This is a genomic window from Lolliginicoccus lacisalsi (genome assembly GCF_014841105.1).
In the GTDB taxonomy this organism is placed as follows: Bacteria; Actinomycetota; Actinomycetes; order Mycobacteriales; family Mycobacteriaceae; genus Lolliginicoccus; species Lolliginicoccus lacisalsi.
In genome coordinates this window covers 147893-377739 of the sequence record NZ_JACYWE010000002.1, presented here as the reverse complement: position 1 = coordinate 377739, position 229847 = coordinate 147893, and the positions used below count along the sequence as shown (strand labels likewise).

207 protein-coding genes, 9 tRNA genes and 3 pseudogenes (2 of these 219 running past the window's edge) are annotated in these 229847 nt (G+C 68.2%); 112 read left to right on the top strand and 107 right to left on the bottom strand.

Annotation, left to right across the window (positions count from 1 at the left end; genetic code table 11):
• From purL to purM, 7 genes are all read left to right on the top strand, one after another.
• Positions 1-1643, top strand: partial view of a phosphoribosylformylglycinamidine synthase subunit PurL gene (gene purL / locus HT102_RS05240; RefSeq protein WP_192038336.1) — the 3' portion only. The gene continues 700 nt to the left of window position 1, outside the view; only the last 1643 of its 2343 coding nucleotides appear in the window; the start codon falls outside the window, past its left edge; the stop codon is at positions 1641-1643.
• 74 nt (positions 1644-1717) lie between these two features.
• Positions 1718-3511: an alpha/beta hydrolase gene (locus HT102_RS05235; RefSeq protein WP_333473290.1), complete on the top strand. Its 1794-nt coding sequence runs from the start codon at positions 1718-1720 to the stop codon at positions 3509-3511.
• Entirely contained in the window at positions 3508-4176 is a 669-nt protein-coding gene (locus HT102_RS16255; RefSeq protein WP_192038335.1) for a CPBP family intramembrane glutamic endopeptidase, read from the top strand. The genes HT102_RS05235 and HT102_RS16255 overlap by 4 nt, the downstream gene beginning before the upstream one ends.
• 21 nt (positions 4177-4197) lie before the next feature.
• The gene (locus tag HT102_RS05225; protein ID WP_192038334.1) at positions 4198-4593 is read left to right on the top strand and encodes a sterol carrier family protein; all 396 of its coding nucleotides are present in this window, start codon (positions 4198-4200) and stop codon (positions 4591-4593) included.
• A 73-nt stretch (positions 4594-4666) separates the two neighbouring features.
• The gene (gene purF / locus HT102_RS05220) at positions 4667-6247 is read left to right on the top strand and encodes an amidophosphoribosyltransferase (protein ID WP_333473289.1); all 1581 of its coding nucleotides are present in this window, start codon (positions 4667-4669) and stop codon (positions 6245-6247) included.
• A 138-nt stretch (positions 6248-6385) separates the two neighbouring features.
• A complete protein-coding gene (locus tag HT102_RS05215; RefSeq protein WP_192038333.1) occupies positions 6386-7369 on the top strand; it encodes an oxidoreductase in 984 nt (327 codons plus the stop codon).
• A gap of 151 nt (positions 7370-7520) precedes the next feature.
• Positions 7521-8609, top strand: a complete 1089-nt coding sequence (gene purM, locus HT102_RS05210) for a phosphoribosylformylglycinamidine cyclo-ligase (protein ID WP_192038447.1) — start codon at positions 7521-7523, stop codon at positions 8607-8609.
• Positions 8610-9171: 562 nt separating this feature from the next.
• Here purM and HT102_RS05205 read toward each other — a convergent pair.
• The 3 genes from HT102_RS05205 to ygfZ all read right to left on the bottom strand — a co-directional run bounded on the left by HT102_RS05205 (position 9172) and on the right by ygfZ (position 11593).
• A complete protein-coding gene (locus HT102_RS05205; protein ID WP_192038332.1) occupies positions 9172-9381 on the bottom strand; it encodes a DUF3073 domain-containing protein in 210 nt (69 codons plus the stop codon).
• Positions 9382-9557: 176 nt separating this feature from the next.
• Positions 9558-10523 carry an asparaginase gene (locus HT102_RS05200; protein WP_192038331.1) on the bottom strand — a complete coding sequence of 322 codons (966 nt, stop codon included), beginning with the start codon at positions 10521-10523 and terminating at the stop codon, positions 9558-9560.
• A complete protein-coding gene (ygfZ, locus tag HT102_RS05195; protein WP_225443304.1) occupies positions 10520-11593 on the bottom strand; it encodes a CAF17-like 4Fe-4S cluster assembly/insertion protein YgfZ in 1074 nt (357 codons plus the stop codon). Before ygfZ ends, HT102_RS05200 begins: the two co-directional genes overlap by 4 nt.
• 118 nt (positions 11594-11711) lie before the next feature.
• On the opposite strand from ygfZ, the gene HT102_RS05190 reads away from it, so the two are divergent.
• From HT102_RS05190 to cydC, 5 genes are all read left to right on the top strand, one after another.
• Complete coding sequence (locus HT102_RS05190) at positions 11712-12566, top strand: aminodeoxychorismate lyase (RefSeq protein ID WP_192038329.1); 855 nt, start codon at positions 11712-11714, stop codon at positions 12564-12566.
• Positions 12567-12755: 189 nt separating this feature from the next.
• Entirely contained in the window at positions 12756-14261 is a 1506-nt protein-coding gene (locus HT102_RS05185; protein ID WP_192038328.1) for a cytochrome ubiquinol oxidase subunit I, read from the top strand.
• Between the two features lie 14 nt (positions 14262-14275).
• Positions 14276-15310, top strand: a complete 1035-nt coding sequence (gene cydB / locus HT102_RS05180; protein ID WP_192038327.1) for a cytochrome d ubiquinol oxidase subunit II — start codon at positions 14276-14278, stop codon at positions 15308-15310.
• A gap of 10 nt (positions 15311-15320) precedes the next feature.
• The gene (gene cydD, locus HT102_RS05175; RefSeq protein WP_192038326.1) at positions 15321-17027 is read left to right on the top strand and encodes a thiol reductant ABC exporter subunit CydD; all 1707 of its coding nucleotides are present in this window, start codon (positions 15321-15323) and stop codon (positions 17025-17027) included.
• On the top strand, positions 17024-18721 hold the full coding sequence (gene cydC, locus HT102_RS05170; RefSeq protein ID WP_192038325.1) for a thiol reductant ABC exporter subunit CydC: 1698 nt from the start codon (positions 17024-17026) through the stop codon (positions 18719-18721). Before cydD ends, cydC begins: the two co-directional genes overlap by 4 nt.
• A gap of 152 nt (positions 18722-18873) precedes the next feature.
• Here the strand turns inward: cydC and HT102_RS05165 are convergent, their stop codons facing one another.
• The 3 genes from HT102_RS05165 to HT102_RS05155 form a co-directional block, all read right to left on the bottom strand.
• Entirely contained in the window at positions 18874-19500 is a 627-nt protein-coding gene (locus HT102_RS05165) for a TetR family transcriptional regulator (RefSeq protein WP_192038324.1), read from the bottom strand.
• Between the two features lie 93 nt (positions 19501-19593).
• On the bottom strand, positions 19594-20775 hold the full coding sequence (locus tag HT102_RS05160) for an alkane 1-monooxygenase (protein ID WP_192038323.1): 1182 nt from the start codon (positions 20773-20775) through the stop codon (positions 19594-19596).
• 570 nt (positions 20776-21345) lie between these two features.
• Complete coding sequence (locus tag HT102_RS05155; RefSeq protein WP_192038322.1) at positions 21346-22239, bottom strand: LysR family transcriptional regulator; 894 nt, start codon at positions 22237-22239, stop codon at positions 21346-21348.
• 94 nt (positions 22240-22333) lie between these two features.
• On the opposite strand from HT102_RS05155, the gene HT102_RS05150 reads away from it, so the two are divergent.
• Positions 22334-23083 carry an SDR family oxidoreductase gene (locus tag HT102_RS05150; RefSeq protein WP_192038321.1) on the top strand — a complete coding sequence of 250 codons (750 nt, stop codon included), beginning with the start codon at positions 22334-22336 and terminating at the stop codon, positions 23081-23083.
• A gap of 16 nt (positions 23084-23099) precedes the next feature.
• The gene (locus HT102_RS05145; protein WP_192038320.1) at positions 23100-23423 is read left to right on the top strand and encodes a nuclear transport factor 2 family protein; all 324 of its coding nucleotides are present in this window, start codon (positions 23100-23102) and stop codon (positions 23421-23423) included.
• A gap of 195 nt (positions 23424-23618) precedes the next feature.
• Here HT102_RS05145 and HT102_RS05140 read toward each other — a convergent pair whose 3' ends face one another.
• Complete coding sequence (locus HT102_RS05140) at positions 23619-24008, bottom strand: YchJ family protein (protein WP_225443228.1); 390 nt, start codon at positions 24006-24008, stop codon at positions 23619-23621.
• Positions 24005-24814 (bottom strand): hydroxypyruvate isomerase family protein, encoded by an 810-nt coding sequence (locus HT102_RS05135; protein WP_192038319.1) that lies wholly within the window; start codon positions 24812-24814, stop codon positions 24005-24007. Before HT102_RS05135 ends, HT102_RS05140 begins: the two co-directional genes overlap by 4 nt.
• 27 nt (positions 24815-24841) lie before the next feature.
• Between HT102_RS05135 and HT102_RS05130 the strand changes: the two genes are divergently transcribed.
• Positions 24842-25612: an SDR family oxidoreductase gene (locus tag HT102_RS05130; protein ID WP_192038318.1), complete on the top strand. Its 771-nt coding sequence runs from the start codon at positions 24842-24844 to the stop codon at positions 25610-25612.
• Positions 25613-25675: 63 nt separating this feature from the next.
• Here HT102_RS05130 and HT102_RS05125 read toward each other — a convergent pair whose 3' ends face one another.
• The 6 genes from HT102_RS05125 to HT102_RS05100 form a co-directional block, all read right to left on the bottom strand.
• Entirely contained in the window at positions 25676-26455 is a 780-nt protein-coding gene (locus tag HT102_RS05125) for an FABP family protein (protein WP_408611307.1), read from the bottom strand.
• A gap of 690 nt (positions 26456-27145) precedes the next feature.
• Positions 27146-27451 carry a DUF1416 domain-containing protein gene (locus HT102_RS05120; protein WP_149361620.1) on the bottom strand — a complete coding sequence of 102 codons (306 nt, stop codon included), beginning with the start codon at positions 27449-27451 and terminating at the stop codon, positions 27146-27148.
• A complete protein-coding gene (locus HT102_RS05115) occupies positions 27451-28290 on the bottom strand; it encodes a sulfurtransferase (RefSeq protein ID WP_192038316.1) in 840 nt (279 codons plus the stop codon). Before HT102_RS05115 ends, HT102_RS05120 begins: the two co-directional genes overlap by 1 nt.
• A gap of 33 nt (positions 28291-28323) precedes the next feature.
• Complete coding sequence (locus HT102_RS05110; RefSeq protein ID WP_192038315.1) at positions 28324-28773, bottom strand: DUF4395 domain-containing protein; 450 nt, start codon at positions 28771-28773, stop codon at positions 28324-28326.
• 239 nt (positions 28774-29012) lie between these two features.
• Positions 29013-29447 (bottom strand): thioredoxin family protein, encoded by a 435-nt coding sequence (locus HT102_RS05105; RefSeq protein ID WP_192038314.1) that lies wholly within the window; start codon positions 29445-29447, stop codon positions 29013-29015.
• Entirely contained in the window at positions 29444-30241 is a 798-nt protein-coding gene (locus tag HT102_RS05100; protein ID WP_192038313.1) for an LmeA family phospholipid-binding protein, read from the bottom strand. Before HT102_RS05100 ends, HT102_RS05105 begins: the two co-directional genes overlap by 4 nt.
• Positions 30242-30387: 146 nt before the next feature.
• Between HT102_RS05100 and HT102_RS05095 the strand changes: the two genes are divergently transcribed.
• Together HT102_RS05095 and mshD are read left to right on the top strand one after the other, a co-directional pair.
• The gene (locus HT102_RS05095) at positions 30388-31152 is read left to right on the top strand and encodes a winged helix-turn-helix transcriptional regulator (protein WP_192038312.1); all 765 of its coding nucleotides are present in this window, start codon (positions 30388-30390) and stop codon (positions 31150-31152) included.
• Positions 31153-31165: 13 nt separating this feature from the next.
• Positions 31166-32074 (top strand): mycothiol synthase, encoded by a 909-nt coding sequence (mshD, locus tag HT102_RS05090; RefSeq protein WP_192038445.1) that lies wholly within the window; start codon positions 31166-31168, stop codon positions 32072-32074.
• A gap of 31 nt (positions 32075-32105) precedes the next feature.
• On the opposite strand, the gene phoU is transcribed toward mshD, so the two are convergent.
• The 5 genes from phoU to HT102_RS05065 form a co-directional block, all read right to left on the bottom strand.
• Positions 32106-32759 (bottom strand): phosphate signaling complex protein PhoU, encoded by a 654-nt coding sequence (phoU, locus tag HT102_RS05085; protein WP_192038311.1) that lies wholly within the window; start codon positions 32757-32759, stop codon positions 32106-32108.
• Positions 32760-32822: 63 nt separating this feature from the next.
• Positions 32823-34427 carry an LCP family protein gene (locus tag HT102_RS05080; RefSeq protein WP_192038310.1) on the bottom strand — a complete coding sequence of 535 codons (1605 nt, stop codon included), beginning with the start codon at positions 34425-34427 and terminating at the stop codon, positions 32823-32825.
• A gap of 173 nt (positions 34428-34600) precedes the next feature.
• Complete coding sequence (dusB, locus tag HT102_RS05075; RefSeq protein ID WP_192038309.1) at positions 34601-35752, bottom strand: tRNA dihydrouridine synthase DusB; 1152 nt, start codon at positions 35750-35752, stop codon at positions 34601-34603.
• Positions 35753-35767: 15 nt separating this feature from the next.
• The gene (locus tag HT102_RS05070; RefSeq protein WP_192038308.1) at positions 35768-36274 is read right to left on the bottom strand and encodes a DUF937 domain-containing protein; all 507 of its coding nucleotides are present in this window, start codon (positions 36272-36274) and stop codon (positions 35768-35770) included.
• A gap of 241 nt (positions 36275-36515) precedes the next feature.
• Positions 36516-36588 (bottom strand) — tRNA-Lys (locus HT102_RS05065).
• Positions 36589-36776: 188 nt separating this feature from the next.
• Between HT102_RS05065 and HT102_RS05060 the strand changes: the two genes are divergently transcribed.
• Positions 36777-38147: an MBL fold metallo-hydrolase gene (locus tag HT102_RS05060; protein WP_192038307.1), complete on the top strand. Its 1371-nt coding sequence runs from the start codon at positions 36777-36779 to the stop codon at positions 38145-38147.
• Positions 38148-38229: 82 nt separating this feature from the next.
• Here the strand turns inward: HT102_RS05060 and HT102_RS05055 are convergent, their stop codons facing one another.
• Positions 38230-39102 (bottom strand): DUF559 domain-containing protein, encoded by an 873-nt coding sequence (locus HT102_RS05055; protein ID WP_192038306.1) that lies wholly within the window; start codon positions 39100-39102, stop codon positions 38230-38232.
• A 137-nt stretch (positions 39103-39239) separates the two neighbouring features.
• On the opposite strand from HT102_RS05055, the gene HT102_RS05050 reads away from it, so the two are divergent.
• Positions 39240-40175, top strand: coding sequence for a spermidine synthase (locus HT102_RS05050; RefSeq protein WP_192038305.1), 936 nt, complete (start codon positions 39240-39242; stop codon positions 40173-40175).
• Between the two features lie 30 nt (positions 40176-40205).
• Here the strand turns inward: HT102_RS05050 and HT102_RS05045 are convergent, their stop codons facing one another.
• On the bottom strand, positions 40206-41003 hold the full coding sequence (locus HT102_RS05045) for a sulfite exporter TauE/SafE family protein (RefSeq protein WP_192038304.1): 798 nt from the start codon (positions 41001-41003) through the stop codon (positions 40206-40208).
• Positions 41004-41356: 353 nt separating this feature from the next.
• Between HT102_RS05045 and HT102_RS05040 the strand changes: the two genes are divergently transcribed.
• The 5 genes and pseudogenes from HT102_RS05040 to mftF all read left to right on the top strand — a co-directional run.
• Positions 41357-41429 (top strand) — tRNA-Glu (locus HT102_RS05040).
• A 39-nt stretch (positions 41430-41468) separates the two neighbouring features.
• Positions 41469-41542, top strand: a tRNA-Asp gene (locus HT102_RS05035).
• Between the two features lie 48 nt (positions 41543-41590).
• Positions 41591-41664, top strand: a tRNA-Phe gene (locus HT102_RS05030).
• Between the two features lie 278 nt (positions 41665-41942).
• Complete coding sequence (locus tag HT102_RS05025) at positions 41943-42845, top strand: oxidoreductase (RefSeq protein WP_192038303.1); 903 nt, start codon at positions 41943-41945, stop codon at positions 42843-42845.
• 177 nt (positions 42846-43022) lie between these two features.
• A pseudogene (mftF, locus tag HT102_RS15850) lies at positions 43023-44342 on the top strand (mycofactocin biosynthesis glycosyltransferase MftF); the annotation flags it as partial.
• A gap of 11 nt (positions 44343-44353) precedes the next feature.
• On the opposite strand, the gene HT102_RS05020 reads toward mftF, so the two are convergent.
• Complete coding sequence (locus HT102_RS05020) at positions 44354-45376, bottom strand: AraC family transcriptional regulator (RefSeq protein WP_192038302.1); 1023 nt, start codon at positions 45374-45376, stop codon at positions 44354-44356.
• Positions 45377-45502: 126 nt separating this feature from the next.
• Here HT102_RS05020 and HT102_RS05015 point away from each other — a divergent pair, with 126 nt between their 5' ends.
• Positions 45503-46645 (top strand): acyl-CoA dehydrogenase family protein, encoded by a 1143-nt coding sequence (locus HT102_RS05015; RefSeq protein ID WP_192038301.1) that lies wholly within the window; start codon positions 45503-45505, stop codon positions 46643-46645.
• Positions 46646-46668: 23 nt separating this feature from the next.
• Here the strand turns inward: HT102_RS05015 and HT102_RS05010 are convergent, their stop codons facing one another.
• Positions 46669-47853 (bottom strand): pyridoxal phosphate-dependent aminotransferase, encoded by a 1185-nt coding sequence (locus tag HT102_RS05010; protein WP_192038300.1) that lies wholly within the window; start codon positions 47851-47853, stop codon positions 46669-46671.
• Between the two features lie 52 nt (positions 47854-47905).
• Here HT102_RS05010 and HT102_RS05005 point away from each other — a divergent pair, with 52 nt between their 5' ends.
• Positions 47906-49123 (top strand): acetyl-CoA C-acetyltransferase, encoded by a 1218-nt coding sequence (locus HT102_RS05005; RefSeq protein ID WP_192038299.1) that lies wholly within the window; start codon positions 47906-47908, stop codon positions 49121-49123.
• A gap of 32 nt (positions 49124-49155) precedes the next feature.
• Positions 49156-51315 carry a 3-hydroxyacyl-CoA dehydrogenase NAD-binding domain-containing protein gene (locus tag HT102_RS05000; RefSeq protein ID WP_192038298.1) on the top strand — a complete coding sequence of 720 codons (2160 nt, stop codon included), beginning with the start codon at positions 49156-49158 and terminating at the stop codon, positions 51313-51315.
• A 157-nt stretch (positions 51316-51472) separates the two neighbouring features.
• Here the strand turns inward: HT102_RS05000 and HT102_RS16250 are convergent, their stop codons facing one another.
• Together HT102_RS16250 and HT102_RS04990 are read right to left on the bottom strand one after the other, a co-directional pair.
• Positions 51473-52306: a DUF559 domain-containing protein gene (locus HT102_RS16250; RefSeq protein ID WP_192038297.1), complete on the bottom strand. Its 834-nt coding sequence runs from the start codon at positions 52304-52306 to the stop codon at positions 51473-51475.
• 171 nt (positions 52307-52477) lie between these two features.
• The gene (locus HT102_RS04990; protein ID WP_192038296.1) at positions 52478-52741 is read right to left on the bottom strand and encodes a hypothetical protein; all 264 of its coding nucleotides are present in this window, start codon (positions 52739-52741) and stop codon (positions 52478-52480) included.
• 234 nt (positions 52742-52975) lie between these two features.
• Between HT102_RS04990 and HT102_RS04985 the strand changes: the two genes are divergently transcribed.
• Positions 52976-54793 carry a long-chain-acyl-CoA synthetase gene (locus HT102_RS04985; RefSeq protein ID WP_192038295.1) on the top strand — a complete coding sequence of 606 codons (1818 nt, stop codon included), beginning with the start codon at positions 52976-52978 and terminating at the stop codon, positions 54791-54793.
• A 153-nt stretch (positions 54794-54946) separates the two neighbouring features.
• Here HT102_RS04985 and HT102_RS16120 read toward each other — a convergent pair whose 3' ends face one another.
• The 6 genes from HT102_RS16120 to HT102_RS16115 form a co-directional block, all read right to left on the bottom strand.
• A complete protein-coding gene (locus HT102_RS16120) occupies positions 54947-55069 on the bottom strand; it encodes a hypothetical protein (RefSeq protein WP_269902742.1) in 123 nt (40 codons plus the stop codon).
• A 27-nt stretch (positions 55070-55096) separates the two neighbouring features.
• Positions 55097-56110, bottom strand: a complete 1014-nt coding sequence (locus tag HT102_RS04980; protein WP_192038294.1) for an alpha/beta hydrolase — start codon at positions 56108-56110, stop codon at positions 55097-55099.
• Between the two features lie 264 nt (positions 56111-56374).
• Positions 56375-56593: a hypothetical protein gene (locus HT102_RS04975; RefSeq protein ID WP_192038293.1), complete on the bottom strand. Its 219-nt coding sequence runs from the start codon at positions 56591-56593 to the stop codon at positions 56375-56377.
• Between the two features lie 521 nt (positions 56594-57114).
• Entirely contained in the window at positions 57115-57771 is a 657-nt protein-coding gene (locus HT102_RS04970) for a DUF3239 domain-containing protein (protein WP_192038292.1), read from the bottom strand.
• A 28-nt stretch (positions 57772-57799) separates the two neighbouring features.
• On the bottom strand, positions 57800-59470 hold the full coding sequence (locus tag HT102_RS04965; protein WP_192038291.1) for a DNA repair helicase XPB: 1671 nt from the start codon (positions 59468-59470) through the stop codon (positions 57800-57802).
• A gap of 49 nt (positions 59471-59519) precedes the next feature.
• Positions 59520-61832, bottom strand: a complete 2313-nt coding sequence (locus tag HT102_RS16115) for a helicase-associated domain-containing protein (protein ID WP_192038290.1) — start codon at positions 61830-61832, stop codon at positions 59520-59522.
• 81 nt (positions 61833-61913) lie between these two features.
• Between HT102_RS16115 and HT102_RS04955 the strand changes: the two genes are divergently transcribed.
• The 4 genes from HT102_RS04955 to HT102_RS04940 are packed head-to-tail and all read left to right on the top strand — an operon-like array spanning position 61914 to position 63553.
• Positions 61914-62099: a hypothetical protein gene (locus HT102_RS04955; protein ID WP_192038289.1), complete on the top strand. Its 186-nt coding sequence runs from the start codon at positions 61914-61916 to the stop codon at positions 62097-62099.
• 14 nt (positions 62100-62113) lie between these two features.
• Positions 62114-62611, top strand: a complete 498-nt coding sequence (moaC, locus tag HT102_RS04950; protein WP_408611306.1) for a cyclic pyranopterin monophosphate synthase MoaC — start codon at positions 62114-62116, stop codon at positions 62609-62611.
• Positions 62608-63081: a MogA/MoaB family molybdenum cofactor biosynthesis protein gene (locus HT102_RS04945; RefSeq protein ID WP_192038287.1), complete on the top strand. Its 474-nt coding sequence runs from the start codon at positions 62608-62610 to the stop codon at positions 63079-63081. The genes moaC and HT102_RS04945 overlap by 4 nt, the downstream gene beginning before the upstream one ends.
• The gene (locus tag HT102_RS04940) at positions 63074-63553 is read left to right on the top strand and encodes a molybdenum cofactor biosynthesis protein MoaE (protein WP_192038286.1); all 480 of its coding nucleotides are present in this window, start codon (positions 63074-63076) and stop codon (positions 63551-63553) included. The genes HT102_RS04945 and HT102_RS04940 overlap by 8 nt, the downstream gene beginning before the upstream one ends.
• A gap of 189 nt (positions 63554-63742) precedes the next feature.
• Here the strand turns inward: HT102_RS04940 and HT102_RS04935 are convergent, their stop codons facing one another.
• From HT102_RS04935 to HT102_RS04915, 5 genes are all read right to left on the bottom strand, one after another.
• Positions 63743-64285 carry a transglycosylase family protein gene (locus tag HT102_RS04935; protein WP_192038285.1) on the bottom strand — a complete coding sequence of 181 codons (543 nt, stop codon included), beginning with the start codon at positions 64283-64285 and terminating at the stop codon, positions 63743-63745.
• Between the two features lie 573 nt (positions 64286-64858).
• Positions 64859-65107, bottom strand: coding sequence for a MoaD/ThiS family protein (locus HT102_RS04930; RefSeq protein ID WP_192038284.1), 249 nt, complete (start codon positions 65105-65107; stop codon positions 64859-64861).
• Position 65108: 1 nt separating this feature from the next.
• Positions 65109-66224: a GTP 3',8-cyclase MoaA gene (gene moaA, locus HT102_RS04925; RefSeq protein ID WP_408611305.1), complete on the bottom strand. Its 1116-nt coding sequence runs from the start codon at positions 66222-66224 to the stop codon at positions 65109-65111.
• An 82-nt stretch (positions 66225-66306) separates the two neighbouring features.
• Positions 66307-66747 carry a YccF domain-containing protein gene (locus HT102_RS04920; protein ID WP_192038443.1) on the bottom strand — a complete coding sequence of 147 codons (441 nt, stop codon included), beginning with the start codon at positions 66745-66747 and terminating at the stop codon, positions 66307-66309.
• Between the two features lie 79 nt (positions 66748-66826).
• On the bottom strand, positions 66827-67096 hold the full coding sequence (locus HT102_RS04915) for a hypothetical protein (protein ID WP_192038283.1): 270 nt from the start codon (positions 67094-67096) through the stop codon (positions 66827-66829).
• Positions 67097-67190: 94 nt separating this feature from the next.
• Here HT102_RS04915 and HT102_RS04910 point away from each other — a divergent pair, with 94 nt between their 5' ends.
• Together HT102_RS04910 and HT102_RS16110 are read left to right on the top strand one after the other, a co-directional pair.
• Positions 67191-68207, top strand: a complete 1017-nt coding sequence (locus HT102_RS04910; RefSeq protein WP_192038282.1) for a magnesium and cobalt transport protein CorA — start codon at positions 67191-67193, stop codon at positions 68205-68207.
• 163 nt (positions 68208-68370) lie between these two features.
• Positions 68371-68781, top strand: coding sequence for a cold-shock protein (locus tag HT102_RS16110; RefSeq protein WP_192038281.1), 411 nt, complete (start codon positions 68371-68373; stop codon positions 68779-68781).
• 304 nt (positions 68782-69085) lie between these two features.
• On the opposite strand, the gene HT102_RS04900 is transcribed toward HT102_RS16110, so the two are convergent.
• The 4 genes from HT102_RS04900 to HT102_RS04885 all read right to left on the bottom strand — a co-directional run bounded on the left by HT102_RS04900 (position 69086) and on the right by HT102_RS04885 (position 73053).
• Positions 69086-69736, bottom strand: coding sequence for a lysophospholipid acyltransferase family protein (locus HT102_RS04900; protein ID WP_225443226.1), 651 nt, complete (start codon positions 69734-69736; stop codon positions 69086-69088).
• 107 nt (positions 69737-69843) lie between these two features.
• Positions 69844-70455, bottom strand: coding sequence for a DUF2771 family protein (locus HT102_RS04895; RefSeq protein WP_192038279.1), 612 nt, complete (start codon positions 70453-70455; stop codon positions 69844-69846).
• Positions 70456-70495: 40 nt separating this feature from the next.
• Complete coding sequence (locus HT102_RS04890; RefSeq protein ID WP_333473287.1) at positions 70496-72109, bottom strand: MFS transporter; 1614 nt, start codon at positions 72107-72109, stop codon at positions 70496-70498.
• Between the two features lie 80 nt (positions 72110-72189).
• Positions 72190-73053 carry a glutaminyl-peptide cyclotransferase gene (locus HT102_RS04885; protein ID WP_192038278.1) on the bottom strand — a complete coding sequence of 288 codons (864 nt, stop codon included), beginning with the start codon at positions 73051-73053 and terminating at the stop codon, positions 72190-72192.
• A gap of 64 nt (positions 73054-73117) precedes the next feature.
• Between HT102_RS04885 and HT102_RS04880 the strand changes: the two genes are divergently transcribed.
• Complete coding sequence (locus HT102_RS04880; RefSeq protein WP_192038277.1) at positions 73118-73906, top strand: DUF3027 domain-containing protein; 789 nt, start codon at positions 73118-73120, stop codon at positions 73904-73906.
• 9 nt (positions 73907-73915) lie between these two features.
• Entirely contained in the window at positions 73916-74464 is a 549-nt protein-coding gene (locus HT102_RS04875; RefSeq protein ID WP_192038276.1) for a phosphatase PAP2 family protein, read from the top strand.
• 39 nt (positions 74465-74503) lie between these two features.
• Here HT102_RS04875 and HT102_RS04870 read toward each other — a convergent pair whose 3' ends face one another.
• Positions 74504-74749 carry a DUF2530 domain-containing protein gene (locus HT102_RS04870; RefSeq protein ID WP_192038275.1) on the bottom strand — a complete coding sequence of 82 codons (246 nt, stop codon included), beginning with the start codon at positions 74747-74749 and terminating at the stop codon, positions 74504-74506.
• A gap of 135 nt (positions 74750-74884) precedes the next feature.
• Here HT102_RS04870 and HT102_RS04865 point away from each other — a divergent pair, with 135 nt between their 5' ends.
• A complete protein-coding gene (locus HT102_RS04865; RefSeq protein WP_192038274.1) occupies positions 74885-75364 on the top strand; it encodes a MarR family winged helix-turn-helix transcriptional regulator in 480 nt (159 codons plus the stop codon).
• 43 nt (positions 75365-75407) lie between these two features.
• Here the strand turns inward: HT102_RS04865 and HT102_RS04860 are convergent, their stop codons facing one another.
• On the bottom strand, positions 75408-76625 hold the full coding sequence (locus HT102_RS04860) for a GNAT family N-acetyltransferase (RefSeq protein WP_192038273.1): 1218 nt from the start codon (positions 76623-76625) through the stop codon (positions 75408-75410).
• Positions 76626-76709: 84 nt separating this feature from the next.
• On the opposite strand from HT102_RS04860, the gene HT102_RS04855 reads away from it, so the two are divergent.
• Positions 76710-77540 (top strand): TrmH family RNA methyltransferase, encoded by an 831-nt coding sequence (locus HT102_RS04855; RefSeq protein ID WP_192038272.1) that lies wholly within the window; start codon positions 76710-76712, stop codon positions 77538-77540.
• A complete protein-coding gene (locus tag HT102_RS04850) occupies positions 77537-77806 on the top strand; it encodes a DUF2537 domain-containing protein (protein ID WP_192038271.1) in 270 nt (89 codons plus the stop codon). The genes HT102_RS04855 and HT102_RS04850 overlap by 4 nt, the downstream gene beginning before the upstream one ends.
• A 322-nt stretch (positions 77807-78128) precedes the next feature.
• Here the strand turns inward: HT102_RS04850 and sepH are convergent, their stop codons facing one another.
• From sepH to HT102_RS04835, 3 genes are all read right to left on the bottom strand, one after another.
• Complete coding sequence (sepH, locus tag HT102_RS04845) at positions 78129-79010, bottom strand: septation protein SepH (protein ID WP_192038270.1); 882 nt, start codon at positions 79008-79010, stop codon at positions 78129-78131.
• 441 nt (positions 79011-79451) lie between these two features.
• Positions 79452-80579 (bottom strand): phosphoserine transaminase, encoded by a 1128-nt coding sequence (gene serC / locus HT102_RS04840; RefSeq protein WP_192038269.1) that lies wholly within the window; start codon positions 80577-80579, stop codon positions 79452-79454.
• A 190-nt stretch (positions 80580-80769) separates the two neighbouring features.
• A complete protein-coding gene (locus tag HT102_RS04835; RefSeq protein ID WP_192038268.1) occupies positions 80770-81933 on the bottom strand; it encodes a citrate synthase 2 in 1164 nt (387 codons plus the stop codon).
• Positions 81934-82072: 139 nt separating this feature from the next.
• On the opposite strand from HT102_RS04835, the gene pdxH reads away from it, so the two are divergent.
• The 3 genes from pdxH to HT102_RS04820 all read left to right on the top strand — a co-directional run bounded on the left by pdxH (position 82073) and on the right by HT102_RS04820 (position 84577).
• Positions 82073-82789 carry a pyridoxamine 5'-phosphate oxidase gene (pdxH, locus tag HT102_RS04830; protein ID WP_225443224.1) on the top strand — a complete coding sequence of 239 codons (717 nt, stop codon included), beginning with the start codon at positions 82073-82075 and terminating at the stop codon, positions 82787-82789.
• Positions 82790-82915: 126 nt separating this feature from the next.
• Positions 82916-84214, top strand: a complete 1299-nt coding sequence (locus HT102_RS04825; protein ID WP_192038267.1) for a citrate synthase — start codon at positions 82916-82918, stop codon at positions 84212-84214.
• A 3-nt stretch (positions 84215-84217) separates the two neighbouring features.
• Complete coding sequence (locus HT102_RS04820; protein WP_192038266.1) at positions 84218-84577, top strand: FKBP-type peptidyl-prolyl cis-trans isomerase; 360 nt, start codon at positions 84218-84220, stop codon at positions 84575-84577.
• 312 nt (positions 84578-84889) lie between these two features.
• On the opposite strand, the gene HT102_RS04815 is transcribed toward HT102_RS04820, so the two are convergent.
• Entirely contained in the window at positions 84890-85933 is a 1044-nt protein-coding gene (locus HT102_RS04815; RefSeq protein ID WP_192038265.1) for a hypothetical protein, read from the bottom strand.
• Positions 85934-86278: 345 nt separating this feature from the next.
• On the opposite strand from HT102_RS04815, the gene HT102_RS04810 reads away from it, so the two are divergent.
• A complete protein-coding gene (locus tag HT102_RS04810) occupies positions 86279-87679 on the top strand; it encodes a cryptochrome/photolyase family protein (RefSeq protein WP_192038264.1) in 1401 nt (466 codons plus the stop codon).
• Positions 87680-87734: 55 nt separating this feature from the next.
• Here the strand turns inward: HT102_RS04810 and HT102_RS04805 are convergent, their stop codons facing one another.
• The 3 genes from HT102_RS04805 to HT102_RS04795 form a co-directional block, all read right to left on the bottom strand.
• Positions 87735-89189: a HAMP domain-containing sensor histidine kinase gene (locus HT102_RS04805; RefSeq protein WP_192038263.1), complete on the bottom strand. Its 1455-nt coding sequence runs from the start codon at positions 89187-89189 to the stop codon at positions 87735-87737.
• A gap of 41 nt (positions 89190-89230) precedes the next feature.
• A complete protein-coding gene (locus tag HT102_RS04800; protein ID WP_192038262.1) occupies positions 89231-89923 on the bottom strand; it encodes a response regulator transcription factor in 693 nt (230 codons plus the stop codon).
• Positions 89924-90004: 81 nt separating this feature from the next.
• On the bottom strand, positions 90005-91507 hold the full coding sequence (locus tag HT102_RS04795) for a carboxyl transferase domain-containing protein (RefSeq protein ID WP_192038261.1): 1503 nt from the start codon (positions 91505-91507) through the stop codon (positions 90005-90007).
• Positions 91508-91667: 160 nt separating this feature from the next.
• Here HT102_RS04795 and HT102_RS04790 point away from each other — a divergent pair, with 160 nt between their 5' ends.
• Entirely contained in the window at positions 91668-92474 is an 807-nt protein-coding gene (locus HT102_RS04790) for an aldo/keto reductase (protein WP_333473285.1), read from the top strand.
• 154 nt (positions 92475-92628) lie between these two features.
• A complete protein-coding gene (locus HT102_RS04785; protein ID WP_192038260.1) occupies positions 92629-93357 on the top strand; it encodes an enoyl-CoA hydratase in 729 nt (242 codons plus the stop codon).
• 314 nt (positions 93358-93671) lie between these two features.
• Here the strand turns inward: HT102_RS04785 and HT102_RS04780 are convergent, their stop codons facing one another.
• Together HT102_RS04780 and HT102_RS04775 are read right to left on the bottom strand one after the other, a co-directional pair.
• Complete coding sequence (locus tag HT102_RS04780; RefSeq protein ID WP_192038259.1) at positions 93672-94151, bottom strand: DUF2029 domain-containing protein; 480 nt, start codon at positions 94149-94151, stop codon at positions 93672-93674.
• Positions 94148-94372, bottom strand: a complete 225-nt coding sequence (locus HT102_RS04775) for a helix-turn-helix transcriptional regulator (protein ID WP_192038258.1) — start codon at positions 94370-94372, stop codon at positions 94148-94150. The genes HT102_RS04780 and HT102_RS04775 overlap by 4 nt, the downstream gene beginning before the upstream one ends.
• A gap of 692 nt (positions 94373-95064) precedes the next feature.
• Between HT102_RS04775 and HT102_RS04770 the strand changes: the two are divergent.
• Positions 95065-95724: pseudogene (locus tag HT102_RS04770) on the top strand (VanW family protein); the annotation flags it as partial.
• Positions 95725-95981: 257 nt separating this feature from the next.
• Here HT102_RS04770 and HT102_RS04765 read toward each other — a convergent pair.
• From HT102_RS04765 to HT102_RS04750, 4 genes are all read right to left on the bottom strand, one after another.
• Positions 95982-96614 carry a hypothetical protein gene (locus HT102_RS04765; RefSeq protein ID WP_192038256.1) on the bottom strand — a complete coding sequence of 211 codons (633 nt, stop codon included), beginning with the start codon at positions 96612-96614 and terminating at the stop codon, positions 95982-95984.
• Between the two features lie 76 nt (positions 96615-96690).
• Positions 96691-97341 carry a vWA domain-containing protein gene (locus HT102_RS04760; protein WP_192038255.1) on the bottom strand — a complete coding sequence of 217 codons (651 nt, stop codon included), beginning with the start codon at positions 97339-97341 and terminating at the stop codon, positions 96691-96693.
• A 63-nt stretch (positions 97342-97404) separates the two neighbouring features.
• Positions 97405-98397 carry an RNase H family protein gene (locus HT102_RS04755; RefSeq protein ID WP_192038254.1) on the bottom strand — a complete coding sequence of 331 codons (993 nt, stop codon included), beginning with the start codon at positions 98395-98397 and terminating at the stop codon, positions 97405-97407.
• A 61-nt stretch (positions 98398-98458) separates the two neighbouring features.
• The gene (locus HT102_RS04750) at positions 98459-98629 is read right to left on the bottom strand and encodes a hypothetical protein (RefSeq protein ID WP_192038253.1); all 171 of its coding nucleotides are present in this window, start codon (positions 98627-98629) and stop codon (positions 98459-98461) included.
• 165 nt (positions 98630-98794) lie between these two features.
• On the opposite strand from HT102_RS04750, the gene HT102_RS04745 reads away from it, so the two are divergent.
• Positions 98795-100813 carry a hypothetical protein gene (locus HT102_RS04745; RefSeq protein WP_192038252.1) on the top strand — a complete coding sequence of 673 codons (2019 nt, stop codon included), beginning with the start codon at positions 98795-98797 and terminating at the stop codon, positions 100811-100813.
• Here HT102_RS04745 and HT102_RS04740 read toward each other — a convergent pair.
• The gene (locus HT102_RS04740) at positions 100810-101430 is read right to left on the bottom strand and encodes a hypothetical protein (protein WP_192038251.1); all 621 of its coding nucleotides are present in this window, start codon (positions 101428-101430) and stop codon (positions 100810-100812) included. The two genes, HT102_RS04745 and HT102_RS04740, sit on opposite strands and share 4 nt — an antisense overlap.
• 271 nt (positions 101431-101701) lie before the next feature.
• Between HT102_RS04740 and HT102_RS04735 the strand changes: the two genes are divergently transcribed.
• The 6 genes from HT102_RS04735 to HT102_RS04710 all read left to right on the top strand — a co-directional run bounded on the left by HT102_RS04735 (position 101702) and on the right by HT102_RS04710 (position 112746).
• Complete coding sequence (locus tag HT102_RS04735; RefSeq protein ID WP_192038250.1) at positions 101702-103108, top strand: amidase; 1407 nt, start codon at positions 101702-101704, stop codon at positions 103106-103108.
• A gap of 123 nt (positions 103109-103231) precedes the next feature.
• Positions 103232-104857: a class I SAM-dependent DNA methyltransferase gene (locus HT102_RS04730; protein ID WP_408611303.1), complete on the top strand. Its 1626-nt coding sequence runs from the start codon at positions 103232-103234 to the stop codon at positions 104855-104857.
• On the top strand, positions 104857-106041 hold the full coding sequence (locus tag HT102_RS04725) for a restriction endonuclease subunit S (protein WP_192038249.1): 1185 nt from the start codon (positions 104857-104859) through the stop codon (positions 106039-106041). Before HT102_RS04730 ends, HT102_RS04725 begins: the two co-directional genes overlap by 1 nt.
• Before the next feature lie 57 nt (positions 106042-106098).
• On the top strand, positions 106099-109299 hold the full coding sequence (locus HT102_RS04720) for a type I restriction endonuclease subunit R (RefSeq protein WP_192038248.1): 3201 nt from the start codon (positions 106099-106101) through the stop codon (positions 109297-109299).
• Positions 109300-109537: 238 nt separating this feature from the next.
• Positions 109538-111547, top strand: coding sequence for a P-loop NTPase family protein (locus tag HT102_RS04715; protein ID WP_192038247.1), 2010 nt, complete (start codon positions 109538-109540; stop codon positions 111545-111547).
• An 86-nt stretch (positions 111548-111633) separates the two neighbouring features.
• Positions 111634-112746, top strand: a complete 1113-nt coding sequence (locus HT102_RS04710; RefSeq protein ID WP_192038438.1) for an MBL fold metallo-hydrolase — start codon at positions 111634-111636, stop codon at positions 112744-112746.
• Between the two features lie 29 nt (positions 112747-112775).
• On the opposite strand, the gene HT102_RS04705 is transcribed toward HT102_RS04710, so the two are convergent.
• Complete coding sequence (locus HT102_RS04705) at positions 112776-113276, bottom strand: putative immunity protein (protein WP_192038437.1); 501 nt, start codon at positions 113274-113276, stop codon at positions 112776-112778.
• Between the two features lie 670 nt (positions 113277-113946).
• On the opposite strand from HT102_RS04705, the gene HT102_RS04700 reads away from it, so the two are divergent.
• From HT102_RS04700 to HT102_RS04690, 3 genes are read left to right on the top strand one after another with little or no spacing between them, the layout of a single operon-like run.
• Positions 113947-114267, top strand: a complete 321-nt coding sequence (locus HT102_RS04700; protein WP_192038246.1) for an Rv0909 family putative TA system antitoxin — start codon at positions 113947-113949, stop codon at positions 114265-114267.
• 57 nt (positions 114268-114324) lie between these two features.
• Positions 114325-114696: a thiol-disulfide oxidoreductase DCC family protein gene (locus HT102_RS04695; RefSeq protein WP_192038245.1), complete on the top strand. Its 372-nt coding sequence runs from the start codon at positions 114325-114327 to the stop codon at positions 114694-114696.
• Positions 114697-115953 (top strand): lipase family protein, encoded by a 1257-nt coding sequence (locus HT102_RS04690; protein ID WP_192038244.1) that lies wholly within the window; start codon positions 114697-114699, stop codon positions 115951-115953.
• A 138-nt stretch (positions 115954-116091) separates the two neighbouring features.
• Here HT102_RS04690 and HT102_RS04685 read toward each other — a convergent pair whose 3' ends face one another.
• The 6 genes from HT102_RS04685 to HT102_RS04660 all read right to left on the bottom strand — a co-directional run bounded on the left by HT102_RS04685 (position 116092) and on the right by HT102_RS04660 (position 121719).
• Positions 116092-117030, bottom strand: a complete 939-nt coding sequence (locus HT102_RS04685; RefSeq protein ID WP_192038243.1) for an amino acid ABC transporter permease — start codon at positions 117028-117030, stop codon at positions 116092-116094.
• Positions 117027-117677 (bottom strand): amino acid ABC transporter permease, encoded by a 651-nt coding sequence (locus HT102_RS04680; protein WP_192038242.1) that lies wholly within the window; start codon positions 117675-117677, stop codon positions 117027-117029. Before HT102_RS04680 ends, HT102_RS04685 begins: the two co-directional genes overlap by 4 nt.
• A gap of 61 nt (positions 117678-117738) precedes the next feature.
• Positions 117739-118626 (bottom strand): glutamate ABC transporter substrate-binding protein, encoded by an 888-nt coding sequence (locus tag HT102_RS04675; protein ID WP_192038241.1) that lies wholly within the window; start codon positions 118624-118626, stop codon positions 117739-117741.
• A 55-nt stretch (positions 118627-118681) separates the two neighbouring features.
• The gene (locus HT102_RS04670; RefSeq protein WP_192038240.1) at positions 118682-119431 is read right to left on the bottom strand and encodes an amino acid ABC transporter ATP-binding protein; all 750 of its coding nucleotides are present in this window, start codon (positions 119429-119431) and stop codon (positions 118682-118684) included.
• A 367-nt stretch (positions 119432-119798) separates the two neighbouring features.
• Complete coding sequence (locus HT102_RS04665; RefSeq protein ID WP_192038239.1) at positions 119799-120692, bottom strand: DUF2189 domain-containing protein; 894 nt, start codon at positions 120690-120692, stop codon at positions 119799-119801.
• A gap of 160 nt (positions 120693-120852) precedes the next feature.
• A complete protein-coding gene (locus HT102_RS04660) occupies positions 120853-121719 on the bottom strand; it encodes a DUF2189 domain-containing protein (protein WP_192038238.1) in 867 nt (288 codons plus the stop codon).
• A gap of 124 nt (positions 121720-121843) precedes the next feature.
• On the opposite strand from HT102_RS04660, the gene HT102_RS04655 reads away from it, so the two are divergent.
• Genes HT102_RS04655 through HT102_RS04640 form a run of 4 tightly spaced genes read left to right on the top strand, consistent with a single transcriptional unit; the run spans position 121844 to position 125965 of the window.
• The gene (locus HT102_RS04655) at positions 121844-123028 is read left to right on the top strand and encodes a sensor histidine kinase (RefSeq protein WP_192038237.1); all 1185 of its coding nucleotides are present in this window, start codon (positions 121844-121846) and stop codon (positions 123026-123028) included.
• A complete protein-coding gene (locus HT102_RS04650; RefSeq protein ID WP_408611311.1) occupies positions 123028-123834 on the top strand; it encodes a LytR/AlgR family response regulator transcription factor in 807 nt (268 codons plus the stop codon). The genes HT102_RS04655 and HT102_RS04650 overlap by 1 nt, the downstream gene beginning before the upstream one ends.
• Positions 123831-124196: a DUF485 domain-containing protein gene (locus HT102_RS04645; protein ID WP_192038235.1), complete on the top strand. Its 366-nt coding sequence runs from the start codon at positions 123831-123833 to the stop codon at positions 124194-124196. The genes HT102_RS04650 and HT102_RS04645 overlap by 4 nt, the downstream gene beginning before the upstream one ends.
• A 2-nt stretch (positions 124197-124198) precedes the next feature.
• Positions 124199-125965: a sodium/solute symporter gene (locus HT102_RS04640; RefSeq protein ID WP_192038234.1), complete on the top strand. Its 1767-nt coding sequence runs from the start codon at positions 124199-124201 to the stop codon at positions 125963-125965.
• Between the two features lie 811 nt (positions 125966-126776).
• On the opposite strand, the gene HT102_RS04635 is transcribed toward HT102_RS04640, so the two are convergent.
• Positions 126777-127349: a TetR/AcrR family transcriptional regulator gene (locus tag HT102_RS04635; RefSeq protein WP_333473284.1), complete on the bottom strand. Its 573-nt coding sequence runs from the start codon at positions 127347-127349 to the stop codon at positions 126777-126779.
• A gap of 119 nt (positions 127350-127468) precedes the next feature.
• Here HT102_RS04635 and HT102_RS04630 point away from each other — a divergent pair, with 119 nt between their 5' ends.
• From HT102_RS04630 to HT102_RS04605, 6 genes are all read left to right on the top strand, one after another.
• Positions 127469-130015, top strand: coding sequence for a molybdopterin-dependent oxidoreductase (locus HT102_RS04630; protein ID WP_192038233.1), 2547 nt, complete (start codon positions 127469-127471; stop codon positions 130013-130015).
• Between the two features lie 203 nt (positions 130016-130218).
• Positions 130219-130596, top strand: coding sequence for a DUF485 domain-containing protein (locus HT102_RS04625; RefSeq protein ID WP_333473304.1), 378 nt, complete (start codon positions 130219-130221; stop codon positions 130594-130596).
• Complete coding sequence (locus HT102_RS04620) at positions 130593-132218, top strand: solute symporter family protein (RefSeq protein WP_192038232.1); 1626 nt, start codon at positions 130593-130595, stop codon at positions 132216-132218. Before HT102_RS04625 ends, HT102_RS04620 begins: the two co-directional genes overlap by 4 nt.
• A gap of 204 nt (positions 132219-132422) precedes the next feature.
• Positions 132423-133946 (top strand): carboxylesterase/lipase family protein, encoded by a 1524-nt coding sequence (locus HT102_RS04615; RefSeq protein ID WP_333473283.1) that lies wholly within the window; start codon positions 132423-132425, stop codon positions 133944-133946.
• 49 nt (positions 133947-133995) lie between these two features.
• Positions 133996-134424, top strand: coding sequence for a type II toxin-antitoxin system Rv0910 family toxin (locus HT102_RS04610; protein ID WP_192038230.1), 429 nt, complete (start codon positions 133996-133998; stop codon positions 134422-134424).
• Between the two features lie 363 nt (positions 134425-134787).
• The gene (locus HT102_RS04605; RefSeq protein ID WP_192038229.1) at positions 134788-136419 is read left to right on the top strand and encodes a hypothetical protein; all 1632 of its coding nucleotides are present in this window, start codon (positions 134788-134790) and stop codon (positions 136417-136419) included.
• A gap of 32 nt (positions 136420-136451) precedes the next feature.
• Here the strand turns inward: HT102_RS04605 and HT102_RS04600 are convergent, their stop codons facing one another.
• The 3 genes from HT102_RS04600 to HT102_RS04590 all read right to left on the bottom strand — a co-directional run bounded on the left by HT102_RS04600 (position 136452) and on the right by HT102_RS04590 (position 139645).
• Entirely contained in the window at positions 136452-136991 is a 540-nt protein-coding gene (locus HT102_RS04600; protein WP_192038228.1) for a hypothetical protein, read from the bottom strand.
• Positions 136992-137171: 180 nt separating this feature from the next.
• Complete coding sequence (locus tag HT102_RS04595) at positions 137172-137978, bottom strand: SDR family oxidoreductase (RefSeq protein WP_192038227.1); 807 nt, start codon at positions 137976-137978, stop codon at positions 137172-137174.
• Positions 137975-139645, bottom strand: a complete 1671-nt coding sequence (locus HT102_RS04590; RefSeq protein WP_192038226.1) for an FAD-binding dehydrogenase — start codon at positions 139643-139645, stop codon at positions 137975-137977. Before HT102_RS04590 ends, HT102_RS04595 begins: the two co-directional genes overlap by 4 nt.
• Positions 139646-140054: 409 nt before the next feature.
• Between HT102_RS04590 and HT102_RS04585 the strand changes: the two genes are divergently transcribed.
• Entirely contained in the window at positions 140055-140330 is a 276-nt protein-coding gene (locus HT102_RS04585; protein ID WP_192038225.1) for a hypothetical protein, read from the top strand.
• A gap of 512 nt (positions 140331-140842) precedes the next feature.
• Positions 140843-142765: an aconitate hydratase gene (locus HT102_RS04580; RefSeq protein WP_225443223.1), complete on the top strand. Its 1923-nt coding sequence runs from the start codon at positions 140843-140845 to the stop codon at positions 142763-142765.
• A gap of 5 nt (positions 142766-142770) precedes the next feature.
• Here the strand turns inward: HT102_RS04580 and HT102_RS04575 are convergent, their stop codons facing one another.
• Positions 142771-143607, bottom strand: a complete 837-nt coding sequence (locus HT102_RS04575; protein WP_225443222.1) for an alpha/beta fold hydrolase — start codon at positions 143605-143607, stop codon at positions 142771-142773.
• Between the two features lie 261 nt (positions 143608-143868).
• Here HT102_RS04575 and HT102_RS04570 point away from each other — a divergent pair, with 261 nt between their 5' ends.
• Entirely contained in the window at positions 143869-144198 is a 330-nt protein-coding gene (locus HT102_RS04570) for a hypothetical protein (RefSeq protein WP_192038224.1), read from the top strand.
• Positions 144199-144347: 149 nt separating this feature from the next.
• Here HT102_RS04570 and HT102_RS04565 read toward each other — a convergent pair whose 3' ends face one another.
• From HT102_RS04565 to HT102_RS04555, 3 genes are read right to left on the bottom strand one after another with little or no spacing between them, the layout of a single operon-like run.
• Entirely contained in the window at positions 144348-144776 is a 429-nt protein-coding gene (locus HT102_RS04565) for an acyl-CoA thioesterase (RefSeq protein ID WP_192038223.1), read from the bottom strand.
• Positions 144773-145879 (bottom strand): alcohol dehydrogenase catalytic domain-containing protein, encoded by a 1107-nt coding sequence (locus HT102_RS04560; protein WP_192038222.1) that lies wholly within the window; start codon positions 145877-145879, stop codon positions 144773-144775. Before HT102_RS04560 ends, HT102_RS04565 begins: the two co-directional genes overlap by 4 nt.
• 24 nt (positions 145880-145903) lie before the next feature.
• On the bottom strand, positions 145904-146593 hold the full coding sequence (locus HT102_RS04555; protein ID WP_192038221.1) for a zf-HC2 domain-containing protein: 690 nt from the start codon (positions 146591-146593) through the stop codon (positions 145904-145906).
• 75 nt (positions 146594-146668) lie between these two features.
• On the opposite strand from HT102_RS04555, the gene HT102_RS04550 reads away from it, so the two are divergent.
• The 3 genes from HT102_RS04550 to HT102_RS04540 all read left to right on the top strand — a co-directional run bounded on the left by HT102_RS04550 (position 146669) and on the right by HT102_RS04540 (position 149615).
• Positions 146669-147217 (top strand): sigma-70 family RNA polymerase sigma factor, encoded by a 549-nt coding sequence (locus HT102_RS04550; RefSeq protein ID WP_192038220.1) that lies wholly within the window; start codon positions 146669-146671, stop codon positions 147215-147217.
• Between the two features lie 86 nt (positions 147218-147303).
• On the top strand, positions 147304-148953 hold the full coding sequence (locus HT102_RS04545; RefSeq protein ID WP_192038219.1) for a copper resistance CopC/CopD family protein: 1650 nt from the start codon (positions 147304-147306) through the stop codon (positions 148951-148953).
• The gene (locus HT102_RS04540) at positions 148950-149615 is read left to right on the top strand and encodes a YcnI family protein (protein WP_192038218.1); all 666 of its coding nucleotides are present in this window, start codon (positions 148950-148952) and stop codon (positions 149613-149615) included. The genes HT102_RS04545 and HT102_RS04540 overlap by 4 nt, the downstream gene beginning before the upstream one ends.
• A 561-nt stretch (positions 149616-150176) precedes the next feature.
• Here HT102_RS04540 and HT102_RS04535 read toward each other — a convergent pair.
• Positions 150177-150656 (bottom strand): Lrp/AsnC family transcriptional regulator, encoded by a 480-nt coding sequence (locus tag HT102_RS04535; protein WP_192038217.1) that lies wholly within the window; start codon positions 150654-150656, stop codon positions 150177-150179.
• A gap of 225 nt (positions 150657-150881) precedes the next feature.
• Between HT102_RS04535 and HT102_RS04530 the strand changes: the two genes are divergently transcribed.
• Positions 150882-154391: an indolepyruvate ferredoxin oxidoreductase family protein gene (locus HT102_RS04530; RefSeq protein WP_192038216.1), complete on the top strand. Its 3510-nt coding sequence runs from the start codon at positions 150882-150884 to the stop codon at positions 154389-154391.
• Here HT102_RS04530 and HT102_RS04525 read toward each other — a convergent pair.
• Positions 154327-155064 (bottom strand): TetR/AcrR family transcriptional regulator, encoded by a 738-nt coding sequence (locus tag HT102_RS04525; protein ID WP_225443221.1) that lies wholly within the window; start codon positions 155062-155064, stop codon positions 154327-154329. The two genes, HT102_RS04530 and HT102_RS04525, sit on opposite strands and share 65 nt — an antisense overlap.
• Before the next feature lie 107 nt (positions 155065-155171).
• Here HT102_RS04525 and HT102_RS04520 point away from each other — a divergent pair, with 107 nt between their 5' ends.
• Positions 155172-155876, top strand: coding sequence for an NAD(P)-dependent oxidoreductase (locus HT102_RS04520; protein ID WP_192038214.1), 705 nt, complete (start codon positions 155172-155174; stop codon positions 155874-155876).
• A gap of 286 nt (positions 155877-156162) precedes the next feature.
• Here the strand turns inward: HT102_RS04520 and HT102_RS04515 are convergent, their stop codons facing one another.
• Positions 156163-156615 (bottom strand): VOC family protein, encoded by a 453-nt coding sequence (locus HT102_RS04515; protein ID WP_192038213.1) that lies wholly within the window; start codon positions 156613-156615, stop codon positions 156163-156165.
• 258 nt (positions 156616-156873) lie between these two features.
• Here HT102_RS04515 and HT102_RS04510 point away from each other — a divergent pair, with 258 nt between their 5' ends.
• From HT102_RS04510 to HT102_RS04490, 5 genes are all read left to right on the top strand, one after another.
• On the top strand, positions 156874-157833 hold the full coding sequence (locus tag HT102_RS04510) for a carbohydrate ABC transporter permease (RefSeq protein WP_192038212.1): 960 nt from the start codon (positions 156874-156876) through the stop codon (positions 157831-157833).
• Complete coding sequence (locus HT102_RS04505; RefSeq protein ID WP_408611302.1) at positions 157830-158699, top strand: carbohydrate ABC transporter permease; 870 nt, start codon at positions 157830-157832, stop codon at positions 158697-158699. The genes HT102_RS04510 and HT102_RS04505 overlap by 4 nt, the downstream gene beginning before the upstream one ends.
• Before the next feature lie 25 nt (positions 158700-158724).
• Entirely contained in the window at positions 158725-160038 is a 1314-nt protein-coding gene (locus HT102_RS04500; protein ID WP_192038211.1) for an ABC transporter substrate-binding protein, read from the top strand.
• Between the two features lie 74 nt (positions 160039-160112).
• Entirely contained in the window at positions 160113-161210 is a 1098-nt protein-coding gene (locus tag HT102_RS04495; RefSeq protein ID WP_192038210.1) for an ABC transporter ATP-binding protein, read from the top strand.
• Between the two features lie 52 nt (positions 161211-161262).
• Positions 161263-161703 carry a CoA-binding protein gene (locus HT102_RS04490; protein WP_192038209.1) on the top strand — a complete coding sequence of 147 codons (441 nt, stop codon included), beginning with the start codon at positions 161263-161265 and terminating at the stop codon, positions 161701-161703.
• Between the two features lie 279 nt (positions 161704-161982).
• On the opposite strand, the gene HT102_RS04485 is transcribed toward HT102_RS04490, so the two are convergent.
• Both HT102_RS04485 and HT102_RS04480 read right to left on the bottom strand, forming a co-directional pair.
• Positions 161983-162405, bottom strand: a complete 423-nt coding sequence (locus HT102_RS04485; RefSeq protein WP_192038208.1) for a YciI family protein — start codon at positions 162403-162405, stop codon at positions 161983-161985.
• Positions 162406-162535: 130 nt separating this feature from the next.
• Positions 162536-162608 (bottom strand) — tRNA-Lys (locus HT102_RS04480).
• A 279-nt stretch (positions 162609-162887) separates the two neighbouring features.
• On the opposite strand from HT102_RS04480, the gene HT102_RS04475 reads away from it, so the two are divergent.
• The gene (locus tag HT102_RS04475; protein WP_192038207.1) at positions 162888-164072 is read left to right on the top strand and encodes a L,D-transpeptidase; all 1185 of its coding nucleotides are present in this window, start codon (positions 162888-162890) and stop codon (positions 164070-164072) included.
• A 298-nt stretch (positions 164073-164370) separates the two neighbouring features.
• On the opposite strand, the gene HT102_RS04470 is transcribed toward HT102_RS04475, so the two are convergent.
• From HT102_RS04470 to HT102_RS04440, 7 genes are all read right to left on the bottom strand, one after another.
• A complete protein-coding gene (locus HT102_RS04470; protein WP_192038206.1) occupies positions 164371-165234 on the bottom strand; it encodes a hypothetical protein in 864 nt (287 codons plus the stop codon).
• Between the two features lie 127 nt (positions 165235-165361).
• Positions 165362-165434 (bottom strand) — tRNA-His (locus HT102_RS04465).
• A gap of 47 nt (positions 165435-165481) precedes the next feature.
• The gene (gene orn / locus HT102_RS04460; protein WP_192038431.1) at positions 165482-166129 is read right to left on the bottom strand and encodes an oligoribonuclease; all 648 of its coding nucleotides are present in this window, start codon (positions 166127-166129) and stop codon (positions 165482-165484) included.
• 133 nt (positions 166130-166262) lie between these two features.
• Positions 166263-167918: an AMP-binding protein gene (locus HT102_RS04455; RefSeq protein WP_225443220.1), complete on the bottom strand. Its 1656-nt coding sequence runs from the start codon at positions 167916-167918 to the stop codon at positions 166263-166265.
• Between the two features lie 20 nt (positions 167919-167938).
• Entirely contained in the window at positions 167939-168745 is an 807-nt protein-coding gene (gene cmrA, locus HT102_RS04450; RefSeq protein ID WP_192038204.1) for a mycolate reductase, read from the bottom strand.
• Between the two features lie 78 nt (positions 168746-168823).
• Positions 168824-169966 (bottom strand): PQQ-dependent sugar dehydrogenase, encoded by a 1143-nt coding sequence (locus HT102_RS04445; RefSeq protein ID WP_225443219.1) that lies wholly within the window; start codon positions 169964-169966, stop codon positions 168824-168826.
• A 157-nt stretch (positions 169967-170123) separates the two neighbouring features.
• Entirely contained in the window at positions 170124-171170 is a 1047-nt protein-coding gene (locus tag HT102_RS04440; protein WP_192038203.1) for a zinc-dependent alcohol dehydrogenase family protein, read from the bottom strand.
• A 216-nt stretch (positions 171171-171386) separates the two neighbouring features.
• On the opposite strand from HT102_RS04440, the gene HT102_RS15830 reads away from it, so the two are divergent.
• Positions 171387-172058, top strand: coding sequence for an MSMEG_1061 family FMN-dependent PPOX-type flavoprotein (locus tag HT102_RS15830; protein ID WP_333473282.1), 672 nt, complete (start codon positions 171387-171389; stop codon positions 172056-172058).
• A 123-nt stretch (positions 172059-172181) separates the two neighbouring features.
• On the opposite strand, the gene HT102_RS04430 is transcribed toward HT102_RS15830, so the two are convergent.
• Positions 172182-172631, bottom strand: coding sequence for an Lrp/AsnC family transcriptional regulator (locus HT102_RS04430; RefSeq protein ID WP_192038201.1), 450 nt, complete (start codon positions 172629-172631; stop codon positions 172182-172184).
• A 119-nt stretch (positions 172632-172750) separates the two neighbouring features.
• Here HT102_RS04430 and HT102_RS04425 point away from each other — a divergent pair, with 119 nt between their 5' ends.
• Positions 172751-173158, top strand: a complete 408-nt coding sequence (locus tag HT102_RS04425; RefSeq protein WP_225443218.1) for a rhodanese-like domain-containing protein — start codon at positions 172751-172753, stop codon at positions 173156-173158.
• Positions 173159-173305: 147 nt separating this feature from the next.
• Here HT102_RS04425 and HT102_RS04420 read toward each other — a convergent pair whose 3' ends face one another.
• The 3 genes from HT102_RS04420 to HT102_RS04410 form a co-directional block, all read right to left on the bottom strand.
• Positions 173306-173905, bottom strand: coding sequence for a hypothetical protein (locus tag HT102_RS04420; RefSeq protein WP_192038199.1), 600 nt, complete (start codon positions 173903-173905; stop codon positions 173306-173308).
• Between the two features lie 322 nt (positions 173906-174227).
• Positions 174228-176285 carry an NADPH-dependent 2,4-dienoyl-CoA reductase gene (locus HT102_RS04415; protein ID WP_192038198.1) on the bottom strand — a complete coding sequence of 686 codons (2058 nt, stop codon included), beginning with the start codon at positions 176283-176285 and terminating at the stop codon, positions 174228-174230.
• A 71-nt stretch (positions 176286-176356) separates the two neighbouring features.
• On the bottom strand, positions 176357-176938 hold the full coding sequence (locus HT102_RS04410) for a PadR family transcriptional regulator (protein ID WP_192038197.1): 582 nt from the start codon (positions 176936-176938) through the stop codon (positions 176357-176359).
• Positions 176939-177047: 109 nt separating this feature from the next.
• On the opposite strand from HT102_RS04410, the gene HT102_RS04405 reads away from it, so the two are divergent.
• The gene (locus HT102_RS04405) at positions 177048-178400 is read left to right on the top strand and encodes an MFS transporter (RefSeq protein ID WP_192038196.1); all 1353 of its coding nucleotides are present in this window, start codon (positions 177048-177050) and stop codon (positions 178398-178400) included.
• A 27-nt stretch (positions 178401-178427) separates the two neighbouring features.
• On the opposite strand, the pseudogene HT102_RS16245 reads toward HT102_RS04405, so the two are convergent.
• The 7 genes and pseudogenes from HT102_RS16245 to HT102_RS04375 form a co-directional block, all read right to left on the bottom strand.
• Positions 178428-180590 (bottom strand): annotated as a pseudogene (locus HT102_RS16245) (AMP-binding protein); the annotation flags it as partial.
• A 432-nt stretch (positions 180591-181022) separates the two neighbouring features.
• Complete coding sequence (locus HT102_RS04400) at positions 181023-181532, bottom strand: O-acetyl-ADP-ribose deacetylase (RefSeq protein ID WP_192038429.1); 510 nt, start codon at positions 181530-181532, stop codon at positions 181023-181025.
• Positions 181533-181694: 162 nt separating this feature from the next.
• A complete protein-coding gene (locus HT102_RS04395) occupies positions 181695-182366 on the bottom strand; it encodes a fasciclin domain-containing protein (protein WP_192038195.1) in 672 nt (223 codons plus the stop codon).
• A gap of 115 nt (positions 182367-182481) precedes the next feature.
• Positions 182482-184074 carry a molybdopterin-dependent oxidoreductase gene (locus HT102_RS04390; protein WP_333473281.1) on the bottom strand — a complete coding sequence of 531 codons (1593 nt, stop codon included), beginning with the start codon at positions 184072-184074 and terminating at the stop codon, positions 182482-182484.
• Positions 184075-184144: 70 nt separating this feature from the next.
• The gene (locus HT102_RS04385; protein ID WP_192038193.1) at positions 184145-184885 is read right to left on the bottom strand and encodes an anti-sigma factor; all 741 of its coding nucleotides are present in this window, start codon (positions 184883-184885) and stop codon (positions 184145-184147) included.
• Entirely contained in the window at positions 184882-185478 is a 597-nt protein-coding gene (gene sigK, locus HT102_RS04380) for an ECF RNA polymerase sigma factor SigK (protein WP_192038192.1), read from the bottom strand. Before sigK ends, HT102_RS04385 begins: the two co-directional genes overlap by 4 nt.
• A 72-nt stretch (positions 185479-185550) precedes the next feature.
• Positions 185551-185982 (bottom strand): DUF4383 domain-containing protein, encoded by a 432-nt coding sequence (locus HT102_RS04375; RefSeq protein ID WP_333473280.1) that lies wholly within the window; start codon positions 185980-185982, stop codon positions 185551-185553.
• Between the two features lie 151 nt (positions 185983-186133).
• Between HT102_RS04375 and HT102_RS04370 the strand changes: the two genes are divergently transcribed.
• A complete protein-coding gene (locus HT102_RS04370; RefSeq protein WP_333473279.1) occupies positions 186134-187264 on the top strand; it encodes a class I SAM-dependent methyltransferase in 1131 nt (376 codons plus the stop codon).
• On the opposite strand, the gene HT102_RS04365 is transcribed toward HT102_RS04370, so the two are convergent.
• Positions 187237-188634 (bottom strand): APC family permease, encoded by a 1398-nt coding sequence (locus HT102_RS04365; RefSeq protein WP_192038190.1) that lies wholly within the window; start codon positions 188632-188634, stop codon positions 187237-187239. The genes HT102_RS04370 and HT102_RS04365 overlap by 28 nt on opposite strands.
• Before the next feature lie 171 nt (positions 188635-188805).
• Between HT102_RS04365 and HT102_RS04360 the strand changes: the two genes are divergently transcribed.
• From HT102_RS04360 to HT102_RS04350, 3 genes are read left to right on the top strand one after another with little or no spacing between them, the layout of a single operon-like run.
• Positions 188806-189228, top strand: coding sequence for a TM2 domain-containing protein (locus HT102_RS04360; protein WP_192038189.1), 423 nt, complete (start codon positions 188806-188808; stop codon positions 189226-189228).
• Between the two features lie 10 nt (positions 189229-189238).
• On the top strand, positions 189239-190399 hold the full coding sequence (locus HT102_RS04355) for an MFS transporter (protein ID WP_333473278.1): 1161 nt from the start codon (positions 189239-189241) through the stop codon (positions 190397-190399).
• A gap of 47 nt (positions 190400-190446) precedes the next feature.
• On the top strand, positions 190447-191490 hold the full coding sequence (locus HT102_RS04350; RefSeq protein WP_192038188.1) for an ArsO family NAD(P)H-dependent flavin-containing monooxygenase: 1044 nt from the start codon (positions 190447-190449) through the stop codon (positions 191488-191490).
• Positions 191491-191745: 255 nt separating this feature from the next.
• On the opposite strand, the gene HT102_RS04340 is transcribed toward HT102_RS04350, so the two are convergent.
• The 5 genes from HT102_RS04340 to HT102_RS04320 all read right to left on the bottom strand — a co-directional run bounded on the left by HT102_RS04340 (position 191746) and on the right by HT102_RS04320 (position 195048).
• Positions 191746-191819: transfer RNA gene (locus tag HT102_RS04340), tRNA-Arg, on the bottom strand.
• A gap of 67 nt (positions 191820-191886) precedes the next feature.
• Positions 191887-193149, bottom strand: a complete 1263-nt coding sequence (locus HT102_RS04335; protein WP_192038187.1) for a hypothetical protein — start codon at positions 193147-193149, stop codon at positions 191887-191889.
• Entirely contained in the window at positions 193146-193736 is a 591-nt protein-coding gene (locus tag HT102_RS04330; RefSeq protein ID WP_192038186.1) for a signal peptidase I, read from the bottom strand. Before HT102_RS04330 ends, HT102_RS04335 begins: the two co-directional genes overlap by 4 nt.
• Positions 193737-193764: 28 nt before the next feature.
• The gene (locus HT102_RS04325) at positions 193765-194385 is read right to left on the bottom strand and encodes a hypothetical protein (protein ID WP_192038185.1); all 621 of its coding nucleotides are present in this window, start codon (positions 194383-194385) and stop codon (positions 193765-193767) included.
• Positions 194386-194388: 3 nt separating this feature from the next.
• On the bottom strand, positions 194389-195048 hold the full coding sequence (locus tag HT102_RS04320; RefSeq protein ID WP_192038184.1) for a SipW-dependent-type signal peptide-containing protein: 660 nt from the start codon (positions 195046-195048) through the stop codon (positions 194389-194391).
• Positions 195049-195230: 182 nt separating this feature from the next.
• Between HT102_RS04320 and HT102_RS04315 the strand changes: the two genes are divergently transcribed.
• The 7 genes from HT102_RS04315 to HT102_RS04285 all read left to right on the top strand — a co-directional run bounded on the left by HT102_RS04315 (position 195231) and on the right by HT102_RS04285 (position 206748).
• A complete protein-coding gene (locus HT102_RS04315) occupies positions 195231-197273 on the top strand; it encodes a cytochrome c oxidase assembly protein (RefSeq protein ID WP_192038183.1) in 2043 nt (680 codons plus the stop codon).
• 412 nt (positions 197274-197685) lie between these two features.
• Positions 197686-198195: a single-stranded DNA-binding protein gene (locus HT102_RS04310; RefSeq protein WP_192038182.1), complete on the top strand. Its 510-nt coding sequence runs from the start codon at positions 197686-197688 to the stop codon at positions 198193-198195.
• Between the two features lie 194 nt (positions 198196-198389).
• Entirely contained in the window at positions 198390-200066 is a 1677-nt protein-coding gene (gene ettA / locus HT102_RS04305; protein WP_192038181.1) for an energy-dependent translational throttle protein EttA, read from the top strand.
• Positions 200067-200070: 4 nt separating this feature from the next.
• Positions 200071-200487 (top strand): acyl-CoA thioesterase, encoded by a 417-nt coding sequence (locus HT102_RS04300; RefSeq protein WP_192038180.1) that lies wholly within the window; start codon positions 200071-200073, stop codon positions 200485-200487.
• A 105-nt stretch (positions 200488-200592) separates the two neighbouring features.
• The gene (locus HT102_RS04295) at positions 200593-205614 is read left to right on the top strand and encodes an NAD-glutamate dehydrogenase (protein WP_192038179.1); all 5022 of its coding nucleotides are present in this window, start codon (positions 200593-200595) and stop codon (positions 205612-205614) included.
• Between the two features lie 80 nt (positions 205615-205694).
• Entirely contained in the window at positions 205695-206090 is a 396-nt protein-coding gene (locus HT102_RS04290; RefSeq protein ID WP_333473303.1) for an acyl-CoA thioesterase, read from the top strand.
• Positions 206091-206100: 10 nt separating this feature from the next.
• Entirely contained in the window at positions 206101-206748 is a 648-nt protein-coding gene (locus tag HT102_RS04285; RefSeq protein ID WP_192038178.1) for a hypothetical protein, read from the top strand.
• A 177-nt stretch (positions 206749-206925) separates the two neighbouring features.
• Here the strand turns inward: HT102_RS04285 and HT102_RS04280 are convergent, their stop codons facing one another.
• The 3 genes from HT102_RS04280 to HT102_RS04270 all read right to left on the bottom strand — a co-directional run bounded on the left by HT102_RS04280 (position 206926) and on the right by HT102_RS04270 (position 209972).
• On the bottom strand, positions 206926-208506 hold the full coding sequence (locus tag HT102_RS04280; protein ID WP_225443216.1) for a glycoside hydrolase family 13 protein: 1581 nt from the start codon (positions 208504-208506) through the stop codon (positions 206926-206928).
• Between the two features lie 135 nt (positions 208507-208641).
• Positions 208642-209040 carry a globin gene (locus HT102_RS04275; RefSeq protein ID WP_192038176.1) on the bottom strand — a complete coding sequence of 133 codons (399 nt, stop codon included), beginning with the start codon at positions 209038-209040 and terminating at the stop codon, positions 208642-208644.
• 44 nt (positions 209041-209084) lie between these two features.
• Positions 209085-209972: a mechanosensitive ion channel family protein gene (locus HT102_RS04270; protein WP_192038175.1), complete on the bottom strand. Its 888-nt coding sequence runs from the start codon at positions 209970-209972 to the stop codon at positions 209085-209087.
• Between the two features lie 195 nt (positions 209973-210167).
• Between HT102_RS04270 and HT102_RS04265 the strand changes: the two genes are divergently transcribed.
• From HT102_RS04265 to HT102_RS04255, 3 genes are all read left to right on the top strand, one after another.
• Positions 210168-210752, top strand: coding sequence for an HNH endonuclease (locus tag HT102_RS04265; protein ID WP_225443215.1), 585 nt, complete (start codon positions 210168-210170; stop codon positions 210750-210752).
• A 108-nt stretch (positions 210753-210860) separates the two neighbouring features.
• Entirely contained in the window at positions 210861-211094 is a 234-nt protein-coding gene (gene ctaJ, locus HT102_RS04260; RefSeq protein ID WP_225443273.1) for an aa3-type cytochrome oxidase subunit CtaJ, read from the top strand.
• Positions 211081-211563 (top strand): DUF5130 family protein, encoded by a 483-nt coding sequence (locus HT102_RS04255; protein ID WP_333473277.1) that lies wholly within the window; start codon positions 211081-211083, stop codon positions 211561-211563. Before ctaJ ends, HT102_RS04255 begins: the two co-directional genes overlap by 14 nt.
• A gap of 88 nt (positions 211564-211651) precedes the next feature.
• Here the strand turns inward: HT102_RS04255 and pepN are convergent, their stop codons facing one another.
• On the bottom strand, positions 211652-214231 hold the full coding sequence (pepN, locus tag HT102_RS04250) for an aminopeptidase N (protein ID WP_192038171.1): 2580 nt from the start codon (positions 214229-214231) through the stop codon (positions 211652-211654).
• A 545-nt stretch (positions 214232-214776) separates the two neighbouring features.
• Between pepN and HT102_RS04245 the strand changes: the two genes are divergently transcribed.
• Both HT102_RS04245 and HT102_RS04240 read left to right on the top strand, forming a co-directional pair.
• On the top strand, positions 214777-215673 hold the full coding sequence (locus tag HT102_RS04245) for an SGNH/GDSL hydrolase family protein (protein ID WP_192038170.1): 897 nt from the start codon (positions 214777-214779) through the stop codon (positions 215671-215673).
• A gap of 49 nt (positions 215674-215722) precedes the next feature.
• Complete coding sequence (locus HT102_RS04240) at positions 215723-216334, top strand: mycothiol-dependent nitroreductase Rv2466c family protein (protein ID WP_192038169.1); 612 nt, start codon at positions 215723-215725, stop codon at positions 216332-216334.
• 3 nt (positions 216335-216337) lie between these two features.
• Here the strand turns inward: HT102_RS04240 and HT102_RS04235 are convergent, their stop codons facing one another.
• Entirely contained in the window at positions 216338-216985 is a 648-nt protein-coding gene (locus HT102_RS04235) for a TetR/AcrR family transcriptional regulator (RefSeq protein WP_333473276.1), read from the bottom strand.
• 73 nt (positions 216986-217058) lie between these two features.
• Here HT102_RS04235 and HT102_RS04230 point away from each other — a divergent pair, with 73 nt between their 5' ends.
• The 5 genes from HT102_RS04230 to HT102_RS04210 all read left to right on the top strand — a co-directional run bounded on the left by HT102_RS04230 (position 217059) and on the right by HT102_RS04210 (position 221362).
• Entirely contained in the window at positions 217059-218138 is a 1080-nt protein-coding gene (locus tag HT102_RS04230) for an oxygenase MpaB family protein (protein WP_192038168.1), read from the top strand.
• A 616-nt stretch (positions 218139-218754) separates the two neighbouring features.
• Complete coding sequence (locus HT102_RS04225; protein WP_192038167.1) at positions 218755-219228, top strand: ribose-5-phosphate isomerase; 474 nt, start codon at positions 218755-218757, stop codon at positions 219226-219228.
• Between the two features lie 27 nt (positions 219229-219255).
• A complete protein-coding gene (locus tag HT102_RS04220) occupies positions 219256-220050 on the top strand; it encodes an Fpg/Nei family DNA glycosylase (RefSeq protein WP_192038166.1) in 795 nt (264 codons plus the stop codon).
• A gap of 41 nt (positions 220051-220091) precedes the next feature.
• Complete coding sequence (locus HT102_RS04215) at positions 220092-220370, top strand: GNAT family N-acetyltransferase (RefSeq protein WP_192038165.1); 279 nt, start codon at positions 220092-220094, stop codon at positions 220368-220370.
• Between the two features lie 2 nt (positions 220371-220372).
• Positions 220373-221362 carry a DUF2804 domain-containing protein gene (locus HT102_RS04210; RefSeq protein ID WP_192038164.1) on the top strand — a complete coding sequence of 330 codons (990 nt, stop codon included), beginning with the start codon at positions 220373-220375 and terminating at the stop codon, positions 221360-221362.
• A gap of 163 nt (positions 221363-221525) precedes the next feature.
• Here HT102_RS04210 and HT102_RS04205 read toward each other — a convergent pair.
• Positions 221526-221599 (bottom strand) — tRNA-Gly (locus tag HT102_RS04205).
• A 128-nt stretch (positions 221600-221727) separates the two neighbouring features.
• Between HT102_RS04205 and HT102_RS04200 the strand changes: the two genes are divergently transcribed.
• The 7 genes from HT102_RS04200 (at position 221728) to mobA (ending at position 227540) form a co-directional block, all read left to right on the top strand.
• A tRNA-Pro gene (locus HT102_RS04200) sits at positions 221728-221801 on the top strand.
• Positions 221802-221935: 134 nt separating this feature from the next.
• Positions 221936-223351, top strand: a complete 1416-nt coding sequence (gene tig, locus HT102_RS04195) for a trigger factor (protein ID WP_192038163.1) — start codon at positions 221936-221938, stop codon at positions 223349-223351.
• A gap of 219 nt (positions 223352-223570) precedes the next feature.
• Positions 223571-224158: an ATP-dependent Clp protease proteolytic subunit gene (locus HT102_RS04190; RefSeq protein ID WP_192038424.1), complete on the top strand. Its 588-nt coding sequence runs from the start codon at positions 223571-223573 to the stop codon at positions 224156-224158.
• A gap of 103 nt (positions 224159-224261) precedes the next feature.
• Positions 224262-224915 (top strand): ATP-dependent Clp protease proteolytic subunit, encoded by a 654-nt coding sequence (locus HT102_RS04185; RefSeq protein ID WP_225443213.1) that lies wholly within the window; start codon positions 224262-224264, stop codon positions 224913-224915.
• A 280-nt stretch (positions 224916-225195) separates the two neighbouring features.
• Complete coding sequence (clpX, locus tag HT102_RS04180) at positions 225196-226476, top strand: ATP-dependent Clp protease ATP-binding subunit ClpX (RefSeq protein WP_192038162.1); 1281 nt, start codon at positions 225196-225198, stop codon at positions 226474-226476.
• 14 nt (positions 226477-226490) lie between these two features.
• Positions 226491-226946 (top strand): type II 3-dehydroquinate dehydratase, encoded by a 456-nt coding sequence (aroQ, locus tag HT102_RS04175; protein WP_192038161.1) that lies wholly within the window; start codon positions 226491-226493, stop codon positions 226944-226946.
• 9 nt (positions 226947-226955) lie between these two features.
• Positions 226956-227540 (top strand): molybdenum cofactor guanylyltransferase, encoded by a 585-nt coding sequence (gene mobA, locus HT102_RS04170; RefSeq protein ID WP_192038160.1) that lies wholly within the window; start codon positions 226956-226958, stop codon positions 227538-227540.
• Between the two features lie 13 nt (positions 227541-227553).
• Here the strand turns inward: mobA and HT102_RS04165 are convergent, their stop codons facing one another.
• Positions 227554-228375: a GNAT family N-acetyltransferase gene (locus HT102_RS04165; protein WP_333473275.1), complete on the bottom strand. Its 822-nt coding sequence runs from the start codon at positions 228373-228375 to the stop codon at positions 227554-227556.
• A 93-nt stretch (positions 228376-228468) separates the two neighbouring features.
• Between HT102_RS04165 and HT102_RS04160 the strand changes: the two genes are divergently transcribed.
• Positions 228469-229847, top strand: partial view of a S9 family peptidase gene (locus HT102_RS04160; protein WP_333473274.1) — the 5' portion only. It continues 676 nt past the right edge of the window; the window shows 1379 of its 2055 coding nt (coding positions 1-1379); it begins with the start codon at positions 228469-228471; its stop codon lies beyond the right edge, outside the window.

Below are 229847 nucleotides of genomic sequence, written 5' to 3'. Positions count from 1 at the left end.
AGATCATTCTCTATGGTGCCCGCACCGGCCTCGACGGCATCGGTGGTGTTTCCGTGCTCGCCTCGGAGACCTTCGATGGCGACGAGTCCGGCGGGGGCCGCAAGAAGCTGCCGTCGGTGCAGGTGGGCGATCCGTTCACCGAGAAGGTCCTCATCGAGTGCACCCTGGAGCTCTACCACAAGGGCCTCGTGGTGGGCATCCAGGATCTCGGTGGCGCGGGGCTGAGCTGCGCGACCTCCGAGCTCGCGGCGGCCGGCGATGGCGGCATGCACATCGAGCTCGACAAGGTGCCGCTTCGGGCGGCGAACATGACCGCCGCCGAGGTGCTGTCGTCGGAGTCGCAGGAGCGCATGTGCGCCGTGGTCACCCCGGAGAACGTCGATGCCTTCATGGACGTCTGCCGCAAGTGGGATGTCATCGCCACTGATATCGGCGAGGTCACCGATGGCGAGCACCTCGTCATCACCTGGCATGGCGAGACCGTCGTCGATGCGCCACCGAAGAGCCTCGCCGACGAGGGCCCGGTGTACGAGCGGCCGCTGGCCCGCCCCGCTGACCAGGACGCGCTGGTCGCGAGCACCACTGCGGGACTGGCCCGCCCCGCCACCCCCGAGGAGCTGCGCGAGACGATCATCGCGATGATCTCCTCGCCGCAGTTGTGCAGCCGCGCGTGGATCACCGAGCAGTATGACCGCTACGTGCGTGGCAACACGGTGCTTGCCGAGCACGCTGACGCGGGTGTCGTCCGCATCGATGAGCAGACCGGCCGGGGCATCGCCCTGGCTACCGACTGCAACGGCCACTACACCAAGCTCGACCCGTACCGCGGCGCGCAGCTCGCGCTCGCCGAGGCCTACCGCAATGTCGCCGCCACCGGCGCGACACCGAAGGCCGTGACGAACTGCCTGAACTTCGGCTCCCCCGAGGATCCGGCCGTGATGTGGCAGTTCCAGCAGGCCGTGCGCGGCCTCGCGGACGGCTGCGCCACCCTCGGCATCCCCGTCACCGGCGGCAACGTCAGCTTCTACAACCAGACCGGCAGCCAGCCCATCCTGCCCACGCCCGTGGTGGGCGTGCTCGGCACCATCGATGATGTGCACCGCCGCACCCCGCAATCGTTCGGCCTCGATGACGGTGAGTCGCTCATCCTGCTCGGCGAGACCCGCGACGAGCTCGACGGCTCGGTCTGGGCGCAGGTCGCGCACGATCACCTCGGGGGAGTGCCGCCCCAGGTCGACCTCGAGCATGAGCGGCTGCTCGGCGAGATCATGGTCGCCTCGAGCCGCGATGGCCTGATCAACGGAGCGCACGACCTCTCCGAGGGCGGTCTCGCGCAGGCTGTCATCGAGATGGCGCTGGCCTCCGAGACGGGCTGCCGCATCGTGCTGGCCGAGGATGCGGACCCGTTCGTGCACCTGTTCTCCGAATCGACGGGGCGCGTCCTCGTGGCTGTTCCTCGCACCGAGGAGCCTCGATTCACGTCGATGTGCACCATGCGGGGCATGCCCTGGCAGCGGATCGGTGTCGTTGTCAACGGTTCGGACGACGTCGAGATCCAGGGCGTGGGCACGTTCACGCTCAGCGAGCTCGCCGAGCATCGCGGCGGCACCCTGCCACGGCTGTTCGGGCACGCTATAGCCTGAGCCGGTGCCAGCCTGAGCCATTTCCCGGGCCCCCTGGCGGCCCGGGCGAGCGGACCGTGACGGGGAGGTGAGGCGTGACCAGCGCATCGCCTCCCCGCGCGCTCGCCGGGCTCATCGACGAGATCACCCGACGAGCCCCCGATCCGGTGCGACGGGCCTGGCTGCTGCTGCGACTCGATCTCGTGGGCCTCGCGGTCGCGGGGGTGTTCTTCGCATGGTCGATGACCCCCTCCCTGCTGCCCCGGGAGTGGACCTACCAGGGCCTGGTATCGGGCATCAGCCTGGCCGCCGGATACGGCACGGGCGTGATCATCGCCTGGTTCGCGCGATCGGTGGTGCAGCCGCTGCTCGAATGGCCCCCGCTGCCCCGGCGGGCGAGGTGGGCACTGCGCGGGCTCACCACCGTCGCGACGCTGTTCCTGATGGTCACCGCCGTCATCGCCTCCGCCGAGTGGCAGCGCCAGATCCGCGAGCTCATCGACATGGATCCGCCCTCGGGCACGTCCCACGTCCGCGCCGGGCTGCTTGCCGTCGCGATCGCGCTGGGCATCATCCTCGCCGCGCGGCTGCTCCGCATCATCGTCCGCATCGTCGGTCACGCGCTGCGCAAGCTCCTGCGCCTGCCCCGGTACATCGTTGACGCGCTCGGCATCGTCCTCGTCTCCGCCCTGGTCATCACCCTCGTCGATGGTGTGCTCATCCGCGGCATGGTCATCGCCGCCAACTCGGTCTTCTCCGTGCAGAACGCCGAGATCGAGGACACCGTGGCCCAGCCCATCGAGCCGGAGCGCTCCGGCAGCCCCGCATCCCGCGCCGATTGGGAGACCCTCGGTCTGCAAGGGCGGCGCATCGTCTCGCGCGGGCTGCGCGGCGCCGAGCTCGAGCGCGCCACCGGCGAGCCCGCCCTCGAGCCCATCCGCGTGTACGTGGGCATCGATACCGCCCCGAGCATCGACGAGCGCATCGAGCTGGCCCTCGCCGAGCTCGAGCGCACCGGGGCGTTCGAGCGGGAAGTGCTCGTCGTCGCGACCACCACCGGCACGGGCTGGATCAATCCGGTAGCCACTCAGTCGCTCGAGCTCATCCACCGCGGTGACACCGCGTTCGTCACCATCCAGTACTCCTTCCTGCCCAGCGCGGTGTCCTTCCTCGTCGACCGGGAGATCGCGCAGGAAGCAGGCAGGAAGCTGTTCGACGCCGTTTACGAGGAATGGTCCCGCCGTAGTCCCGATGATCGGCCCGAGCTGCATGTCTATGGCGAGAGCCTCGGCTCCTACGGCTCCGAGGCCGCCTTCACCGGGCTCGCTGATCTCCGCGAGAAGGTATCGGGAGCGCTGTGGGTCGGTCCGGTCAACGCCAACCGGCTCTGGCAGGCGATCACCGAGCGGCGCGATCCTGGCACGCCGCAGATCCAGCCCACCTACGCGGGGGGACTGATCGTGCGCTTCGCCAACAAGCCCGAGGACCTGCCCGCCGCCGCCGAGCTCGACGCCGCGCCGTGGCTCGAGCCGCGCGTGCTCTACCTCCAGCACCCCACCGATCCCGTGGTGTGGTGGTCGCCCGACCTGCTGTTCCAGCGGCCCGACTGGCTGCGCGAGCCCCGGGGGCACGATGTCTCCCCAGCGATGCAATGGCGCCCGATCGTCACCTTCTGGCAGGTGGCCTCCGACCTCGTCAACGCGGGCCGGATCCCCTACGGGCACGGCCACCTCTACGGTGACTTCATCCTCGACGGCTGGCTCGCGATCGCCGCGCCCGACGGCTGGACCGATGCGGACACCGCCGAGGCCCACGCCATCATGGACACGCTGTCGCGGTACGTGCTGCCCCGGCAGAGCCCGATCGGCGATGAAGGACCCGCGGGGTGAGGAGGGTGGTCCTCGCCGCGGCCGCCAGCAGCGCGGCCGTGGCCTGGAACACAGTGATCGTCCCGCGCGCTGCCTGGCCCTGGGCGGTCCGGACCGTCGCGCACGCCGCGGCGGGGGTGACGGCCGTGGCCATCGCGCGGGCAGCGGGCCACGGCTCCGGTTGGGAGGACTTGGGGCTGCACCCTGGCCATGCCCGCGCCGGGCTGGCCGCTGGAACCCGGATCGTCGTGCTGCCGTCTCTTGGCTGCCTCGGCGTCGCCGGGGCGCTGGCAGCGCGCCGCGCGGTCGCCGGGCGCCCCGGGCCGCCGCTGGGGCCACTGGCGGCGTGGACGTTGTTCCACATCCCGGTTGGCACCGTGCTCGCCGAGGAACTGCTGTTCCGGTCCGCGCTCGACGCCCTCTGGCGGGACGCGCTGCCGCTGGCCCGGCACGGGCGGTGGCCCGCCCGGCTCGCCGGCGCCGCCACCTTCGGCGCCTGGCATGTCGCCCCCGCGCGCTGCGCGGGGCACTCCGTGGGATCGACGGTGCTGGTGACCATGCTCGGCGGTGTGGTGTTCACCTCATTGACATCCGCCACCAGCAGTGTCGTGGCGCCCGCGGTGGTGCACTACGCGATGAATGCCGGAGGAGCGCTTATCGTCCATATGGTGGATGCCAACCAGTAGCCGATCCCAAGGGGCAGGAACATGGCACAAGGACGGGGCACCTCCGCGCGACCCGAGGACGTGCGGGCCGCGGTGCTCGCCATCGCCGACTGGCTGCGCGACCCCGACAACACGGAAGCGCCGCCAAAGCCGCTGGTAGCGGCCGCGGCGCGGGCGTGCGCGCACGCCCTCGAGCAGGGCGCGCCCGGGCACAGCGTGGAGGTCCGCGTGCCTCCCCACGTGGCGATCCAGTGCATCGAGGGCCCGCGACACACGCGCGGCACCCCACCGAACGTGGTCGAGCTGCCCCCGCGCTCCTGGCTGCTGCTGGCGACAGGCCTGGCGTCCCTGGAGGAACTCTGCGCGGACGGGCGCGGCGAAGCCTCGGGATCCCGCGCCGCCGAGATCACCCGATGGATGCCGATCGTGCCGTTGTGAGAAGTTCGCGCGAGCGCCGCCGCGGACCGTAGACTCGAATTGTTCCGACCCCTCGCCAAGGGAGCATTGCGCTGTGACTGCACATACGAGCCGCGACACCGCCACGAGCCCCGACGCGGATGTCTACCAGCCCGCGCTCGATGCGGAGGAGCAGGAGCCACGCGAGGAATGCGGGGTCTTTGGTGTCTGGGCCCCGGGCGAGGACGTCGCCAAGCTCAGCTACTACGGCCTGTACGCCCTGCAGCACCGTGGCCAGGAGGCGGCGGGCATCGCAGTCGGGGACGGCCGCCAGGTACTGGTGTTCAAGGATCTGGGCCTAGTGAGCCAGGTGTTCGATGAGCAGACCCTGATCGCCATGCGCGGGCACGTCGCTATCGGGCATTGCCGCTACTCCACCACGGGCGCGACGACGTGGGAGAACGCGCAGCCGATCTTCCGCACCACCTCGGCCGGCACGGGCATCGCCCTCGGCCACAATGGCAATCTCGTCAATACGGCGGAGCTCGCCGCCAAGGCGCGCGAGGCCGGCCTGCTTGGTGGTCGCCGCCGCAAGGCCGCCACCTCCGACTCCGACATCGTGGGCGCGCTGCTCGCCCACGCGGCCGCCGATACCAGCGTCGAGCAGGCTGCCATGGAACTGTTCCCGCAGCTGCGCGGCGCGTTCTGCCTGACCTTCATGGACGAGAACACGCTGTATGCGGCGCGGGATCCGCACGGCGTGCGGCCGCTCTGCCTGGGCCGGCTCGACCGGGGCTGGGTCGTGGCCAGCGAGACCTCCGCTCTCGACATCGTCGGCGCCTCCTACGTGCGCGAGATCGAGCCCGGCGAGCTGCTGGCCATTGACGCCGACGGCGTGCGATCGATGCGCTTCGCCAAGCCCGAGCCGAAGGGCTGCGTGTTCGAGTTCGTGTACCTCGCTCGTCCCGATAGCGTCATCTCGGGCCGCTCCGTGCATGCCACCCGCGTGGAGATCGGGCGCCGCCTCGCCAAGGAGCATCCTGCCGAGGCTGACCTCGTGATACCCGTTCCCGAGTCCGGCACGCCCGCCGCGGTCGGCTACGCGCAGGGCTCCGGGATCCCCTACGGCCAGGGGCTGATGAAGAACGCCTACGTCGGGCGCACCTTCATCCAGCCGTCCCAGACGATCCGCCAGCTCGGCATCCGGCTCAAGCTCAACCCGCTGCGCGACATGATCCGCGGCAAGCGCCTCGTGGTGGTGGACGATTCCATCGTGCGGGGCAATACGCAGCGCGCGCTCGTGCGGATGCTCCGCGAGGCGGGCGCGCTCGAGATCCACGTGCGCATCGCCTCGCCGCCGGTGAAGTGGCCGTGCTTCTATGGCATCGACTTCGCGTCCCCCGCGGAGCTCATCGCCAACGGCGCCGATTCGACCGAGGAGATGCTCGAGGCGGTGCGCTCCTCCATCGGTGCGGACTCGCTCGGCTACATCTCCGTCGACGAGATGACCGCGGCGACCGAGCAGCCCGCGTCGCGCATGTGCCGCGCCTGCTTCGACGGTGTCTATCCGATCGAGCTGCCGCACGAGAGCCGCATCGGCAAGAACGTGCTCGAGGCGATGTTCGACTCCACCGAGGGCGACGCCACTGGCGCGAGGCCAGGCTCTCCGGCCACGCCCTCGCTGGGCGTCCAGTAGGCCCCGCAGCCCGCTCGCCGCGCCATCCGGGCCGCCATGCCCGATGGCGTGGCCTGCTATCGGCAACTCACCCTGGCATAGGTGCCCCATTCCTCGCTAAGATCAAGAATGTGGGGCACATCACAGGGAGAAGGAACGATGGCTGCAAACCAGACACAGGCACCCCGCTCCGGAGATAGCCTCGAGCCTCTGGCCGTTGCGGAGTTCACCCCAGCCGACCTGCCCGACCTCACCGGCCGGACCATCGTCGTCACGGGTGGCGATGGGGGGCTCGGCAAGGAAACGTCCTCGGCCCTCGCGCACGCGGGCGCGAGCGTCATCATCGCGTGCCGCAATCTCGACCGTGCCAGGGCCGCGCTCGATGACATCAGTGCCTCCGCGACCGCGGCCAAGCCCGTCCTGGTCCACCTCGACCTTGCCGACCTCGAGTCGGTGCGGGCCTGCAGCGAGGAGATCGCCGAGCACACTAGCTCGGTCGATGTGCTCATCAACAACGCGGGCGTGATGGCGGTGCCCTACCGCACCACCAAGGACGGCTTCGAATCGCAGATCGGCATCAACCATCTCGGCCCCTTCGCGCTCACCGGGCGCCTGCTCCCGCTGCTGCTAACCGCGCCCGAGCCCCGCGTCGTCACCCTCTCCTCGCTGATGCACCAGCAGGCCAAGCTCGACATCGACGACCTCGACTACCAGCGCCGCAAGTACTTCCGCATCAATGCCTATACGCAGTCGAAGCTCGCGAACATGCTGTTCACGCGTGCGCTGGCAAGCCGCTTCGAAATGGCCGGATCGCAGGCCCGGTCGGTTGCGGCTCATCCCGGTGCGGCCGCCACCGACCTGTTCGAGCCCATCGTGCCGACCCTCGGCCTTCGTCGCATGATGCGGCAAGTGGTCGCGCTGACAGCGAAGTCGGCGGAGGAAGGTGCCTACAGCACCCTCTATGCCGCGGCGATGCCGGACGTGCGCAACGATGACTACCTCGGCCCGGCGGGGTTCGGCGGGGTGCGCGGCCCCGTGCGGCGCTGCCCCCGAAGTGCTCAGGCGGTCGATCCCGTGCTTGCCGAGGCCCTGTGGGAGCGATCGGTCAAGCTCACCGGTGTCGCCTACACCGAGATCGCCTGACTCCCGCCAGGCATCGCCCCCGTGCCGGTCCTGCCCGGCGCTGGCCCCATCCTGCAGGCCCTCGCAGCCAGCGAGGTGTAACCGGGGCCTCAAGTCCGGTAGCGTAGCCCCGTAACGTGTGACAATCCCACGGGCGGAGCTAACGGACCCCATGATCGACGACAACTCCCACGATTCCGGAGCATCCTACGCCGCGGCCGGCGTGGACATCGATGCTGGCGAGCGGGCAGTGGAACTTTTCAAGCCGCTCGCGCGGAAGGCAACCCGCCCCGAGGTCGTGGGTGGCCTCGGAGGCTTCGCGGGGCTGTTCGCGCTGCGCACCAACTACAAGGAACCGCTGCTCGCTTCGTCCACGGACGGCGTGGGCACCAAGCTCGCGATCGCGCAAGCGATGGACAAGCACGACACCGTCGGCCTCGATCTCGTCGCCATGGTCGTCGATGACCTCGTCGTGTGCGGCGCCGAGCCACTGTTCCTGCAGGACTACATCGCCGTCGGCAAGGTCATTCCCGAGAAGGTCGCCGCGATCGTCTCCGGCATCGCCGAAGGCTGCGTGCAGGCCGGATGCGCGCTCCTTGGCGGTGAAACTGCCGAGCATCCCGGCATGATGGGCGAATCCGACTACGACCTCTCCGCCACCGGCGTCGGTGTGGTCGAGGCGGACGCGGTGCTCACTCCGGACAAGGTGCGCCCCGGTGATGTCGCGATCGCCATGGCCTCCTCCGGCCTGCACTCCAATGGCTACTCGCTCGCCCGCAAGGTGCTCCTCGACATCACCCGCATGTCATTGGAGGGCCACGTCGAGGAGTTTGGCCGCACCCTGGGCGAGGAGCTCCTCGAGCCCACCCGGATCTATGCCAAGGACTGCCTCGCGCTCGCCGCCGAGACCGATGTGCGCACCTTCTGCCACGTCACCGGTGGCGGACTCGCCGAGAACCTGTCGCGCGTCATCCCTGCCGGGCTCGTCGCGGACCTCGACCGGGGCACCTGGAGCCCTGGCGCTGTCTTCCGCCTCATCGAGCAGCGCGGCAAGGTCGATCCCACCGAGATGGCCCGCACCTTCAACATGGGCGTCGGCATGGTTGCCATCATGGCTCCCGAGGATGTGGATCGGGCGCTCGCGGTGCGCACCGCCCGCCATATCGACTGCTGGACGATTGGCTCCGTGCGCCGCGCGAGCGACACCGAGAACGGCAACGGCACTCGCGCTCTCCTCGTGGGCAATCACCCGCGCTTCTAGCTAGCGGCACAGTCCCCGGCTGCGAGGCGAGGCGTGCTGCTGCCGGGTTGCAGCTGCCCCTCGTCCTCTGGCTACCTGCCGGGATGCAGCTGCCCCTCGTCCTGGCTACCTGCCAGTGCGCAGCTGCCACCCATGGTCGCTAGCGGCCAGTGCGCAGCTGCCACCCATGGTCGCTAGCGGCCACGTTTGCCCGAGACCTGCCACGTTTGCGCGGGACCTGCCACGGAAACAACCGTGGTCGCTAGGGGCTAGCCGTGGCGGCTGCGCGTGAAGGGTGGCAGATTCGGGGGATGACACCCGCTGCGCGACACCCGCCTGATGACACCCGCTGCGCGACACCCGCTGCGCGACACCCGCCTGACGACACCCGCTGCGCGACACCCGGGGGACGACACCCGCTGCGCGACACCCGCTGCGCGATGCCCGGCGATCACCGGGCCAAGCCCTAGAAGCAGCGCGAGAATCCGACCGCCATCCGCTTGCTGTTGTGACATGAAAAGGTGGGGCACTCTCGAGTGCCCCACCTTTTCACGATGTTATTCATTGCGGGAAGCGCGGCTGCTCAGCGGCCCCAGCTCTGATAATCGTCGTCGTCGACCCAGCGCGAGTAATCCGGCTCGTACGGATCATCAGCGTTCCGACCGTCGCGATGTCCCTGCGACGGCGACCCGGACAGCTCCTTTTGAAGCTGCTCGAAGTCGGTGTTCGGTGAGCTGTACTTCAATGCCCGTGCAACCTTGGTCTGCTTCGCCTTTGCCCGGCCGCGGCCCATGGCTGACCCCCTCGCGCGATGTCGGGGTGGCCTGGGGATTTGGCGACCCCGTTCGTGTCTGATGATTCTTCCTGGCTCACACTCTACCGCGAGATGCGTATTTATGCCGCAACGACGTAGTCAATAATGCCGCGCCACACGTTCGCTAGCCCGCAGTCGGGTGTCAAACTACCAGTTCAGCGCGCTACTGGTGAAACCCGTGCGCGGATCTCGCCCACGGTGTGACCTCCGCCAAGGACGGGGCTGGCGGGCAATTCCCCGGCTTCCGCCACGTCGAGATGCTCGAGGACCGCCCGGACGAGTGGCAGGCGAGCGCGGTCGTGGCCGTCGGAGATCTTGAACGCGAACGATCTTCCATCGGCGAGGGCACCGGCGAAGACCCCATCGGCACCGGACTTGCACAGCATTCCCGGTATCGCTGCCATGGTGACCGCGTCCGGGGCGCCGGTTCCCGAGAGCAGCAGGGGATGCGCGCGGGCCGCCGCGGCCACGGCATGCTCGTGGCTGCCACTGGGCGCGGACACGAGCCGGGCAAAGGCACGGGCGAGGCCAGCGAGGGGCACGGGAATGATTGGCAAGCCGCAGCCGTCGATCCCGAGCGGTGCCTCGTCGGCGTCGCTGAGGTCGCGGACCGTGCTGGTGATCACCTCCTGCAAGGGATGGTCGGGCTGCAAGTAGGTGTCGAGCGGCCAGCCGTTGCGCTGGCAGGTGGCGAGCATCGCGGCGTGCTTGCCGGAGCAGTTCATGAAGATCCGCCGCGGACCGTGGCCGCTCGCGAGCATTCGTGCGCGGGATTGCTCGCACCAAGGCATGTCGGGCGGGCAGAGCAGGTGCTCCTCGCGCAGCCCGGCGCTGCCGAGCATGCGCTCGATGATGGCGAGGTGCTGGGGCTCCGCGCAGTGCGAGGACGTGGCGAGCGCCAGCTCATCGCGCGAGGCTGGCTGGTACCCGGCGCGCAGCAGGCCCACCGATTGCAACGGCTTGTTGGTGGATCGCGGGAACAAGGGGGATCGGGCGTCGCCGAGCTCGAGGAGGCTCTCCCCGTCCTTGTCCAGCACGATGAGCGATCCGTAGTGGGTGCATTCGGTGAAGCCGGAGCGCACCACATCAACGAGTGGCACGAACCGCGCGGTGCTGGTCATCGGCCGCGCAGCCGGTCCACGGCGGCCCGGCCCGCCTGCACCGCGTCGTAGCTGGGGAACGAATCGGGATCGACGGAGGCGGCGATGGTGTCCTTGCCTGCGTGGAGGGTGGCGTCTACCGGCACGGAACGCTTGAGCAGCGCGAGCGCGAGCACTCCGTCCTCGTGGTGATCCACGACGGTGCCGATGCGACCGACCGTGCGACCGTCGGCGAGCACGGGATCACCGGTCGCTGGGCGCTCGTCGGCGGAGCCGTCGAGGTGCAGGAGCACGAGGTGGCGGGGCGGGCGGCCCAGGTTGTGCACGCGCGAGACGGTCTCCTGGCCGCGATAGCAGCCCTTGAAGAGGTGCACGGCGCCATGCTCGGCGGTGCTGCCGATCCAGCGGGCCTCGTGCGGGATGGTGCGCTCGTCGGTGTCGATTCCCACGCGGGGGCGCATCGCGGGGACGCGCAGTGCCTCGAAGGTCCAGGTGCCCGCGGGCCGGGCGCCGGCGGCGGTGAGCGTGGACCACCAGGTTCGCAGCGACTCCCGGGGCACGATCAGGTCCCAGCGCTGCCCCGCGACGGGCCAGGGGAGGGGGCGGGCGATTCCCCCGCCGGGAAGCGCCGCGGCGCGGTCCGGTGCCGGGATCGCATCGATGCTGGTGACCTCTGGTCCGAGGAGGGTGAGCACGCCCATGTCGGCCTCGCGGACCTCGACCTTGGACCAGAACACCATCTTCGTGAGGTGGCCGAGCAACTCGGCCGTGCGCTCGCGCTCGGTGTCGAGCCACAAGGTGCCATCGAGATCGGTGGCGATGAAGTGGTGCTCGATGCGTCCATTGACGTCGAGCAGGAGGGACTCGGTGGTCTCCCCGTCGGCGAGGCTGGTGAAGTCCTGGCTGGCGAGCGAGTGGAGCCAGGTGAGGCGATCGGGACCGGTGATAGTGATCACGCCCCGGTGCGAGCGGTCGATCACGGCGAGGCCATCGCGGGCAGGCCGCTGCTCGGTCAGGGGATCCCCATAATGCCAGGCCACGCCGTGGTCGGGCGACTCCTCAGGGTTGGGTATCGCACCAGGCAGAGCCAGTAGCGGACTTGTATAGCCCGGGGTTGCTGCAGGGGTCGGTGGGCGCTGTGGATCTGTTGCATCGTTTACGGCCACGTCACCGATCCTACGGCCCGCGCGGCTAATACGCTTCATACCTATGGCTGAGCAGGTTCTGGTGACCCTCGATTGCGAGCTGCGTGATGCGGATGAGCCGTTCCTCCACGCAGACGATCTCGCTGCCCTGCGCGGCGATGGCGTGTTCGAGACGCTGCTGGTGCGGCATGGCCGTGCGTGCAACCTGGAGGCGCACCTGGCGCGGATCGGCCGGTCCTCCCGGGCGCTCGGGCTGCCGGTGGTCGATGCAGGCGATTGGCGCGATGCGATCAGCATGGCGGTGCAGGCCTGGGGGAACCGCAGGGAGGGCGTGCTGCGCCTGGTGTACTCGCGGGGGCGGGAGAACGCTGGCAGTGCCACCACTGGCTATGTGCTGGTCAATCCGCTGAGCCAGCGGATGCTCAAGGCGCGGGCCGGCGGGGTGGCCGTGCTGACGCTGGAGCGAGGGTATGCCAGCGATCTGCAGGAGCATGCCCCCTGGTTGCTGCTGGGCGCGAAGACGCTGTCCTATGCGATGAACATGGCGGCGATCCGGTATGCCGTGGACAACGGCGCGGATGATGCGATCTTTGTCAGCTCGGATGGCTACCTCCTCGAGGGGCCTAGCGCGGCGGTGGTGCTGTTGCGAGGAACTACTCTGGTGACCCCGCCAGCCTCGCTGGGCATCCTGCCAAGCACGACGCAGCAAGCGGTTTTCGATATCGCGGGCGAGCATGGCTTTGGTACCGCGTGCGAGCTGATCACCGTGGTGGACCTGTTGAACGCGGATGGCGCATGGATGCTGTCGAGCGCCACGCTGAGCGCGAGGATCACGAGCGTCAACGGGCTGCGCCTGCCCGAGCCGCCGGTAGCGGCGGACGTGGCGCGCCTGGTGGATCGCGCGGTGGAGCGGGACTAGCGCGGGGAGGGCCCGCGGGCTGCAGGTACTGTGACCAAGGTCTACTACATGAAGTAGTTATTACTACTGCAAGTAGTAGTACCGTGGTGATTGCTGACCCCGTTTTACCCGCCGCCGAATCCAGCGGCGTCGTATCGTCAGCCCAACAGCCGCTCGGTGGGGCAGCGCCGCCCCGGTTTGGAGAAGCTCGTGTTCGGCCTCGACTTCCTCGACACCGTGGACATCTCGCGATGGCAGTTCGGCATCACGACGGTCTACCACTTCATCTTCGTGCCGCTGACCATCGGCCTCGCCCCGCTCGTGGCCTTCATGCAGACGATGTGGGTCATCACCAAGAAGGACCACTGGTACCGGCTCACCAAGTTCTTCGGCAAGCTCTTCCTCATCAACTTCGCCCTCGGCGTCGTCACCGGCATCGTGCAGGAGTTCCAGTTCGGCATGAACTGGTCGGAGTACTCCCGCTTCATCGGCGACGTCTTCGGCGCGCCCCTCGCCCTCGAGGGCCTCGCAGCGTTCTTCATCGAATCGACGTTCCTCGGCCTGTGGATCTTCGGCTGGGGGCGCCTGCACAAGCTCGTCCACCTCGCGACGATCTGGCTCGTGGCCATCGGCGTGAACATGTCCGCCTACTTCATCATCGTCGCCAACTCGTTCATGCAGCACCCGGTGGGCGCCACCATCAACCCCGAGAACGGCCGGGCCGAGCTGACCAGCATCTGGGCGCTGCTCACCAACAGCACCGCCCTCGCCGCGTTCCCGCACACCATCGCGGGATCATTCCTCACCGCGGGCACGTTCGTCGCCGGCATCGGCGGCTGGTGGATGGTCCGCCGCATGAAGCAGGCCCGCGACGCCACCCCCGAGATGGCCGCGGAGCTGCGCGAGGAGGCCCGCGTGATGTGGCGGCCCGTCACCCGCGTCGCCCTCCTGGTGATGATCGCCTCCGGCGTCGCCCTCGGCGTCACCGGTGACATCCAGGCCAAGCTGATGTTCGAGCAGCAACCCATGAAGATGGCCTCGGCCGAGGCGCTGTGCCACACCGAGCAGCCCGCCGCCTTCTCCATCCTCACCGTCGGGGACCACAACGATTGCGAGAGCGTCCGCCACTGGATCACCATTCCTGCGCTCACCTCGTTCCTTGCCACCAACGACTTCAACGCCGAGCTGCCGGGCGTCACCGAGCTGCAGGCCGAGTACGAGGAGCGCTTCGGTCCCGGCAACTATCGTCCCAACCTCTTTGTCACCTACTGGTCGTTCCGCATGATGATCGGCCTCGCCGCCGGATCCGCCATCCTCGCGGCCGCCGGGCTCTGGGCCACCCGCCGCGGGCGCGTCCCCGACCAGGACTGGTACGCCAAGCTGTCCCTGATCGCCATCCCCACCCCGTTCCTCGCCAACAGCGCGGGCTGGGTGTTCACCGAGATGGGCCGCCAGCCGTGGGTGGTCGCGCCCAACCTCAACGGCGTGGACCAGATCCGGCTCACCGTTGACCAGGCTGTCTCCGGGCACCCCCCGGCGCTCGTGCTGCTCTCGCTGCTCACGTTCACCGCCGTCTACGGGGCGCTCGCGCTCGTCTGGTTCACCCTGATGCGGCGCTACGTCATGGAAGGACCGCTCGAGCATGACCGCCACCCCCACCACGATGACGACCACGACGAGGACGACGGCGTGAAGCCGCTGTCGTTCGCCTACTAGGACGGATCGCCACGATGGAACTCACGACGCTCTGGTTCATCCTCATCGCCTTCCTGTTCGTCGGATACTTCGTGCTCGAGGGCTTCGACTTCGGTGTCGGCATGCTCATGCCGATCCTCGGCCGCAACAGCCGCATGAACGCCGACAAGCGCCGCCGCACCGTGCTCAACACGATCGGGCCCGTGTGGGACGGCAACGAGGTGTGGCTCATCACTGCCGGCGGTGCCATGTTCGCCGCGTTCCCCGACTGGTACGCGACGCTTTTCTCCGGCTTCTACCTGCCGCTGCTGCTGATCCTGCTCGCGCTGATCTTCCGCGCGGTGGCCATCGAGTTCCGCGGCAAGATCGACGACGATCGCTGGCGCGCGCGCTGCGATGCCGGGATCATCATCGGCTCGTGGATCCCGGCGGTGCTGTGGGGCGTGGCGTTCGCGACGATCCTCGCCGGTACGCCCATCAACGACGACAAGCAGATCGTCGGCGTGTGGGAGGCCATCCTCACCCCGTACGCACTGCTCGGCGGGCTCGCCACCACCCTGCTGTTCCTCCTGCATGGGGCAGTGTTCGTCTCGCTGAAGACCGGCGGCGAGGTCCGCGCCGACGCCGTGCGCATCGCCGCCCACCTCGCCCCGATCACTCTCGTCGTCGCGGGTGGCTTCGCGGTGTGGACCCAGCTCGCCTACGGCTCCTCGTTGTCGCTGGTGTTCGTGGCGCTCGCGGCGGCCGGGCTCGTCGCCGCAGTCGTGCTGACCGCCCGCGAGCGCGAGGGCTGGGCCTTCGTCGCGACGTTCCTCGCGGTGCTCTCGGCGACCGCGATGCTCTTCGCGGCACTGTTCCCGAACGTCATGCCCTCCACCATCGATCCCGCGTTCAGCCTCACCGTGGAGTCCGCGGCCTCGTCGCCCTACACGTTGACCGTGATGACCTGGGCGGCCGCGTTCCTCGCGCCGGTGGTGATGATCTACCAGGGCTGGACATACTGGGTGTTCCGCCAGCGCATCAGCGTCGAGCAGATCCCCGACTCGATCGGGCTGAAGGCCTCGCGGTGAGCGGGCCGCGGTGAAGCCCTTCGATCCGCGCCTGTGGCGGCTCTCCCGGCCGGTGCGCCCCTACCTGGTGCTCACCGTCGTCACCGGCGCGATCACCACCGCGACGATCCTGGCCACCGCGATCCTGCTCGCCCGCATCCTCGCCGGGGCCGCCCACGACCCCGCGCTGCGCGCCCTCGATGCCTGGACCACCGAGCTCATCGCGCTCGCGGTGATCGCCGCGATCCGCGCCGCGGCAGCGTGGGCGCAGGCCCGCCATGCGCAGCGCAGTGCCGCGGCAGTGGTATCCGGCCTCAAGTCCGATGTGCTCGATGCCGTCGCGGACCTACCGCCGCGGCGCCGCGCGGAAACCCGCGACGAGGCAGCGCTGCTGGTCACCCGCGGCCTCGACGGCCTCCTGCCGTACCTCTCGGGCTACCTGCCCACGCTGGTGCTCGCGGTCCTCGTGCCCACGGCGGTGCTCGTCACCATCGCGCTGCATGACCTCGCCTCGGCCATCATCATCGCGGCGACCTTGCCGCTGGTGCCGCTGTTCATGATCCTCATCGGCCTGCTCACCAGGAACCGGGCCCGCAACAAGCTGCGCGCGATGACCGCGCTGCAGGCGCAGCTGCTCGATCTGATCGCGGGCCTGCCGACGCTGCGCGCGCACCGCCGCGAGGCCGGGCAGGCCGAGCGGGTGCAGGAGCTCGGCGAGAATCATCGCACCGCGACGATGGGATCGTTGCGCATCGCGTTCCTGTCATCAATGGTGCTCGAGGCGCTCGCCACGCTGTGCGTTGCCCTCGTCGCCGTCAGCGTCGGGCTCCGGCTCGTCTTCGGCCACATGCAGCTAGACGATGCGCTCGTCGCGCTGATCCTTGCCGCCGAGGCGTACCTGCCATTGCGGATGGTGGGCGCCCAGTTCCATGCCGCCGAGGACGGGGCCGAGGCCGCCCAGCGCGCCCTCGCCGTCCTTGACCACGAGGACCGGGAGGATCACGCGGGCCCGGAGGCGCACGACACGGTCGCGGCGCCGTTCACCATCCGTGTGCGCGGGCTGTCGATGCGGGCACGGGACGGCCATGCCCCGCATGCTCTCGATGCGGTGTGCGAGCCCGGCCAGATCACCGTGCTGGCCGGGCCGAACGGATCCGGCAAGTCGACTGCGTTGCATGCCATCCTCGGGCTCGCCAGCCCGGACGAGGGTGCAGTGGTGATCAACGGCATCGATGTCATCCGTCTCGGCCTCGACGCCTGGTGGAGCAATGTGGCATGGGTGCCGCAGCGGCCCGTGCTCGTCCCCGGGACCGTGCGCGACAACCTCGAGCTCACCGGCCCGCTGCCGCCCGAGGCGCTCGCGCGCGGCATCGAGGAGGCGGGATTCGGCGAGGTACTCGCCGAGCTGCCCGGGGGGATCGACACCGTCCTCGGCAGCGGCGGCACAGGGCTTTCGGTGGGGCAGCGGCAGCGCCTCGCGCTCGCCCGGGCATTCGCGCGGCAGGCCACGGTGCTGCTGCTCGACGAGCCCACCGCCCACCTCGACAAGCGCGCCGCGCTCCGCGTCCTCGATGCGGTCCGGCGGCGCGCCCACCAGGACGGGGCGACCGTCATCCTTATCGGCCACGATCCCAGCGTGCTCGCCGCCGCGGACCGCATCATCGACGTGAGCGCGTCAACCAATGCTGGACCACGTGCTGCTGGGGCTCACAGCTCGCCTGCCGGGGCGCTCGCATGAAGACCCAACGCAGACTGGATAAGCCTGGTCGGCAGAGGCCCCAACAGGGCACCGACCTCCGCCCCAACGGCAATCGACCCACCTGGCGAGATCTCCGCCGTGGCCTCGCCCTGCTTGACATCCCCCGTGACCGCACCCTCCTCGCCATCCTCGCCGCCACCATCACCCTCGGATCCGCCCTCGCCCTCGCCGCCGTCTCCGCCTGGCTCATCATGCGCGCCTTCGCCATGCCGCCCGTCCTCGACCTCACCGTCGCCGTCGTCGCCGTCCGGGCACTGGGCATCAGCCGCGGCGTCTTCCGCTACCTCGACCGCCTCGCCACCCACGACATCGCCCTGCGCGGCACCGTCGCCGCCCGCACCACCCTCTACCGGCGCCTCGCCACCGGAAACCCCCGCACCGCCCTCGCCGCCCGCCGCGGACAGCTCCTCGCCCGCACCGGCGAGGACATCGACACCCTCGGCGAGACCGTCGTCCGCGTCCTCATCCCCGTCGCCGTGGCACTGCTCCTCGCGCTCATCGCCGTCGGCGGGCTCGCCCTCATCTCGCCGCTCGCCGCCGCCATCCTCGCCATCGCGCTGCTGCTCTCCGGAACAGTGGCTCCCGCCCTTGCCGCGCGCGCCGCCACCATCCGCGAGCACGCCGCCGACACGCATCGCGGCGAGCACCGCGACGCCACCATGGCCGTCCTCGATCACGCTGCCGAGCTCCGCGTCACCGGCCAGCTCCGCCCCGCCCTCGACCGCGCTGCCCGCGCGCTGCGCCACACCGACACGAGCATCGACCGGGCGGCCACCACCACCGCTGTCGCCAGCGCCACTGTGCCGCTCGCCATCGCCGCGAGCGTCATCGGCTCGCTCCTGATCGGCCTCGAGCTCTACGGCAACGGCGCCATCGCACTGACCTCGCTCGGCATCCTCGTGCTACTGCCGCTCGCCGCGTTCGAGGCCACCAGCGCCCTCCCTGAGGCCGCCATCCACGCGCTGCGCGCCCGCAACGCCTCCCACCGGTTGCTCGGTCTGCTCGACGACGCCGGGACGGGTGACGTTGCCCCGGTAGCCTCCAGCGCCCCGGCTGAGGGTCTCGAGCTACGCGGTATCCAGCATGGCTGGACCACCCCGCTCGCCCCGCCCCTCGACGCGACCTGGCCACCCGGCAGCCGCATCCTCGGCACCGGGTCCAGCGGCACCGGCAAGACCACTCTTCTGCTCACCCTCACCGGACTGATCCCGCCCCTCGCCGGGAGCATGGAGCCTGGTTGGGCGGGTGCGCGCGAGCAATCGCTGTTCCTCGCCGAGGACGCGCACATCTTCGCCACCACCGTGCGCGACAACCTGCTGCTCGCGCGCGGCGATGCCACCGATGCGGACCTGCTCGCGGCCTGCGAAGCAGTCGGGCTGGGGGAGTGGCTCGCCACCCTCCCGGACGGCCTCGGCACCGTCCTCGAAGGCGGCGAGGAAGCACTCTCCGGCGGGCAACGGCGCCGGCTTCTCCTCGCCCGCGCAGTGCTCTCGCCCGCGCCGGTCCTGTTGCTCGACGAGCCCTCCGAGCACCTCGATGCCGCGAGCGCCGTCCGAGTGCTCGACGCGCTGCTCGACCGTGGCAGTGGGTTGATGGATGCGCAACGCACCGTCATCGTTGCCAGCCACCTCGCGCCGACGGTTGAGCCGGATGAGTGGGTGCGGCTGGGCTAGCTGGTGGGTTGGCTCGCGGCAAACGCGATAGAAGTCGGCTGAAAACCAGGTCAGTTTCTATCGCGTTTGGCAGTATCCGGTGCTTTTGGCGACCGGTGGCCCCCACGCCTACGCCGCCCACGCCACACACGCCGCCCCCGCCGACCAGGCGACTAGCTTCCCAGCGCATCTTCGAGGAAGGGGCGCACCAGGGCAATGATGGTGTCGGCGGTGTCCTCGATGCTGCGCCCGGGTAGCACGCTGTAGCTCAGCAGCAAGCGAATGATCGTATCGGCGAGGACCCGCCGGTCCGCTTCCTCGATCTCGGGAAGCCACTCCGAGGAGAGTTCCACGAGCCGCGCGGCGGCCCTTTCGAGCAGCCGGTCACCGTGGACGGTCAGCAGGGGCAGCAGGCTCGCGGCCGAGGAATCCTCGGTCAGGATCGCGTTCACGATCGGGTTGTCCGACAGCGCCTCGAGGACCAGCACCAGCATCCTGCGCACCGTGCCCACCGGATCATCCTTGCGGTGGGCTGGACCGGGAAGCGCCCCGCGGAGCACTCCGGTGAGCCGATCGACCTCCCGGTCCAGGTAGGCGCTCGCGAGTTGCTCGCGGGTGCCGAACACCCGGTACAGGGTCGGCTTGCTCACCCCCGATGCCTGCGCGATGGCCTCCATCCGGGTCCTTGCCCAGCCGCCGGCGCGGATCAGGCGATCAGCGGAGTCGAGCACCACGTCGACCAGGAGCTCGCGCGCCTGCTCCGGGTAGGGGCGTGGGGCGTCATCGGAAGTGTTCGGCACTCTTCTGTTCTACACGGGCGGCGGGGCCTCCAACGGCGGCGGTGCCCGCACCGGAGGTGGTGCAGGCACCGGCAGTGGTGCTCGTGCCGAGGGTCAGGCCCGAGCCTTGTGCTTCGCGATGCGCGCGAGGACCTTCTCCCGCTTCGGCGGATGGATGTTCATCAGCGACGGATCATGATCGTAGAAATCGAACACGCGCTTGTCCATGACGTGGCGCCACAGCGGTGGGAACATCGCGAGTGTCATCACGGTGCCGTAGCCGCTCGGTAGCTGTGGCGCGTCCTCCATGTGCTGCAGTGCCTGGTAGTCGCGCGTGGGATTCGCGTGGTGGTCCGAGTGGCGCTGCAGCTGCAGCAGCATCAGGTTGCTCGGCATGGCGCACGAGTTCCAGCTGTGGCGCGGCGCGCAGCGCTCGTAGCGGCCTGATTCGGTCTTCTGGCGCAGCAGGCCATAGTGCTCGAGATAGTTCACCGACTCGAATATCAGGATGCTCACCCCTGCCGAGATCACGATGAACGGGATGAGGGCAGGCCCCAGCAGCGCGATCATGGCGCCCCACAGCACGACGCTCATCGCCCAGGCGTTGAGCACGTCGTTGTGCACGCTCAGCACCCGATCGCCACGGCGGCGCAGCCGGGTGGCCTCCAGGTTCCAGGCGGAGCGGATGCCTCCGATGGCTGTGCGGGGCAGGAACGTCCAGAACGCCTCCCCGAGCCGCGACGAGGCGGGATCCTCGGGCGTAGCGACGCGAACGTGATGGCCCCGGTTGTGCTCGACGTAGAAGTGCCCGTAGCAGCACGGCGCGAGGGCGATCCGGGCGATCCAGCGGTTCACGGTTTCCTTCTTGTGGCCGAGCTCATGGGCAGCGTTGATCGCCAGCGCGGTGAGGTAGCCCACCGACCAGCTCAGGCCGAGGTAGCCAATCCACGAGATGTCCTGCTGCGTGACGATCCATGCGGCCAGGAACGTCGCCACGTATTGCAGCGGGATCAGCATGTAGATGATCGCCCGGTAGTAGCGATCATTCTCCAGCCACCCCACCAGCTCCGGCGGAGGATTCTCTGGATCCTTGCGCACCAAGGTGTCGGCCAGCGGCATCAGGACGTGGAACACGATGGGGCCAATGAACCAGAAGACCTCCCAGCCGGTCAGCTCGACCAGGCCCCAACCGACAAAGATGAGCAGCGGCAGCAGCCCGCTGATGATGAACAAGTAGCGCTTGCGATCCCGCCAGGTCATGCCCGGGTCGGCGGGGGTGGGGTGGGGGACGCTCATGGTGATCCTCTCCGTGCGCACTTCGGTGTGCAGCACATCACACCTTGATTTTGACATAGATCTGCCTTGTGTCAACCGATGAAACGAAAAGTCTATTGTCGTTAACTCCTGAGTGGCAGCGACGCGGGGCGTAATGGCCGGGCGGCGACGGTGGAGGGGGCTGGGTGCCACCTGCTGCTCCCCGAAAAAAACACTTGCCGCCGCCCCAGGGCCGGGAGTAAACAAGGAGGTACACGAGAGAGGAGGTGGTCCAGAGTTGATTGGCTATAGGACACGTGAGGTGGCTGCCCGCTAGCAGCCGCGCCAGGGTCCGCCCTGTCGCGCGAGCGGCGAGCGAATCCACAGCAGCAACCCAGCCCCCGGGACTGCCAGCACGTCCAGCTGGCACCGCGCTCCCGCCTTGTGAGCGCGCACTGTCCCGGGGGCTGTTGCGTGGTCGGGTCGAGGCCGGCCCTGCGGCGGGAATCTGCGAGCGAAAGTCAACAAATGTCCGATTCCGGGGCCGGATTAGTTGACTTTCGCTCGCAGATTCGGGGGCGGCGGCCCGCTGTGCCGCTGGCGGCAGGGGGTTCACCGTCCTTGCGATTGCGTGACTAGCAGATCGCGCGCGGCCGACACCGTGTTCGGTAGCCACAGCATCTGGACGGGAACCAGGGGCGGCTCCGCCAGGTCGATGACGATTGCTTGATGGTCCATCGTGGGCCCGGGCGGGTCGGTGACGAACGCGATTCCCTCGTTGTCCAGGACAGCCGATGCCGGAGGCGTGCCTTGCACGCGGTTGACCGTGATCGTCGGCTCGAACCCGGCCCGCCGGCAGGTACTGAGGATGAAATCGGTGTAGAAGGAGGCTCCAGGCGGCCCCCAGACGATGATTCGCTCGCCGCGCAGGTCGCTCACGGAGATTGATCGGCGGGCAGCGAGGCGATGGCTCGCCCGGACGGCGATCCGCGCCGGGGTGTAAGCGATGGTGGCGGCTGCTAGATCCTGGGGGACTGCGACGCCGCGCCGCAGAGCTGCATCGATCCGGCCTTCGAGAAGGGCCTGGTGGAAGGATCCTGGGTACATCTGGATCACGGTGATCGGCAGTTCTGGCAGCGCGGCCAGGACCGGCTCGATAAGGCTATGGACTTCAGCAGGCGTAACGGCAGGGGTGTGCCCGATGACAAAGGGCCGCAGCGATTGGGCCGGTGCGTCGCGCGCCTGCCGCACGAGGTGCTCGGCGGCCGCGAGCAGGACTCCCGCACCGTCGTGCAGTGCCCGGCCGGCCTTGGTGAGCTGGACCTGGCGCGTCGTGCGATCGAAGAGCGCGACACCCATCTCTGCTTCGAGCCGGGCAATGGAACTGCTCAGTGCCTGCTGGCTCAGGTGGAGCTCTTGGGCCGCGCGCGTGAATCCGGCCGCGTCCGCGACCGCGAGGAACTGCTGCAGGCGGCGCAGGTCCAGCGGCTGACGATAAACAACCATAGATTGTTAATCTACCCCAAAATCATGTTTCCTATTTGTGCTTGCCGCTCCTAGCGTGGAGTACGCAATCAGCCAATCGACCAGGAGCAGTGGCATGAATACATTGGAAGGCAAGTCGGCGGTCATCGCGGCCGGAGCGAAGAACCTCGGAGGCTTGATCAGCACGACGCTCGCGCAGCGGGGCGTCAACGTGGCGGTCCACTACAACAGCGACAGCACTGAGGCCGATGCTGACCAGACCGTGGCCGCAGCACAGGCCGCCGGCGTCAAGGCATTCAAGTTCCAGGCGGACCTGACCCGGCCCGCCAGCATCGATGAGCTCTTCGACGCCGCGGAAAGCGACTTTGGTGGCGTCGACATCGCGATCAACACGGTGGGCAAAGTACTGCGCAAGCCCATCGTCGAGACCAGCGAGGATGAATACGACTCGATGTTCGACATCAACGCGAAGTCGGCCTACTTCTTCATCAAGGAAGCTGGTCGCCGGCTCAACGACGACGGCAGCGTCGTCACCATCCTGACCGCCCTCCTGGCGGCATTCACGGATGGGTACTCCACCTACGCTGGCGGGAAGTCGCCCGTCGAGCACTTCGCCCGCGCCGCTGCGAAGGAGTTCGCCGGTCGAGGCATCTCCGTGAACAACATCGCCCCGGGGCCCATGGACACGCCCTTCTTCTACGGGCAGGAGACGCCCGAGCGTGTTGCCTTCCACAAGTCCCAGGCCATGGGCAACCGCCTGACGCGCATCGAGGACATCGCCCCCATCGTCGAATTCCTTGTCGACGGGGGCCGCTGGATCACCGGTCAGACGATCTTCGCCAACGGTGGATACACCACCCGCTGATCCAGATGGAGGAACGATGACCAGCGAACTGCCCGCAGCAGTCCAGCAACTGATCGCCGCGACCAACTCTGGAGATGTCGAAGGGTTCCTCGGGAGCTTTTCCGACGATGGCGTCGTCGACGACTGGGGCCGCGAGTTCCGCGGCCGGGAAGCGATCAGGGAGTGGAGCGATCGTGAATACATCGGCAAGCAGATCACGCTCGACCTGACCAGCTCCGCCGTGGCGGGCGACTCCGCGACGGTCACGACGATCGTCGGCGGCAATGGATACAACGGGCCGAGCACGTTCATCTTCGATGTGTCCGGAGCGCGGGTCTCGCGCATGACCATCCGCGAGTAACCCTCCCCACCACCACTGCAAACGCGATAGAAGCTGCGGAAAACCCAGGTCAGCTTCTATCGCGTTTGGCGGCTTCTATCGCGTTTGGCGGGCGCAACGGGCGCAACGGGCGCGGCGGGCGCAGCGGGCGCAACGGGCGCAGCGGGCGCGCGGGGCGCAACGGGCGCGGCGGCTCCACCGGCTAGGCCGCTGCCCCTACGCCTCGTCTGGAAACACCCCATCCACGTACAACCACTGCCCCTTCTCGCGGGTGAACCGGCTCCGCTCGTGCAGGGCATCGCGTCGGCCGCGGTAGCGGTACTCCGCGACGAACTCCACGGTGCCGGTCGAATCGAGCAGGCTGCCCCGCTGGGCCCCGAGAATGCGAAGCCCGAGCCATTCCTGCGCGGGGTCGAGCTCGAGGCGGCGCGGTCGCGTCGTGGGGTGCCATGTCCGATGCAGGTATGACGTATCTCCCAGCATGAACGCCGTGTACCGCGAACGCATCAACGCCTCGGCAGTGCCAGCCTTTCGCTCACCGCTCAGCAACATGCCGCAGCACCCGTCGAGGTCCCTGCCGCTGCCGCAGGGGCATCGCATGCTCATGGCCACTCTCTCATCCAGGCAAAATCATGCCCGTTGCCGGTCGCGTCGCCAGGAAGGTACTCCAGCGACACCCAACCGTCGTAGCCGCCCGCGCGCAGGTCTTCCACGTGCTCGCGCAACGGCACCGTTCCTGTGCCCGGCGCGCCCCGGCCAGGGAAATCGGCGACCTGCACATGCCGGATATCCGCCCGATGCTTGTCGATGGCCGCCGTGATCTCGACCTCGTTGACCGCCCAGTGGTACAGGTCCGCGAGCAGTCCCAGCCGGGCGCCCCAGGCGGACTCGACGCGATCGATGAGCGTGACGGCATCACCCGGCGTGCGGATCGGGTAGCGCGGAGCACCACTCAGCGGCTCCAGCAGCACTGTGGCACCGATCCTCTCGGCCGCGCGCGCCGCGAGCCCGAGATTCTCCACCGCGAGCTCATCCTGCTCGTCCGCGGAGAGCCCACCCCTGCGATTGCCTGGCAAGGCGTTGAATCCTGTGGCCCCCAGTTGCTCGCCGATGCCCACCACGACATCGACGTTGTCGAGGAAATCCCGGCGGTGCCGCGGATCAGACAATAGCCCCCGCTCGCCCGCTGCGAGATCGCCAGCAGCGAAGTTCAGCGTCGACAACCGCACCCCCGCGTCGCGGACCGCGCCCACGAACGCATCCACTTCGCGATCCGGCGGGCAAGGCACATCAAACGGCCACCAGAACTCCACCGCGCTGAATCCCGCCCGCCGGGCCGCCGCTGGCCGCTCGAGCAGGGGCAGATGCGTCAGCAGGATCGAGCAATTGACAGTATAGGAAGGCGCAATCATTGACGTTGATCCTATAAGGAGCCCACGGTGGGAACCACTGACGCAGTCCAGGTCGCCGCGACGCCAGCGGCAGCGGTCGTCACCGGAGCCGGCAGCGGGCTTGGCCGCGCGATCACCCGCGAGCTGCTCGACCACGGCTACCGCGTTGCCCTCGCCGGGCGCAACGCCGCGACCCTCGCCGAGACCGCCAACGATCATCCTGGCGCGCTCGTCGTCCCCGCCGACGTCACCGATCCCGAATCCGTGCGCGCATTGTTCGCCGCGGTGCTCGATGCCTGGGGGAGGGTGGACGTGCTCGTCAACAACGCGGGAACGTTCGGGCCCGTCGGCAACCTCGACGAGATCGCGTTCGAGGACTGGACAGCTACCCTCACCACCAACGTGACTGGCTACTACTTGTGCGCGGCGGAAGCCATGCGGGCCATGCGGAAGCAGCGGCCCCACGGCGGACGCATCATCAACAACGGCTCGATCTCCGCCTACGTCCCGCGCCCCGGCACGGCCGCCTACACCACCACGAAGCACGCCATCACTGGGCTCACGAAATCGATCTCCCTGGATGGTCGCCCCGACAACATCGCGTGCGGGCAGATCGACATCGGCAACGCCGCCACCGACATGACCCACGGGTTCGCGGCGGGAGCCCGCCAGGCCGACGGCACCACCAAGCAGGAACCAACCTTTGACGCCCGCCACGTCGCTGAGGCCGTCCGGCACATGGCGGATCTGCCGCTCAACGCGAACGTGCAGTTCATGACGCTCATGGCCACCACGATGCCCTACATCGGGCGCGGCTAGCTGCGAGGGGAGGGCGTGCTTGCGCCCTCGGCCAGGGCGCGGCTAGCTGCGAGGGGGCGAGCTCTAGCCGACGAACCGCTGCAAGCGCGCGGACAAGCGTGGAACCAGCTCCCCATCGGGGTTGATGCGCTCCTCCACGTACGCCAGATCGCCACCCTCGACGATCCCGTACAGGCGCTTCGCGCCGCCCATCAAGGCCGCCGACTGCGAACGGATCACCACATCAGTGGCTAGCTCCCACGACGACTGCGACAACGCCTCGCCGTAGTACAGCTCCACGACGCCCGAGGTGTGGGTCAGCAGCAGCTCGATGACTTCCTCGCCATCCTGATCGGCCACGCGCCAGAAGCCTGACTCGCGCAGGTCCGGCCCCACGAAGTTCTGCTCATCATCAAGCACCCACGTGCGCGAATCCCACGCCAGGTACTCGCCGCCGTTGTGGGCGACGATGATCTCCTGGCCGAAGCGATAATCGCCAGATTCGGGGTGATTGCCCTCGCCCGTGCCTCGCCACACTCCCACCAGCGGGATCAGCGCCAACAACGCATCGTTGAGGTTCTCGCCCTCGCGCAGGTTGGCGGTATCCGCGGGCAGGGGCAAGCCGCCCAGCGACGGAACATTGCGCGCAGCGGTCTCCCGGGCGCGCTTCGCCGCGGCCTCGACCGCGGCATTGCCGCTGCCCGGCGCCGGCGCTATGCCGGAACCGTCAGCCTGTGCCGCCGCGCTCAGGCCCGCTGGGTCGTGACCAGCTGGCTCGTGACCAGCTGGCTCGTGAGCGGCTGGCTCGTGACCAGCTGGCTCGTGAGCGGCGCCGCCATCGCTCGAATTGTGCGCGTCACTCACTGCTTCTGCTCGTCCGTGACGAGGCGATACACCACGTACACGGCGAACCATGTGATCAGCACGCTGGACAGGACCAGGAGGGCCTCGAAGATATAAACCACCACGACCGTGATTCTATCGGCTCGCCCGGAGCCCTTCCACGCGGGGTTGGTTCAATGGGGGCGCGGGGTGCTTCGCTACTGGCTGAGGTGCCACCCTTGGCGCGCAGCTGCCAGGGAACCCGCTGAGCTGCCACGGGTATTTGCATGGCTGGAAAGCGCAAGGGTGGCAACAGCCGGTGGTGGGTGGTGGCTACACGAGCATTGCGCGCCAGGAGGGGCGCGCCCGCCGCGGTGCGTGTGCTGCGCTGGCGGCGCTGTGCTGCTCTCTCAGTGGAAGCTTTTCCCCCTCCCAGCGGGAAAAGTTTCCACTACCGCGGGGGGAGGCCGGCCCGAGCCAGCCAGCCGGCCAACCACAGCGGGGGCGGCCAGCCCGAGCCAGCCGGCCAACCACAGCGGGGGAAGCCGTCCCGAGCCAGCCGACCAGCCACAGCGGGGGGAGGCCGGCCCCAAGGCCCCAAAGCCCCGAAAACAGCACACTGGCCCGGACCGTGCGTGACGGTCCGGGCCAGCGTTGGTTCCGGTGTCGCCATCCAAAGATGGCTGCGCCGGTGGCTAGCGCGCGCTAGCAGGTGGCTAGCGCTGGGTGCTGCTATGCGCCGATGGTGATGTTCACCTCGTGGACGCCGTTGCTCTCGGGAGCGACGGTGGCCTGCCCGTTGCCGGCGTTGGAGAGGGCGCGCACGGTCCAGCTGCCGGGGGCGGCGAAGAAGCGGAAGTCCCCGCTGCCGGACGCGACGACCTCGGCGGTGAACTCGCCGGTGGAGTCGAGGAGGCGGACGTAGGCGCCGCCCACCGCGGTGCCGTCCTGGTTGACGACCTTGCCGGTGATGACTGTTTCCTTCTCGGCGTCAACGCCGGAGGGCAGGTTGTGGCCCTGTACAGGTGCTCCGCACATTACTTTGCTGCTCCCAGTTCGATCGGTACGCCGACGAGTGAGCCGTATTCGGTCCAGCTGCCGTCGTAGTTCTTGACATTGTCGTAGCCGAGGAGCTCGCGGAGCGCGAACCAGGTGTGGCTGGAGCGCTCGCCGATGCGGCAGTAGGCGATGATGTCCTTGCCGTCGTCGAGGCCCTCGGTCTTGTAGAGGTCGCGCAGCTCGTCGTCGCTCTTGAAGGTGCCGTCCTCGTTGGCGGCCTTGCTCCACGGCACGTTGATGGCGGTGGGGATGTGGCCGGCGCGCTGCGACTGCTCCTGGGGGAGGTGCGCGGGGGCGAGGATCTTGCCGGAGAACTCGTCGGGCGAGCGCACGTCGATGAGGTTCTTGCCACCGATCGCGGCGATGACCTCGTCGCGGAAGGCGCGGATGGTGACGTCCTGCGGCTGCGCCTTGTAGTCGGTGGTCTCGCGGCGGGGGACCTCGGTGACGAGGGGGCGCCCGTCGAGCTCCCACTTCTTGCGGCCGCCGTCGAGGAGCTTGACGTCCTCGTGGCCGTACAGCTTGAAGTACCAGTAGGCGTAGGCGGCGAACCAGTTGTTGTTGCCGCCGTAGAGGATGACGGTGTCCTCGTTGGCGATGCCCTTCTCGGACAGCAGCGCGTTGAACTGCTCCTGGTTGACGAAGTCGCGGCGTACGGGGTCCTGCAGGTCCTGCTTCCAGTCGATCTTGACGGCGCCCTCGATGTGGCCTCCGTCGTAGGCCGACGTGTCCTCGTCGACCTCGACGAACACGATCTTGGGCTGGTTCAGGTTCTGCTCGGCCCAGTCAGCTGTGACCAGGACGTCGGAGCGAGCCATGGGTTTCCTTTCGTGAGGGGTGTGCGCGGGTGGTTACGCTGCGGTTCCGCGCCCGGTGGGGGCGAGGCGTGCCGCGAGGGGGTAGATCTGGCAGCCCAGGCAAATGCCGAATGCCGCGTTGAGGAACGCCGCGGCGAACGCGAACCCAACGAGGACCTGCGCGGCGAGGACGGCGCCGGCGAGGTAGGCGATGAGTCCGGCGGCAGCAAAGACGAGCCCGACGAACTGGGCGAACTGTACCGGTGCCGCGGGCTCTCGCTCGGTGACCGGGCCGAGGCGCGGCGCGACGATGCGGCCAAAGAGCATCCCGGAGGGGGTGTGCCGGGGGCCGCGGGTGGCGCCGATGCCGAAGATGATGGCCTGGGCAGCGAGGAGTGGCCACCAGTTGGTGGCGAGAACGATGGCGAGGACGGCGGTGGTGATCCACGCGGAGAAGCGGGGACCGCGCACGTCGATGCCGGGTGTGGTCTGGGTGAGTGCCATGAAGATCTGCTCCTGGTGTTGATTCGCCCGCGCGTGGCGCGGGGTCAACGATGGGCCTGGACGGGTATTCGTCTGGGCGTGGCGGAACAGCGGCGCCTAGGGCGTCACATGCTGTTCCGGTTCAGGAACAGAGACAACAACAACCACCGAGGCGGCACAGGTCTACCGTGCGGCGTCGGGTGAGCATGAGCTCATGGTTGGTCTGCACGTTTCTCACCATACCGCGCTCTCTCGTTTTGTCAGCCTTGCTGTCCACTTACTGAGACGAGCGCTTCGGACAGCGCTTCTCGCGTGGGTACTCCGGGTATGCGAAAGCGCTGGTGGCCGTGGGTATCGAACAGCAACGTGGTAGGTAGCGAGAGGATGCTGAGATCCCGGCCGAGCTGCGCGTGCTCGTCGATGTCGAGCTCGATGTGGGTGACCTCCGGGAACTCCGGCAGGGTGTCCTCGATGACCCGGCGCACGGCCGCGCACGGGCCGCACCAGACGGCGGTGAAGTGCACGACGGTGGGGTGGCCGGGGAGCACTCCGGCCTCGGCGAGCCCCTCGTGGTGCGGCGCGCGCTCATGGGTAGCGGGGCCGGTCGCGATGACGCTGCCGTGCCGGCGCTGCCAGAGCAGCCCCACCGCGGTGGCGATCGCGGTGGCGCTGCCGAGGATGATGATTCCGGTCATGGCCGTCCTGCCGTGGTCGATGCCCTGTCGTGGTCGAGGTCGAGCGTGACGTTCTCGACGGCAGCCTCGACGACGATGCGCCCGCCCTGCGGGTACGCGTAGGCGGGCTGCTGGCTGAAGGGCACCTCGGGAATGGTCATGGTCATCTTGAAGGAACGCAGGGCTCGCTCGCGCAATTCCTCGGGGATGGGGATGTCCCGGTCGCGGTAGGGGCCGTTGTAGAAGCGCAGGGGCTCGATGGTGAGCACATTGCCGTCGAGGCGGAGGCGGGCCTCGACGGTGACGGGCTCGTCGTCGATGGACTCAGGTGGCGTGGCGGTGAGCATGACGGGGCGGAAGCGGTTGATGACCTCCTCGGTGGCGGCGTCGAACGCGTCGATGAACGTCACGGGGAAGAAGGAGAGCCGCAGGTCGGGAAGGTCGAAGCGGCGTCCGAGCTCGGTCTGTCCCATGACCACCCGGCCGGTCAGCTCGTCGGCGGCGAGGGCGGTGATGCGCTGCTGGTACCAGCGGCCCGGGGTGATCCGCGCACCGGTGAGGGCGGCCTCCAGCGAGACACGCCCGGCGTAGTCGGTGGGCACCCGCTCGACCTGGATGTCGATCTTGTCGTACTCGCCGGTGATGATCTGCGGGAGCACCGGGAATCCCCGCAGGATGACGTGTGGATCGGAGTCGAGCTGGGCGCTGTCGCGCAGGGCACGGGAGATCCTGTGCTCGGTATACGCTGCGGTGCCGAGCTCGGCGAGGATGGCAGCGGCGAGGAGGACGAGGACACCTAGGATCAACTTGCGCACTCCCTTATTGTTACTGACACCGGGCGGTACAACGTCCGTACTGTGAGACTGACGCGTTAGTCTGTGTGGGTTCGAGCGATGTTCATGCCTCGTGGCCGGACACGATCGGACTGCTGGCTACCAGTGGAGAGAGGAAAGGGGACGGCGTGGAGCTGCTCTTGCTGACGGCCGATCCAAACCCGGAAGCGGTCCTGCCGTCCTTGGCTCTACTGCCCCATACGGTCCGGCCCGCGGCGGCCGATGTGTCGTCCTTGCTGGAGACGAGCAACGCGGACGTGGCGCTCGTCGACGCGCGCAGTGACCTTGCCTCGGCGCGGGGACTGTGCCGGATCCTCGCGAACACGGGCGCCTCGGTACCGGTGGTCGCGGTGCTCAACGAGGGCGGCCTGGTCGCCGTGAGCTCCGATTGGGGGAGCCAGGACATCCTGCTCCCCGGGACGGGCCCGGCGGAGCTGGACGCGCGCTTGCGGCTGCTAGTGGGCCGAACGACGATGCAGGCGCCCGAGGAGGAGACCGGGATGGTCACCCTGGGCGATCTGATCATCGACGAGGGCACCTACACGGCGCGCCTCCGGGGCAGGCCGCTGGACCTCACCTACAAGGAGTTCGAGCTCCTCAAGTACCTGGTGGTCAATGCCGGCCGGGTATTCACGCGCGCGCAGCTGCTCCAGGAGGTATGGGGCTACGACTTCTTCGGCGGTACCCGAACCGTCGATGTGCATGTCCGGCGCCTGCGCGCCAAGCTCGGTGCCGAGTACGAGTCGTTGATCGGCACGGTGCGCAACGTCGGCTACAAGGCAGTGCGGCCGACCAAGGCGAGCAAGGCGGCGCAGGATGCGAGCGCCAGCGCCCGCGCGGCCGACGACGACCCGGGCGCGGCAGACGACGAAGCGACCAACGAGGACCAGTGAGGCAGTGCCGCTGATGGAGATCGTGCCGCTCGACCAGGACCGCGAGGCCGAGGTGGCCGCGATGCTCGGGGCGGCGCGGGATCACGATCAAGTCGATCCGGTCTCCGAGCAGGGGCTGCGCGCGCTCGCGGGGGAGATCGAATCACGAAACGTCGCGGTTGTCGACGACGGCGCGGTCGTGGGGGTTGCCCCCGTGCGCTGGGAGAACGGCACGGCCAACGTCGAGCTCGTGGTGCATCCGGGGGAGCGGCGGCGCGGCGTGGGCAGCAAGTTGCTCTCGGCCATTCGCGCGATCACGGGAACGGGCGCCCAGGTGTGGTCGCATGGCGATCTTGCCGCGGCCCGGGCGATGGCCGGGGTCCGGGGACTCGCGCGCACCCGGGAGCTGCTGCAGATGCGGCGCCCGCTCGGCCAGGGTGCGCAGCCGTTGCCCGATCCGGCGCCGCTCGAGGGGGCCCGGATCACCACGTACGCCGATCTGGGCGCCGACGCCCAGGCCCTGGACAGCGAGATCGTTCGGGTCAACAACGCGGCATTCGCCTGGCATCCCGAGCAGGGCGGCTGGACGACCAATGATGTGCAGGAGCGCCGCGGCTTGCCGTGGTTCGATCCGCGCGGCCTGCTGCTGGCCGTTGATGAGGACGATCCTGCTCGGCTGCTGGGTTTCCACTGGACCAAGGTGCACCCCGCGGATGCCACGGAGCCAGCGAAGGGCGAGGTGTACATCGTCGGGGTGGATCCCGACGCGCACGGGCGTGGCGTCGGGCGCTCGCTCACTCTCGAGGGCCTGCGCTACTTGCAGGACCAGGGGCTGGCCGCGGTCATTCTCTACGTCGAGTCGGATAACACGGCAGCCCTGCGCACGTATGAGGGCCTGGGCTTCGAGCGGTTCTTCACCGACGTGGCCTACACCCTCGGCTAGACGCAGCGCCCCTGGCTAGATGAAGGGCGTGCTAGACCGCGTCCTCCGGGATCTTTCCCGTCACGAGATAGATGACCTTGCGGGCAACCTCGACGGAGTGGTCGGCGAATCGCTCGTAGTAGCGACCGAGCAGCGTGACATCGACGGCCGCGGCCACGCCGTGCTTCCACTCGCGATCCATGAGCACGCTGAACAGGTGACGGTGCAGGTCGTCCATGGCATCGTCCTCGTCGAGCAGTTGCAGCGCCTGCTCGGCATCGTGGTTCTCCAGCACCTCCGCGGCACCCTTGGCGAGGTGCGCGGCCACGCGGCCCATCTCAGCGAAGTACGCCTTGACCTCCTCCGGGAGCGCCTGCTTGGGGTGGCGCCGCCGGGTGATCTTCGCGACGTGGAGGGCGAGGCGCCCCATCCGATCAAGGTCGTTGACGGCTTGGATGCCAGAGACCACGGAGCGAAGGTCCCCGGCCACGGGCGCCTGGAGGGCGAGGAGCGCGAACGCCTTCTCCTCGCACGAGGCGCGCATCGCATCAAGCTCGTCGTGGTCGGAGATGACCTTCTCGGCGATCGCGAGATCGGCCTGCAGCAACGCCTGGGTGGCCGAAGCCATCGCCGCATCGGCCTGTCGGCACATCGTGGCGAGGGAGAACGACAGGTCGGCGATCTTCTCGGTGTAGGCAGCTCGCATGGTGACTTAGCCTACGTTGCCGAGTGGGAATCGTCATTCGCGCGCGTTGAACGACGCGTGAATTCACGTGCAGGAAAGGTCGCCAGCGTTGGTGACGGAGAGATCCTCGGGCAGCGCCACCTGCGGCACGACCACACCGTCCTCCATGATCGACACGGTGGCACCGGGGCTCGTCGGCGACGAGACCGAAGCCTCGAAGTCGGTGCCCAGGATGACCTCGCCGATGCTGCCGAGCCCGCGGCGTTCCTGCAGGATCGCCCCAGGGAAGGAGGACGCTAGGGTCGCGGCCTCGGCCTCGTTGCCCGCCGAGTAGCGGATCACGGTCTGGTTGAGCACGCGCGAGTGGTCGCCAACGCTGTAGATCTGGAAGCCATGCCCGGCGAGAGCGCTCGCTGCGCTCCCAGCGATGCCAAGGGTGCGCGAACCGTTCGAGACCTGCACGCTGACCTGGCTGGGTTCCTGCGCCTCGAGGTCGAGTTGCTCGGCCTGCCTGGGGGCGGGCCGCTCGCCGTTGGAGGTGGCTGGTGCATCGTCGGCGTTGTCATTGCTGCTCGGGGCAGGATCCTCCTCGCCGGGGAGCGGCAAGTCGTAGATGATCGAGTCGAAGATCGCATCGATGTCGCGGTCCCGGGGGATCTCGTTCATCTGCTCGTTCGGGCCCGCCGTGGGAATGGTGAGGAACGTGACCTGGCCAGCGTCGACGCCTTGCATGGAGCGGGCGAGCATCAGCAAGGACTCCGCGCCGACGTTCTCGACGAACGTGTGGCTGACGAATGCCTCGATGAAGTTGTTGAGCTTGGTGGGGTCTAGCAGCACACGGTTGGAGAGGACCTCCCGCAGCAGCGAGGACAGCAGTACCTGCTGGCGGTGCATGCGACCGTAGTCATTGGTGCCCTCGGTGGGCACATGGCGGGCGCGCACATAGTCGAGGGCGGTGGGCCCGTCGATGACCTGCTCGCCTGCCTCGGGAATGATCAGGCCGAGCTCGTCATCCCACATCGGCTGGGTGACGCACACCTCGACGCCGCCGATGGTGTCGACCATGTCCTGGAAGCCCGCGAAGTCGATTCCGACGAAGCGTGTGATGTTCATTCCCGAGATCTGCTGCACCGACTTGATCAAGCATTTCGGACCGCCCGTGAAGTAGGCGTCATTCAGCTTGACGTTGGGCTGCGAGGGCACGTAGTCCTCGGAATAGGTGGCGGAATCGTTGTCGAAGCGCTGGCACTCGGGGCGGGTGATGTTCAGATCGCGGGGGAACGACACCGCCACCACCCGTCGGCGGTCCGCGGGGATGGTGACCAGCATGATCGTGTCCGATCGGGCGCCCTCATGCATCCATCCGGTTCCGCCGATCTGCGCGTTGATGCCCGCGCGGCTATCGACGCCGACCACGAGGAAAGTCTCATCGCCGACCTGGTCCTCCATGCCGCGGACATCCTCGGAACCGATATCGAGCGCCTCGACGACGGTAAGGTTGTTGTCCGTGCTGCGGATGTAGTTCCACACCGTGCCGGTGATGACGAGCGCGCTCAGCGAGACCAGCGCGATCATGATGCGGGCGGCGATGAGGATCCGCGGGTGCCGGTGCGCGACGGCAGCGGGCGGCATGACCACGCCGACCTGTCCAGCCGCGCGGGGCGTGCCGCTGCTAGGCGAATCGCTCACTCATCCATCCTCGGGTCCTAGTGCGCACCACGATCCCGGCGACGGGGCCGGTCCGCGGGCAAGCTTCTACCTACTAGAGTAAGCATGCATACCAGTGCACGCGCCATCATGGCGGTATCGATACCCCAGTCCTGGGGGCTCGCGTGACCCATGGTGCGAATGTGGCAGGCGAGCTAGCCGCCCGAGTGCATCAGGTCCGCGCCCTGCGGCACTGCGCAATCATCCGGATCCTCCAGCCAGCCGTCCGGCAGCATCACCTTGCCCGGGGATCCCTGCCGCCCCCGCGGGCCCTCCGCCGCCGCCGGGTACGGCACCTCGGGGTCAAGCTCGCTGAGCAGCGATTTCAACTGAGCGAGGCTCTCCACCAGCGCCAGCGCCGAACGCAGGTCCGAGCCAGCCGGGAACCCCCGCAAGTACCACGCGATGTGCTTGCGCATCTCCCGCGTGCCCTTGTGCTCGCCATGATGATCCACCAGCAGCTCGGCATGCCGATGCATGATCTCTGCCACTTCTCCCAGCCGCGGCGGCTCCGGCACCGGCTTGCCATTCAACCGGGAGCTCAGCTCCGCGAACAACCACGGCCGACCCAGGCATCCCCGCCCGACCACCACGCCATCGCAGCCCGTGCTCGTCATCATCCGCTCGGCATCCTCCGCCGCGAAGATGTCGCCATTGCCCAGCACCGGGATGGTGGTGACATGTTGCTTGAGGCGCGCGATCTCGTCCCAGTCAGCGACACCCGAATAGCGCTGCGCCGCCGTGCGGGCATGCAGGGCCACCGCGGCCGCGCCCTCGCCCTCCGCGATCCGCCCGGCATCGAGATGCGTGGGGTGGTCGGCGTCGATGCCGATGCGGAACTTCACCGTCACCGGGATCGACGTTCCCTCCGTCGCCCGCACCGCCGCAGCCACGATCTGGCCGAACAGGTTGCGCTTGTACGGCAGCGCCGCGCCACCGCCCTTGCGCGTCACCTTCGGCACGGGGCAGCCGAAGTTCATGTCGATGTGATCGGCGAGATCCTCCTCGACGATCATCCGCGCCGCCTCGTAGGTGTAGCGCGGATCCACCGTGTACAGCTGCAGCGAGCGTGGCGTCTCGGTCGGGCCGAAGGTCGTCATGTGCATCGTCGCCTCGTTGCGCTCCACCAGGGCGCGCGCCGTGACCATCTCGCACACATAAAGGCCCGCCGTGGACCCCGCCCGCGCTGTCTCGATCTCCCGGCACAACGTGCGGAACGCCACATTGGTGATGCCCGCCATCGGGGCGAGCACCACCGGGCTGCCGAGCTCGAGCGATCCGATGTGCAGCGGAGCGCGGGAAGTCATGGATGCCACCATCTGCTAGTTCTTGCCCCCGCCGAGCAGGCCGCCCAGCATGCCGCCGAGCCCGCCCTGCGACTGCTGCCCGCCCAGCACGCTGCCCAGCACGCCCCCTAGGCCACCCTTGCTGCCCATGTACTGCTTCGCCAGGTAGGCCATGACGATCGGAGCGATCATCGGCAGCACCTTCGATACCAGCGACTCATCGCCACCGCCGGAGCTGCCCGCGAGCGCATGGATGGCGGTGTCCTTGTCCTCGCCGAGGATCCGATCAACGATCTTCTCGCCATCGTTCGTGTCGACCTCGTCCATGTCGATCTCGCGGTCCGCCAGCGTCGTGTCCCGGCCATCGAGCGCGTGGGCCAGCGACTCCGCGCCCTGCGAATCCTGCGCGTTGCGGTCGAGCCGGCCGAGCAGCGTGGGCAGGGCCTGCTTCACTACGCCCTCGGCGGTGGCGTCGTCCACCCCGAGCTTCTGGGCGATCTGGCTGATGGGGACCTGGCGGAGCAGATCGTCGAAAGCGGCCATGGCGGGACCTTTCCTCGAAGCGGGCAATCACGTACGACAATAACCGCGCGGGGTGGAACCGGACTAGCCGCGAGGTGCTCCTGCGGCGGGCCGCGAGGTGCTCCTGCCGCGGATGTGTGCGGTTTTGCACCCTTCACGGCGGGCTGGAGGGTGCATTCGGTAACACTTCCGGCGGGGTGGCAGCGCGAGGAGCGCGGAGGAAGCGAGCCCCCGCCGGGTTTGCCCAGGCGGGGGAGTGGTGTGCCCCCTCTCGGGCTCGAACCGAGGACCTGCGGATTAAAAGTCCGTAGCTCTACCAACTGAGCTAAAGGGGCGTGTTCTGTGGGAACGCACTCATGCTAGCGAACGCGGCGGTCGTTTAGCACACCGGTAGGGGGGCGCGTGGCGGGCGCGGCACCCTGCCTCTTGTATACCCCTGGGGGTATATGGTTACATTGGGTACATACCCCAGGGGGTTATGCAACCAGAATCCCCGAGCGAACCCCACCACGAGGAGGCCAGGATGATCCTGGAGCAGTACTACATCGACTGCCTCTCGCACGCGTCCTACCTGATCGGCGACGAGAAGACCGGCAACGCGATCGTCGTCGACCCCCGGCGCGACATCACCGAGTACCTCACCGACGCCAATACCAACGGGCTGACCATCATCGGCATCATCAACACCCACTTCCCCGCCGCCTTCGTCTCCGGCCACCTCGAGCTCGTCGACGCCACCGGCGCCTGGATCGGCTTCGGTCACCGCGCCGACACCGAGTACCCCATCAAGCGGCTCCACCACGGCGATCGCATCAGCCTCGGCGATGTCGACATCGAGATCCTCGAGACACCCGGCCACACCTGGGAATCCATCAGCCTCCTCGTCCGCGAGAACGCCCACGCCAGCCCCACGGCCGTGCTCACCGGCGACTCGTTGTTCATCGGCGACGTGGGCCGCCCCGATCTCGCCAACCTCGGCGATGGCAGCAACACCGACCTCGCCCGCGCCATGTACAGCACCGTCCACAACGTCCTGCTGCCCCTGCCCGATGACGTTATCGTCATGCCCGCGCACGGTGCAGGCTCCTCGTGCGGCAAGAACCTCTCGGACGAGCTCACCTCCACCATCGGCGAGCAGCGCCGCACCAACCTGTCCGTCCAGCCCATGAGCGAGGACGAGTTCGTCAAGCTCATCACCGACGGACAGCCCGCGGTGCCCGGCTACTTCCTCACCGACGCCGAGCTCAACCGCCGCAACCACGCCCTGCTCGCTCAGGACCGCCAGGTCCCCGAGCTCACCGCCGCCTACGTGGCCCAGCACCTCCGCAGCGGCGGCGTGGTCCTCGACGCCCGCTCGCCCGACGACTACGCCGAAGGCCACGTTCGTGGCTCCGTCAACGTCGGCTTCGACGGCCGCTTCGCCGAGACCGGCGGCATGGTCGCCGGGCTGCACGACGAGATCGTCGTCATCACCTACCCCGGCGAGGAGCAGGACGCCGCGATGCGCCTCTCCCGCATCGGCTACGACACCGTCGTCGGCTACCTCAACGTGACCGGCGCCAGCTTCCCCGCCGCGCTCGCCGAGCAGGTGGCTCCCGCGCCGCGCTACACGGTGCGAGAGCTCGCCGCCGACCTCGACGCGGTGACGCTCGTCGACATCCGCAACCCCGGCGAGCGCGAGGGCGGTTACATCGAGGGCTCCGTGCACATCCCGCTCGCCCAGCTCGACGCGCGCATCGGCGAGCTGCCCGCGGGCAAGCCCATCGTGGTGCACTGCGCCGGCGGATGGCGCTCCAGCGTCGCCGCCAGCCTGCTGCGCGCCCGCGGCATCGACGGTGTCAGCGACCTCGTGGGCGGCTACAACGCCTGGCTCGAGGAGCACGCCGCGGTGTAGGTGCGCGGCCCGTCTCCGATCGTGAAGATCCAGCCACATCCCGCGTGGCTGGATCTTCACGATTCACGGTCCGGAGGCCGGGCTACCGCCGTGCTGCCAGGGCCGCTCGGATGTCCCGCACCACTTGGTCCGGGGCGGTGGCGAGGTGGTGCCACGAGAACCGCAGTACCTGCCACCCCGCGTTGACCAGCGCGTTCTGGCGGTCCATGTCGCGAGCGAACCGCTCCGCATCGCGATGCCACGCCCAGCCATCCACCTCGATGGCGACCCGCTCGCGCTCGAATGCCACATCGAGCTCGTACCCGAGCGCCCGGACGTGCGCGCGCCAACCCGTGAAGCCGCCGCGCCGAAGGAGCCGTTGCAGCAGTCGCTCCGCCTCCGATGCTCCGCCCTCACGGGCGATCCGCAGCATCCGTCCGGCTTGCGTGGCGCCCGCGCGATAGCGGTTGCGTCGATGCGCGGCATGCAGCTGTGGCAGCGAGACGTGACGCTGCAACGCCCGATCCAGGAACACCGTGCCACCGGGTATCGAGATCGCGGTCTCGAGGACCGTGAGCGCCCGCGCGGTGAGGGGCAGTCCGTCGCGGTGGGTGACATCGCGCTCGTCGAGGTCGCGGTGGCGGATCCGGCAACCTGGCACCCGGGTCCGGCGATGGCGAGGGATGGTCGCATGGTGCCGTCGCGGCGGATTGTCGAGCATTCCGTGCCACCATGCGGCGCTCGGACCATGGGCGATCGCGCCTGCCCCCGCGTGGTGGAGGGCGATCCGTAGGTCGGCGCGGGCAGTTCGCGGTCGGTCCGCCGCTAGATAGATGCCGGGCGCCACCCGGCTCCATTCCTCGCGCTGGGCGCGCAGGTCGACCTGGCGGCCGGTGAGGCCAGCGGCGCGGGCCTGCGCGCGGGTGATGACGCCATCCTGGTCGGCAAGCAGCCGGGTGATCCGGGGTCGGTGCATGACGAGATGGACGCAGCCGGGCACCGGATGGTTCCACCCGCCTGGGTCTCGCGCCGATCGTGAAGATCCAGCCACCTCCCACGTGGCCAGATCTTCACGATCGAGGCCCCTGCGGCCGGGTGCGCGACAATGGGCCGATGAGCCGCCAGTCCCGCCGAAGCAAGGGTTACCGCCCACCGGCTGCCCGCCAGGCCGTCCGCCGCCAGGCCGTCCGCCGCCAGGATCCCAGCGACCAGGATCCCAGCGACCAGGATCCCTGGGCCGCTGGTGCCCGCCCCGTCGATTCGGGCACCTGCGAGCTCGTGGCGGAGGGCGACGGTGGCTGGGTGCTGTACGTGAATGGCGCCCCGAGCTCGTTCATCTCGTCGGGGGACCCGCTCCGTCTCGGGTTTGGCTACATGCAGTGGATCGCGGCCGCTATCGAATGCCAGTGGTCGGGCGACGGCGCGGGGTTGCGGGTCCTGCACCTCGGCGGGGGCGCGTGCACCTTGCCGCGCTATGTGGCGGAGGTCTTTCCCGGGGCGCGGCAGCTCGTGGTGGAGATCGATGCGGAGCTGGCGCGGCTGGCCCGGCAGTGGTCGGACTTGCCGCGGGCGCCGAGGCTGCGGATCCGGGTGGGGGAGGCCCGCGAGGTGGTGCAGGGGCTCTCGCCGGGCACGAGGGACGTGATCGTGCGGGATGTCTTCGCGGGGGACGAGACGCCGCGAGCGCTGACGACGACGGGTTTCCTCGATGAGGCGCGACGGGTGCTCGCCCCGGGCGGGATGTATGCCGTCAATTGCGGAGTGCTGCGTGGCCTGCGCGAGGCCCGCGAGGACCTCGCGACAGTGCTGGAGCGGTTCGCGCAGGTGCTTGTCGTGGGCGATCAGGCCACGTTGAAGGGTCGTCGTCCAGGGAATGTCGTGGTGCTGGCCAGTGATGCGCCGCTCGACTCGGTGGCGCTGGGGGCGAGGCTGCGCAGCGGCTCGGACGCGGCAGTGGTGCTCGCCGGTGCCGATGTCGTGGAGTTCTGCAAGGGCGCGGAGCCCCGCGAGGATCCCCGCTCCGGTCCGCTAGCGGAGCCGGGTTTCTAGCGGAGCCGGTCGGCTAGCGGAGCCGGGTTTCTAGCGGAATAGGCCGATGATGACGTCACCGAGGATCACCGCGGCGAGCACGAGGACGAGGTAGGCAAACCACTTCTGGAGCTGGTGGGCGCTGATCCGCTTGGCGAAGCGCTGCGCGGCGAGCGAGCCGACGACGGCCGTGGCGGCGAAGACGGCTGTGACTCTCCAGTCGAGCTCTACGGATCCGAGGTGGGAACCGAGCCCGGCGAGCGAGTTCGCGATGATGATGAGCAGCGACGTGCCGACAGCGGTGGCCATGGGCAGGCCGAGGAGCAGGACGAGCGCGGGGACGATGAGGAATCCACCGCCGACGCCGAACATGCCGGTGAGCACGCCGACGCCGAGCCCGGCGGGGATGGATCGGGAGGAGCATCGCTTCCAGTTGATGTGCGGTGGCCCGCCGCCCTCGTCGGTGACTGCGCACGCGGTTCCGGTGTGGTCGGGACTGTGGAGCATGCGGTAGGCGGCGAGGATCATGATGGTGGCGAACCCAGCGAGGAGCAGATCCTCGGGGATGGCGCGGCCGAGCCAGCCGCCGAGCAGCGCGGCGGGGACGCCGGTGGCGGCGAAGATGCCCGCGAGGCGCCAATTGACGGCGCGGGCGCGGACGCGGGAGATCGCGCCGGTGGCGGAGGCGAGGGCGACGACGATGAGCGACAGTGGCACGGCTTGGTGGATGGGCATGCCGACGACGTAGACGAGGGCGGGAACGGCAAGGATGGCGCCGCCTCCGCCGAGGAGGCCAAGGAGTATGCCGATGGCGAGCCCGAGCGTGGCAACGGTGATGGTGGTGACCATGCTGTCTCCCGTCCGGTCGCCCGTGGTTGATGCCCGCCCCAGTTTATACCCTAGGGGGTATTTAGGTCTATGGCGCGGCGCACACGCTCATCGCCACACCATCATGCGCCCGGCGCGCGGCCCCATGCACCGCTTGTGGCTGGTGGACCGCGGACCGGCGCGCAAGCTGCTCCGCAGCATCCGGAAAGCCCCAGCTGGGCGCGGCGCCGACGGTGCCGTGCCGCCGACTCGTGGTGCGACTACCAGCTGAAACAGCAATTGACCACGTGTTTTGTGTTTTCTCCAAGATCTGTCCTATGCTAGTCCCGCTCCCAACGGAAACCTGTTGGGGATGCCGGCCAGGAAACTGGCAGGCCCCCTTCGTCTAGAGGCCTAGGACGCCGCCCTTTCAAGGCGGTAACGCGGGTTCGAATCCCGTAGGGGGTACGCTCTCCTAGGTCTCGGCGTAGTAGAGTAACAATGCATGGCCCTGTGGCGCAGTTGGTTAGCGCGCCGCCCTGTCACGGCGGAGGTCGCGGGTTCGAGTCCCGTCAGGGTCGCAAGTCCAGTAATGGGCATGTTTTCATCGCCGGGAACGGCGTTGATCCGGCCAGGTAGCTCAGTTGGTACGAGCGTCCGCCTGAAAAGCGGAAGGTCGCCGGTTCGATCCCGGCCTTGGCCACATCAAGTCCCCCAGGATTACCTGGGGGACTTTTTGTATGCCAGGAGCGGGCCCCGGACGTCCCCGCCTGCTGCCACAAGCTGCGCCGCAGCGACTGGCGCGGGGGGGGGGGGGGGGGGGGGGGGGGCTGCCGCTTCCGCGCCGCGAGTGGAAACTTCTCCCGCCTGCAACGGGAAAAGTTTCCACCAGCACGAGGGCGTCGGTCGCGCCCCCCACGACCGTCCAGCCAACTGGCGAGCGTCTGGCGATTCGAGGCCCTAGATCGTAATGTTTGGGGCATGAGTGGATGGTCTTCGGCGGAGATGGGTGACCAGGCGGGTCGCACGGTGATCGTGACGGGTGCCAATAGTGGCCTGGGCGCGGTGACTGCTCGCGAGCTCGCGGCGCACGGCGCGTCCGTGGTGATGGCGTGCCGCGATGTCGGGAAGGGCGAGCAGGCGCGGGAGGCCATCGTCAAGGATCATCCTGGCGCCGACGTTGAGGTGCGCGCGCTCGATCTCGCGGACCTGAGCTCGGTCTATGAGTTCGCGAAGGATGTGTCGACGTTCGATGTGCTGATCAACAACGCGGGCGTGATGGCGGTGCCGAAGTCGCGCACCAAGGACGGCTTCGAGATGCAGTTCGGCACCAACCATCTGGGGCATTTCGCGCTGACGGGCTTGCTGCTGGGTCGCATCCGCGATCGGGTGGTGACGGTCTCGAGCATGGCGCACACCCTCGGCTCGATCGATTTTGATGACTTGAACTGGGAAAAGCGCAACTATCAGCGGTGGCGCGCGTATGGGCAGTCGAAGCTGGCCAACTTGTTGTTCGCGTATGAGTTGCAGCGCCGGCTCGCGGCGGCTGGCTCGCCGGTGCGCTCGGTGGCCGCGCATCCGGGCTATGCGTCGACGAATCTGCAATCGCACACGCAATCGGTGCAGGACAAGCTGATGGGTATCACCAATCTGATCCTGGCGCAGAGCGCCTTCGCGGGCGCGCAGCCGAGCTTGTACGCGGCGACGGCGCCGTCGATCCCGGGTGGCAGCTTCGTGGGGCCGGGTGGCTTCCGGGGCATGCGGGGCGCGCCGGTGCTGGCGAGATCGAATCGTCATTCCCGTGATGTTGCGGTTGCTGGTCGGCTTTGGGAAGAATCCGAAGCGCTCACCGGGGTGGTGTATGACATTCGTCAGCGCCGATGACCCGGTGATCGCCTTGGGCTAGCTGCACAGGAACAGTCTCGCGCTGCGGTGCGTCGGCCCAATTGGGACAGGCACAGCCGGGACAGGCGCGGAATCGGCGGATCGCGGGCACGGAACCATGGCACAAGATTGCATGGCACAAGACTGGGGGTGGGCATCCTGAGCGCGGCATCACGCATGCTTCCCACTGGCTTCTCGGTGCGCCTCGATGGCAAGGTCCGCATCGTCGATGATGGCTGCGTGCTGCTCGCTCCGTGGGGCACTGTGCTTCGCTTGTCGGTCGCGCAGGCCGGGTTCCTCGAGGATGGCGTGGTCGAGGTCGTGGATGAAGCGTCCTCACGGTTGGCGCGCATGCTGCTCGACGAGCAGTTCGCGCATCCGCGCCCGCTGAAGGGCCCGGGGCGCGACGATCTGACGGTGGTGATCCCGGCGCGCGACGATGCTGACGCGGTGCGCGAGGTGGTGGCCGGCCTCGGCGGGGTGGCGGTGATCGTGGTGGATGATTGCTCGGATGTCCCGATCGAGTGCGCGCGCGCCACGGTGATCCGGCACGACCGCGTGTTTGGCCTGGCGGAGGCGCGCAACACGGGCCTGCGGGCGGCGCGCACGCCGTACGTTGCGTTCCTCGATCCGGGTGTCGTGCCGGATGTGTTGTGGATCGAGGCGACGCTCGCGCATTTCGCGGACCCCGACGTGGCGATGGTGGTGCCGCGGGTGCTGCCGCTGCCGGGCCGCAAGCGTTGGATCGAGCAGTATGAATCGATGCGCCCGGCGATGGATCCGGGGCGGCGCGAGTGCGACCTGAACACCCGCCGGTGGGATTACAGCGTGCCGACGACGGCGCTGGTGGTGCGGCGGGACGCGGCGGTGAAGGTGGGCGGCTTCGACGGGGCTTTCCCGGCATTCAACGCGACGGACTTGTGCGTGCGGCTCGGTCGCGCGGGCTGGCGGGCGCGGTTCGATCCGGTAGCGGTCGTGCGCGCATCGCCGCCGGTGTCGATGGTTCCGTGGCTGCACATGCGGGCGGCCACGGGCTACGGCTCGGCGCGGCTGTATGCGACGAAGTCGAGCCCGGAGCGGATCGCGGCTATGGCGCGCTCGTGGTTCGTGCTGGGCCTGACGCTGCTGCTGGCGGGGGCGCGGCGGGCGGCGCTGGTCTCGGCCGTGATGAGCATGGTGCATACATTCCGGCTGGCGCGGGCGATCCCGGTGGACGAGCGTCCGCTGTGGACGGCGATGTCGATGAGCGCGCTGGGTCTGAGCGGCCTGGCGCAGCGCTGCGCGGTGCTGATGCTGCGCAATGTGTGGCCGGTGACGATGCTGGCGACGGTGCTGTTCCCGCGGGCCCGGCGCGCGGTGCTGGCCGTGATGATGGCGGAGGGCGTGGCGGATTGGCTGGCGCGCCGGGACGTGCCGGACCGGATCGATGTGGCGCGTTTCGTGGTGCTGCGGCGCCTCGATGATGTGGCGTTCGGCTGGGGCTTGTGGCGCGGCCTGCTGGAGGTGCGCTACGGGGAGGGGGCGTCGGGAGTGGCGGGCTGGAAGGCGCGCGGCGTGGCTCCGGTCCATCTCCTGAATGCTCGGCGGAACGCGCTGGGCTCGGAGAACCCGAGCGCGGTGGCGATCTGATCGATCGACTCGCCCCGCCGGAGCCGGGCGATCGCGGCCTCGCGCAGGACTTCGTCGCGGATGCGGCCGGCGCTGGTGCCCTCGCGGTTCAGCAGCCGCCGCAGGTGTGATTCGCTCAGCGCGAGCCGGGTGGCGATCTGTGCGTTGCTGGGCAGCGCGTGCAGCGGCGAGCGCTGCAGCATGCGGAGCACTTGCGTGGTGCGGGGCGTGTTGCCGGCGGGCGCGGTGAAGAGCCGGGCGGGCGCGGTGCGGAGGAACTCGAGGAGGGTGTGCTCGGTCTGCACGATGGGGGCGTGGAGGGCGCGGGGCTCGAACACGATGGCGGCGGTGGGTGCGCCGAGGGTGGGCGTCACGCCGAAGAGCGCGCGGTAGAAGGTGGGCGCGTAGTCATCGCGGGCGGGGTAGGGCAGCGCGACGCGCACCGGGGCGAGCGGGTGGTCGATCAGCCAGGCGGCGAAGCGGTGGATCAGCAGGAACGCGAGCTCGATGAGCAGCTGGGTGGCTTCGTCGGGGCGGTGGCCGCGCAGGTCGAGGGTGACGGCCCCGGTGGTGGTGTCGATGCTGAAGGTAATGGGGGTCATGGCGGGCAGCGCGGGCAGGGAGGAGATCATCCGGGCGAGGGCGTGCCCGAGGTCGGGGGAGTGGATGAGGGCGAGGGTGACGAGGCGGAAGGTGCCGCGGGGGACGGGGGCGGCACCGAGGCCGCCGAGCTCATCGTTGGTCAGTGCCCAGACGGCCCGGGTGAAGGCGGAGGCCTCGCTGGGCTTGACGGCGGGGCCGCTGGCCTCGAGGACGCCCCTGGGTATGCGGGCGGCGTCGAGGGCGGGCCGCAGGTCGATTCCGCGGGTGTCGGCGGCGTGCACGGTGCGCCGGACGTATTCGGTGGGGATGCGGTGCGGCATGGTCCCCTCACCCTATGTGATCGTTTCGGTCATGGACATTGGGCGGTTTGGTCATCGCCAAGCATTTAAGTGGGGCGTACTGTGACACCAACGATTGTGTCTACATTCCAGAAGGAGCCACCCAGCGTGGAGCGCACCATCTACACCCCCGAGCAGATCATGTTCCGCGATTCCTACCGTGGATTCCTCAAGGAGCACGTTGCCCCCCACCATGAGCAGTGGGAGAAGGACGAGGTCGTGCCACGCGAGGTGTGGGCGGAAGCGGGCAAGCTCGGGTTCCTCGGCACCGCGGTGGACGAGCAGTACGGCGGGGGCGGCGATCCTGACTTCCGCTTCAACGCCATCGTCTCCGAGGAGACTGCCCGCGGTGGCTTCAGCGGCCTCGGCTTCACCCTGCACAACGATGTGGTGCAGCCCTACCTGATCGAGCTGTGCAACGACGAGCAGAAGCAGCGCTGGCTGCCTGGCTTCGTCTCCGGCGAGATCATCACCGCCATCGCGATGACCGAGCCTGGCACCGGATCGGACCTGCAGGGCATCAAGACCACCGCGAAGAAGGATGGCGACGACTGGATCCTCAACGGGTCCAAGACGTTCATCACCAACGGCATCAACGCCGACCTCATCATCGTGGTCGCCAAGACCAACCCGGACGCGGGCGCCCAGGGCTTCAGCCTCTTTGTCGTCGAGCGTGGCATGGAGGGCTTCGAGCGGGGCCGCAACCTCGACAAGATCGGCATGAAGGCCCAGGACACGGCCGAGCTGCACTTCGACAACGTGCGCGTGCCCGCGGCCAACCTCCTCGGCGAGGAGGGCATGGGATTCATCTACCTCATGAAGAACCTCCCGCAGGAGCGACTCTCCATCGCCGTCGTCGCGGCAGCAGCCATGGAGGCATGCCTGGACCTGACGATCGACTACTGCCGGGACCGCAAGGCGTTCGGCCGGGGCATCGGCAAGTTCCAGAACACCCGCTTCGTGCTCGCCGAGCTCGCCACCGAGACCCAGATGGTGCGCCTGGCCGTGGACAAGTGCATCGAGCAGCTCAACGAGCAGAAGCTCTCCGTGCAGGATGCCGCGATGATCAAGTGGTGGTCCACCGAGAACCAGGTCAAGCTGATCGACCGCTGCCTGCAGCTGCACGGCGGCTACGGCTACATGCGCGAGTACCCCATCGCCAAGGCGTACCTCGACTCGCGCGTGCAGACCATCTACGGCGGCACCACCGAGATCATGAAGGAGATCATCGGCCGGGGGCTGAACCTCTGATAACCGCAAGGCGCAGCGGGGAGTCAACCCTCATGATCGGTGGACAGCCGGGATGCCCCGGCCAGCCGGCGCCCGGCCTCGGCGAGCACCTCGTGCCGCTTGCAGAACGCGAAGCGCACGAGGTGCCGCCAGTCCGCCTGGTCACGGGCATCGACGAACGCGCTGACCGGCACCGCGCCCACCCCGATGCTGCCCGGCATCGCCCGGCACAGGGCACGCGCATCACCGTGCCCGAGGGGGCGCGGGTCAGCGATCACGAAGTACGTGCCAGCACTGGCGCGCACTGCGAACCCGGCTTGCGAGAGCGCCGCCGCGAGGGCATCGCGCTTGCCCTGCAACTCCTCCCGCAGCCCATCCACCCACGGCTGCTCGCCGCGCAGGGCCGTCGCCACGGCGGGCTGCAGCGGCCCGCCCGACACGAAACTCATGAACTGCTTGGCCGCCCGCACCGCCGCGACGAGCTCGCGCGGCCCGCACACCCAGCCGATCTTCCAGCCGGTGCAGTTGAACGTCTTGCCCGCGCTCGACACGCACAGGGTGCGCTCGCGCATGCCGGGCAGCGCGGCGAGCGGGCGATGCTCCGCTCCGTCGAACACCAGGCGCTCATACACCTCATCGGTGATCACGATGAGGTCATGCTCGATCGCAAGCCCCGCGACCTGCGCGAGCTCGGCCTCCTCGAGCACGCTGCCGGTCGGGTTGTGCGGCGAGTTGATCACCAGCAGCCGCGTCGCGGGGGTGATCGCCGCCCGCAGCGAATCCACGTCCAGGACGAAGCGATCGCCGTCCTCGACGAGCCGCGCGCAGCGATGCCGTGCCCCGGCCATCGCGACCGCCGCCGGGTACGAGTCGAAATAGGGCGCCACCAGCACCACCTCGTCGCCCCGGTCGGCCAGCGCGATGATCGAGGCGGTGATGCCCTCGGTCGCACCGACCGTCACCAATACCTCGTCCGCGGGATCGTAGGCGGTGCCATAGCGGGTAGCACGGTCCTCCGCGATGGCCTCCCGCAGCTCCACGCGCCCAGCCCCCGGCGGGTACTGGTTCGCCCCGCTCGCGATCGCCTCCCGCGCGGCTTCGAGCATCGCGCTCGGCCCGTCCTCGTCCGGAAAGCCCTGGCCGAGATTGATCGCCCCGTGCCGCACCGCCAGTTCGGTCATCTCGGCGAATACGGTGGAGCGGAACGGTTCGAGACGAGGTACGAGCATCCCGCCACTGTAGCCATCACCAGCATCAACCACTAAGGAAAGGAAAGCACTCGTGACCACTAACGAGGCATTCATCTACGAAGCGATCCGCACCCCGCGCGGGCGCGGCAAGGCCAACGGCTCGCTGCACGGCGTCAAGCCCGTCTCCCTGCTCGTCGGGCTTGTCGAGGAGCTGCGCCGCCGCTTCCCCGACCTCGACGAGAACCGCATCTCCGACCTCATCCTCGGCTGCGTCACCCCGGTCGGTGACCAGGGCGCCGACATCGCCCGCACCGTCACCCTCCTCGCGGGCATGCCCGACACCGTCGGTGGCGTGCAGATCAACCGGTTCTGCGCCTCGGGCCTCGAGGCCGTCAACATGGCCGCGCAGAAGGTTCGTTCCGGCTGGGACGAGATGGTCATCGCCGGTGGCGTCGAATCCATGTCCCGCGTGCCCATGGCCTCCGATGGCGGCGCCTGGGCGATGGACCCCGCTACCTCCTTCGACACCTACTTCGTGCCGCAGGGCATCAGCGCGGACCTCATCGCCACGATCGAGGGCTTCACCCGCGATGACGTCGACGCTTACGCGGTGCGCTCGCAGGACCTCGCCGCCAAGGCCTGGACCGGCGGCTACTTCGCCAAGTCCGTCGTGCCCGTCACGGACCAGAACGGCCTGCTGATCCTCGACCACGACGAGCACATGCGGCCCGGCACCACCGCCGACAACCTCGCCAAGCTCAACCCGTCCTTCGCCGCGATGGGCGAGATGGGTGGCTTCGACGCCGTGGCGCTGCAGAAGTTCCACCAGGTGGAGAAGATCAACCACGTCCACCACGGCGGCAACAGCTCCGGCATCGTCGATGGCGCCGCCCTCGTGCTGCTCGGCACCGAGAAGGCTGGCCAGGATCTCGGCCTCACCCCCCGTGCCCGCGTCATCTCCACCGCCACCAGCGGCGCTGATTCCACCATCATGCTCACCGGCCCCACCCCGGCCGCGCGGAAGGCGCTCGCCAACGCCGGGCTCACCGTCGATGACATCGACCTGTTCGAGCTGAACGAGGCCTTCGCCTCCGTCGTGCTGAAGTTCCAGCGGGACCTCAACATCCCCGACGAGAAGCTCAACGTCAACGGTGGCGCGATCGCCATGGGCCACCCGCTTGGCGCGACCGGCGCCATGATCCTCGGCACCATGGTCGACGAGCTCGAGCGCCGCAACGCGCGCCGCGCGCTCGTCACCCTGTGCATCGGCGGCGGCATGGGCGTCGCCACCATCATCGAGCGCGTCTGACCACCTCCGAAACTTCTCGAAAGGCAACAATCGTGACTGACAACATGATCGCGTGGGAGCAGGACGGCGACGGCATCGTCACGCTCACCATGGACGACCCCAACCAGGGCGCCAACACCATGAACGACCTCTTCGGCTCGTCGTTCCAGGCGACCGTCGACCGCGTCGTCGCCGAGAAGGACAGCATCAGCGGCGTCATCCTCGCTTCCGCGAAGAAGACCTTCTTCGCCGGTGGTGACCTCGACTCCCTGATCGCCGTGCAGCCCTCCGATGCACAGCAGATGTTCGATCAGGTGCAGGCGCTCAAGGCCGCGATGCGCACCCTCGAGACCCTCGGCAAGCCTGTCGTTGCTGCCATCAACGGCGCGGCACTCGGCGGTGGCCTCGAGCTCGCTCTCGCCACCCACTACCGCGTCGTCGCCGATGTGCGCGGCGTGCAGCTTGGCCTCCCCGAGGTGCAGCTTGGCCTGCTCCCCGGCGGCGGTGGCGTGACCCGCACCGTCCGCATGCTCGGATTGCAGAACGCGCTGATGCAGGTGCTGCTGCAGGGCCAGCGGCTCAAGCCCGCCAAGGCGCTGGAGCTCGGCCTCGTCAACGAGGTCGTCGGCTCGGTCGAGGAGCTGATCCCCGCCGCGAAGGCTTGGATCAAGGCCAACCCCGAGGCGCAGCAGCCGTGGGACGTCAAGGGCTACCGCATCCCCGGCGGCACCCCGTCGAGCCCCAAGCTCGCGCAGATGCTGCCGGCGTTCCCCGCGAACCTCCGCAAGCAGATCAAGGGCGCTCCCATGCCCGCGCCGCGCGCCATCATGGCGGCCGCCGTCGAGGGCTCGCAGGTGGACTTCGACAACGCCTCGACTATCGAGTCCCGCTACTTCGTGCAGCTCGCCACCGGGCAGACCGCGAAGAACATGACGCAGGCGTTCTTCTTCGACCTGCAGGCCATCAACAAGGGTGCCTCGCGCCCCGAGGGCATCCCGCAGCGCCAGGCCAAGAAGGTCGGCGTGCTCGGTGCCGGCATGATGGGCGCGGGCATCGCCTACGTCTCCGCCAAGGCGGGCATGGAGGTCGTGCTCAAGGACATCAGCATCGAGGCCGCCAACAAGGGCAAGGCCTACTCCGAGAACATCGAGGCCAAGGCACTCTCCCGCGGCAAGACCACCGAGGAGAAGTCCGCGGAGCTCCTCGGCCGCATCACCCCCACCGCTGACGCCGCGGACCTCGCGGGAGTGGACTTCGTCATCGAGGCCGTCTTCGAGAACCCCGAGCTGAAGAACAAGGTCTTCCAGGAGATCGAGGACATCGTCGAGCCCGACGCGCTGCTTGGCTCCAACACCTCCACCTTGCCCATCACCGGCCTCGCGCAGGGCGTCAAGCGGCAAGAGGACTTCATCGGCATCCACTTCTTCTCTCCCGTGGACAAGATGCCCCTCGTCGAGATCGTAAAGGGGGAGAAGACCTCCGCGGAGGCCCTCGCCCGCGTCTTCGACTACGTCCTCGCGATCAAGAAGACCCCGATCGTGGTCAACGACAGCCGCGGGTTCTTCACTTCCCGCGTCATCAGCACCTTCCTCAATGAGGCCATCGTCGCTCTCGAGGAAGGCGTCGAGCCGTCCACCATCGAGCAGGCCGGGCTCCAGGCCGGATACCCCGCGGCGCCGCTGCAGCTGTGCGATGAGCTGAACTTCCTCACCATGCAGAAGATCTTCAAGGAGACCCGCGAGGCGCTCGAGGCCGAGGGCAAGAAGATCGACGACGCCGCCATCAAGGCCGGAGCCATCGTCGACCGCATGGTGTCCGAGTTCGACCGCACCGGCAAGTCCGGCGGGGCCGGCTTCTACGACTACAGCGACGGCAAGCGCACCGGACTGTGGCCGGGGCTGCGCGAGACGTTCAACTCGAGCCCTGACGCGGGCGTCTCCCTTGAGGAGCTCAGCGACCGCATGATGTTCGCCGAGGCCATCGACACCATCCGATGCTTCGACGAAGGCGTCCTCATGACCCACGCGGATGCCAACATCGGCTCCATCTTCGGCATCGGGTTCCCCGCCTGGACCGGTGGCGTCATCCAGTTCATCAAGGGATACCCCGGCGGCGTCGATGCCTTCATCGCCCGCGCCGAGGAGCTCGCCGCCAAGCACGGTGAGCGCTTCGCGCCGCCCGCGTCCATCAAGGATGTGCTCGCCCGCGGCTAGCAGTCCTGGTTGTCTCGCCAGCCCGGTTCCCGTTCGCGCGGGGGCCGGGCTGGTTCTTTGCGTGGGGCGCCCCCGGATGTGTGCGGTTTTGCACCCTCTCAGCGGCTTGGGAAGGTACAGAAGGTAACACTTCCGAGGGTGGAGCTGGGAGCTGGGCCTACCCCCGGTAACCGGCCGCGGCGAGGGCCTCGCGGATGTGCTCCAGCAATGCCTCGGGGGCCCGCAACGACTCGGGCAGCACGCGGATCACCCGCCACCCCGCGCGCAGGCAGTCATTGGCCCGGTGCGCATCGCGGCGTGCCTGCCGTGGATCGGTGAAGTGATGCGCGCCGTCATACTCCACCGCGACCTTCCACTCAGGCCATGCGAGGTCTGTGCGAGCGCTGAAGAGCCCGCGCTCGTCGCGGATGACGTGCTGGGTCCGCGGCCTCGGCAGGCCCGCGCGCACGATGAGCAGCCGGAGCCTGGTCTCCTGCGGTGATTCCGCCCCCGGATCCGCGAGGTCGAGCACGGCGCGCAGTGCAGTGATGCCCCTCGCGCCGCGCCCGTCCGAGGCGTAGCGGGCAAGCTGGGCGGGGGTGAGCCTCGTCGCCTGGTAGAGCGCATCAACGAGGACGACCGCCTCATCGAGAGGCTGGCGGCGGGCTAGGTCGAACGCGGTGCGCGCAGGCGTGGTCACCCGCATCCCTCGCGCCGTCGCTACGTCGCCCTCCCGCAGCTCGTCGCGGTGCGCGATCAATCCAGTCGCGCGCACCACGCGCGGATGCACGATCTCGGGAGGGCGTTCGGGCAACCAGCGGGTGCCCAGCACCGCGGCCGCGGAGATCCCCGAGAGCACGCATTCGCCATCGGCCCACACCCACGCGGCGCGGGCCTTGAGGAGTGGGGTCAGCTCTGCATCTCGATCGACATAGACGCCGCTGAGGACGCGCTGGTACTTGCGGAGCTGGCAGCGGGTATATCCAGCGCTGCGGGGCTTGAAGGGATCCACGCCTAGATTCGACGCACGCGGGCGCGCGGAGGTTCGCGGATGCGGCGCGGATCACAGTCGCGGTCCGAGATCCCGCCGGTTGTGTGCGGTTTTGCACCCTGCTAGCGGCTCGGAAGGGTGCAAAAGGTAACAGTTCCGGCGGAGAGGATGGGGAGCCCGGAGCGAGGGCGCTCAGTCGCGCGCGGTCTGGCTGGCTTGCAGCTTGCGGGCGTGGAGGCGGACCTCGGCGTCGAGCCCGCCGCGGTGGCGGCCGTTGACCTTGGGCATGACGAGGAATCCGATGATGATCAGGCCGAAGAGGCCGACGGAGGCGATGAGCCACCAGGCGTTGATGCCTTGCACGAGGAGCACGGTGTAGAGCATGAGCATCACAGCGGAGTAAGCAACGAAAACGACACTGATGAGGGTTTCGTACTTCTCGCTGGGCGTGTTCATGGTGATGTGCGTCCTCCGCTGTCTGTGGTGCTTGTCGCTGCATCCAGAGTGGTGGATGGGTTCTCCTTCCCGTTAGGAGCTTGGTCACACCCCGCAGGGTCATCCTGGTCACATCAACCAAGCCGCGATTGCGCAGAACATCCCTTTTGCAGCGCGGGAGCGGGAAATTGCTCTCGCGCGGCACGTAGCGGGATGTTGTTCCAGTACAGGGCCATGGAGCCGTAGGGTAGGGCCATGGAGCAATCGACTCGTTCCCCGATCAAGCCCGTTAGCCTGCTCGATGCCGCGAAGGCATTGCCCGCGTTGATCCCGGACGCGCCGGGCATGCTGGTCGATGCGGTGCAGCTGCTGTCGATCCGGGCGACCACCCGCAAGTCTGTCGGCAAGGTATTCCAGGATGCTGCCGCGAAGCACCCGGACCGGCCGTTCCTGCGGTTCGAGGGCAGTGACATCTCGTATGGCGACGCGAACGCGCTGGTGAACCAGTATGCGGCCGTGTTCGCGAGCCACGGCGTCAAGCGCGGCTCAGTGGTGGGCGTTCTCGCCCCCAACCGTCCATCGACGCTGCTAGCGGCATTGGCCGCGGTGAAGCTCGGCGCAGTGGCGGGCATGCTGAACTACAACCAGCGCGGCGAGGTGCTGGAGCACAGCCTGAAGCTGCTCGATGCGACCGTGCTCGTGGTCAGCGCGGCTGCCCGCGAAGCGTTCGACTCCTTGCCAGCGGGCAAGGTCAAGGGCACGGTGCTGGGCTTGCGCGACGAGAACGAGAAGCTCGGGGGCTTCGCGGACCTCGACGAGCTCGCGGCGGGGGAGCCGACGGAGGATCGTCCGGTGACGGCGGATCTGCGCGCGAAGGAGAAGGCGTTCTACATCTTCACCTCGGGCACCACCGGCATGCCGAAGGCCAGCACGATGTCGAACATGCGCTGGCTGAAGAGCATGGCGGGGCTCGGGGGGCTCGGCGTGCGCCTCGACGGCGATGACGTGCTGTACTCCTGCCTGCCGCTGTATCACAACAACGCTCTGACGGTGTCGCTGTCGTCGGTGCTGGGGGCGGGCGCGACGCTGGCGATCGGCCGGTCGTTCTCGGTGTCGCGGTTCTGGGACGAGGTGGTGCAGGCGGAGGCGACGTCGTTCTGCTACATCGGCGAGCTGTGCCGGTACCTGCTGAACCAGGATCCGAAGCCCATCGAGCGGCATCATCGGGTCCGGGTGGTGGTGGGCAATGGCCTCCGCCCGGAGATCTGGGAGGAGTTCCAGGAGCGGTTCGGGATCGAGCGGATCGCCGAGTTCTATGGCGCGAGCGAGTGCAACCTCGCGTTCGTCAACGCGCTGAACGTGGAACGCACGGCCGGGATCTGCCCGCTGCCCTTCTCGATCGTGGAGTACGACGAGGAGAATGAGCAGCCGCGCCGCGGTGCCGATGGCAAGCTGCGCAAGGTCAAGAAGGGCGGCAAGGGCCTGCTGATCACGAAGATCACCAGCCGGGCCCCGTTCGATGGCTACACCGACCCGAAGGCCACCGAGAAGAAGGTGCTGCGCGACGCTTTCAAGGAGGGCGACGCCTACTTCAACACCGGTGACCTCGTCTACAACCAGGGTTTCCGGCACATCGCGTTCGCCGATCGCCTGGGGGATACCTTCCGCTGGAAGGGCGAGAACGTCGCCACGACCGAGGTGGAGGGCGCGCTCGGATCGCTGTCGGAGGTCGATCAGGCGGTGGTGTACGGCGTGGAGGTGCCCGGCGCTGACGGCAAGGCTGGCATGGCGGCGATCCAGTTGCACGATGGCGCCTCGTTCGATGGGAAGAGGCTCGCCGATCACCTGATCGACAGCTTGCCCTCATACGCGGTGCCGTTGTTCGTGCGGCTGATCGACGAGGTGCAGCAGACCTCGACGTTCAAGTCGCAGAAGGTGGAGCTGCGCAACGCCGGCTACGACCCCGAGCAGGTGGACGACCCGCTGTACGTGCTCGCGGACGCGGAGCGCGGCTACATCGAGTACTACGCGGACTATCCGGCTGACGTCGCGGGCGGCAAGATCCGGTTCTAGCACCCGCACCAGCCCCGCGAGTGTGCGAGAAACGACACGTTTTCGCACTGGCGATGTCGCCGTTCGCACACTCGCGGGGGTACTGGCGTGAACAAGGAGAAGGGCCCCGGCAGTGGAGCGCATCCACCGCCGGGGCCCTTCGTCGTTGCTGGCTCAGCCCTGGAACTGGCTGATCAGGTCAGCGATGAACGCTGCCCCATCGAAGAGGCCCTCGATGCTGTAGGAGACCTCGGCGAGGGAGTAGAACATGTCAGCGAGGTCAGTGATGGAACCCATGGTTGTCCTTTCGGGATCAGATGCGGGTCAGGCGCCGATGGCGTCGGCGATGACGGCCCACGAATCGTGCAGGTCGTCCTCCCAGTAGCCCCACGAGTGGGTGCCGGTGGGACGCCAGTTGAAGGTGGCCGGGATGTCGAGCTGGGCCAGCCTGGACTGCAGGTTGATGGTGCAGGGGATCGTGGCGAGCTCGATAGCGCCACCAACGATGATCTGGTTGGTCAAGGTCGCCTGGTCACCGGCGATGCGCGAATCCTCGATGGTGTCGTGATGCCCAGCGATTCCCGTGTCGTTGGAGACGTAGATCGTGGTGCCGCGCAGCTTCTCCGCGTTGATCACCGGATCATGCGCCACCCAGCCGGGGCCGCCGTAGGGGCCCCACATGTTGGTGGCGTCGGCATTGCCGCGGCCCTCGACGACGGTGCGGATGTACTGCTGGCCGATCGGGTCGGCGGTCTGCGCGCAGCCACTGTAGGCGGCGACGGCGTTGAACAGGCCGGGCCGGGCGATGGCGAGGTTGAACACGCTGGTCGCAGAGGTGGAGATCCCGGCGACCGCGTTCACGCCATTGGCTCCGAGCGCGTTGTCGATCACGGGGGGAAGCTCCTCGGTGAGGAAGGTCTCCCACTTGTGGCGACCGAGGGTGGGATCGTCGCGCTCCCAGTCGGTGTAGTAGGACAGCCGGCCCCCGATGGGCGTGATGACGTTGACGTTCTTGTCGGAGAAGAACTCGTCAGCGTCGGTCCGCGCGGACCAGGTGGCGGAATCCTCTCCGCCGCCCGCCCCATTGAGCAGGTACAGGGTGGGGCGCGGTACCGAAGTGTCGGCGGGGCGCAGCACCTCGATGGGGATGACCCGGTCCATCGACGGGGAGTAGACGTTGACCGTCAACTTCTGCGTGCCCGTGACCTCGGTGGACACCACATACGCGCCGGACGTCTGGCCAAGAGCAGAGGTGCTGGTGCCCACGACGGGGGCGACCAGCAAGGCGGTGGCAGCGGCCGCGGTGACCAGCCTGCGTCGGAACGATGCTCGGCGCATGAATGAGACCTCACCTTGTTGAATGCGGAACAGAAGTAGTTCGCGGGGAACATTAATCGATCGCTTCAGGGCATACCGGGCGTTACAGGAGATTGGTGCACGACCGCGACCGTGCTGTGTTCTCCCTGTACCAGGTGCTCGTGCCAGGGTGCTCCGTTAGGCAGGATCCCGGTCGGCAGCGTCCCAATCGGCGGCTCGTGATACACCGCACCCCCGAGCGCGCTGGCGCGCCCAGGGGTGGCGGGATCACTCAGGGGGTGCGGATCAGTCGTCAGCACCGATGCTGCCGAAGCTCTCCATCGAGCCAACGACGCCGTAGCGGACGCCATCGCCATCGGTGCCGCCGAGAAGCTCAGCGATGCCGGAGAGGAGGTCGCCGGTGCCGCCGTTGTAGTCACCGAGGCCGGAGAAGAAGTCGCCGCCAGCGGAGAGGGCGGAGATGAACAGCTCGGCGTCGGCTGCGATCTGGGCAAGTGCGTCCATGGTCTGGCTCCTTGGTTCGGGTCGTGCTACGTGAATGGTGCTGCGCCGGTTTGGCGCTCGGTGAAATTTCTACCGCACCGCACGGGAATGCGGGAGCCTCCGTCTGGTGTTGTTAACGCAAATGACGCGGATCTCGCGGCTATCACATTCTGGGCACGCGCAGATTCGTACGCGGATAACCTGTGCGTTTTCTGAGTGTTTACTGTGACGTCACCCGGCATATTGTGAGCGACGTCACGGAAGGGTTTCCCGTTCAGTTAACTCACGGTTTACCAGCGTCCCAACCTGTGGGACGCGGAGCGGTTGCTGGAGGTTCGCCCGCGCGGCATCCGGCAATACGGGCGAATCGGGGCATGTCGCGGGGTTGCTACATCAGCAATCTAGGCCACATGAGGCCAGTGAGTAAGGCGAAACGCTGGCTCACAAAAAAATTGTAATGTGATGCGCATCTCAGTTCACATTGGTGACATAGCGATATGCGAATGCGAATAGTAGTTGGGGGAGTGTGCGGTGCGCGCTATTCAGCGCAGCTCCGGTGGCAGTTCCTTCTCCTTGAGGATCGGATAGCTACGCGACTTCTCCGCTTCCTCCGTGCGAACCATGTTCTTGCGCAAGACTTCCCACTCCACATGGGGGATCGCCCGGACGGCCCGCGCGAGCACATCCACATCCCGGGCGGCCCACGCGATCGGTACCGGGCGGACTTGCTGCCATACCTTCGACCCAGGCGCGCCCGAGGTCACCGCCACGCAGGCCACCCGCTCGCCCTCGCGACGCTCATGGCCAGGCAGGTTCTGCACGCGCCGCGGCACGAGCGCCCACACCGGTGGCCCGGATCGGTCCCGCGCCACGTTCACCAGCGCTAGCAGCGTCACCCCGCGCGGCCGCACCGCCGTCACTACCGACGGGACCAGCTCGTACTCGCTGTACAGCTTCTGCAGGTCCGTGGCGCGGCGTGGCGCGTAGATGCCCGCGTAGCCCATGCCGACCGCGGCCACCAGCAGCGCGCCCGCGAGGATCATCGCCCAGGGCTCGCCCACGAAGAACAAGCCGACCGCGCCACCGATCAGCAGCGCGATCATGATCAACGCCGAGAACTGCACGCGACGCAGGTCGGCGAGCATCTCGTTCACACGACGGGCATGGGGCACATCAACAAGGAAATCCAGGGTTCGCACGCCTAACAGCCTACTTCGCCAGCCGGCCCTACTCGGATGCCGCGTCCCCGATCGCGGGCCCCAGCAGATCATCGGCATCCACGATCCGGTACGCATAGCCCTGCTCGGCGAGGAACCGCTGCCGGTGTGCCGCGTACTCCGTATCGAGGGTGTCGCGCGAGACCACCGAATAGAAGTGCGCCTGGTGCCCGTCCTTCTTCGGTCGCAGCAACCGGCCGAGCCGCTGCGCCTCCTCCTGCCGTGACCCGAACGTCCCCGAGACCTGCACCGCCACCGAAGCCTCCGGCAGGTCGATCGAGAAGTTCGCGACCTTGCTCACCACCAGCGTGCTCACCTCGCCCCGGCGGAATGCGTCGAACAGCTCCTCGCGCTCCTTGTTGCGGGTGGACCCCTGGATCACCGGGGCGTCGAGCTCCGCGCCCAGCTCCTCCAACTGGTCCAGGTAGGCACCGATCACCAGCGTCTGCGCTCCCTCATGCCGCGCCAGGATCGACTTGACAACCGCGATCTTCGTGCGCGCCGTCGAGCACAGCTTGTACCGCTCCTCGGGCTCGGCCACCGCGTACGCCATGCGCTCCGCCTCGGTGAGCGTCACCCGCACCTCCACGCAATCGGCCGGCGCGATCCAGCCCTGCGCCTCGATGTCCTTCCATGGCGCGTCGTACCGCTTCGGCCCGATCAGCGAGAACACGTCGCCCTCGCGACCGTCCTCGCGCACGAGTGTCGCCGTCAGGCCCAGGCGGCGGCGCGATTGCAGGTCGGCGGTCATGCGGAACACCGGCGCCGGGAGCAAATGCACCTCGTCATAGATCACCAGGCCCCAGTCGCGCGAGTCGAACAGCTCGAGGTGCTTGTACTCGCCCTTCGAGCGGCGCGTGATCACCTGGTAGGTGGCGATCGTCACCGGGCGGACCTCCTTGCGCTCGCCCGAGTACTCGCCGATCTCCTCCTCCGTCAGCGACGTCCGCGCCAGCAGTTCCCGCTTCCACTGCCGGCCCGAGACGGTGTTCGTCACCAGGATCAGCGTCGTCGCCGAGGCCCGCGCCATCGCCGCCGCGCCCACGATGGTCTTGCCCGAGCCGCACGGCAGCACCACCACGCCCGAGCCGCCATCCCAGAACGAGTCCGCCGCCATCTGCTGGTAGTCCCGCAGGTGCCAGCCCGCGCTGGTATCGAGCGCGATCGGATGCGCCTCCCCGTTCACATAGCCCGCGAGATCCTCCGCCGGCCAGCCCACCTTCAGCAGCATCTGCTTGAGCCGGCCCCGCTCCGACGGATGCACCGCCACGGTGTCCTCATCGAGGCGCGCCCCCAGCATCGGGGCGATCTTCTTGTGCCGCATCACCTCGGTCAGCACCGCCCGGTCCAGGCTCACCAGCGTCAACCCCTGCGCGGGATGCTTCACCAGCTGCAATCGGCCATAGCGGCCCATCGTGTCCACGATGTCCACCAGCAGCGCCTGCGGCACCGGATAGCGGGAGAACCGCACCAGCGCATCGACCACCTGCTCGGCATCATGGCCGGCCGCCCGCGCGTTCCACAGGGCCAGCGGCGTCACCCGGTAGGTGTGCACATGCTCCGGCGCGCGCTCCAGCTCCGCGAACGGCGCGATAGCCGACCGGGCCGCATCCGACGACTCATGGTCGATCTCCAGCAGCAGGGTCTTGTCAGACTGCACGATCAGCGGACCACCCGACACGCACACGCTCCTCACGCTCTTGGCAACAGACCTTCCATTGTGCCGAAAATCAAGCGTCGTGCACCGTCACCGCACTGATCCTATGCACCGGGAAGCGCCGCACCACGCCCGCCGACGCATCCACCGCCTCGAGCTGCCCGCCCGCCACCGACACCGGGTCCACCGTCCGGACGCCCGCCACGCCCTGAGCGTCGACATACCCGATCGTCACCCGCGACCGGCTCCCCACGGCTAGTTGCAGCATCGCCAGGGTCTCCGACATCGACGCGCCCACCCGGCCCGGCTCCGCCGCTGCCGCCCGCACGTTCCGCACCACCTGCTCGAGCTGCTCCCGCGGCGGCACCCGCAGCACGCCCACGGCCGCGCGCCGCGGCATCCGATGCGGCGGGACACGCGTTCCCCGCGGCCGCATATCCACGATCGCCCCGTCGACACCCTCGCCAGCGGGGGAGAAGCCCGCCGTCCGCAAGCGCTCCAGCACCTCCGTCAACGGCGCCTGCGACACCGCCACGGTCGGCGCCAGCGCCCGCAGGCCCAGCTCATCGGCCACCGACGACGCCAGGATCTCCGACAACAACGCCGCGTCCTCGCACCGCACGAAAGCCGAACCCACCCCGACGCGCAACCGGCCATGCCGCCGCGCCATGTCATCGACCAGGTACGACATCGCCTGCGGCACCGGGGTGCGCGACCGCCGCTCGAACAATTGATGCACCTGCGCCGCCGACCAGCCCGCGTCCAGTGCCCGCAGCACGCTCCGCTCCGTCACCCGGAACACCGTCGCCGCGCCCGCCGACTCCACATCCGCGACCAGTGCCATCTGCTCCTGCAGCTCTGGCATCAACGGCCCCGGCGCCACCACGGTCAAGTCCGCCTGCACCAGCACATGATCCAGCGGCTCCGGCAGGATCCCATCGACCGCGCGCGCCAGCGCCGTCAGATCGCCGTCGTCCAGCAGCACCCGGCCTGGAGCAGAGACGCCCAGCCCGGAAAGGACACCGCTCGCCACCACGCCGAGCTGCCGAGCCTCCGCCAGAACCGATCGCACCACCACGCCACCGAAGCGGCGCGACAAGCGCGGCCACCGCCACAGCAGCCACCGCTGCACGTCGAGCTCGCCCGCGCCACGGCCCGCCGCGACCGCCTCCACGATCACCCGGCGATCCGCTGGAGCAGACACCTGCCCCACCTCATCCGACAGCACCACCACCGGCTTGCCATCGCGATCCCGGGCACCCACCAGCCACGGCCTGCGCGGCATCAACCACCACGCCCGCGCGAGCACCGACCAGCGGTGCGCCATGTCCGCCCGGCTCCACGCATCCACCGCGTCCGTCGGTGCCCACTCCAGCACCAAGCCGCTCGTCGCCGGCTGGCTCCCCACCAGCCCGGCCTCCACCAGCACCTCCAGCAGCAGCGCCGACCGCTCCTCCGCCACACCCGGGTGCTTGGCGATCCGGCGCAGCTCCCGCACGCCCACCCCGCCCGCGCGCAACCCCTGCAACGGGGCGTCGCCCAGCGCCGTGACGAGCGCATCGCACTCCCGGAGCAGGTCCGCCACCTCGCCCGCCGCCGCGCCGTCCACTTGCTGCTGGCCAGGCACGCGGCCAGCGCCGCCATCGGGCTCGGCCACCGCGTGCGGATCCACCATCGCATCGCCGCGCAGCCACTGGCCCACGTGATGCGGCAGCTCCACCGTCCGCTCATCCACCCGCACCAGCAAACCGGCCTCGATCAGGCGCGGAACCGGCCGATCCGCATCCGCCCGGGGATCGGCATCCCGCGTGGAACCCACCGGCGAGCCATGCGCCAGCGTCTCCAGGATCGATCGCTGCGCCTCATCGGTCGACGCCACGAGCCCCGGCACAGCATCCATCGGAGCGACCTCGCGCAACGAGCCAAGCCGGCCCGCCCGCCACGGCACGCACTCCGCCACGCCCGCCAGCAACCGCACCGCAGGGGCGGATTCCACGGGATCAGAATCCGTGCCGGCACCGTCCGGATCATCGCCCCACAACAAGGCGCGCTGCCGCAACCACTCCACGCGCTCCGCGAAACCTACCTCCGGCACCACCAGCCCGGTAGCACGCAGCACCTCGGCCGCGGCATCCGGCGACACCCTCGCCCGCACCGCCCCCGCGATCACGAACGCCTCCACCACCGACAGCGTGAAATAGTCCGCCTCGTCCATGGCGCGCTGCACCGACGCCCGCAACCGCAGCCGCTCGCACAGCACGCGACCGTTCAGCGGCGGCGGCACGGCCACATCCGGGCGCACCGAGAGCAGCGTCACGAGCCAGGGCTCGCCACGCTCCAAAAGCCACGCATCAAATGCAGCATCACCCGAGCTTGTTCGCGTCATCGAGTACCAGCGTAGAGACTCCGCACCCCCAAATGGGACCGCGCCCGCGCGCCAACGACCCAGACCTGTCAAAATAGACACGTGGCTGACAAGAAGAAGAACCAATACGTCGATTCCGGCTGGCCCGCGCTCCCCGAGGGCGCCCACGCCGTCTCCGAGCTTGCGTCCGATGTGGCCGGCGCGCTGTCCCCGTTCGGCGAGACCAGCTTCCCGCTGCCCGCCGACAAGCTGTCCTACGTGCACCCCTACACCGTGGTGAACCGCTGACCGCAGCACCAGCCGTGGACGACACAAGCGAACCGCAGCACCAGCCCCGATTGACCCACGTCGACAGTCGGGGCGCTGCGCGCATGGTCGACATCAGCGACAAGAAGGTCACCGCCCGCACCGCCATCGCGCAAGGCACCTTTCACACCACCGCCGAGGTGACCGCGCTCCTCGCCGAGGACGGGCTCCCCAAGGGCGATGCGCTCGCGACCGCCCGCATCGCCGGCATCATGGCCGCCAAGCGCACCCCCGACCTGATCCCGCTCTGTCATCCACTCGCGCTGACCGGTGTCACCGTCGATCTCGAGCTCGACGGTGACGCCGTCAGCATCACCGCGCGCATCACCACCACCGGCAAGACCGGCGCTGAGATGGAAGCCCTCACCGCCGTCGCCGTCACCGGACTCACCCTTCACGACATGGTCAAGGCCGTCGATCCCGCCGCGACCATGAACAACATCCGCGTCACCAGCAAGCACGGCGGCAAATCCGGGGACTGGCAGCAACCATGAAGGCCGCCGTCATCGTCGCCTCCACCCGCGCCGCAGCCGGGACCTACACCGACCGCACCGGCCCGCTCATCGCCGAATGGCTCCAGGGCCGCGGCTTCGCCGTGGGCGATCCCACCGTCGTGGCGGACGGCGAGCCCGTCGCGCACGCACTCCGCGACGCCCTCGACAGTGGCTGCGGCGTCATCCTCACCACCGGCGGCACCGGGCTCAGCCCCACCGACACCACCCCCCAGCACACCGCCGCGCTCCTCGACTACGAGATACCCGGCATCGCTGAGACCCTCCGCCAGTCCGCCGGCGCCCGGGTCCCCACCGCGATCCTCTCCCGAGGCATCGCCGGCATCGCCGGAAGGACGCTCATCGTCAACCTCCCGGGATCCCGCGGTGGGGTCAAGGACGGCCTCGCCATCCTCGACCCCATCCTCGAGCACGCCCTCGACCAGATCCAAGGACACGGCAACCATGACTAGCGGACGCGGCACGCCCGAACCGGAGAACGTGGGCGGGGCACCCGGTCCGGCTGAGGTGCGGCGCGCCAGCGTGACCACCGACCCCCTCGACACCACCGAGCACGAGAGGCTCGTCGAGCATCCCGCGGCCGGCGCGATCGTCACCTTCGCTGGAGTCGTGCGCGACCACGACGGCGGGCGCGACGTGACCGCCCTCGACTACACCGCTCACCCCACCGCGGGCAGCATCGTCGAACGAGTCGTCGCGGACATCGCCGAGCACGCGCGCGGAGTCCGCGCCATCGCCGTCAGTCACCGCATCGGGCCCCTCGCCATCGGCGACGCGGCCCTCGTTTGTGCCGTCGCCGCGGATCACCGCGCCGAGGCCTTCGCCACCTGCGCGAAGCTCGTCGACGAGATTAAGGCCCAGCTCCCTGTCTGGAAGCGCCAGGTCTTCACCGATGGCACCGACGAATGGGTCAACAGCGCCTAGATCACTCGCGGTGGCGCGCACACCGCTGTCCGCGCGCGATCGTGAAGATCTAGCCACATCGGGCGTGGCTAGATCTTCACGATCTGCCACCGCCGCGGCAACGCGAAAGGCCCGCCCTGGGCAGGGCGGGCCTTTTGCGTTGGTTCAGCGCGTCACTGGGTCAGCAGTGCTGCTGCCTCGCGGTGAGGCTCAGAGGCTGTTGACCAGGTCGAGCAGCTCGGGAGCGACGGGCAGGCCGGCTGCGCGTGCCTCGCCGATGAGGCGGAGGAGCTCGGCGCGCACGGGGCTGGCGTCGATCAGCTCGGGAGCGGCCTGCGCGGGCGCTGCGATGTTGGTGGGCTGGCTCGGGTTGTCGCGCGGGGTGGGCGCGCTGTTCAGGCCGAGGCGGCTCGAGCAGGAGGGCCATGCGCCCCAGCCCTGGCCGGCGAGGGTGCGCTCGGCGACGGCGATCTGCTGCTGGCGGGTGGCGAGGTCGGCGCGGGGCGCGAACTCGGTGCCGCCGTAGCCGGACCAGGTGCTCTGCGAGAACTGGAGGCCGCCGTAGTAGCCGTTTCCGGTGTTGATGTTCCAGTTGCCGCCGGACTCGCACTGCGCGAGGCGGTCCCAGTCGGAGTCAGGGGCGGCGTTCGCTGGAGCGGCGAAGAGGACGCCAGCTGCGGAGATCGCTGCGCCGGTCAGCAGGGCCTTCTTGGAAAAGCTGCGGCGGGCGGTCTTGGTGGGCTGTGCGTTCATGGTTACGGTGTTCCTCTCGGTTGCGCTTCTGCGTGCGTGTCGGTGTGCCTGGTGGTGTCTGTGGCATGCGGCCCGTGGTGCCCCGTGTGGTGCGTGCTAGTGGTGATCGTCGGGGGATCGCTGTAGCTAGCAGGTGGGGCGCCGTGCGGGGTGTTCCGCTTGACTGGCAGTGACGCTACGGAGGGTCGTGGGGGTCGTAAAGGGTTCTGGTGACGTGGCTCTCAGATGCCACTTTCAATCAAGTACGCGTCCGAGTTGGAGAAAAGACCAGGTGGGACGCGGAAAGTCACGATTCGTTGCATTACTGTTATCCGTTCGTGATGTAACCGGGGTCACACTAGATGGGCCTCGCGACGTCTCAATATGTGGAACGGCATTTGCTGGGAGATAGCGGATTGGGCGAAAAGTCCGCCCGTAGGGCCTGCTGGGCGACCGCAAGCGGCCCAGTGCCATCGCGGGCGCCGGGCAGCGATAGCCCCCACGGTCGAGAGCCAAGCACGCGCCGGGATGAGCCCAGGTTGCCGGGCAAGAAGATCAGGCAGGGCTTGAAGAGAGGCAGCGCGGCGCGGTAGGTCAGCCGCCAGCAAACGGGGGCAGCGCATCAACGGTGCAGCCCGGGGCTAGAGCGATGGATTGATCGGAGACAGCCTGCTCGTCGACGAGGAACTGGCAGCGGCCCAGCACCCGGGCCAGCTCGGGGCTCCGCTCGGCCAGGCTGGCGACGAGCTCGGCGAGCGTCGCCCCGCCTTCGATGTCGAGCTCCTCCTCGTCCATCCCGGCGGCGCGGCCCGCTGCGGCGAAGTAGCGCATGGTCACCGTCATGTCAGCCTCCGATCGCGCTCATGGAGCGTGCGGGCTGCAGGAACGACGGGTCATTGATCGCGTGCCCGGGCAGCTTGCCCCAGGTCGCGTCCCGCCATGCCTGCGCGATCACGCTATCCCCGGCCTCGTCATCAGTGACGGCGCTGGGGCCGCGCAGCAGGGCGCGCAGGTCCATCTCGCCGTGGGAGAACAAGCAGTTGCGGATTTGTCCATCGGCGGTGAGGCGGGTCCGGTCGCAATCGCCGCAGAACGGGCGGGTGACGGACGCGATGATCCCAACGGTGGCGGGCCCGCCGTTGACCACGAACCGTTCCGCCGGTGCTGCCCCGCGATGCTCGGGATGGGGCGCGAGGTCGAACCGTGCGGACAGGAGCTCGAGGATCCGCTCGGCGGTAATGAAGGTCTCGCGCTGCCACTCGTGTCCCGCGTCGAGCGGCATCTGCTCGATGAAGCGCAGCTCATAGCCGTGGTCAAGGCAGAACCGGAGCAGCTCGGCGGCATCGGACTCGTTGATGCCAGGCTGGATCACCGCATTGACCTTGACGGGCCGCAGTCCTGCCTGGTGGGCGGCGTCGAGCCCGACGAGCACGTCGTTGAGTCGGTCGCGGCGCGTGATCGCGTGGAAGTGGTCCGGGTCGATGGTGTCGAGGGAGACGTTGACCCTGTCGAGTCCCGCCGCTTTCAGGTCCGCGGCCTTGCGGGCGAGCCCGAGGGCATTGGTGGTCAGGGAGATCTCGGGCCGGGGGGAGAGGCTGGCCGTGTAGCTGATCAGCTCGGTGAGCCTGCTGTAGAGAAGTGGCTCGCCGCCAGTGAAGCGGATCTCCTCGATACCGAGCATGGTTACCGCAATGCGCAGGAGGCGCTGCAGCTCGGTCAGCTCCAGGGCCTCGTCGCGGTCCATCCAGTCAAGGCCCTCCGCGGGCATGCAGTAGGTGCAGCGCAGGTTGCAGCGATCGGTGAGGGAGACGCGCAGGTCCTTGGCAGTGCGGCCGTGCTGGTCAAGCAGGCCGCCCGTGGTGGGCGCGCCCGTTGCGGTCATGGCGGCACTGCGCCCCGCCGCGCTCGTCGGTGAGGACGGTCGCGCGGGCATCGGGATTCCCAGTCTGACAGTTGCCATAGTGACCACCAGCGTACCTTTGCGGCGTTATGGCCGTATTCCCTCAACCTCACTGCATGCTCGCGGAAGCAGTGAGGGCCGACTAGCGCGGATAGCGCTGCGCTCCCTGGTACGGATCCGGCGCGTACCCATACCGGTAGTTGCCCGCTTCGTCGACGGGAACGATGCGCTTGCCCAGCGGCATCAGCGAGATCGGGATCATCTTCAGGTTCGCGATCGCCAGCGGGATGCCAATGATCGTGATGGCCTGCGCGAACGCGGTCACGACATGCCCGATGGCAATCCAGATGCCCGCAACCAGCAACCAGATGACATTGCCAACCAGGGTGAATGTCCCTGAGGTAGGCCGATCCACAGTGGTGCTGCCGAAGGGCCACAAGGCATACAGCGCGATGCGGAACGACGCGATGCCGAACGGAATCGTGATGATCAGCACAAAGCAGATGATCCCGGCCAGCACGTACAGCAGCGCCAGCCACAAGCCGCCGAAGACGAGCCAGATGATGTTCAGAATGATGCGCAGCATGGTTACCTCCCCCTCCTAGTGTGCCCCAACAGCGGGGATCAAACCCTGGTCAATCAGATCGGTCCAGGTTCCCGCGCTAGCGCCGCCGGGATCGCGCCCCGCCCGCGCGCGCCCGGGCCGTGCTGAGCACTGGCACCATCACGGCCATGATGAAGCCGAGCGGGCACAGCAGGCTCGCCAGGTAGAGCGCGAGGAGCGGCTCCCCGCCCGTGACGTGCAGCACGAAGATCGCGGCCAGCGCGAGCGCGCCCACCACGAACATCACCACGCCCGCCCGAAGCGCCAAGGTCTCGGCCCGTGCCTGCGGCTCGCGCGTCCGCGTCCAGCGTCCATACTCGTTTCCCACGTCCCCTACGGTACCGGGCGCGTCGGTCAACACCTATGGCAAGCTCATGCGCGGGCCGCTCCATCGGCCAACACCTAAGCGGGCAGGGGGATCGATGACGATCATCGACAACGCGATCTACGTCGACGGAGTGCGGGTCGCCGAGCCTCGCACCCTCGCGCAGACCTACGGCCTGATCCGCCAGCACAATGGCATCGCCTGGATCGGTCTCTACCGCCCCAACACCGAGGACATCTCCTCCCTCGCCGATGAATTCGGCCTGCACCACCTCGCGGTGGAGGATGCGATCTCCGCGCACCAGCGCCCCAAGATCGAGCGCTACGACAACGTCCTGTTCACCGTGCTGCGCCCCGCTCGCTACATTGACGCAGAGGAGCGCGTCGAGTTCGGCGAGCTGCACATCTTCGTCGGCCCCGATTTTGTCATCACCATCCGCCACGCCGAATCCACGCAGGTAGGCGGTGTTCGCTCCCGCCTCGAGAAGGCGCCGGAACTGCTGCGCATGGGGCCCGAGGCGATCCTCTATGCCATCCTCGACCGCATCGTCGACGAGTACGAGCCCGTGGCGCGCGGGCTCGAGAACGATATCGACGAGATCGAGAACCAGATCTTCACCGGCGACACCCAGGTGGCTCGCCGCATCTATGCGCTGTCGGAGACCGTCATCGAGTTCCAGCGCGCGATCCGGCCCATCCCCACCATCATCGAGGCGCTGCAGCGGGGGTTCGGCAAGTACCAGGTGGACGTCGAGCTGCAGCGCTACCTCCGCGACGTGCTCGACCACGCCCTGCGCCTCGCAGACCACGTCGACCAGTTCCGCGCGACCCTGCAGACCGCGCTGACCGTGCACTTCACGCTCGTCGCGCAGCAGCAGAACGAGGAGATGCGGAACATGACAGCCGCGAGCCTCGCCCAGAACGAGCAGGTCAAGAACATCTCGTCATGGGCGGCGATCCTGTTCGCGCCCACCCTCGTCGGAACCGTGTACGGCATGAACTTCGAGAACATCCCCGAGCTGCACTGGTCCTTCGGCTACCCGATGGCGATCTCGATGATGCTCCTCACCGGGCTCACCCTCTTCGCGGTGTTCAAGCACAACAAATGGCTCTAGCCCCCGCCGCGTCCCGCGGGCGAGCGGCCTAGCACGGGAAATGCCCGAACTACCGCGAAAGCGCTACCATTGCAGGCGCGCTCCGCCCACTGGCGGGCTGCGCGGCTGGCGCGATCTCGCGACCAGCATCGATGAAGCATTCGAGTGATGAGCGGGTGACACAGTGCCTAGCGGCAAGGTGAAGTGGTTCGATGCGGAGAAGGGCTTCGGCTTCCTCTCCCAAGACGACGGCGAGGACGTGCACGTGCGTGCCTCCGCGCTGCCTGCTGGCGTGGAGACGCGCAAGGCGGGGCAGCGCGTCGAGTTCGGCATGGCCGTCGGCCGACGGGGCCCGCAGGCGTTGAGCGTCAAGGTGCTCGACCCGATCCCCTCCGTGCGCAGCAACGCTCCGAAGAAGGAAGCCCCGGTCAAGCGCCGCGAGCCCGAGGAGCTCCACGGCATGATCGAGGACATGATCAAGCTGCTCGAGGCCTCGGCGCAGTCCACGCTCGGCAAGGGACGCTACCCCGAGCGCAAGACCGCGCAGCGGCTCGCCGAAGTGATGCGCGCCGTGGCCCGCGAGCTCGACGCCTAGCCCCGCGAGCGCGGCGCCCAGAGCGCGAGCTGCGCCTCCGGAGCGCCTTGCCCAGGGCAGCACACCAGCGCTGAACATGAGTTCGGGCGCCAGCCATGCATCGTGGCTGGCGCCCGACCTGCATGCGCAGCAACCGCTGGACGTGCCGACAGGCTCGGGGACACCCAAGCCCGGGGCGGCAGCGACCGCCGGAAGTGTGCGGTTTTGCACCCTTCCAGCGCCGCTAGAGGGTGCAAACCCGCACACATGCGGCCTGGGCCGGGCGGATCGGGCCGGGCGGATCGGGTGCCCGCCAAGCGGCCAGCTAGCCGCGGCCCTCCTTCGGGGGCAATCCCGCCTCGATGCGCGTGCGGTACCGGCTGGAGGTGCGCTTCCGGCCCGGCAGCGCGTACGGCGCACGGCGGCGGATGTCCGCCATCACCCGATCCGAGAACTCGGACGGGGATTCATCCGGCCGCATCTGCCCCTGCTCGGGCTCGAAAAGCTCGATGCGGATGGCCGGCCGCTTGGGGAAGCGCACGATGTCCACGCTGCCGGTGATCGTTCCGAGCACGACCTTCGCCTCGGGAACGGCCTGCGCCAGCCGGCCCACGCCACTGCGCGCGCGCATCGGGGCGCCCCGCGAGATAGTTCCCTCGGGGAAGATTCCGATGCATGCGCCGCCCTTGAGCTCGGCGATCGCTGAGCTGAGCGCGGTGGCATCGCCCTTGCCGCGCTCGATCGGGATCTGGCCCATGCGATCGACCACCCAGGCAACGGGGCGGTACTTCCAGAGCGTTGACTTCGCGAGGGCGCGCACCTGGCGCCGTCCGATCAATCCGGTTCCGAACGCTACCGGATCCCAGTAGCTGTCATGATTGCCGACGAGCAGCACGGGGCCCTCGGCCGGAAGGTGCTCCTCCCCGATGACCTCGAGCCTGCCCCAATGCTTGACCACGGGGGAGGACACGCGCATTACGGCCCGATAGACGGGCGAAACATCCGAGTTGTTCACAAGTCCCCAGCATTCCAGTTCCGCGGGCCCGGCGCGCGCGCACCCCTGCATGCGGCGCGCCCGGTGCCCTACGAGGAAGCGGGCTCCTGGGCGATGTCGACGAACATGATCCAGGTGGCGAAGGTGCCGAGCTGCTCGGCGCCGGTGTTGTCGACGAACACGGTGGGCATGTCGAGCTGGATGCCGCCGAGGACTCGGCCCTCCTCGTCGTTGACGGGGATGGAGAGGGAGTGCCGGTCACCGGGGCCGTAGGTCGTGTCGAGGAAGGCATCCTCGGAGTCGGCGGGCTCGTAGAGGGCCTGGACGCGCAGCGAGTTGCGCGTCATTTCCTTGGGGAGGGAGATCTGCACCGTATCGCCCTGCGCTGCCTCGATGATGGTGGGCATCTGCGGCTCGTCGCACACCTCCGCCAGGGCGTCATTGAAGGCGGTCTGCTGCTCGATGGAGTCCATCGGCATGTCCGAGAACTCGCTCACGGTCTCGCGGATGCCGTCGGGGTCGCAGTACTGGATGGGGCCGATCTGGTGGTTCTCGCCGCTCGCGAACACCGCGAGATGGGGGCGATGCACGTCATCGCGGCCGAAGCGCACCTGGAGCCCCACGATCGTCGCCACCGCCAGCGTGGACACGACCACCACCGCGATGGCGATCATCAGGAACTTGCGGGGAATGATTGACATCGAGGAGCTCTCCCAAGGCGTGTCGCGAAAATGGTGCGGTTCAGGGCTGCGTGGGTTCGTCGCCCGTGTGCTCGGGGCGGTGGCCGCCCAGGCCCGGGACCAGTGATCGTCCCCGCTGCGTCAGGATAGCCTGTGCCAGTCCGGCCGCCACGCACACGCCCACCGCGCTGAACCCGATCCACAGCTCCGTGGGCATGAGGATGCCCAGCGCGCCGCCGAATCCCCAGCTCAGTTGCAGCGCGGTCTCCGAGCGCCCGAACGCGGACGCCCGCGACGCATCGGGCACGTCATCCTGGATGAGCGCGTCCAGCGATACCTTCGCGAGGGCACTGGAGGCGGCGAGCACCGCAGCGAGCAGCGCCACCACGGCGAACGCGTTGGTCACTGCCACGACCACCACCATCGCCGCCACCACGATGGTGCAGCGCACCACGACCGTCGCGGGGCGGGCCAGCCGGATCCGAGCACCCACCGCGTTGCCGCCGAAGTTGCCCAGGGCAGCGGCGATGCCGATGACCGCGAGCATCGCTACCTGCATGGTGGGGTCGTGCTCGGTGCGGGACTTCGCGACGAACGCTACGAACAACGTGAGGAACCCGGTGACGAGCCGGATGGTGCACGTGCCCCACAGGCCCACGATCACCAGGCGTCCGAGGGGTTGCCGCCGCACCGCGGTGAGCCGGACCCGCCACGAGGGCAATGATCCGGGCCGCGGATGCTCCCGGTAGGTGAGCGATGCCGGGACCTCGCCCTCGGTGACCTCCACCCACGCCGGGATGCGGATGCTCAGCCATGCCCCGCATGCCGAGATGACCAGCAGCAGGAGCAGCGCCCCCGGCCATCCGGAGATCGCCCCGAGCACCACTTCGGTCAGCGCCGCCAGGGCGCCCACCGCGATGGTGCCGACCACGAGCCCGAATACGGTGAGCCGCGAGTTGGTCCGCACCAGGTCGATCCCCGGTGGAAGCACGCGGGGCGTGACGGCGGCCTTGAGCACGCCAAAGGATTTGGACAGCACCAGCATCCCCAGCGCCGCGGGGTAGAGCACCCACGGGATGAAGCTCTCCGTGGAGGTGTCGAAACTGCTGATGAGCACGAGCACGAGGACGCCACGCAGGGCGAACGACAGGGCGAGCGCGAGCCGTCGCCCCCGCTGCAACCGGTCCAGGGCTGGCCCGATCAGCGGCGCGATCACCGCGAACGGCGCGATCGTCACGAGCAGGTACAGCGCTACCATGCCGCGGCTCTCGCCCGTGGTCGCCGAGAAGAAGAGGGTATTGGCCAGCGCTACCGCCAGGGCAGCGTCCGCGGCGAAGTTCGCGATGGTCGCATAGGTCAGCGCGGTCAGTCCGGACTTGTCGGCCCCGTCGGCGGTGGCGGCGCGGCGGAAGGCCCCGACGCCCTGCATCGTGAGCTGGCGCGACCGCATCGCCGCGACGCGCGTCACCGTGATCCTGCGGGGCAGGCGCGGCGCTGTGGGATCCGTGGGCGCTGTGGGATCCGTGGGCGCTGCGAGGTCCGAAGGATCGTCAGTGGCCGCGGCGGGACCGGTGCCGGGCTCATCGAGGCCAGGCGGCGGGTAGTTGTAGAAGCCTGGATGCGCCCCGAACCGTGCCTCGGCGTCATCATCTGGTGGCGTCGCGGAATGGTTCACCGGTCAATTCTCGCGCATCCGGGCCGCGCGCGCCGCCCCCAGCGGAACTCGGCCTGGTCCGCCGGGGGCTGGCGCGCTGCCTAGCGGGGGACGAACCGGGCCTCGAGCATCACCGGCCACAGCTTGCCCGTGATGAGGAAGCGATCCGTGCCGGGTATCGCGGCGATCCCATTGAGCACATCGGCGCCCTGCCGCTCGGCACGGGAGAGCAGGCCCGAGGCGTCGATCACGTCCTCGATGGCGCCGGTGCGCGGATCGATGCGCACGATCATGTCCGTCGTCCACACGTTGGCATATACCCCGTCGGGCGTGCATTCGAGCTCGTTGAGCAGCTCGACCGGTGCTCCGTCGAGAGTGACGGGAATCGTCTCGCGGGCGTCGAACGTCGCCGGATCACGCACGGTGAGGGTGCTGGTGCCGTCGCTCATCACGAGGTGGGCACCACGCTCGGCGTCATCGTCGTACGAGCACAGGCCCCAGCCCTCGCCCTCGTAGGTGGTGCGGGAGCGCTCCTCGAGGGTCGCGGGATCCCGCGCGATCGCCACCCCGTCCTGCCACGTCACCTGCCAGGCGATCTCCTCGGTGACGGTCAGGCCCTCGCCGAAGAAGGGATCGGTCAGGTCCGCCCGCGCCAGCACCTCGCCGCCGGGGAAGGTCCGTGCCTCGATCCAGGAGGAACCGACCAGCCCGGTCGATTCATAGAGCACGCCGTCGCTCAGCTCGAGCCCCTGGGTGAACGAGTCCCGCCCGTGCGGATGACGCTCCACGACCGCCACGGTCAATGTCGCGTCCTCGGGGCCGGGAGTCACGGGCTCGAGGCTGGTCGTCGATGGTGACTGCGAGCCGGTGCCGGGCACGCGTGGCTCCACGCACCCTGCGCCGAGGAGCGGGACGAGCAGTGCCGCGGCGACGAGCGGGCGGGCTGGAGGGGCGATTGCATGCATGTGATCAAGATTGCCTGACATCGCAGCGGCACGGAGTCGAGATTTCGCAACGGAATGAGGCAAGATGGACGGCGTGAACGCATCCGTCGTGTCGCGCCCGCACAGTTCTGCCGCGGACTCCAGTGCCGCAGCGGACGTTCCCGCGGTGCTGGCACATGCTATTGATCTCGCGCGCGCGGCAGTGTGCGAGGTCGCTGACCCGTCCTCGGTCGGGGAGCACCTGGGCATTGTCCCCGAGGCGGAGTGGGCCGCCTCCCATCGCTTCGTCGCCCACCTGCCCGGTTACCGGGGCTGGGAGTGGAACGTCGTCGTAGCGGCGTGCCCCGGCTCTGATTCGGCCACCATCAGCGAGTTCGCTCTCCTGCCCGGAAGAGGCGCCCTCCTCGCGCCCCCCTGGGTGCCGTGGGAGGATCGCATCGATGCCGGTGACCTCGCCCCCGGCGACATCCTTCCGCCGAAGGAGCATGACGAGCGGCTCGTGCCCGGCAGCCTCGAGGCCGATGTTCCTGATGTCGAGGACATCGCTAGTGGCCTCGGGCTCAGCCGCAAGCAGGTGCTCAGCGTCGAGGGCCGCGCGTCCGCAGCGGAGCGCTGGCTCGCCAGCGATTTCGGCCCGGAAGCGCGCATGGCCAAGTCCGCGCCCGGCGCATGCCACGATTGCGGCTTCTACCTGCCTCTTGCCGGCCCGCTCGGTCACTCGTTCGGAGTGTGCGGCAACGAGTACTCCGCGGATGGGCACGTCGTGCATGCCCGGTTCGGCTGCGGGGCGCATTCCGACAGCACCCTGCCCACGGGCGCCGGCTCGCCCCTGTACCAGCCTTACGATGACGGCATCCTTGACGTCGATGCGTAGCTGACCCCCATGGTCATCGAACTTGATGTGGCAGTGCTGGAGTGGTTCCTCCGCGCGCGCGAACCAGCGTGGGACACGATCTTCACCGTGATCACGCTCCTCGGGAGCTCGATCGGTGTCTTCCTCATGGGTGGCGCGGCCATGGCGTGGTCAATCGCGCGGCGGCAACCTCATGACGCACTGATCATCCTCTGCGTGCTGGTCAGCGGATGGGTCCTGATGTGGATCCTCAAGTTCATCATGCGGCGCGACCGTCCCGGTGCCGAGCTGGCCCTCGTCGAGGCCACGAGCTCGTCGTTCCCGTCCGGTCACGCCATGATGAGCAGCATGTTCGCCATCGCGCTCGCCGCGACAGTCGTGCGGGCGCGGTGGGCCTGGCCAGTAGTCGCCGCGCTGCCGGTGCTCGTAGGGATCTCCCGCGTGTACCTGGGGGTGCATTGGCCCACCGATGTGCTGGCGGGCTGGTTCATCGGCGTCCTGTGGGCGCTCGCCTGCCTCATGCTGCACGCCGCGCTGCGGCCAACGAGGCCGGCCCATCGCCAGCTCCAGCGGAACTAGCGCGCCGCGGTCAGGCCGCGGGCCACGCGATAGCCGCCGTCACAGGCCACTCTGCGCGGATCGATCGCCCCTCCGCACCGCCCGTCGCTGAAGCAGGAAAATGAGGCCCCCGAAGGCGGCGACACCGAGTCCGGCGATGCACAACGGCACATACTGCTCCAGGGAATCACCCGAGGCCACGACAATGATCGTCGCGACGATCCAGCTGAGCAGGCCTACGATGATCACGGGGCGCGGATCCGCGAGGCGCGGCGGCAGCGGAGGAGGTTCGGGATGTGTACCCACAGCGCCAACTTAGCGCGTCGCGGACGATCACCGCCAGCGAGTGGCGCAACCCCCATGCCGCGCACCATGTTCCGGCGCGGGCAAAAGCGGGGAAACGCGTACATGCACGAGGTGGCTACCGTATTGTCCGGATTCGTGAGCGATGAGGACAAGCAACTCGCCGGCGACCTCGCCCTGGCTGTCGTGCGCCTGGCCCGCTACCTCCGAGGCCACCAGGACCATGCGTCCGCGCTTTCCCTCACCCAGGTCTCCGTGCTCACCGCGATCTGCTACGACGGGCCCATGACCCCCACCGAGCTGGCTCATCGAGAACGCGTGCAGCCACCATCGATGACCCGCACCATTGCCAGCCTCATCAACGCTGGTCTCGCGCAACGCCTCCCGCACCCAACCGATGGCAGGCAAGCACTGATATCCCTCACCGAGGCGGGGCGGGAAGCCACCACCGCGGAGAAAACCGCTCGGGACGGCTGGCTGGAGCAGCAGCTGGCCAGCCTCGACCCGGGCCAGCGCGAGATCCTCCGCGCCGCTCTGCCCACGATGAACACCCTGATCACCCGGACGATCGCGTCACGGGGAGCAGCACGCCCCATGGTCCAGCGGCTCGACCACTAGCCTGGATCGGTAGCGACAGCCGAGAAGCGCCCCGGTCGCGGGATCAGAAGAACATGCCGCCCTGTGGGGTGGCTGCCGTCGCGAACGCCCGATCGAAGACATCCAGGGATTCCTCGTCGACCGCCCACACCCGGCCCGCCTGCGCCAGGGTGTCGGCCCGATGCTCACCGAAATAGATCGACGCCAGATCGCCCGCGGTGATCCGCACACGAGGCTCCTCGTCCACCCGGTAGCACTCGCCCGGCTCGCCACCGCCCGCCGCGCGCAACCGATAGACCCCGCCCTGGTCGAGGAAGTCGTCCACGACCTCGAACGGCAGATCCAGGTCCGAGAAGTAGGCCCGCGCCGACAGCACCGCGGGAACATCGAGGATGCGCGCCCACAGCAGATCGAACGAGCCCGTGATCCGCGGCAACCGCGGATTGTCCAGCAAATAGGGGAGCAGTGAAGTGCGCGGCTCCGAGACCGTGATCGTCTGCATCAGGTCCAGGGCGCACAACGCCCGCCACAACGCGATGTATGCCTCGGGCGTGACGGCGAAGAGATCCGACACCTCCACGGTCATGCGCTTGGCATGGTCGCGCACCCGGTACGACACGAAGCCATCCGCATGCACCATGTAGAACAATGCGGACGCGCCACCGCGGTCCGACTCCGGATCCGCGAACACGCCCCGCCAGAACGCATCCGGGCGCCGCACCGCTCCCGCGCAGGTGCGCCGCCACCGGTCATAGATCGCCGGAACCACCTCTCGGGCCTCCTCGACCCTCGCCAGCCGGACCCCGCCCGGATCCGCCGTCGTATCCCGGAAACGCGCGAAGCGCCGATCCAGCGTGCGCGTGTACTCCATCGTGATCGGCCCGTACCCGAACCGGCCGTAGATCCCGCCCTCCGACGCCGTCAGGATGGAGACCGGAGCGCCCGAGGCGCGGCACCGCTGGTGCTGCTCGGTCAGCATCGACCGCAGGATGCCCTTTCGGCGAGGCGTCGGCGCCACCGACACCCACGTCACGCCCGGTGCGTCCACCAGGCCCCCGCCGGGAACCGTGATCTGCAGCTCGTAGTGCATGGTCACGCCCACGACCTCATCACCGATCGTGGCTACCAGCACGTTGTCGTCCGGAGCCAGGTCCCGGGTGATCCCCGTCTTCAGGTCAGCGATATGCGCGCCGAACGCGAAATTGTCGAGCTTGAGGATGTGGGGCCAATCCTCCTCGGTGGCAGTGCGGACCTGGACCGCGGAAGCTTGCTCAGTCGTCACCCTTCAACCTTGGCACAGCCGCGCCGCCCGCACACCCCCAATGCCGCCTCGCGGGGGCTTGCGCGATACCGGCAAGATGGGGGAGTGGCTCATCCCGTAGACATCACCGACCCCCGAGACCCCCGCGTCGACAGCTTCCGCGACCTGACCACAGCGGATCGTCGGCCCGATCGGCCTGGCGGGCGTGGCCTCGCCATCGGGGAGGGCACCATTGTCGTCGAGCGCATGATCCACAGCCGCTATGCGCCGACCGCGCTCCTGGGTGTGCTGCGGCGCTACGACGAGCTCCGTGACGCTCTCGCCGCGATCGACGCGCCGTACTACCGGGCCAGCGCCGACGTCATGGCCGAGGTCGTGGGCTTCCACCTAAACCGGGGCGTGCTGGCGATCGCACCCAAGCCACGGCCTCTCGACCTCGATGACATCCTCCGCGATGCTCATACCGTCGCCGTCCTCGAAGGGATTGGCGATCACGAGAACCTGGGCGCGCTCTTCCGGCATGCGGCCGCGCTGCAGGTCGACGCCATCATCGTGGGACCCCGCTGCTCCGATCCGCTCTACCGCCGGGCCATCCGGGTCTCCATGGGCCATGTCCTGCGCGTGCCCCACACCACCGTCACCGACTGGGACGTGCTCGCGGGGTCGCTCGACCGCCATGGATTCCACACCGTTGCCCTCACGCCGCAGGAGCCATCCGTGGCGCTGTCCGCTGCCCTAGGCGCGCCGCGCATCGCTTTCCTCCTCGGAGCCGAGGGCCCCGGCCTCAGCGACCATGCGCTGCAGCTCGCGAGCATCCGCGCCCGCATCCCGATGACGGTCGGCGTGGACTCCCTCAACGTCGCCACCGCCGGCGCGATCGCCTTCTACGAGCGCAGCCGCGAGCGCGATGCCCTCGCCACGAGCGAGCTCGCATGACCTCCCCAACCCCATGGGGAACCGGGCTCGCGTTCGCTGCGTTCGTCGCGGTCACCACGGGACTGCTCGTCGGAATCATCGGGTGGGGCCTGCTCGCCATCCATCCTCTCGTCGCACTGGCCCTCAACGGGCTCGTCGCCGCCGGTGCGGCGCCCGCGCTGTGGGAACGCCGCCACGAGCCCGTGCAGCGCTGGGCGGCGCTCGGCCTCGGTGCGGGCACGGTGGTCGCCTGGATCGCGCTCGTCGGCATCGCGCTCGGCGGGTGAGCGGGCCGGAGGTGAACCCGGTGGGGGTGCCGGTGGGGGTGCCGGTGGCGGTGCCGGTGGGGGTGCCGGTGGGGGTGCCGGTGGCGGTGCCGGAGGGGGTGCCGCGCCGCTAGTGGAAACTTTTCCCGCTCTACAGGGGAAAAGTTTCCACTAGCACAGGGTGGGACCGGTGGCTCCGCCGCCGCGGATTGCGCGCGGGCCGCGGGGGCTCTCCGGTTCGGGCCAGATCTGCCACCGCATGCGGAACACCCAGAGGCTCGCCGACGGCCTGGAACGGCGAATGCCCCAGGACTTTTCCTGGGGCATTCGCCGCCACTAGCTACTACTGGGCTCCGGCGCGCACTCCGAGCAGGACATCCTCCCAGGACGGCATCGCGGGCTTGCTCGGCTTGCGGTCGCGCTTCGGCTCGGCGTCATGCTCGGCCGCGGGCCGGGGCTGACCGGTCGTGGCGCGTTCCTGCTGGCTCCGGCTTCCCTGCTCGGCAGAGGCGGTCGTTGCCGCCGGTGCCTTTGCCTGTGCCGCTTGGTGCTGTGCCGCCGGGTGCTGGGGGGCCTGCTGCTTCGCGGACTGCTGCTTGGCGGTGGCGATCGGGGTGACCGGGCTCAGCGACGGCCGTGACCGCGGGGCATCCGCTGCGACCAGCTCACGAGCGAGATCGTTCAGGGGAGCAGCCGTGCCGCCATCAGCGCCGGCGTTGAAGCGCCACAGTGCCTTGTTCTCGGTCCGGCCAGCGGTCCACCGCAGCTGCACGACCCAGCGGCCCTCGCTGTTGCGCCACGCATCCCACGATGCATCATCAAGCTTGCGGCCACGCGAGCCGAACGCGATCGCGACCACCGTCGAGAGCGGATGCTGGGCGGGGCCGTCCTCGCGCAACGGGTACGCGCTCTGGGCAAGGGTGGCGATGCGGGCCCGCTCGAGCAGCACAGGATGCGCGAACGTCTCCACCCGCGACTTGTGGATGCCGGAAGCCTCCACGATCTCCTGCACGCTGGCGCCCGCGCGGATCCGGTCCTGGATCTCGCGGGGGCGCAGCTTGGCCTCCATCGCGATCTCGACCTGGCCAAGGCGGCTCACGTCACCATTGGCGGCGGCGCGGAGGCGATCATCGGCGAGGATCCTGAACTTGGCGCCCGTGTTGACATCGGCGCAAACAATAGCGTTGCCGCCCGGCTCGATACCGACGACCTTGAGTTCCCGCACCCTGACCTCCTTGTGCCGCTGTGCCCTTGCGTTGCCTTGCCGCAGTGCAGCTCAGCGAACTTCAGCTTCTTTATTGCACTGTAATGGTGTCGTGACAATAATCACCGGCGCGACACGCGGAGAGTCGTTGCGCAGGCGGAGGTTTCGTGCAAATGCCGCGTCGTGTGGTATCCGTGCCGCTTCGGGGGTGGCTGGCAGCTTCGGCGTCGTGGGGGGTGCCGGGCTTGCGGGGGTGTCCGGCGTGGGGTGCCCGGCCTCGGCCGAAAGTGGAAGCTTTTCCCGCTGGGAGGAGGAAAAGTTTCCACTCCCGGCGGAGTCTCGCCGCGCAGCCGAGGCGCCGCACCCATGCGAAAGGGGCTGGACCACAGAGCGATCCAGCCCCCCGATCCAGCCCCCCGATCCAGCCCCCCGATCCAGCCCGTCGCGGAGCGGCCGCGGCTGCTAGCCGAGCTTGCTGACGACGTACTCGATGCACTCAGTGAGCTTGGTGACGTCCTCGGGGTCGATGGCCGGGAACATGCCGATGCGAAGCTGGTTGCGGCCGAGCTTGCGGTACGGCTCGGTGTCGACGATGCCGTTGGCGCGCAGCACCTTCGCGACGGCGGCGGCATCCACGTCATCGCTGAAGTCGATGGTGCCGACGACCTGCGAGCGGTGCGCGGGGTCGGTGACGAAGGGCTTGGTGTACGCGGTCTTCTCGGCCCAGGCGTAGACGCGCGAGGACGAGTCGGCGGTGCGTTGCACGGCCCAGTCGAGCCCGCCGTTCTTGTTCATCCACTCGATCTGGTCGGCGAACATCAGCAGGGTGGCCAGCGCTGGCGTGTTGTACGTCTGGTTCTTGAGGCTGTTCTCGACGGCGATGGGCAGCGACAGGAAGTCCGGTGTCCAGCGGCCGCTGGCCTTGATCTCCTCGACGCGGGCGAGCGCGGCCGGGCTCATGATGGCGACCCAGAGGCCACCGTCGGCGGCGAAGCACTTCTGCGGCGCGAAGTAATAGACGTCGGTGTCGGCGATGTTCACGGGCAGACCGCCGGCGCCGGAGGTGGCATCGATGGCGATGAGCGCGTTATCGGAGCCCGCGGGGCGGCTGACGGGCACGGCGACACCGGTGGAGGTCTCGTTGTGGGCCCAGCCGATGAGGTCGACGGATGGGTCGGAGGTCGGCTCGGGGGCGCGACCGGGATCGGCGCTGATGACGATGGGATCGCCGAGGTGCGGTGCCTTCTTGGCGACGGAGGCGAACTTGTTGCTGAACTCGCCGTAGGTGAGGTGCAGCGAGCGCTCGCGGATGAGGCCGAACGCGGCGGCGTCCCAGAACGCGGTGGTGCCACCGTTGCCGAGGATGACCTCGTAGCCGTCGGGCAGGGAGAACAGCGAGCCAAGGCCCTCGCGGACCCGTCCGACAACGTTCTTGACCGGGGGCTGCCGGTGGCTGGTGCCGAAGACGGAGGCGCCGGTGTCGACGAGCGACTGGAGCTGCTCGGGGCGGACCTTGGAGGGCCCGCAGCCGAAACGGCCATCCGCGGGCTTGAGGTCGCCGGGAATGGTGATGTCGGTGGTTCCAGTCACGGTCGATGCATTCCTTACTTGGTCTGGAGGCTTCGTTCTGGACGGTATCGCTGGTCCAGGATAGTCGATCGAGGTGGCACGGGTCTCATGCTGCAGGACGCTCCCGGCCCCCTCGTGCCTGTCGCGATCCCGCCCGGTGGCTCCGGCCGATCATGGCCAGAGCCACCAGTGGGTGTTCCGCGCGGGGAACCTAGCGCAGGATGCGGCGCAGCAGGCCTTGCTGCGATTGCCCGCCCTCGCCGCGGATAAGCGCCCAGCCCTCGACCTCGCTGGCGAGGCGGGGAGCGGGCCCGGTGTAGAGGGCGGCGGGCCGGACGAGCTTGCCGAGCCGCTTCTGCTCCATGATGTGCGCGCACCAGCCGGCGGTGCGGGCACAGGTGAACATGGCGGGCATCATGTGCGGCGGAACGCCGGCGAAGTCGAGGATGACCGCGGCCCAGAACTCGACGTTGGTCTCGATGGCGCGATCAGGGCGGCGCTCGCGCAGCTCGGCGAGGGCTGCCTGCTCCAGGGCGGCGGCAGCTTCGAAGCGCGGCGCGTTGAGCTTCTTGCAGGTGTCGCGGAGCACGCGGGCGCGGGGATCCTCGGCGCGGTAGACGCGGTGCCCGAAGCCCATGAGGCGCTCCTTGCGATCAAGGATTCCCTTGACCATGGCACGGGGATCGCCGGTGCGCTCGGCCTCGTCGATCATGGGCAGCACGCGGGCGGGCGCGCCGCCGTGCAGCGGCCCGGACATGGCACCGATGGCACCCGAGAGGCTGGCGGCGACATCAGCGCCGGTGGAGGCGATGACGCGGGCGGTGAAGGTGGAGGCATTGAGGCCATGCTCGGCGGCGGACACCCAGTAGGCGTCGATCGCGCGGATATGGTCGGGATCGGGCTCGCCCTGCCAGCGCGTCATGAATCGCGCGGTAACGGTGGGGCATTCGTCGATGATCTTCTGCGGCACGGCCGGCTGGTGGAGTCCGCGAGCGGACTGGGCGACGTAGGACAGTGCCATGACGGAGGCGCGGGCGAGGTTGTCGCGGGCGGTCTCGTCGTCGATGTCGAGCAGTGGCTGGTATCCCCAGATGGGGGCGAGCATGGCCAGCCCGGCCTGCACGTCCACGCGCACGTCGCCGGTGTGCACGGGGATGGGGAATGGCTCGGCGGGCGGCAGGGCGTCGCCGAACCGGCCGTCCACGAGGAGCGCCCAGGCATCGCCGAAGGTGACGTCGTTGCCGACTAGGTCCTCGATATCCACGCCTCGGTAGCGAAGCGCGCCGCCATCCTTGTCGGGTTCCGCGATCTCGGTGGTGAAGGCGAGGACTCCTTCGAGCCCGGGTGAGAAGCCTTCGGGAAGTTCGACTGCCATGTATGACGCTCCTGTTGTCGTTCTGGTTCGTATGCGGCGCGCCCGGTGGAACCGGAGCCTGGTGGGCGGGTTCCACGATGGTGCGATCCGGGCAGGGGCGCAATGGGGCTCATGCTCCGGGGATGCTCGGGCGTAGCGTATGGGTGTGGTGCGTAACCCTTCCGATTCTCTCGATCTCGCGCGCATGCGGGTCAGTTATGGGGACAGACCAGTGCCAAGCATGTTGGGCGAACATGCTGATCTCGATGAGGCGTGGCTCAAGGACGGCTGGTTGCCGTTGTTCGCCCGGTGGTTGCTCGACGCTACTGAGTATGTCGCATCGGACGGAGGGCGCATCACCGAACCCAATGCAATGGTGCTCGGCACGGTCGATGCGGCGGGCGTTCCAGCCACTCGGACGGTGCTGTGCAAGGGCGTCGACGAGCGAGGCATCGTGTTCTTCACGAACTACGAATCCGCTAAGGCGCAGCATCTTTCGGCGAATCCGGCGGCGTCGGCGACGTTCCCGTGGATACCGCTGGCCAGGCAGGTTCACTTCCGCGGTGCTGTGGAGAAGATCTCATCGGAGGAGACCCTGGCCTACTGGCGCACCCGGTCCCGCGGCTCGCAGGTGGGGGCGTGGGCGTCGCGGCAGTCCCAGCCCCTGGGGTCGAGGGACGAGCTGCTCGCCGCGGCGGAGGATGTGCGCGAGCGGTTCCACGATCTGGACGAGCTTCCCGTGCCTCCATTCTGGGGCGGCTACCGAATCCGCCCATTCGTGGTCGAGTTCTGGCAGGGTGGACAGGACAGATTGCATAACCGGATCCGTTGCGAGCCTAAGGACGGGACCTGCCAGGTTTCGCGCGTGCAACCATGACCGCACGACGACCCGGGTTCGCCGGGTCAGGTGGGTTTCGACTAGGTTCGTGGATATGGTTGTGCGTTGAGTGGTCGCGCATGTGCCGATACGCTACTGACCAGTTGAGTCTGAGAAGGAGCCCTCGTGCCCGCTGAGAATGAAGACAAAGTGGTACTCAGTTACCCCGGTGGTGAGTACGAGATGCCGATCACTCGGGCGACCGAGGGCAATGATGGGTTCAACCTCGGTAAATTGCTCAGCGATACCGGATACACCACCCTCGATGGGGGCTTCGTCAACACGGCCTCCACGTCATCGGCGATCACCTACATCGACGGCGAGAAGGGAATCCTGCGCTACCGGGGCTACCCCATCGAGCAGCTGGCGCAGCAATCCAGCTTCCTCGAGGTGTCCTACCTGTTGATCTACGGCGAGCTCCCCTCCGCGGACCAGCTCTCGGACTTCACCTATCGCATCGAGCGGCACACCATGCTGCACGAGGACCTGAAGCGCTTCTTCGACGGCTTCCCGCGCAACGCGCACCCCATGCCGGTGCTGTCGTCCGCCGCGAACGCGCTGTCGGCCTACTACCAGGACTCGCTCGACCCCAACGATCCCGAGCAGGTCGAGGTCTCCACGATCCGGTTGCTCGCCAAGCTGCCGACGATCGCCGCCTACGCCTACAAGAAGTCAGTGGGCCAGCCCTTCCTGTACCCGGACAACTCGATGACCCTCGTCGAGAACTTCCTGCGCATGACGTTCGGCTTCCCCGCCGAGCCATACGAGGTGGATCCCGAGGTGGTCAAGGCGCTCGACATGCTGCTCATCCTGCATGCCGATCACGAGCAGAACTGCTCCACCTCGACGGTGCGCCTCGTTGGCTCCTCGAACGCGAACCTGTTCACCTCGATCTCCGGCGGCATCAACGCCCTGTGGGGCCCGCTGCACGGCGGCGCCAACCAGGCCGTGCTCGAGATGCTCGACGACATCAAGGGGCAGGGCCTCGACGTGAGCGACTTCATCCGCAAGGTCAAGGACAAGGAAGACGGCGTGAAGCTCATGGGCTTCGGGCACCGCGTCTACCGCAACTATGACCCGCGCGCCGCCATCGTCAAGAAGACCGCGCACGACATCCTCGACAAGCTCGGTGCGCGCGATGAGCTGCTCGAGATCGCCATGAAGCTCGAGGAGGCCGCCCTCACCGACGACTACTTCGTCGATCGCAAGCTCTACCCGAACGTAGATTTCTACACCGGCCTGATCTACCGGGCCATGGGGTTCCCCACGCGCATGTTCACCGTCATGTTCGCGCTCGGCCGGTTGCCCGGCTGGATCGCGCACTGGCGGGAAATGCACGCGGACCCCACCACCAAGATCGGGCGTCCCCGCCAGATCTACACCGGATACACCGAACGCGACTACACAGAGGTTTCGGCGCGATAAACCATGACAAAACCAGAAGTTGAGTTCCAGCCAGGCCCCCCTCCCACCGAGCTTGTCACCAAGGACCTCGTGGAAGGCGACGGCGCGGAAGCAGTGCCCGGCGCCACCGTCGAGGTGCACTACGTAGGCGTTGATTACGAGACCGGAGAGGAGTTCGACTCCTCCTGGAACCGTGGCGAATCGATCAGCTTCCCGCTGCGCGGCCTTATCAAGGGCTGGCAGGACGGGATCCCCGGCATGAAGGTCGGTGGCCGTCGCCAGCTCACCATCCCGCCCGCGCTGGCCTACGGGCCGAGCGGATCGGGGCACCGCCTCGCCGGACGAACCCTCGTCTTCATCATCGATCTGCTCGACGTGCAGTAGGCGCAGCAAGTCTCGACCAGGGCCCTGGCCTCCCGGAACCCCCGGGAAGCCAGGGCCCTCGCGCTTCGCGGTGCCGCCGCTTCCGCCGCCGCCTCTCGCGCCGCGCCCCCGCCTCGCGCCGCCGCCTCGCGCCGCAAACGCGATAGAAACCGCCGAGAAAGCGGCCCAGTTTCTATCGCGTTTACCGATATCCGGTGCGTTTACCCCCAAAGCCGCCGCCGACCGACCGCGAGCCGCAGCCGACCGACCGCGAGCCGCGAAGCCGCGAGACGCAAAGCCGCCAGCCGCGAAGCCACCCGGCGGCCGCGAAAGCTACGCCGCCTGGCGCGCGGCCCGCCACCGGTAGCCACCGAGCCCGACCGCGACCAGCAGCAGCATGCCGCCAGCGCCGAGGCCGAGCAGCGCCAGCATGGTGGTGGCATCCAGCACGCGGCCCTCGCCGAGAGGCTGGGCCACCGCTACCTCGACCGGATCGGCCGTCAAGCTGGCGCGCGGGGTCACGCTGACCACCCCGTTGACGCTGGTGCTCACCTGCTCGGCGGTGCTGCCGAGCTGGCCGAGGCCCGCGACGAGCTGCCGGGAGCCCTCAGTGAGCTGGCCGGAACCGTCGTCGAGCTGGACGAGCCCATCGCGGAGCTGCCCGGCGCCGTCGCGCAGCTCGGCTGAACCGGTTGCGAGCTGTCCGGCGCCCGAATCGACCTGGTTGGCACCATCGGAGAGCTGTGCCGCGCCCACTCGGAAGTCGCTGGATGGGTCATTGAGCTGGAACGCGAGCTGGCGGGCGCCATCGCGGAGCTGCTCGAGCTGGATCAGCGCGGCGGCGATCTCCGGAGCGAACGGCGCGTCCGCGGACTTCAGGGGAAGCAGTTGCGCGACGAGCTCGTCCACGCCACCGCTGATCTGCGAAGCACCATCGCCGAGCTGGCCGATACCGCCCTGGAACTCGGTCATTCCCGTGCGCAGCTGGCTGGTGCCGTCCTTCAGCTGGCCTGCTCCGGCCGCGAGCTCCCCGGTGCCTGCCGCGAGCTGCTCGGAGCCCCCGCGGGCCTGCCCGATTCCTGCGGCGAGCTCGGCAGCGCCGGCTTCGAGCTGCTCCGCTCCGTCCCGTGCCTGCCCGGATCCAGCGGCGAGGAACGTCGCGGCGAGCTTGTCGCGCTGCAACTGGCGCAAGGCATCCTCGAGCCGGGTCAGGTCCGGGCCGCTGCCCTCCACGACCTGGGTGGTCTTTGCGGTTTCCGTCGGGGGAGTGGCAGCGAGGGTCGCGGAGGAGCCAGCGGCGAGCGCGGTGGCGGTGATCGCCAGCGCCGCGGGAAAGCGGTACCGTCGGATCGTTGACTTCGGCCGTGTGCGTGCCATGGAGAACTCCCTAAGCTGTGTGGTCCGGGGCGGCGCCAGCGCGGCACCGGTGATCGCGGCCCGTTTGCGGTCCGTGTGTATTCGGCGCCGCGAGCGGGCAGTATTGGTTGCTGTGACCGTTGTCCCAACGCGGGGCAACCAGGTCGTGAGGCGCAGCGCCAGCTAGACGGGGCCCAGCTAACCGGGGCCCAGCCAACCGATGCCCAGTAGGCGTGCCCCAGCCGGTTGTGCCCCAGCCGGTTGTGCCCCTGCCGGTAGTGGTCCAGCCGGTAGTGGTCCAGCGAGGGTGGTCCAGCGCAGCGAGCGCAGCCCGCCGCATGGCGCGAGCACCATATGGTTCCCAGTATGGGCAGCAGTGAAAGGAAAAGGACAATCCCGACTCATAGTGCGACCGAGAACACAATCGTCTGGTTCCGCCGCGATCTGCGGCTCGTCGACCTCCCGACGCTGCTCGCCGCCGCCGATTCCGCCCGCAACGCCCTCGCGGTGTTCGTGCTCGATCCAGCATTGATCAAGCCTTCCGGCGTGCGCCGCCGCACCGCCCTCATCGCGTGCCTCAACAGCCTCGACGAAGCACTCGACGGACGACTCCTCGTGGTCCGTGGCAACCCTGTCGAGATCATCCCGGACCTCGCGCGGCGCATCGAAGCGACCCAGGTGCACATCAGCTCGGACCATGGCCCGTACGGCACCCGCCGCGACGCGGCCGTCGAGCAGCACATCCCGCTCGTTCGTACCGGCTCGCCGTTCGCCATCGCGCCCGGCCGCATCGTCAAGGACGACGGCACTGCCTACCGCGTGTTCACGCCGTTCTACAAGCGGTGGCTGGATCATGGCTGGCGCGCCCCCGCGAGCACCAGTGCCAGCACCAACTCCTGGATTGATCCCGCTGCGGTCACGGGTGTCGAGCGCGCGGAGCTGCCTGCCAATGTCAAGCCTGTCTGCCCGGTCGGCGAGCACGCGGCACGGGAGCAGTGGGACGAGTACCTCGCCAATGGTGTCGATCAGTACAAGGAGCACCGCGACCGCCCGGATCTCGACGACACCACCCGCATGTCCGTCCACCTCAAATGGGGCACCATCCACCCCCGCACCATGCTCGCCGACCTTCGCGACCACGACAGCGACAGCGCGCGCGAGCTCCGCCGCCAGCTCGCGTGGCGGGACTTCTACGCGGACGTGCTCGCTCGCGAGCCCCGCTCGGCCCGCCACAACCTGAACCCGGACTTCGATCGCATGCCGATCAGCACGGACACCCCCGAGGCGCAGGTGCTGCTCGCTGCGTGGAAGGCCGGGCGCACCGGGTATCCCATCGTTGATGCAGGAATGCGACAGCTCCTCCACGAGGGCTGGATGCACAACCGCGTGCGCATGATCGTCGCGTCGTTCCTCGTCAAGGACCTGCATCTGCCGTGGTGGTGGGGCGCGCGGTTCTTCATGCGGCACCTGGTCGACGGCGACCTGCCTGCCAACCAGCACGGCTGGCAGTGGGTCGCGGGCTCCGGCACGGACGCTGCTCCGTATTTCCGCATCTTCAATCCCATCACGCAGGGGCAGCGCTACGACCCCCAGGGTGACTATGTGCGCCGCTGGGTGCCCGAGCTACGCGAAATTCCCGGCAAGGAAGTCCACACCGTGGGCCAGCGCGGCATCGAAGTGCCCGGCTATCCCGCGCCCATCGTGGACCATGCCGTCGAGCGTCGCGAGGCCCTCGCCCGCTACGAGCACGTCAAGCAGGCCCGCTGAGCCAAGTTGCCCGGCGGATCGTGAAGATCTGGCCACGTGCCGCGTAGCTGATCCTTCACGATTCGCTCATGCTGGTCCCGTCGCCACTCCCGCTGCTCGCCGCCGCCCCCACTGCTGCGGAGTGCCGACCCTCCCGCGGGATTCGGATGCGCAGCGTGAGCCGGGCGCCGCCGAGCGGGCTGGTGGTGATGAACGCGCGGCCACCGTGCAGCTCGGCCTGCTGCGCGACGAGGGACAGGCCCAGCCCGGATCCGGAGCTCGTGGTGTTGGAGCCGCGGCTGAATCGCTGGAACACCGATTCCCATTCCTTCATCGGAATGCCGCAGCCGTTGTCGTCGATGGTGATGTCGAAGTAGTGGTTGCGCTGCGGCTTGGTGGCGAGCTGCACGATGGTGGCCCGGCCATGCTTGATGGCGTTGGTGATGGCGTTGTCGAGGCAGAGGCGCAGGCCCGCGGGCAGGCCGCGCATGGTGACGTTGTCGACGTCGCCGAGCTCGATGGAGGCGGGGGGGTGGATGCGACTGGCCTCGTGGACGACGCGATCGAGGAGGTCCGGGATGTTGACGTCCTCGTAGTCGGCCTTGCGGGCGAGGTCACCGGCGGCAAGGCGCTCGAGCGCCTTGAGGGTCTGCTCGATGCGGGTGATAGAGCTCAGCGTCTCGGCGATGATGGCACGCCGGTCCTCCGGCGGCGGGTCAAGGGTATCGAGCACCTCGAGGTTGGTGCGCAGCGCGGTCAGCGGGGTGCGGAGCTCGTGGGCGGAGACCGACGAGAAGTCGCGGGCAGTCTCGAGGGCATGGTTCTTGCGGCGTTGCTCGCGGGTGATGCGGGCGAGCATCGAGGAGATGGCGCGCGAGAGCTCCTCGGCCTCGGTGGCGCCGGTGATGATCGGGATGGGGCGAAGGTCGTCGGCGGTGATGCGGCGGGTCTGCTCGGTGAGCTGGCGCAGCGGGCGGACCGCGAAACCAGCGAACAGCCAGCCGAGGGCGGCGGCGGCGGCGATGGCGAGCATGGAGACGATGACGGTGAGCCGTCGCTCGGCGTTGATCTGCTCGACGGTGGTGGCGGTGGGGGAGGCCACGGAGAGGAAGGCGCGAGGGTCCTCGACGAGCGTGACGGTGAGGATGCGGTACTCCTCGCCCTCGATGGTGAGGGTGGCGAGGCCGTCGGGCAGCCGGGGGATCTTGACGCTGCGGGCGGCGATGAGGATCCGGTCAGCGTGGTAGGTGGCTTCGAAGCCCTCGGGCAACTGGGTGCGGGCGGCGAAGAGCGAGTTGGCGGAGATGCTCGCGGCGATCGAGGTGACGGCACTGAGGTGCTGGTCGAGGGTGGCGTGCTTGTCCGTGCCGATGCGGTACCACATGAAGGAACCAACGGTAGCGACGATGATGGTGGCGCCGAGGGCCGAGGCGATGGCCACCCGGGTGGCCAGGGAGAACGACGGCAGCCTCGAGGTGCCGAACCAGCGCGCTAGCTGGTGGGTGAGGCGTTGCAGCGCGGTCCTGGTCATCGATGCGGGGCCCTAGGGATCGGTGGTCGTCGAGAAGGTGCTCATTCGGTGCGGAGGATGAATCCGATTCCCCGCACGGTGTGCAGCATGCGTGGCGTGCCGTCGGCCTCGAGCTTCTTGCGCAGGTACCCAACGAACACATCGACGACGTTGGTGTCGGCGGTGAAGTCGTAGCCCCATACGATCTCGAGCAGTTGCTTGCGCGACAGTACCGCATCCTTGTGCTGGACGAGGGTGGTGAGCAGCTCGAACTCCCGCTTGGTGAGGTCGAGCTCGCGCTCGTTGCTCGTGGCCCGGCGAGCGGTGACATCGATGGCGATGGGGCCCGCGGCGAGGGTCTCGCGCGGCGCGGAAGGGACGTCCGTGCGGCGCCGCAGCATCGCGCGGACGCGGGCGACGAGCTCCCCGAGCGCGAAGGGCTTGGTGAGATAGTCGTCGGCGCCGGCCTCGAGCCCAGCGATGCGGTCGTCCACGGAGCTGCGGGCGCTGAGCACGCAGATCGGCACGTCGCTGCCCATGGCGCGCAGCGCGGTGACGACGCTGACGCCGTCGAGCCGGGGCATGGTGACGTCGAGGATCACTGCATCGGGCTGGTACTCGCGGATGCGGCGCAGCGCGATCTCGCCATCCTCGGCGGTGGTGGTGTTGAACCCGGACAGGCGCAGGCCGCGTTCGAGGGACGCGAGGATCTCGGCGTCGTCATCGACGATCAGCACCAGCGCGGACTCGGGCATGTCGTCATAGTGCCAGTTTTCTCCCGATTCTCACAGTGCGTTGGATTGGGCACCTGTGGCTGGTCGGCCCGCGTGCCCCGTTCAGCCGGTGGGCAGCCCGAACTCGCGGTAGCGGCGCAAGCGCGCGGCATGGCGCTGCTGCGGTGGCCTCAGCGCGAGCTCCCGGATCTCGCGGGCGATGGCGGCGGCGACCCGCTGGCTGAACGGGATCGGCTCCTGCGCGGCATCGGGGACCTCGGGGATGATGGCGTCGACGATGCCGGAGCGCATCAGATCGCGCGAGCGGATGCCCTGCTGCGCGGCGATGTCCGCGGCGCGCCCGGTGCTGCGATACACGATCGCGCTGGCCCCCTCCGGCGGCAGTGGCGCGAGCCAGCCGTTGAGCGCGCACAGTACCCGGTCGGCCGGAAGCATGGCGAGCGCGCCGCCGCCGGTTCCCTGGCCTAGCAGCACCGACACGGTGGGGCAACGCAGTGTGACCAGTTCGGCGAGGCAGCGAGCGATCTCCCCGGCCAGGCCGCGTTCCTCGGCGTCCTTGGACAGGGCAGCACCCATGGTGTCGATGATCAGCACCAGCGGCAGGCGCAGTTCCTCCGCGAGCCGCATTCCGCGCCGGGCCTCGCGCAGCGCGGCAGGACCGAACGCGTCGCTGTCGGCGGAGACGGCGCGATCCTGCGCCAGCACCACGCAGGGGGTGCCGGAGAGGCGGGCCAGGTACAGCAGCATGGAGCGATCCGACTCGCCCTGGCCAGTGCCGCTCAATGGGGTCAAGGTGGTGGCGCCGTGGCGCAGGACGCTGCGCGAGCCGGGCCGGATGGGGCTGCGGGATGCCAGCACGGATTCCCAGGCGGGAATGTCGGGCAGCTCCTCGATCAGCGGCGCGGGCTCGAACCGGTCCGGCAGCTTCGGCGTGCCACCGAGCACGCGCAGCACCCGGTCGAGGATCGGGCGCAGCCACCGCACCGGCACCACGCCGTCGATGACGCCACGCTGGTACAGGTTCTCCGACGTCTGCACGCCCTCGGGGAAGGTCGCCCCGTGCAGCGATTCATACACGCGCGGGCCGAGGAAGCCGACGAGCGCGCCAGGCTCGGCGACGGTCACATGGCCGAGGGAGCCCCACGAGGCGAACACCCCGCCAGTGGTGGGATGCCGCAGGTAAACCAGGTAGGGCAGGTGCGCTTCCTTGTGGATCTTGATGGCCGCGGCGATCTTCACCATCTGCAGGAACGCGACCGTGCCCTCTTGCATTCGGGTGCCGCCCGAGGTGGGGGAGGCCAGCAGGGGAAGGCGCTCCGCGGTCGCTCGCTCGATGGCCGAGACGATGCGTTCCGCCGCGGCGACGCCCACCGAGCCGGCGAGGAAGCCGAACTCGCACGCGATCACCGCGACACGACGTCCGCGGATGCGTCCCTCGCCGGTGACCACCGACTCATCGAGGCCGGACTTCTCGCGCGCCGCCTCGAGGTCGGCCCGGTACTGCTCGGACATCGCGACCTGGACGGGCTCGGTGTCCCAGGACATGAAGGATCCGAGGTCGAGGACGTTGTCGCACAATTGCATGGACGTGGTCACTGTGGGCATGGCGATACGCTCCCGGGGCCGGTGGGCATCGGTTCTTGGCCGCAACGCTACCGCCAATCCGCATGCGCGAGCGGGCGAAACAGGATCCTTCGGGCGATTGCGCCCGAGGTGGAATCCACTGCGGCACGCACGCGTTGACCAAGCCGTGAATGTTCCCAACGTGCGACTCCAAGATGGCCACACCATCCCCCAGCTCGGATACGGCGTCTGGCAGATTCCGGACGGCCAGGCCCAAGAAGCCGTGGCGACAGCGCTCGCGACCGGCTACCGCCACATCGACACCGCCCGCATCTACGACAACGAGGCCGGCACCGGCCAGGCGATCCGCGAATCCGGCATCCCCCGCGACCAGGTCTACGTCACCACCAAGCTGTGGAACGACGACCAGGGCCGCGACCGTGCCCTCCGAGCCTTTGACGACAGCCTCGTCCGGCTCGGCCTCGACCACATCGACCTCTACCTCATCCACTGGCCCAAGCCGGCCGAAGGGCTCTACACCGAGACGTTTGCTGCGCTCCAGCAGCTCAAGGCAGAGGGCAAGGTGCGCTCCGTCGGTGTCTCCAACTTCCAGATCCCCCACCTCGAGCGGCTCATCGAGGCCACCGGCGAGGTGCCCGTCATCAACCAGATCGAGCTGCACCCCCGGTTCTCCCAGCCCGAGCTGCGCGAGTTCCACGCCCGGCACGGCATCGCCACCGAGGCGTGGAGTCCGCTCGGGCAGGGCCAGATCCTCCAGGACCCCGTCCTCACCGGGATCGCCACCGAGACCGGGGCCACCGTCGCGCAGGTCATCCTGCGCTGGCACCTCCAGCTCGGCAACGTCGTCATCCCCAAGTCCGTCACGCCCGGACGCATCAAGGAGAACTTCGACATCTTCGGCTTCGAGCTCACCGATGAGCAGGTCGACCGCATCACCGCGCTCGACGTCGCGGACGGGCGCATCGGTCCCGACCCCGACACGTTCTAGGTCATCACCGCCCCCCCCCGCCCGCAGCCCCCGGCGCCACGAGGACCGGGGGCTGCGTCGCGTCCCGGGCGGGCGCCCGCAGTAGGGTTCAAGGAACAGGGCCCGCGAAGCTTCGCGCAACGAGGACCGCGAACCACGAACGAACGAGGTAGGAATGCTCGGGTACAGCCGTGACCAGGACGTCGTGACCATTGAGCTGCAGCGCGAGGACCGCCGCAACGCGCTCAACACCACCATCTGCACCGGCATCACCGAGATGGTGCGCGAGGCCGAGGAGACCGGCGCCCGTGCCATCGTCCTCACCGGGCGCGGCGCCGCGTTCTGCGCCGGAGCCGACCTCGGCAGCGCAGCCTACGACCGCGACTTCATCGGCTCCCTCTACGCCATGCTCCACGCACTGCAGCACACCCCCTTGCCCGTGATCGCGGCGGTCAACGGGCCGGCCATCGGCGCAGGGGTGCAGCTCACTGTCGCAGCCGACCTGCGCGTGGTCGCCGAGGACGCCTACTTCATGGTGCCCATCGCCAAGCTCGGCCTCGCCATGGATAACTGGACCATCAACCGCCTCAGCGAGCTCGCTGGCGGATCCTCCGCCCGCGCCATGCTCATGGCCGCCGAGCCGCTCGCCGCCGACCAGGCCCTCCAGTGCGGGCTCGCCAACCGGCACGGGGACCTCGCCGTCGCGCAGCAGTGGGCCGCCGAGATCGCCCAGCTCGCGCCACTGACCATCCGCCACCTCAAGCTCGTGTTCAACCACACGCCCCAGAGCGAGCCCACCGCCGAGCAGCAGGCGGCCCACCGCGCCGCGTGGGCCAGCTCCGACGTTGCCGAGGCCCGCCAGGCCCGCATGGAAGGCCGCCGCCCCACCTTCACCGGCGACTAGGGGGTTCCGGCGGTGGCTGCGTGGCCTCCGTGCTCTGGTGGTGTCCGCTCTGGTGGTGTCCGCTCTGGTGGTGTCCGCGCTGGTGGTGTCCGCTCTGGTGGTGTCCGCTCTGGTGGAAACTTTTCCCGCTCCACGGGGGAAAAGTTTCCACTCCGGCGGCGGGGGGCGGCCCAGCGGCGGGATTCCGCGGGCGGCGCCAGCAGGCCCAGCGGGTCGTGGCACCGCGCCCGGAAGTGTGCGGTTTTGCGCCCGGATCACCACGTTCGAGGGTGCAACAGTGAACACAACCGGTGGGCGCGTTCTCCCGAGGAGCGCTAGCCCCGGCTCCGCTTGCGCACCACTGCGAGGGCAATGGCACCACCGATAGCGCCGATGATCGCGCCCGTCAGGAAGCCATCGGTGAGGCTGCCTGCGACGCCGCTCGCGCCGGAGTAGGTGCTGCGCAGATGGATCGCAATGCTGATGATCGCGGCGATGACCAGCGTGAAAGCGAGGATCGCACGGGCACCGAGGCGGGTGCGTGCCATGGGGTCGACGTTCAGGGCGCTCGCGTACAGCATGGTGCACCAAGAGATCGCCCCGACGACAACGAGGATGCCCATCGCTATCCAGGTTCCGGTGCTGCCCGCGATCCAGGGAAGGGCGACGGCTGCGACGAGGCCGGACCACAGCATCAGCTGGAACCCCGCGGCAGAGGCTTCGTTCCACACGTCGCGGTCGCGTTCCTCGCTGTAGAACGGGCTCTCGAAGTCGCCAATGGCGTGCATGGCGCGGATGAACACGGAGTTGCTCATGGGGCTTCCTCGATGGTGGGGAGTGGGAACAGGGATTCCACGTCGGCATGGAGGGCGCGCGCGATCCGCAGGGCCAGCCACACGCTCGGGCTGTATTGCCCACCCTCGATCGACACGATCGTCTGGCGGCTCGTCCCGCACGCGTGGGCAAGATCGGCCTGGGTGATTCCCGCGGCGATGCGCTGTTCCCGCACGGCGGTGGGGTGTGATTCGCGAGGCACACTTCAAGTAAAGAGAACTTGACATCGGATGTCAAGAAAAGTTGTCATCGCGAGGTGGGGTTACCCGGCGACGCGCTGTTCCCGCACGGCGGTGGGGTGTGAGCTGGTGGCCCGGGAGCTGCTGGCTGACGAGCGAGGATGCCGCGTTGGTGGAAGATTTTCCCGCTCCACGGGGGAAAAGTTTCCACTCGGACGGAGCGCGGCGGATTGGAGCGCGGCGAACCGGCGGCCAGGGACTGATCGGGCAGCGACGCGACGAGAAGCGACGCGACAAAGAGCGGAGCTGCGGCCGAGTGTGGCTGCGAGCCAAGGGCAGTGGTCGCGCGCGGGCGTTGCCGTACCGGGTCCAATGTCTCGCCACAACCCCTCAACGTGCGGCTTTGGTCGGGGATGCACTATGTTGAGCAAGTACGCGATTCGGCTGAGGAGTAGAAATGCGGTTGTTGGGAAAGTTGTCTGCAGCGGGTGCCGGAGTCGCACTTGTTCTTGCTGGGGCTGCCCCGGCCGCGGCCGATCCGCTGGGTGATCTGTGGGACTCGTTGAACCTGCCAGGTCCGGCTCCCGTGATCGAGCTGCCGGAGATCCCGGTGCCGCCCAATGGCTCCGAGGGCCTCCTCCCGCCAGCGCCTCAGGCTCCTCCCGCGCCGCCCGCGCCCTCAGCGCCGCAGCCGCCCGTTGCCACGCCGCAGACCAACCAGGTGATCGGCGAGTTCACCACGAGCGGCTTCGCGGCCGACTCGGGCGTGAACATCCGTCGTGTTGCCGAGCAGGTCAATGGGGCTGTCGTGGCTCCGGGCGCGGTCTTCTCGCTCAACGGCTACACCGGCCCGCGCGGAACCGCGCAGGGCTACATCGAAGCCGGCGTGATCTCCAACGGTCGCCCGGGCAAGGCCATCGGCGGCGGCATCTCCCAGTTCGCCACCACCTTGTTCAATGCCTCGTACTTCGCGGGCATGCAGGACGTGGAGCACCACGAGCACTCCTACTACATCTCGCGCTACCCGGCCGGGCGCGAGGCCACCGTCTGGCAGGGAGTGCTCGACGTGAAGTTCCGCAACACCTCGCCCAATAGCGTGCGCATCGAGGCCTTCGCCAACGCCAGCTCCGTCACCGTGCGCATCATCGGCACCAAGACCGTCAACGTCGAATCCGTGAACGGTGGCCGCTGGAACTACACCCAGCCCGGGACCATCACCCTGGCCGCCGGACCCAACTGCATCCCCACCAACGGATCGCCTGGCTTCACCACCAGCGACACCCGCATCATCCGCAACGCCGGCACCGGTGCCGAGATCTCCCGCAACACCCGCACCGTCGTCTACGACCCGCTGCCCACCGTCTACTGCCGCTAGCAGCGGCGTGAACTGGCCTGCCTCCTCCGGGAAGCAGGCCAGTTTCATCTGCGCGGCGGGCGCGGCGGGCGCGGCGGGCGCGGCGGGCGCCGGGGTCTGGCACCGCGCCGTTCCGGACCTCGCATGTGTTACCGAATGCCCCCTCGGACGGCCCGTGGGTTCAGGGGGTGGATGCAAAACCGCACACATCCGCTGGCTCCCGGAAGCGGGCGCGGGGACCGCGGGCGCGGGCGCGGGGACCGCGGGCGCGGGCGCGGCTATCCGCCCTGGAAGAACACGCGGGTGTCATCGAAGCTGAAGCTCTCCTCGATGAGGATGACTCCGCCCGCGACGGCTTCGGACGGCACGGACCAGCACTGGTTGGCCTCGCGGGTCGCGCCCGGGAACTGCTCGTTGACGTCGCTGATCGGCTCGGGGAAGACGCCGCAGTAGTCGTTGGAGCCATGGGCGTAGGCGTTGCCGTCCGCTCCGACGTACTTGGTGGTGAGGTCGAGCCAGGGGGTGCCGGACTCGTCGCCGGTGTAAGTGAGCGAGAGCCGGGCCATCACGAACTGGCGGCCGGGAACGGGCTCATCGTTGAACGGATTCTGGGCAAGCACGATGGGTGTCGCGTCCGCGGTGACCGATACGACGTTGACCTGCCAGTCAGGTCCGAGCTCGACAGTGGTGCCGACCGGGATCGGGTTGCCGCGCGTGCCGAACGCGGTGCTGGTGCTGCCTTCCGGCTCGCTGGCCGGAGCATCAGCGGCGGGCTCGGCGCCCGGGGCGGAAGCAGCGGGTGCATCCTCGACGGCGCGGGTTCCGGAGCCATCGGCCGGGGTGGTGGCGCAGCCGGTGAGGAGCACGGCGAGCGCGAGGGCCGCCGATGCGGTGGGGAGGGTGTTCTTCATGGTGTCCTACTTTCTTCTGGATGGTCTTGCGGTGTTCGCGTCGCGCAGGGCCGCGGCGCAGCGGTGGGCGTAGGGATCAGTCCTGTTCGCCGATGGCGCGGCGCCGGTCGTCGGCGCTGAATCCGGTGGGGGATCCAGGGGTGCTGCGGGACCGTTCGACGTAGTCGGACAGCAACTCCATCGCATCCTCCACTCCGTCGGGGTCGGCGCTGTAGGTCAGCGAGCGATCGGCGTGGAAGCCGAGGTCGCGGCCCACTTCGACGGCATCGAGGTTCGCGCCAAGGAAGACGAATTCCCAGCCGTGGTTGTCCTGCTGCCCGGAAACGAGGTCCCGGACGCCTTCGACGGTCCAGGTGTTGCTGGCGTTCTCGTGCCCGTCGGTGATCACGACCACGATCACCTTGTCGGGCCCGGTATCCGCGTGCATGGTCTCGGCGCGGTGGAGCTCGTCGCGGATCTCGGTGACGAAGCGGCCGAGGGCGTCGAGGAGGGCGGTGAGCCCGCGAGGCTGGAGGTTCAGGCCGGTGACCTCGCTGGCGGGGATGGGCGGGAAGACGTCCTCGTAGTGGGTGTCGAACTGCGACAGGGTGACGAGGGCGGTGCCGGGCAACTCTGCCTGCTTGGCGATGAGCGCGGCGAAGCCAGCTTCCATGTCCTTCTTGATCGTGGCCATCGATCCGGAGCGGTCGAGCAGTACGGCGATGAGGGGCGTGCCGGGGTTTGCCATGGGGTTTCCTTCGGTCGGGTCAAGCGGGCTGGGTTCAGGCGGGCTGGGTTCAGGCGGGCTGGGTCAGGCGGGCTGGGCCACGAGCAAGTCGCTGGCGATGGTGTGGCTGATGGCGCGCAGAGCTTCCGGGGTGGCGTTGGCGGTGCGGCAGCGGCGGGTGGCGACGGCGAGCCGGTGGGCGGCCTCGTTGAGGCTGTGCCCGTTGTGCCCGCGCACCCAGGAGATCTCGATGCGTCGGCCGTTGCGCTTGCTCGTGATCCGCTGGACGAGCCTGCGAGTGGAAGCGTTGCTGATGCGGTGCAGGTTGGCCTTCTTGCCCAGGGCGCGGACCGCGTGCTGGTTGTCGCTGAGGATGCGCAACGGAAGGTCGCGGGGCGCGGAGTCGATGGCCAGCTCGATGGCGGCGAGCTCGGCGTGGAAGGTGTCGGCGATGGCGGGGAGGAACCTGGTGGCGGTGCGGCCCTCGGCATCGATCGCGGCGATTCCCGCGCCTGGTCGCAGCTTGTCGATCGAGGCGTCGGTTCCGATCAGCAGGACAGTCTGCCTGGCGTGGTGCTCGCGCAGGAGGGCCTCGTGGTGGGCGGCGATGGAGCGCATCGCGCGAACGGTGGCCTCGCTGAGCTTCTGGCGCTCGACGCTGCGGGTGAAGCTCCCCGACATTGTCGCGAGGGGGAACGATTCCGCGGCATCGCGCAGCAGCGATTGCAGCGCGGGGTTGTGGATGTGCAGGGAGATCTCCCCGTCCGCGGCCTGGATGGCCTCGTACAGCCCGGCGAAGCAGTTCAGGCCGGCCAGCGCTGTGGCGTTCTCGACGGCGCGGCCCTGCGTTCCGGGCAATCGCGCGCTCGTCACATGGGTGGTCAGGTGCGCGCCGTCGGTCACAGCGGCGACGGCCCACGCGGGGGGGGCGATCGACTCGCCGGTGAAGCAGGGGGCGTGGAAGGTGCGGATGACGGCACGCCAGCGCGGTGCTCCCTGCGGCAGCGGGGCGGGCGCGATCCGGCCGGTGAGGCCACGGCGGACAGTGTTGGTGAGGACGGACCAGCGGACGGGCATGGCGGATTCCTTTCTGAGGGCTGAGGGCTGAGGGCTCGGGGCTCAGGGCACGGGGCGGGCTCTAGGTGTCGTGGATCGACGAGAGGTGGTGGCCGCGGCAGCGGTGGCAGAAGTAGGCGTCGTACTCGTCGGCGTTGGTGAGCGACTCGATGGTGCGCAGGGCATCGGCGCGGGTCTGGTAGCGGACCTTGCTGCCGCAGACGGGCGGTGGTCGAGGTGGAGGGTGGTTCATGGCGACTCCTTCTTCTGGTGCCGACCTAGACTGACGCATACGTCTGACAGTTCTGAATCAACTGACTGATAACCCGGTTATCACCAAATGGACGTAACTTACTCAGGTGGAGGCTAGGCTGGTTGCATAGAACCGCCATCGAGACCCCGCCGAGGAGACCAAGCCGTGCCGCTCGAGAGGCCGACCCTGTCGCTATCCCGCATCGCCACACTCGCCCAGGTGCAACGGCCGGTGGTCCCGGTGTGGCGCACGAGAAGCACCGGGAGCAGTACACCGTCCCCGCAGCCCGTGCGCGCCGAGGGACAGGGCGAGCTGTTCGACGCCCGCGAGGTGAGCGAGTGGCTGCGCGCCACAGGAAGGGGCAACAACCCCACAGCGCCGGAGGATGCGGTCGCGTTCGCGGAACTGGCGGGAAGCGGGGGCGTCGAGGATCAGGTGATGTTCCAGGCGCTCACGGCGTTGCTGTGCCTGAAAGTGGCAGTGGGCGAGCAGCTCGGGGATCTAGGCACCGAAGAACTGCTGGATCTCGCTGACGATGCCGATCCAGACGATGCCTACCTGTATCGCGAGATCGCGGCCGTCGACGATCTCGCCCCCGCGCTCGCCGCATGGGCCGACCAGGCCGCGAGTGCCGCTTACAGTCCCGTCGCAGCGATGGAGCGATTCATCGGGCGGCACATCGAGCTCGCCACGCCGCGCGATCCGGCGGTGGCGCTCACCGACCACGCCGCCGCGGTACTGGCACGCGTCGCGCACGCGGCGAGCGGGGGAGCGACCACCGTCGTGGACCCCACGCCGGGCGGGTCGGACCTCCTGGTGGCCTGCAACGCTGCCGCGGCGGGCGCGGGCGTCACCGCGCGAACCGTGCAGCGCCAGGACCCGGCGTCCCGACTGGCCCGACGCCGATTGCGGGCGCATGACATCCACTGCCAGGCGCTGCTCGTTGACGGGGACGGCGCGTTCCAGGCCCCCGGCGATGCGCTGGTCGTTGCTCACCTGCCCGCGCCGTCCGCGCCGACGATGGACCGCGACGCGATGCTGCGGGCCGTGGACGAGATCGCGCTGCAACTCACGGAAGGCCAGGTCGCGCTCGTGGCGGCCCCGGCCAGCGTCCTCGCAAAGCCGCTGAGCGGACCCAGCGACGAGATCCGATCGGGACTGCTGCGCTCAGGCAGCGTCCGCGCCATCGTCGCCCTGCCCAAGGGATGGGTACGCACCACCCCGCAGGAACACCTCACCTTGTGGATCCTCGCGCCAACGCCTCGCGGGACAACCCCTGAACAGCGCTACGTGCTGACCGCCGACATGGCCAACGCGCGCTTCGACGGGGCCGACCTCGAATACCTGCTGACCGATCTCGAGGCAGGGCTGCGGGCACCAGCCCTCGCGCACGCCCACGCGTTCCGCTTCAGCCGACTCGTCAGCTTGCCGTCGCTGCTCACCTATCGCGGCGACCTCACCGACACCGGAGCCCCGACGCCGCGCGATCCCATCACCGGCGACGAGGTGGCCAAGCGCCTCAACACGCTCACCCGGGCCTTCACGGAACAGAACAGCCGATCGGTGATGATCGACATCCCGGTAGGGCGCGCAACGGCGGGGCAGCGGCCGCCCACTGCCACCATCGGCTGGCTGATCACCGAGAAGATCCTCCGGCCGGTGCCGGGAACCCGCCTCGACCCCGGCCACATCGGTGCCACCGGAGGCGTGCGCATCATCGGGTGCGACGAGCTCACTGGACGCCGCCCGCTCGGCGAACGCACCATCGACGCCGCCCGGTTCGCGCTTGAGTACCCCAACGCGCGCTACACCGAGCCAGGTGACATCGTCTTCGCCACGAGTCCGCGCATCGCCGCAATCGTGGACTATGAGGGCACCAGCGTTGTCGAGGCCCCCGCCCGCGTGCTGCGCCTCGCGGCGAAACAGCCCGTCGACCAGCGGGGAGTACTGCTGCCCGGAGTCGTCGCCGCCGGCATCAACACGCAGCCGCCTCATGCCAAGAACGTGCGCGCTTGGCCCGTCCGCTACACGCCCCCCGACCAGGCCGACGAGCTAGAGCGCCACCTGCGCCGCATCGACAACGAGCAGCACGCGCTCCGGCAGCAACTCAGCCTCCTCGCGCAGCTCGCACACACCGCATACGATGGCGTGACCCGCCGCAGCATCGCGCTCGCGGGGGACTAGGTAGTGCCCGGGGCCTGGAGCACAGATGCGACAAACGCGGGGTGCGGGTTCTCCAGCACCATCGCCGATCCATCCACGAGGAGCTCGGCCCCGAACAGGTTCTTCGCCCGCGCTGAGCGGAGGGAGACGATCCCGCCCCAGATCAAAAGGATCCCCGCGAACAAGGGAAGCATGAAGATCCGCGGTGTGTCGGCCATTCCAGCACCAATCCAGAACGCGATCAATGCCGCAATCCCCAGCAGGACGAACGCGATGGCACGCCAGTAGAAGAATTGCAGGCGTGCGACGCAACGGTCACACATCGCGAAATCCGCATGGAGCCAGGCCTTCCCGCGCATCCGCTGCTCCGCCCGGTGAAAAACCGTGCGAAAAGGGACCTCCCAGATCCCGAAGCTTGGCCGGGGATAGGACTCGACCACGAACTCATGGCTCCGCGATGACGATTGCCCGTGCGGCACACAAACCGCAGGAAGGCTGGTGACAAGCTCGTACGAGCCCGGAGCGATATCCGGATAGCGCTTGTAGCGGTGCTCACGGTCTTCCCGTGTCAGGCGCGTCCGCTCGATCGCTCGAATCGGAATGGCGCACGCCCCCGTGCCGTTGAATGTTTCCCCCATTGGCCGAGTATGCGGGAGCGGGGTTGCGAGGTGCAACGCTAGGCCGTGCAACGAGCGTCCCGCTTGACGCCTCCTGGCTTCTCGCCCCGGGTCCTGGGCTCGTGCCCCGTGTTGTGGCCTCGGAAGTGTTACCTGGTGCACCCACATCCGGCCACGCGAGGGTGCGAAATCGCACACGACCGGGGTCTGGTCACGGAGGTTCGCCCGCCTGGCCCTCGCCATCTGGCGGGAAAACGTGCCTTCCGGCAAGGGCATGCGTAGGTTCGTAAGAATGATCGATCCCACGCGAATTTCTGGCGTAGCACTGGCTGCCGCGATCAAGGCTGGGCAGATCAGTGCCCGCGACGCGGTGGAGGCCCACATCGCCGTGTTGAAGCGCGGCCGGAGCCTCGGCGCGCTGGCCAAGCCTCGCTTCGATTACGCGCGCGCCGAGGCCGATGCCGCAGACGCTCGAATCAGTTCGGGCTCGCCGGAGGAGCTGCCGCCGTTGCTCGGTGTGCCGGTCACGGTGAAAGAACTGATCGCGGTTGAAGGTATGCCTCACGCGGGCGGGTTCCACCACAGGAGGACGCTGCGCGCCGAAGCTGACGCACCGATCGTGACGCGGATCAAGGAAGCGGGGGCCATTGTCCTCGCGGGAACCAACTCGGCGGGGCCGCTGTTCTGGGTGGAGACGCACAATCCCTTGTACGGTATCGCCCGCAATCCCTACGATCCCCGGCGCACTGCCGGTGGCTCGTCCGGCGGCGACGGGGTTGCCGTGTCGATTGGCGGCGCGGCATTCGGGCTGGGGTCGGATCTGGGCGGTTCGCTCCGCATCCCTGCCATGTTCAATGGCATTTTCGCGCACCTTCCCACCCCTGGTCTGGTACCGAACACTGGCCATTTTCCGATGACTGCCGGGATCCGTGATGCGCTCCAGCTCGGGCCCATCGCTCACCATGCCGAGGACCTTTATGCGGCGCTGAAAGCCATCTCGGGCCCCCACGAATCGCACTCGGGCATGAGTGATGTCCCGCTTGGCAATCCCGATGATGTGTCGCTCACCGGCCTCAATGTGTACGTTGCCGTGCATTCTGCGGCGCACAAGGCGAGCCCCGAGATCGAGCAGGCGCGACTGCGTGCCGCGGCGCAGATGGACCGTGCCGGGGCGCATGTTTCTGAGCTCGAGTTGCCACGCATGCGCAGGGCTATGGGATATGCGTTGGCCACTGTCGCGGGCGAGATGGATTTCGCGGCGACGTTGGCCGAGATCATGGGGCTGCCGGAGTTGCGGAAGCGGCGACTCGTGCACCACCTCGCTAGCTCGCCCTTGGCCGTGATCAACCTGACTGAGACTGCACCGGTCAAATGGGTGCGGACAAAGAGCGTGCGCCGGCTGATCAGTGCAGCGCACCATGCAGCTGATCATATTGCGGAAACTTTGGGAGATGGGGTTGTGCTGTACCCGCCATTTCCTCGGGTCGCGCCGAAGCACTTCGGCACCTATCTCCGCCCATGGAGCGTCGCCAACACAACTGTCTTCAACTTCCTCGGCCTCCCTGCGACCCAAGTACCGCTGGGGATGAATAGCGACGGGCTACCGATCGGGGTCCAGGTCGTCGCGGCACCGGGCAACGATCACCTCTGCCTTCGCGTAGCTCGCGAGCTCGGCGTGTGGGAGCCGCCCACCCTGTGATCCGGTCTGGTGGTGCGCTTCGCAGTTAGTTAACGCCGATAACCGGGTTATCGAACCGCCTCAAGAGCGCTTACCGGCATCGCGCTAGGGTAGCGGCGTAAGCCCCACCGAGAGGAACCACCTGTGCCACCGAGAAAGCGCGCCACCACCGTCGATACCACCAGCCCCGCAGCGGCATCGACGATGAAGGAGCTCAAGGAGACCCTGTGGAAGGCCGCGGACAAGCTACGCGGATCCATGGACGCATCCCAGTACAAGGACGTCATCCTCGGCCTGGTGTTCCTCAAGTACGTCTCGGATGCCTTCACCGAGCGGCGCGCACAGATCACCGCCGAGCTCGAAGCCGACGGCCTCGATGAGGAACAGATCGACGCGATCATCGACGACGCCGACGAATACATCGGCCACGGGGTGTTCTGGGTTCCCGCCGAAGCACGCTGGGGATACCTCGCGAAGCACGCCAAGGGCAAGGCCGCCGAGGCAGGGGAGCCGCCGAAGTCCATCGGCGAGATCATCGACACCGCCATGGCGGAACTCATGGGCGCCAACAAGGCGCTCGACGGCACACTGCCGCGCATCTACAACCGCGACAACGTCGACCAGCGCCGCCTCGGCGAGCTCATCGACCTGTTCAACAACGCTCGCTTCACCGGCCACGGCGTCTCCAAGGCCCGCGACCTGCTCGGCGAGGTGTATGAATACTTCCTCGAGAAGTTCGCTCGCGCCGAGGGCAAGCGCGGCGGCGAGTTCTACACCCCCGCCAGCGTGGTGCGCGTCCTCGTCGAGGGCCTCGAACCCACCGGCGGGCGCGTGTACGACCCCTGCTGCGGATCGGGTGGCATGTTCGTGCAGGCCGAGAAGTTCCTCGAAGCGCACAACAAAGAGGGCTCCGACATCTCCGTCTACGGGCAGGAGCTCAACGAGCGCACCTGGCGCATGGCGAAGATGAACCTCGCCATCCACGGGCTCAACGGCAACCTCGGATCGATGTGGGGCGACACCTTCGCCCGTGACCTGCACCCCGACCTCGTCGCCGACTACGTGATTTCCAACCCGCCGTTCAACATCAAGGACTGGTCGCGCAACGAGAACGACCCTCGCTGGCGCTACGGCGTGCCGCCGATCAAGAACGCCAACTACGCGTGGATCCAGCACATCCTCGCGAAGCTCTCGCCGGCTGGCAGCGCAGGCGTCGTCATGGCCAACGGCTCCATGTCGTCCAACAGCAGCGGCGAAGGCGACATTCGTGCCCGCATCGTCGAGGCCGACCTCGTCTCCTGCATGATCGCCCTGCCCACCCAGCTCTTCCGCTCGACCGGCATCCCCGTGTGCGTGTGGTTCTTCGCCAAGAACAAGAGCAGCGGCGCCACCGACCGCGCAGGCCAAGTGCTGTTCATCGACGCCCGCAACCTCGGCTACATGATCGACCGGGCCGAGCGCGCCCTCTCCGACGACGACATCGCCAAGATCGCCAGCACCTACCACGCCTGGCGCGGATCCGACTCCGCCGTCGCCGAGGGCCTTTCGTATGAAGACGTGGCTGGCTTCTGTAAGTCCGCCACCATTGCCGACATCAAAGCCGCCGACTACGCCCTCACACCCGGACGATACGTCGGAGCCGCCGAGATCGAAGACGACGGCGAACCCATCGACGAGAAGATCGCCCGGTTGAAGAAGGAACTGTTCGCGCAGTTTGGGGAATCCGAGCGGTTGGCGGCGGTCGTGCGCGAGCAGCTGGGGAGGATTTGATGGGGGAGCTGACAGGTTGGAAAGAAATGTCGCTCGGCGACGTTGCGCGCTGGCTCTCCGGGGGTACGCCGCGCACCAGTGAGCCTGAATATTGGGGCGGCAACATACCTTGGATTGGATCCGGTAGCCTTAAAGATTTCCGAATCGAGAGTTCGGAAAGGATGCTTACAAGTCTAGGCGCTGCGAATGGTTCCAGGCTCGTGGGCCCGGGCACAGTAATTTTTGTTGTCCGAGGAATGAGCCTGAAAACGGAGTTCCGTGTCGGAATTACTCAGCGTGAAGTGGCTTTTGGTCAGGACTGCAAGGCTCTTGTCGCCAAAAGTGTGGTATCTCCAATCTATCTTGCGTATGCCATTAAGTCGCAGACTCAATACATTCTCGGCCTGGTTGACGAGGCTGGGCATGGTACTGGGCGGTTGAACACGGATCAGATGCAGGAAATCTTAATTAGTATCCCACCTCTCCCCGAGCAGCAAGCCATCGCTGAGGTGCTTGGCGCGCTCGACGACAAGATCGCGGCGAACCGGAAGCTCGCGGAGACGGCGGAGGAGTTGGCAGTCGCACTGGTCGGAAGTCGCGGGGGAGCACGTGTTCCTTTGGGCTCTGTGGTTCGTCATGCGAAGCTTTCGGTCGATCCAACGACTCTCGATGTTGTGCGTGTGCGCCACTACAGTCTCCCCGCGTTCGATGCTAATGGTGCCCCTGAAGAAGTGGAACCGATCGCCATCAAGAGTTCCAAGTATCTGGTGGAGAATCCGAGCGTGCTGATTTCCAAGCTCAATCCCCGTTTTCCCCGGGTATGGAATATTAGCGATGGTCACGGGCCGGACGCTCTGGCCTCTACGGAGTTCTTGGTGCTAGAGCCGGAGACATCCACGACGTCAGTGCTGTGGTCGATCTTGCGGCAACCAGACTTTTCCACCGCTCTCCAGGGCAAGGTGGCTGGAACGTCGGGGAGCCACCAACGCGTCCGTCCTGCGGATCTCTTGGATACAGACGTGATCGATCCAGGTGCTTTGCCAGGCGAGGTGGCGGATTCAGTGACGGCACTGTGTCTTGCAGCAGCAAGCGCTCGTGCCGAAAACCAAACCCTAGCCACCACTCGCGACACCCTCCTCCCCGCCCTGATGTCGGGCCGTATCCGGGTGAAGGATGTCGAACGTGAGGTTGCGACTCTGTTCTAGCTACCGTTCGTCCGATCTTCCTGCTCTCATTGCCCCCCACCCCCCGAAAGGATCCCGATGACACGCTACGGAATGTCTGAGGCTGATTGGGAGCAGTCTGTTCTGGATACTCTGGGCGGATTGGATTGGCGTCCGGCGGGGGCGGATGAGGTAGCTCCGGGGTCGGGGGAGCGGGAGGATTGGGCGGATGCGGTGATCCCGTCGCGCCTGCTCGCGGCGATACAGCAACTCAATCCGGGTGTGCCCGCGCAGCATCTCAAGCAGGCGGCGGCGGAGGTGGTGACGCCGAAGTCACAGGATGCGATCGCGGAGAATCATCGCATCCACACGTTCCTCGTCGATGGCTATCGCGGGGTGTCGTATTTCGATGCGGATGGGCAGGAGCATAATCCGACGATCCGGCTGGTCAGCAGCGAGCCGAGCGATAATGATTGGCTCGTCGTCAATCAGGTCACCGTGCGTACCGCCGAGCATGAGCGCCGTTTCGACGTGGTGCTGTACTGCAACGGCATGCCCGTCAGCATTGTCGAGCTGAAGCGCGCGAGCAACGAGAACGCCACTGTCGCGTCTGCGCATGCCCAGCTCCGCACTTATGTGCGTGAGTTCCCGCTGGTGTTCCGGTTCTGTGTGTTCACGCTCATCTCGGATGGCGTCATCACCAAGTACGGCACCCCGTTCACGCCGCTGAACCACTATTCGCCGTGGAACGTCGATGACAACGGCCAGCCCGTCGAGCCGGGCGCGCTCACCGAATCCGGTGATGCCGCCACCAGCCTCGATGTGGCCCTCGATGGTTTGTACAACCAGGAACGTTTCCTGCAACTGCTCCGTAGCTTCACCGCGTTCGATCAGGGTGGGGACGGGCTGGTCAAGCGAATCGCCAAGCCGCACCAGTACTTCGCCGTCACCAAGGCTGTCGGTTCCACCGTGCAGGCCGTCCGCTCCAACGGCAAGGCCGGTGTGGTCTGGCACACCCAGGGATCCGGCAAGTCGATGGAAATGGAGCTGTACGCGAACCTCGTGGCGAGACATCCGCAGCTGCTTAACCCCACCATCGTTGTCATCACCGACCGCAACGAGCTTGACGGCCAGTTGTTCGCCGCGTTCGACCAGAGCCTGCTGCTGCCCGAGAAGCCGAAGCAGATCAAGCGTCGCGCCGAGCTGCGCTCCTCGTTGCAGGACATCGCCACCGGCGGCATCTTCTTCCCCACCCTGCAGAAGTTCGGGCGTTCCCTCGAGGAGCGTGATTCCGGCCAGGAGCATCCGCAGCTCTCCGATCGGCGCAACATCATCGTCATCGTCGACGAGGCCCACCGCAGCCACTACGACGACCTCGACGGCTACGCCCGCCACCTCAAGGACGCCCTGCCCAACGCCACCCTCATCGCGTTCACCGGCACCCCCATCTCCGATGCCGAGCGCGACACCCGCGAAGTGTTCGGCGACTACATCGACGTCTACGACCTCACCCGTGCTGTCGAGGACGGCGCCACCGTACCTGTCTACTTCGAGCCCCGCCTGGTCAAGGTCACCCTCGCCGAGGGTGTGACCCAGGAGCAGCTCGACACCGCCGCCGACGAGGCCACCGCCGGTCTCGACGATGCCGAGCGCGACCGCATCGAGAAGTCCGTCGCCGTTGTCAACGCCGTCTACGGTGCCCCCGAGCGGCTTGCCGCTCTCGCCGAGGACATCGTGGCGCACTGGGAGAACCGGCGCATCGTCATGCGGAAGTTCCTCAGCCAACCTGGCGAGCGGCCAGTGCATGGCAAAGCGATGATCGTGTGCTCCACCCGCAAGATCTGCGCCGACCTGTACAGCGCCATCGTGGATATCCGCCCCGACTGGCATGCCGACGCGCTCGACCAGGGCCGCATCAAGGTCGTCTACTCCGGCACTGCCTCCGACGAGCCACCCATCTCCGACCACGTGCGCCGCGACGGAGAGAACGCCGCCATCAAGGCCCGCCTCAAGGACCCCGCCGACGAGCTCGAGATCGTCCTCGTCAAGGACATGATGCTCACCGGCTACGACTCCCCACCCCTGCACACCCTCTACCTCGACCGGCCGCTCAAGGGCGCGCTGCTCATGCAGACCCTCGCCCGCGTCAACCGCACCTTCCGCGACAAGCAGGACGGCCTCATGGTCGGGTACGCCCCGCTCGTCGACAACCTGCACAAGGCCCTCGCCGAATACACCGCCAAGGACCGCGCCGAGAAGCCCGTCGGCAAGGACATCAACGAAGCCATCGCGCTCACCGAAACACTCCTCGACCAGCTCCGTGCGCTGCTCAAGGACCACGACTGGAAAGCCCGCCTCGCCGACGGAGGCCCCAAGTGCTGGACCAACGCCGTCATGGGCACCGTCGAATGGCTCCGCGAACCGCGCAGCTCCGCAGGTGACGAGACCACGGTGGCCGACCGCTACCGGCAGCTCGCCCGCCAGCTCTCCCGCGCCTGGGCACTCTGCAGCGGCTCCCAGAACCTCTCCGCCGTGCAGCGCGAAGTGCGCTTCTACGAGGAAGTGCGCGTCTGGATGGCCAAGTTCGACGCCGAGGACCGCGCCGCCGCCGGCGAGCCCATCCCCGAGGAGATCGCCCGCCAGCTCGGCGAGCTCATCGCCACCGCCACCGACACCGACGGCGTCATCGATATCTATGACGCCGCTGGCATCCCCCGACCGAGCCTCGACGACCTCAACCCCGACTACATCACCAAGACCAAGAACGCCTCCCACCCCCACCTCGCCATCGAAGCACTGCGCAAGGGCATCGCCGAGGAAGCCCGGCACGTCACCCGCCACAACATCGTCCGCCAGCGCGACTTCTCCGACCGCATCGACGAGCTCATGCGCCGCTACACCAACCAGCAGCTCACCGCCGCCGAGGTCATCGCCGAGATGATCGAGATGGCCAAGGAAGTGGCCAGCGAGGCGAATCGGGGCAAGGACTTCACCCCGGAGCTGACCGAGGACGAGCTGGCGTTCTATGACGCGGTTGCCCAGAACGAATCCGCGGTCGATATCCAAGGCACCGACGTCCTCGCCAAGATCGCCCGCGACCTCGTCAAGGTCATGCAACGAGACGTGCGCACCGACTGGACCGTGCGCGAGGACGTCCGCGCCAAGCTGCGCTCCTCCATCAAGCGGCTCCTCGTCATCTACAAGTACCCTCCCGACAAGCAGCCCGAGGCTATCAAGCTTGTCATGCAGCAAATGGAAACAATGGCGCCACGCCTCGCTAGCGCCCGGGCGGGCGGGTAGCTGCTGGGTTCGCTGCCCCCGCTGCGTGCCCCCGCGCCCCCGGAAGTGTTACCGAATGCACCCTTGCGCGGCCGTCCGAGGGTGCAAAACCGCACACAACCGCAGGGCGCAGGCCGAGCGGCCCCCACATATCTGCCTCTGAACACCCGCTTACACCTGCGAGTATCCGAATTGTCGGCATCGTGTGGTTGAATCGTCCCCCTTGCCCTTCGTCCGCGTAAACAACTTAGGAGATCCAATGATTAACTCCCGCGAGCTTCGCGACCGCATCCTTCCCTTCCCCGAGGGCGAGGAGTACCGCAAGGTGCTGCTCCTTGGGACCACCGGATCGGGGAAATCCACCCTCATCCGCCAGCTCATCGGCGGCAGTTCGCGCGAGAGCTTCCCCACCACCTCCACTGCGCGAACCACCATCGCTGACACCGAGATCATCCTGGCGCCTGGTCCCTATCAGGCTGTGGTGACCTTCTTCGAGCGTGGGTACATCGTCGAGCAGGTCCGCGACTGCATTGTCGAGGCTGCGCTCGCTGCGCACCGGGGCGACGACCGTACCGATCTCCAGCGTGCGCTGCTCGAGCATCCCGAGCAGCGCTTCAGGTTCAAGTACACGCTCGGCGAAGGCCCCGCGCGGGAGGTCGCTGCCGACGACCTCGCCACCGACTTGCTCGCCCCCTCGCGGTCCGCCCGCCCCACGCGTGGCATGGCGGAGCTCGGTGAGCTCGACCTCGACCCGACGAACACCCTCATCGCGACCGTTCTCGACCTCACCACCGAACGCGCTCGGGCCATCGGAGCGGAACTGCGCGACCGTCTCGCCGCGGAGCCCGATGACGACGATGACCGCCCGCTCAGCGAGCGTGTGGACGACGAGCTCGAGGCTGCCATCCGGGCTGACGAAGCCCTTGCCAGCCTCGCGGACGAACTCGTTGGCGCGATGCTCTCCCGCACCGGCCTGATCCCCCGGGGCGAGCTCCACACCGAGCTTGGCTGGCCCGCCTCCTGGACGTTCGCCACCAACAACCGCGAGCAGCTCATCGCCGAGCTGAAGCGCCTCACCAGCATCGCCAAGCCCGGATGGGGACGACTGCTCACCCCGCTCGTCAGCGGAGTGCGGGTCAGCGGCCCGTTCGCCCCCACCTGGCACGACGGCAACGAGATTCCCCTTATCCTGCTCGACACCGAGGGTCTCGGCCACGTCCAGAGCTCCTCCGCGAGCATCCCTGTCAAGGTCAGCCGCCAGATCGCTGAAGCCGACGCCGTGCTGCTCGTGGACAACGCGCAGCAACCCATGCAGGCCGCGCCAGCGGCCCTCATGCAGGCGCTCGTCCGCAGTGGTCACGGCCGCAAGCTGTTCCTCGGCTTCACCCACTTCGACCACGTTGCTGGCGAGAACCTTCCCACCCTCGAGGACCGCCAGCGCCACGTCGTCAACCCTTGCCTCGGAGTGGTGCGGGCGATCCGGCAGGATCTTGGTGAGGCGGCCGTGCAGCCGCTCGTCGAGCGCATCCGGAACAACACCTACTATCTCGGAGGCCTCCAGAACACCCTCAACGACGACGAGCACTTCGAGACCATCGAATCGCTCCAGGATCTCATCAAGCAGCTCGCGTCTAGTGGCGGACGACCCACCCTCGCTGATACCCGGCCGATCTATGACGAGGCCAATGCCATCATCGCGGTGCGGGATGGGATCGCCCGATTTCACCACCAGTGGAAAGCCCTCCTGGGCATCCAGGCTGCGGAAGGCGTGGACAGGGCGCACTGGGGGACAGTGAAAGCGCTCAGCCGACGCCTCGCCGAGAATTCCGAGACCGAGTACAAGCACCTGCGCCCCATCGCGGACCTCCACCGGATGCTCCTCGACGAGCTAGGCAAAGCCATTCAGCACCCCGCCGCGTGGTCAGCCGGAGAACCCACCAGCGCCGACGCGCAGAACCTCTACGACGAGTACATGCAGGAGCTCGGCAACGACCTCCTCGACCTCGTCACCACGCGCATCCTGGACAATCACGAGGCGCAGTGGCTCGACGTTTACTGGCTCGCGGGCAAGGGCTCCACCTTCGAGCGGGCCCGCAGGATCCAGGACGACATCTATGAGCATGCCGCACCCATCCCCGGTGCTACCGCTGCCAGGGCAGGTGGCTCGACGGGGGAGGAGCCGCAGGACCGCAACAGCAACGAGCTCCTCGGCGAGATCCGCGATATCGTGCGTCGCACCGCGAAGGACCTAGGGATCGCTGTGCGGTAGGGCACGCCCCGCGCCCCGCGCCGCCCCCGACCCGCCCCTGCTCCCGGTGGGCGCGCGGGCGCTGATCGTCATAGAGTGGCAGTGTGATTCGACGCATTGCGCTCGGTGGAGCGTTGACTGCTAGCGCGGCGGCCGGGGCGGTTGCCTCGGCTCGGATAGCGCGGGCCACGGGTGCCTCGCGCGCGAGGATCAGGCCCTATACCGCTGGTTCTGAGCATTTCCGGGATGGTCGCTTCCATAACTTGGAGCCGGTGTCGGCGTTCTCGCGTGAGCAGGTGGTTGACCTGGTGAAGGCGATGGCGCGGCGGGGCTCGGAGGGCTCGCCGTCGCGGCCGATCCCGGTGCTGGTGCCGCTAGCTCCAGCGGTGGCGGCTGATCTAGGGGTGACGTGGCTGGGCCATGCGTCGACGTTGGTGGAGGTGGATCGGCATCGGTTCTTGACGGATCCGGTGTGGAGCGATCGTGTGTCGCCCTCGCAGGCTATGGGGCCGCGGCGGTTCCATCCGGTGCCGGTGCGGGTGGGCCAGTTGCCGAAGCTGGACGCGGTGCTGATCTCGCACGATCACTATGACCATCTCGATGAGTGGTCGGTGCGGGCTATCGCGGCGGCGCAGCCGGTGCGGTTCATTGTTCCGTTGGGCGTTGGGGCGCATCTGCGGTCGTGGGGCGTGGCGTCGCATCGGATCACGGAGCTGGATTGGAACGAGTCGACGACGGTGGGGGAGTCGAGCCCGGTGGAGGTTACGTGCACTCCGGCGCGGCATTTCTCGGGTCGGGGCCTGTCGCGCAATACGACGTTGTGGTCGTCGTTCGTGCTCGCGGGCCCGCGGCACCGGGTGTTCTTCGGTGGTGATTCGGGCTATATGGCGGAGTTCGCGCGCATTGGTGCCGAGCATGGGCCGTTCGATCTGACGGTGCTGCCGGTGGGCGCGTATGCGGAGCAGTGGCCGGATGTGCACATGAATCCGGAGGAGGCGGTGCGGGCGCACGGCGATCTGACGGCGCCGCGCGGGGGTGTTCTGCTTCCCGTGCATTGGGGGACCTTCAACCTGGCGTTCCATTCGTGGGTCGATCCGATGGTGCGTCTGCAGGCTGCGTCGGAGGCCGCGGGGGCGCGGGTGGTGGTGCCGCGGCCGGGGCAGCGGGTGGATATGGTCAAGCCCTTGCCGACGGATCGCTGGTGGCTGCGCTGCGGCTAGGGGTCGTTGCGGCTAGGCGTGTGAGGCCGCTAGTCCCGCAAACGGTTGTCGAGCTCGTGCACGAGCTGGCTGACCCGGTTCGTGCCGGCGTCGATCCGTGGGTAGCGGCTGAGGACGTCGATCAACCGTGGTGTCGCGAGGCCGACGATGCGCTCGATCGGGTCGCCGATGTCTTCGTCGCTAGGGCACAGCTCGAGCACTCGGATCGTGTGTGCGGATGCGCGCAGGATGTGATTGACCTGGACGGCATCGGCCAGCGGATGCAGGTACGCCGACGCGGCGGCATCGCCTGCGGCCATCGCGGCGTGGAACGGCACGGGCGCGGTCGCTTCGCTTCCAGCCCGGTGGGCAGCGGTTGCCGTCACACGCTGGGCGCGGGAGCGTTTGCCTCCGTGGACGAACGCCGCGGCGGCGACGAGCGCGTCGCGTGGTCTGTTGTCGTCGGGGTGATGCGTCTCGAACATCAGAAGCACCAGATCTGCCGAGGCCAGGGCGAAGGCCGTCACTGCCCGGAGTTCCTCCGTGGTCACGGTGAAGTCTGGAGCTCGCGGCGCGCGCCGGTCCGGCGGCTCTGGCTGGATGTTCACGCTGGCTGATTCTAACGTTGAACAGTCCCGCCCGGGCCGTGCGTGCCTTGGCGCCTGATTGGTCACGTTGGTGGCGGCGAGTGATGGTGGCGCCTAATCAGCCTGGTTGACGGGTTGGTCACATCGTCGGCTGGTGATCGAGGTGGGCGCGGCCTGGAACCAGGGAGTGTTGGCGGCCAGCGCTTTCCGAAGTGTTTGGGACGCATTGTCCCAATAAATCAAGCGGCCCCGGGGGCTGCCTAAAAAGTTACTGACGCTTGATTAATAATTGCTTCGTGAACACTCGGTTACGCCAGGCGAAAAAGCGAAGAACAATTTCCTCCCCACGATTCCCCCTCCGTTCCGCAAGGCCGCGAAGGCTGTCCGGATCATCCGGAGCGCTCGCCATGTCAACCTTCGTCGATCATCGCTAACTGCCAGGTCATCCCGGAATCCGTCCCGCAAGCAACGCGCGGCAGGCTCGCGCGGGCGGTGCATGACACGCCAATGGTGGTACTGGACACATCGGGTGGAGTTTTGTCCAACTTGCTGCGACACTAAATGCCAAGCGGGGACAACCCCCCCGACCGCAGCTGGCACGATTCTCAAGGTGCCGCAGTTTTTTAGGAGCAACATGAACACGATTGATTCGGTCAAGGACATCGCCACCAAGGCAAAGGCAACCGTCGACGCGAACGCCACCAAGGCGAAGGCTGCCTTCGAGGCCAACAGCACCAAGGCCAAGGCCGCCTTCGAGGCGAACAGCACCAAGGCCAAGGCCGCTTTCGACGCCAACGCCAGCAAGGCCAAGGCCGCTGTCGCCAGCCGCAAGGGCCAGATCGACTCGGCCGTCGACAAGGCTGCCACCTTCGTTGACACCAAGACCAAGGGCAAGTTCAACGCCCAGGTCACCAAGGTGCAGGACACGGCCAAGAAGATCGTTCCCGCTGAGTAATTCACTCGCGTGAACACCGGCGCCCCGTGCGCCAGCGATGAACGCCAAGGAGCCGCAATGCCGGACACCACGAAAGTGCTGTATGACCGGGATTGCGGCTTCTGCGTTTCCTGCCTCAACCTGCTCGCTCGCCTCGACCGGCACCACCGCGTCACCGCGATCGCTTACCAGCACCCGGGCGCGGTCGAGCAGTTCGATGTCACCGAGGACGATGCCGCCGCGGCCGCGTGGGCGCTCGATCCCGACGGCACGCGCCACCGCGGCGCCGGAGCGATCAACGCGGGCCTCTCCGCAGCGCTCGGCACCCGGCTCCCGCTGCGTGTCTACCACCTCCCGCTCGTCCGGCAGGTGCAGGACCGCGTCTACCAATGGGTCGCCGACCATCGGCACCTGATGCCAGGCGGCTCGAAAACCTGCACACTGGGCTAGGTGAACCACCTCTCGTCCCGCGCAGCCCTCGCTGTCCTTGCCGCAACCCTCCTCGCCGGGTGCACCGCCGACCCCGATCGTGACGCCGCGCGTGGCTCCGATCCCACTGGGCCGGACGTCGGGCCCAGTGCGAGCGAACCGCCCCGCGGCCCCTACTCCATCGCCGCTACCGATGCGGACGAGCGCGGCTCGATAGTCGAATCGACGCCTCTCGACTCACTCGATCCGCTTATCGCGCAACGTGCCTCGGACGCGCAGCGCGTCACCTATCGCTCCCCCTCGGGCATCGACGGCACCGCCACGTCAGTCACCGCCGCGATCCTCACCCCGACGGGCACTCCGCCCGAAGGGGGCTGGCCCATCCTCGCCTACGGCCACGGGACCACTGGCGTCGCCGCGCAGTGCGGACCGTCCCAGGCCCGGGATCTGCTCGGCCAGGGCACCCGCATCGCCGCCTACCTCGACGCGGGCTATGCCGTCGCCGCCACCGACTACGAGGGCCTCGACGGCATCCCCGCGCCCGACGGGCCCGATCACCCCTACCTCGAGCCCGTCACCACCGCCTACAACATGATCGACGCCGTCCGCGCCGCCCGCGCGATCAACGACGAGCTCAGCGACCAATGGGCCAGCATCGGGGTCTCCCAGGGTGGTCAAGCCGCATGGGCCGCGCTCGAGGCCGCCCCCCACTATGGTGACGGGCTGAGCTTCGTCGGCGGGGTAGCGATCGCGCCCGCGGCCGACCTCACGCCCATCACCGACGGGCCGCCCCCGTGGAGCCTCGGGCCCTTCCAGCTCGGATTGCTGCCGTACGTGCTCGACGGTTATCGCGCGGTCGATCCCAGCCTGGACTTCGACGATTACCTGCGCGGCTCCCTCGCCGACGGGTTCGGCGCGCTCGATGGCTGCACCAGCACGACGGGCTTTGCCTCGGCGCTGACCATCCTCGGCAGCACCCCCGATGAGGTGGGGCCCTTCACCGAGGAAGCAGCGGCCGACATCCGCGACTGGCTCGAGCGAAACGCGCTGCCCCTCGATCCCACCGACGAGCCGCTGCTTGTCCTCTATGGAGATCGCGACACCGTCATCCCCGCGGCCTGGACCGAGGAGGCCGTGCAGCGGGCCTGCGCCGAGGGCATGACCGTTGATGCCCGGCTCATCCCCGGTGCCGATCACTTCTCCATCGGGCAGACCGACGTGATGATCGACTGGCTGGACGAGCGCTTCGACGGGCAGCCCGCTGCATCCACCTGCTGAGACGGGCTAGGCGGCCGCCAGCGCGAAATCTGCGAGCGAGAGTCAACAGATCAGGCTGAGATCGCCTTGATTCGTTGACTCTCGCTCGCAGATCCAGGGGGCCTGGAGGGGGTCGGCGCTATCGCAGCACCGCGGGGGCTATCCGCTGGTGCGGGCCGCGACCTTCTTCTCCACGTACTGCGCGAGCTTGGTCAGCGCATAGTTGGTGATGATGAACATCGCCGCCACGACGATGTACACCTGGATGGGGTTGGAGAGGTTCTCGATGACAAGGCGGCTCATCTTGAGCAGCTCGATGTAGCCACCGAGCACCGCGATCAGCGAAGTGTCCTTCAGCACGACCACGAGCTGGCTGATGAGCGCGGGCAGCATGACGCGGAACGCCTGCGGCAGCAGGATCATGCGGAGGCTCTGCCAGCGGGTGAGGCCGAGCGCGAGGCCCGCCTCGTTCTGCCCGCGGGGGAGCGAGGCCACGCCGCTGCGCACGATCTCGGCGATGATCACCGAGTTGTAGGCGGTGAGGCCGATGACGAGCACCCACAGCAGGCCGCCGCCGGGCAGCACATCGAGGTCGAACCGGAACTCGCCGCCGCCGGGCAGCGGAATGCCCACGCGCATCTCGTCAGCGATCCGTGAGACGAGGTAGATGGCAAGAATGACAGGGAGGCCGCGCAGCAGCTCGATCGCCGCGACGATCGGGGGCCGGGCGAACTTGCCCGCGGTGAGGCGGGCCACGCCGATCGCCACGCCCAGGATGAGCGACAGCACGATGGCGAGCGCGGCAGCGATGAGGGTGCGCAGGAAACCGTCGCCGAGCCGCGCCCAGACATGCACGAAGCTGTCATTGGTCGGGTCGAGCAGCGGCGCCCACTTCTCCCAGGTGAACTGCCCGCCATCGACGAGCCGGAACAGTGCCAGCCCGAGTACGCCGAGCACCGCGATGAGCGCGATGACGGTGAAGATCGCGATGCGCCGACGGGCGCGGGGCCCGGGCGCGTCGAACAGGACGGTGGCGGCCCGCTCGGGTGCCTTGCCGCGGGGGCGCTGCTGGCCGGGTGAGATGGTGGGCGTGCTCATCGCGCGATCGCCGCCTTCCGCTCGATGACCTGCAGGGCGATGCCTGCCGGGATAGTGATGCACAGGTATCCGACCGCGACTCCGAGGAACACGGGCAGCGGGGCGTAGCCCTGGGCGCTCGACAGGTTCAGGCCGTTGCTCCAGAGATCACCGCCGACACCGAACGCGCCGAGCACCGCCGAGTTCTTGAACATCGCGATGAGCACGCTGCCGAGCGGCGGGACTACGGTTCGCAGCGCCTGCGGCAGCACGACCAGCGTGAGGGACTGGCCGAAGCCGAGGCCGATGGATCGGGCCGCCTCGGCCTGCCCCGACGCGACCGAGTTGATGCCGGAGCGGATGGCCTCGCACACGAACGCCGAGGTGTAGATGATCAGCGCGGCAAGCCCGAACCGGTAGAAGGAACTATTGATGCCGATCTCCGGCAGGCCGAACGCGAAGAAGAACAGCACCAGCGTGAGGGGAGTGTTGCGGACGATCGTGACGTACGCCGAGCCCACCCATTGAAGGATCGGGATGGGGGAGACCCGGAACGTCGCGATGACGGTGCCCAGCAGCAGCGAGCCCACCAGGCCGAAGAAGCAGATTCCCACCGAGGTGAGGAAGCCCGACCAATACAGGTCGAGGTTGTCGGTGATCGCGCTCATCGAATGGTTCCTCCGATCATCGCGCGGGATTCAGGGCGGCGGGATTCAGGGCGAGAGCAGGTCAGGTGCATGGGTCAGGCTCCGGGAGCTCGGGGGTCTGCGCGCCCTCGACCGAGCCGGCCGTGGCTTCCCACGCCTCGGTGTACGCGCCGGACTCGTAGGCGAGGCGCACCTGCTCGTTGATGAACTCGCAGAACGCGACCTCCCCCTTGGGGATGCCGATGCCATACGGCTCCTCGGTGAACTGCTGGCCAGCCATCCTGAACTCCCCACCGGATTTCGCGACCAGGCCAAGCAGGATCACGTTATCGGTGGTGACCGCATCGACCTGCCCCGTGCGCAGCGCATCGGCGCACTTGGAGTACACATCGAACAGCACGAGCTGATCGCTGCTAGCGAGGTATTCCTGGATCGTCTGGCTAGGCGTGGAGCCAGTGACCGAGCACACCTTCGCGTCGGTGTTCTCGCGGAACGCCTCGGGCCCGGTGATGCGTTGATCGTCCGCGGCGACCATGAGCTGCTGGCCGGCCAAGTAGTAGGGACCAGCGAAGCTGATGCGCTCGCGGCGTCGATCATTGATCGTGTAGGTGGCGACGACCATGTCGACGTTGTTGTACTCGATGAGTTCCTCGCGGCGCTGCGACGGCGCCTCGTAGTACTCGATGTCCTCGGGCTCGAACCCGAGTCCCGCGGCAACGAACTGGGCGATCTCGACATCGAAGCCGGTGAAACCACCCTCGAGGCGCAGCAGCCCGAACCCGGGCTGATCGAACTTGATGCCCACCCGGAACTTGCCATCCTCGACGATGCGGGCCATGGCGGTGTCCTCGGGGAACGTGGGATCCTCGGCGACGGGGACGCGGGATTCGATGTCGGTGCCGCTGACGCTGCCGCACGCGGTGAGCATCATCATCAGTGCCGCCGCGCCGGCGACTATTCGACGATTCATTGGCGATGTCCCAGCTTCTCGTTGACAGGGCTTTCGGGCCAGGGCTTTGCGGAGGTCAATGGGCGAGGATCTTGGACAGGAAGTCCTTGGCGCGGTCGCTGCGCGGATTGGTGAAGAACTCCTCCGGGGTGTTCTCCTCCACGATCTGTCCGTCGGCCATGAACACCACGCGATCGGCGGCGCGGCGCGCGAATCCCATCTCGTGCGTCACCACCACCATCGTCATGCCCTCCTTCGCGAGGGCGGCCATGACGTCGAGGACCTCGTTGATCATCTCCGGATCCAGCGCCGAGGTGGGCTCGTCGAACAGCATCACCTTCGGGTCCATCGCCAGCGACCGGGCGATCGCGACGCGCTGCTGCTGCCCGCCCGACATCTGCGCGGGGAACTTGCGCTCCTGCGCGTCCACCCCGACCCGCTTGAGCAGCTCGCGAGCCCGCTCCACCGCCTTGGCCTTGTTGATCTTGCGGACCTTGATGGGGCCGAGCGTGACATTGTCGAGCACCGTCTTGTGGGCGAAGAGGTTGAACGACTGGAACACCATGCCCACGTCCGAGCGGAGCTGCGCGAGCTCCTTGCCTTCCTCGGGGAGCACCTTGCCATCAATGGTGATGGTGCCGGAGTCGATCGTCTCGAGCCGGTTGATCGCGCGGCATAGCGTGGACTTGCCAGATCCGGAGGGCCCGATGACCACAACGACCTCGCCGCGCCGGACGGTCAGGTTGATGTCTTGCAGCACGTGCAGGTCGCCGAAATGCTTGTTGACGCCATCGAGCACGACGAGCGGTTCGCCAGAATCGGTCATGCGCCGACTCTAGGCTCGGCATGGATCGTCGGCGTGATGATCATCGAAATTGGTTTGGAAAGTTTACCGGAATGCGGCAAACCCAATCACTCGCGCCGTTCCTTCGAGCGGGTGGATCGCTCGGCCGCGGGTGTGGCGCTAGCGCGCGGCGGGCTCGCGCGGCGGGCTCGGAAGTGTGCAGTTTTGCACCCCGTTTCGCGCCTGGGAGGGGGCAATACCGCACACTTCCGGGGGCAACCCGGCCTCGGCGGGCCGCAGCCCAGCCCCGGGGGCAACCCGGCCTCGGCGGGCCGCAGCCCAGCCCCGGGGGAGCGGCCAGGACCTGCCGGCGGCAACCCGGCCTCGCTGGGAGCAGCCCAGCCCCGATTCAGCGCGCGACGGTGCGGTAGGCCTGCGCCACCGCGATCATCGAGAAGGGCACGACCACCAGCATCCCGATGATCGTCAACGCGCCCGCCACGGTGACAACATAGAGCACGAGCACGAGGATGAGGAGCGGACCAACGTTCGCGCCGACGGTCCGCCAGCTCGAGCGGATCGCTTCCACCGCCGACTGGCCGCGGTCGATCACGAAGTGCACCGCGAACATGCTGAAGAATGCCGCGAGCAGGCCAGGCACGATGCACAGCAGCGTGCCGAGGAATGTCATGGCCGCCACCAGGATCGCGGTGAGCACTACTTGCGCGACGTTCGGCACGCGCATGAACTCGCGCAGCGAGGGCCGCTGGCCCGCGCTCTCGGCCAGCGCGGCGCTGACCATGGCGGACTGCACGAGGATGCCGAGCAGCACGAAGAGCGCCGTGCCTGCCGCGGCGAGCGATACCGCCAGGATCGGATTGGCGGTGGGGCTCTCGAGCGGGGCGTAGAACACCAGCGATAGGGGGAATGCCACGAGGCCGGTCACGATGATCGCGAGCACGACGAATCCGAGCCAGGCGCCGGCATTGCCCGCGAAGCGCCGCCACGACAGCTTCAGCAACTGGCGGATCCTGAACGGCGTCTCCGCATCACTGCGTCGCAGGGACGGGAAGTGCCGATGGCTCGACGCCACCCCGTACTGCACGGGCGCATCGTCAGCGGGCGGGTAGGAGCCCGGCGGCGGCTGCAGCCCTTCGCCGCGGTAGCCGCCCGGCGGGGGGTACTCGCCCTGGTGCGGGTAGCCACCCGGCGTGGGCGTGGCGCCCGGCTGGGGGATGTCCTCGGGTGTTGGGAAGCCCTCCCCGCTCGAGGACGGGCTGTCACCGGGGAAGTCGTTGGTCATCGATCCTGTTCCTTCGGTCGTCCGCTGCGGCGGGCGGGCATGCGCGGCGCCTCGCAGGCCGGGAGGGCGCGCATGGTGTCTTGCCGCCACCGTCTTGGCGGAAAGAATGCTGGCGCGGGATGACAAGATCCCGCGCCAGCATGGAGGTCCCGGATAGCGATTACTGTACCGGCTGGCGGCCCGAGAACGTACGGAAGGCATACGCCGACATCATCGTGCCGAGGGGGATCGTGACGAAGGCGCCAAGGCCACAAGTGATCAGCGTGAGGACGCCGAGCACGATGAACGCGACGACCAGCAGCAGTGCCGGGCCAACGTTGGCGGACACCAGCTTGAACGAGTTCTTGATGGCGCTGATGACGTCCATGTCGTGGTCGAGCACCGAGTGAACGGTGAACATCGTGAGGAACGCGATCACCAGGCCGGGGATGATCAGCAGGATCAAGCCGAGGACCACCATGATGCCGACCAGGATCGAGGCCAGCACGAGGTGCAGGACGTTGTTGAGCTGCGCGAACTCGCCGAACGCGGGCTTGCGGCCATCGGCGGTGAGCAGTGCGCCGCGCAGCATCATCCAGCCGATCACGGTTCCCGCGATGCTGATGAGGAAGCTGAGGATCGAGGCACTGATCGAGCCCTGATCCTGGCCCAGGCTGGAGACGAAGCTAACGATCTGCAGTACCGCGAGGATGGCGACGAAGCCGAGCCATACAGGGGCGTTGTCGGCGAAGCGGCTCCATGCCCAGCGGCCGGCCTCCATCACATCGAAGCCTCCAGCTCCACCGGCTGGGTAGCCGCCCTGGGGGTCGTAGCCGTATCCCTGGGCGCCCATCGGCGGTGGTGGCGGGTACCCGGTGCCACCGTCGCCCATCGGCGGTGGCGGTGGGTAGCCGCCGTAGGGGTTGTCGCCCTGGGGGCCAGCACCTTGCGGGTTCTTGTCCTGGGGATCATTGTCCTGGGGATCATTGTCCTGGGGCTCATTGCCCCAGGGGTTGCTCCCGGGCGGGGGCGGTGGATACTGCGTCATGCGGTACTCCTTGCGTCGGTCAATCCGGGCATTGCACTAGAGTCTGGTCAACGATGGGACTCTCAGCAACACGAGGGGCACCGTTTGCGTCACAAGTCGGCACCGGATCGGCAGACTGGCAGTCATGTCCTCCATCGTGGCGGTGCTGGTCACCGTCGGGCTGGCCGTTGTCGCGGTCCTCGCGATCGCCGCGTGGCTGCGCTCCCGCGCTGGGTTCACCACTCCGGCCGAGCGGGCCGTGCATGCCACGCTTGCCACCGCCGGGGCCGCGGCCCGCGCGCTGACCGGTGGGCTCACCGAGAAGGGTGCCGCCGAGGCCGCGCCCTACCTGCGCGAGCTCATCGACGCGAGCGCGGTGGCGCTGTGCGATGCCTCGGGCACCCTGCTCGCCATCGACGGGGACTCCGCCGACGTTTCCCGATCCGCGCTGCTCGACGCCGCCACCACGAGCGCCCGTACCGGGCGGCAGCACCTCGTTGATCATCGTGACGGCCCCGGGCGCGCGGTGGTGTGCCAGCCGTTGTTCTCCGATGGCGCCAGCGATGATCGCGCGTGCATCGGTGTGCTCGTTGCCGTGCTGCGCGCCAGCCCTACCCCGGGCCTGCTGCGCACGCTCACCGAGGTCGGTCGCTATGTGGAGAGCCAGCTTGCCCTCGCCGAGCTCGACGCCTCCCGCGAGCGCCTCGCCCACGCCGAGATGCTGGCCCTGCGCGCCCAGATCAGCCCGCACTTCATCTACAACGCGCTCACCACCATCGCCGCGTTCGTGCGCACCAATCCCGATCGGGCGCGCGAGCTCATCCTCGATTTCGCGGATTTCACGCGCTACTCGTTCCGCAAGGCCGGGCAGTTCACCACTCTGGCCGAGGAGCTGCAGAACGTGGAGCGCTACCTCGCGCTCGAGCAGGCCCGCTTCGGGGATCGCCTGCGCGCCCGCTTGCACGTCGCCCCCGAGACGCTGGGCATCGTGATCCCGTTCCTGGTGCTGCAGCCGCTCGTGGAGAACGCCGTGCGGCATGGCCTGGCCGGGCAGGAGGGCGGGGGCACTGTTGTCATCACGGCGGCTGATGCGGGCACGGAATGCTTGCTCACGATCGAGGACGATGGCGCGGGCATGGATCCGCAGCGGTTGCGCTCGGGGGAGCTTGATCATGACCCCGCCGATATCCATGTGGGCCTGAACAATGTCGATGAGCGCATGCGGCAAGTGTTCGGCGACGAGTACGGCATCGTGGTGGAGACGGCACCGGGCGCGGGCACCAAGGTGATTCTGCGACTTCCCAAATTCCGTCCCGGCGTGCGTGCATGATGGATCGCATGACGACCACCGATGCGGCGCCGCTGACCGTGCTGGCCGTGGACGACGAGGCGCCCGCGCTCGATGAGATCGTCTACCTGCTCAGCGCCCAGCCCCACATCGGCACCGTGCACGCCGCCAGCGATGCCACCACCGCGCTGCGGCTGCTGCGGACCGAGCGGGTGGATGCGGTGTTCAGCGATATCCGCATGCCCGGTCTCGACGGGGTGGAGCTCGCCGGCATCATCAGCGAGTTCAAGCAGCCCCCGTTCGTGGTCTTCGTGACCGCCCACGAGGACCGCGCCGTCGATGCGTTCGACATCGGCGCCGTCGACTACCTGCTCAAGCCGATCCGGGTGCCCCGGCTGGGGCAGGCCATCGAGCGGATCCTGGAGCAACGTGCCCGCCGCGCGCGGCAGGACGCCGCTCCACCGCGCGCGGCCACGCCGTCCGATGAGGTCATTCCCGTCGAGCTGGGCGGCACCACCACCCTGGTGCGCCGCTCGTCGGTTGGCTGGGTCGAGGCCGACGGAGACTACGCCCGCCTGCACACCACCGCTGGCTCGCACCTCGTGCGCATCCCCATCAGTGCGCTGGAGGAACGGTGGGCGTCCGCTGGGTTCGTGCGGGTGCACCGCTCGTACCTGGTGTCGCTGCGGCTGGTCACCGGGTTGAGGTCAGTGGGCAGCGGGTATGTCGTCACGCTGCGCGGGGAGCGTGACCTGCGGCCCGTGGAACTGCCAGTGAGCCGTCGACACACCCGCGCGCTCAAGGATCTCCTGGTGCGCAGCCACAAGCAGTCCTGGCAGGACCGATGACGCGCCCGCGGCCCCGGCGCGAGCGCGTGGTGCTCTCCGCCCGCGCCGGTGCCCGGCCCGTGCGCACCCGCGTGGAGCTCACCGAGAGCACGGCGGTGGGGGATGTGCTCGTCCGGGGGCTGATGACCACGCAACGACGCCTCGCCCTGCGGATGGCCGCCCTCGTGCTCGCGTGCGTGCTGGTGCTGCCCGCGGCGTTCGTGCTGGTGCCTGGCCTCGCGGGGGTGACGGTGGGCGGTGTGCTGCTGCCGTGGTTGTTGCTCGCCGGGGCGGTCTATCCGTTGCTGCTGGGCGTGGGCTGGCTGTACTTGAGGCAGGCCGAGCGCAATGAGCAGCGCTTCAGCGAACTGGTCGACGACTGACCATGCCCGCCACCGGCTCCGTCGGCACGATGCTCGTCCTCGCGGCCGTGCTGCTCGCCGCCCTCGCCACCGTGGTGATCGGCACGTTCGGGGTGCGGCTCGCGCGCACGACGTCTGACTTCCTTGTCGCGGCGCGCAGCGTGGGGCCCCGCACGAATGCCGCGGCGATCTCGGGCGAGTACCTCTCGGCCGCGTCGTTCCTGGGCGTGGCGGGCCTGATCGCCAAGCATGGCGCCGACGCCCTCTGGTACCCGGTTGGCTTCACCGCTGGCTACCTGTTCCTGCTGATGCTGGTCGCCGCGCCACTGCGACGCTCCGGCGCCTACACGGTGCCGGACTTCGCGGAATTCCGGCTGGGCTCCGCGCGGCTGCGCCTGCTCGCGATGATTCTCGTCGTGCTGATCGTGGGCCTGTACATGGTGCCGCAGTTCCACGGGGCGGGGCTCGCGCTGCGCATCATGCTCGGCGTGCCCGAGTGGGTGGGAGTAGTAGCGGTGGCGGGCATCGTGATGGCCAACGTCATCGCGGGGGGCATGCGGTCGATCACGTTCGTGCAGGCGTTCCAGTACTGGCTGAAGCTCACGGCCATCGCGATCCCGGCCCTGGCGATTGGCATGCACTTCCTGGCCGGCCCGCAGCCAGTGGGGGAGCCGATGCCGCCCCGCGCGCCCACGGATCTGACGGTCACCATCGCGGACGGGATCGTCGTGGAGGTCGATGCGTCCACCGTGCTCGACCTGACCGGGCAGATCGACGGCGCGGACATCGATGGTCGCGTCACGTTCGAGCCGGGCGAGCGCGTGCTGGGCGAGGGAACGGAACTGCGCCTGCGGGCCGGGGAGGCGATGCCCACCATCGCTGGCATCCCACGAGACGGCGATGACTGGCTGCGACCCGGCTCCGGGCTGGGCGCCACCGACGGGCAGGGTGCCGGGCTCGCGCTGTACGAGGTGTACTCGGTGATCCTGGCGATCTTCCTCGGCACGCTAGGGCTTCCCCATGTCCTGGTGCGCTTCTACACCAATCGCACCGGGAGCCTTGCCCGCTGGACCAGCCTCATCGTCATCGCGATGCTGGCGGTGTTCTACCTGTTCCCCGTGCTGCTCGGCGTGCTCTCCCGCGCCTACGTTCTCCAGGTGCTGCTCACGGGCGCCACTGATGCCACGGTGCTGCTCCTGCCCAACGCCGTGTTCGACGGCCTCGGCGGGCAGTTGCTCGCCGCGCTGGTTGCCGCGGGCGCGATCGCCGCGTTCCTTTCCACCGCATCTGGCCTGCTCGTGTGCGCCGCGGGCGTGATCTCCACCGACGTGCTCCGCGGCTCCGTCCGGGACTTCCGCATCAGCGCCCTGGCTGCCGGGGCGGTGGTGATGGGGCTCGCGCTCGCGGGCACGCGCCTCGACATCTCCCAATCCGTCGGGATGGTCTTCGCCGTCGCCGCCTCCACCTTCGCGCCCCTGCTGCTGCTCGGCATCTGGTGGCGCGGGCTGACCGTCGCCGGTGCCGCGGCCGGCCTCATCGCGGGGGGAACCACGAGCCTCGCGGCGGTGCTCATCGTGGTGGCGCGCGGCGGGGCGGGCACGGGCTGGGGAGCGGCACTGCTCGCGCATCCCGCGGCGTGGACGGTGCCACTGGCGTTCACCGTCATGGTCGGGGTCAGTCTGGCCACCCGCGCGTCAGTGCGCGACGATGTCGCGGCCGTGCTCGCGCGCATGCACGTGCCCGAGCGGTTTGGCATGGTGCGCGATCGCGATGCCGAGCGGTGGGGGTGAGGCGGTGGCTGTGCGGCTCGACCGGGGTGCGCCGTCTCAAATAGTGATTCCTGAGTCCAACTATTAGGACTAATGAATTTGTACGCGTTTTTATCGGTTGCCCCCCTTTCTGGGGGCTAATGATGTGCTCTAATAAATAGAGGTTCTGCAGGCCTGGAAACACGATGACAAATTCTCAACCATGTAGGCAGCCCATGTCCATTGAACTTCTTCTCGGCGGCGAGGCGGGAACCATGTTCTCATTCGTCACAGACTTCTTCTCCGCCTTCTTCGGCGGCGGTGCCGGTGCCGAGGGTGGCTTCGGCTCGTAGGCCCCAGAGCGCTGGCCTGGCCCATCCTCCCAGGGGGGTGGGCCAGAGCTGTATGTTGTCCCGGCTGAAGGCGGCCTGCGTCGCGCGCCCATGAATTCCACAGATTGTTAATTACTTCGTGAAAAATAATTGAGGCGGCTGATGCTTGCTGGGGCGCCGTGGTTGGGGGCTCGATTAATCGATCTGAATTCGGGGATCGAGCACTGGTAATCACCCGCGGATCGAGCATCCGGGCCCACTATGGACGGCTGGGCGGTGGACGGCTGGACGGCGGACGGCAAGGCTGCCACCCTTGTTCGACAGCTGCCACGAAAATCGGCCAACAGCCACCCATATTTCGGTGGTAGCTGCGCGCAACGGTGGCAGGGGCAAGCGATGGGTGGCAGGTCCCGCGCCCCCGCAGATCCCGCGCGGCCACAGATCCCGCGCGGCCACCGATCCCGCGCGGCCACCGATCCCGCGCGGCCGACCCGGGGACGCCTGGGCAGCCGCGCCCCTTCTTACGCCATGACGCTGGCGAGGACGGCCTCGAGCTCGGTGATGACGTCGTCCACCGGCTCGGTGGAGCGGGCGGAGCGGGCGAGGATGACCGCGCCCTCGACGGCGGCGACGGCCGTGCGCGCGAGGCGGGCCGCGCGGGCAGGGTCGACGCCCTCGTTCTCGAGCGCCTGGGCGAGGGCCTCGTGCCAGTTGGTGAAGATGCTGGCGACGAGGGGCGCGAGGTGCTGGTCCTCGGGGGAGCCGCCGACTGCTGCCGCGACGACGGGGCAGCCCGCGGCGTAGTCGCTGTCGCGAAGGATGCGGGTCCAGAACCTGCCGAAGGTGTGCAGCGTGGCGAGCGGCCCTTTTTGGGCGGAGTCGTTGATGATGGCGGTGATGGTGTCCCCGGCGATGCCGGGGCTCTCGGTCATGATCTGGTTTCGCCCGCCAGGGAAGTGGTAGTACACGGATCCGCGGGGGGCGTTGCTGCGGGACAGGATGGCGTCGATGGTGACACCGGCGGCGCCGCGCTCCTGCAATAGCTCGACGGCACTGGTGAGCATTCGCTGCCGTGTGTTGCTCTGCGGTGCCACTGGTCGTCCTCCTTGGTTCCTGCCGTGCTCCCCCAGACTAGTGCGCGTTGCGCGGCCCATGGCATATCACTTCTATTGTATAGTCCATATCACGTAGCTGCTATCGAGGAGGTGCGACCATGACGGCTCGAACTGGCCCGAGCACGGCCAAGCCCGCGAGCACGGAAGCCGCCCGCAGCACCGCGTGCATCCTGTGCGAGTGCAACTGTGGAATCACCGTCGAGCTCGATGGACGGCGGCTCGCCAAGATCCGCGGCGACAAGGACCACCCCGCGTCCGAGGGGTACACCTGCGAGAAGGCGATGCGGCTGGACCTCTACCAGAACGGTCACCATCGGTTGACCAAGCCGCTCAAGCGCCAGGCTGATGGCACCTATGCCGAGATCGACTGGGACGTGGCCCTCGACGAGATCGCCGCCAAGCTCGTGGACATCAAGCACCAGCACGGTGGCGAGTCGATCTTCTTCTACGGAGGTGGCGGGCAGGGGAACCATCTGGGCTCGGCGAACTCGATCGCGCTGCGGGGGGCGCTGGGGTCCAAGTACTACTCCAACGCGCTTGCCCAGGAGAAGACGGGCGAGATGTGGGTCGATGGCAAGCTCTACGGAGGCCACACCAAGGGCGACTTCGAGCATGCCGAAGTGATGGTCTTCATCGGGAAGAATCCCTGGCAGTCGCATAGCTTCCCGCGGGCCAGGCCGGTCCTGAAAGCCGCCGCGAGCGATCCGCAACGCTCGATCATCGTGGTCGACCCGCGGCGCAGCGAGACGGCCGCGCTAGCCGACCATCACCTGCAAGTGCTTCCGGGCCGCGATGCCTGGCTCATCGCCGCCCTCGTCGCGACGCTCGTGCAGGAGGACCTGATCGACCAGGAATTCCTGGCCGAGCACACCACGGGGTACGAGCAAGTGCACCAAGTGTTCGCCAAGCTCGACATCCCCGCGTTCGCGGCGATCAGTGGAGTGCCGGAGGACCAGGTCCGGACTGCGGCGCGACGGATCGGGACAGCGAGCAGCGTCACTGTCTACGAGGATCTCGGTACTCAGCAAGCCCCGCACAGCACGCTCGTCTCCTACCTCAACAAGCTCCTGTGGATCCTGACCGGCAACTTCGCCAAGCCAGGCACGATGTTCCTCCACTCCAGCTTCGTCGCGATCGCGGGAAGCTCCAGCGGCGGCAAGAGCAAGCAGCGCCGGAGCGGTCCGGGTGCTCGGTTCCGGAAAGCCCGGGCGCGCGCGCTGTCCCGCGCGATGGCGATCGCGGCATCGGGAGCGGCCACGGCATTGCCCGCGCTCGCCCGGCAGGAGATGCTCCGACCGGTGGTCGAGCGGGGATCCCGCGCGATGCTCGAGGCGCTCGTCCCCCTTGCCGGTGGCATGCTGGCCGGTGACATGGGGCCGGCAGCAGGTGGTGAGCGCCGCACGCCCGTCACCGGGGCACGCATCATCGCGGGGCTCGTGCCCTGCAACTCGATCGCTGATGAGATCCTCACGGATCATCCGGGTCGCTTTCGCGCGATGTGGATGGATAGCGTGAATCCCGCGCACTCGTTGCCGGGCTCGGCGCGATTCCGCGAGGCCATGCGCGAGCTCGACCTCACCGTGGTCGTTGATGTGGCGTTCACCGAGACCGCTCGCATGGCCGACTATGTCCTTCCCGCCGCGAGCCAGTTCGAGAAGGCCGAGGCGACATTCTTCAACTTCGAGTTCCCCCGCAATGTGTTCCACCTGCGCAAGCCTCTTCTCGAACCCCTGCCGGGAACGCTGCCCGAGCCTGAGATCTATGCCGGGCTGATCAGGCGCCTCGGGGTTGTCGAGACCGACGTGGTTGACCGATTGCGCGACGCCGCGAAGGCTGGACGGGAAACGTTCGGCGCGGTCTTCATGGCTCTCTCGGCCGCGCGGCCCGAGGTCGCGAAGCTTGCCCCCTACCTGCTCCATGAGTCGCTGGGCCAGGATCTGCCCGCCAACGAGCGCGGGGCCGCGGTGCTCTGGGGCGCCGCGCAGATGTGCGCGATGGGCAACCGGAAGGCCGTCGCACGGGCGGGATTCGACGGACCAGGCCTCGCTCCCGGCAACGCGCTCTTCGATGCGATCATGGCGGCGGGCAGCGGCGTTGTGTTCACCGAGGACACCTGGGACTCCGTCTGGGATTACGTGCGTCGCCCCGACCGTCGCTTCACCATCGCGATCGATGAGCTGCTGGAGCAGGCGCGGAACCTTGGCTCGGCCCGGAACTCCTGGACAACCGCGGAGTTTCCCCTCGTCCTGGCAGCAGGAGAGCGGCGCTCGTTCACGGCAAACACCATCATCCGGAATCCCGATTGGCGCCGCCGCGACCGCTCCGGGGCGCTGCGCATCAGCGAGCACGATGCCACCGGGCTCGGCCTCTCCACGGGCGATCGTGCACGGCTCGTCACCGCCAGCGGTGCCGCCGCCGTTCAGGTCGAGATCAGCGACATGATGCAACCGGGAAACATCGCCTTGCCCAACGGTCTTGGCGTTGATTTCCCCGGTGGCGACGACGGCACGGACGGTGCAAATCTGGACGCTGCCATGGCGACGGGCACGGCGCCCAATGAGCTGACCTCGAGCCACTGGAAGGACAGCTTCGCCGGGACGCCATGGCACAAGCACGTTCCAGCACGCCTCGAGCTGATCGGCTAGCCATCGGGAATTGGTGTGATGGCCCTGCCGCTCGTCGTGGCTGCAATGCCGCTCGTCGCACGGATCAACCCCTCGGCCTGTGATACAAGCCACAGCCGACCCTTGTGACCTGCATCTCATTAACGTCGGGATATCGCATCCCAACGTCGAGGAGAGTCGCAGTGACCACCCCGCCCGCAACCCGTACCGGGACGGTGGACGCAGTGCCCCCCGCACCGCCCGCCGCACCCGCATCCCCGTCCCCGCACGCCGGGCAGCCCCGGACCCCGTCGCCCGAGGACTTCGAGCGCATGCAGGCCAGCCCGGAGTTCCAGGAACTGCGCCGCAGGCTGCGCCGCTTCGTGTTCCCCATGACGGCGTTCTTCATCGGCTGGTACCTGCTCTACGTGCTGCTTGGCATCTACGCCACCGGCTTCATGGGCACCCCGGTGCTCGGCAACATCAATATCGGAATACTGCTCGGCCTCGGGCAGTTCGTCACCACGTTCGGCATCACCGCCTGGTACATCGTGTTCGCCAACCGCGAGCTCGATCCACGCGCTGCAGCCATCCGTGACGAGATGGAAGGAGCAGGAGCATGAGCCTCCTCGCGCAGGAAAGCACGGCGATGGTCGGCAACCCCCTGATCAATATCTCGATCTTCGCGCTGTTCGTCGCCGCCACGATGGCTTTCGTCATCCGCGCCGGCCGCACGAACAAGACCGCCTCCGACTTCTACACCGGCGGCCGCGGATTCACCGGCCCCCAGAACGGTGTCGCCATCGCCGGTGACTACCTCTCCGCTGCATCGTTCCTCGGCATCGCTGGCGCCATCGCGGTCTTCGGCTACGACGGCTTCCTCTACTCGGTCGGCTTCCTCGTCGCCTGGCTCGTAGCGCTCCTGCTCGTCGCCGAGCTGCTGCGCAACACCGGCAAGTTCACCATGGCGGACGTGCTGAGCTTCCGGCTCAGGCAGAAGCCCGTGCGCACCGCCGCCGCGGCATCCACTCTCACCGTTTCGCTGTTCTACCTGCTCGCCCAGATGGCCGGTGCCGGTGGCCTCGTCGCGCTGCTGCTCGACATCAACGACCGCGCCACCCAGTCGCTGATCATCGCGGTCGTCGGCGCCCTGATGATCGTCTACGTGCTCGTCGGCGGCATGAAGGGCACCACCTGGGTGCAGATCATCAAGGCCATCCTGCTCATCACCGGCGCGGGCATCATGTCGGCCCTGGTGCTGTGGAAGTTCGGCTTCAACATCTCCGGGCTGCTCGGCTCCGCCCAGGAAACCGTTAACAGCTCGGTCGAGGGAGGCCGGGACGTGCTCGCGCCCGGGGCGCAGTTCGGCGGCACCGAGATCTCGAAGCTGAACATGCTGTCCCTCGCCCTTGCCCTCGTCCTCGGCACCGCAGGCCTGCCGCACGTGCTGATGCGCTTCTACACCGTGCCCACTGCGAAGGAAGCCCGCCGCTCGGTGGTGTGGGCCATCGCCCTCATCGGCGCGTTCTACCTGTTCACCCTCATCCTCGGCTATGGCGCCGCCGCGATCGTCGGCCCGGAGCGCATCCTCGGCGCTGCTGGCGGGCAGAACTCCGCCGCGCCGCTGCTCGCCTACGAGCTCGGTGGCACGATCCTGCTAGGCATCATCGCCGCCGTCGCGTTCGCGACGATCCTTGCCGTCGTCGCGGGGCTCACCATCACCGCCTCGGCCTCGTTCGCCCACGACATCTACGCCAACGTCATCAAGAACGGCGACGTGGACGAGAAGCAGCAGGTGCGGGTATCCCGCATCACCGCAGTGGTGATCGGCGCGCTGGCCATCGTGCTCGGCATCCTCGCAAACGGGCAGAACATCGCCTTCCTCGTGGCGCTCGCCTTCGCGGTCGCCGCCTCGGCGAACCTGCCGACGATCCTGTACTCGCTGTTCTGGAAGCGGCTCAACACCACCGGCTCCCTGTGGAGCATCTACGGCGGCCTCGTCTCCGTGCTGGTGCTGATCGTCTTCTCCCCGGCGGTGTCGGGCTCGCCCACCTCGATGATCCCATCGATGGATTTCGCCTGGTTCCCGCTGTCCAACCCGGGCATCGTCTCCATCCCGCTGGCATTCCTCCTCGGCTACCTCGGTTCCGTTCTTTCCTCGGACCAGGGCAACCTCGCGAAGAACGCCGAGATGGAGGTCCGATCCCTGACCGGGGTCGGTGCCGAGAAGGCCATCTCGCACTGAATCCCGCCCACCCCCGCGAAGGGCGCCGGAGCTGCACCACGCTCCGGCGCCCGTTGCGGCATGCTGTGACTCATGCCCCCATGGGACCGCGGTGTGAGCCATAACAAGACAGGGCGACGATCGGGTCACTGCCAGATCTCGCTCTGGTCTCGAACCTTGCTCCGGCGTGGACACCCCACCCCCGGCATCGCCACAGTGGAAGGCGTGACCGGGCAGCTCGACATCCCCAGGGCCGCCGTCGAGACCAGCATCGACGGTGGCCGCGTGCGTGGCACCAGGGTCGGCGGGGTGACGCTGTGGCGGGGCATCCCCTACGCGGCCGCGCCGGTCGGGGAGCTGCGCTTCCGAGCCCCCGAGCCCCCGCAACCGTGGACCGGCACCCTCGACGCCTCGCGGTTCGGGCCCATCCCTCCCCAGGAGATCTCCCGCAAGCTCGCGGACCCGGGCGCCGACGTCGAGGCCAGCGAGGACTGCCTCAGCATCAATGTCACCGCGCCCGCCGGTGCCCGCAGCGAGCCACTACCCGTGATGGTCTACATCTACGGCGGTTCCAACACCAGCGGCTCGGCCGCTCTCGACCTCTACGAGGGGAGCGCCCTTGCTCGCGACGGCAACGTCGTGGTCGTCTCGTTCAACTACCGGCTCGGCGCGCTCGGGTTCCTCGACTTCTCCGGCTACGCCACCTCCCGGCAGGCCTTCGACACCAACCTCGGACTGCGCGACCAGATCGCCGCGCTCGAATGGGTGCGGGACAATATCGCCGCGTTCGGTGGAGACCCCAGCAACGTCACCATCTTCGGCGAATCAGCGGGCGGCATCGCCGTTACCGCCCTTCTCTGTTCTCCCCGCGCCCAGGGATTGTTCCACCGGGCCATCGCGCAGAGCCCCGCCATCGCCACCACCTACGAGCCGCAGCGGGCACGCGCCGTCGCGGCCGAGTTCCTCGATATCCTCGACGTGTGCGAGCACCACGCTGCCGAGGTGCTGCGGGGCATCCCCGCCGCCGAGTTCGTCGCGGCCGCCGACGAGCTCAAGCAGCGCGTGATGCGCACCGCGCCAGGAGCGATGGCGTTCGGCCATGTGCTCGATGACCTCCTGCCGGAGCGACCCCTCGACGTGCTGTCCAGCGGGCGCGGGCCGACGGTGCCGCTGCTGATCGGTACCACCGATCGGGAGGGCGCGCTGTTCGCGCGAGGGCCGGAGGTGATCCCTACGACCATTCCGTCGATCGAGCGCATGTTCGCCCGCACCGATCCGGACCGCCGGGACGCGGTCGCCGCCGCCTACCGGGGCTACCCGGGGCGCCCGGCCGCGATCGAGCTCGGCGGCGACGCCATGTTCTGGCACCCCACTCTCGAGGCTGCCTCCGGCCACAGCGCCGTGGCACCGACCTTCATGTACCGCTACGACTACGCCCCCCGAATGCTGCGCCTGCTGCGCATGGGTGCCACCCACGCCACCGATCTGCCCGCCGTGTTCGGCACGCTCGACAGCCGTGCCGCCAAGGTCCTCACCTCCGTCGGGGGACGCCGCGACCTCGCAGCGGTGAGCCAGCGCATGCGCCAGCACTGGACATCCTTCGCGCGCGACGGCGAGCCCCGGCCGGACTGGCCGCGCTACGACACCACCGCGCGCCGCACGATGATCTTCGATGTGCAGGATCGCGTCGATCGCGACCCGCGGGCCGCCCGCCGCCTAGCCTGGAACGGGTACCGGACCTACCGGTGAACCGTGCCGTGCCACGGCACCCGCATCCACCTCCGAAAGGCAGCCCCGCATGGCTCGCACCAACGACTCACTCGACACGCACTTCACCCCGCAGGAGGCCTGGGAGCGGGCCTCCGACCTCTCGCGGTACGGCGACTGGCTGCTGCTGCACGACGGCTGGCGCGGCGAGCTCCCCGAGCAACCCGGCACCGGCACCACCGCGACGTCCGTGATCTCGGTGAAGGGCATGCGCAACCGCATCGAGTGGACGGTCGAGGAGTATGACGCGCCGCGCCGCGTCGCGCTGTCCGGCCATGGCGTGGGCGGCACCAAGGTCGTCCTCGCGCTCGAGGTCGCGCCCGCCGGGGCTGGCTCGCGCGTCGAGCTCGACGTCCAGTTCTCCGGGCCCCTGGTCGCCGGGCCGGTCGGGTTCGGCGTATCGAAGGCGCTCAAGGGCGACCTGCGCAAGTCGCTGGAGAAGTTCGACGCCATGGATTGAGCGCGGTCGGGTCGCTGGCTGCCTGCTGGCTGGGGTGCGCGGTGGCTGGCTGGGGTGCGCGCGATGGCTGGCTGGGGTGCGCGCGATGCAAACGCGATAGAAGCTGCCCGAATCCCAGGATAGTTTCTATCGCGTTTGGCCGTTTCTGGTGCTTTTGCCGCCAAACCGCACCGCGCCCGCACCGCCCCGTGCGCCTTCGTGAATGCCCCCTGCGGGCGGGCGAAGAAAGTGCCCTCCCGATGGTGGGCACCCGGCAACGGGCTGGTAACGATCCCCGGTGAGCAGCGCAAACAAGGAAACGCCCCGCTGTAGCCCGGGCGATGTAACGGGTATACCCGTGATCCCCAGCACAGAGGAGTTCCAGTGGCGCGACGCCAGCACCGAGCCGTAGCAGCGGGCTTGCTCGTCCTCGCTCTCTCCGCGACAGCGTGCGCGAACGATACCGATACGCTGTCCTACCGGTACGACACCCGCACCATGCCTGGCAACGGCTCAGCGAGCAGCGAGGTTAGCCCAGCGCCAGATGCCGCGCCGGAGGGCAGCAGCCCGCGCGCGACATCGGACTTCGCGGCCGCTCGCGCGACAGCGTCCGCCCGCGCCAACTCCGACGGTGCCCGCGGCAGCACCGGGGAAGCCAAGCCAGATCGGGCTAAGCCAGATCGAGCCAAGCCAGGCGGGGCAAAGCCGGATGGGGCTAAGCCAGGCGTGACAGACATCTCCGGCCCCACGTCCACCCTGGTCATCGCCGCCCGCACCCTCGCCGGGAGACCCATTCCCGGGGTCGGGGTGCAGGCAACCCGGATGGAGCCGTGCGTGTCAGCTCCCGGCTCGACCATCGTGGACACCTACCAGGGCGTCACCGATGCCGCTGGATACGCCGCGCTCGAAGTCACCCCCGGCTGCTTCCACTACAGCATCGACGACGTGCCGGCGCATGCCTATCCCGCGCCGACGGGCATGCACTGGGCCGAGCTCCCCGACGCGGATGCCACAGCGAACGGCGAGCTGCAATTCCTCGATGGCCCGCGCGGCCTCGGCGATGACTGGCGCTTCGGCAGCCTGCGCGCCCTCCACGCCGAAACGGGCGAGCCACTCGCAGGCATGCAGGTGCGGCTCCTGCGATGTGGAACCGACGGTACCGGCTACGTCACGCCCCCCTCCCGCGAGGACGGGCGCATCCCGCTGGCTCTCGATCCGGACTGCTATGCCGCGACCGGGGTAGCAGGTACCACCGATTGGGAGCTCGCCAGCAACGCCGTAAGCTTCGACGTCGCCACCGGATTCGTTGACGTGCCGCTCACGCTGCACCAGCCCTGCGAGCAGCCCGGCAATTGTGGCAACCCGCCCGCCACCGGCACGTTCACCGTCACCACCGCCACCGAGGCTGGTACGCCCGTGCGGGGCATCACCGTCAACATCGCCGAGTTCGACCGCTGCACCACCGCTAGCGACGACAACCTTGGCCGCCGGGTCGAGACCATCGTCACGGGTGAGGACGGCACCGCCACCACGACGCTGCCGCTCGGCTGCTACGGCTTCGGCACCTTGCTCGGCCCCATCACGTTCGCCCTCACCGACCTTGACGAGCCCGGCGAGCAGCGGAATGTCACCCTCACTGTCTCGGATGCATGGCTCGACGTGGTCGAGGAGGACGAGGAGAACTCGAGGCCGGGCATGTTCACGTTCACCGCGGCTACTGCGTCGGGCGGGCCCGTGCCGGGCGTGACCATCGGCGTGGCCAGGCTCGACCACTGCTACTCCGAGGGTCCCGACAAGGTCCTCAACGCCCGCGTCGTCGCCACGGTCACTACTGGTGCTGATGGCACCGCGTCCGTGGAGGTGCCGCAGGGCTGCTACGGGTTCAGCCTCGACGTGGTTCCCGACGACCAGGTGCCCGAGCCCTCCGGCCTGCACGGTGGCGAGATCACTCACGCCGGCCAGCAGCAATCAGTGCGCTTCACGTTCTATGACGATGCCGCACCTGCCGGGCAGTAGACCACTATCGGGACTATCGCGCGCAGGCCGGATCAGCAGGTAACGAGCTCGTTCGGATCATGAAACGTGCTCAGCCAGCGGCCGTAGGCGCCATCCCCGGCCTCGCGCACCGCCTGGCACATCGCTTCCTTGGTCGTGCCCGCGAACTGGAAGACCGCATAAATCGGATGCCCGTCCACGGACTGCCGCAGGGATGGACAGGCCCGGTCCGTCCGCAGGTAGTGCGCGCCCGGATTCTGATCGAGCAGGCGCTGCACCTCCTCCTCGTAGTGGCCTGGCGTGACGGCATTGCCCAGCACCACGATCCCGATGGCCTCGGAGCTTCCGCATGAGGGGCGGGTCATCGGCACGCTCACCGCGAGCTCCGTCCCGGACGGCTGCGCGGGATCCTCGGCGGGCGGGGCGGGCTGCCACAGCGCGAGCACCCCTATTCCGGCAGCGAGCACGGCGAGCAGGCTGACGGCGATCACAGGGGCGCGCCGCAAGGAGCGACCATCGTGCTGGGGGTCGGCCAGGGGTGCGAGAAACGTCTCGGGCTCCGGATAGGGCGAGTCATCCCAGCTCGGTGGCACTGCACCAACCTTTCCCTCGATCGACCACGACGTGCATTGGAGTCGTACGCATCCGACAATAGTGGGGCGCGTGCTCGCTCGCGTGATGACCGGACTCCTCGAGCTGCCACTGTGGCGAGGCTCATAGCAGCCGCGGGGAACCGTTTCCGTGCCCTTGTCCCGGGCGGAAGATGGAGGGGCTCAGGCCAGCCCGAATTTCCGGGCCACGATCTTCTCCACCATCCCGCGCGGCGCTAGGCGCTTGAGCGCGAACACGACCGGTGCATTCGAGCCCACCGCGTAGAACGGCGCGGGCGACGCGGCCTCGATCGCCTCGAGGATAGTGGCAGCCACCTCATCGGCGGTGATGCCGGTCGCTTCCTTCGCGTCGAGCGCGGAGATCGCCGTCTCGAAGCCCTCGCGGTAGGGCGAATTGTCGCGCAGGTACTTGGTGCGCCGCTCACTGATCCCGGTGTTGATCGAACCAGGCTCGACAGTGGTGATGCCCACGCCGAACGGGGCGAGCTCGAGCCGGGCCGCTTCCGCGAACCCCTTGATCGCGGCCTTCGACGCTACGTACGACGAGCGGTACGCCAGCGGGAAGCTCGCCAGCATCGAGCCGACCATCACCACCCGGCCGTAGCGGCGCTCGCGCATCCCCGGCAGCAACAACTGGGTCAGCCGCACCGCGCCCAGCACGTTGACCTGGAACAGTCGCTCCAGGGCCTCGCGAGGAAGCTCCTCGAGCGGGCCGGACTGGCTCTCCCCGGCATTGTTGACCAGCACATCCACCGCGCCAGCCTGCGCGGCGAGCGCCGTGAGCGACGCCTCGTCCGCCAGATCGAGCGGCAAGTACTCCACGCCCGGCACCCGCAGCCGTTCCGGGATCGACGCCGGATCTCGGCTCGTGCCGATCACCCGGTAGCCACGCTGCACCAGCGCCGCGGCCGTGGCCAGGCCGATCCCCGAGGATGCGCCCGTGACAAGCGCTGTCTTAGTCGTGCTCATGCCTGCTCTTTTCCGAGAGCGAGCCCAGCCGCGCGGCCCGAGAAGATGCAGCCACCGAGGAACGTGCCCTCCAGCGCGTTGTAGCCATGGACGCCACCACCGCCGAATCCGGCGACCTCGCCCGCCGCGTACAGGCCCGGCATGGGCGTGCCATCCGCGCGCAGCACCTGCGAATCAAGATTGGTCTGCAAGCCACCGAGCGTCTTGCGAGTCAGGATGTTCAACCGCACCGCGATCAACGGGCCATGCTCCGGATCGAGAATGCGATGCGGCGGCACCGCGCGCGCCAGCTTGTCGCCCAGGTAGCGGCGCGCGTTGTGGATGGCCATGACCTGCGCGTCCTTCGAGAACTTGTTGGCAACCTCCCGGTCCCGCGCCACGATCTGCTCCTCGAGGCGGGCGAGCTCGATCTCCGGGCCGCGCGCGATGCGATTCATCCCAGCCACCAGCTCGGGCAGCGAGTCCGCGACCACGAAGTCCGACCCATGCTGCTTGAACGCCTCCACCGGGCCCGGCGCGCCTTTGCGGATGCGTGTCGCGAGCGTCAGCTTCAAGTCCTTGCCGGTGATGTCCGGGTTCTGCTCCGAGCCCGAGAGCGCGAACTCCTTCTCGATGATCGTCTGCGTCAGCACGAACCACGAGTAGTCATGACCCGTGGCCAGGATCGCCTTCATCGTTGCGTTCGTATCGAAGCCCGGGAAGTTCGGAGCAGCCAGCCGATTGCCTGCCGCGTCGAACCACATCGACGACGGCCCCGGGATGATGCGGATCGCATGATCCGGCCAGATCGGATCCCAATTGTTGATGCCCTCGGTGTAGTGCCACATGCGGTCCCGGTTGACGATCCGCCCGCCCGCGTCCTCCGCGATGCCCAGCATGCGCCCGTCCACATGGGCCGGCACGCCCGAGATCATCGACTTCGGGCACGGGCCCAGTCGCTCCGTCGGCCAATTGCGTCGGATCAGCTCATGATTGTGGCCGATCCCGCCCGCGGCGACGATCACCGCCGGCGCGCGCACCTCGAAGTCATCGACCACCGTCCGCGACGACGCCACCCCGCGCTCCGCGTCCGACGGTTCCAGCACCGCGCCGCGAATCCCCACCACGGCGCCGTCCTCGACGATCAGCTCATCGACCCGATGCCGGAACCGCAGCTCCACCAGCCCCCGCTTCTCGGCGTCCAGCACACGATCCGCGAAGATGCCCATCACGGCAGGGCCCGTGCCCCACGCCAGGTGAAAACGCGGCACCGAATTGCCATGCCCGCCAGCAAGTCCTCCGCCGCGCTCCGCCCACCCCACCAGAGGCGTGAATCGCAAGCCCAGATCATGCAGGTACTGGCGCTTCACCGTCGCTGCGAACTCCACGTACGCCCGCGCCCACCGCTCGCCCCACGAATCCTCATCCGGCCGATCGAATCCCGCCGACCCCTGCCAGTCCTGCCACGCCAGCTCGACCGAGTCCTTGATGCCCATGCGCCGCTGCTCCGGGGAATTCACCAGGAACAAGCCGCCCAGCGACCAGAACGCCTGGCCACCCAGGTTGCCCCGGTTCTCCTGGTCAACGATCACCACCCGCTTGCCCGCGCGCGCAAGCTCATGGGCCGCGACCAGGCCAGCCAGCCCAGCACCAACAATGACAACTTCCGGAGACCGCAGCGACGCCATACCACCACTAAACCGCATCCTGGGGCCGCGTGGGTCCTCGCCACGCGCAGTAGCGGCGGTGTCGCGCGCGATCGTGAAGATCCAGCCACGCGGGGCGTGGCCAGGTTTTCACGATCGGGTAGGCGGGGCAGCGGCGGTGGGCGGAGCTCCTTCGGGTGGCGGCGTCCTTCGGGTGGCGGCGTCCTTCGGCCCGTCGCTTCCAGTGGAAACTTTTCCCGCTCCACGGGGGATTAGTTTCCACTGGCCGCGCGAACCTGGCCGCGCGATCGAGGTGGGGCGAGGCAGCGGCGCACGCGGGGACAGTATCCGGTAAGCCCCCAATTCCTATGTAAGGCGAAAACAGGACATACAAATGTGATGTGCATCACTACCCTTTAATTCAGGGTGGGGCAAGCTCAAAGGAGATGGCATGAAGAACCCGACTCGAGCGGCTGTCGCTGCTGTTGCGAGCGCAATAGTTATTGCTGGCGCCCCGTCCGTGGCCAATGCTCAGGACCTCTCGTCGACATTGTCGATCGGCAGCATGGAATTGCTTCCTCTGCTCAGCGTCTACACGCCCAACTATTACTATCCCTACTATGGATACGGCTGGGCGGGCCCGGCCTTCGACCTCGGTGAGACCGCGATCACGGGCACAGTCGACGTGATAGGCCAGGGTTTCGGCTTCCTGGGAGGGCTCTTCTGAGCCAGGACCGACGAACCTGGATCCGCGGCTGCGCACAATGCAAAGGTCGCGGATCCAGGGCTTCTTGGTGCAGCAATTGGCAGCATTTTCAATGCAGCATTGAGGGACAGCGAGGATTCTGCTTCCGCTGCTTCGGTCTAGCTTGTGCGAGCAGTTCTCCAAAAGGTCTCGCAAGTTAATTCCGCGAACCGCGATCGTGAAGTTTCAGCCACGCCACGTGTGGCTAGATTTCCATGCTTGAGCGGCGCGTCCAAGGGCGGCGGGATTCCCGCCTGCCCGGGCCGGACCGGATCGCTGCCTCGTGCGGGCCGGGGTGGCGGCCCAGGCATACCCCCGGTGGAATGCCCGATTCGCGTCCGCTGCCCGCACGGCGAGCATCATCCTCGATCGCGGCGTTCGCACGGCAAGGGTGGAAGTGACTGGGTCCTTGCACCACACTGGAGGGATGAGTGTGGCGCACGCCACATGTGGCCCCGGCCGGGCAGACGATCGAATCCGACCAAGGAGTGTTGATGAATCTCGCGACGAAGCTCATCGCGTCCCATCTCGAATCAGGTGATCTGACGCCCGGCGCCGAGATCGCGCTGCGCGTGGACCAGACGCTGACCCAGGACGCGACCGGGACACTGGTCATGCAGGAGCTCGAGGCGCTCGGCCTCGACCGCACCCACGCCGAGGTGAGCGTGCAGTACGTGGACCACAACCTGCTGCAGGCCGACGAGCGCAACGCCGAGGACCACGATTTCCTGCGCAGCGCCTGCGAGCGCTTCGGGATCTGGTATTCCAAGGCAGGCAACGGCGTTTCCCACCCAACGCACATGCAGCGGTTCGGCAAGCCCGGGAAGACGATGGTGGGCTCGGACTCGCACACGCCCGCGGCGGGCTCGCTCGGCATGCTCGCCATCGGCGTGGGTGGGCTCGAGGTGGCCCTCGCCATCGCCGGGCGGCCCGTCTACCTGAGGATGCCCGAGATCTGGGGCGTCGAGCTGACGGGGGAGCTGCCCCCGTGGTGCTCGGCGAAGGATGTGATCCTTGAGATGCTGCGCAGGCACAGCGTCAAGGGCGGTGTCGGGCGGATCATCGAGTACTACGGACCGGGCCTCGAGAACCTTGCCGCGATGGACCGGCACGTGATCGCCAACATGGGCGCCGAGCTGGGCGCCACCACCTCGGTGTTCCCGGCCGACGATGCGGTGCGCGAGTTCCTCCGTGCCGAGGATCGGGAGGATGACTTCGAGGAGCTGCGCGCCGACCCCGGAGCGACCTACGACGTCACTGAGCACATCGATCTGTCGACGATCGAACCCTTGATCGCGATGCCCTCCGCGCCCGACAAGGTGGTGCCGGTGAGCGAGGTCGCCGGGGAACCGGTCAGCCAAGTAGTGGTCGGATCATCGGCGAACCCGGGACTGCGCGACTTCGCCATCGTCGCGGCGATGGTCGCGGGACGGCAGACCGATGCGGCGGTCAGCTTCGATGTGAACCCCTCCTCCCGCCAGATCCTCGCCGACCTCACTGACATGGGCGCCACGACGGACCTCATCAAGGCCGGCGCCCGGATCCACCAGTCCGGCTGCATGGGCTGCATCGGGATCGGCCAGGCGCCCGCGACAGGCCACAACTCGCTGCGCACCTTCCCGCGGAACTTCCCTGGCCGATCGGGCACCAAGGAGGATTCCGTATGGCTGTGCAGCCCGGAGACCGCGGCGGCGTCAGCGCTGACCGGCAGGATCACCGATCCGCGCGCGTGGGCGAGCGAGAACAACGTCGACTATCCCGCCCTCCGGTTGCCGCAGCGATCCGCGGTCAACCGGGCCATGCTCACCCCACCGCCCGACCGCGACGAGAGGACCGAGCTGGTCCGAGGGCCGAACATCAGTTCCTTGCCGGAGTTCGAGCCGCTCCCGGACCGGCTCGAGGCGCCGGTGCTGCTCAAGGTCGGAGACGACATCTCGACCGATGACATCTCCCCGGCGGGCGCGCGGGCGCTGCCCTACCGGTCGAACATTCCCAAGCTCGCGGAGTTCAGCTTCACCCGCGTCGACGCGACCTACCCGGACCGGGCCACCGATCCGCACATCATCGTCGGCGGCGAGAACTACGGCCAGGGATCCTCGCGGGAGCACGCTGCCATCGCTCCCCGATATCTGGGCCTGCGCCTCGTGATCGCGAAATCGTTTGCCCGCATTCATTGGCAGAACCTCGCCAACTTTGGTGTTGTTCCCCTCGAGTTCGGCGACCCGGCCGACTATGACCTCATCGACGAGGGCGATGAGCTCGACATCGACGGGCTCAGGGAGGCAATAGCAACCAGGCCGAGCTTCACGATCCGCAACACGACCAAGGGCACGGAGATCGAGGTGCGGCATCGGATGTCGAAGCGCCAGGTGGACACCGTCCTTGCCGGCGGCATCATCCCGCAGCTCGCTTCCTGACGGACCTAGCTCTCGGGTCCTGCCGACGGGTCAGCCCCGGTGGCGTCGAGGATCAGTCGCGCCGCCTCCTCGGGCTGGTCCCAGTGCGGGAAGTGACCGCAATCGTCGAACCAGTGCAGCTCCGCACCGGGGAACAGGTCCTGCGCCCGCTTCGCCTGCCGCGGAAGGGTGACCCGGTCGTTGCGCCCCCAGCCGATGGTCACCGCGCCATGCCGCATCCCCGCTGCCGGCCCGTCCTGCTTGGGGCCGTGCACCAGGGAATGCAGCGCCTCGTCGAGACTGGGGGAGGCCGCGAAGCCGCGCAGCTCGTTGAGCACCAGCCGCGGGTCAAGGCGCCACGGCTTGGCGGAGAACTGCAGCAGCAGGGCAGTGCGCCCGGCCTTGCTGCGAGTCAACGTGGGAAGCATCGGTTGGATGCGGCGAACCAGTGCGACCGACGCCTTGATGGACGCGCCGAACACCGTGACCTCCCGATCGGTCCAGAAGCCGCCAGGGGCAAGGGCCACAACCCTGCCCGCGTATCCACGCCGTGCCATCTCCAGCACCATGCGGGCGCCCATCGAGCTGCCCACGATATCCACATCGCCCAGTCCGTGCTCGGCGATGAACCCCTCGACCGCATCGGTGAGCGCCGCGATAGTGACCTCGCCAGGCAAGGCTGGGCTGTCCCCGAACCCGGGCAGGTCCACCGCGAAGACCTCCCGCTCGCCGACCAGCGTGGACAGCACCGGGTCCCAGTTGCCCAGGCTCGACCCGAGGCCGTGCACAAGCAGCAGCGGCCGTCCCGCCCCGGTGCGGACGAAATGCATCCGGCCGCCTGCGTCATGGTTGGGTCCGCTCATCGTGCACTCCCTTTCGTTGACGCGCTTGTGGGCGCAGCGTACCCGGTAGGCGGCGCCGAACACCGTTTGTTGGGGGCGCTGGGCATCGGGACTAGGCCGACGCTGTGGTGCGGCTGGATTCGATTGCGTAGGCCAGTCGCGGTGATTGTTCCAGTCCTGCGATGGAGTCCGAGCATTGAAGGCTCACTTGCATTCAGCTTGCTCCACCTTTCGTGATGCCGTTCCCGATGCCGTTCCTGATGCCGAAGACCGGAGCAACACATGAACTGCTTGAACCGGGCCTTGCTGCTGGTCGAGGCCTCCGTGGTCGCGGGGAACGCCTTCTTGGGGGCTGCCGACCCTTTCGCATCAGGCCAGGTGACGGAAGCAATTGACACGACAGGCGGTGTGCAGGCAATCAGCCTCGCCGAATGCACGACTTCAGGAAGCGCGGACCCGGCTCGGCAGCGGGTGACGCAGGTCTTTCCGCGTGATGCGACGCTGACCGGGGTCACCGGCCAGTTCGTGCTCGGGGTGCGGGCGAGCGCCGCGGGCCTTACCTTGCTCAACACGGTTGCCCTGGATGCTGCCGTCAGCCTGGACTTCGACTGATCGTGAAGGTGGGCGTGGCCGATCCGGGTCCCGCAAACGTGCGCGATCGTGAAGGTCTCGCCACCTCCCGCGTGGCTGGATCTTCACGATCGGCGGTCCAGGCCAGGCCAGCGGGGCCAGGCCAGCGGGTCCAGCCCCGTCAAGCCCCGTCAAGCCTCCACCACCAGCTTCTCGGCGGCTGCGCGCACCACATCCGGGATGGGGACGGGGGCGCGGGCGATGGCGTCGATGTAGACGTGGACGAATCGCCCGGTGGCGGCGAGCTCGAGGGTGTCCCCGTCGGCGCGGAAGATCGCGAGCCCATAGGTGATGCTGCGATTGCCGAGCCTGCTCACCGACAGCCCGACGCGCAGCGAGTCCGGGAATGACAGTTCGCGCACGTACGTGCAGGATGTCTCGGCGACGATGCCGATGGCGCCGATCGTGCGGATATCGCAGCCGGTCTCACGCATGAGCCAGGCGTTGACGGCGGTGTCGAAGTAGGCGTAGTAGGTGACGTTGTTGACATGGCCGTAGTGGTCGTTGTCGGCCCAGCGGGTCTCGATCGGCCACAGCACGGGGTAGGTGTCGGTGTTCACGGGGCAACCTTGATGATCTGTCGGAGCGCCTGGCCGGTGTGGAGCTGGTCCATGGCGTCGTTGATGCGGTCGAGGGGGAGGGTGCCGGAGATGAGCTTCTCGAGCGGTAGCTGCCCGTTGCGCCACATGTCGACGTAGCGCGGGATGTCGCGCGCGGGGACGGCGGAGCCGAGGTAGGAGCCGATGATGGTGCGGGCTTCGGCGGTGAGCTGGAGGGGAGCGATCTGTGATCGTGCATCGGGGGAGGGCAATCCGACGGTGACGGTGGTTCCACCCGCGGCGGTGAGGGCGATGGCAGTCTCGAACGCGCGCGGGTGCCCCGCAGCCTCGATGACCACGGGCGCGCGCACCCCTTTCTCGATCGCGTCGTCCGGGGTGTAGGCGGATCGGGCGCCGAGCTGGCGGGCGATGTCGAGCTTGGCGGGCAGCGCATCGACCCCGATGACGTGGTGGCCGAGCGCGACGGCGGTGAGCACGGCGGCGAGGCCGACCCCTCCGAGCCCGACGACGAGGACGGTGTCGCCTGGCCCGGGCCGCCCCGCGTTGATGACGGCACCGCCGCCGGTGAGGACGGCACAGCCGAGCAGCGCTGCGATCTCGGGCGGTACATCGTCGTCGACAGGCACCACGGAGCGATGGTTGACGACGGCGTGGGTCGCGAACCCGGACACTCCGAGATGGTGGTGGACCGCGGCTCCGCCGCGGTGGAGCCGCATCGCGTTGCCGAGGAGGGAGCCCGCGTGGTTGGCGACGGTTCCGGGCTGGCAGGGCAGCTTGCCGTTGGTGGCGCAGCCGGGGCAGGAGCCGCAGCGGGGGAGGAACGTCATGATGACCCGCTGGCCCAGTGCGAGATCGTCGACGCCGGGGCCGATCTCGCGGATCCGTCCAGCAGATTCGTGGCCGAGCAGCATCGGCACGGGGCGCACGCGGCTGCCGTTGACGACCGATAGGTCGGAGTGGCACAGGCTTGCGGCCTCGATCTCGACGAGGATCTCTCCGTCGCCTGGCGGGTCGAGGTCGAGCTCGCTGACGGTGATCGGTGCACTGTCCGCATAGGGCAGTGGCGCGCCGATGGTCTCGAGGACGGCACCGCGGATCTTCATGCGTGTCACCCTACGGCGCGTGATCTATGCGGCGCGCGCGGACTCGCGCGATGCGCCGGAAGCCGGTTCGTCGAAGCTCTGGGTGGTGGTGACAGCCAAGGACCGCGCGGAGCGAGCGGTGCGCGGACGGAGCGGGCCATCGTGGGTGTCGCGACGCGCGAGCACCATCAGCACTACCCACCCCGCGATCACTGTGAGGTGGCCGAGCTCCCCGGTGACGGTCGTGGTCGCGCCGGCCACTCCGATCGCGGCGGAAACCAGCAGACCGAGCGATGCCACGCCCATGAGGGCGAGCATGCCGCGAGCGCGGGACGGCTGGATCGCGGCGGCGAGGAAGCCCGCGGCGAGCGCGACCTTGAGCACGGTGACCTCATGGGATGCGTGGCCGTGATGGTGCGACATCGCGGAAATGACAACGGCGACCTGGACCAGGGCGAGCGTGACCAGGGCGATGCGTGGCCACCATGTCCGCAGCAGGCGGGGCCGTGGCGGGGCTTGGAGGCCTGCTACGAGTCTCGCGGACCTGTCGGGCACGACCGGCAGGGGCATGAGCCGACTGCGCCGGCGCAGGTCCACCGCAGCGTTCTGCCATGCCTGGCATCCCGCGCACCCAGCGAGGTGCGTTTCCACCGCATCGGATGCTAGCGGCGCGGGCTCGCCGTCGAGCCGCGCGGACAGGGATTCCCGCACTGCCGAGCAGTCTTTCTCCACCATGCACTAGTAGTCGCATGGGCGTGGTGCTGAGTTCCCGCGGGATCGGTCGCGAGCGCCGTCCGGTAGCGTGACGGCGTGCACGATCCGCTGCTGCCGCTTGCGCTCGCTGCCCGCGATGGCGACCGCGGCGCGCTCGATGACCTGGTCCGCGCCACCCAGGCCGATGTGTGGCGGTTCTGCGCGCACCTCGTCGACACTGCCTCCGCCGATGACCTCGTGCAGGACACCTACCTGCGGATGATGGGCGCGCTGCCCCGGTTCCGGGCTGCCTCGACCGTGCTCACCTGGTTGCTGTCGATCGCCCGGCACGCGTGCCACGACGAGTTGCGCCGACGCATCCGCCGCCGCGGGCACGAGACGGGCACCGAAAGCACCCCGCGCGCGGCCAGCGACCTGTCCGGGCATATCGCGATGACGGTGCTCATCGCCGCGCTCGATAGGGATCGCCGTGAGGCGTTCGTGCTCACCCAGGTGTTCGGCATGAGCTATGACGAGGCGGCCACCGTGTGCGAATGCGCCGTGGGCACCATCCGGTCCCGCGTGGCGCGCGCCCGCAGCGACCTCATCGCGATGAGCAACGAGCCCGGGCAGCGATCGGCGGGATCCGCGCGCAAGAACGCCTGATCCGGTGCGCTGCGATCCCCGGGAACTACTGGCGCCTCTGCTGCGACTAACGGGGAAACGGTTCGGTCGCATCAGGACGAGGGGGCGTGGTGGGGACTGTCATGAGCAGCGCCCGGGCACGTTCGTGGCTGCTTGCGCTCGCGCTTGTCGCTGCGTTCGTCGCTCCCGCGTTCCTCGTTGCCCCGCCCCCGGCATCCGCGCACGCATCGCTCGTCGAGACCACGCCTAGCGACGGCAGCCGGGTCGATCATCAGCCGGACGCAGTGGTCCTGCGCTTCAGCGAGCCCATCACGCTGGTCGAGGATTCGATCCGGGTGCTCGACCGCAATGCCGAGCGTGTCGAGACCGGTGAGATCCGCCAGGAACCCGGCCCCGACCATGCGCGCGTGGCCCTGCGCCCCAGCCTGCCCGATGGCGTCTACACAGTGGCCTGGCGAGTCGTCTCCGCGGACTCCCACCCCATCCGCGGATCGTTCACCTTCACGCTCGGCGACCCGGCCGACACCTCCACGGTGCTCCATTCCGATCTCGCGGACGACGCCAGCAGCGTGTGGGACGGTGTCGCGCTGGGGCTCCGCTGGATCATCTACGTTGGCGCCCTCGCCGCGGCGGGCCTCGTTGTGCTGGGACGATTCATCCTGCCCGCTGGCCAGCAGCACTTGGCGCGGGAGCTTGTGGGCGCGACCCGGATCACGGCGGTGGCCGCGCTGCTCGCCAGCCTCGTGTCGCTGCCGGTCAACACGATCATCGTCGCCGGCCCTGGCCTCAGCTGGAACGCCCTGTCCACGGTGCTCGGATCGTCGTTCGGCGCATCTGCCCTGCTCGGCATCGTCGGGCTCGTGCTCATCCTCGCCCCGGCCCGGGGAGTGCTCCCCCTCCTTGGAGCCGCGCTCGCCACCAGTGCCTTCGTGCTAGCCGGGCACTCCGTGACAGCCCAGCCGCGAAGCCTTGTCCTAGCCTCCGACCTGCTGCACGTTGTCGCCGCCGCGATATGGCTCGGGGGCCTGATAGGACTGCTCATCCTCCTTCGCAGCGGTATGCCGGTGGAGTCAAAGGCGCGCACGGTGGCCCGGTTCTCCACGATCGCCGCGATCCTGGTGGCGCTGCTCGCGCTGTCCGGCACCGCGATGGCCTGGGCCGAGATCCGCGACTGGAGCAGCCTCGATACCCGGTACGGGTGGATCCTCCTCGCCAAGGTTGCGGTTGTCGTCCTCGTGATCGCGGTGGCCGGCTACAACCGGTGGCGCCTGCTCCCACGCATTCAACGGCGCTCCAGCTCAGCACCGCGACAACTCGCTCGCACCCTGCGGATCGAAGCACTCGGCCTGCTGATCGTGCTCGCCCTCACCGCTGCCCTGGTTGCCACGCCACCGCCGAGGCCTACGGTCGGACCCCACACCGAGACGCTCGAGCTCAGCGACAGCCTCGAAACCACCATTTCCGTCACCCCTGCCGTCGTAGGCAGCAACAGCATCGAGCTGCAGATACGCGACGACCAGGGCGAGCCGGTGACCGGGCTGGACGCGGTGACCCTGCGCTTCAGCCATCCCGCATCGGGCATCGAGAACATCGAGCGGCCCGCCGCCCAGCACTCTGCAGGCACTGCGGATTTCCACTACGAGGGCAGCGACCTCGCGATCCCGGGCGACTGGGAGATCGAGGTGCGCGTCCTCGTCAGCGAATTCGAGCTGCTGACCGCCGCCACCACCGCCCGCATCCAGGAAAGGACACCATGACCAGCACCAACCGCAAGGCCGCCGCCGCGCTCGCCGGGCTGCTCCTCGCTCCCGCGCTCGCCACGCCCGCGCTCGCGCATGTCACCGCCAACCCGGACGAGGCCAGCTCGCGCTACTTCCGCACCGCGCTGCGCGTGGGCCATGGCTGCGACGGCTCGCCCACCACCGCCGTGCGCGTCCAGATCCCCGAAGGCGTCGAGAACGCTGGCGCCGAGCAGATCGCCGGATGGGACGCCGAGGTCATTCGCGAGGACCTCCCTGAGCCCATCGAAGGCGCGCACGGTCCCATCACCGATCGCGTCTCCGAAGTCGTGTTCAGCGGCAACAGCCTTCCTGATGACCAGTTCCAGGAGTTCGGCCTCAGCCTCACCCTCGCCGACGACGCCCCCGAAGTCTTGTGGCTGCCCGTCATCCAGGAATGCGAGGAAGGCGCCAACCGCTGGATCGAGATCCCCGACAGCATCGACCAGTGGGGCGAGCTCGACGCTCCAGCGCCGTATGTCACCGTAGCGATGGACTCCAGTGGCAGCGACGCGGACGTCGACACTACCGCTGCCGATGGCGGCGACGACAGCAATGTGCTGCCGGTCAGTGCCCTCTTCGTCGCGGTCCTCGCGCTCGGAGCCGCCGGTTTCGCCCTGGTGCGTAGCGGGCGGCGGTAGGACTCCTGGCGCGGCTGGGTCCGCGGGTGGTTCCGGGGCTGGTGGTGGTTCTTGGGCTGGTGGTTGCTGGGCTGGTGGTTGTTCCTGGTTGCTGGGCTGGTGGTTGCCTGGGCTGGTGGTGGAAGCTTTTCCCGCTCAGGGGAGGAAAAGTTTCCACTGGCCGGGAGGTGCTGGGCGGAGCGTCCTTCACCGGGCCTGCGGCCGATGCCGGTTGCAGCCACCCTTCCGCTGATGATCCCACCCTCAGTGGACAGCTGCCACCGAAATTTCGGTGGCAGCTCTGGCGATTCGTGGCGCCTGGGAGCTTGGGGTGGCAGCTGGGGTCGGTTGTCCCCACTGGTTGCGCCCGGTGCCGCCTGGTTCCCGCCGCCTGGTTCCCGCCGCCAGTGTCCCCGCCGGTGCCGCCAGTGTTCCCGCCGCTTGGTTCCCGCCGCCGCCGCCAGTGTCCCCCCCCGCCAGTGGAAACTTTTCCCGCTCAGAGCGGGAAAAGTTTCCACCGGCCGCAACTGAGCAACCAGCCGGCCAACCCACCAACCAGTCGACCAATCCAACCGCCCAGCCTCACCCGAGCTCGGCGGCGAGCGATTCGATCAGCGGGATCACGCGGTTCTCGATGCGGCGGCTGAGCACGATCTCGGTGCGGGTGCGCACGACGCCGGGCGTGGCGATGATGCGCTGGATGACGCGCTCGAGCTCATGGTTGTCCTTGGCGACGACGTGGCAGATGAGGTCGCCCTCGCCGGCGATGGAGTCCGCGGCGATGATCTCGGGGATCGCGGCGAGCAAGCGGCTGGTGGTGTCGAGCTGGCCCTGGGCGAGGTGGATGTGGATGTAGGCGAGCCCGCCGAAGCCGAGGGCGGTGGGGGAGATGCGGGGCGCGTAGCTGGCGATGACGCCGGAGCGTTGCAGCTTGTCGATGCGGGCCTGGGCGGTGCCGCGGGCGATGCCGAGCTGCCGGGCGTACTCGCGGACCCCGGCGCGTGGTTGCTCGAGCAGCAGCCTCAGGATGGTGAGGTCGAGCTTGTCGAACGTGGCGCTCATGAGTGCCTTCCGGGCGTACGGGCGGATTGGTCACCTGGCCGGCTGGTGCGTCGTCTGGAAGGGCGCGAATGGGCCATTGGCTCAATGTATCGCCGCACGGTTGCGCGGTGGCGCGGTTTGGGCGCTGAATGGTAGTCACATGGACAACTATGAGCTGCATCACACCCGATGCGTGCTCGCCGCCGCCACCACACCCCGGTGGGGCGACCACAGGAGGTGCCCGCCATGACGATCCCGCAGCACGACCGACCACGCCACGAGCAATCCCGCTACGGCGCTCCCGGCGCGAGCCGCAAGGCAAGCCCGGACGGGTTCTACCTCGATGAGCGCTACGAGCGGGAGGACGGAGTCGTCTTCCTCACCGGCATCCAGGGCCTCGTGCGGATGCTGCTCGATCGGGCCCGCCAGGATCGCCGCGCTGGTCTGCGCACGGCCACGTTCGTCTCGGGCTACGAGGGCTCGCCGCTCGCGGGCTATGACCTCGAGCTGATGCGGCAGCGCGCCTTGCTCGAGCCTCTCGACGTGCGCCTGCAACCGGGCCTGAACGAGGAGCATGGCGCCACCGCGTGCATGGGCGCGCAGCTTGCTCGCTCGGCCGCCACCGTTGACGGCGTCGATGGCATCACCAGCATCTGGTACGGCAAGGCGCCGGGGCTCGATCGCGCAGCCGATGCGTTGCGCCACGCCAACATGATGGGCACGGACCCGCGGGGCGGGGCGGTGGCTATCGTGGGCGACGATCCGGGTGCCAAGTCCTCGACCCTTCCGTCCGCCACCGAGCGGCTCTTCGCGGACTTGCGCATTCCCGTGCTGTATCCGGCGGATAGCCAGGAAGTGCTGGAGATGGGCCTGCACGCCCAGTACCTCTCTCGCTTCACCGGCACCTGGGCAGGGTTGAAGATCGTCACCGCGGTCGCTGATGGAGCCAGCACGGTGCGGGTCCATCCGCACCAGTCCTTGCCGATCCTCGGTGGTTCCGGCCCCAGCACGCATGAGCCGTCGGGACGGGTTCTCGGCGCCAGCCTCGCCGCGCTCGAGCGCAGCCTCCACGAGACCCGCTTGCCCCGCGCGCTCGAGTACGCGCGCAACAACGGCCTGAACCGCATCACGCGCAGCGGCACCGGCGATCAGGTGGGCATCGTCGCCGCGGGCAAGACCTATCTCGATCTTCGCAGCGCGCTGCGGACCCTGGGTCTCGGCGAGGATGAGCTCGCCCGCCATGGCATCCGGTTGCTGAAGATCGGCATGCTGTGGCCGCTCGAGCCCCGCATCGTCGAGCAGTTCGCTGACGGCCTTGACGAGATCATCGTGATCGAGGAGAAGCATGACTTCCTCGAGTCCGCCATCCGCTCCGTGCTGTACGGACGCCGATCGGCGCCGCGGATCGTGGGCCGCCGCACCGCCGACGGCAGTGTCCTGTTCCCTGCTATCGGCGAGCTCGATATCGACACCGTCACCCGTGGCCTGGCGCGGGCATTGGCGGGGCGGGACGTCGAGGGCGTGCGGGCCTGGCAGCACCGGTCGCGCCCGCATCGCATCTCTGTTCCGCTCGCGGTGCGCAGCCCGTACTACTGCTCGGGCTGCCCGCACAACTCCTCCACCCGCGTCAACGAGGGCACGCTCGTGGGCGGTGGCATCGGGTGCCACGCGATGGTGCTGCTGATGGATCCGAAGCAGACAGGCAACGTCCTGGGCACCACGCAGATGGGCGGCGAGGGCGCGCAGTGGATCGGCATGGCCCCCTACGTCACCGAGCGCCACCTGGTGCAGAACATCGGCGACGGCACGTTCCTGCATTCGGGATCGCTCGCGATCCGGGCTGCCATCGCCGCCAACGTCAACATCACCTACAAGCTCCTCGCGAACAGTGCTGTCGCCATGACCGGCGGGCAGCGGCCCGTGGGGGAGATGCCGGTGGAGCAGATGGCCCGCCTGCTCCATGACGAGGGCGTCGCTCGCATCGTCATCACCAGCGAGGATCCGTCGCGCATCCAGCGGCGTCGCCTCCCGCGCGGCGTGCAAGTGCGTCCGCGCGAGGAGCTGCTCGACGTGGAGCGCGAGCTCGCCGCCGTGCCTGGAGTGACGGTGCTCATCCATGATCAGGAGTGCGCCGCGCAGAAGCGCCGCAAGCGCAAGAGGGGCACGCTGCCCACACCGACCACGAAGGTGATGATCAACGAGCGCATCTGCGAGGGCTGCGGCGATTGCGGCGAGAAGTCCAACTGCCTGTCCGTGCAACCGGTGGACACCGAGTTCGGGCGCAAGACCCGCATCAACCAGTCCTCCTGCAACCTCGATTACTCGTGCCTGAAGGGCGATTGCCCGTCGTTCATGACGATCACTCCCGGCCGCTCGAAGCACCAGGACCTGCAGCCGCTGGCTCTCGATGAGCTGCCGACTCCGCGGTATGCGACCGGCCGCGACGAGTTCGACATGCGCATCATGGGCATCGGCGGCACGGGCGTGGTCACCATCAGCCAGGTCCTCGCTATCGCTGCTGTCATCGACGGTCATGCCGTGCGCACCCTCGACCAGACTGGCCTCGCGCAGAAGGGCGGCGCGGTGGTCTCCGACATCACGATGACCGACGCGCCCGAGGAGGTCTCCGCGAAGGTCGGCGAGGGCCGCGCGGACCTCTATCTCGGCTGCGATGCCCTCGTGGCCACCGATCCCGCCAACCTGCGCGTCGCCGATCCCGCCCGTACCGTCGCGGTGATCTCCACCCACCATGTGCCCACCGGCAAGATGGTGACGACCACGAGCGAGGACTACCCCCGCGATGACGCCATCCACGGCGCGATCGATGAGGTGGCCCGCGAGGTGCACTACCTCGATGCGGCGGATCTCGCGCACCGGCTGTTCGGCGACGAGCAGTACGCGAACATGATCCTCGTCGGCGCTGCCTTGCAGACCGGGGTGCTGCCGGTGAGCGAGTCCGCGATCGAGCAGGCGATCATGCTCAACGGCGTGGCGGTGGACCGCAACCTCCAGGCACTGCGGCGTGGCCGGCAGGCTGTGGCCGACCCGGAAGCGCTGTCGCGGATGATGCAGCCCGAGCAGGCCGCGCCGCGGATCTCTGAGCGGGCGCGGCAGCTGGGCGCGCTGATCGGCTTGCCCGCGCCATCCGACGCGATCGATCTGCGCATCGAAGAGCTGATCGATTTCCAGGACGACAAGTACGCGCGACGCTTCGTCGGCCTCCTTGCCGAGGCCCGGCGGGCCGAGGCGCGCGTGGATGCCGGCTCGACCGCGCTGACCGAGGCGGTAGGGCGCGGGCTGCACAAGCTGATGGCCTACAAGGATGAGTACGAGGTGGCCCGGCTGGCGCTGGATCCGAGCGTGCGCGCGGAGATCGAGGCCGAGTTTGGTGAGGGTGCGACGGTGGTCAACCAGTTGCATCCGCCGGTGCTGCGGGCGCTGGGCATGGACCGCAAGATCGGCGTGGGCGGGTGGTTCACGCCTGCGTTCCGCGGACTGGCGACGATGAAGCGCGTGCGTGGCACCCGGCTCGATCCGTTCGGCCACACCGAGGTGCGGCGCACCGAGCGGGCGCTTATCGACGAGTACATCGCCGCGATCCGGGAGGTCCGTGCCGTCCTTGACGCTGGCAACCTGGGCGAGGCCGTGGCGATCGCTGACCTGCCGGACATGGTGCGCGGATACGAGGACATCAAGATGCGGACGGTCGCGGCGTACCGCGCGGAGCTGGCGAGGATGCTGGGCGGTCTTCGCTAGCGAGGCGCTGGCGCTCGAGGCCGTCGAGGATGAGGTCGAGCCCGTGGTCGAACTCGTCGCTGTAGGCGTAGCCGGGCTTGAGCGCGTGCTCGGTGATCAGCTCGGTCAGGTGCGGGTATTCCTCGGCGATGGCGGGCGTGGCGAGGATGCCGTCGGCGATGGTGGCGAGCTCCTCGGCGCTGGCGAACGGGAGTCCGTTCTCTTGCAGGACGAACCCGTAGATGTAGCTGTCGAGGAGGGCGACCGCGCGCGCGGCGAGGGGGAGGCTGAAGCCGTTGTGCCTCAGGCAGCCAAGCACGGCGTCGTGGTGGCGGAGCGTGGCGGGGCCTGGGGTGGAGCGGGAGGCCATGAGGCCGAGCGCCCACGGATGGTCGCGGAGCGTGGCGCGGGCGGAGTGGGCGCGCTGGAGCATCCCGTCGCGCCAGCCGGTTCCGGTCTCGGGGAGGCTGATCTCGCTGAAGACGTGGTCGACCATGGCATCGAGCAGTGCGTCCTTGCTGGCGATGTGGTGATAGAGCGACATGGCCTCGACGCCGAGGTCCTTGGCCAGTGCCCGCATGGTGAGCCCGGCGGTGCCGGTGTGGTCTGCGAGCCGGATGGCGGCGGCGAGGATCTGGTCGCGAGTGAGCCCGGGCCGCGCGCGGCGGCGGGGTGCCCCAACGGTGCCTGGCATGGCGCTCCTCTCGGGATGACGGTGATCAACCATTGACTACCTTACGCCATAAGGCGTATCTTACGACGTAAGGCAAAGGTTGCTGGAGCTCAGTGAAGGAGCCAGGGATGTCGTCACGCGAAATGCGCAAGGTATGCATTGTCGGTGCATCAGGGAAGCTGGGGACGTACATGATCCGCCACGCCCTCGAGCGCGGCTACGAGGTCGTGGGGGTCTGCCGCGAGCAGAGCGTCGGCAAGCTCGACGAGTTCGCCGGCCGCATCACCGTCGTCCCAGGCCGCACCAATGACCCGGACGTGATCAAGCAAGCCGTCGCCGGATGCGATGGCGTTCTCGTCGTCCTGGTCCCCTGGGGCGTGCACGACTACGCGAGCGGCACCGCCCAGGCCGTGCTCGACCATGCGGAGCCGGGCGCCCGGCTGGTGTTCTCGTGCGGCTGGCACATCACCCGCGACGGCAAGGATCAGTACTCCCGCACGTTCCGGGCCACGGTGGCGGCGATATCGGCCCTTGCGCGGCTCGCCCGGCTCGTCGATGTGCGCGACCAAGTGCGGGCCTGCGACCGGATCTTCGCCAGCGACACGCTATGGACAGTGGTGCGCGGAAGCGACCTCGAGGAGGGCGAGAGCCAGGGACTGCCCGTGTGGAGCCGTCACGTCGGAGACCCCGTCCTCGCGAGCAACATCACCCGGCGAATCGACTTCGCCCTGTTCATGGTCGAGGCGCTCGTGAACGACGAACTGATCCGCGAGGCCCCGGCGATCGTCGGCTGCCGCACGGAATCCGCGCTCGCCCACGCCGCGGCCCGGTAGCTGGACCTGGCCGACTCGGGCCCGCATTGCCGAATCGGGCAGTTCGGATCTGCTAGCTAATGTCACGCGACACGCAACGACACGGGCTTGAGAACGAGACATTAACCAGCAGATTGGGTTCGAGCCAGCAGCCCGCCGCCTACCAGCAGCCCGCCGCCAGCGGGGGCATCCGCGGGTATCCGCCCTGGTGGAAAGGGGCCCGGGGTGCCGCGCCGCTCCGGGTTGGGGCTCGGAGCAAGGGTTGGCGCGGCATCCCAGGCTGTTCGGGGGCAGGCTGCTCAGCGGATTATTCGGCGTTCTCGAACATGGCGGCCATGCGCTTGTGCAGCTCCTCTTCGCTGACGTCCTCGATGTGGGTGGAGATGTGCCATGCGTGGCCGAATGGGTCGGTGATCACGCCGACGCGCTCGCCGTAGAACTCGTTGCTGACGGGCATCTGGAGCGTGGAGCCCTTCGCGACCGCTTTCTCCACCACGGCATCGACGTCCTCGACGCTCAGGGCGATCGTCACGGGGGAGCCGCCGAGCGTCACCGGGCTGCGATTGCCCCAGTCCAGGTTCTCGTCGGCCAGCATGATCATTCCGTTCCCGATCGTCAGCTCCGCGTGCCCCACGCCACCGTCAGGCATGGAAAGGCGGAGCCCCTCGGTAGCGCCGAAGACCTCCTTGTAGAACGCGATCGCGGCATCGGCGCCCTTGATGGTCAGGTACGGGGTAACGCTGGGGGAGGTGCTGCTCATGATGGGTCCTCTCGGTGCTGCTTGCCTGATGCTGGGTGAAGCAAAACTCGAACACACGTTCGAACAAGTGGAACTCTAGGCCATCGGGTGCGCTGTGGCAAGGGGCACACCGAAGGTTTTTCCACTCACGATTATTGACCCCGCCGGTCCCGGAAACTCATCGCTCGATTGCACTGCGCGATCGGTTTCACGACGCCGTCACGGACGCGTTCACCGGCATTCATCCGCTGTTGGCGCGTGTCGATCACGATCACCCGGGTGACCTCCACGACCGAACGCGTGCTGCCCGCGACCGGCCAGCGCGGATTCCGGGGGCGGCCGTGGCGCGACTACCTGCTCTTCCTCGCCCTGGCCGGGCCCAACCTGCTGCTGCTGGCCCTGTTCACCTATCGCCCGCTGGCCGACAACCTGCGGTTGTCACTGTTCGACTGGAACCTCGCCTCGCCGGACCTGGTGTTCGTCGGGCTCGACAACTACCGCGAGTGGTTCACCCGAGGTGACTCGTGGACGATCGTGCAGAACACCGTGCTGTTCACCGTTCTCGCGGTCGGCGGGTGCATGGTCCTCGGCCTCGCGCTCGCGCTGCTGCTCGATCAGCAGCTCAAGGGCCGCAACCTCGTGCGTGGCGCGATCTTCGCCCCGTTCGTCATCTCTGGAGCTGCCATCGGCATCGCGTTCCAGTTCGTGTTCGACCCGAGCTTCGGTCTCGTCCAGGACCTCATCCGGCGTGCCAACGTGCTGCTCGGGCAGGTCGGGATCCCCGCCATCCCGGCGCCCGATTTCTACCAGGAGCCGCGCTGGGCGCTGCTGATGATCACGCTGACGTTCATCTGGAAGTACCTCGGCTACAGCTTCGTCATCTATCTCGCTGCGTTGCAGGGGGTGCGCCAGGATCTGCTCGAGGCCGCCGAGATCGACGGGGCGAGCCGGTGGACCACTTTCTGGCGGGTGCTCATGCCGCAGCTGCGGCCCACCACGTACTTCCTGTCGATCACCGTGCTGCTCTCCACGTTGCAAGTGTTCGACATCATCTACGTGATGACCCGAGGCGGGCCGCTGGGCAACGGCACCACCACGATGGTCTTCCAGGTGTACCAGGAGTCGTTCGTGAACTTCCGGGCCGGGTACGGAGCCACTGTCGCGACCCTGCTATTCCTCGCGCTGCTGATCGTCACTGTCATCCAGGTGCGCATGATGGACCGGGGAGACGCCCGATGACGATGCTCGCGCTCGACCGGCACGATTCCGCCGCCCACGCCCGGCGCCAGCGCCTGATCCGCATCGCCGGCTACACCGCGATGCTCGCCGCGCTCGCCATCATCGTGCTGCCGCTGCTGTGGATCGCGCTCACCTCGTTCAAGACGCGCGGCGAGGTCTACACCCAGCCCGTCACCTGGTGGCCCGGAAGTCTCTACCTCGACAACTACGCGGACGCCACGAGCCTGATCCCGTTCTGGACGTTCCTGCGCAACTCCCTGCTCATCACCACGATCCTCGGCACGCTCAAGTTCGCCCTCGGCATCCTCACCGCGTACGCGCTGGTGTTCCTGCGCTTCCCCGGCAAGACGCTGGTGTTCGTCACGGTCATCGCGGCATTGATGGTGCCCAACCAGATCACCGTCATCTCCAACTATGCGCTCGTGGCCGAGCTGGGCTGGCGCAACACGTTCCAGGGCATCATCATCCCGCTGGCCGGAGTGGCGTTCGGAACGTTCCTGATGCGCAACCACTTCCTGTCGATCCCCGCGGAGATCATCGAGGCCGCCCGCATGGACGGCTCGGGCCACGCCATGCTGCTGTGGCGGGTCATCCTGCCCGCTTCCCGGCCGACCATGGTCGCGTTCGCGCTCATCACGCTCGTCAACGAATGGAACGAGTACCTGTGGCCATTCCTCATCGCTGACGACTATCGTGTGGCACCGATCCCGGTCGGCCTGACGTTCCTGCAGAACAACGAAGGGCTCACCAACTGGGGGCCCGTCATGGCGGGCACCATCCTCGCGGCCATACCCATTCTCATCGTCTTCATCATCCTGCAGAAGCAGATGATCAAGGGCCTCACCTCGGGCGCAGTCAAGGGCTGACCCCACCGTCGAAGGAGCACACCACATGACCGGATTCCGCCCTCTCAACAGGCGGGCCTTCCTTGGCTACACCGGCATCGCCGCCGCGGGCCTCGCCCTCACGGCCTGCGCTGGCGGTGGCAGCGGTACGAGCAGTGGCGACCCCAGCACCATCCAGTTCTGGTCGAACCACCCCGGCACGTCGCGCGACACCGAGCTCGAGCTGATCCGCCGCTTCGAGGCCGCCAACCCAGGGCTGACCGTGCAGCTCGTCTCCTCGGGCCGCAACTACGAGGAGGTGGCGCAGAAGTTCAACGCCTCCCTCGCCGGGGGAGACCTGCCCGATGTGGTGGTGCTCTCCGACGTGTGGTGGTTCAACTACGCGCTCAACAACACCATCGAGCCGCTCGACGGGCTCTTCGACGACCTCGGCGTCGATACCGGCAGCTACGTGGAGGCACTGCTCGCCGACTATGCCTTCAACGGCAACAGGTGGGCCGTGCCCTACGCCCGCTCCACCCCGCTGTTCTACTACAACCGCGACGCTTGGCAGGAGGCAGGACTGCCCGACCGTGGCCCCCGCACCTGGGACGAGATGGCCGAATGGGCCCCCGAGCTAGTGGGTGCCAACGGCGACCGGCCTGCTCACTCCTGGGCCAATGGCGCCGAGTACCTCGCCTGGTACTACCAGGGGGTCAACTGGACGTTCGACGGGCGCTACTCCGACGACTGGACCGTCACCATCGCTGACGAGCAGGCCATCGAGGCCGCCGAATGGTTCCGCGGCACCATCCACGATGGACGCTGGGCCAACATCACCCCCGACAATGCCAACGACTTCGGTGCCGGGCTGTGCGCCTCGACGCTCGCCTCCACCGGCAGCCTCGCCCAGATCCAGGCGGCCGCGAGCTTCGAGGTCGGCACCGCCTTCCTGCCCCGCACCGAGGGCCGCGACTCGTGCCCCACCGGCGGCGCCGGGCTTGCCATCCCCGCCGGAATCCCCGACGAGCGCAAGCGCAACGCCATGCGCTTCATCGAGTTCATCACCAACCCCGAGAACACCGGATACTTCTCGCAGAACGTCGGCTACATGCCCGTGCGCTCCAACGCCTCCGAGATCGGCGAGTTCCGCGAGCACCTCGACGCCAACCCCAACGCCCGCACCGCCGTCGAGCAACTGCCGCTGACGTCCCCGCAGGACAACGCGCGCGTGTTCGTTCCCGGCTCCGACCAGTTCATCAACGGTGGGCTCGAGCGCATCGGCCTGCGCAACGAGAACCCCGCCGACGTGCTGCCCGGCGTGCGCGACCAGCTCCAGGGCATCATCGACCGGCAGATCACGCCCAAGCTCCCCAACTGACCATCGCCCTCGCCCCGGGGCGCGGCACGCCCCTCGCCGCACCCCGGGCATCCCACGCATGGAGGCCCAGGCCCATGGCCGGAATCCGCTTCGACGGCGTCACCCACCGCTATCCCGGCAGCACCACGGCCGCGGTGGACGCGCTCGACCTCGCCATCGACGACGGAGAGTTCCTTGTCCTTGTCGGGCCGTCCGGCTGCGGGAAGTCCACCACCCTGCGAATGCTCGCCGGGCTCGAGCCCATCGAGTCCGGCCGCGTCCACATCGGCGACCGCGACGTCACCAGCCTCCCACCACGGCAGCGCGATGTGGCGATGGTGTTCCAGAACTACGCGCTCTACCCCAGCATGACCGTCGCCGAGAACATGGGCTTCGCGCTCCGCAACGCCGGGGTGCCGCGCGCCGAGAGGGAGACCAAGGTGCGCGAGGCGGCCGCCATGCTCGATCTCCAGGACCTGCTCGACCGCAAGCCCGGCAAGCTCTCCGGCGGCCAGCGCCAGCGCGTCGCCATGGGCCGAGCGATCGTCCGTCACCCCAAGGTGTTCTGCATGGACGAGCCACTGTCCAACCTCGATGCCAAGCTGCGCGTCAGCACCCGTTCCCAGATCGCCGCGCTGCAACGCCGGCTCGGTGTCACCACCGTCTACGTGACCCACGATCAGGTCGAGGCCATGACCATGGGCGATCGTGTCGCCGTTCTCGACCGCGGCATGCTCCAGCAGGTCGATTCGCCCCGCGCGCTCTATGACGATCCCGCGAACACGTTTGTTGCCTCCTTCATTGGCTCGCCAGCCATGAACCTGCTCAAGGCGCGCGTGGAGGAAGGGTGGGCCGTTGCTGGGGGCGTCCGCGTGCCCGTGCCCCGCGCCGTCATCGACGCGGCATCGGTGCCCGGCGCGGTCACTCTGGGAGTGCGGCCCGAGGACCTCGCCCTCGTGCCCGAGGAGCAATCCCTCGCCCTGCGCGTCACCCTCCACGAGGAGCTTGGCTCCGAAGGCTTCGTCCACGGCAGCCCCGATGCGCCAGGGGAGTGGGAATCAGTGGCCGGCGAGGTCGTCGTGCGGGTCGAGGCGCGTACCGCCGTCACCGTCGGCGAGACGCTGCGGGTACGTCCCCGTCCCGGCAGCGTGCTGTTCTTCGATGCCGCGACCGGGCAGCGGCTCCGGGGATAGGGTTTGCCCGTTCCTCCCGCCCGGCAGCGCGCCGCTGCGCCACAATGGAGGCATGACCGGCACCGCGACACACTCGAATGATCCCGCGCTCATCCGCCAGCTCCTGACGACGCCCGGCACCTGGGCGGTAGTGGGGCTCTCCACCCACACTGGGCGCACCGCCCACGGGGTGTCCCGCTGGATGAAGGAGCAGCTCGGGCATCGCATCGTGCCCGTGCACCCCCTCGCCGAGAACGTGTTCGGCGAGGATGGACACGCCAGCCTCTCGGACATCCCCGACGGGGAGCGCATCGACGTCGTGGATTGCTTCGTCACCTCGCATCGCGTGGGCGGCATCGTCGACGAGGCCATCGCCAATGCCCAGCGGCTCGGCATCACGGCCGTCTGGCTGCAGCTCGGGGTGATCGACGAGGGCGCCGCCCAGCGTGCCAAGGATGCCGGGCTCGGCGTCGTCATGGACACCTGCCCGAAGATCGAGTACCCGCGGCTGTAGGGGGCTGGCGGGGGCGGCTCGGGCTGCTGCGGGCTTCGGCGGCCGCGGCTCGGGGTTCGGCGGCCGCGGCTCGGGCTTCGGCGGACCGGGAGTGGAAAGTTTTCCCGCTTGGAGGGGGTTTTCTTTCCACTCCCGGCGCGGTGTCCCCCCCCCAGCTGCCTGGCGCGGTGTCCCCCCAGCTGCCCGGCGCGGTGTCCCAGCGCGGTGTCCCGCCAGCGTCCCGGCGCGGTGTCCCGGCGCGGTGTCCCCCCGGCTGCCCCGCGATCGCCCGGGTGGCAATCACTTGGTGCCGAGCTCCTCGCGCCAGCCGACCTCCTTCTGGATGTACTCGTTGTCGGCGTAATCCTCGAAGTCGCTCTCATCGCTGACGCGCCGCACCTCGAGCTTCGTGCCCGGTCCGAGCGGACAGCGGCGCGCCCGCTCCGCGGCCTCGTCCTTCGAGGAGACCTGGATGATCCAGAAGCCGTTGAACAACTCGTGCGTCTCCCCGTAGGGGCCATCGGTGATGACCGGTTCCTCCGCCGAGAAGTCAACGACGAACCCTTCCTCGGGGCCGACGAGGCCCTCGCCCGCGCGCAGCACGCCAGCCTTCATCATCGACTCGTTGTAGGCGCCCATCGCGTTGATGATCTCCTCGAACGGCACATCCTTCGAGGCCTCGATGGCGGCGTCGGTCACGCGCATGATCAGCATGTACTTCATTGGTCTTCCCTCTCGTCCAGGAGCGCCCGTGCGGTGCTTCTACTATGACGTCGAACGGGGACCGAGCGGATCGACAGGCGGGAAAAAGAAAGTTCCCCTCCCGGACATCGTCCGGAAGGGGAACTCGAAGTGCGCCATCAGGGACTCGAACCCCGAACCCGCTGATTAAGAGTCAGCTGCTCTGCCAATTGAGCTAATGGCGCGTGTGCTCGTTGCGGGAAAGACATTAACAGGTTTGCCGCCCGATCGGAAATCCGCTGGTAGGGGATGTGCGCGGCGGACTTGCCTCGTGCCGGGGCGCCTGCGGCGGATGGGTTGCCGGTCTGTGCTTCACGCGAGCACGCCGAGGGTTTGGTGACATGTTGTTGCGTACGCCACCCCGGGGTGAAAACAGATGAGCAGTCCCGCATACTTGCCAGATGATGGGCCGATGTACGCGTGCTTGGCGGCGTGGGCCCGGAGCACCGGGAGGTGAGGTCCGCATGACATTGATCCCCGATTCACGACGCGCCTGGCGATCGAGCACCGCTGCGGTCGCGCTGGCAGCAGCACTGTCCCTGATATCCGCCTGCACGATCCCGACGAGTTCGAGCACCGCGCCCGAGCCGCCGCCGCTCCCTGCCATAAGCTTGTCCGAGCCCGACGGGGCGCAAGGCGTCTCCCCGCTCGAGCCCATCACCCTCGCCGCGGCCGAGGGAACGCTGGACTCCGTGGAGCTCCTCAATCCCGAGGGCAAGCCCGTGGACGCCGAGATGGCGCCAGACGGTACCTCCTGGACCACCACCGAAGTCCTCGGCTACGGGCGCACCTATACGCTCGCGGCCACCGCGACCGGCCCGGGTGGCACATCCGAGCTGCGCAGCACGTTCACCACGGTTGTTCCCGACAACCTGACCATGCCCTACCTCATGCCATGGGACGGCGCGGTGGTTGGCATCGGGCAGCCCGTCGCGGTGCAGTTCGACGAGCCGATCCCTGATCGCGCACGCGCGCAGGAACTGATCACCGTGACCACGGACCCACCCGTGGAGGGCGCCTTCTACTGGGTGAACAATCGCGAGGTGCGGTGGCGCCCGGAGAACTACTGGGAGCCCGGCACGCGCATCACCGTCGATGCCAATGTGTACGGCCAGGACCTCGGCAACGGCCTGTACGGGCAGTCTGACCAGCGATCCGAGTTCACCATTGGTGACGCTGTGATCGCGGTGGCGGACGACTATGCGAAGACCATCACGGTCTCGGTGAACGGCACCGTGGTCATGACGATGCCCACCTCCTTCGGCAAGGCTTCCGCGCCGACGCCCAACGGCACCTATGTGATCGCGGAGCGCCACCGCGAGATCGTCATGGATTCCTCCACCTACGGCGTGCCCGTCAGCTCGGCCGACGGCTACCGCACGGATGTCGAATGGGCCACCCGCATGTCCTATAGCGGCATCTTTGTGCATTCGGCGCCGTGGTCCATCGCCGACCAGGGCCGGCGCAACGTCAGCCACGGTTGCTTGAACGTGAGCCCGGCCAACGCGCGCTGGTTCTACTACAACACCAAGCCCGGCGATATCGCGGTGGTGCGCAAGACCGTTGGCGGCACGCTCAACGGGCTCGACGGGCTCGGCGACTGGAACATCCCGTGGTCGCAGTGGAAGGCCGGCAACGCCGAGGCGTGACCGGGGATTGGCGTCCTAGCGCGGGTCATTCGTCCGCTGGGCGCCGGTAACTGCCACGCTTGGTGCGCTCCTCCCACCCTTAGCGCGTAGCTGCCACCGAAATTTCGGTGGCAGCTACGGCCTAGACATGGCAACAGTGCCTCATGGGTGGCAGCTGCCGTGCGAGCGCCAGGCGCCCCGGGACCCAGGCGCCCCGGGTGCCAGGCGCCCCGGGACTCAGGCCCCAGGAGCCCCAGGAGCCCGGAGTGGCTGCGAGCCATGCCCACGGCTCCGCGCGATCCGTCCGGCCCTGCTGCGATTACGTGCCGCAGGTCCCGGGCGGGTCGTCGGAACGCTCGATCGGCACCTCCACCGAGAACGCGCGGCCCACATCCGGGGTGAACTCGATCGGCCCCTCCACCGAGCAGGGGGCCGTGCTGCCGGGCAGGCCCACGACCTCGTAGCAGGTGGTGGCGAGGGAGAGCTGGATGGTGCCGTCTTCGGCGGCGGTGCTCGTGGCGAGCGGGATCTGCGAGCCGCAGCGCGCGAGGATCAGGCCGAGGCCACCGATGGGCTCGCCGCTGCCGGAGTCGACGATCCGGAGCGCGCCGGAGACGGCGGCCTCGCCGGACCGGGCGGGGCCTTGCGCGAACTGGACGCGCAGCAGTCCGGTCTCGCCGTCCTCCTCGATGATGCCGGGGAAGGGGCCTTCCTCGAGCGGGTAGTAGCTCGCCGGCACGCGGTCGAAGCGGACCGAGAAGCAGCCCGGGTCGAGGTCGGTGGCGGTGGCCGTGCCGGCGTTGTTAGTGCGCACCGTCAGCAGCTCCCGGCCGTCGGGCCGTGCGTCATCCTCGGGACAGGGCTCGACGCGATCCACCGCGTAGGTGACGTCCGGGATCGCGGTGCCGGCGAGGGTCTCGGACACGATGACGATGCTTCCCTCGCCGTTCTGCCCGGCCGAGACGGTCGTGCCTCCGGAGGTGGCGTCGCGCGTGGTGCCGTTGGTGGTCGCCGGAGCTGTCGTGGTGTCGGCTGCGGTTGTCGTGGCAGGTGCCGAGGCGGTGGTCGCCCGATCGGCAGGGAGCATGCCAGGGGTGGCGTCGCCGGTGCATGCGGGGACAAGCAGCACCGCGGTGGCAGACAGCAGGACAAGGCCGCGGGCGGGGGAGGCGATACGTGGCATGGTGTGGCTTTCCGGGTCGTCTCGATGGGGCACGCGGCAGCGGCGCGGGCCACCAGCATGACAATACCGGGGACAGCAGCAGGCACGACGAAGGCCCGGCACCAGGAGGTGCCGGGCCTTCGTGAAGGGTGAGCGACGGGGCTCGAACCCGCGACATCTGGGATCACAACCCAGTGCTCTACCAGCTGAGCTACGCCCACCATTACCAAACGTGCACGGCAATCACCGCGCTGTCGGCTCCCCGATACTATCGCGTAGGGGGCTGGTTTGCCGAATCGGCTGCTCGATCGACCTTTTTGCCCTCCGACAGGTCCTTGGCGATGCGATTGACCTCGCTGCTGGAGGGGCCGGGCTGGGGGATGAAGGCGGTGCGCCGGTAGTACTCGAGCTCAAGGATGGATTCCTTGATGTCGGCGAGAGCGCGATGCGCGAGGCCCTTCCGTGGCTGCCCCTGGTAGATGCGCGGGTACCAGCGGCGGCACAGTTCCTTGATGGAGCTGACGTCGATCATCCGGTAGTGCAGGTGCGCGTCGAGCTCGGGCATGTCGCGGGCGATGAACCCGCGATCGGTGGCGATGGAGTTCCCCGCGAGCGGCGCGGTGCGAGGGGCGGGAACGTGCTCGCGGATGTAGTCGAGGACCATCTTCTCCGCCTCGGCTACGGTGACCGTGGAGGCGCGCACCTCGTCGGTGAGCCCGGAGTTGCGATGCATCTCCGTCACGACGGGAACCATGGTGTCGAGGGCCTCGTCGTCGGCATGGATGACTATGTCCACCCCCTCTCCGAGGATGTTGAGGTCCTTGTCGGTGACCAGGGCGGCGATCTCGATCAGCTTGTCGCCGCCGAGGTCGAGGCCAGTCATCTCGCAATCGATCCACACGAGTCGTTCCTGCACGTCATTCACGCCCTTCAGCATGCCAGGTCGCGCTGGCAGGGTGGGCGAACCAGTCCGCCGTGGCGGTTCGGGGCAGCGCACAGGGCCGGGCCCCCGTGGTGAGGGAGCCCGGCCCGGGTTGCTGCGGCTGTGATTACTCGGAGGCGGCCTCGGTCGGATCGGGCAGCTCCCGGGGCACGACCTTGCCGGTGGCGTTGCGCGGCAGCTCCTCCAGGAACACCACATCACGTGGCACGCTGAACCGTGCGAGCCGGTCCTTGACCTCGGCCTCGATGCTGTCGACGGTCAGGGCCTTGCCTGCCTCGGTGTCCTTGCGCACCACGTAGGCGGCGAGACGCTTGCCGAACTTCTCATCGTCCACGCCGACCACCGCGCACTCGAGCACGCCGTCCATCTCGCTGAGCACGTTCTCCACCTCGCGCGGGTAGACGTTCTCCCCGCCGGAGACGATCATGTCGTCGGAACGGCCGTCGATGAACAGCAGGCCATCGGCATTGAAGTGGCCGAGATCGCCGGTGGACATCAGCTTCTCGCTGACCTGCTGATCGGCGCCCTCGCGCGTGTAGCCCTCGAAGATCATGCCGTTTCCGACGAACACGTTGCCGACGGTATCGGTGGGGACATCGTTGCCGTCATCGTCGAGGATCTTCACCACGGTGCCCAGCGGTGCCCGCCCTGCGGTGGTGGGATGCTCCATCATCTCCTCGGGCGTCGCGATCGCCGCCCAGCTCACCTCGGTGGAGCCGTACAGGTTGTACAGCACGGGACCGAGCTCCTCGAGGGTGCGCTTGACCAGCGCTGTCGGGATGGCCGAGCCGCTCGCGGCGACCACCCGCAGCGCGGAGAGATCCACCTCGCGCTGCTCGTCTGGCAGGTCGATGATGCGCTGCAGCATCGTGGGCACCAGGAACAGCGACACCGCCTGCTGCTCGGCGACGAGCCGGAGCGTTTCGGCCGGATCGAACTTGCGCTGCATCAGCAGCGTGGAGCGCAGCGCCAGGTTGATCTGCACCGTGGCGAATCCCCAGGTGTGGAAGATCGGCGCGGCGATGAACGACGTCTCGCCGCTCGTCAGGGGGAACTTCGACAACAGCGCGGAGGCGGGCATCCAGCTTCGCGGTTCGGGGCGGCGCGCGCCCTTCGGCGTGCCCGTGGTGCCGGAGGTCAGCACGATCGTCTTGCCGCGCCGCGGCCGCGCTGGCAGCTTCGCCCCGGCACTGCGCCGTTCGGGGGCGTCGTTGATGAGGCGCTCGAGCGTTGTCCAGCCCTCGCGCAGCACCGACTCGTCCGAATCGACCCAGGACAGCGCGACCCGGGCTTCGTCGAAGTCGTCGGCGAGCAGCTCGACGAACTCCTCATCGAGGAAAAGCCAAGCGAGCTTCTGCTCGCTGATGACGGCCGCGAGCTGCCCCGCGGACGCGCCGGTGTTCAGCATCACCAGGTCGGTGCCCAGCCGTGCCGACGCGCCGATGGCTTGCAGGAAGCCACGGTGATTGCGCGCCAGGATGCCGATCCGGTCGCGCTCCTTCACCCCCGCAGCGCGAAGGCTGCGTGCCAGCGCGTCCGCGGCATCATTGAGCTGCTTGTAGGTGACGGTGCCCGCGTCGTCGATGACGGCGGGCTGATCGGGACTCCGGTGCGCGGCGAACGCGATCAGGCCACCGGGGGTGAAGTCGAACCTGAACCACGCGGCCGCGACCTTGCCGAGCCTGTCGGGCCGCATTGGCGCGACGATCCCGGCCTTGGTGATGGGCACCAGGCCCTTCACCAGGTCGACTGCTTCAGACATCGAAACCATGGATGAACCTCTCATTCTCCGCCGAGCTTCTTGTAGATTCCACCCACGATAGGTGCCATCACGCCGCGCGGCGTGTAATTGCCCGCCGCGGACATGGCCTTGCTCAGCACGCCCGGAACGACGCGCATCTTGTTGCGGAACAAGCCATCGATCGACAAGCGCGCCGTGTACCGCGCATCGATCCACAGGAAGTCCGGCACCAGGCGGTCCACCAGCGAGGCGTCCTCCGGCTCGGGCGCGTCCAGCCGCACCGGTCCCGGGGCCAGGAGCGTCACATGGATGCCGCGCGGCTTCAGCTCGCCCCGCAGCGACTCCGAGAACGAGTTCACGAACGCCTTCGACGCCGCATACGTCGCGTTGTTGGGGATGGGCATGTTTCCTGCCGCCGAGCCGGTCATCAGGATGCCACCGCCACCGCGCTCGATCATCCCCGGCAGCGCCGCGAGCGCGAGGTCATGCACCGATACCGCGTTCAGGTCCACGATGAACCGCTCATAGTCCGGGTCCAGGCGCTCCAGGGGGCCGAACGTCGCGATGCCCGCGTTCAGGCACAGGATCGCCACATCGCGCGCCGCGATCTCCTCCGCCAGCTTGCTTCGCTGGCCCCGGTCCGCGAGGTCCACGCCGCGCACATCGACGTTGACGCCATATTTCTCGCGCATGCCCCCGGCGAGCTCCTCGAGCACCTCGGCCCGGCGCGCAACGGTCACGAGGTTGTAGCCGCGCGACGCCAGGTCCTCCGCAAGAGCCATCCCGATACCGGACGACGCTCCCGTCACGACAGCACAGTTCTCCGCAGTGGGATGTGGAACAGCCATACCGGAGATCGTACTGTGCGTTCGCGCGCAGCGGCCCGGCGATGGCCGGAACCCGCGCGACGGGCACGCGATCCCGGATCAGGAGGGGCGCACCCGCAGGACGCGATCGCCCGACCTGTTCGAGGTCGTCAGCAGCAGGGAGCCATCCGGCTGGGAATGCACGCTGCGGATGCGCCCCACAGCCCCATCGAGCTCCTGCGGCTTGCCCTCAGCCACCACCGATGCGCCGTCGTCGGAGAGCCTGAGGAAGCGCAGTTGCTGGCCGCGCAGCGCGCTGATCACCACGGCGCCTTCCCACTCGCCCCACTGCGACCCCTGCAGGAACGCCATGCCGCCAGGGGCGATCGGGGGCGTGCCCGAGCTCCACACCGCCTCGATGGCGCCGGGGACCCGCACCGGATCAGTCATTGGAACCGACTCGTCATAGAAGCCGGCCCGATCTGGCCGCCAGCCGTAGTTGCCGCCCGCTACCAGGCGATTCACCTCGTCGTCCCGGTCCGGGCCGTGCTCGACGCTATAGATGTCGCCGGATGCGGGATCCCGAGCAAGTCCCTGGGGGTTGCGGTGCCCCAGAGTGAATACCGCGCTCGCCGGATCGGGGTTGCCCGCTGCGGGATCACCGCTCGTCGTCACATGCAGCACCTTGCCGCCGAGGCCGGCGGGATCCTGCGGGTTCGTGCCCACCGCTGCATCGCCCGTCGCGATGTAGAGGCTGCCGTCCTCGGCCACGAGGATGCGGCACCCGCCATGCCGGCCCGTCACGGTGGGGAAGCCCGCGATGACCGTCCCCACCGGGGTGAGCCGCGACCAGTCCTGCGCCACGGTCCAGGACGTGACCCGGATATCGCGGGTGGCGCCTTCCTCGAAGCCATGGCAGGCATACAGGATGCGATTGGCGGCGAAGTCCTCGTCCAGCGCCAGGCCCATCAGCCCGGTCTCGCCCTGCGCCCAAAGGTCCGAGAGGTCCGCCGCCACCTCGCGCACCGCGCCGCCCGGCAGCCGGGCCACGAACCTGCCCGCGCGCTCGCCCGTCAGCAACGTTCCGTCCGGGGCCGTCACCACATCCCACGGCACCGACAGGCCATCGATCTCCGTCGACACCGTCAACGGTGGGGTCTCCGCGAGATCCTCGTCGCCCATCGACGGCGACATGCTGCCCGAGCCGAGCGCATCGAATGGTGACGAGCACGCCACGCCCATGGTCGCCAACGAGGTAGCCATCACCGTCGAGCCAACAAAAGCGGCTCGAGCAATACGGGGCAGGACAGGCATGGCAGCTCCTCGATCGGCAACACGCTTGTCCCCGAACCTACGGGCTAGACTGCGCGCGAGGCCGCGCCTCAGGCTTTCGTGACGAGACCGCTACGCGCGGATCGCGTCACGGCTCGAGCAACACCTTGATCGCCGTCCGGCCATCCATGTCCGTGTACGCGCCCGCGACCTCATCGAGCGGCCGCACGGCGTCGAAAACGCGCCCCGGATCAATGATGCCGGCCGTCACATCAGGCAGCAAGTCCCGGATATAGTCCCGCACCGGGGCGACGCCGCCGGCCACGCGGAGGTTCTTCGAGAAGATCTGCCCCACCGGCAGTTCCGGCCCTCCGGCGGGCACGCCGACGAATCCGAGATGGCCGCCCGGGCGCAACGATGACAACGCCTGCGCCATCGACGCCTCCGTGCCCACGCACTCGAGAGCGCAATCGGCCCCCGAGCCGCCTAGCAGCTCCTTCACCCGCGCCACGCCTTCCCTGCCGCGCTCCGCCACGATATCGGTCGCTCCGAACTCCCGCGCGAGCTGCTGCCGGGACTCGTGCCGTGACATCGCGATGATCCGCTCCGCGCCCAGCCGCTTCGCCGCCAGCACACCGCATAGCCCGACGGCGCCGTCGCCGACGACCACCACCGACGCGCCAGGCCGCACGTTCGCCATCAGCGCCGCGTGATGACCCGTGCCCATCACATCCGACAACGTCAGCAGCGACGGCAGCATCGCATCGTCCGGATGATCGTCCAGCGCCACCAACGTGCCATCGGCGAACGGGACGCGGATGTACTCCGACTGCGCCCCGCCGAGCTGCTCGCCCGCCCGGTTCAGCCCGCCCCAGAACCCGCCCTGCACGCAGGAAGTGAAGATGCCGTTGGTGCAGTGCTGGCAGGTGCCGTCGCTATCGGTGAACGGCGAGATCACGAATGTTCCCGGCTTGATCGACGACTCCGGCCCGGATTCCTCGACAACACCGATGAACTCGTGCCCGATCGGGTGTGGCTGATCGACCGGTTCCGTGCCGCGATAGGCCCACAGGTCCGAGCCGCACACGCAGGTGCGCACGATCCGCACGATGGCGTCCGTCGGCGCGGCGATCCGGGGGTCCGGCACATTCTCGATCCGCACATCACCAGGGGCATGAATCAACGTGGAGCGCATGACCACACGCTAGCCCTCGCGTGGGCGGCGTGCCAGGGCTCGTGCTGCTCGGGAGCCTTCGCTGCTCCTGGTTGCTTCGATGCTCGGGAGCCTTCGCTGCTCGCGAGTGCGATTTGCGACAGCTCGTGGCGGGTGGCCTGTCGTTTTTCGCACTCTCGGGGGCGCGCGCCTCGTGGACGGGCCCGGGCGCAGCGCTCGCGGCGGCAGCGGGCTGGAGTGCGGGATAGGATTCGCGGGGCGGGGCGGACTGCCGAGGAGGCGACCACGACAGACGAGAAGCCCATCACTGACGCCAACGCGCTGCGTGGCATTCTCGGTGACGTGCATCCGCGCGCGGCCACCAAGGAACGCGCGCGTCTCCATGAGCGCGACCGGCAATGGCTCGCGCGGTCGCCATTCTGCGTCATCGCCACCAGCGACGCGCACGGCAACTGCGACGCCTCCCCCAAGGGCGACCCGCCCGGATTCGTGCATGTCCTCGACGACAGCACCATCGCGATCCCGGAGCGGCCCGGCAACAGGCGCGGCGACGGCTACTTCAATATCCTGCAGAACCCGCGGATCGGGATCCTGTCGATCATCCCCGGCCGCACCGAGACGCTCCGCATCAATGGACGCGCCCGCCTCGTGCGCGACGCTCCCTTCTTCGACGACCTGATCGTGCAGGGCAATCGACCCATCCTCGCGATCATCGTCGACATCGACACGATCTTCTTTCATTGCGCTCGCGCCTTCCTCCGCTCGCGGCTGTGGCAGCACGACACGTGGGAACCCGATGCGCTGCCATCGACAGCGCGCCTCGTCAGCGAGGTGCAGCCCAGCGCTGGAGAGGCCTCGGAAGTCGAGCGGGTCTACAGCGCCGAAACGATGCGCGGCACTCTCTACTAGGGCGCCGTTTGGCTTTGCGCTGGAGTCGCCTGTGTGCGCAAAACGACAGCTCTCGGCGGGTGGACTGTCGTTTTTCGCACGCTCGCGGGCCGCGGTTCGCGGACGGGCGCGGGGCACGCGGGCTTAGTGGCGGTCGAGGGGGCGCAGCGCTCGCGGCGGCAACGGGCTGGAGTACACGACGCTGGTGGTGACGCTGCCGAGAGCCCCGATGCGCCCGGAGACCTGCTCGAGGTGGGCCATCGAGCTCGCCACCGCCTTCATGATGAAGCAGTCGTCGCCCGTGACATGGTGCGCCTCGATGATCTCGGGAGTCGCGGCAAGTACCTCGTGCAGGGGCCGGTAGTTGCTCGACGGGTACCGAAGGCGCAGGAAAGCCATGATTGGATAGCCGATCTGCTGTGGATCGACGGTGGCCGTGTAGGCAGTGATAACGCCAGCTTCCTCGAGCTTGCGCAACCGATCCGTCGCGGCGCTCGCTGACAGGTTCACCCTCCTGCCCAGCTCGGCGAGGGTGAGCCGGGCGTTCTCCTGCATGGCCGCGAGGATCCCGGCATCGGTCCGATCGAGCTCCATCGCGCCTCCATCGATTCCCTGGCAATGCCACCATGATGCCAGGGAATCGGCGGTCCATAGCGGGATCTGCCACGGATCAAGCCTGTTGCCAGCGGGGTTCCCGCGGAATGCTGGAGCGCATGGAAGCCATCGACTACTTCGCCGCAAAGCTCCGGCACGAGATCGACCCTGCTGATCTCGCCACCCTGGATTCCCCATTCGTGCTCATCGACGTCCGGAACGACGACGCGTGGAAACAGGGGCACATCCCGCACGCGCAGCATGTGCCACGCGCCCATCTCGACGAGTGGATCACCACCCACGACACTCGCGTGCCGGTGGTGGTGCATTGCTGGGGTCCCGGCTGCAACGGGGCCACCAAGGCCGCTCTGCGACTGAGCCAGGCGGGAGTCGTGGCACGCGAGATGATTGGCGGATTCGAGTACTGGGTCCGCGAGGGGCTGCCTTATATCGCCGCGGGCGCGCGTGCTCGGGCTCAGGCCGACCCGCTCGTTGCGGTCACCGGCTCGCACGACTGCGGATGCTAGCGGCACGCCGGAACAGCCCCGCCGCCGCGGGGAGTGCGAAATACGACAGCTCGCGACTGGAAACTGGTCGCTTTTCGCACACTCGTGGAGCGGTGGGAGCGGCGGGAGCGGCGGGGCGCGCCGAGGCACGCCTCGCCCCGGGAACTCCTAGCTCATGGCGAGCGGCCGGTGCAGGTCGAGGTAGCGCACGTCGCCCATGAGGCGCCGTTCCTCGTCCATCGCGGGCTTCCATGACGCGGGGATCTGGAGCCGCTCGTGCTCGCGTGCCTCGGCCTCGCTGGTGAAGTAGACGGCTTCGATGTAGCCGTCGTCGCCGTAGCGGGCGAGCGTTCCGCCGATGATCTCGGGGCGCAGCTCGTGCATCCGCTGGCCTTCCTCGTTCATGATGGCGCGCAGGCGGTCGATGTCAGGGGAGTGGCCTTCCATGACCTGGACGTAGCCGGCCTTGTTGGAAGGCCCGCCGAGCCATTCGCTGACGTCGGGGCAGTCCATGAAGGTGACCTCGCCGTCGAAGCATTGCTCGGCCTCGGCCCACCAGCGACCCTGCTCGGGGCGCTCGCTGTTGCGGCGGGCGGATTCCTCGGAGTCGAACCTCACCATCGCTACGAACGTGCCGTCGTCGCTGAATCCCCAGGTGGCGCCGAGGTAGCCAGTGGCATCGGGGCGGACGTCGCGGGTCCATTGGTCGAGGCAGTCGCGGAGGCGTTGTTCGTCGGCGACGTGGCCCTGGAATACTTGCATGTACATGGTGCAGAACTCCTCGTGCGGTTTGGTGATCCGCGTTGAGTCGTCGTGGTGGTCGTCGCGCGGTAGCGACCGCGGGTGCCGGCCTTGCCGCCGCGACCACTGCATGTCCCATGTTTCGCCCGTATCGGCGGGAGCGCAAGACCTCGCGCGCCTAAACCTCGCGCGCATGAAGTGGCAGCGAGAGGCCCTGGCGAGTGGAACCTTTTCCTCGCTGAGGACGGAAAAGTTTCCACTGCCAGGGCCGTGCCGCCAGCCACTGCCAGCCACTGCCGGCCGCTGCCAGGGCCCGGCTGCCAGCGGACCTAGCCCCAGGAGCCTCGTGTCAGAGCGCGGCGGCGAGCTCGGTTCCTTGCCGGATGGCGCGCTTGGCGTCGATCTCGGCGGCCACGTCCGCGCCGCCGATGATGTGCAGGCTCGTGCCGGCGGCCTTCAGCTCGGCCTCGAGATCGCGCACGGATTCCTGCCCGGCGCACAACACGATGGTGTCGACGTCGAGGACCTTCTTGTCCTTGCGCTCCTCGCCGAAGGAGATGTGCAGGCCCTCATCGTCGATGCGCTCGTAGTTCACCCCGGTGAGCTGGTTGACCTTCTTGCCCTTGATGGCGGCGAGGTGCACCCAGCCGGTGGTCTTGCCGAGGCCCTTGCCGATGCGGGTGTCCTTGCGCTGGAGGAGGTAGACGTCGCGGGGCGAGGGGGAGGGCTTGCGCTTGGCGACGTACCCGGGGTTGTCCTCGGTGTAGTCGATGCCCCATTCCTCCTTCCACTCCTCGAGGTCGAGGGAAGGGCGGGTGTCGTGGGTGAGGAACTCGGAGACGTCGACTCCGATGCCGCCGGCCCCGATGACGGCCACCTTCTTGCCGACGGGCTTCTGGGCCTTGACGGCCTCGGCGTAGGTGACGACCTTGGGGTGGTCGACGCCGGGGATGCCGGGGACGCGAGGGGTGACGCCGGTGGCGAGGATGACCTCGTCGAAGCCGGTCAGCTCGGCCGCGGTGACCCGGTGGCCCAGGTGGACCAGCACCTTCTTGACCTCGAGCTGCCGCTTGTAATAGCGGATGGTCTCGGAGAACTCCTCCTTGCCGGGGATCTCCTTGGCGATGGCGAACTGGCCGCCGATCTCGGCGTCGGCCTCGAACAGCTCGACGTCATGGCCGCGGTCGGCGAGGTTGACTGCCGCGGAAAGACCAGCGGGGCCTGCTCCGACGACGGCGATCTTCTTGGCCCGCTTGGTGGGCAGCAGGACGAGCTCGGTCTCGCGCCCGGCGCGGGGGTTGAGCAGGCAGGAGACCTTCTTGTTGACGAAGGCGTGGTCGAGGCAGGCCTGGTTGCAGGCGATGCAGGTGTTGATCTCGTCCTCGCGCTGCTCGGCGGCCTTGTTCACCCAGTCGGGGTCGGCGAGCATGGGCCGTGCCATGGAAATGAGCTGGGCGTCGCCGTTGGCGAGGATCTCCTCGGCCATCTCCGGCATGTTGATGCGGTTCGACGCGCACACGGGGATGCCGACGTACTTCTCGATCTTGGAGGTGACCTCGACGAACGCGCCGCGCGGCACGGAAGTGACGATGGTGGGGACGCGGGCCTCGTGCCAGCCGATGTCGGTGTTGATGATGTTGATTCCGGAGCTCTCGAGGTCCTTGGCGAGCGCGATGATCTCGTCGAACGTCTGGCCGTCCTCGACGAGGTCAGCCATGGAGAGCCGGAAGATGACGATGAAGTTGGTGCCGACGGCCTCGCGGATTGCCTGGGAGATCTCCACGGCGATGCGTCGCCGGTTCTCGGGCGACCCGCCCCACTTGTCGGTGCGCTTGTTGGTGCGCTTGGCGAGGAACTGGTTGATGAAGTAGCCCTCGCCGCCCATGATCTCCACGCCGTCGTAGCCGGCTTCCTGAGCGAGCTTGGCGCAGCGGGCGTAGTCGCGGATGGTCTTCTTGATCGCGAGGGAGGGCAGGGCGATCGGTGTGAACGGGTTGATCGGCGACTTGATGCGGGAGGCGGAGCCGCTCAACGGGTGGTAGCTGTAGTGGCCGCCGTGGAGGATCTGCAGCGCGATCTTGCCGCCTGCCTCGTGGACGGCCCCGGTGATCCGGCGGTGCTGCTTGGCTTCCTTCTTGGTGGTGAGCTTGCCCGCCAAGGGGTAGAGGCTGCCTTGCAGGTTGGGGGAGTATCCACCGGTGACGATCAGGGCGACGCCACCGCGGGCACGCTCGGCGAAGTACTCGGCGAGGGCCGGGATGTGCTTGGCGCGATCCTCGAGGCCAGTGTGCATCGAGCCCATGATGACGCGGTTCTTCAGCGTTGTGAAGCCGAGGTCGAGGGGCTGCATGAGGTGCGGATACGTGGGGTGCTGGCTCGCGGGGTGCTCGGTGGCGGGCTGTGCCATCTGTGGATCACTTTCTGTGTGGTGTCCGCCGGGCGGGCTGTGCCTGGCGGGGCTCTTTGCGGGGAAGGTGGTCAAGCGTGGGGCTGGTCCTGGGGCGCGGGCGCGGTGGCGTCGAGGGCGGCGAGCACTTCATCGCACCAGGCGAGGAACGACTCGGCCTCGATGATGCCGGCGCGGAGGACGAGGTATTGGTGCAGCGGGGTGCCGGTCAGTTCCTCGGGGCTGGCGTGACCGGTCCTCGCGAGGTCGCGAGCCTCGATGTCGAGGTAGGTGGCGAGGCGTTGCTCGGCGAGCGCGCGGTGGCGCTTGAACTCGAACGCGAGGGCGGAGGGATCGCCATAGGCGGCGCCGCGGAGCTTGACGGCGAGGATGCTGCGGAAGTTGGTGGTGTCGACGGGCTCGGCGATCCAGTCGCGGAGCGCATCGAGCCCGGCCTGGCTGGGCCGGTAGATGGTCTTGTCGGGGCGTCCTGTCTGGGGGACCTGCTCGCCGCTGACCCATCCGGTCTCGGCCATGCGCTTGAGCGTGCGGTAGATCTGCTGGTGGCTGGCGGACCAGAAGTAGCCGATGGAGCGGTCAAAGCGGCGCGCGAGCTCGTACCCGGAACCGGTGCGTTCCTGGAGCGAGATGAGAATGGCGTGCTCGAGCGACATGGACCAATAGTAGCTATGCAACTTGTTTCATAGCAAGGGTGCCGGAAGCATCGGTGCGTCGTGCAGCGCTGCGCCTCCCACCGTGCCCGTATTGCCCTAGGCTTCGATCATGCACCCTGACAGCTTCGGCGCGCCGGCCGAGGGCCGCATCGCGACAGCAACGAGCCGGCGCCAGATCACGGCCTGGTCGTTCTGGGACTGGGGATCAGCGGCCTTCAACGCCGTGATCGTCACGTTCGTCTTCACCGTGTACCTCACCGATGCAGTGGGGCGCGATCTGCCCGGCACGGTCGGCGCCGAGACCTGGCTGGCGTGGACGCTGGCAATCTCTGGCTTGTTCGTCGCGCTGCTCGCGCCGGTGATGGGACAACGCTCCGACGCCGCCGGGCGCCGCAAGCGCTCACTGGCGCTGCTCACCACGTTCGTGATCGTGATGATGCTCGGGATGACCTTCGTCCAGGCCGACTACCACTACCTGTGGCTCGGCCTGGCGCTGCTGGCCCTCGGATCGATCGCCTTCGAGCTGTCCAACGTGCCGTACTTCGCGATGCTGCGGCAGGTATCCACGCCGCGCACCATCGGGCGGGTGTCGGGATTCGGCTGGGCGATGGGGTACTTCGGCGGCATCATCCTGCTGCTGGTGGTCTACTTCGGCTTCATCGCCGGCGATGGCGACACGCGCGGCCTGCTCGGGCTCACCACCGAGGGCGGCTTCAACGTACGCATGGCGGTGCTCGTCTCGGCGATCTGGTTCGCGGTGTTCGCGCTACCGCTGTTCCTCTCGATCCCCGAGCTGCCCCCGGAGCCGGAGCGCGCCGGGCACGGGAAGGGCGTCAAGGCCGCCTACGCCAAGCTCTTCCACGACGTGCGGGTGCTGTGGCGGGAGGACCCGCGCACCGTCAAGTTCCTCATCGTCAGCGCGATCTTCCGCGACGGGCTCGCCGGGGTGTTCGCGTTCGGCGCGGTGCTCGCGGTGCTCGTCTACGGCATCAACGAGGCTGACGTGATCCTGTTCGGCGTGGCCGCCAACGTGCTCGCCGGCATCGGCGCGCTGATCGGCGGGCGGCTCGATGACACCATCGGCCCGAAGATCGTGATCGTGGTATCGCTGGCCGCGATGATCGCCGCCGGGATCGGCCTGTTCCTCGCCGACGGGCCCGCGGCGTTCTGGTTCCTCGGGCTGATCCTGACGATCTTCGTCGGCCCGGCCCAGTCGGCGTCGCGCACCTTCCTCGGGCGATTGACCCCGCCGGGCAAGGAGGGCGAGATGTATGGGCTCTACGCCACTACCGGACGGGCCGCCTCGTTCCTGTCACCCGCGTTGTTCGGCCTGTTCTCCTGGCTGCTCGATGGGGCGCGCGGCGGCATCATCGGCCTGGTGCTGGTGCTCGTGGTGGGACTGCTCGCCCTCCTCGCGATCCCGGCGCCGAAGGGCGATCGCGCGACCGACGCGGTGGTGTAGCTCCTCGGAGAGCAACCACAGTGTCGCGCCGATCGCGAGGCAAGCCAGCACCACGGCGGGCGCGGGCAGGCCGTGGCGGAGCATCTCCGGGTAGAACGCGTAGTGCGTGACATAGATGTAGAGAGACGCGCTCGCCAGCAGCCCGAGCACGGGCACGAGCAGTCGCGGAACGGGCAGCCGGTGCACGAGCACCACCGCGAGGATCCCCACCGCCACGGCGAGCTCGCGGGAGGGGTTGCCGAAGTAGCCAGGCAGCATCGCCGCGGCGACGGCGAGTACCAGCGCGGTGTGCCACCACCGCGAGGCCCGGAACGCCACCCATCCGAGCAGGAAGAACCAGGCAACGCCCAGGGTGTGCATCTCATGCTCGGGGAACTTCGAGGCTCGATCCTGCGCAAGGAAGTGGGCCACGAGCGACAGGGCCAGCAGGACGGTGGGGAAGCCGAGCGGGAAGCGGGCCTCGAGCGCCCGCACGGGTGGCAGCGCGAGAAGGATGGCCACGACGAGCAGCAGCTGCACCAGGGCCTCGACGAACCAGTAGCCCCACGATTCCGATACCAGCGTGATGTTGTTGATCAGCAGCACGTTCGACCAGCCGACATCCCCGGCGAACGGCACGCGCGCGAGCAGCAGCCACAGCATCGTAGGAATGGCGATGCGGGTGGCGCTGCGCAGGATGCGGCCCGCTGGGGAGTCGGCGGCGGGGGCGAGCGCGAAGCGCGCGAAGCTCCACCCCGCGATCACGAGCAGGATGTGGGCGCCACCGACGAGCTTGAACGCGCCGATGTGGGAGCCCACGATGGCGATGATGGCGAGCGCGCGCAGCACCACATTGGTCTCGACCATCTGGAGGAAGCGGCGTGGTCGCGTGGCCTGGGCCTCGAGCTCGGAGATGCTCATCGTGGGCCAGCCGCGCGGCGGCGTGCCGATGATGCGCTCCAGGCCGATCGAGGTGCTGACGTAGCTCAGCGAATCGCCGCCGAGGTCCACGAAGGACTGGTCATCGCGCACCTGCTCGACGCGCAGGACGCGGCGATAGAGATCGGCCACGGATGCTGCTTCTGGCAGCGCCCCCGCCGTGCCGGAGCTGGCGGCGCGGATGGCGGGGTAATCGACCTTGCCGCTCGCGAGCCGGGGGAGCTGGTCCCACTCCTGGATGTCGATGGCCGCGGCGGGCAGGGAGATGATCGACCGCAGTTCCTCGCGCACGACCTGGGGGCTGGTGCTGCCACTGCACGCGATGACGAGGGTCGTGTCGTCCCCGGTGCAGGCGACGTCTGCTCCTGGAGCCGTGAGCTGCTGCTCGATGCGATCGAGGTCGACGCGCAGGCCGTACAGCTTGAGGAAGCGGCTGGCGCGGCCGGTGATGCGGATCAGGCCTTCCTCGGTGCGCATCGCCAGGTCGCCGGTTCGCAGCTCGTGGATGTCGCGGCCGCGTGCGAGATCGCGGGGGGATTCGGCGTAGCCCATCATCACATTGGGACCGGAGTAGACGAGCTCCCCGGATTGCTCCCCGGGCCCGGCGTCGATGCGGAAGCTGCCGCCGGGAACGGGAATGCCCACGCACTCGGGGTGCTCCTCGGCGAGCTCGGGCGGCAGGTACGCCATCCGCGCGGTTGCCTCGGTCTGGCCGTACATGACGTAGAAGCGCCAGCCGTTCGCGGCGCCCATGCGCGCATAGCGGCGCACCCGCTCGGGGGCCAGGCGCCCGCCGGCCTGGGTGATGTAGCGCAGATCGGGGGCATCGGTGCTGTCGAACCCGCCGCGATCGAGCAGATCGAAGGTATGGGGCACGCCATGCAAGCTGGTGGCGCGGACGGCCCGGACCATCTGCCAGAAGCCAGGCTCGGCCACGGATTGGTCGCTGAGCACCAGCGCGGCGCCGCGCGCGAGGTTGGAATTGACGATGGACAGCCCGTAGCAATAGTGCAGGGGCAGCGAGGCCACAGCACGGTCCGTGGACCGGATGCCCAGGTAGTCGGCGATGGCCTCGGCGTTGGCGGTGACGCTGGCCGCCGAGAGCCGCACGAGCTTGGGCGAGCCGGTGGAGCCGGATGTCGAGAGCAGGAGCGCGAGGCCGGGATGCAGCTCGTGGGCCGGTGATCGCGTGAGATGGTCGATCGACCAGTGCTCGTGGCGCGCGGAGCAGATGACATCGGGGGAGTACGCGGATCGCAGTCGCTCGACCATGGCCGGATCGTCGGCGGGGGCGAGGATGGCGGGATGCCCGTTCCCGAGCGCCGCGAGGTAGGTAGCGAGCGCATCAACGGTGGGGGTCATGGCGATGAGCACGAGGCGTGGCGCCGAGCCGAGCCGGGCTGCGGCGGAATCGACACGGTCGGCGAGCTCGCTATAGGACAGCACCGGCCCATCGGCGCCGAGGATCGCGGGGGCATCGCCGAATGCCCGCAGTTCGCGGGCGAACGGGACTCCGCGATGCTCGGTGGCGGGCATCGCGCTGATCGTGGTCGTCGAGGGCATGGACCGTCCTCCGCATGGCTCCAGGTGCCGTCCGTCGGTGGGGCGGCGCGAAGCCGATCCTCACCGCATAGCGGACATAAGGTTTGGCTAGTCTAACGAGGCCAGGGGAGTCTGCCAAAACCCGGGACACGGACGACCGGGCTAGCCCAGGGCGCGGCGCAGCAGCGCCACCATGTCCTCGCTGTAGGCGACGAGCTGCACCATGGAGACGGTGGTGCGGGCAGATCGGATCGCGCTCACGGCCTGGTGGGCGGCATCTTCGCGGGGCCAGCCGTAGGCGCCGCTCGAGATGAGCGGGAACGAGACCGTCTCGGCGCCAAGCTCGTCGGCGATTCCCAGGCTGGCGGTATAGGCAGCGCGAAGTATGGGGGAGCGATCCTCGGAACGCGAATGCACGGGGCCCACCGTGTGGATGACCCAGGTCGCGGGCAGCCCACCGGCTGTCGTGGCGACCGCGTGCCCGGCGGGCAGGCCGCTGGGCAGCGAGGTGGCCCGGAGGCGGCGGCACTCCGCGAGGATGCGGGGGCCTCCCGCGCGATGGATCGCGCCATCCACCCCGCCGCCGCCGAGGAGGGTGGAGTTCGCGGCATTGACGATCGCATCGGCGGGAATTCTGGTGATGTCGCCATGGATTATCTGGATGCTCGGCAGGGAACTCATGCTTGCATTATCGCGCGAACGGGATAATTCGGGCAATGATAGCCGAGGCGGCGCTACCCCGGGAGGCGTTTCGCGCAAATTACTACAGCGCAGAACGCGCGAATGCCCCGGGAGTAGCCCGGGGCATTCGCAGCATTACCAGTGCCTAGAAGGTCACTCCGGCATCATGACGGTGTCAATGACGAACACGGTCGCGTTGGCGGTGGGGATGTTGCCGCACAGCACGGTCGCGCCGTTGACCTGGATGTCATCGCCGGATCCGGTGACCTCGAGGGTGCCGCCCTGGACAGTGTCGAGGGTGCCGCCGTCGAGGATGCCGTCACGATCAAGGCGCTCGCCCACCACGTGGTAGGTGAGGATGTCGGTGAGCTGCTCCTGATCGGCGAGCACGGCGTCGAGGGTCTCCTGGCCGAGTGCCTCAAAGGCCGGGTTGTACGGCGCGAACACCGTGTACTCGGCATCCGTGTCGTTCAGGGTGTCGACGAGGTCAGCCTCGGTGACCGCGGTGGCCAGGGTGCTGAGCAGCGGGTTGTTGCTGGCCGCGGTGGCTACCGGGTCGTCGACCATGCCGTCGAGGGAGCCCTGGTCGGCAGAGTCTTGCGGGATGGCGTCGCACGCCGAGCCGAACACGTCGTCAACAGTGGTGACTCCGTCGCCGCCACCCATCATGTCGCCCATGGTGTCGGTGGCCTCGGACATCGTGTCGCCCGCGGTGGTCTGGGCATCATCGATGGTCGACTCGGTATCGTCGTTGCCGCATGCGGAAAGGGTCAGGGCAAGGGCAGATGCCGCGGAAAGGGCAGCGATCTTCGTGGTTGCGCGCATTGAGTCAATCTCCTTGTTCGGACGGGGACCCCGGGGACTCTATCCGGTGCCTTCAAGCGTAATTCGCGGCTGCCTTCGGCGTGGATTGGTTCGCCGAGAAAGTTTTTCCTTTTTTCTACTCAGCCGTGAAGGCGATCGAGTGCCAGCCCGACGCGCCATCCGGAATAGGAGGCACGCGCTCGCTGGTCTGGGTGTTGCCGTTGCGGTCGGTGGCACGGCAGGTGATGCGGTGCGAACCAGGTTCAAGAGCGAGCTCCGCGCGCCACATGCGCCAGCAGTCGACGTTCACCTCGGTGGTCAGCTCGGCCTCCTGCCACGGGCCGTCATCGACCTGCACCTCGACCTTGTCGATGCCGATATGCTGCGCCCAAGCGATGCCCGCGGCGATGAAGCCCCCCGACGGCACTCGGGCGAACGATCGTGGCCGGTCGATGCGCGACATCGTCTTCACCGGGCCGCGCTCCGCCCAATTGCGGCGCACCCAGTACGCATCGAAGTCCGCGAAGGTGGTCAGCTCCATGTCCACCAGCCACTTGGTCGCCGAGACGTAGCCATAGAGGCCCGGAACGACCATGCGCACCGGGAAGCCATGCTCGGCGGGCAGCGGCTCGCCGTTCATGCCGATGGCCAGCATCGCATTGCTGCCCTCCGCCATGACGACCTCCGTGGGCGTGCCGCAGGTCCAGCCGTCGTCGCTGCGGGTGGCGATCTGGTCCGCGCGGGGATCGACCCCGGCGCGCCGCAGCACCTCGGCGAGATCCACGCCGATGAAGTTGGAAGTAGAGATGTAAGGACCCCCCACCTCGTTCGAGACGCACACCAGGGTGATGGTGCGCTCGACCAACGGCATGTCCAGGAGATCCTGGTAGGTCAGGGTGATCTCCTCGTCCACGAGGCCATGGATGCGCATCTCCCAGTCCTCGGCACGCAGCCGCGGCACGGTCAGGGCCGTGTCCACCCGGTAGAAGTCAGCATTGTCGGTCAGGAACGTCGGGGTACCGTCGGCCGCGAAGTCCGCGCCCTGGGGGATCGGCGGAGCGGGCTCGTCCGGAACGAGGTCCAGCGCGCGCCGGGAGGCCTCCACGTCGATGCTCTGGCCAGCAAGCCTTCCTCCGAGCGCCGCTGCCCCGGCGCCCAGGGCAACGGCGGTGGAGGTGACCAGGAAGGTGCGCCTGCCCAGGCCTGGGATCTCCCAGGTGAACTCCTTCGTGCGTGCCTCGCCCTCGCCGCCGGGAGCAATGCCCGTAGCTGGCCCGGGATCGCTGGCCCCTTCTGGTGACTGGGCCGGACCCTGCTGGACCGGCCCCTGCTGGGCGGCCTTGTGCAGCAGCAGGAAGACCGCCACTCCGACCACCGCGCTCGCCACGGGGGCGAGCAGGTCAGTCACCTCGAACGTCGGCCGCGTGGTGGTAGCGAGCACAGCGACTACGCCCAGCCCGCCCAGCAGCACCACGCCGAGCGTCGCGGTCCGCCGGGACAACGCCCCCACGGCCGCGGCGAGAACGACCAGCATGATCGCCATCGACGCGAGAAGGACCTTCTTGTTGTCCTCCCCGAACTGCTGGATCGCGAACTCCTTCATCGGAGCCGGAGTCACATCGATGACCGCATCACCGACCGCGAAGATCGGCGACGACTCCAGGCGGACGAGCCCCGCGACCAAGTGGCCCACCGCGAGGGCGGCCGCGACAGCAAGCACACCCGCCACGGCCCCCCTCCACCAGGCGGCTTTGCCAGTTCGTGCCATGAGAGATACCTGCTTTCGCTTGGTCATGCGGTCATTCGAGGGGAAGAACCATGATCGGCGGCGTGGTGCCCTGCGGCGACCCACCGGCCGGCTCCACCGTCAGGGCGAGCTGCGCCTCATCGCCGATGCCCTGCGCGAGCATCGATGCGGACTCGCTGCCCGGATCCGGGTTCATCACGCCCGGGGAATGCGTGCCATCGGGCTGGATCACCCACAACTGGTAGGCAAGGTCCGGCGGCAGCGGAGCGAGATCATGCGTGACGAACAGCGCCGAGTCGTGGCTCATCGCGAACACCGCCGACGCCGTGCCGCCGCCCTCGATCTCGGTGACCACAATGCGCGCATCATCGGCGGTCACCAGGCCAGCGAACTGCTCGTACTGCTGCGCCAGTAGCTCCCGGGCCTGGGTCTCCTCCGACAACTGCTGGTTGACCTGGCCGAGCTGGATGCCCAGCCCGATCGCGACGACCATGCTCGCCGCGGCAAGAACCACCGATGCCGCAGGGATCCACGAGCGGTGCGAGCGGTCAGGCTTGACCTCCGGTGGCCGCTGCCGCGTTTGCGCGACCTCTGCCATGACGCGTTCCTTCAGCTCCGGTGGCGGAGCCAGCGCCGAGGCAGCGCCGATGCGGGCCGTGGCCTCGCGCAGCTCTGCAACCTCATGGGCGCACATCGGGCACCTCTTCAGGTGCACCTCGAAGCGCTCCCGCTCGAAGGCGGGCAATGCATCAAGAACGTAAGCCCCCGTCAAAGAATGAAAATCGATCCTCATCGCGATACCCCCAGACAATCCCTTAGCCGGATGAGACCATCCCGCATCCGGGTCTTCACGGTGCCTAGCGGCACCTTTAGCAACGACGCGACCTCGGGGTAGGTGTACCCCTGGTAGAACGCCAGCATCACCGATTCACGCTGCAGCTCGGTCAAGGAACCAAGACAACGCTGCACCTGATGGCGCTCCATGCTTGCATCGACGGCCTCGCTCACCTCGTCATACTCGCGCCGCTCCGACAACATCGCCGAGCGATGCTCGCGGTCCGTCGAGGCCTGCGCCGATCGCACCCGATCGATGGCCCGCCGGTGAGCCAGCGTCAACGACCATCCCGTCGCCGATCCCTTGCTCGCATCGAATCGCGATGCGGTGCGCCACAGCTCGACCATGACGTCCTGCGTCACTTCCTCGGACTGCGCACGATCCCGCACCACCCGGCACACCATGCCGAACACCGACGGCGAGATGATGTCGTAGAACTGCGCGAACGCTGCCTCATCGCCCAGCGCGGCACGCGACAGCAACACCTCGGGCGTATCCACCTGCGGGTCCGGCTGCGGCGAGATGGCGCGGAACCTGTCATGTTCTGGCATGGATGCCATCCTTCCTATGGTGGCACCAGCATGCGCCATCCACCACGGACCTCGTGCGAAGCACCATCAAACTCATGCCACCCCGTGATTCCGTCGTAGCGGGCGCTGCGGCGACCGGGCCCGGATCACCGGGCTGTCGGCCAGCACGCCTACCCCGACCAGGACCAGTGCGGCCAGCACATGAACCACATGCGCGGCCCCGTTCAGGGCCAGCACGTTCCATGAGGTCGTCGACACGATCGGACCCACGAGGCCCAGCAATGCATACCCCACGCCGACCACCGTGTTCGTGCGGCGGGCCACCTGCACTCCCGCCGCCGCACCGACGATCAACACCGTGCCGATCAGCAGATGGGCGACGTTGTGCAGGGCATTCACGCCCCGCACTCCGAACAGCTCGCCGCCCTCTGGACCAACGACCGGATGCCCCCCCGACACCGTGACGCCCACGATGCCAACAGCGACGAATGCAACGCCCAGGACCATGCCCACGGGCTGGTTCACGCTTCGCACTACCTGTTCCCTCCCCGCTCATCGTGAGTACACGCTCCAACGTGATTCAGCGGGTATTCGCAGCGCAAGGGGCGGCAGATTGGTCCCGGCCGCTACGGCAGGGGCCATTCCCCCTGGCCGGGGCCGGGAGTACGATCAAGGTGTGGCGTCACCAACTGTTGATGCTCCTGCGGCCGGGGAGAGCCCTCCAGGGCCGGGCGCAAGCGCGGAGGCCTTCGCTGGCAAGGTCTTTGCCGCGCTGCTCGGGGCCCTCGAGACCCAGGCCATCTATCTCGGCGACAAGCTCGGCTACTACCGCGCGCTCGACGACCACGGCGCGCTGACCGCCCCCGCCCTCGCGAGCATCACCGGCACCCACCCGCGCTACGCCCGCGAATGGCTCGAGCACCAGGCAGTCAATGGCTACGTGCTCGTCGATGAACCGCGCGCGGCGCCGGACGCCCGCCAGTACACGCTGACCGAGGGCGCGGCAGCGGTGCTCGCCCGCGACTCCGACCTCACCTACATGGCCCCGTTCGCCTCCCTCGCCGCTGCCACCGCGAGCCACCTCGACGCGCTCGTCCACGCCTACCGAACGGGTGGGGGAGTGAGCTGGAAGCAGCTCGGAGACGACGCCAGGGAAGGCCAGGGCGCCGCGAACAAGCCGCTATATCTCGGACCGCTCGTCAACGAGTACATCCCCTCGCTGGGCGCGATCCACGAGAGGCTCTCCGCGGGCGCTGCCGTCGCGGATATCGGCTGCGGAACAGGATGGTCGAGCATCGCTATGGCGACCCGCTACCCCGCGAGCACCATCGACGGCTACGACATCGACGAGGCCTCCATCGAGCAAGCGCGACGCAACGCACGGGCATCGGGCAATCCAACGAATCTTGGCTTCCACTTGGGCGATGCGGCTGAGGCGGGCCAGGACGGCCACTACGACCTCGTGTGCGCGTTCGAATGCATCCACGACATGCCTGATCCTGTCTCGGTGCTCGCCACCATGCGGCGCATGGCGAAGCCCGGCGGCACGGTCATGATCATGGACGAGAAGGTCGCCGAGGCATTCACCGCGCCAGGCGACGACACCGAGCGCCTCATGTACGGCTTCAGCATCCTCTGCTGCCTGCCCGACGGCATGTCCCACCAGCCCTCCGTGGGCACCGGAACCGTCATGCGCCCCTCCACGCTCGAGGCCTACGGGCGGTCCGCCGGATTCGACGGGCTCGAGGTCCTTCCCCTCGACAACGACTTCTTCCGCTTCTACCGCCTCATCCTTCCGGAAGGCTGACGCTGCTGCCGGGGCGTGGTCGCTCGCGCCCCGGCCCATGCGAGCACGCCAAGCAGCAGCAGCCATCCCGCTATCTCGTAGTGCGATGACGGCCTCCCGGAGAGCGGGGTCACCAGGAAGAAGCAGGTGGCCATGCCGAGATACGGCAGCCAGCGGGGGCTGCGGAAATGCTCTGCGGCGGGCTCATCGCGACGCAGCACGATCACTGCGAGGTTCACCACGGTGAAGACCCCGAGCAGGAGCAGGGACGTCGTGCCACCCAGGTTCTTCGTCACCTCGCCCGGCCCATAGGTGACGAGCACCAGCAAGGCCATCGCGATCCCCGTCGTCACCAGGATCGACAGCCACGGGGTGCGGCGCGAATCCCACACGACGCCAAGCTGGCGTGGCAGCACTTGCTGCCGCGCCATCCCGTACAGCAGGCGGCTCGCCATCATCATGTTGATCAGGGCAGAGTTCGCCACCGCGAACATCGAGATGATCGGCATCAACTCGCCAATCGGCACCCCAGGCGCGCCCCGTTCCACCACCGTCACCAGCGGGGCGGGATTGCTCGCCAGATCACCCACCGGCACCAGCGCCACCACGCAGAGCGAGACAAGGACGTAGATCGTTCCCGTCAGCGCCAGCCCAGTGAACATCACGCGCGGGAAGATCCGCACCGGATCGCGCGTCTCCTCCGCCATGTTCACCGAGTCCTCGAAGCCCACCATCGCGAAGAACGCCAGCGACGTCGCCGCCGTCACCGCGAGGAACACGTTCTTGCCCGACGGCGACTCGAACACCACCACGCGCGAGAACTCAGCATTGCCCCCAGCAATGGCCCATACGCCCACTAGTATCACCAGCAGCAAGCCGGAGAGCTCCACCATCGTCAGCACGACATTCGCGCGGACCGACTCCGCGACGCCCCACAGATTGATCGCCGCTAGCAGGCACAGGAACAGCAGGGCAACCAGCATCACGCCCGAGCGCCCCGCCTCGAGCCCCAGCGCGATCGAGAAGTTCGCGGCGAACGCGGTAGCCGCTGTCGCCGCCGACGTGACGCCCGAGGCCATGACCGCGAACACGACCACGAACGTCACGAAATGCACACCGAACGCCTTGTGCACGTAGACGCCCGCCCCGCCGGCATGCGGGTACTTCGTCACCAGCTCCAGGTACGAGAAAGCCGTGATGGTGGCTACCCCGAACGCGAGCAGGAACGGCAGCCACGCCGCCCCGCCCACCTCGGCGGCGACCTCGCCGGTGAGCGCGTACACCCCGGTTCCTAGGATGTCGCCGACGATGAACAGCAGCAGCAGCTTCGTGCCGAGCACTCGCCGCAAAGCCGGCGCCGCGACCTCGCCGCGGTCCACCGATCCGCTCATTCCCTAACGGTGATCCGCGCGGCCCGCCTTGTCCATGCCGCAGGAGCACGGAACAGTAACGACACGCCGCGCTCCGGCCGATATAGCGTGCAACGTCGTGCCCACGCTCGATCCCACGAGGCCGGCATCCGCTCCGCAGCCCCTTGCGACCGACGAAAGGCCAGCGCGCCCATGACCACGCCACCTCCGCAGCACCCGCACCCAGGCCAGTACCCGTACCCCAGCCAGTACCCGTACTCCGGCCAGGGCCAGTACGGCGCGCCGGGCAACCCGATGAGGGGCCCGATGATGGGCGACCCCTACGCGCCGTTCGGCCGCGACCCCATGACTGGCGAGCCGCTGTCGAGCAAGTCCAAGATCGTTGCCGGCATCCTGCAGATCTTCCTTGGCGTATTCGGCATCGGGCGCTTCTACATCGGCTCCAACACCATTGGCCTGCTGCAGATCGCCACCTGGTGCCTCGGCCTGATCAGCGTTCCCGTTTTCGGCCTTGGCCTCGTCATCTGGTTCTTCCTCGGCATCTGGGCGTTCATCGACGGCATCGTCCTCATGGTCAGCCGCACCCGCGACGGGAACGGCTACCTCCTGCGCTAGCGTTGCCCGCGTGGAGACCAGGAAGCACGGCACCGGCCTCGCCGCGCTGCTGCTGATGACGGCGCTCGCCTTCGGCGGGCACGCCATCCTGTTTCCCACCGTGCCCCTGTGGGTCGTCGAGAACGGCGCCAGCACCGTCGGCGCCGGCGCCGTCAACGCCGTGCTCATGCTGTTCACCGTGCTCACCCAGCTCGCCATGCCCACCGCGCTCCGGCGGCTCGGCTGGCCACCCACCCTCGTGCTCGGTGTCCTGCTCCTCGGCGTGCCGTCCATGCTGCAACTCCTCGCCCAGGACCTCGGCACCGCGCTCGCGCTCGCAGCGCTGCGCGGAATCGGCTTTGGCATCATCACCGTCTGCGGCGCCACCGCCGTCGCCGAGCTCGCCGATCCCGCCCGCCGCGGAGCCGCCATCGGCGCCTACGGGTTCGCGATCGCCGCGCCCCAGTTCGTGCTCACGCCCGCCGCGCCCTGGGCCGCGCAGAACCTCGGATACGGCTTGGTCTTCCTCGCCGGCGCCTGCCCCATCCTCGCGGTCGTCCCCGCCCTCCGCCTCGGCCGGGCCGTCCACGCCGCCATCGACAAACGCGTCGCGACCAGCACCACGCCCGCCGCGCGCCCCGCGCTGCGCGAAACCCTCCGGCGGCTGCTCGCGCCGATGCTGATCCTGCTCGGCGTCACCGCGGCAGGCGGGGCGCTGCTCACCTTCACCCCGCAGATGACAACCTCCGTCACCGCCGCGCTGCTCGGCCTGCTCGCGCTGACCGGCATCGCCGCCATCAGCCGCTGGTGGTTCGGCATCCTCGCCGATCGTCATGGCACCCGCCCCTACCGCGCGCCCCTGATCGCCCTCACCCTCGCCGGGCTGCTCCTCGCCGCGTGGGCCGTCACCACGCCCACCAGCACGCGAGCGCTCGCGCTCATCATCGGCCTCGCCCTCATCGGCATCGCCTACGGGGGGCTGCAGAACCTGACTCTCATCGACTCCTTCGCCGCCGTCGGCCCCCGCCACTACAGCACTGCCAGCACGACCTGGAACATCGGGTTCGACGCAGGCACCGGGCTCGGCGCGATCACCACTGGATACCTCGCTGCGCAGCACGGGTTTCCCCTCGCGCTGCTCGCGCTCGCCGCCATCGCGCTCGCCACCGTGCCGCTCGCGCTGCGTCGCTGACGACGGAATAGCCTGGAGTGCGCGCAATCCCGGCAGGAGGCCCCTGGATGGAACCCAGCACCACCGGCGTCCTCGTCATCGGCGGGGGACAGGCCGGGCTCGCGGCGGGCTACTACCTGCGCCGCGCACAGGTTCCCTTCGTCATTCTCGATGCCAGCACCGGACCGGGCGGAGCCTGGCCACGCACCTGGCCGTCGCTGCGCCTGTTCTCCCCAGCGGATTACGCCAGGCTGCCGGGCTGGCCCATGCCGCCATGGCACGACGGATTTCCCCCGGCCAGCCACGTCGTCGACTACCTCGCCCGGTACGAGGAGCGCTACCAGCTTCCCATCGAGCGCCCCACCTACGTCCGCTCCGTCACCGCTGGAGCAGACGGACTGATCGTCGGCACCACTCGCGGAGAATGGCACGCCCAGCACGTCATCAGCGCCACCGGCACCTGGACCCACCCCTTCTGGCCCGCCTACCCCGGCGCGCGCGCCTACCGGGGCCGGCAGCTCCACACCGTCCACTACCGGGCACCTGACGAGTTCACCGGTCAGCACGTGCTCGTCGTCGGCGGAGGCAACTCCGGAGCGCAGATCGTCGCCGAGCTATCCGCGATCACCAGGACAACCTGGGCCACCCACCGGCCGCCGCGATACCTGCCCGACGACGTAGACGGACGGGTCCTCTTCCAGCTCGCTACCCGCCGAGCCATCGCGCTCGAATCCGGGCAACCAGACCCCGGCGGGATCTCCGGGCTCGGCGATATCGTCATGGTCCCCGAGGTCCGCGCCGCTCGCGACCGCGGCGACCTGCGCCCGCAACCGATGTTCGACGCCCTCACCCGCGACGGAGCGCGCTGGGGCACCACCGAGACTCCCGTCGACGCCATCATCTGGTCCACCGGGTTCCGCCCAGCCCTCGATCATCTCCGGCCCCTTCGGCTGCGCGAGCACGATGGCACCATCACCATGACCGGGACGCGCGCCGCCCGCGAGCCCCGGCTTCACCTGCTCGGATACGGGGACTGGACGGGCCCGGGCTCCGCCACCATCCTCGGTGTGGGCAGGACTGCCCGCGCTAGCGTCGCGAGCATCGTGGGCTAGTCCCAGGTTGGCTCGTCGGCTGGTTCGTCGGTCGGCTCCCGGGCCGGTTCGTCGGTCGGTTCGTCGGTCGGCTCCCGGGCCGGTTCGTCGGTCGGCCGGTCTGGGGCAGGCCGGAAGTGTTACCGAATGCACCCTCGGAAGCGCCCAGAAGGGTGCGAAACCGCACACTTGCGGATCGAGCGGCTGGGAAGCGAGCCTCCAGGGCCTCCAGAGTCGGCGGGAGTGGCCCGAGGGTGCCCGGACCTGCCCGGTGAGCGCCCCCGGCAGGACTCGAACCTGCGACCTAGGGATTAGAAGGCCCTTGCTCTATCCACCTGAGCTACGGAGGCGTGCGTTGTTAGGCGCGTTGGCAGTGTAGCGGATCGCTGCCGGGGCCCCTCGGGGCCAGGCCACGGCTCATTCGAGGGCCTCGCTGGTGGTGGGCGTGGAGGTTGTCTCGGGGCTCGTCACCGGGGCCGTTGTGGTGGATTCCGCGGGTGCCGGAGCGCTTGTCGTCCCCGGTGGCTCGGGTGGCGGGGGAGCGGTCGACGTGGTGGGTTCCCGCGCTGGCGCGGTGGTTGTGGGTGGTGCCGGTGCGATTGTTGTGGTGGGGATCCTCGTCTCGGTGATCGTGGTGTCGTTCCCGGTTGCCGCCTCGGGTGATGGCTCGCTGGTCGCCTCGGTGGTGGCTGGTTCGTCGTCTCGTGCGAGCGGTTCCTCCTGCGGCTGCTCGGTCGCCAACGGATCGGCCTCCAACGCTTCGGCTTCCAGAGCTTCGGCTTCCAGCGCCTCGGCTTCCAGTGCCTCTGCCTCTGCCTCTGCCCGCGCGGCATCGATGTCGGCGGGCTGGCTGCGCATGCCGATGGCGGCCGGGGCTGGCCCGGAGAGGGAGCATTCGGAGCGACCGAGCACGGTATCGATGGTGGCGAGGGTGACCAGCGCCAAGGATCGGACCTCGACGTAGAGGCGGGCCTCGGACACTGCGACGCCATTGGTCGTATCGAGGTGGGTGGTGGTCTCCACCTGGCCGCTGATGTTGGCGGCTGTGAGAGCGACGTAGTTGAAGTTGAATGTGGTGGGAGTGCCGGGGGTGGGCATGGGGTATGAGTTGTATGCACCGAGAGCGGTGCGGCGCAGTTGTACCGTTCCGGTCGGCGCGCTCGTGGTCGTCCCTGCGGGGTCGAGGGCGCAAGTGGTCCTGGTGGTGATGGGACTGGAGAGGCGGATCAGGGTATCGATCGTGAGCAGTCCAGCGACGGCGAGGTTGAAGTTATAGCTGTTGAGCGTGCTCGTCGAGTCAGTATCGGATGGTGGCGGCGTCGCGCAGTTGCTGTGCGGGCCGCCGGTGCCGACGGCGTAGGCGGCGCAAGTGTTGGCATCGCCGTTGAGGGAGAACAGCAGCCCCGTGTTGCTGAAGCCGCCACCCGCGGTGCTCTGCCCTGGAGGGTCCTCGTCCCGGAACGAGGTGGACCCATTGACGCTGGTGCCGCTGACAACCGTGTTCCCGGCGGTGCCGCGGGCGTATCCCGAGGTGGGCCAGGCGCCGGCAGTGACCTCGCCGAGCGCATCGACCTGATCAGTGAATGCCGCATCGGTCGGGGTGACGATCCCGGCGGCGGCAGGGAAGGCAAGCGCGAGCACGCCCACGGTGGCGAGCGCGAGGCGAGCGCGAGGCATCATGCCGAGGTTCCAGTGGTGGTCGGTACTGCGGGGGTGGTGCCCTCGCCGTCAGCATCATCGTCGGTGTATTCGCGGAGGGGCCAGAACGCCCAGCCGACGAGCAGCGCCGCGAGGATCGTGATGAGCCCCATCACGCGGGGATCGGAGAGCCGCACAACGACGTGCGCGAGCCCCGGGAAGCTGGTCACCATCTCCCGCACGGTGCTGACGCGGTAGATCGCGGGATCAGGCTGGGGGTTGGCGTCGCCCTGCATGGTCAGGTGGGTGGTGCCATCCGGCCCAGGTTCCATTCCGATGACGCGGTGGGTAACGGGGAGCCTGCCGCGGCCACGGTCCACGGTGACGATGTCGCCGACCTCCACACTGGTGGCGGGAACCTCGCGGACCACGGCGAGGGAGCCCTGGGGAATGGTGGGGTTCATCGAGCCGGTCTTGAACATGATGAGGGAGATGTTGAAGACGACCGCAATGATGACGAGGACGATGCAGACCAGTCCCGAGACGGCGAGCAGGTTGAGCAGTGACTCGCGCACGAGGTGGCCGATGCGCGCGGGGATGCTGCGCCGGGTGGCGCTGCGTGAGGACATGATGTGTTTCCCGGGTGTCGGTGGGTGGCTAGCTTATGGAGCTGGCGGTGAGCGGCCAGCGGGCCAGGGCGGTGGTGCCGGGCAGGGCAGGGTTGGTCCAGTTGGGCGTCGTGTCCGGCAGGTGCAGCTCGAAGCAGTAGTGCCTCGCTGTTCCCGGTGAGGCTGTGGCCGCGTCGAGGGCGATCGCCTCGGGGGCGGATCCGGTGCCGAGGGTGGCGCGAACGCTGCTGGCCCCGACCAAGTAGCTCGCGCCCGCGGTGAACGCGCTCGCGTCGCATGTGTTGGTCTCGACGACGCGGTAGCGCAGGGCGTCGAATATTGCGGTCGCGCCTTCGCTGGTGGCTCCGCCCAGGGTGGCGAGCGCGCCCAGCGAGCCGGATTCGGTGCGCACGCTCAGTGGCGCGTAGCGCGTATCGCCTGGCCGGACTCCTGCGGCGGCAACGGTGAACGCGAGGATGTCCTCGTCCTGGTACCAGGTGGCGCCGTTGTCGGTGCTGGCCTCGATGCCGAACGAGCCCACACCGAAGGTTCCCGTGGTGAAGGTCGCATCGCTCCACGACGCCAGCGTGAGAGTGGCACCGGTGCCGAGGACGATGCCTGCTGCGGCGACGACGCGGCCGCGCCGCAGCAGGGTATCGCGTGGTGCCATGGATCAGCTGACGGGCTCGGAGTAGAACTCCCACAGCACGGTGGCAGTCGAGTTGGGCGGCACGCTGGTCATGTCGACCGTCGCGGGAAGGGTGACGGCGAAGCAGAGGTCGAGAATGGTGGAGTCATTGGGCAGCGTGAACGCGGGGCTCCCGGGGACGGTGCCGGCACCAGTATCGAGGGTGACAGGGGTCGCGTCCGAGCCCACGAGTGGGCTGCCCGCGGAGAGGTCGCCGTTCTCGCAGCTTGCTACGGGGACGTCGGTGTAGACGGTATAGCGGAGCTCGTCGGCGAGGAGGCTCGCGGCCCAGGTGCCGCCGCGCAGCTCGACATCCGCGTCGTAGCTGTTGCGGGCGGGGTCGACCCGGAGCGAGACGGGAGCGTGGACGGTATCGCCGGGCGCGAGGTTCTCGGCGATCAATGGGAGCTGGAGGATGCCCGGAGCCAGTTCGTCGTCGTATTCCTGGAAGCCCGAACCGTCGTGCACGTCGCCCTGGATGTTGAAGTCGCCGACCGCGAAGTCGCCCTGGACGAAGACGGAGTCATTCCAGGCCGCGAGGGTGACGGTCGCGCCGACGCCGAGGACGACGCCGCCCGCGAGGACTGCGCGGATCTTGCGCTTGCGGTCCGCGGCGCGCGCGGGGGAGGTCTGGGTGGATGTCATGGGCTGCTTCCTGGTTCGTGAGGCACACGTGTGATGTGTGTCGGGCGCGGGTCCTATTGTGAACTATCACACGGTTCGTCCCATTCATTACATATTGTGGACAAATATTCGCAATTCGTTGTCACGAAGATCTCGCTCCTGGCGTTTCAGCACGAGGGCCACTCGCCCGTACCCTGTGAGGCATGGCCTCCGCACCGTCCACCGCGTCGCCACTGGGCGCCGATGACGATCAGAAACCCCCGGCGATCGCGTCCCCGCGCGCCGGGCTCGCCACTGTGGCGCTCGGTGCCCTCGGGCTCGCCGCGCTCGTCGCGATGGCGCTCGGTGGACTCTCCGCGACCGAGGCGCTAGCCCAGCTCGGACTGCCCGATCCCGGCATCGTCACCCGCTACGGGCTGCCCGCGATGCAGGCGATCGCGATCGTCTCCGGGGTCGCCGCCGTCGGAGCCGCGCTGCATGCGGCATTCCTCGCCGCGCCGCAGGCCAACGGCCTCGTCGATGTGGCCGGCTACCGCTCCCTGCGGATCGCCTCCGGTGCCGCCGCGCTGCAAGCCGCCAGTGCATTCGTCCTGGTCCCGCTCGTCCTGTCCGACACCACGGGCCAGCCGTTCCGGGTCGCGCTCCAGCCAGGCAACCTGTGGCCCAGCATCCCGCTGGTGGAATCCGCGCTCGCGTGGGCGTGGACCGGTATCCTCGCCGCAGCAGTCGCGCTCGGCGCGCGGATCGTGCTGCGCTGGGGCTGGACCCCGCTCGTGCTCGCGGGCGCGCTGCTGGCACTCATGCCGCTCGTCGTCACCGGGCACTCCTCATCCGGCGGCAGCCATGACATCGCCACCAACAGCTTCTTCTGGCACGTCGTCGGATCTGCCGTCTGGCTCGGCGGACTGTTCGCGCTGCTCGTCCACGCCTGGTTCAAGGGCGCTCATCTCGACGTGGCGGTGCGGCGCTACTCCTGGATCGCCGGCATCGCCTTCCTCGCCGTCGGGGTATCCGGTGTCATCAATGCGCTGGTTCGCGTGGCCCCAGGCGACGTGTTCACCACAACCTACGGATGGCTCCTCGTCGCCAAGGCGATCATGCTCGGCATCCTCGGAGCCTTCGGGTACATGCAGCGCCGCCGCGTCGTCGATCGCCTTGCCACCGATCCGCGCGCACGCGGGCCGTTCGTGAGCCTCGCCGCGATCGAAGTGCTGCTTCTTGCCGCCACCGTCGGCCTGGGTGTCGGGCTTGCTCGCACCCCGCCACCCGCGCCGAGCAGCATCCCGAGCTTCCAGGAGGTCGCCCTCGGCTACCAGCTCGAGCAAGGGCCATCACTGTGGGTCTTCCTCACCCAGTGGCGCTTCGACCTGATATTCGGCACCGCCGCCATCGTTCTCGCCACCCTCTACATCCTCGGCGTGCGACGGCTCTCCGGGCGCGGCGACGCCTGGCCGATCGGCCGCACCATAGCCTGGCTCTCCGGCTGCGCGGCACTGCTGCTCGCCACCTCCTCCGGCATGGGCAAGTACTCCCACGCGATGTTCAGCGTCCACATGAGCTCCCACATGATCCTGTCCATGCTGGTGCCCACCCTCCTTGCGCTCGGAGGCCCCGTGACGCTCGCGCTGCGCGCCCTCCCGCCAGCCGGCCGCGGGGGAGTGCCCGGGCCGCGTGAATGGATCGTCGCCGGCGTGCACAGCCCCGTCTCGCGAGCCCTCACGCAGCCGATCGTCGCGGCGGTGCTGTTCGTCTCCAGCTTCTACATCCTCTACTTCGGCGGCATCTTCAGCGCCGCCGCGGACAGCCACACCGCGCACGTGCTGATGAACGTGCACTTCCTCCTCACCGGATACCTCTTCTATTGGGTCATCATCGGCGTCGACCCCTCACCGCACCCCTTGCAGCCCTTCGGCAAGCTGGCATTGCTGTGGGCGACGCTGCCGTTCCACGCGTTCTTCGGCATCGCGCTGATGAACATGGACACGGTAATGGGCCGCGACTTCTACCAGCAGCTCGCGCTGCCATGGGTGCCCGACCTGCTCGACGACCAAGCCATCGGCGGGAGCATCGCCTGGGGCACTGGCGAGATCCCCATCGTGATCGTCATGCTCGCGCTGCTCGTGCAATGGTCCGCTAGTGATCGCCGGGTAGCGCGCCGCGTCGATCGCGCCGCGGACAAGGATGACGACGCTGATCTCGCTGCCTACAACGCCATGCTCGCCGAGCTCGCCAGGCGGGAGCGCTAGGAACGGTTGCGCCCGGGTGGTTTGGCCCGCGGGTGGTTTGGACCGCCGGTGGCGCGGGTGGCGCCCTCGCGGGAGTGGAAACTTTGCCCGCGTGAGGGAGGAAAAGTTTCCACTCGCGCGCGACCGATGGCGACCGCCCGCCCTGTCCCGGCCCGCCCGCGCTCGACCGGTGGCGACCGCCCGCCCTGCCCCGGCCCGCCCGCGCGCGACCGATGGCGACTGCCCGCCCTGTCCCGGCCCACTCGCGCGCGCTTCACCACGGTGCGGCGGTCGCACGTACCCCCGCCCCAGTTATCCACAGGGCCCGGCTTATCCACAGATCCGCTTGAGCAGTGGATCGGCCGGACCGTCCCCGCGACGCTAGTACTGCCTGCTGACCGCCAGCGGGCAGGAACTCATCCAGGGAGCACTCATGTACGAATGCAGCACCACAGTCATCGGCACGGTCATCACTCCCGTTGCGCCGCGCACCGTGAACTCACGTGGTGACCGGGTCGCCGGATTCACCGTCGTCTCCACCTCGCGCGTCTACGACCGGGCCAGCAGCGAATGGCGTGACGGCACCAAGCTGTTCGTGCGCGTCAACTGCTGGAACCGGTCCGCCACCAACGTCGCAGGTGCCGTGGCCAAGGGCGATCCGGTGATCGTGCATGGCGATCTCTACAGCAGTACCTATACCGACAAGGATGGTGTCGAGCGCTCCGCACTGGAGATGCGGGCCCGCGCCATCGGGGTCGATCTCGCCCGCCATGCTCCTGCTGCCACCGCTGACGTCGATGCGCCGGACGCGGGCGTCGCGGTCGAGGACAGCGACGAGACGAGCTTCCTCGCGACAGATGTGCCTACCGGGCACGAGCAAGCCAACACCGCTGGGGACGATTCTCCCGAACTGGACGGTGCCAGCGAGCCTGTGGCGGCGTAGGGTCGGGCACCGGAGTCGCGCGGTGTGAGCCTGGAGGCCATCTGCGCTAACCTTCAACGCGAGGGTTTCCACCCCTGGTGGCCACCGCGCGATGCGGCTCGCCCGCCGGAAACTGGCAGCTTTGCGCCTGCCTCACGCCGGCGTCGGCGCGTGCATCCTCAAGAACGCAAACATGTCGAAGTCGAGAGGTAACTGTGGCTGAGTTCATCTACACCATGAAGCGCGTGCGGAAGGCGCACGGTGACAAGGTCATCCTGGATGACGTCACCCTGGCGTTCCTGCCCGGAGCGAAGATTGGTGTCGTCGGCCCCAACGGTGCCGGCAAGTCCAGCGTGCTCAAGATCATGGCGGGACTTGATCAGCCCAGCAACGGCGACGCGTTCATCGCTCCGGGCAAGACCGTGGGGATCCTGCAGCAGGAGCCACCGCTCAACGAGGAGAAGACCGTTCGGCAGAACGTCGAGGAGGGCCTCGGCGAGCTCAAGGTCAAGCTTGACCGGTTCAACGAGATCGCTGAGCTCATGGCCACCGATTACTCCGATGAGCTGATGGAGGAAATGGGCAAGCTCCAGGAGGAGCTCGACCATGCCGACGCCTGGGACATCGAGTCGCAGCTCGAGCAGGCGATGGACGCGCTTCGTTGCCCGCCGCCGGACGAGCCCGTCACCCAGCTCTCCGGTGGCGAGCGCCGCCGCGTCGCGCTGTGCAAGCTGCTGCTGAGCAAGCCTGACCTGCTGCTCCTTGACGAGCCCACCAACCACCTTGATGCGGAGAGCGTGCTCTGGCTCGAGCAGCACCTCGCGAGCTATGCCGGCGCGGTCCTGGCCGTGACACACGACCGGTACTTCCTCGACCACGTCGCTGAGTGGATCCTTGAGCTCGAGCGTGGCAAGGCGCACGGCTACGAGGGCAACTACTCCACCTACCTGGAGAAGAAGGCCGAGCGGCTTGAGGTCCAGGGCAAGAAGGACCAGAAGCTGCAGAAGCGGCTCAAGGATGAGCTCGCATGGGTCCGTTCGGGCGCGAAGGCCCGCCAGGCCAAGAGCAAGTCCCGCCTCGCGCGCTACGAGGAGATGGCCGCCGAGGCCGAGAAGTCGCGCAAGCTCGACATGGAGGAGATCCAGATCCCGGCCGGGCCCCGGCTCGGCAGCGTGGTCGTCGAGGTCAAGAACCTCGACAAGGGCTACGGCGACCGCATGCTCATCAAGGATCTCTCCTTCACCCTGCCTCGCAACGGCATTGTTGGTGTCATCGGCCCCAACGGTGTCGGCAAGACCACGCTGTTCAAGACGATCATTGGCCTCGAGGAAGCGGACTCCGGCGTCGTCAAGATCGGTGACACGGTCAAGCTCAGCTACGTCGACCAGCACCGCGGCGGCATCGACCCCAAGAAGACCGTCTGGCAGATCGTCTCCGAGGGGCTCGACTTCATCCACGTCGGCAACACCGAGATGCCCTCCCGCGCCTACGTCAGCGCGTTCGGGTTCAAGGGGCCCGACCAGCAGAAGCCCGCAGGCGTGCTGTCCGGTGGCGAGCGCAACCGCCTCAACCTTGCCCTGACCCTCAAGCAGGGCGGCAACCTCATCCTGCTCGATGAGCCCACCAATGACCTCGACGTCGAGACCCTCGGCTCGCTGGAGAACGCTCTCGAGCAGTTCCCCGGCTGCGCGGTGGTCATTTCCCACGATCGCTGGTTCCTCGATCGCACCTGCACCCACATCCTCGCGTGGGAAGGGGATGAGACCAATGAGGCCAAGTGGTTCTGGTTCGAGGGCAACTTCGAGGCCTACGAGGCGAACAAGATCGAGCGCATGGGGCCCGAAGCGGCGCGCCCCCACCGAGTAACCCACCGCAAGCTGACAAGGGACTAGGGGCATGGCTGAAGCGATCGCGCCCTACGCCACCACCGTCGAGATCCGGTGGGGCGACTCCGACATGCTTGGGCACGTCAATAACACCAAGTTCATCGAGTACGCCCAGGAAGCGCGCGTTCGCTTCATCGGCGAGGAGTTCTCGGAGGGCTTCGGTCCTGAGCGGGCCATCGTCGTCCGTCGCATGGAAGCCGATTTCGAGCGGCCCCTGTTCACCGAGTCGGGGCCGCTCACCGTCGAGCTTGCTGTCGTTGCGATCGGACGCAGCTCGTTCACCATTCGTCACACTATGTTCGATAGCCAGGGCAAGCGCGCCGGATCGGTCGATGCGATCCTCGTCGCGTTCGACGCCACGACGAACTCATCGCGGCCGCTCGCCGACACCGAACGTGCAGCACTTACGAAGTATCACGCCACCTAGCCGCGAAATGTTCGCCCCCCGGTGAACTTTGCTCAAGTGTGCCCATAACTTGGTCACGCCTAATAGCCTCGTGGCAGATGGTGCTGCGTCAGGAGGCAAAAGGCAATGAGTGATTCCCGCGTACACGCCACGGCAAACACTGCCCTCGACACCGAGCCGGAGACAGGATCACAGCCAGTGGAACCGGACACCAGCGCGGACGGCGACCTGACCCGGCTCTACCGCACCTACTACCGGCAGGATGCGATCCCCGCGACCACAGCGGACACCGCCCGGCAGAAGCCCAGCGAAGCCTCGGGAGCTCACCAGCAGCGCGCCTACGACCTGCTCGCCAAGCATCGGGACCTCGCCGCCCGCCGCGACCCTGGTGCTCCAGCCGTCGCCATCTGGGCCGAGGGCAACGGCCAACCCAATGGCAGCGCTTCCACCCGATCAGTGCTGCAGATCGTCACCGATGACGTGCCCTACCTCGTTGAATCAGTCACCGCGCTGCTCGGCGGAGTAGGCATCAGCGTCGAGCAGATCGTGCATCCCGTGCTTATCGTGCGGCGTGACGGCGACGGCAACCTCCTCGAGGTCCTCGCCGATCGCACCACCTTCACCAAGCCTGACGACGCCATCGCCGAGTCCTGGATGCATCTACAGCTTTCCGGGACGCAGCGCCAGGTGCTCGACCAGATCGCCCACCGCATCCGCGAGCTGCTCAGCGACGTCCGCCAGGTCGTCTCGGACACCCCCACGATGCGCAGCACGCTCGCGGACATCGCGACCGAGCTCGAATCGGGCCGCGGCACCGGGCCCGCGCCAAGCTCCGAGGCCAACGAGGCAGCCGGGCTGCTCCGGTGGCTCGCGGCGGGCAACTTCCGCGTCCTCGGTTACCGCCGCTACGAGACGGGCGCCGCGGATGGCCAGCACCTCAGCATGGTGCCCGGTAGCGGGCTCGGCGTGCTGCGCTCCCCGGAGATGACCGATCTTCGGTTCCGGCTCTACTCCGACGAGTCGGAGGCCCAGCGGATCCTGGTGTTCGCCCAGGGGCAGGCGCCGGCGATGTCCCTGCGCGTGGTCTACCCGTTCTTCGTGTGCGTGCGCATTTTCGCGGACGACGGCACGATCACGGGGGAGCACCGCTTCCTCGGTATCTTCACCGTCACGGGTCTCCACGAGAATGTTCTTGACGTGCCCGTCCTTGCCTCGCGCGTGCACGAGGTCCTGCGCAACGCCGGGCATTCGCTCGATTCCTTCACCGGCCAATCGATGCTGGAGATCATCCAGTCCTACCCGCGCACCGAGCTCTTCACGGTCGACGTCGATACGCTGCATCGCACCGTCACCGAGGTCGTGGCGATCGGGCTGAGCCGGGAGCTTCGCCTGTTCCTGCGCGCGGATCCCAACGGCCGGTTCGTCTCCGCGCTCGTCTATATGCCGCGCGATCGCTACCGCACTGGTGTGCGACACGCCATGCAGGACATCCTGCGCGCTGAGTTCGCCGGCTCCAGCGTGGACTACACCGCCCGCGTCACCGAATCCGTGGTCGCGCAGGTGCATTTCACTATTCGCATTCCCGACGGCTGGAGCGCCAGCACCGCCCCCGACGTGTCCGAGGAAGCCCGCGAGCGTCTCCAGCAAACGCTCAGCGAGGCCACCCGCAGCTGGGAGGACCACCTCGCCGACGAGGTCGCGCACCGCGAGCCCACCGCCCCCACCACCCAGGCGAACCGGTTCGCGGGAGCCTTCCCGCAGGCTTACAAGGAGGACTTCGCTCCCTCGCGGGCCATCGCGGACCTGCGCCGCATCGAGGCGCTCGGTGAAGGCGATATCGACCTAGCGCTGTATCGCAAGCGCGATGCCGAGCCGGGCCGCTGGCAGCTCTCCCTCTACCTCACCGGTGACGGGGTCTCGCTCAGCCGAATCCTGCCGGTGCTGCAATCGATGGGCGTCGAGGTGCTCGACGAGCGGCCCTACCACCTTGATCGTCTCGACGGCGAGCCGAGCTGGATCTACGACTTCAGCCTGCTCGTCCATCCCGAGACCCGGCAGAGCGAATCTGTCATGGAGCTCGCCCAGACCCTGCCCACCATGCCTGTTGGCACTATCAACGAGCCGCACGTGGGCGGCGACCTCGAGAAGCGCTTCACCGACGCGTTCATCGCCATCTGGAACGGTCTCGCCGAGGCCGACCGGTTCAACGAGCTGATCCTGCGCGCGGGGCTCGACTGGCGGCAAGCCGCGATGCTGCGCGCCTACGCGCGCTACCTGCGGCAGATCACCTTCCCGTACAGCCAGGCGCACATCGAAGAGGTCTTGCTCGAGAACGCCCCCACCGCGGCCGTGCTCGTCGAGCTGTTCGAGGCCACGTTCGACCCGGTCAACCATTCCAAGTCGCGGGCAGAGGAGCTCAGCAAGGACGTCAACGCCCGGCTCGACAAGGTCGTCAGCCTCGATGCCGACCGCATCCTGCGTGCCTACCTGCGCCTCATGCAAGCCACCCTGCGCACCAACTACTTCGTCGGCGCCCGGCCCGGAATCGACACGATGGTGCCCAAGCATCGCTACCGCGAGGTGCTGTCGTTCAAGTTCGACCCGCGCAACGTCCCGGAGATCCCCAAGCCACGGCCCCGCTTCGAGATCTTCGTCTACGCCCCGCACATCGAGGGCGTGCACCTGCGATTCGGCGAGGTCGCCCGTGGTGGCCTGCGCTGGTCGGATCGCCGCGAGGACTTCCGCACCGAGGTCCTCGGCCTCGCCAAGGCGCAGGCAGTGAAGAACGCCGTCATCGTGCCCGTGGGCGCCAAGGGCGGGTTCGTCGTCAAGAAGCCGCCCGTGCCCACCGGCGACCCGGGCGCCGACCGCGAGGCATTCCGCGCCGAGGGGATCCGTTGCTACCGGCTCTTCATCTCCGGTCTCCTCGACATCACTGACAACCTTGACCAGGTCACCGAAGCCACCCTCTCTCCCAGCGACGTGGTGCGCCGCGACAAGGACGACTCCTATCTCGTGGTCGCGGCGGACAAGGGCACCGCCACGTTCTCCGACATCGCGAACGAGGTTGCGGGCATCTACAACTTCTGGCTTGGCGATGCCTTTGCCTCCGGCGGCTCCGCCGGCTACGACCACAAGGTCATGGGCATCACCGCGCGCGGAGCGTGGGAATCCGTCAAGCGACACTTCCGCGAGATCGGTGTGGACACGCAAACGCAGGACTTCACCGTCGTCGGCATCGGCGACATGAGTGGCGATGTATTCGGCAACGGCATGCTGCTCAGCGAGCACATCCGACTCCTCGCCGCCTTCGACCACCGGCACATCTTCATCGATCCCAGCCCGGACACCGCCACCTCCTACCAGGAGCGGCGCCGCATGTTCGACCTCCCGCGCTCGTCCTGGGAGGACTACAACAAGGACCTCATCAGCGAAGGGGGCGGGGTCTGGCCCCGTAGCGTCAAGTCCATCCCCGTCAGCGAGCAGATGCGCTCCGCGCTCGGGCTGCCCGCGCACCAGTCCAGCATGTCGCCGCCCGAACTGATGAAGGCGATCCTCCTCGCGCCTGCCGACCTGCTCTGGAACGGCGGCATCGGTACCTACATCAAGTCCTCCGCGGAAACCCACGGCGATGTCGGCGACAAGGCCAACGACAACATCCGCGTCAATGGAGCGGACCTGCGCGTCAAGGCCGTCGGCGAAGGCGGCAACCTCGGCCTCACCCAGAAGGGACGCATCGAGTTCGCCCGCAACGGCGGCAAGGTCAACTCCGACGCCCTCGACAACTCCGCCGGAGTCGACTGCTCCGACCACGAGGTCAATATCAAGATCCTTCTCGAGTCGCTCATCAGCACCGGCGCCCTCGAGCCCGAGGACCGCAACGACCTGCTCGCCTCCATGACCGAGGAGGTGGCCGAGCTCGTGCTGTACGACAACCGCATGCAGAACGAGCTCATGGGCACCAGCCGTGCCAACGCCGCGCAGCTCCTCAGCGTGCATTCCCGGCAGATCGCCGACCTCGCCGCCAACCGCGGCCTCGACCGCGAGATCGAGGCACTGCCCGAGGACGAGGCCATCAACGAGCGCATGCAGAACAACGAGGGGCTCTCCTCCCCGGAGCTCTCCACCCTCCTCGCGCACGTCAAGCTCGCCATCAAGGATGACCTGATGGCCAGCGATCTCCCGGACAATGAGGTATTCGCCACGCGGCTGCCGGCCTATTTCCCCACGGCGCTGAGCGAGAACCACTACCAGGCCATCCGCAAGCACCCCCTGAGCCGCGAGATCGTAACGACCATGCTCGCCAACCAGGCGATCGACAATGGCGGAATCACCTTCACGTTCCGCCTCGCCGAGGATGCTGGCGCCACGACCACCGACTCGATCCGGGCATTCGCCGCCGTCACCGAGATCTTCGGGCTCCGCGAGCTGTGGGAGGAGATCCGCCACGCCGACATGCCCACGCAGGCATCCGATCAGCTCATGCTGGGAAGCCGGAGGCTGCTCGACCGGGCATCGCGCTGGCTGCTCGCCAATCGGCCCCAGCCCATCGCCGTGGGGGCCGAGATCAACCGATTCGCCATCAGTGTGCGGGAGCTCGGGCCCAAGGTCCCCGACTGGCTGCACGGCAACGATGCCAAGTTCCTCAAGATGCGCGTAGACGAAGCTGTTGGGATCGGCGCCCCGCGCGACCTCGCCACCCGCGTCCACGGCCTGCTCCACGAGTACTGCCTGCTCGACATCGTCGAGGTCGCCGACCTCGCGGAGCGGGAACTCGGCGAGGTCGCCGAGCTGTACTACACCCTCACCGCGCACCTGGGCATCGACACCCTCCACGGGGCCGTCTCCCGACTCGCCCGCGGCGACCGCTGGCACGCGCTCGCCCGCCTCGCCCTCCGCGACGACCTGTATGGTTCAACCCGAGCGCTCTGCCTCGACGTCCTCGACTATGGGGAACCGGATGAGAGTGCCGAGGAAAAGATCGACGAATGGGAACTGTCCAATGCGTCCCGCCTCGAGCGGGCACGGTCATCGCTCACCCAGATCGCGAACTCCGGCACCCTTGACCTCGCCACCTTGTCGGTCGCGGCACGCCAGATACGCAGCATGGTCTATTCACGCAGCCTGAGATCGGAGGCCGGAAGGTGACATCCGCGGGGGAGCCCCACGCCACACCAGCATCACGTGAAGAAGGCACCCCCGCGACGGACACTACCTACCGGGCCTTCGTGCCCGTCCGCTGGTCCGATATGGATGTCTTCCAGCACATCAACCATGCCCGCATGGTCACCCTCCTCGAGGAAGCCCGCATTCCTTGGCTGCTCACCCCGGACCGGCCCACCGCGGCGCTCGGGGCAGGGGCCGTCGTCGTCGACATGCACGTCCGCTACCGCGGGCAGCTCCGGCATAGTGATGGGCCCCTCACCGTCGACATGTGGGTCGACCGGCTCCGCAGCGCCGACTGGACCATCGGCTACGAAGTGCGCGCCCGTGACGCCAACATCGCCACACCGCCAGCGGTCACGGCCACGATCCAGCTCGCGGCCTTCGACATCGACACCCAGCGGCTCCGGCGCCTCACCGCGGCCGAGCGCGACTACCTGCAGCACTACGTGCGGAGCTGATCCACCAACCATGACCGGCGAGAGACAAATCCTCATTGGCAGCCCCTCCGCGACCGCTGACCTCGGCACGTTCCTCACCCGAGCGCTCCGCCTCGACGACGCGGCTGTCGTGCGGATCACCAACCGCGGCCCCAAGCACTTCACCATCTGGTCCCGGACCGGGTTCGACGTGCTCGCCGCCCGCACCATCCCCGGCCGCAGCACGCCCGCCGACCTCGTTGCCGCCGCCGAGCACCTCCTGCACAACCTCCGCGGCGCCCACGGCCTCACCGTAGACCCCGGCTACAGCCTCGACTCCGCCTGGCAAGGAGCCCTCCCGCCCCATGACGGGTTCACCCACATCGACGACATCCCCGCCAGCCGCATCATTGCCCTCGCCGAGCAGGGCCAAGCCGTAGCGCGCGAGCATGGCAGCAGCCAGGGCCCGCCCGTTTCCCTGCTCGATCAGGAAGTCATCACCGTCACCGACGGCGCGGACGTCACAGCGGCCATCACCATGCGGAGCGTGTTCGCTGTCGCTGGGATGGGCTTCGTGCCGCGCGCGCCCAGCGAGGACGAGCGTGTCCGCGTGCGCCACCACCCCGCCTGGACCCGTATCGACGCGCGCTATGGCAGCATCTACGCCCGCCGCGCCTCGATGCCCCTGTTCACCCGCTAGCCCGCCCCGCTCTCGATCGCCCGCGCGCGGGGCTGGGTTGCCACGCCGACCCCGCAAGAGTGCGAAAAACGACAGCTTCCGTGAAGAATGCGGTCGTTTTTCGCGCACCCGCGGCTGGGCGCCAACACACCCGCGGCTGGGCGCCGACGCACTCGCGGCTGGGCGCCCACACACCCGCTAGGCAATCACCCACACGGTCGTATCCGGTGGCACGGCACCATCCGCGAGGGGGCTGCTGGCCGCCGCGATCCGTCCCTCCGGCGCCGCGACGGGCTGCGATCCGAGGTTCATCATGCAGAGCACCCGGCCGCGCCGGAACTGCAACACAGCGCCGGGGCCGTCGAGCCATTCGATGGCGTGCCTCGTGTCGCGCAGCAACTCGTGGCGCATGCGGATGGCGTGCCGGCAGCGGGTGAGGAACGAGCCAGGGTCCGAGCTCTGCGCCTTGACGGTGAGGCCGGTCCAGTCCGCGGGCATCGGCAGCCAAGTATCGCGGGCGCCGCTGAATCCGTAGGGCGGCTCGGTGCCCCACCAGGGCAGCGGGATCCTGGCTCCATCGCGTCCTCGGTCGGTGTGGCCGGATCGTTCCCACACGGGGTCCTGGAGGGCCTCGTCGGGGAGGTCGTCGACGTTGGGGAGGCCGAGCTCGGCGCCGTTGTAGAGGAACACGACCCCGGGCAGCGCTAGCTCGAGCATCAGGGCCGCGGCCGCGCGGTTGGAGCCGCGCTCGTGGTCGCCGCTGCCGTAGCGGGTGACCTCGCGCGGGACATCGTGGTTCGACAGTGTCCACGTCGGCGGTGCCGGGGTGCCCTGCACCGCGTCGAGCGAGCGGTCGATGGCGCTGCGGAGCTCGTCGGGCTTGTACTTGGCCTCGAGAAGCTGGAAGTTGAACCCGAGGTGCAGCTCCCCATCGGAGACGTAGCGGGCGAAGCGTCGCGGATCGCGCACCCAGATCTCGCCGATGAGCACCCGGTCCTCGTACTCGTCGATCACTGCGCGCAGGCGGCGGTGGAGGTCGTGAACGTCGTCGTGGTCGAAGCGGGCATCGCCGTCGCCGTTGTAGAGCGGTGTCATGGTTGTCGGGTCGCCGTCGGGGAGCCCCTCGGGCTTGGCCATGCCGTGGGCCACATCGATGCGGAAGCCGTCCACGCCGCGATCGAGCCAGAACCGCATGGTCGTCGCTAGGTCATCGAGGACTTCTGGGTTGGTCCAGTCGAGGTCAGGCTGCTCGGGCGCGAACAGGTGAAGGTACCATTCGCCGGGGCTGCCGTCGGGCTCGGTGATCCGTGTCCATGCTGGTCCGCCGAACACGCTTGCCCAGTTGTTCGGTGGCTCGGACCCCTCGGGGCCCTTGCCGCGCCGGAACAGGTAGCGAGCCCGCGCTGGGCTGCCCGGTCCGGACCGCAGGGCTTCCTCGAACCAGGGGTGCTCGCTGCTGGTGTGGTTCGGCACGAGGTCCATGAGGACGCGCAGGCCGTGCTCGTGCGCGTCCTCGAGCAGCGCGTCCATCTCGGCGAGGTCCCCGAACACTGGATCGATATCGCGGGGGTCGGATACGTCGTAGCCGTGGTCGATCATGGGGGAGCGCATTACTGGGCAGAGCCACACCGCGTCGATCCCGAGGGCCTTGATGTAGCCGAGCCGGGACCGCACGCCACCGAGATCGCCGATGCCGTCGTCATCGCTGTCGGCGAATGATCGTGGGTAGATCTGGTAGATCACCGCATCCTGCCACCACGAGCGCGCGTTGGCCGTCATCATTCCATGGTGCCAGCCCCGCCGCGCGGGGGTAGTGGTTCCGCCGAGGTCGTCGGCCTCCGACCGCCAGTACCGCGCCTCGGCGCCCAGGCCGACAACATGGGCTTGATGGCGGGAAGCCGCGCGCGCAGTGACCTAGAAGGCGCTATTGACCATGGAGTGCGCGGCCATCTCCATGTATTGCGTCAGCTCGCGCCGGTGCTCCTCATCGAGGGTCTCGGAGTCGATGGAGGCGATCGCGATGTGCATGCAGCGCAGCCAGGCGTCGCGCGGAACGGGTCCGATCACGAAGGGCATGTGCCGCATGCGCAGGCGGGGATGTCCCCGCTCGTCGGAGTAGTCGCGTGGTCCGCCCCAGTACTGCTCGAGGAACATGCGGAACCTGCGCTCGGCGGGGCCCAGGTCCTCCTCGGGGTACATGGGGCGCAGGATCTCATCGCGTGCGACCTCCTCGTAGAAGCGCCCGACGAGCTTGCGGAAGGTCTCCGCGCCGCCGACTTCCTCGTAGAAGGTCCGGTAAGGGGTCTCGTTCATGGCCATTGCCCTCCATCATGCCTTGCGGGGGCATGATCGTGCGATCACTGGTGGGCCTTCTCCGCGTGGATGGTGATGTCCGCTGCCTCGCGCGCCGTCAGTACCTTGCTGTTGATGTACCTTTGCACCGCCCATTGGCTGCCAGCCCGCACGCGCGCGGTCAACCGCAGCGTCACGGTGTAGGCGGTGGTCTGGTCCACGCCCAGCATGGCCGGGGCCTCGAGCATGTGATCGCGGACGGGATCGTCGAGGACGGCGGCGGCAGCGGTCTCCTCGACGATGCGGGCGGCCTCGGTGACATTGACCGGGCGGGCGAGCGCGACATCGATGACCGCCACGGCGTAGCCCTGGCTGAAGTTGCCGACCCGCAGCACCTCGCCGTTGCGCACGTACCAGAGCGTGCCGTCGATGCCCCGGACAGTGGTGACGCGCAGCCCGACGGTCTCGACGGTGCCGATGGCATCGCCGAGATCAACGACATCACCCACCCCGTACTGGTCCTCGAGCAGCATGAAGATGCCGGACAGGAAGTCGCGGACCAGGCTCTGGGCACCCCAGCCGACGGCGATGCCGACGATGCCCGCGGAGGCGATGAACGGTGCGACGTTGAGGCCGATGATGCTGAGCACCGTCAGCGCCACCCACGTGAGCAGGAGCAGCGAGACGGTGGACTTGAACACCGAGGCGAGGGTCTTGCGGCGCTGGTCGCGGCGCTCGTCGCGCCGTGCGGCGTCGGTGTTGCGGCGCCCGTTGCCAGGTGGGGGCTTGCGCTTGCGAGTGGTGACGCGGTCGATGAAGCGGTGCGCCGCCCACCGCAGCAGCAGCGCCACCACGATGTACGCGAGGAGTTCCAAGGGTTTCTGGATCAGCCATTCGCGGTTGGTGTCGGTCCATTCGAAAGCTTCCGTGACGTTGGCGAGCACGGCGCCCATCGTACGGATCAGGCGGCGCGCATCCCACCTGCGAGGCGCAGGGGGAGCGCGCGGGGCGAAGTTCACCGGGTATTACCTGGCTGCTTGCGTTATTCGCCGTGCGCGAAACGAATTTTTTCGGTTCACTGGTAAGCAGCGCTCATGGGAGGCCGGATGTCCAGACGTCACGCGAGGGAAGCCCACCACCGACAATGCATGCCTAGCGGTGACCACGCCGACGAGTCACTGCGGGCCCGATCGAGCACCCCGTCGCGCCAGGGCTGGAGCAACCGACGTGTCCTGCTCCTCAATGCCAGCTTCGAGCCGTTGACCACCGTGCCGGCCCGTCGCGCGATCATCCTGGTCCTGCGAGGCCGCGCGGAAGTACTGCATCCCGATGCGTCGGGCATGATCATCCATGCCGCGGATGGGCCTATCCCGGTCCCATCGGTGATCCGCCTCACCACCTATGTGCGCGTGCCCTACATCGCGCGCGTGCCGTTGACCCGGACCACGCTCATGCAGCGCGACCGGAACAGGTGCGGGTACTGCGGTGGCCGCGCGGACACGATCGATCATGTGATCCCACGGAGCCGGGGCGGCGCCCATGCCTGGGAGAACTGCGTGGCGTGCTGCACGCGATGCAACCACCGAAAGGCCGACAAGCTGCTCAGCGAGATCGGCTGGACGCTGGCCGCGCCGCTGCGCGCCCCCGCGGGACGCCATTGGCACCTGGTGTCGAAGATCCGCGCTCATGACCCGGTGTGGTCGGACTATGTGCCGGCCCTGGCCTCGGCCTGAGCGGCGCGGGGCCCAGCCGTGGTGGCCCGATCGGCCTGGCTCGGGTATTTTTGCCGACCCGGCGCGCGCGACCGGTAGCGCTTCGATTACCTTTTATGTGTGAGCATCATGGAGACAGTCCTCGTGTTCGTGGTCATTCCGGCGGCGGTCATTGCCGTCCTCGGGCTTGCCGCGATGTTGAAGAAGCCCGAGCTCCGTCCCGAGCCGTACCGGCTGGGTGACCCGTGGCCGTATGGCCCGTTGTGGTGGAGCGCCGTCGATGAGCATGGACACAGCCACGGTGGCCATGGCGACACGTCCGATGCGCAGCCGATTGGAGGATCCGCAAGTGCAACATGGTGAGATCGTCGTCCCTTCCGCGCTACCCGTGGAGGACCTGCCCATGGGTTCGGGGCAGACCCCAAGTGGCCGGATCTCCGCTGTCCGCTTCCTCGATGAGCCAGTGGACAAGCTGCCGTTCGATCGGGACCACCGCATTCGTCTCGACGAGGCGCTGATCCGCGCTACCCGCGACACCGGCATCAAGTTCACGATCTATCTCGGTGATCTCGGCGCGGAGTCGAATGACAAGGCGTTCGAGCTGCTCGACAGCCTTGACGACGCCGCCCACAGCGCGCTGATCGCGGTGGCCCCGGGCGAGCGGCGGATCGAGGTCGTGTCCGGCTCCGCGGTGGCTCACCGCGTGACGGACCGCATCTGCCAGCTCGGCATCACCGCGGCGTTGCCGTTGCTGCGGGAGGGTGACCTCCTGGACGGACTCGTGGCAGCGGTGAAGGTGATGTCTGCCGCGACGACCCCCGTGCGCTCCTGATCCATCCGTGATGCTCGATCCAGCGTGATGCTGGACATTCACGTGGGCCGCCCCCGCTTGCCGGGGGCGGCCCTTTTTGGTGCGTGGACTACTGCTTGGTGCTCGAGTCGAACTCCCGGGCCCGCAGGGACCGCTCGATCCCGGACCTGCCCTCGCTGACGAGGCGGCGCAGCGCGGGGGAGCGATCCTCGGCAAGGAATTCATCGGCGCGCTGCAAACCGGCCTCGCTGATGTCCCAGGTCGGGTAGAGGCCAGTCACGATGGTCTGCGCGACCTCGCTCTCGCGTTCCCGCCAGATGCCGGGGATCTCCGCGAAGTAGCGATCCGCGTAGCCTTCGAGCAACGTGGCCTGCCCCGGCCGGGCGAAGCCGGCGATCATCGATCGCGCGAGCGTGTGCGAGAGGGCGCTGTCGTTCATGACGCTCTCCCACGCCTGGCTCTTCGCGTCGGCGCGCGGACGCATGACGGCGGCCTTCGCGGCCTGCCGGGCACCGGTAGCGGTGTTGTCGCGCGCCGCTTCCTCGTCGATGCGTGGGGTCCCGTCGGTGTCCGCGTCGATGCGTCCGGCCGCGGCGAGGGCCTGGATGAGGCGCCAGCGGAGGTCCGTATCGACAGCGAGGCCAGGGAGCTCGGCGGCATCGGGGCTGTCGGAGAGCACGGTCCCGAGCACGTCGGCGTGGCGGTCCTCGAGGCGGGCGGCGCACAAGGCGTTGACGAACGCGAGCTGGTGATCGGAGCCTGCCTCGGCGGCTCGGGCCTGCTCGAGCAGCAGGTCGGCGAAGCCGGGCCAACCAGTCTCGTCGGCCCAGGTCGGGTCCGCGTACGAGCCGATCGCCGTGGTGGCCTGGAGCAGCAGGCGCTGCACCACGCCGACCTCGCTCTCGGTGCCGATCCCGCGCTGCACGAGTGCCGCGAAGTCACGGGCCCGCATCTGCGCGTTGCGGGTCATCTCCCACGCCGCCGACCAAACGAGGGTGCGGGGGAGCGATTCGGCGATGTCGCCGATGCGGTCGATGGCGGTGCGCAGGGAGTCCTCGTCGAGGCGCAGCGAGCAGTAAGTAAGGTCGTCATCATTGACGAGCACGAGCGCGCCGCGCGGCGCGCCGACGAGATCAGGCACCTCGGTGCGCTCGCCAGCGATGTCGAGCTCGATGCGACGCTGTCGTACCAGGCGTCCGGATTCGTCATCGCCGTACACACCGACCGCGATGCGGTGGGTGCGTCGCTCGCCCGCGCCGGGCTCCGCGCCGCCCTGGACAACGGCGAACGAGGCATAGTTGCCGTCCTCGTCGACGGTGAACTCGGGCGCCAGGGTGTTCAGGCCCGTGGTGCGCAGCCACTGGTCGCCCCAGTCGGAGAGGTCGCGGCCCGAGGATGCCTCCAGGGCGCGCAGCAGGTCATCGAAGGTCGCGTTGCCGTAGGCGTGCTCGCGGAAGTAGGCGCGCAGGCCCGCGAGGAAGTCCTCGAGCCCCACGTACGCGACGAGCTGCTTGAGCACGCTGGCGCCCTTGGCGTAGGTGATGCCATCGAAGTTGACCTCCACCGCCTCGAGGTCAGGCATGTCCGCGGCGATGGGGTGCGTGGAGGGCAGCTGGTCCTGCCGGTAGGCCCACGCCTTCTCCACGTTCGCGAAGGAGGTCCAGGCGTTGGTGTACTCGGTGGCCTCGGCCTGGCACAGCACGGAAGCGAAGGTCGCGAACGATTCGTTGAGCCACAGGTCATCCCACCAGAGCATGGTCACGAGATCGCCGAACCACATGTGCGCCATCTCGTGCAGCACTGTCTCCGCGCGCCGCTCGTAGAGGTCGTGGGTGACGCGGCTGCGGAAGACATAGTCCTCGAGGTAGGTGACCGCGCCCGCGTTCTCCATCGCGCCCGCGTTGAACTCGGGAACGAAAAGCTGGTCGTACTTGCCGAAGGCATAGGGGATCTCGAAGTTGCGGTGGTAGAAGCCGAAGCCCTGCTTGGTCTCGGTGAACAACCGGTCCGCATCCATGTGCTCGGCCAGCGAAGCGCGGCAGAAGATGCCCAGCGGGATCTCGCCATGCTCATCGTGGTAGGTGTCGGTCCACTTCGCGTAGGGGCCCGCCACGAGCGCCGCGAGGTAGGTGCTCATCCGTGGGGTGGTCGCGAAGGCGCGCACGAGCCCATCCCGGCTGGTCTCGGCACCGTTGGTGATGACCTCCCAGTGCTCGGGGGCGGTCACGGAGAAATCGAACACGGCCTTAAGGTCGGGCTGGTCGAAGCAAGCAAGCATGCGCTTGGCATCGGCGGTCTGGAACTGCGAGTAGAGATAGACCTCCCCGTCGGCGGGGTCGACGAAGCGGTGCAGGCCCGCGCCGGTATGCGAGTAGGCAAGATCCGCCTCGATGACGAGCTCGTTCGAGGCTGCCAGCCCCTCGAGCCGCAGCCCCTCCTCATGGGAATAGCCGGACGTATCGACCTTCGCGCCGTTGAGAGAGGCCTCGTGGATCGTCGTCGCGATCAGGTCGATGAAGGTAGAGGCTCCCGGCGTGGCGGCGAAGCGAACGACGGTGCGCGAGCGGAAAGTGTCCGCGCCCGGCTGGCCCTGGCCATCAGTGACGTCGATCTGCACGGTGTAGCTTTCGACCGAGACGATTCCCGCGCGTTCCCGCGCTTGGTCCCGGGTCAGGTTTGGAGCTGCCACGAGGAGCGCCTTTCTGCCGTGGTGTTCGGATGGTCATCAGGCATGCCCGGTGCGGGCCATGTCGATCCAGCACCCCCCATCATGCGCCGCGCAGCGACGCGCGTCACCGTGGACACCAGGCGTGGCGGTGTTTTCCGCTCACAGGAAAATCCGCGTGCGCACCGTTCGGTGAATCCACTCACAAATTCACGAGGCCCATCCCGCGCAAGCGCGCGACGTGCGAAGATGAGTCCATGCAGCGATGCGATCGCCACCGCGAGGGGTGCCTGCAACTCAACGTGCAGTCAACATCGGCGATGCGTCGGGTGATGGTGTAGCGCGAACCGCGTAGCCCACTTGGCGGACCCGCAGCTGTATTTGTGGGGGCGCGGGAAGACCCGGCCTGGTCACGACATGCAAGCGTGACCGGGCCGGATTTTCTTTTCCCGGCCAGGCAGTCCCTGGCAGGGCGCGGAGGGCCATGCGCCCGCGGGCCGCGATGTGTACGTTGGTTCGTCGAGACCGCCGCGTCGACCTTGCCGCGAGAACCGAGGAGACCCACCCCGATGCCGCCAGCACGGCCCCCGCGCGTGATCCGCCGCGTGCTCGCCGCGATCGGCCTGCTCCTCGTCCTGGGGCTAGCGCTGGTCGCCATGCCTGGAGCGAGCTCGCCGCGCACGAGCGAGCACTACGTGGCGCTGGGGGACTCCCGCGCCGCAGGGCCCTCGACGCTGCAGTTCCTCAACGACAGCTGCGGCCGCACGGCGGAGTCGTATCCCCGGTTGCTCGCGGAGTGGCTGCGCCCCGAGTTCTTCACCTTTGCCGCGTGCAGCGGCGCCACGGTCGAGGACATCCTCGACGAGCCGCAGGAGACCCGCAGTGGCCCCAGGGCGCTGCAGCTCGACGCGGTCACTCCCGAGACGACGCTCATCACGATCAGCATCGGAGGCAACGACGTTCGCTGGTATGACATCGCCCGCCGATGCTTCACCAAGGACGAGGGCGGCGACCGCGAGTGCCGCAACGATCCCGAGACCCGCATTGCCGCGATGGAGTCGCTGCGACCGCTGCGGCCACGGCTCGATCGGCTCCTCGGCACGCTCCAGGAGCGCGCGCCCAAGGCATTGATCTTCCTCGCGAGCCACGGCGGGACGGTGGGCAACCGGGGATGCTGGCCGTCGGTCCCCGCCAGTGACGCCGATGCACGGTTCATCGCCGGCTACCAGGATCGGATGAACGCCATCATCGAGGCCGCCGCGGACCACGCAGGCGTGACCTATGTCGATCTGGCCTCGCGCAGCGAGGGCCACGATGCCTGCCAGCCCAAGGCGCGCAAGTGGTACGAGGGCAACGTCACTACCTCCACCTCGCTGAGCATGCATCCCAACAACACGGGAAACGCGGGCTTCTCCAGGATCTTTCAGGGATACATCAAGGAAGAGTTCCGCAAGCGCGTGCGTTGAGGTAGCCAGCGCGTGCTGACCGCGATGCGACCAATCGAGAGGACGACCAATGGATAATTCCCTTGACCGCGTTGATTTCTGGTTCGACCCGGCTTGTCCTTGGTGCTGGATCACCTCCCGCTGGATCCTCGAGGGCGAGGACGTGCGCGATATCGAGGTCCGGTTCCATGTGATGAGCCTGTACGTGCTCAACGAGGACAAGGACATCCCTGCGGGCTATCGGGACAAGCTCGACAGCACGCTCGGGCCGGTGCGGGTGCTCATCGCCGCCGAGCAGCAGCACGGCCCCGAGGTGCTGGCCCCTCTCTATACGGCGATGGGGGAGCGCATCCACAACAAGGGCATGAGCGACCGCATGGAGGTGGTGCGCGAGGCGCTCGCCGAGACCGGCTTGCCCGCGAGCCTCGCTGATGCCGCCACGAGCGACGCGCATGACGACGCGCTACGGGCTAGCCACCACGCGGGAATGGACGTTGTCGGCGATGATGTCGGCACGCCCACGATCCACATCAATGGCACAGCGTTCTTCGGGCCGGTGCTCTCCCGGATCCCGCGCGGGGAGACCGCGGGCAAGCTATGGGACGGAGCTGTCGCGCTCGCTTCCTACCCGCACTTCTTCGAGCTCAAGCGCACCCGCACCGAGGATCCGGTGTTCGACTAGCAGCTAGTCCTCGCTAGGCGGCCGGGTCGCGTCGAGGAGCCCCCGGAGGGCATCGACGAGGCGGTCCCTGGCGTAGCGGGGCGGATCCTCGAGCATGAGCCTGCCGAAGTGCTCCGTGGTGACGAGCACGAGGTGCGAGAGCACTTCGACGTCGAGCCACGGGCCGCCGCGCTGCTCGAGGCCGTGCTGCAGGGCGTCGGCGATGTAGCCGCGAATCAGCTCGCGGGTCGACTCGATCCGATCGCGGACCATCGCTGGCGTGTTAGTGGTGATCCCGAGCACGGGCTTCCAGATCTCAGGTTGCTCGCGCACGAGGTCGATGAGGCCGGAAACGCCGTCGAGGATCCATTCGTCGACGTCGCCCGTCCAGGCGTCGGTGGGGATCAGCCGGAGGGCGGACGCGAGCGCGCGGCGCTGGGTGCGGTCGAGGAGGGCGTGGAGCAGTGGCTCGAGGCCGTCATAGGCGCTGTAGACGACCGGGCGGGTGACCCCGGCCTCGTGCGCGATCGCTTCGATCGAGACGTGGTCGTACCCATCGCGGACGACCACGTGCAGCGCGGCATCGAGCAGTTGCTCGCGGCGTTGCTCGACGGGCATGCGCTGGGCGTAGCGTCGGCGCTTTCGTGGGGGCGGTTCCGTGCCTGAAGTCACTCCTTGACGTTACTGCAGTAGTGTAAAGTTCGCTGAACCTACAACGCTGTAGTAATTCTAGGAGGAACAACTGATGCTCGGGATCAAGACCAGGGCCGCGCTTCGCGAGGAGTTCGCGCCGCACGCTGACTATGGCTTCTTCGGACCAGGCTCGGTCGCCTGGAAGGTGTGGAGCCACCCCACCTCATACATCCTTGGCTTCGCGCGCGCCGTGACGATCGAGCACCTCGACCCCAACCTCGCTGCCGCGGTGGTGCAGGCCGGCGGGGTCAGGTACCGCCCCCACACCCGCTACGGACGCACCATGCGCTACTTCGCCTTGGTCGCCTTCGGCGCCACCGAGCCCACCGCCAAGGCAGCGGACGTGCTCGTCAAGATCCACTCGAAAGCCATCGGCAACGACCCAGTGACCGGCTCGACCTATGACGCCAACAAGCCGAGCTCCCAGCTGTGGATCCACATGACAGCCTGGCACTCGATCCTCTATTGCTACGAGAAGTTCGGCCCCGGTCGCCTCTCTCCCCACGAGGAAGCACAATTCTGGGAGGAGTGCGCCCGGGCCGCCGAGCTGCAAACCATCGACCCCGCGACGGTCCCGCGCACCCGCGAGGACGTCATCCGGTACTTCGAGGACTGGCGCCCGCACCTCGCCGCCTCCGAGGCCGCGCAGGACATGGTGCACTTCATCCTCGGCCTCGATGTGGCGCTCCCGCCAGACATGCCCGCATGGCAGAAGAGAGCGATGAGCCCGATGCTGTACGTTCTGCGCCACGGCATCATTTCCCCCTACCCGCAGTACATGCGCCAGATGTGCGGCCTGCGGCAGGGCCCGCTGCTCGACATGCTGATCGTGCCGCCGAACAAGATCTTCCACGCGGCGATGCATCGGTCGATCAACCTCTCGATGCTGCTGATGAGGATGATCGCTCCAGCGGCTCTCGAGATCGCGATGCCCGTCCTGCTCGACATCCCCGCGGACAATCCGATCACGATGACCCCGCGCGAGGCGCAGGCCAAGTATGGCTACGAGCTGCCAGTCCATGCCCATCAAGACTTGCGGGCGCGCCAGCATGACCGTGTGTTCGCCAAGGGCGAGGCACCGAGCGACGAGGGGCTCATCGAGTCCGAGCAGCACATCGGCGCGATGTCGTGAACCTCGTGGCGTTGTAGCCGCCGGGCCTCGTCTGGTGCCCCGTCCGCGGGTGCCCGGGCTGGTGCCCCGTCCGCGGGAGCCCGGGCTGGTGCTGGTGCCCCGTCCTCCGGTGCCCGGGCTGGTGCCCCGTCCGCGGGTGCCCGGGCTGGTGCCCCGTCCGCGGGAGCCCGGGCTGGTGCTGGTGCCCCGTCCTCCGGTGCCCGGGCTGGTGCCCCGTCCGCGGGTGCCCGGGCTGGTGCCCCGTCCGCGGGAGCCCGGGCTGGTGCTGGTGCCCCGTCCTCCGGTGCCCGGGCTGGTGCCCCGTCCGCGGGTGCCCGGGCTGGTGCCCCGTCCGCAAACGCGATAGAAACTGCCTCGAGACCAGGTCGGCTTCTATCGCGTTTGCCAGTTTCCGGTGCTTTTGCCACCGCGCGGGTTCCACCGAGGCCACCGCGCCGGCCACCGCGCGGGTTCCACCGAGGCCACCGCGCCGGCCACCGCGCGGGTTCCACCGAGGCCACCGCGCCAGCCACCGCGCGGGTTCCACCGAGGCCACCGCGCGGGTTCCACCGACGGCTCCAGCCACCGCGCCGGGTCGATGCATCGATTCCGCGCCGGGGCTGGCAGAATCGGAGCCATGCGCGTTTACCTAGGTGCCGACCATGCCGGCTTCGAGCTGAAGAACCTCATCAAGGACCACCTCACCACCCTCGGGCACGATGTCACCGACTGCGGTGCCTTCGAGTACGACGCCCTCGACGATTATCCCGCCTTCTGCATCGATGCGGCCCGCAAGGTCGTCGCTGACCCCGGCAGCCTCGGCATCGTCCTCGGCGGCTCGGGCAATGGCGAGCAGATCGCCGCCAACAAGGTGCCCGGTGCGCGCTGCGCGCTCGCCTGGAGCGTCGAGACCGCCCAGCTTGCCCGCCAGCACAACAACGCGCAGCTCATCGGCCTCGGTGGCCGCATGCACAGCACCGAGGAGGCCATCGCCATCGTCGAGGCGTTCCTGGCCACGGAGTGGTCCAACGAGGACCGCCACCAGCGGCGCATCGACATCCTCGCCCAGTACGAGCAGACCGGCGAGGCCCCGGCCGTTCCTGGCGCATGATGCCGCGCGTCGCGGCGGACGCGACCCGTGCCTGAGGGACACACTCTCCCCCGGCTCGCCGCCGAGCACACCCGGCTGCTGGCCGGCGAGCATGTCCGGGCAAGCAGCCCCCAGGGGCGTTTCGCCGAGGGATCCCGGATCATCGACGGCCAGGCGTTCGAGCTTGCCGAGGCATGGGGCAAGCACCTGCTGCACCGCTACGAGGGCGGGACCCTCGTGCACATCCACCTCGGTCTCTACGGCTCTTTCACGACACTTCCCACGCCTGCCGAGCCACCCGTGGGCCAGGTCCGCATGCGGCTTGCCACGGGATCGCACGTCATTGACCTGCGGGGCCCCACGCGGTGCGAGCTGATGGGGCAGCCGCGGCTCGCGGCGCTGCTCGACCGGCTCGGGCCCGACCCATTGCGCCGTGATGCCGAACCGGGCCTCGCCTGGGATCGCGTCTCGCGGTCGCGGGTGCCCATCGGGGCCTTGCTGATGGACCAGGAAGTGATCGCCGGGGTGGGCAACGTCTACCGCGCCGAGGTGTTGTTCCGGCAGCGAATCGCGCCCCACCGGCCTGGACGCGACCTCGATCGTCGCCAGTGGAACGCGCTCTGGAGCGATCTGGTAACCCTCATGCCGGTCGGTGTGCGGGAGGGGCGCATGATCACCGTCCGGCCCGAGCACGACCACGGTGCCCCGCCTTACGCGCCCGGGAGGCCTCGGACCTACGTATACCGGCGCGCCGCGGAGCCCTGCCGAATCTGCGCCACGACCGTCAAGCAGGAGGAGCTCCGAGGGCGGAAGCTGTACTGGTGCCCGCGGTGCCAGCGCTAGCGTGGGGAACAAACCCGCGCGGCGCGCTTGTTGGGGGGAACATGACCGAAACGATGAAGCACGATGCCGCTGCCCGCCGCTACTCACTCATCATCGATGGCACAGAGGCCGGCTACGCCGACTACGTCGAGACCGGCTCGATCCGGGACTTCAACCGCACGGTCACCGACCCCGACCACCGGGGCAAGGGAGTCGCGGGCAGGGTCGTGCGGTACGCGCTCGACGATAGCCGCGCCACCGGCTTCTCGATCATCCCCTCCTGCCCGTTCGTCGACGGATTCATCGCGAAGAATCCCGAGTACAAGGATCTGCTGGCCTGACCATGGACCTGCCGCCCGCGCCCGCCAGGCTTCCCCGTCCGGGGGAGCGCGCGGGTGCGCTCGACGGGTGCTACCTCGGGCCCATCGCAGACCTGTCCACCCGTGAATGGGACCACGGCCTGCCGTTCCGTCGCCGCGCTCAGCGCAAGGCGTGGGTGTACGCCGGGATCTTTGCCGAGCAAGCCTCGGCCGGTATCGCGATCGTGGACGCCGGCCATACCGCGACCGCTTTCTGCTACGTGCACGACCGCAGAACCGGGCGGCTCACCGAGGACAAGATCCTCGTCCCTGCAGGATTCCCGCGCTCGTTCGCACCGGACTGGCGCGCGGAATGGACCCTGGGGCGCGGACGGGGCACATGGCGGATCCACCACGAAGGCGGCGCGTGGCATGTGCATCACCGCGGGCGTGACCTGGAATTGTCAGCCATCCTCGGCGGACCGGACGGGCACGCCGGCCTCTCCGCGATCAGCTCCGCGCCCGGCCGCCCGTTCCACCACACCTACAAGGTCGCTGGGCTGCCCGCATCGGGCACCGCGAGCGCCCGCGGCTCGGTGATCCCGCTCGAGGGGCGTGCCTCGGTCGATTTCACCCTCGGCTACCCGCCCCGCGAGACGCTGTGGAACTGGGCCAGCCTCGACGGCACCACGGAATCGGGCCAGCCCATCGCGATCAACCTCGTCGCGCATTTCCTGAACGGTCTCGAGAATGCCGCCTGGTGGCAAGACGGGATCGTGCCTCTGCCGCAGGCCACCTTCGAGCTCGACCGCTCGGCGCCGCTCGATCCCTGGCGGCTGCGCACGGCCGGGGGAGAGCTCGATCTTGTGTTCCACCCGGAGGGGCAGCGGCGCGAGCATCTCGAGGCTGGCGTGATCGCCAGCAAGTTCGTCCAGCCGTTCGGCTGGTTCGAAGGAACGTTCCGGTCGCCGGGCGGCGAGGTGCACGAGCTGCGGGGGCGCGGCGTGGTGGAGGACCATCGGGCCCGCTGGTGAGGAGCGGGTGGGGTGCGCGGCCTCGGCCCCGCCGTAGTGCCAAGAAGGACAGGTTCCCGGCGCTGAGCGGTCGTTTTTCGAACACTCGCGGGGGTCGCGCGGCGTTCAGCGGAAACGAGAAAGCCCCTGGCCGCGTTTCCGCAAGCCAGGGGCTTCACGCACATGGAGCGGGTGACGGGAATCGAACCCGCACCATCAGCTTGGAAGGCTGAGGTTCTACCATTGAACTACACCCGCGCTCGCACCTTGGTGCGTGCGACAAGTGACTGTACCTAACCTGCTTTGGAAACGCCAAGCCAAGCACGTAACATTGCCCGGGCTGCAACTCGGGGCTTTTTCCATGTAGTCTCTCGGGTTGGAGCAAACGGGGTGTAGCGCAGCTTGGTAGCGCATCCGCTTTGGGAGCGGAGGGTCGCAGGTTCAAATCCTGTCACCCCGACGTTGTGGCCTCCGGTCGTGAATCGTGATCTTGGCGCCAAGATGGGCCGGCGGGCCGCGCAACCGGGGCCGGTGATCCGGGATTCGCATTGCCACCCCCTTGTAAGATTCAAAAAACCAGGTAGGAGCATGTCCGTGAAAAGCACCGTCGAGCAGCTGAGCGCGACGCGAGTACGTATCAGTGTCGAGGTGCCCTTCGAGGAGCTGAAGTCGGACTTCGACCGCGCCTACAAGGCGCTCGCCCAGCAGGTCCGGGTACCCGGCTTCCGCCCTGGAAAGGTGCCGCCCCGCATCATCGACGCGCGCGTTGGCCGCAGTGCCGTGCTCGAGCAGGTCATCAACGACACTGTTCCGGGCAAGTACTCGGAGGCTGTCTCCGAGGGGGACATCAAGGCCATCGGGCAGCCCGAGATCGAGGTGACCAAGATCGAGGATGACCACTTCGGCTTCACTGCCGCGGTGGATGTGCGCCCCGAGATCACCCTTCCCGAGTACGCCTCGCTCGAGGTCTCCGTCGAGGCCGAGGAAGCCACTGACGAGGACGTCGAGGAGCAGCTCGAGGAGCTGCGCAAGCGCTTCGGCACCGTGGTTCCGGTCGAGCGTGGCACCGAGAAGGGTGACCTTGTCACTCTTGATCTCGCGGCCACTGTCGACGGCAAGCCGGTCGAGGACGCGACCGCGGATGGCCTTTCCCACGAGGTGGGCTCGGGCGAGCTCATCGAGGGGCTCGATGAGGCGATCCTCGGTGTCGAGGCCGGCGGGACCGCTGAGTTCCCCACCAAGCTGCTGGCCGGCGATTTCGCGGGCGAGGACGCTGTCGTGGCTGTCACGGTGACCTCTGTGAAGACCCGCGAGCTGCCCGAGGTGGACGACGATTTCGCCTCGCTGGCCAGTGCCTTCGACACGGTCGAGGAGCTGCGCGCCGATCTTCGCGAGAAGGCCGAGCAGTCCAAGAAGATCCAGCTGACCAACTCGATCCGCGACAAGGTGCTCGAGAAGCTCCTCGAGGTCGTGGATTTCGAGGCGCCGCAGAAGGTTGTCGACGAGCAGGTGCACGAGCAGCTGCACAGCGCGCTCCACTCGCTCGGGGGCGAGGAGGACACCCTCAACCGTCTCCTCGAGGCGCAGGGCAAGTCCCGCGAGGAGTTCGACACGGAGTCCCGCGAGGCCGCCGAGCGTGCCGTCCGCGCGCAGTTGCTACTCGACGCGATCGCTGACGCCGATGACATCACCGTGGGGCAGCAGGAGCTGTTCGAGCGGATCTTCTCCGAGGCCCAGCGCTACGGCATGGAGCCGCAGCAGTTTATCCAGGAGATCCAGAAGCAGCCCAACGGCCTTGCCACGATCTTCGCCGATGCGCGCCGCACCAAGGCGCTCGTCGAGGTGATCCGGGCGGTCGTGGTGAAGGATCAGAACGGCACGGAGCTCGACGTCACCGAGTACTTCGGCGCAGCCGGGGACGATGAGGATGATGCGCTTCCGACCGAGGGCTCCGACGACGCGGTTGGCGAGACCGGCGAGGTCGAGGAGACCGAGGCCGACAACAAGTAGGCCGTATTTCTTGACGCTTACAGCGAACTAGGGCGGTGCCGGGATACCGGCGCCGCCCTAGTTCGTTACTGTCAGTGACAGACCCAATGCACATCGGCGCCCACGAGCTCGACGACATGGTGGGAATCCCCGCCCAAGCCCCGGCGCCGGGGAAACAACGTCCAGGTATCCGGAAGGCAGGCACCCGTGACCGTGCACACTCCCGCGCGCACCCCATCGATGCGTTCAGGCACATACGGTATGAACCTCAGCGACTCGGTGTTCGAGCGGCTGTTGCAGGAGCGCATCATCTTCCTGGGCACTCAGGTCGACGACGACATCGCCAACAAGCTGTGCGCTCAGATCCTCCTGCTGTCCGCGGAGGATCCCACCCGCGATATCTCGCTTTACATCAACTCGCCGGGTGGCTCGGTCACAGCGGGCATGGCGATCTTCGACACCATGCAGTTCGCCGAGTGCGATGTCGCTACCTACGCGATGGGCCTCGCGGCATCCATGGGGCAGTTCCTGCTCTCGGCGGGTACCGCGGGCAAGCGGTTCGCGCTCCCGCACGCTCGGATCATGATGCACCAGCCGTCCGCAGGCATCGGAGGCACGGCGGCGGATATCGCTATCCAGGCCGAGCAGTACGCCCATACCAAGCGAGAGATGGCCGAGCTGATCGCGCTGCACACCGGCCAGACCGTCGAGCAGATCACCAAGGACTCCGATCGCGATCGCTGGTTCACCGCCGCTCAGGCGAAGGACTACGGCTTTGTCGACCACGTCATCTCCCGTGCCGGCCAGTCCGGCGGCATCGGCCGCTGATCCATCCAGCGGCCACGCCGCTGAGCCATCGGCGGCCGCCGGCCGCTGGGGCCGCACCGAACCCCCACCTGTTGTCCTCGCCTGATAGAAACGTGGAGAAGACATGACCGTCAACCGCAATCCGCTTCCGCAGCACATGGGCCCGCAGGCCCGCTACATCCTGCCCTCCTTCATCGAGCATTCCAGCTACGGCGTCAAGGAATCCAACCCGTACAACAAGCTCTTCGAGGAGCGCATCATCTTCCTCGGCGTGCAGGTCGACGACGCCTCCGCGAACGATGTGATGGCGCAGCTCCTCGTCCTTGAGTCGCAGGATCCCGACCGTGACATCACGATGTACATCAACTCGCCGGGTGGATCTTTCACCTCGCTGATGGCGATCTACGACACCATGCAGTACGTGCGCGCTGACATCACCACCGTGTGCCTGGGCCAGGCGGCCTCCGCCGCAGCGATCCTGCTCGCCGCGGGATCCGCTGGCAAGCGGCTCGCGCTGCCCAACGCCCGCATCCTCATCCACCAGCCGGCCACGGGCGGCATGCAGGGCCAGGTCTCCGACCTCGAGATCCAGGCACGGGAGATCGAGCGGATGCGCAAGCAGATGGAGGACACCCTCTCCCGGCATACGGGCAAGTCCGCGGAGCAGATCCGCAAGGACAGCGATCGCGACCTCATCCTCACGGCGGAGGAAGCCAAGGCGTACGGGATCATCGACAACGTGCTTGAGTACCGCAAGCTTTCGCTGTCAAACCAGTGACAAAACCGACATGCTGACGGGTCGTCCCGGTTGTATGCTGGGACGACACGCCGCATGACGGCAGATACCGCACGAATCGGTATCGAACGGTGACGCTAGAGCCTCCGAGAGGGTCGTGAGGCGTCGCCGGGGCGCTGACGATAGGTAGCTGGCAGGAACTAGGACGTCGTGGATCGTTCGCGGCGGGTACTGTCAGGGCATGCTGCACATGACCACGATGCTGTAATAGCCGGGGATTCCCGGTAGGCGTGGCGAGTATCAGGAAGTTGGGAGCACGGGTATGGCGCGCATCGGTGACGGCGGCGACTTGTTGAAGTGCTCTTTCTGCGGAAAGAGCCAGAAGCAGGTCAAGAAGCTCATCGCGGGCCCCGGGGTGTACATCTGCGACGAGTGCATCGACCTGTGCAACGAGATCATCGAGGAAGAGCTCGCTGAGTCCAGCGACGTCAAGCTCGATCAGTTGCCCAAGCCGGTCGAGATCCACGATTTCCTCGAGCAGTACGTCATCGGGCAGAGCAACGCCAAGCGCACCCTCGCTGTCGCCGTGTACAACCACTACAAGCGCGTGCAGGCAGGGGAGAAGGCCCGGGACTCCCGCCACGAGCATGTGGACCTGCAGAAGTCGAACATCCTGATGCTCGGACCGACTGGCTGCGGCAAGACCTACCTCGCCCAGACCCTCGCGAAGATGCTCAACGTGCCCTTCGCCATCGCGGATGCCACTGCGCTCACCGAGGCTGGCTACGTTGGCGAGGATGTCGAGAACATCCTGCTCAAGCTCATCCAGGCTGCTGACTACGACGTCAAGCGCGCCGAGACCGGCATCATCTACATCGATGAGGTCGACAAGATCGCCCGCAAGAGCGAGAACCCGTCGATCACCCGCGACGTCTCCGGCGAAGGCGTGCAGCAGGCCTTGCTGAAGATCCTCGAGGGCACGCAGGCCAGCGTGCCGCCGCAGGGGGGACGCAAGCATCCCCACCAGGAATTCATCCAGATCGATACCAGCAATGTGCTGTTCATCGTCGCTGGCGCCTTCGCTGGCCTCGAGAAGATCGTTGCCGACCGGGTCGGCAAGCGCGGTATCGGGTTCGGCTCCGAGGTGCGCTCCAAGACCGATGTCGACACCGCTGATCGCTTCGCGGACGTCATGCCCGAGGACCTCATCAAGTTCGGGCTGATCCCCGAGTTCATCGGTCGCCTCCCCGTGGTGGCATCGGTGACCAACCTCGACAAGGAATCGCTCGTCTCCATCCTGTCGGAGCCGAAGAACGCACTGGTCAAGCAGTACACCCGCCTGTTCGAGATGGACAACGTCGAGCTCGAGTTCACCCCCGAGGCCCTCGAAGCCGTCGCGGACCAGGCGATCCTGCGGGGCACCGGTGCACGCGGCCTGCGCGCCATCATGGAGGAAGTCCTGCTGCCCGTCATGTATGACATCCCCAGCCGTGATGATGTGGCGAAGGTTGTGGTCACCGGATCGACCGTCCGGGAGAACGTGAACCCGACCATCGTGCCGCGGCGCGCGGAGGATCCCGAGCGGCGCGACAAGTCCGCCTGAGCACCACAGTGACCATGCCACAGCCGGATCGCGGCACCATTGTCGTGCTCAACGGGCCCAACCTCAACCTCCTCGGGAGGCGGCAGCCCGACATCTACGGCCACACCACCCTCGCGGACGTCGAGGACCAGTGCCGGGACCATGCGCGCGCGCATGGGTTCGCCCTCGATGCCCGCCAGAGCAATCACGAGGGCACGCTGATCGACTGGATCCACGAGATCCGCCTGACCTGCGCCGGGCTGATCATCAACCCGGGCGGGCTCACCCACACGTCCGTGGCGCTGCGCGATGCGGTCGTCACCGTCGCGGCACCCGTCCTTGAGGTCCACATCAGCAACATCCATTCCCGCGAGGACTTTCGCCATCACTCCTACATCTCGGGCATCGCTTCCGGAGTGATCGCGGGCCTTGGCACGCATGGCTACCTCGCTGCCATCGACCATCTTGCCCGCGCTGTCCCCAGGGCGTGAACCCTCCGCATGCCTGACATAGCTGGGATCGTCCTCGTGGGCGGGCAATCCCGCCGGATGGGCCGCGATAAGGCCACCCTCCGATGGGGCGAAGCCACGCTCGCCGAGCATCTCGTCGCCCGCCTCGCGCAGCGCTGCGCGCCGATCATCGTGGTGGCAGCTCCCGGCCAGGCGCTGCCCGTGCTCGGCGCGCGCACCGTCGAAGATCCCGTCGCGCACCAGGGGCCGCTGCGCGGGCTCGCGACAGGCCTCGCCGCCGCCCGTCCCGCCGAGTGGGCCTTTGCCTGCGCGATCGACATGCCCCATGTCGGGGCGGGACTCATCGACGAGCTCGCCCGTCATATCCCGGGGCAGCACGACATCATCGCCGCCCACGATGGGGTGTCCGCGCAACCCTTGGCCGCGCTGTATCGCACCCGGCTCGCGCCCGGGATGGAGGCCGCGCTTGCCCAGGGCCAGCGATCACCGCGACGCTTCCTCGCGGGGGCGCGCACTCTCGAGGTTCCTGTCCCTGGGCTCGAGCAGCACCTTCGCAACCTCAACACGCCTGCGGAGTATGACGCGGCGCTCGCCGAGGAATCGCCTGGTCCCTAGCCCCGGTGCGTGGTTACCAGACGGAAGGGCTGCGGCGCTCCACTATCACGGTGTCCCGCCAGTGGTCATGATGGCGCGCGATCGCCTGCCGCACCCCCACCGTGCGAAAGCCAGCCTTGCGATGCAGCGCAAGGCTCGCCCTGTTCTCCGGGAAGATCGAGGACTGCAACGTCCACAGTCCCGCCGCGTCCGCATGCCGCACCAGGTGATCGAGCAGTCGAGCGCCCCCCCCTTGCCCGGAGGCGCTCCCGCCGATATAGATGGACACCTCGAGCACTCCGGAGAAGAACGGTCGCACCGAGGTGGGGCTCAGTGCCGCCCATCCCAGGATCGTGCCATCGCGCTCGGCCACCCAGCGATGCTCGCGCAGCCAGCGGCCATCGAACGCATCAGCTCCCGCGGAGCGCGTGTCGAACGTGGCATTGCCCGTGGCGATGCCGTCCTCGTAGATCGCGACGATCGCATCCCAGTCCGGCGCGGCCGCCGCCCGGATGGTGACATGGTGCGAGGTGGTCGGGATGGCACTGCCGATGCCGATCGTGGCGAGACCGAGCAGCAGGTCGGTGAGCTCGGACCCGGCCGCGCGGGCGGCCCCGGGAACCACGATCATGCCGCCCTGCTCGGCGAGGATCCCGGCTTCGACGAGGGCTGCGAGGTCGGTGCGGGCGCAGCCGCGGGGGAGCGGCGCGGTGCTCGTGACGCCGCCGGGCGTGCTGGCGACGTGGTGGACGAGCGCTACCCGAGCGGGCGTGGAGAGCGCGGAGAACAACGCTGCGATCCTGTCCGCTGCGGGCGGGGCGGCGCCGTTCCGCCGAGGGGAGAAAGGAGTGCTCACCGGCCTACTCTACGGCGCGCCAGGCATTGTCGGCAGCGGTCGTGCCGGGCATCACGCGGCAGGGTGGGACGCGCTCGTGGTAACAACATCACTGTGACCGATGCGAAGAGTGGCGCTAGCGCCCCCAGCGAAACCCCGTTCCATGATCTCGATGCGTTCCTGCGACTGCCCCGTCTGTCCGGGCTGCGGCTCTCGCCGGACAGGTCCCGCTTGGTCACGGTCGCCAGCGAGCTGAACGATGAGGCGACCAAGCATGTGCCCGCGCTGTGGGAGATCGACCCCGCAGGGGAGCGCGCGGCCCGCCGACTGACCCAGGGCGCCCGGGGGGAGAGCTCGCCGGTGTTCGCGCCCAATGGCGATCTGCTTTTCGTTGCCGCGCGGGGCAAGTCGGACGAGGATCCCGCTACGGCATGGCGGCTGCCCCGTGATGGCGCCGAGGCCGTCGAGGTGGCACGGGCGCCGCTGGGGATCAGCGCGGTCACGGTGCCGCGCGAGCGGGACACGGCGATCGTGACGATGGCGGTGTACCCGTCGGCGAGCGACGACGCCGGTGATGAGCGGATCCGGGATGCCCGCCGGTCTGGCAAGGTCTCGGCGGTCCTGCATACTGGCTACCCCGTGCGCTACTGGGATCACGACCTCGGCCCCGAGGTGCCCTGCCTCGCGGTGGCCGGTGACGACGGTGCGGGGCAGCGGATCGTGCAGGACGCGGCGTTGCGCAACGCGGCGGTCGACGTGGACCCTTCGGGCGCGTTCGCGATCACTGTGTGGAACGAGGCCGGGCCGCTGGGCGTGACGCGCGCGCAACTGATGCGCATCGACCTCGCTTCAGGGGAGCGCTCGGTGATCGCGCGCGAGAACGACGCCGACTTCGGGCTGCCCACGATCTCGCCAGACGGGACGAAGGTCGCGTACGTCCGCGAGGCCCACGCGGATCCCGAGAACGCGCCCGATGTGACCATCCATGTCCATGACCTCACCACCGGCAAGCAGACGCGCCTGGCCGTGGGCTGGGACCGGTGGGCCACCGCGCTGGCCTGGCTTCCAGATGCCAGCGGTCTCGTGGTCACCGCCGACCAGTACGGCCGCGCGCCCTTGTTCCTTGTCTCCGCCTCGAGCCCGAAGGCAGCGGTGCGGGACCTCACCACCGACGATGCCGCGTACAGCGATGCGTGCATCGATCCTGCTGGCCGCTACGCCTACGCCTTGCGGGCGGCGATCTCCGTGCCGCCCGCGCCGGTGCGGATCGACCTCGAGACGGGCGAGATCGCGCGGCTGCCCGCGCCGGCCACCGTTCCTGCTGTCCCGGGGCGCGTCACCGAGGTGCTGACCAGCGGCGACGACGGCACCCCGATCCGGGCGTGGCTCGCGCTGCCTGCCTCCGCCAGCGAGGATTCCCCGGCCCCGCTGCTGCTGTGGATCCACGGTGGCCCGCTCGGCTCGTGGAACACCTGGCAGTGGCGGTGGAACCC

Bases quoted from the DNA above. Each gene is read 5' to 3' on its own strand.
- HT102_RS05225 (WP_192038334.1), top strand. From the start codon at position 4,198: ATGGCACAAGGACGGGGCACCTCCGCGCGACCCGAGGACGTGCGGGCC.
- HT102_RS05215 (WP_192038333.1), top strand. From the start codon at position 6,386: ATGGCTGCAAACCAGACACAGGCACCCCGCTCCGGAGATAGCCTCGAG.
- purM (WP_192038447.1), top strand. From the start codon at position 7,521: ATGATCGACGACAACTCCCACGATTCCGGAGCATCCTACGCCGCGGCC.
- HT102_RS05205 (WP_192038332.1), bottom strand. From the start codon at position 9,381: ATGGGCCGCGGCCGGGCAAAGGCGAAGCAGACCAAGGTTGCACGGGCA.
- HT102_RS05200 (WP_192038331.1), bottom strand. From the start codon at position 10,523: ATGACCAGCACCGCGCGGTTCGTGCCACTCGTTGATGTGGTGCGCTCC.
- HT102_RS05190 (WP_192038329.1), top strand. From the start codon at position 11,712: ATGGCTGAGCAGGTTCTGGTGACCCTCGATTGCGAGCTGCGTGATGCG.
- cydB (WP_192038327.1), top strand. From the start codon at position 14,276: ATGGAACTCACGACGCTCTGGTTCATCCTCATCGCCTTCCTGTTCGTC.
- cydC (WP_192038325.1), top strand. From the start codon at position 17,024: ATGAAGACCCAACGCAGACTGGATAAGCCTGGTCGGCAGAGGCCCCAA.
- HT102_RS05160 (WP_192038323.1), bottom strand. From the start codon at position 20,775: ATGAGCGTCCCCCACCCCACCCCCGCCGACCCGGGCATGACCTGGCGG.
- HT102_RS05155 (WP_192038322.1), bottom strand. From the start codon at position 22,239: ATGGTTGTTTATCGTCAGCCGCTGGACCTGCGCCGCCTGCAGCAGTTC.
- HT102_RS05150 (WP_192038321.1), top strand. From the start codon at position 22,334: ATGAATACATTGGAAGGCAAGTCGGCGGTCATCGCGGCCGGAGCGAAG.
- HT102_RS05145 (WP_192038320.1), top strand. From the start codon at position 23,100: ATGACCAGCGAACTGCCCGCAGCAGTCCAGCAACTGATCGCCGCGACC.
- HT102_RS05140 (WP_225443228.1), bottom strand. From the start codon at position 24,008: ATGAGCATGCGATGCCCCTGCGGCAGCGGCAGGGACCTCGACGGGTGC.
- HT102_RS05135 (WP_192038319.1), bottom strand. From the start codon at position 24,814: ATGATTGCGCCTTCCTATACTGTCAATTGCTCGATCCTGCTGACGCAT.
- HT102_RS05120 (WP_149361620.1), bottom strand. From the start codon at position 27,451: ATGTGCGGAGCACCTGTACAGGGCCACAACCTGCCCTCCGGCGTTGAC.
- HT102_RS05115 (WP_192038316.1), bottom strand. From the start codon at position 28,290: ATGGCTCGCTCCGACGTCCTGGTCACAGCTGACTGGGCCGAGCAGAAC.
- HT102_RS05110 (WP_192038315.1), bottom strand. From the start codon at position 28,773: ATGGCACTCACCCAGACCACACCCGGCATCGACGTGCGCGGTCCCCGC.
- HT102_RS05105 (WP_192038314.1), bottom strand. From the start codon at position 29,447: ATGACCGGAATCATCATCCTCGGCAGCGCCACCGCGATCGCCACCGCG.
- mshD (WP_192038445.1), top strand. From the start codon at position 31,166: ATGGAGATCGTGCCGCTCGACCAGGACCGCGAGGCCGAGGTGGCCGCG.
- phoU (WP_192038311.1), bottom strand. From the start codon at position 32,759: ATGCGAGCTGCCTACACCGAGAAGATCGCCGACCTGTCGTTCTCCCTC.
- dusB (WP_192038309.1), bottom strand. From the start codon at position 35,752: ATGACTTCCCGCGCTCCGCTGCACATCGGATCGCTCGAGCTCGGCAGC.
- HT102_RS05070 (WP_192038308.1), bottom strand. From the start codon at position 36,274: ATGGCCGCTTTCGACGATCTGCTCCGCCAGGTCCCCATCAGCCAGATC.
- HT102_RS05060 (WP_192038307.1), top strand. From the start codon at position 36,777: ATGATCCTGGAGCAGTACTACATCGACTGCCTCTCGCACGCGTCCTAC.
- HT102_RS05055 (WP_192038306.1), bottom strand. From the start codon at position 39,102: ATGCACCGACCCCGGATCACCCGGCTGCTTGCCGACCAGGATGGCGTC.
- HT102_RS05050 (WP_192038305.1), top strand. From the start codon at position 39,240: ATGAGCCGCCAGTCCCGCCGAAGCAAGGGTTACCGCCCACCGGCTGCC.
- HT102_RS05045 (WP_192038304.1), bottom strand. From the start codon at position 41,003: ATGGTCACCACCATCACCGTTGCCACGCTCGGGCTCGCCATCGGCATA.
- HT102_RS05025 (WP_192038303.1), top strand. From the start codon at position 41,943: ATGAGTGGATGGTCTTCGGCGGAGATGGGTGACCAGGCGGGTCGCACG.
- HT102_RS05020 (WP_192038302.1), bottom strand. From the start codon at position 45,376: ATGCCGCACCGCATCCCCACCGAATACGTCCGGCGCACCGTGCACGCC.
- HT102_RS05010 (WP_192038300.1), bottom strand. From the start codon at position 47,853: ATGCTCGTACCTCGTCTCGAACCGTTCCGCTCCACCGTATTCGCCGAG.
- HT102_RS04990 (WP_192038296.1), bottom strand. From the start codon at position 52,741: ATGAACACGCCCAGCGAGAAGTACGAAACCCTCATCAGTGTCGTTTTC.
- HT102_RS04985 (WP_192038295.1), top strand. From the start codon at position 52,976: ATGGAGCAATCGACTCGTTCCCCGATCAAGCCCGTTAGCCTGCTCGAT.
- HT102_RS16120 (WP_269902742.1), bottom strand. From the start codon at position 55,069: ATGGGTTCCATCACTGACCTCGCTGACATGTTCTACTCCCTCGCCGAG.
- HT102_RS04980 (WP_192038294.1), bottom strand. From the start codon at position 56,110: ATGCGCCGAGCATCGTTCCGACGCAGGCTGGTCACCGCGGCCGCTGCC.
- HT102_RS04975 (WP_192038293.1), bottom strand. From the start codon at position 56,593: ATGGACGCACTTGCCCAGATCGCAGCCGACGCCGAGCTGTTCATCTCC.
- HT102_RS16115 (WP_192038290.1), bottom strand. From the start codon at position 61,832: ATGACGCGAACAAGCTCGGGTGATGCTGCATTTGATGCGTGGCTTTTG.
- HT102_RS04945 (WP_192038287.1), top strand. From the start codon at position 62,608: ATGAAGGCCGCCGTCATCGTCGCCTCCACCCGCGCCGCAGCCGGGACC.
- HT102_RS04940 (WP_192038286.1), top strand. From the start codon at position 63,074: ATGACTAGCGGACGCGGCACGCCCGAACCGGAGAACGTGGGCGGGGCA.
- HT102_RS04935 (WP_192038285.1), bottom strand. From the start codon at position 64,285: ATGAACGCACAGCCCACCAAGACCGCCCGCCGCAGCTTTTCCAAGAAG.
- HT102_RS04930 (WP_192038284.1), bottom strand. From the start codon at position 65,107: ATGACGGTGACCATGCGCTACTTCGCCGCAGCGGGCCGCGCCGCCGGG.
- moaA (WP_408611305.1), bottom strand. From the start codon at position 66,224: ATGGCAACTGTCAGACTGGGAATCCCGATGCCCGCGCGACCGTCCTCA.
- HT102_RS04910 (WP_192038282.1), top strand. From the start codon at position 67,191: ATGACGATCATCGACAACGCGATCTACGTCGACGGAGTGCGGGTCGCC.
- HT102_RS04900 (WP_225443226.1), bottom strand. From the start codon at position 69,736: ATGCGCGTGTCCTCCCCCGTGGTCAAGCATTGGGGCAGGCTCGAGGTC.
- HT102_RS04895 (WP_192038279.1), bottom strand. From the start codon at position 70,455: ATGTCAATCATTCCCCGCAAGTTCCTGATGATCGCCATCGCGGTGGTG.
- HT102_RS04885 (WP_192038278.1), bottom strand. From the start codon at position 73,053: ATGCATGCAATCGCCCCTCCAGCCCGCCCGCTCGTCGCCGCGGCACTG.
- HT102_RS04880 (WP_192038277.1), top strand. From the start codon at position 73,118: ATGGACGGCGTGAACGCATCCGTCGTGTCGCGCCCGCACAGTTCTGCC.
- HT102_RS04875 (WP_192038276.1), top strand. From the start codon at position 73,916: ATGGTCATCGAACTTGATGTGGCAGTGCTGGAGTGGTTCCTCCGCGCG.
- HT102_RS04850 (WP_192038271.1), top strand. From the start codon at position 77,537: ATGACCTCCCCAACCCCATGGGGAACCGGGCTCGCGTTCGCTGCGTTC.
- HT102_RS04835 (WP_192038268.1), bottom strand. From the start codon at position 81,933: ATGGCAGTCGAACTTCCCGAAGGCTTCTCACCCGGGCTCGAAGGAGTC.
- pdxH (WP_225443224.1), top strand. From the start codon at position 82,073: ATGGGTGTGGTGCGTAACCCTTCCGATTCTCTCGATCTCGCGCGCATG.
- HT102_RS04820 (WP_192038266.1), top strand. From the start codon at position 84,218: ATGACAAAACCAGAAGTTGAGTTCCAGCCAGGCCCCCCTCCCACCGAG.
- HT102_RS04815 (WP_192038265.1), bottom strand. From the start codon at position 85,933: ATGGCACGCACACGGCCGAAGTCAACGATCCGACGGTACCGCTTTCCC.
- HT102_RS04810 (WP_192038264.1), top strand. From the start codon at position 86,279: ATGGGCAGCAGTGAAAGGAAAAGGACAATCCCGACTCATAGTGCGACC.
- HT102_RS04805 (WP_192038263.1), bottom strand. From the start codon at position 89,189: ATGACCAGGACCGCGCTGCAACGCCTCACCCACCAGCTAGCGCGCTGG.
- HT102_RS04800 (WP_192038262.1), bottom strand. From the start codon at position 89,923: ATGCCCGAGTCCGCGCTGGTGCTGATCGTCGATGACGACGCCGAGATC.
- HT102_RS04795 (WP_192038261.1), bottom strand. From the start codon at position 91,507: ATGCCCACAGTGACCACGTCCATGCAATTGTGCGACAACGTCCTCGAC.
- HT102_RS04785 (WP_192038260.1), top strand. From the start codon at position 92,629: ATGCTCGGGTACAGCCGTGACCAGGACGTCGTGACCATTGAGCTGCAG.
- HT102_RS04780 (WP_192038259.1), bottom strand. From the start codon at position 94,151: ATGAGCAACTCCGTGTTCATCCGCGCCATGCACGCCATTGGCGACTTC.
- HT102_RS04765 (WP_192038256.1), bottom strand. From the start codon at position 96,614: ATGAAGAACACCCTCCCCACCGCATCGGCGGCCCTCGCGCTCGCCGTG.
- HT102_RS04760 (WP_192038255.1), bottom strand. From the start codon at position 97,341: ATGGCAAACCCCGGCACGCCCCTCATCGCCGTACTGCTCGACCGCTCC.
- HT102_RS04755 (WP_192038254.1), bottom strand. From the start codon at position 98,397: ATGCCCGTCCGCTGGTCCGTCCTCACCAACACTGTCCGCCGTGGCCTC.
- HT102_RS04750 (WP_192038253.1), bottom strand. From the start codon at position 98,629: ATGAACCACCCTCCACCTCGACCACCGCCCGTCTGCGGCAGCAAGGTC.
- HT102_RS04740 (WP_192038251.1), bottom strand. From the start codon at position 101,430: ATGGGGGAAACATTCAACGGCACGGGGGCGTGCGCCATTCCGATTCGA.
- HT102_RS04735 (WP_192038250.1), top strand. From the start codon at position 101,702: ATGATCGATCCCACGCGAATTTCTGGCGTAGCACTGGCTGCCGCGATC.
- HT102_RS04725 (WP_192038249.1), top strand. From the start codon at position 104,857: ATGGGGGAGCTGACAGGTTGGAAAGAAATGTCGCTCGGCGACGTTGCG.
- HT102_RS04720 (WP_192038248.1), top strand. From the start codon at position 106,099: ATGACACGCTACGGAATGTCTGAGGCTGATTGGGAGCAGTCTGTTCTG.
- HT102_RS04715 (WP_192038247.1), top strand. From the start codon at position 109,538: ATGATTAACTCCCGCGAGCTTCGCGACCGCATCCTTCCCTTCCCCGAG.
- HT102_RS04700 (WP_192038246.1), top strand. From the start codon at position 113,947: ATGAACACGATTGATTCGGTCAAGGACATCGCCACCAAGGCAAAGGCA.
- HT102_RS04695 (WP_192038245.1), top strand. From the start codon at position 114,325: ATGCCGGACACCACGAAAGTGCTGTATGACCGGGATTGCGGCTTCTGC.
- HT102_RS04685 (WP_192038243.1), bottom strand. From the start codon at position 117,030: ATGAGCACGCCCACCATCTCACCCGGCCAGCAGCGCCCCCGCGGCAAG.
- HT102_RS04680 (WP_192038242.1), bottom strand. From the start codon at position 117,677: ATGAGCGCGATCACCGACAACCTCGACCTGTATTGGTCGGGCTTCCTC.
- HT102_RS04675 (WP_192038241.1), bottom strand. From the start codon at position 118,626: ATGAATCGTCGAATAGTCGCCGGCGCGGCGGCACTGATGATGATGCTC.
- HT102_RS04670 (WP_192038240.1), bottom strand. From the start codon at position 119,431: ATGACCGATTCTGGCGAACCGCTCGTCGTGCTCGATGGCGTCAACAAG.
- HT102_RS04665 (WP_192038239.1), bottom strand. From the start codon at position 120,692: ATGACCAACGACTTCCCCGGTGACAGCCCGTCCTCGAGCGGGGAGGGC.
- HT102_RS04660 (WP_192038238.1), bottom strand. From the start codon at position 121,719: ATGACGCAGTATCCACCGCCCCCGCCCGGGAGCAACCCCTGGGGCAAT.
- HT102_RS04655 (WP_192038237.1), top strand. From the start codon at position 121,844: ATGTCCTCCATCGTGGCGGTGCTGGTCACCGTCGGGCTGGCCGTTGTC.
- HT102_RS04650 (WP_408611311.1), top strand. From the start codon at position 123,028: ATGGATCGCATGACGACCACCGATGCGGCGCCGCTGACCGTGCTGGCC.
- HT102_RS04645 (WP_192038235.1), top strand. From the start codon at position 123,831: ATGACGCGCCCGCGGCCCCGGCGCGAGCGCGTGGTGCTCTCCGCCCGC.
- HT102_RS04640 (WP_192038234.1), top strand. From the start codon at position 124,199: ATGCCCGCCACCGGCTCCGTCGGCACGATGCTCGTCCTCGCGGCCGTG.
- HT102_RS04630 (WP_192038233.1), top strand. From the start codon at position 127,469: ATGACGGCTCGAACTGGCCCGAGCACGGCCAAGCCCGCGAGCACGGAA.
- HT102_RS04620 (WP_192038232.1), top strand. From the start codon at position 130,593: ATGAGCCTCCTCGCGCAGGAAAGCACGGCGATGGTCGGCAACCCCCTG.
- HT102_RS04610 (WP_192038230.1), top strand. From the start codon at position 133,996: ATGGCTCGCACCAACGACTCACTCGACACGCACTTCACCCCGCAGGAG.
- HT102_RS04595 (WP_192038227.1), bottom strand. From the start codon at position 137,978: ATGAGCACGACTAAGACAGCGCTTGTCACGGGCGCATCCTCGGGGATC.
- HT102_RS04590 (WP_192038226.1), bottom strand. From the start codon at position 139,645: ATGGCGTCGCTGCGGTCTCCGGAAGTTGTCATTGTTGGTGCTGGGCTG.
- HT102_RS04585 (WP_192038225.1), top strand. From the start codon at position 140,055: ATGAAGAACCCGACTCGAGCGGCTGTCGCTGCTGTTGCGAGCGCAATA.
- HT102_RS04580 (WP_225443223.1), top strand. From the start codon at position 140,843: ATGAATCTCGCGACGAAGCTCATCGCGTCCCATCTCGAATCAGGTGAT.
- HT102_RS04575 (WP_225443222.1), bottom strand. From the start codon at position 143,607: ATGAGCGGACCCAACCATGACGCAGGCGGCCGGATGCATTTCGTCCGC.
- HT102_RS04570 (WP_192038224.1), top strand. From the start codon at position 143,869: ATGAACTGCTTGAACCGGGCCTTGCTGCTGGTCGAGGCCTCCGTGGTC.
- HT102_RS04560 (WP_192038222.1), bottom strand. From the start codon at position 145,879: ATGAAGATCCGCGGTGCCGTCCTCGAGACCATCGGCGCGCCACTGCCC.
- HT102_RS04555 (WP_192038221.1), bottom strand. From the start codon at position 146,593: ATGGTGGAGAAAGACTGCTCGGCAGTGCGGGAATCCCTGTCCGCGCGG.
- HT102_RS04540 (WP_192038218.1), top strand. From the start codon at position 148,950: ATGACCAGCACCAACCGCAAGGCCGCCGCCGCGCTCGCCGGGCTGCTC.
- HT102_RS04535 (WP_192038217.1), bottom strand. From the start codon at position 150,656: ATGAGCGCCACGTTCGACAAGCTCGACCTCACCATCCTGAGGCTGCTG.
- HT102_RS04530 (WP_192038216.1), top strand. From the start codon at position 150,882: ATGACGATCCCGCAGCACGACCGACCACGCCACGAGCAATCCCGCTAC.
- HT102_RS04525 (WP_225443221.1), bottom strand. From the start codon at position 155,064: ATGCCAGGCACCGTTGGGGCACCCCGCCGCCGCGCGCGGCCCGGGCTC.
- HT102_RS04520 (WP_192038214.1), top strand. From the start codon at position 155,172: ATGTCGTCACGCGAAATGCGCAAGGTATGCATTGTCGGTGCATCAGGG.
- HT102_RS04515 (WP_192038213.1), bottom strand. From the start codon at position 156,615: ATGAGCAGCACCTCCCCCAGCGTTACCCCGTACCTGACCATCAAGGGC.
- HT102_RS04505 (WP_408611302.1), top strand. From the start codon at position 157,830: ATGACGATGCTCGCGCTCGACCGGCACGATTCCGCCGCCCACGCCCGG.
- HT102_RS04500 (WP_192038211.1), top strand. From the start codon at position 158,725: ATGACCGGATTCCGCCCTCTCAACAGGCGGGCCTTCCTTGGCTACACC.
- HT102_RS04495 (WP_192038210.1), top strand. From the start codon at position 160,113: ATGGCCGGAATCCGCTTCGACGGCGTCACCCACCGCTATCCCGGCAGC.
- HT102_RS04490 (WP_192038209.1), top strand. From the start codon at position 161,263: ATGACCGGCACCGCGACACACTCGAATGATCCCGCGCTCATCCGCCAG.
- HT102_RS04485 (WP_192038208.1), bottom strand. From the start codon at position 162,405: ATGAAGTACATGCTGATCATGCGCGTGACCGACGCCGCCATCGAGGCC.
- HT102_RS04475 (WP_192038207.1), top strand. From the start codon at position 162,888: ATGACATTGATCCCCGATTCACGACGCGCCTGGCGATCGAGCACCGCT.
- HT102_RS04470 (WP_192038206.1), bottom strand. From the start codon at position 165,234: ATGCCACGTATCGCCTCCCCCGCCCGCGGCCTTGTCCTGCTGTCTGCC.
- HT102_RS04455 (WP_225443220.1), bottom strand. From the start codon at position 167,918: ATGTCTGAAGCAGTCGACCTGGTGAAGGGCCTGGTGCCCATCACCAAG.
- cmrA (WP_192038204.1), bottom strand. From the start codon at position 168,745: ATGGCTGTTCCACATCCCACTGCGGAGAACTGTGCTGTCGTGACGGGA.
- HT102_RS04445 (WP_225443219.1), bottom strand. From the start codon at position 169,966: ATGGCTACCTCGTTGGCGACCATGGGCGTGGCGTGCTCGTCACCATTC.
- HT102_RS04440 (WP_192038203.1), bottom strand. From the start codon at position 171,170: ATGCGCTCCACGTTGATTCATGCCCCTGGTGATGTGCGGATCGAGAAT.
- HT102_RS04430 (WP_192038201.1), bottom strand. From the start codon at position 172,631: ATGGAGCTCGATCGGACCGATGCCGGGATCCTCGCGGCCATGCAGGAG.
- HT102_RS04425 (WP_225443218.1), top strand. From the start codon at position 172,751: ATGGAAGCCATCGACTACTTCGCCGCAAAGCTCCGGCACGAGATCGAC.
- HT102_RS04420 (WP_192038199.1), bottom strand. From the start codon at position 173,905: ATGTACATGCAAGTATTCCAGGGCCACGTCGCCGACGAACAACGCCTC.
- HT102_RS04415 (WP_192038198.1), bottom strand. From the start codon at position 176,285: ATGGCACAGCCCGCCACCGAGCACCCCGCGAGCCAGCACCCCACGTAT.
- HT102_RS04410 (WP_192038197.1), bottom strand. From the start codon at position 176,938: ATGTCGCTCGAGCACGCCATTCTCATCTCGCTCCAGGAACGCACCGGT.
- HT102_RS04405 (WP_192038196.1), top strand. From the start codon at position 177,048: ATGCACCCTGACAGCTTCGGCGCGCCGGCCGAGGGCCGCATCGCGACA.
- HT102_RS04395 (WP_192038195.1), bottom strand. From the start codon at position 182,366: ATGCGCGCAACCACGAAGATCGCTGCCCTTTCCGCGGCATCTGCCCTT.
- HT102_RS04385 (WP_192038193.1), bottom strand. From the start codon at position 184,885: ATGAGGATCGATTTTCATTCTTTGACGGGGGCTTACGTTCTTGATGCA.
- sigK (WP_192038192.1), bottom strand. From the start codon at position 185,478: ATGCCAGAACATGACAGGTTCCGCGCCATCTCGCCGCAGCCGGACCCG.
- HT102_RS04365 (WP_192038190.1), bottom strand. From the start codon at position 188,634: ATGAGCGGATCGGTGGACCGCGGCGAGGTCGCGGCGCCGGCTTTGCGG.
- HT102_RS04360 (WP_192038189.1), top strand. From the start codon at position 188,806: ATGACCACGCCACCTCCGCAGCACCCGCACCCAGGCCAGTACCCGTAC.
- HT102_RS04350 (WP_192038188.1), top strand. From the start codon at position 190,447: ATGGAACCCAGCACCACCGGCGTCCTCGTCATCGGCGGGGGACAGGCC.
- HT102_RS04335 (WP_192038187.1), bottom strand. From the start codon at position 193,149: ATGATGCCTCGCGCTCGCCTCGCGCTCGCCACCGTGGGCGTGCTCGCG.
- HT102_RS04330 (WP_192038186.1), bottom strand. From the start codon at position 193,736: ATGTCCTCACGCAGCGCCACCCGGCGCAGCATCCCCGCGCGCATCGGC.
- HT102_RS04325 (WP_192038185.1), bottom strand. From the start codon at position 194,385: ATGGCACCACGCGATACCCTGCTGCGGCGCGGCCGCGTCGTCGCCGCA.
- HT102_RS04320 (WP_192038184.1), bottom strand. From the start codon at position 195,048: ATGACATCCACCCAGACCTCCCCCGCGCGCGCCGCGGACCGCAAGCGC.
- HT102_RS04315 (WP_192038183.1), top strand. From the start codon at position 195,231: ATGGCCTCCGCACCGTCCACCGCGTCGCCACTGGGCGCCGATGACGAT.
- HT102_RS04310 (WP_192038182.1), top strand. From the start codon at position 197,686: ATGTACGAATGCAGCACCACAGTCATCGGCACGGTCATCACTCCCGTT.
- HT102_RS04300 (WP_192038180.1), top strand. From the start codon at position 200,071: ATGGCTGAAGCGATCGCGCCCTACGCCACCACCGTCGAGATCCGGTGG.
- HT102_RS04295 (WP_192038179.1), top strand. From the start codon at position 200,593: ATGAGTGATTCCCGCGTACACGCCACGGCAAACACTGCCCTCGACACC.
- HT102_RS04285 (WP_192038178.1), top strand. From the start codon at position 206,101: ATGACCGGCGAGAGACAAATCCTCATTGGCAGCCCCTCCGCGACCGCT.
- HT102_RS04280 (WP_225443216.1), bottom strand. From the start codon at position 208,506: ATGACGGCCAACGCGCGCTCGTGGTGGCAGGATGCGGTGATCTACCAG.
- HT102_RS04275 (WP_192038176.1), bottom strand. From the start codon at position 209,040: ATGAACGAGACCCCTTACCGGACCTTCTACGAGGAAGTCGGCGGCGCG.
- HT102_RS04270 (WP_192038175.1), bottom strand. From the start codon at position 209,972: ATGGGCGCCGTGCTCGCCAACGTCACGGAAGCTTTCGAATGGACCGAC.
- HT102_RS04265 (WP_225443215.1), top strand. From the start codon at position 210,168: ATGCCTAGCGGTGACCACGCCGACGAGTCACTGCGGGCCCGATCGAGC.
- ctaJ (WP_225443273.1), top strand. From the start codon at position 210,861: ATGGAGACAGTCCTCGTGTTCGTGGTCATTCCGGCGGCGGTCATTGCC.
- HT102_RS04245 (WP_192038170.1), top strand. From the start codon at position 214,777: ATGCCGCCAGCACGGCCCCCGCGCGTGATCCGCCGCGTGCTCGCCGCG.
- HT102_RS04240 (WP_192038169.1), top strand. From the start codon at position 215,723: ATGGATAATTCCCTTGACCGCGTTGATTTCTGGTTCGACCCGGCTTGT.
- HT102_RS04230 (WP_192038168.1), top strand. From the start codon at position 217,059: ATGCTCGGGATCAAGACCAGGGCCGCGCTTCGCGAGGAGTTCGCGCCG.
- HT102_RS04225 (WP_192038167.1), top strand. From the start codon at position 218,755: ATGCGCGTTTACCTAGGTGCCGACCATGCCGGCTTCGAGCTGAAGAAC.
- HT102_RS04215 (WP_192038165.1), top strand. From the start codon at position 220,092: ATGACCGAAACGATGAAGCACGATGCCGCTGCCCGCCGCTACTCACTC.
- HT102_RS04210 (WP_192038164.1), top strand. From the start codon at position 220,373: ATGGACCTGCCGCCCGCGCCCGCCAGGCTTCCCCGTCCGGGGGAGCGC.
- HT102_RS04190 (WP_192038424.1), top strand. From the start codon at position 223,571: ATGCGTTCAGGCACATACGGTATGAACCTCAGCGACTCGGTGTTCGAG.
- HT102_RS04185 (WP_225443213.1), top strand. From the start codon at position 224,262: ATGACCGTCAACCGCAATCCGCTTCCGCAGCACATGGGCCCGCAGGCC.
- clpX (WP_192038162.1), top strand. From the start codon at position 225,196: ATGGCGCGCATCGGTGACGGCGGCGACTTGTTGAAGTGCTCTTTCTGC.
- aroQ (WP_192038161.1), top strand. From the start codon at position 226,491: ATGCCACAGCCGGATCGCGGCACCATTGTCGTGCTCAACGGGCCCAAC.
- mobA (WP_192038160.1), top strand. From the start codon at position 226,956: ATGCCTGACATAGCTGGGATCGTCCTCGTGGGCGGGCAATCCCGCCGG.